Here is a 223,616-nt window from a genome sequence, read left to right on the forward strand (position 1 = left end):
TCGGGCATGGCACAGTCAGTGGGCTACGTGATCGCGGCCATGGGCCCGGTGGTGTTCGGCTGGCTGCACGACGCTACCGGGGCGTGGCTGGCATCCCTCGCTCTGCTGCTGGTGGTGCTGGCGGCGCAGAGCATCACCGGGATCTTCGCCGGACGCGACCGCTACGTCCTCGCCGGCCGGCAGTGACGGCGCCCCGGCCGCCTAAACGGTGACGGGGTCGACGGCGAGACTGCGCAGCAGCGCCGTCAGCCGCTCGCGGTCGTCCGGGGCGAGGGTGCCGAACGTATCGACCTCCGCCGCCTCGACGGCAGCGCGGGCGCGACGGTGCAGTTCCCGGCCCGCCGGCGTTGCCACCACGACGTTCGCCCGCCGGTCGTTCGGGTCGGGCTCGCGGCGTGCGAGCCCACGCGACTCAAGATCGTCCACGAGCGCCACGATCTGGCTCGGATCCAGCCGCAGGAACTCCGACAGCTCGCGCTGGGTCGGCCGCGCATCGTCGGCGACCAGCGAGAGCACCGAGTAGGAGCGCACCTTCAACTCGTACTCGGCCAGCGCGCGATTGGCACTGGCCACGGAACGGGCGTTCGCGCGCGCCAGCAGGAATGCGGTGTCGCCCCCCGCTGCGGTGGCCCACAGTCGCTCTGAGCCGGCGGATGATCGCAGCTCGGACGGCGACGGCGAGGCGGAGGACATGACTGAATGCTAAAGGTCCGAACCTGGATCCCTCAAATTATTGACTTCCTCAACAATGGGAGTTTCGTCGGCCGTGGAGTGGGGGCACTCCTCAGGACAGTCGCTCGAGGACCACGGCCATGCCCTGGCCACCGCCGACGCAGAGCGTTGCCATGCCGAGGGTCTGGTCGCGCGTGCGCAGGCCGTTGAGCAACGTGCCGATCAGCCGGACGCCGGTCGCCCCGAAGGGGTGGCCGATCGCGATCGACCCACCGAAGGGATTCACCTGCTCCTCGAGGTCGAGCCCCAACTCGCGCGCGCTGGCGACGACCTGGACGGCGAACGCCTCATTGATCTCGACGATGTCCATGTCCCCCGTCTGCAGGCCGGCACGGGCGAGCGCGCGGCGCGACGACTCGACCGGACCGAGACCCATGATCTCGGGGCTCAGCCCGGTCACAGCGGTGGAGACGACACGCGCCAGGGGGGTGATCCCCTTCTCCTTCGCGTATCGACCCGACACCACGAGCGCGCCCGAAGCACCGTCGTTGAGCGGGCAGGCGTTGCCCGCGGTGATCGTGCCGGCCGGCGAGAAGATCGGCTCGAGCGCCGCGAGGCCTTCGGCTGTGGTGCCGCGGCGCAGGGAGTCGTCGGCCTCGAAGACCGAGCCGTCCGGACGTACCACCGGCACGATCTCGCGGGCGAAGAAGCCGTCCGCCTGCGACTGTGCCGCCCGCTGCTGCGAGCGCAGCGCGAACGCATCCTGCTCGGTCCGGGTCACGCCCGTCACCCGCGCGACGTACTCGGCGGTATGCCCCATCTGGATGTACGCATCCGGCATCCGGCCGTCCTCCCGAGGATCGTGCCAGCCTGCGTCTGTGAGCATCGCCTGGCGCGTGCGCTCGGCTGCCGCGTCGAATGCGGGGTTGCCGGCGGAAGCCGGAGGCTGAGCGCGAGACGTCGACTCGGTCCCGCCGACGAGGAAGGCGTCGCCCTCACCCGCCTTGATCGCGTGGAAGGCCATCCGCGTGGTCTGGATGGACGAGGCGCAGAAACGGTTGACCGTCGTGCCCGGCAGCGAGTCGCGGCCCAGCAGCGTCGCCACCACGCGCGCCATGTTGAACCCCTGCTCGCCATCGGGGCCGGCGGTGCCGAGCATCAGGTCGTCGATGTCGTCGCCCGCCGCTTCGGGCACTCGGTCGAGGACGGCGCTGAGCACCTGCCGGGCCAGCTCGTCCCCGCGCACGTCGATGAGCCCCCCTCTGCGGGCCCGTCCGATCGGCGTGCGGGCGATGGAGACGATCAGCGCGTCGTCGTCGGCGAAGTTCATGGTCAGCCTTTCTGTAGGGATCCTGAGGCGGACAGCCCGCCGACCAGCGTGAGTGCTTCGTCGAGCGACACGGCCGAGCCGTAGCCGTGGAAGTCCGGGCGGTACACGATCACGGCGCGGTCGATGGCGTCGAACAACGCCCCGTAGCGCCCGGTGACGTCGACACCGGAATGCACGGTGGGCCGCTGCGCATCGACCGGCTCGACCTCGATGATCTTGGCCGGCAGTCCGGCGGGCGTGGCCGATCGGATCGCCGCCGCGTCCTCGGCACTCAGCCGACGGCGGTCGACGAGAATGGTGAACTCGGCGAAGGCCACCTCATCCAGGAGGGCGACGCGGTCGTCGGGTCCGAGGAGCGGATGCTGCTGTCCGCCGCGCGCCGCCACGGGGTCGGCACCGGCCTCGCCACCGGGGAAGAACCCGGGGCCGAGCATCTCCGGAGGCATCGGCGGCAGGGCGTTCCACGGCAGCGGACCGCGGGCAAGGAGGTGCGCGTCGCGCGCCGCGACCTTCTCCGGGTCGGTCTCGCAGATGACCCGGCCGAGCTCTATGGACATGCCCAATGCGTACTGCACGTGAGCGTGCCGCTCGGTGCTGTACGTGTCCAGCAGGTGCTCGTCGGCCAGCCCCCGCATCACGAGGTCGATCTTCCAGGTCAGGTTCATCGCATCACGGGCACCGGAGACCATTCCGCGACCGAAGAACGGGGGCATCCGGTGCGCGGCGTCGCCGGCGATGAACACCCGACCCACGTGCCACGTCGTCGCGCAGTGAGCGTGGAACGTGTACATCGCGAGGCGCTCGAGCTCCGCGTGGGCGGGGTCGACCCCCCAGGGCTCGACGAGGCGCCACGCGTTCTCCTCCGTGCTGAAGGTCGCGGCATCCTCCCCCGGCATGAGCATGAATTCGAAGCGCCGGCGGCCGGGCCCGCCCGACACGGACGACCTCGGACGCTTCGGATCGCAGATCTGCCCGTTCTCCGGGGTCCACACCCGCGGTGGCATCTTCAGGTCCATGACCAGCCAGTCCGAGCTGAAGTCCAGGTCCTGGATCTGGATCCCCACGAGGTCGCGGACCGTCGAGTTCGCGCCGTCGCACCCGATCACATAGGAAGCCCGGACCTCGGCGGTGCCGTCGGGGCCGACCAGCGTGGCCGTCACACGGTCACCGTCCTGCGAGATCGCCGTGAGTGAAGTTCCCCACCGCGTCTCGAGCGTCGGGATTCTCCCCTGCTGCCGGCGCAGGGACGCCTCGAGGTCGGCCTGGGAGAACATCGTCGATTCCGGCCAGCCCTGCTCCCCATCGAGCGGGGCGGGGAAGCTCAGCAGCAGTCGCCCGTCGGCATTCAACCAGTCATAGCTCGCGGCCGGCTCGCTGAAGGTGGCCTGCTCTTCGGCTCCGATGCCGAGTCCCGCGAGCATCCGATTCACGTCGGGGTCGTAGTGGACGGCACGAGGCAGTGCGTAGGGCTGTGCGTGTCGCTCGACCGCCAGCACCCGATGTCCGTGACGCGCCAGCAGCAGGGAGGCGAACTGCCCCACGACCCCCTGCCCGACGACGAGGACGTCGACGTCCGTCATTTCCGATCGACCCCTTCGTCTTCGATGAAGGCGTCGGCCCGGGTGACGAACCAGTCGAGAGCGCCCGGGTCGACCAGGGCGCCGCGGTTGACCGCTCGCTCGGGTGGGTATCCCAGGAAGAGCTTCTTCAGCGGGATCTCGATCCGCTTGCCGGCGTGCGTCATCGGAATCGCGGGTGCCGCCTCGATGATGTCGGGCACATGGCGCGCCGAGGCGCGGGCACGGATGCCGGCACGGATCTGCGCCTCCAGTTCCTCGTCGAGCACCGCGCCGTCGGCGAGCTCCACGAACAGCGGCATCCAGTAGCCTCCAGCAGGCAGCTCCACTCCCAGCACCACCGCTGCGCGCAGCCCCGGGATGGTCTGGAGCGCGGCGTATATGTCGGCCGAGCCCAGCCGCACGCCGTCGCGGTTGAGCGTGGCGTCGCTTCGGCCCTCGACGACGATGCCGCCGTGCGCCGTACGGCGGATCCAGTCGCCTTGTGTCCACACGCTGGGGTCCTGCTCGAAGTAGGCGGCGCGGTAAAGGGCGCCGTCGGGATCGTTCCAGAACGCAACGGGCATCGAGGGAGTGGGCTTGGTGATCGTCATCTCGCCCACCTCGCCGACGCCGGCGGATGTGCCGTCCTCGCGGCGCACATCGATCGCATGGCCGAGCGTCGGCCCCTGGGACTCGCCGACGATGGCCGGCTGCCAAGGGTTTCCGCCGATGAAGCCGCTGCAGATATCCGTACCGCCGGAGTCGCTGTGCAGGTGAACGCCCGGTGCGACCGCGTCGAGCACCCAGCGCCAGGTGGACGGCGCGAGCACCGATCCCGTGGACATGATCTCGGTCAGCGCCGAGAGATCCCAGTCGTCGCCGGGGCGCAGCCCGGACTGCTCGAGCACACCGAGGTAGGCCGCGCCGGTCGACATCATCGTGGCCCTCGACACAGCGACGATCTCGAACTGCCGATCGAGGCGTGGCCACGTCAGGGCGCCGGCATAGGTGACCACGGACGCACCCGTGAGGAGGGTATTGCCCAACGTGTTCCACACCATCCAGGAGGTGTTGGCCGCCGTGAAGTACCGGTGACCCGCGCCCAAGCCGTAGTGCAGCCCGATCCCCTTGTACGCCTCCAGCATCATGCCCCCGTGACCGTGCACGATCCCCTTGGGGGCGCCGGTCGTACCGGAGGAGAACAGCACCCACAGCGGCGCGTCGAAGGGCACGCGATGAAACGTCGGCTCCACCAGGTCGCCGGCGGCGTCATCGACCACGAGGACGGTGGTCCCCGGCAAGGCTTCGCCGATCTCGGCCAGAGCCGCGGAGGTGTCGAACCAGTCACCCTTGAAGGTGTATCCGCGGACCCCGATGAGCACCTTCGGTGTCAACGGTCGCAGCCGGTCCACGGTCGCCGTGACCGCGAGGTCGGGCGAGGAGACCGACCAGATCGCTCCGAGGCCGACGGTCGCGAGCATCGCGACGAGCGTCTCGGGGATGTTCGGGAGCGTCGCGCCGACTCGGTCGCCCGGCTGCACGTCGGCGGCACGCAGCCGCTGCTGGAAGGCGCCGACGCGCCCGGCCAGCTCACGCCACGACCACTCCTGGACGGTCAAGTCCTCCTCGACGTGGACGAGCGCGGTATCGTCGGGGCGCTCCGTCGCGTGCCGCAGGACGTTCTCCGCGTAGTTGACCGCTGCATGCGGATACCACACGGCACCCGGCATCCGCTCCTCCGCAAGGGCGGGGGCTGTCAGCCCGTCTCCGACCATGCCGAAGAACTCGCGCACGGCGTCCCAGAACGTGCCGAGGTCCGTGACCGACCATTCCCAGAGGGCGGGGTACTCACGAAGGGTGAGCCCGTGCCGCTCCCGGAGCCACTCGCTGAACGCCCACAGCCGGCCCGACCCGATGCTCTCGGGGGTCGGCTGCCAGGCGATCTCGGGTGCGGGCGCCGGGACTACCCCGGGAACGGCACGGTCACTCATGACGCGGCGAGGAACTCGTTGGTGAACGAGCCGAAGCCGTCCAGGACAGTCGTCAGCCGGTCGCCGGGGCGCAGCATGAGCCCCCGCGCCTTGCCGACACCGGCCGGGGTGCCGGTGAACAGAATGTCACCCGGCAGAAGGGTGACGATCTGCGAGAGGCGGTGGACCGTCTCCGCGATCGGGAAGAACATCTGCGCCGTGTCACCGGTCTGCAGCGCGATCCTCTCCTGCCCTCGCTGGAGCGAGGCCGAGAAGCTGATGGCGTCACGGTCGAGGAACTCGTCAGGCGTCACGACGTACGGCCCGAAGGGGCCGAAGTTCGGGTACGACTTGCCGAGCGAGAACTGCGGAACGGGAGGACGGAGTTGGACGGCGCGGTCGCTGTAGTCCTGGCCGACGGCGATGCCGGCGACATGGTCCCACGCATCCTGGCGGGGGATGCGGTGTCCTCCGCGTCCGATCACGACGACGATCTCCGTCTCGTAGTCGACGTCGTCGCCGGTCAGCGACACCGTCGCATTGGGGGCCGCCAGGGAGGAGACGAACTTCGTGAACACGATGAGATCGTCGGGGGCGGGGATGCCGGCCTCCTCCGCGTGATCCTTGTAATTCGCACCGATGGCGAGCACCTGCGGCGGCCGGGGCACCGGCACCCCGAGGTCTGACTCGGCCCAGGGAGTCCGGTCGCCGGCGGGCTCTGCGTCCGCCCAGTCGACGAAGGAACTCCAGTTCTCGTAGACGCTCATCGGGTCGGGGCCGAACCGCCCGTCGGAGGCAGTTGCAATGTCCAGGGCGCCCGTGTCTGTGATGAGGGCAGCCCGGCCGCGGAGATTTGCGATCCGCATAGGTCAGGCCCCCGTCGGGAACGGCACGCCGGCGGCGAGCGCCGGGTTGGCCGCAATGCGGTCGGCCCACACCTCGGGGAAGGCGGGGTTGGGCACTTCGACGGCTGGGCGGTACTCGCCGGCGTAGGCGCGGCGGTGGATCTCGTCGTGGTCCAGCCCGGCGGCACGGGCCTCGACCAGTTTGTCCGGGTCGAACTGCGGCCCGAGCTGATCTTCTGAGAATTCGCGTGACGCCCACATCCACTCGGTCGACTTGCCCCAGTCGTGGAAGTTGTCGACCTGGATCTCGATGCCGTTGCCATCGGGGTCGTTGTAGTAGATGGACATGGTCATGCCGTGATCCATGGAGAAGGCCGGGACGATGTTCATGTCGCGCAGTCGCACGTAGTTGTCGAGCCACTGGTCGAAGTCGGGGTACTCGAACGCGGTGTGGTGAAGCCCCGCGGTGTGCGGCTTGTCCACCGGCGCCTTCGTACCGGGAATGCGCAGCAGCGCGATGCGGTGGTTGGCCTCGTCGTTGGTCAGCCAGGCAGCATCCTGCGAGTAGAAGACGGGCTGCAAGCCGCACACCGCCTCGTAGAACCGGACCATGGGGTCGATCTCGAGGGTCATGAACGTGGCGTGGTGCAGTTTGGGCACGCGGATCGGGCGAGGTTTGGGCGACGTGGCGTAGACGGATGTCTCGGTGCTCATGGGTGTCCTCAGTTCAATCGTCAGCGGTGACCGCGGCTATCGCCGGGATCAGGTCGGCAACGTCTTGCCCGAGTCGGACGGTCCGCATGGGTCGTCGTCACACCGGAGCATTTGCCACTCACCGAACGACACCGTACAGTACCGTACGCACCTAGATCCACGATCGGAGATCACTATGCCTGAACTGCTCGTCATCATCGCCAGCACCAGACCAGGGCGCGTCGGGGGCGCCATCGGCGACTGGGCCGCCCAGGGCGCCCGCGAGCACGGCGGCTTCAACGTCACGGTCGCGGACCTGGCGCAACTCGACCTGCCCATGCTGGATGAGCCGAATCATCCGCGCATGGGGCAGTATCTGCGCGATCACACGAAGGAGTGGAGCCGACTCGTGGCCTCCGCCGACGCGTTCCTGTTCGTGACCCCGGAGTACAACTACGGGCCACCGGCGAGCCTGCTCAACGCGATCTCCTATCTTTTCTGGGAGTGGGCGTACAAGCCGGTCGGATTCGTCAGCTACGGCGGGATCGCAGCCGGCCTGCGGGGTGTCCAGGTGCTCAAGCAGATCGTCACGACACTGCGCATGGTGCCCATCGGCGACAACGTCTGCATCCCCTTCGTCGCTCCCCTTGTGAAGGACGGCGTGTTCAACCCGACTCCGATCGTCGCCGACACCCTGCCGTTCCACCTCGACGAGGTGCTGCGCTGGACGGAGGCGCTGCTCCCCCTGCAGGCGCAGGTGCCCGAGCGACGCATGGAGCTGCCGCCCGGCGCTCCGAAGCCGGGTCAGATTCCCGCACCCGTCGGCGTCTGAACGGATCCCACGGGGCCTCGCCTTCGACGCTCAGCGCTCGAAGGCGGGGCCCCGCGGTGCGCGCTCAGGCCGAAATGTGTTCCGCATCTCTCCGATGCCCTCTACCCACGTGGTGAGCACCTCGCCGGGCTGAAGGAACCGCTTGGGCTCGCGCGCGTTGCCGACACCACCGGGCGTGCCGGTGAAGATGATGTCACCCGGGGAGAGCTTCAGGACGCCGGACAAGTGCTCGATGAGCGTCGGGATGGAGAAGATCAGATTCCGGGTGCGCCCGTCCTGCATCACCTCACCGTCGATCGCACACCCGAAGCCGAGGTCATCGGGGTTGTCGAATTCGTCGACGCTGACCAACTCTGGCCCCATCGGGCTGAAGCCGGGGAACGACTTCCCGAGACTGAACTGCGGGGGATGCGCACCGAGTTGCAAGATCCGCTCGGACAGATCCTGTCCGATCGTGAGCCCGGCGACGTACCGCCACGCATCGGCGGCGCTCACGTTGCGGGCCGCTGCGCCGATCACGACGACGACCTCCGCCTCCCAATCGGTGTTGCCGCCGTCTGGCAGCACGACCTCGGCGTAGGGCCCGATGACACTGGACGGGAACTTGGTGAACACCGCCGGCACCGGCGACACGCCCACCGGGCTCTCGTCGACGTGCGACTGATAGTTGAGGCCGATGGCGAAGACCTGCGCCGGCCGAGGTGTCGGCGCGCCCCAGACGGCGTCGGCGGAGACGTCGACAGCATGGCCGGTGGCATCCTCGGTCCAGGCGGTGAACTCCGCCCACCGCTCGTAGAGGGCCTGGATGTCCGCCGGGAAGCGGCCGCCGCTGCTGCGTTCGATGTCGAGCCACCCGTCGTCGGTCTTCAGTACGGCGCGGGAGTCGAGATTGGCGATGCGCATGCGGGTCTTCCTTGTCGGGGGGTGATCAGCGGTCGAACAGCGGGCAGCCGGCGGTGGTCATGCGAACGGGCATGTTGCCGTCCCACTGGTTCAGCCAGTACTGATCCTCCGGGTCCCAGACGATCTCGGGGCGCTCCTTGTCGTAGATACGCTCGAGATCGGTGTAGAGCTCGATGATCGCGCCGTTGGGCTCTTCGTAGTAGGCCGCGATGTTATGGCCGGCGCCGTGGCGCACCGGGCCCCACACGAGGCGGGAGCCCGCACGGGCGAGGCGATCGCCCAGGCGGCCGATGTCGGCGATCGACTGTGTCTCCCAGGCGTGGTGGTGCAGTCCGCTCCAGGTGCTCTCGATGAGAGCGATCCCGTGGTGATCGGGGTTGCAGCGCAGGAAGAACCCCGCAGACACACCGATCCGGTCGGAGACACGGAAGTCGAAGACGTCGACCAGAAACTTCGCGAAGGCGACAGTGTGCTGCGTGCGGACGGTGATATGGCCGAGACGGTCGGGGCCGAACCCGCCGGCGCGGACAGCCCAGCGGGTGGGGCCCAGATGCACGTGGAACGTGAAGCCCTCGGGCCCCACGAACGCGAACCCTGCCTCGATGTAGTCCTCATACGGCTGATCGGCGACGACCCGGTAGCCGGCCCGGTCGACCTTGGCTCGGATGGCGTGGAGCTCGTCGAGGGTGGGTGCGATGAGACCGAAGTGGTCGGCACCATCGATATCGGAGACCGTGTAGACCAGGTCGCGCGTGCCCGTGCCGGAACCGAAGTACGCCTTGGTCCCCGTGATCTCCACGGGAGTGAGGCCGAGGATGTTCTCCGCGTTCTCGATTGAGGCGCGCAAATCGCGCGTCCCCAGCGAGACGTAGCCGATCTCGGAAATCGATCCGATGGTCATGGTGCCGGTCCTCCCGCTGTTGTGAGCCGAAGTCAACGTAGCGAGCGGCGGACGGGAGGGCGATGACGGATTCCGGTATCCGGAATCCGTCATCCGATGTCCTATCCCTCGGCGGCCAGCGCCGCCGTTATGCGGCGAGCCGTGACGAGTACCGAGGGCGCCTGCACGCGGGCGGCCCGGTCGCCGTCGACGGTGAGGACCAGGGCACTGTCGACCTCGCCTCTGGTGCGGATTGCGGCGGCCAGAGTCACACGCCGCCCGTCCAGAGGGTCCGCACGCCGGACCACGCGGCCCGCGCGCGCGTCACGGATCGCGGCGTCGACGTCGGCCGCCTCTTCCGGCCCTGCCGCGCGGCGGAGCTCCGCCACGCTGTGATCGGAGCGCGCGGCGAGGATGGCGACCCCCGCGCTCGTACGGTGCAGGGGCACGCCCTCCGGGAGGCTCCGCCAGTCGGCGCGGGTGTGGGTCAGCCCGCTCAAGCGTTCGACCACGCGCAAGCGCTCGCCATCCAAGAGGACGAGGTCCACCGTCCCTCTGGTGACCTCGTGCAGATCGTGCAGGAACCTCCCCGCGACAAAACGGGTCCGCTCCGTCCGTGCATGCCTGCGACCAAGCACCCACGTGCGCGTACCGATCATCAACCCGCCACCCTCGCCGCGTTCGATGAGCTGTTCCGCCAGAAGCTGGGCGCACAACCGGTGCACTGTGGTCAGCGGCAGCCCGGTGCGGGCACTCAGATCCGTCAGCATCACCGGCGCTCCGGCGGTCGCCAGCTCGTCCATGATCTGAACGCTGCGTTCGATGACCGACATCAGCGCACCCTCGGCACCCTGGCCGCCCTCATGGCCTGTCGTCCGGCCACACGGAGCCGATGACGGCATCCCTCGTGCCGGCCAAGTGCGTGTGGAGTAGATCTCTCGCCTCGTCGCCCCGCCCAGCGACGGCGAGCTCCATCAGACGCCGGTGCTCGCCCGCGACCTCGACGCGACGCTCGGGCGTCGACGCGGAGTCGGACAGCTGACGGTAGATCTCGGCTTCATCCCGCAGGATCGCCGCCAGCGCGGTCAGGCGCGCGTTGTGCGCATCGGCGCAGAGCGCCTCGTGGAAGGCCGTGTGCGCGGCCCGCCAGTCCTCCTGCGTCCCGGGGCGATTCGAGACGCGCTCCACCGCGGCAAGGGCGGAGTAGCTCTCCCGGACCCGCTGCACCCACCCGGAGTCGCCGCGCTCCACCGACAGCCGCACGGCAGCGCCTTCGACGATTTGACGCAACTCGGTGAGTTCGGCGAGCTCTGCGCGGGACGCCTGCGCAACGCGGAACTGGAAGTCGCTGGACTCGATGACGAGGCGCTGATCGGCGAGGCGCGTCAGCGCGTCGCGAGTGGTCGTCATCGCGACATCGAGCTGCTCGGAGAGCTCGGCCAGAGCGATTTCACTACCGGGAGCCAGCCGCCCGCTGACGATCGCTGTGCGGATGACGGCGACGACCTCCGCGACCGCCCCCTCGCCGGTGCCGAGAGACCTCATCGGATCATCCTAGCGAGGGAACCGGGGTGAATTCCGCTATTCGGAAGCGCGTGCGTCTCCCAGCGGCGGTGACCCCCCGCGCCGACGAGGCGGCCGGGAGCCGGCAGCGCGGCCCGCCGTCACTTGCCCGGCGCCTTGTTCTGCAGGCCGGCAGCGAACATGTCGAACGGCGGCTGGCCGAGCAGCTGGCGCCCGGAGATCTCGGCGAGCGACTCGAGGCGCATCGCGCCATGGGACAGGATCACCGCAGCGTCGCGGAGGTAGCGCTGGATCGGGTTGGACAGCGCGTATGCCGAAGATCCGATGATGCGGGCCATGCTCTGAATCGCGTCGTGGCACTGCTGGCCGACGTAGGCGAGTTCCACGCTTGCTTGCGACTCCTCGGGTCCGCTGAAGTCCGTGCCGGCAACCGCGTGCGCATCGATCAGGTCGGCGTATTTCACGAGCATGGTCTCGGCGATCTCGATCGCGGCGCGTGCTTTGGCTGCCGTCACCTGTGATGTCGCCATCTCGGCGACCGACGCGTAGGGCGGGCTGAACGGCTTCTTTCCAGTCTGCTTCACGAAGGCGTCGAAGGATCCTCTGGCCAGGCCGGCCACGATCCCGATCGTGATGATCGAGACCGTGAGCATTGAGGCCCGCATCTTCGCCTGGTAGGCCAGACCCCCGTATCGCTGGTGGGCGGAGTCCATATGCCGGGGAAGGTCGGCCATGTCCACGAATCGGTGGTCGGGCACGAACACCTCATCGACGGCGCGCATGCTGTTGCTGTCGGACGCTGACATGCCCGCGACCGCCCAGTCATCGAGGCGCTCGAGCTGCCCGGGGTCGAACATGACGAGACCGTGTCCCTCCCGCTCACCGTCCACCCAGTGCATGCCGCCGAAGATCCGGGCAGCGCTGTGGTTGCCGCTGACGAAGGTCCATTTGCCCGTGACCATCCAGCCGCCCTCCACCCGCCGCCCCTCACCGGTGACAGCCGCAAACGTGGAGCCGCCTGCTGCGATCGGCCCCTTCCAGGTGTCCACTTCGCGGTACAGGTCGTCGACCAACTCCTCGGGGAAGGTGGAGATCATGCGGGCACCGCCGGAAACCATGAACACCCAACCGGCGGCGGCGTCGGCGCGACCGAGTTCCATCGCGATCTCGGCGACGTCACGGGCGCCGAGGGCGAGCCCGCCGTACTCGATGGGCACCACCGCGCGCGTGAGGCCGGTGTCGGCGAGAGCCTCAATGAGGTCGTCCGGCAGCTTTCTGGCTTGCTCGGCAGCCTGCGCGGCGGCCTGGATCCGCGGACGAAGCTCCGCGACCGCGGCGGCGATGCGCCGGCCTTCGTCGGTGAGGAATCGATCAGTGCCTTGGGCGGGTGGGGTGTGGTCCACGGTGTCGAACACGGGCGACGCTCTCTCTCGTTGCGGGCGACTCGACAGCGCTGTCGCAGCCGGGAAGGCGCGTCGCCGTACTGAACTGTACAGTACCGGTAATGTGACGGCAATCAGTGCCTGCCGACGGCTTCCGATTATCGGAAGTAACCCCTGGTCCCCGTCACCGGCTCGTATTGGATGGGCGAGGGGTCCCGCCGCCGGGACCGCCGAATGAGAAGGAGAACGAGACATGGCATTCATCTGCAGCGCGACGTGGACCGCCAAGGACGGCGAGGCCGAGACCGTGAGCGCGGCCCTGGAACAGCTTGCGCCGGCCAGCCGCACGGAGGCGGGCAATCTCTACTACCAGCCGTACCAGGACCCGGCGGAGCCGAACGTGTTCCGCATCTTCGAGGTCTATACCGACGAGGCGGCCTTCAAGGCGCACGCCGAGTACGACCACTTCAAGACGTGGGCCCTCGGGCAGGCGATCCCCGCCCTGGAGACGCGCCAGCGGGAGTTCTACGAGACCCTGGATTACTGAGCGATGCGCGTTGCCCGGTATCGCGAGGGCGGCGCGATCCGCGTCGCCCTCGTCGAAGCAGACACGCTCCGACCGCTTCCGGTCGGCTCGGACGTGCTCGACATCCTGAATCTTCCCGCCGACGCCCGCGAGGAGCTGTCTGCCCAGGCTGGCGAGGCGGTCCCGCTCGACCGAGCCGCCCTCGTTGCCCCCATCGACCCGCCTGCCATGCGGGACTTCGTCGCTTTCGAGAGGCACGTCGAAGGTGTGAACGCCACGGTCGGCGGCGGTGCGGCGGGAGTGCCGGACGCCTGGTACGAGGCGCCGGTGTTCCTGTTCATGAACCCGCACGCGCTCACCGCGCCGTTCGGCGACATCCCCATGCCGCCATTTACTACGGCCTTGGACTTCGAGCTCGAGGTGGCCGCGATCGTCGGCACCCGCGTGCGCGACGCTGCACTGGACGAGGCGGAATCGCTCATCGTCGGCTACGCCGTTTTCAACGACTGGTCGGCCCGAGACGTCCAGCGCCGCGAGATGCAGGTCGGCCTCGGCCCGAGCAAGGGCAAGGATTTCGCCCACACCCTGGGTCCGTGGATCACGACCCCGGACGAACTGGAGCAATGGCGTACCGCGGATCGCTACGACTTGACCATGCAGGTGAGCGTCAACGGCCAGTTGGTCGGCGGCGACAGCCTCGCCACCCTGGCCTGGAGCTTCCCCGAGCTGCTCGTGCACGCCTCGCGCGACGCCTGGGTGGGTGCCGGTGATGTGCTCGCTACCGGAACGGTCGGAGGCGGCGCCCTCGCCGAGTGGTGGAGTCGGCGAGGCGAGCAGACGCCGCCACCGCTCCAGGTGGGCGACGTCGTGACGATGACCGTTGCGGGTCTCGGCACGATCGAGAACCGGATCGTCACGACGGCCAGTCCGGGCCATCGGGCACCGGCAGCGCGGCGGATGGGTGCCTAGCGCCCCGTCAGCCAGCTGCCTGCGCGCTCACCAGGACGGTGCGCAGCGGGGTCGCCTCGCGGCCGGTCAACCGCGAGACGACTCCACTGACGGTCGCGAAAGCTCCCTCCCGGGTGGCGCCCCCGATGCCCGAGACCATGGCCAGCGCGACCGGGAACGGCGCGCCGCCGGCCGCGGCGAGCTCCCGAGCCAAGGTCTCGTCATCGACATGGCGCACGGGGACCGGCCGGCTGCTGACCTCGGAGAAGAGGCGCGCGCGGTCCTGCGCATCCAGCGCTGCAGGGCCGGTGACGTCATACACCTGACCGGCGTGACCGCTCGTGGTCAGCACCGCCGCTGCCACCGCCGCGCAGTCCGCCCGGGAGACGAACGCCGTGCGCCCGGCCCCCGTGTTCGAGACCAGCTCGCCGCGCGCGACGGCCTCCGCCAACGCGCGCGTCTCGCCTTCGGCATAGGGGAAGTTCCGCAGAATGCACCACTCCAGCGGACCGTCCTTGAGAGATTGTTCCGTGGCCGCGTGATCTGCGGAGATGACGTCTCCGGACCCCAGAACGGGGAAGGAGGTATAGGCGATGAAGGTCGCACCGGCGCGCGTCGCGGCATCGATTGCGGCCTGATGCTGCACCCCGCGGCGACCCAACGCGTCCGTGGAGATCAGGAGGACGCGATCGACACCCAGGAACGCGCCCGGCAGGGTCTCCGGGCGGTCCAGGTCGAGTTCGCGCACCTCGGCACCGCGCGCCATGAAGTCCGTGAGAGCGTCGGGGCTCCGGGTACCCAGGACCACGTCCGCCGGCGCCAGCCGCTCCAGCAGAAGGCCGGCCACCGCGCGCCCCAGGTGTCCGGACGCCCCCGTGATGAGCACCTTCACTCGATCTCCCTCCGTCTGCTGACAACACAAGAACAGTACCGTACAGTACGTTTAGTCCCACATCGGAACGCCGCCAAAGCGACCGACTCGTGCGAGGACGCGCGAATGAGAAGCGAGGAATCATGACGACGATCGGGGCACCACACGGCGTGCGAACGGCGATGGAGGACGTGGTCGGCGAGATCCGTGAGCGGATCGAGGAGATCGAGCGGCTCCGCCGGATTCCGGCCGACTTGCATAAGACGCTCCGTGACGCGGGGATGTACCGGCTGCTGCTGCCGTCCAGCCACGGCGGACTGCAGGCGAGTTCGGATGAGGTGCTCGACGTCATCGAGACCCTGGCCGCGGTCGACGGGTCGGTCGCCTGGGCCACCTCGATCGGCATCCAGAGCCCCGCGGTGCTCTCCTGGCTGCCGCGCGCAACGTTCGAGCGGATCTACGCCGAGGGCTCCGACATCACCGTCGGGGGCGCCTTCGGTCCGCAGGGGCAGGCAGAGGTCGTCGACGGCGGCTACCGCGTCACCGGACGCTGGGGGTTCGCCAGCGGCTGCGACAACTGGGACTTCCTGTTCGCGAACTGCGTGGTCACGCAGGGTGGGCAGCCGCGGCCGGGTGGACCGGACGGTCCGCCCGGCCAGCCGGCGACCCGTGCCATGCTGGTGCCCCGCGCGGACGCCGAGATCATCGACACCTGGCACACGCTGGGCATGCGCGGCACGGGTAGCAACGACTTCACCCTGCAGGATGTGTTCGTGCCGGAGGAGTTCACCTTCGGGCTGGGCGCAGAACCCTGCATCCCCGGCATCACGCGGTACCCGCTCATCGAGTTCGGCTTCGAACTCGCCTCCATCGCCATCGGCGTCGCACAGGGGGCGCTGAACGACGTCGCCGACTCCGCCGCCGGTCGTCAACGCGTGATGGCCCGTACCCGCATCGCGGATGACGCCGTCGCCCAGCACCGCATCGGCCGCGCGCACACCGAACTGCGCGCCGCTCGGGCCTTGATCCGCGCAAGCGCCCTCTCCCTGCGGGAGAACCCGGAGCAGGACTTCATCGGTCTCATGACCGAGGCTTCCGCCGCGAACGCTTCAGTGATCGACACCTGCATCGACGTGGTCGGGATGTGCTTCCGCACCTACGGCGCCCGCGGCATCTACAGCGACTCATCGCTGCAGCGTCGGCTACGCGACATCTATACGATCGCCCAGCACGCGACGCTCAACGACAGCGCGTGGACCCGCCAGGGCGTTGCGCTCTTCGGCGGTCCCGGCGGCCCCTCCTGAGCCGTCGTCTCTGCAGAGTGAGGAGGGCCACCCGGAACGACTCCGGGTGGCCCTCCTCACCGCAGATGAAGCAGCGGGGTCACCCCTGCCAGACGATGAGCGCGCCCGGGCCCTGAGCCCCCGTCAAGAAGTCGGGGTCGGCGTCACTCCCGTCGAGGTTCGCGCGGCCGACGGTGCCGTCGCTGCTGGTCCAGTAGAGGTACGAGTCGGTCACCGCGACGCCCGCGGGCGTGTTCGCGCCGGAGATGATGTCCGGCTCCGGCTCGCTGCCATCCAGGTTCGCCCGGCCGACCGTGCCGTCGCTGCGGCTGGTCCAGTACAGGTGTTCATCCGTCACCGTCAGGCCCGCCGGCGTGACGACACCGGTCATGAAAGCCTGGTCCGGGTCGGAGCCGTCGAGGTTGGATCGGCCGATGGTGTTGTCGCCGTTGTTGGCCCAGTAGACGAAGTCGTCGTCGACGGCGATCGCGTTGGGAAAGTCAGCGCCACTGAGGAAGGCGTCGTTCACATCGGAGCCGTCGAGGCTCGATCGTCCGATCGTGTTGTGGCTGGCGTTGCTCCAGTAGAGGTAGTCACCGTGAATCGCCAGGCCGGCGGGCGAACTCAGCTCGGCGAGGAACTGCTGGTCGACCTCCGAGCCGTCGAGCGTCGCGCGGCCGATCGTGTTCTGATCTCCGTTGCTCCAGTAGAGGTATTCGCCGTCTGTGGCCACGCCGATCGGGAAGCTCGCCCCGGTGATGAACTCGGGGTTCGACTCACTGCCGTCCAGGTTGGCGGCCCCGATGGAGTTGATCCCCTCGTCCCGGTTGGGGACACCGACCTCGGTGCCGCTGTTCGTCCAGAAGATCTGGCCGCCTCCGCCGCCGGCGCTGCACGATGCCAGCACGGCGGCGAGACCGACAGCCAGCCCGGCGGCGACGATGCGCCGCATCCTTCGGTGCTCGTGAAGGGAAAACCCCATGCTCTTGCTCCTTCGTCTCACTTGACCGGACGCCGGCACGCCCTCGTGCGGACAGAACCCGGCGACGCACTCCTTCGTGCTCGCGTGAACTGTACAGTACGGTACTAAAATCTCCAGGAACCTCAATATCGCATTTCTGGGATCTGTACTATACGGTACCGTACAGTGCTCGATTGGCGGGCGAAGGGTCAAGGAGGATCCGAATGACTTCTGGAGAGCGGGCAGACGCTGCGCCGGAGCAGAACGCACAATCGGGTGCAGGCTCCTCCCGCCGCAACTTCCTGAAGGTGCTCGGCGTGACCGGGGCGGGCCTGGTCGCCGGCGGGGCCGGCATCGCCGCCGCCATCTCGGGGCAGGGCGGCGGCACCCCCGTACCGGCGCCGACGCCCTCGCAGACCCTCGCGGCGTCAGCATCGAAGGGGATCCCGCAGAACGCCGGAAAATTCGGCATCATGTTCCCCTCACTGCGCACCGAACCGTTCGCACACCCTGACGACATCGTTCGGCAGGCGCTGATGGAGGTCGGCAAGCGCGGCGGCATCATGGACGCCATGGACGACCTCACCGTCGCCCCCGAGCGCCTGCTCTTCGACCCCGCCGTGAACGGCACTCCCACGGCGACGGACACCTTCGGACGCAACCCTTTCAACCCGACGCAGACGGTCGGGACGACATTCTTCGGCCAGTTCATCACGCACGACATCACGTTCGACGCGACCTCGGTGCTGGGGGCTCCGGCCAACCCGCTGCTCACGCCCAACGAGCGGACACCGTCACTCGACCTCGACGCGGTCTTCGGCGGTGGCCCCGGCACATCCCGCAGGTTGTACGAGTCCGATGGCAAGGTCAAGATCGGCACCGGCGGCGTCTACGAGACAGTGCCTTTCACCTCCAAGTCCGACGGCTCCTACGAGACCCTCGCCCCGGACGGCCGCAACACCCAGACGTTGACGCTCGAGGGCCTCATGGCGGCATACATGATGGCGTACAACCGCGTTCTGGACGACCTGTCGGAGATCGACCTCAAGCCCTACTCCACCGCACGCGACGCAGACCTCACCAACGTGAACGAACGTCACCTGGTGGCCAAGGAGGTCATCCTCTGGCACTACCACTGGCTGATCATCAACGAGTACCTGCCGCAGGTCGTCGGGCAGGCCGTCGTCGACGATGTGCTCGCGAACGGCAACCGCTATTACAAGCCGCCGGCGGGAAACGCCTTCATGCCGATCGAGTTCAACTCGGCCTCGTTCAAGTTCGGTCACAGCCAGGCCGACGCCGCCTACCGAGCCAACTTCTCCAGCGGTACAGGCGCCAGCGCCGACCCGGCGAAGGCCCCCTTCTACGGGCTCGGATTCAATGCAGCCATTCCGACCACGCGCTTCGACAACAACACCTTCGACCGTGACGACATGCTCGGCGGGTATCCGGCACCGCGGCGGTACCTCGGGTGGCAGTCGTTCTTCGACTTCGGCGACGGTCAGGTCGTGCACAACCGGCGCATCACGCCCAAGATCACGAGCGTGCTGTTCACGCTGCCCGGTCCGGCCATCCCCGGAGGGCTGGAGACCGAGTTCAGCATGCTGACGCAGCGTGACCTCCTGCGCGTACTCACGTGGGCCCTGCCTCCCGGGCAGGCCGTCGCGCGCGAGATGGGGGTCGATGCCCTCACCAAGGCCGACCTCGAGGAGATCGGCAGCGTCTACGAGCCCTTCGCGACCAAGACCCCCATGTGGTACTACGAGATGGCCGAGGCCAAGGTGGCCGCCGGCGGTCTGACCCTCGGTCCCGTCGGCGCACGCATCGTGACCGAGACACTCATCGGCATCATGCGCGACGACGGCCGCTGCTACCTCAATCAGCAGCCCGGTTTCACCCCGTTCCTCGGTGCGGACCTGGAGTACGGCCCGAACCGGGTGGCCACCATGGGCGGCAGTCACGAGTACACCCACGCCAACTTCCTCTACTACGCCGGGGTCGTCGAGCCCGGTCTGTACCGCTGACAGGAGAGCATGACGATGAGAATCCACCGCCTGATAGTGCCCGTGCTGCTGGCCTCCGGCCTCGTTCTGGGCACCGCCGCGTGCAGCAGCCCGGCGGCGCCCGAGAACGAGTCCACCGCCCCCGTTGAGACACCGGCGGGGACACCGCCCGAGGGCGTCGAACCCCCCGAGGGCGTCGAACCCCCCGACGGCGCCGACGCCCCGCAGGGCGCCCCGGCGGCGCCGCCGACTGCGCCACCCGCGGACGCCACCGTGTTGCAGACCGCGACGGTCGCGCTCAAGGATGGCAGCGAGGCCGAGGTGCTGGTGGACTTCGAGGGGAATGTCGTATACCTGCTCACGGAGGACAGCACCGAGGATCCCGCGTGCAACGCTCTGGACTGCCTGGGTTTCTGGCCGCCTGTGCTGACCGGCGCGCCCGAGCTCAAGCTCGGGGAGGGCGTCACCGCGACCGTCGGGGTCTGGAATCACGACAACCTCGACCACCTGACCCTCGACGACCGTCCGCTGTACACCTTCGGCGGCGACAACAACCCCGGTATCGCGGGCGGTCATGGTCTGGCCAGCAACTTCGGCGGTGGAGTGTGGGCGGCCATCGGTGCCGACGGGACGCCCCTGTCGACCGAGGGCATCGCTGCGCCGTGACCACCCCGCGCACCCTCACCCGCGCAGCCGCTGTCGGCGCCTCCACCCTGGTCATCCTGCTGCTCACCGCGTGCGGTGCGGCCGCGGGGGGCGGCGCCGACGATGGGCCGACGCACCTGTACTGGGCCAACAACGGGATCCACGAGAATGAGCCCCTGTCGGCGACCGCCCACACGATCGGGGTGGCGGCCATCGACGGCACCGAGACGAACCAGGAGCTGATCAGCGACGTCACGTTCCCGACGGGGGTCGCCGTCCACGGCGACTACGTCTACTGGACCGACATCGAACAGGGCGGCATCGGACGCGCCAAGCTGGACGGCAGCGTGGCCGACCCGGAGTTCATCACCGACGGCGTCCGCCTGCCCAACGGCATCGCCGTGGACGGCGAGCATGTGTACTGGTCGAACAACGGCACGAACTCGATCGGCCGGGCGAACATCGACGGCTCAGAGGTCGACGGCTTCTTCATCAAGGGGATTCAGGTGCCCAACGGCATCGCCGTGGATGGCGACTACATCTACTGGACCAACTGGGTAAACGCGATCGGGCGGGCCAACCTCGATGGCAGCGGAATCGACGAGGAGTTCATCGTGGATGCCCGCACCCAGAGCGAACAGATCCTGTCACCCATCCCCATCGGGCTCGCCGTCGACGGTGAATTCATCTACTGGTCGAATCAGCAGGAGAACACCATCGGTCGGGCGAACATCGACGGAACCGAGCCGGACGTCGCTTTCATCACCGGTGCGACGTTCCCCGCTGGCATCGCCCTCGACGATGAACACATCTACTGGGCCAACAACAACGACACGATCGGCCGGGCGAAGCTCGATGGTTCACAGGCCAACCAGAGCTTCATCGAGGGCGCAGACGCCCCAGCCGGCCTCGCCGTCCGGTGAGGCCGGCGAGCGATGCTGCAGGAGACGGGATGAAGGAGCGTAAATGAGATCTTCCACGGGGACCACCCACCTGGCGAGGCGGCGATCACTCATGATCGGCGCCTCGGCGCTGTTGATCGCGCTCCTCTCGGGATGCGGTGGCGCCGCCGCGGACCCCGGCAGAACCGCTGCGCCGACGGCCACCGACAGCACGCCGACCGCCACGCCCGCCCCCGGCCCCGGCCCCGAAAGCGAGCCGCACGAGCCGACCCACATCTACTGGGCGAACAACGGCATCGCCAAGGGGGACGCGCTGATGGCCACAGCTGAGACCATCGGCTGGGCGAACATCGACGGGAGCGGCGCCGACCAGAGTCTGATCGACGGCATCGACTATCCCAGTGGTATGGCCGCTCAGGGGGAGTACATCTACTGGACCGACATCTTCAGCAACACGATCGGGCGGGCCAAGCTGGACGGCACGGAGGCGAACCACTCCTTCATCGCCGAGGGGGTCTACTTCGCCGTCGGTGTCGCCGTCGACGATGAGTACATCTATTGGGCCAACAACGGCACGCTCTCAGTCGGTCGCGCCAGGTTGGACGGTTCGCGGATCGACGAGGAATTCATGAAGTTCTCGGCCGGCATCCGGATGCCGAATGCGATTGCAGTCGACGACCGTCACATCTACTGGTCGAACGTCGCGAGTCAGATCGGGCGGGCGAACATCGACGGCACCGAGATAGACGAGAACTTCATGATCAACACCGGCAGCCAAAGCGGCGCCGTACTCTCACCCCTACCGGTGGGCCTGACAGTGGACGACAACTACATCTACTGGTCGAACATGCAGCAGAACACCATCAGCCGGGCGAACCTGGACGGCACGGAGGGGGACTACAGCTTCATCACCGGGGCTGACTTCCCGGGCGGCGTCGCCGTCGACGGACGGTACATCTACTGGTCCAACAACAACGGCACCATCGGCCGCGCGCACCTCGACGGCACCGAGGTTAATCAGAGCTTCATCACCGGCGCCGACGGGCCCGGGGGTCTCATCGTCTGGTGACCTGAAGGCCCGGCCCCTCACGCGACGAAGGGGGCGGTGGTCCGGATGACTCCGGACCACCGCCCCCTTCGTTGTCGGCCGGTCAGACCGTCAGCGCGGAGCTCCCGTCCAGCTGGTGCCATGTGCGGTTGTGATAGACCAGCGGCGGCTCATCAGCCGCCTGCCCGACGTGCGTGTCCAGCACGTGCACGACGACGACGGTCGAGCTCCCGGCATCCAAGCGGTCGATGATCCGACCGCGCAGTAGGACTGCGGCATCCAGCAGGTAGGGCTCGCCGCCGGGCAGTCGGCCCCACGTGGAGACGTCGGCGAAGCGGTCGATCCCGCTCGTCGCGAAGCGTTTGGCGGCCATATGCTGCCTTGCCCCCAGAAGATGGACGACGACGGTGTCTGCAGCCACGATGGTGGGCGTACTTGAGGACAGTGTCGACAGGGAGAAGATCAGCAGCGGCGGTTCAGCACTGATCGAGAAGACGCTCGTTGCGGTCAGACCTGCTGGGCCCTGGCCCGCGTCGGCGGTGATCACCGCGACACCGGCGGGGTGATTGCGGAAAGCCAGCTTGAACTCCTCGGGCGACACGCCGCCCGGCAGCGCAACGGTCTCACCGCCAGGGCGAGGGGATCCGCTGACGCTGGCGGCGTGCGCGTTCGCAGTGCTCATATCGATTTCTTGCTCCCTCAGCACGCGCCCGTCAGACATGGCCTCAGCCATGCTCAGGGCGTGCGTGCTTGTCGATACCGCTCCAGTGCTCCGCGAGCTTTCCGTCGCGCACGCGGTAGGCGTCGTACGCGAAGTAGTTCCACGTGCCGCCAGAGCCATCGCGCAGAGGCTGCGGCAGACCGGCCGCGATGACGACCATGTCCCCCTCGGCGTGCAGGACGTCGGGGGCGGGCGCGACCGGCGGCGCCCCGTCCTCGGCGGGGGCGGGCGGGGGCGGAGCCTGAGCTGCCAGGCTCTCGACGAACGCCTCGAGCCCGCGCCGGCCCTGCGGCATGTGCTTCACGTGCTGGAGGTAGTCGTCGGTGACGAAATCCTTCACCGCCTCCGCGTTCAGCGGACCGAAGACCTCCGCGTAGAAGCCCGCGACCAGCGCTTTGTTGGCCTCGAGGTCGGTGCCGCCGACGTGTTCCGGCCCGGTGGCTGGATTGCCGAGTGCCATTTCGGGGAGGAACTGCGGCCGCGCATAGCGGTGCTCGTTCGTCCACCGTTCGGCGATTTTGCCGTCCGTGATCCGGTACGTGTTGAAGCCGTAGTAGTCGTAGGCGGCACCCGCCTCATCCGGTTCGGCCATCGGCATGTAGAACGCGATGGTCACCAGGTCACCCTCGGCGAGCACGAAGGCGGGCGGCAGCATCTTGACGTCGGCGGGGTCCAGCGGCGGATGGCCGGCGAAATCGCGCAACAGGATCTGCTCGAATGCGTCGATTCCCACGAGATCGTCGGCACCGTGCAGCACGAAGTCCCGCGCGATGAAATGTTCGAGCGGGCGTACGTCGAACGCCGCGACGACGTCGCGGAAGTAGTCGAGCACGACCTGCTTGTTGGCCGCGAGCTGGTCCGCACTGTCGGTCATCTTCACCCCTTTGTAAACTGTACGAAAGCGTACGCTATGCTCACGCAATCTCCTAGCAACGGAGTTGCACATAGATACGTGGTAAACCGCGGCCGAATTGACATTGGAAAAGCCTCCCACTGAGGAGAACGATTCGGTACAGTACACTTGCGCTGCCGCCCGAACCAGAGTCGGATCGGGCACCGGCGGCCGCCATGACACCGTTTGGAGCAGACAATGAAGTCACAGCATCGAGCGATCCCGGGCTCACCGCCACGGCGCCGCATCGGTCTCACCGCCCTTGTAGCGGCCGCAGCCCTGGCGCTGGCGGGCTGCGCGGGTTCCGACCCGGCCGACCCGGCGGGCGAGGGTGAGGAAGGCGGGACGCTGACGATCGGCCTGACGCAGGACGTCGGCAAGTTCGACCCCATCTTCTCCAACCTGCCGACCTACAACACGTTCGCGTACGCGACGCCGCTCTTCCAGACCGCGGACGGCGAGTTCGGCGGGTACCTGGCGGAGTCGTGGGAGCTCGCCCCAGACTCGAAGGCACTCTCCTTCACGCTCCGGGACGACGCGAAGTTCAGCGATGGCACCGCCGTCACCGCGGACGCCGCCGTCGCCTCGATGACCCGATTCCTGACCACACCGTCCGCAAAGCTGCCCCAGTACGGCGCCCAGATCGCCGGCGTCTCGGCCACCGATGAATTCACCGTCGAGATCGCCTTCAAGATCGCGGTCCCGCAGTCCTACGCGTTCGCCCTGGTGAACCAGGACAGCGCCTTCGCGATGATCACCTCCGAGGCGGGCGCCGCCGACCCCGACGCTCTCAACACCGAGACGATGGGCGCAGGGCCCTACGTTCTCGATCAGGCGAAGTCGGTGAGCGGCACCGAGTACACGTTCGTTCCGAACGAGCACTACTTCGCCCCCGAGACGAGGACGTACGACGAAATCGTCATCAAGCCGTTCAGCGACCCGTCAGCGCTCGCGAACGCCCTCACGAGCGGCCAGGTCACGTACGCAGTGTCCCTGCTGGCCCCCCTCGCTCAGCAGGCCGAGACCGCCGGGATGCAGCTGTCCACGGGCGCGCTCGGCATCGGAGACTCCGGTACGGCCATGCTCGTCTTCGGCAACCGCACCACCGGGCCACTGGCCGACGTGCGCGTGCGTCAGGCGATCGCCCACGCCATTCCGCGCGATGACCTCAACACCTCGCTCCAGGCTGGGATGGCGACAGCCACCAGCTCCGCGACGCCCGCAGGGGTCGGAGGACACACGGGCGAAGATCCCTTCCCGTATGACGTCGACGCGGCCAAGGCGCTGCTCGCGGATGCCGGCTACCCGGACGGCTTCGAGCTGACGATTACCTCTCCGTCCGCCGCCGACCCGGGCAACCTCATCGGGCTCGCCCTGCAGAGCGCGCTCGGGGAGATCGGCGTCGCCGTGACCCTCGACCGCAACGACGACCCGTTCACCGCCCTGATGGGCAAGATCCTGGGCGGCGGCGGCTTCGAGGCCTACGTCTACACCGAACCCGGCGAGAGCGTCTTCACGCTCGTCACGAGCAGCATGACCGGTGTCGCTCCGCTCAACCCGAACGCGGAGGAGATCCCGGCATCGGTGTCGGACGCCATCGCGGCGGTTGCGGCCGCGCCGGCGGAAGAGCAGGACGAGGCGCTCGCCGACGTCACCCGCGCCGTCGACGAGCTGCAGTGGTCCACCACCCTGCTCTCGATTCCCCGGCTCACGGTCGTCCAGCCCGGCGTCACCGGCGTCCCGGCCAGCTACGTCACCGCAGAGCCGGCCCCGTACTCCCCGAACGAGGGCGAGTCATGGTCCGGGAACTGAACGAGACGGAGGTCGCCGGATCCCCGGCGGCCTCCGCCCCCTACTCCTTCGCCGGTCCGCTGGCGACCATCCACGACGAGGCGTTCTTCCGAACGTGGATCGACGACGAATCGTTCATCGAACGACTCATCGCCGCCGACGACCCCGACGTGCGCGAGGTCAAGCGCCTCGCCGTCGAGTTCCAGCGCCGCATGGCGGGGGTCGTCGCCACCGGAGACATCCCCGGCCACATCGATGCGCTCCTGGAGGAGTTCCTCGACGAGGGGTACAAGCAGCACGATGCGCACCTGACCGACGGCCGTGAGCCCCTGGCCGCCTTCTTCAAGGGTGCGGCTGCGGCGGGGATCGACATGTGGCCGCCGATGCCGGTGGCGGTCGTCGTCGAGGGCGACATCGCCGCCCTCTTGCTGGAAAGGGTCACACCGGACGGCGGACGCAAGAACATCCCCACGATGTTTCGCGTGGGCGGCGGGCGCATGACCGAGCACTGGAGCGCGGCGTCCCCGCCGCCCGGCTCCACCCCCCGCTGACACGGCTCGCGACAGCGATATCACCCCCGATCGAAGGAACATCATCGTGACCGACAACGCCATTGCGACGCCGACGCGCGAAACCTCGGCGCCGGAGTCGACCCTGACCGAAGGCGCGCGCCGCATGCGCGACGAGGTACTCGAGTTCGCCGCGGAGATGCAGCGGCAGGGCCTCGAGGCCGAACAGAGGACCGCACTGACCGACGAGGTCAACGTCCGACTCAAGGCGATCGGTGTGTGGGACCTGGGCACGCCTTTCGAGTACGGCGGCACGGCGTCGGGGGCGCGCGACCTCGCTGAGGTGCTGCAGGCCGTCGGCAAGGGTGACGGCTCGGCCGGCTGGCTCGCTCAGGCAGCCGCGACGAACCACACCCTCGCTCTCGCCTACTCCGACGAGGCCGTCAAAGAGGTGTTCGAGTCCTCTGCCGACGTCCCCGGCCCACGGCTGACCGGCGCATCGGTGTTCGCCCGTAAGGTCGGCTCCGCAGTCGCCGTCCCCGGTGGCTGGAAGGTGAAGGGCACGTGGGGGTTCGGCACGGGGTGCCGCACGGCCACGTGGAACATGGTGGGCGCGGACTTCGAGAAGCCCGACGGCACCCCGGGCCGCGGGCTCGCCCTCATTCCGGCCGCGGCCTGCCGGGTCGTGGAGGACTGGAAGGTGACCGGGATGGCCGCCACCGGCAGCAACACCCTCGTGGCCGACGAGGAAGTGTTCATCCCGGACGGCCGCTTCTTCGACCTTCGGGAGATGCCGGAGCGGATGAATGCGTTGCGGGACCGGTTCACCGGGCCCACGTTCTCCTGGGGCTCCGAAGCGCGCATCGTCGTCATCACCCTGAACCTCGCCAGCGTCGCCGTCGGCATGGCGCAGGGCGCCCTGGAGTCGTTCATCGGCACCGCGCCCAAGCGGACGCCGTTCAATCTGCCCTACGCGACCATCGCGGATGCCCCGGGCACCCAGATCGCGGTCGGGCGGTCGCAGGCGGCGATCGACGTGGCGCGGGCCGCCGTGGAGCGGGTGGCAGACACCGTTGATCGGATGAGCGCCGAGGGCATCGACTTCTCGCCGGTGGACGCGACGCGCACCCACATGGAGCTCGTCTACACGATTCGGCTGTGCCGCGACGCGATCGCCGACATCGAGGAGGCACTCGGATCCTCCGCCGCCATCCTGACGAATCAGATCCAACGCGCGCACCGCGACATCCGTGTCCTCGCTTCGCACGGCGCCATCCGGTTCGATCCCCTCGCCGAACTCACGGGGCGCGACGCCCTCGGGCGTACGAACCACAACACAGCCGGCGGCCTGCCCGGCCTCCCCTGAGCGGGCGCCGAGCACAGAAGACACGGAGAACCGATCGTGACCCACACCACCATGACCGCCGCCGACGGGGCGACCCTGCTCAGCCGCGCGGAAGAGCTCGTGCCGCTGCTGCGCGAGACAGCTGCCGAGGCGGAGACACTGCGGCGCCTGCCTGACCGCGTCATCGACGCCTTTGAAGCGGCGGGGTTCTTCACGGCGATGCGCCCTGTGGACACCGGCGGCTCGGCGATCGACTTCGGCACCTTCATCGACATCGTCCGCACCCTCTCCCGCGGGGACGCGTCGGCGGGGTGGGTGGGCGCGTTCCTGCTTTCGCACAACTGGTTGCTGTCGCGGCTCAACACGCAGGCGCAGGAGGAGATCTTCGGCGCCGGGCCTGGGCTGGCCGCAGCGGTCGCCGCCCCTCCCGGGCAGGCAGTGCCCGTCGAGGGCGGCTACCGCGTGACCGGGAGGTGGCGCTTCGCGTCCGCGATCCTGCACTCGAACTGGGTCGTGGTCGCCGCCGCCGGAGAGCACGGACCGCTCGCGGTGGTCGCGCGCGTCGATGACGGGACGATCATCGACACCTGGCGCGTGCCCGGAATGCGGGCGACCGGGTCGAACGACTTCGAGCTCACCGATGCGTTCGTCCCCACCCATCGGGTCGTCGACTTCATCGCCTACTCATCCCGCGACAACGACGGCGCCGCCCTTCACCCGTCATACGACTTGCTGCAGTATCCGATGTACCGCGTCCTGTCCCTCATCCACAGCGCCGTCGCCGTCGGCACGGCCGAGGCCGCACTGGAACTGTTTCCGCAGGCGATGGGCACGCGCGTGCGCCCGGCGAGCCGCGTGCCGTACCTGCACGAGCCCGAAACTCACGCCGCGTACGGTCAGGCGGCGCAGCAGGCGCTCATCGGCCGACTGCTGCTGGATGACGCCGTCTCCCGCACCGAGCGGCTGTACGCGCCCGGCAGCCCGGAGCCGTCGATGGCGGAGCGTGCGAAGCTCAACCTCGACGTGGCAGCCAGCGGCACGGAGGCGTTCGCCGCCGTCGACACCATCGTTCAGGCTGCGGGCGCCAGCGTCCTGCGCGACGGCACCGACTACGACCGCATAGCCCGCAACACGCTGGTCATGCGCAATCACACCACCCTGGACTGGCGCCACGCACAGCTACTCGCAGGCCGAGTACTGCTCGGACAGAGCCTCGGCGACCACGCCGATGCCCTGTATTGATGACCTGTATTGATGCGCTGTACTGATGCGTTGATTCGCCGCGGAAGAGGACCGAGAGCATGACCGACGAGGATGTCCTGCGACGCCTGGACCGGCTGGAGGCGGCCCAGGCCGTGCAGAACGTGATGGGCACGTACGAGTACCTTCATTCCGCCTACCGCAACGCCGAGATCGTCGACCTCTTCGCCGACGTCGATGACCTGCTCATCGAGATGCCCGCCGGGATCTGGCGGGGGCGGGATGCCGCGTACCGCTGCTTCGGCGTGACATTCGAGCAGGAGCTCACCCGGCCCGACCGCCGCGGCGAGCTCGTCGAGCACACTCTGACGACCCCTGTCATCGAGGTGGCCGCCGACGCGCAGACCGCCAAGGCGGTCTGGAACTCACCCGGCCACGAAGCACATCGCTTCTTCTGGGTCGAGGGAAGCCCGCAGATCGAGTTCTGGTACTGGTGCACCTACTCGGTGGACTTCCTGCGCACGGAATCCGGCTGGAAGATCTGGCACCTGCACGTCTACCAGACGTGGGCCAGCGAGGTCGGAAAGAGCATCCTGGACGCTCCCCCGCCGCCGGAACCGCCCATCCCGAACGGCCCGGGGCGCCCCGATGAGCCCATCTCATTCGAGACGAAGTACAGTCGCAATCGAGCACCGGCGCTCGTTCCGGTCCCACCGAAGCCCTACGACACATTCATCGCGGAGGACTGAGAGATGGTCCTTCCATGACCCGCCTCATTCTGGGACGCCTCGCACTTGCCGTGCCGCTGCTGTTCATCGTCTCCTTCCTCACCTTCCTCCTCATCGCCATCGCGCCGGGGGACCCCGCCGCGACGGTGCTGGGCAACGCCGCCACCCCCGAACGGGTCGCGGAGGTGCGCACTCAGCTGGGCCTCGATCAGCCGCTCCTCCTGCAGTACTGGAACTGGCTGACTGCCGCGCTGCACGGCGACCTCGGAGTGTCTTTGCTGACCGCTCAGCCTGTGCTGGACACGATCGGCCAGCGCATCGGGGTCACCCTCAGCCTCGTCCTCGCCGCGCTCGCCCTGTCCACGATCGGCGGTGTCCTGATCGGCATGCTGGGTGCGCTGCGCGGGGGGTGGCTGAGCCGCGCGCTCGAGTGGGCGGCGGTCGTCGTCTCGGCGATCCCGCCCTTCTGGCTCGGCTTCCTCCTGATCGCCTGGTTCGCCCTTCAGATGCCTCTCCTGCCGGCAACCGGATACGTCCCGCCGACGCAGTCGATCGACGGCTGGATCCGTTCGCTCATCCTCCCGGTGGCGACCTTGGTGGCCGCACCCCTGGTGGGAATCGCGAAGCAGACCAAGGACTCCATGCAGGAGGCCCTCGCCAAGGACTTCGTCGCGGCGCTGCGCGCGGACGGCAGGTCCGAGATGCGCATCATCTGGGCGCATGTGCTCAAGAGCGCAGCGATTCCCATCGTCACCATCGTGGGCGTGTTCTTCATCGCCATGATCGGAGGCACCGTCTTCGCCGAGACGGTCTTCTCCCTCCCGGGTCTGGGCACCCTGGTGGTCGGCGCGGCGCAGACCGGTGACTTCCCCCTCGTGCAGGGGGTCGTCGTCGTACTCTGCCTCGGTGTGGTCATCGTCAACCTCGTCGTAGAGATGCTCTACGGCTGGCTCAACCCGAAGGCGAGAATGTCATGACGATGACCCGCTCCCTCGTCATCCCCCGACGCCGAGCCGTACGAAGCCCGTTCTCCCGACTGATCCGCCGCCCTGCCGCGATCGTCTCCGGGGCGGTGTTGGCCGTCGTCATCATCGCGTGCCTGCTCGCTCCGGTCCTCCCCTTGCCCGACCCCAACCAGGTCGACCTGCTCGCCGCGCTGGCCGCCCCCAGCGCCGAGCACCCGCTCGGCACGGACCAGCTGGGCCGCGACCTCCTCAGCCGCCTGCTGTTCGGCGGCATCCCGTCGCTCGGCTACGCGAGTGTCGTCCTCATCGTCGCCCTGCTCTTGGGCGTCCCGCTGGGGATCCTCGCCGGTTTCCAGGGCGGCTGGTGGGACCGGGTCATCACGACGAGCGCCGATATCGGCCTGGCCATGCCGGTGCTGGTCATGACCATCGTCATCCTGAGCGTGTTCGACGGCGTTTTCCTGGTCGCCATGGTGCTGCTCGGCGTGCTGATGTCCCCACCGGTTGTGCGCAACATCCGGGGCGCCGTGATCGCCGTGCGCCGGGAGAACTTCGTCGACGCGGCTCGAGTGGCGGGCCTCGCGCCCCTGAAGATCATGGCCTCGCACATCCTGCCGCGCATCGTCGGCCCTCTGCTCGTCCAGGCGACGCTGATCGCCGGAGTCGGCGTCGCGTTCACCGTAGGCCTCGCCTTCCTCGGATTCGGCCCGCAGCCTCCGGACGCGACGTGGGGCGGCATGATCCAGGATGCCGTCCTCGCCCTTTCCCGGTCGCAGGGACCCATGATCGTCGCCGGCGCCGCCGTGGCGGTCACCGTGCTGGCACTGAACGTCCTCGGTGACACCCTGCGGGAGGCGAGCGTTGACCCGTGGACGGGCGCGTCCCGCAAGGCCGCGACCGCCACCCGTCCCGCCAAGGTCGAGGCCGGCTCCGCGCTCGTCTCAGTCCGCGACCTCGACGTGCACTACACGGCCGGGTCACGAGACGCCCTCGTGGTCGACGGCATCAGCTTCGACATCGCCCCGGGGGAAGCCGTGGGGCTGGTCGGCGAGTCCGGGTGCGGCAAATCCACAGTGGCGCGGGCGCTCGCGCGCATCCTGCCGGCAGCCGGCCGAACCACCGGCGGCGGGGTTCGCTTCCGCGACCAGGCCGTGCTCGAACTCACCGGCAAAGAACTGCGCACCTACCGCGGAGGTTCCGTCGCCTACGTCTTCCAGGACCCGATGGCGACCCTGGAGCCCACAATCCGGGTCGGCCAGCTGCTCACCCAGGTCCTTCGCCTGCATCACGACATCACCAAACGCGAGGCGCGGACGCGCGCACTCGACCTGCTCCGTCGCGTGCAGATCACCGACGCGGAGACGATCGCCCGACGGTACCCGCACGAGCTTTCCGGAGGCCTCGCGCAGCGCGTCGCGATCGCACGGGCGATCGCGGGCGAGCCTGATCTCCTCATTGCGGATGAGCCGACGACCGCTCTCGACGCCTCCATCCGGCTGGGCGTGCTGGACCTGCTGCGCAGCCTGCAGCAGGAGTCCGGCATGGCGCTCCTGATCGTCAGTCACGACTGGGACGTGATCCGCCACCTCTGCGACCGGGCCATGGTGATGTACTCCGGGCAGATTTCCGAGGAGGGCCGAGTCGACGACCTGCTCGAGCACAGCGCGCACCCCTACACGCGGGCGCTGCTGGCCTGCCGGCCCCGCGCCGACGCCGACCGTTCCCTACCGCTCGTGTCCACGCCCGGGCAGGTCGCCGCCCCGGGATCATGGCCGAGCGGCTGCCGGTTCGCCCCGCGATGCCCGATCGCGCGGGTCGAGTGCCGGAGTGCACCGGTTCCCCTGTTCGACCTCCCGGGCGACCAGGCGAGTCGCTGTCTGTTCGCGCACGAGGTCCGTGCCCAGACCGTGGAGGTCGCCCGATGACTGCTGACTCACTGCTCCGGGTGGAAGATCTCACGGTCGACTACGGCTCTGGCCGACGGCGACATCGGGCCGTCGACAGCGTGAGCTTCGAGATCGCCGAGGGCGAGACGCTGGGTCTGCTCGGCGAATCCGGCTCGGGCAAGTCGACGATCGGGCGGGCCCTTCTGGGACTCGCACCCATCACCTCGGGGAGGATCTTCTTCCGCGGGACAGAACTGTCGGCATTGTCGGCGGCCCGCCGCCGCGCGTTCGGCTCACAGATCCGTGCGGTGTTCCAGGACCCCAACAGCACGCTGAACCCCGTCAAACGCGTCCGGAGCGCATTACTGGAGGGCATCCCTCGCACGGAGCGAGATGCGACGACGCGGATCCAGGACCTCCTCGACCGGATGGGTCTGCCCGCGGGCGCCGCGGACAGCTTCCCCGCCGCATTCTCCGGCGGTCAACGTCAGCGCATCGCCATCGCACGAGCGATGATGAGTCGTCCCGCCCTGGTCGTCTGCGATGAGCCGGTGACGGCGCTGGACGTGTCGGTCCAGGCCCAGGTACTGAACCTGCTGCGCGAGGTGCAGCGCGACACCGGCGTGAGCTTCCTGTTCATCGGCCACGACATCGAGATCGTCCGCTTCATGTCCGAGCGCATCGCCGTCCTGCAGCATGGCCGGATCGTGGAGATCGGCGCCGCGGACGACGTCGTGCGGTCGCCCCAGCACCTGTACACGAAGGAGCTCGTGGCCGCGATGCTCGCCACCGGTGAGCGCCCGGAGCCTCTCGAGCGTGCGGTCGGCGTCACTCAGTGACGGCGCCCCGACGCGGCAGTCAGGAATCCTCGGACGGCTCCCGCGACGCGGTGGCGAGGGGAAGCAGGATATCGTCCAGCAGGTAGTCCAGGAAGGCGTCGTCGATCGGCTCGTTCCAGACCGCGCGGTGGTGCATGATCGGCAATGCGATGTCCGGCACGAGGTCGAGGTTGACCCCGGGGCCGACCTCGCCGCGAGCGATCGCTCGCATGAGAGGTCGTTGGGTTGCCTCCCGCACACTCTCCTGCGTCTCCTGCCGCATGAGACGAAAGACCGTCTCATCGCGCTGCGCCCCGTCCAGCAGGGCGATGATGAGCCGGCGGTTCTCTCGGAGCATCTGCGCTGCCCCATCCAGGATCACGCGAAGTTCCGGCCGCAGGGCACCCAGGTCACCAGGGTCGCTCGGACGCTGACCGCCGAAGGACATTTCGATCGCCTCGCGGATGAGGTCCACCTTGGTGGGCCAGCGCCGGTACAAGGTCGCTTTGGATGCCTTCGCGGCCGCGGCGATCGCGTCGACGGTGACGCCCTCGATGCCACGCGCCGCCACGAGCTCGAGAACGACCCGCTGGATGTCTTCGCGCCGTTCCTCGCCGCGCGACCGTGCGGCGCCCTTCGCCTTCGGCTTCACGTTGCTCATGCTGGTCCCGCCCTTCGCTTCGCTCACCCCCCGAGCGTAGTCTCAAGAACCGTCGCGTACTGCCTCCCGCGCCTCATTAGAGCGGGACCCGCGCGCTTATATACGAAACGGTTTCGTTCTATAGTTGTCGCATGGCCGATGACGTGACCGCTGCTGAACTCTTCTCCCTGCACGGGCAGGTCGCAATCGTGACCGGAGCGACAACCGGACTCGGGCGGGAGACGGCACGCCTTCTCGCTTCCGCAGGAGCCACGACGGTGCTGAGCGGCCTGGCTTCGGAGCATCCCGAGCGCGTCGCCGCGCAATTCGCCGACCGTGGGCTGCCGATCGTGGGGCGCGTCTGCGACGTATCCTCCGCCGAAGAAGTGACCGCGCTCGTCGACGCCACACACGCAGAGTTCGGCCGTATCGACACCGTGTTCGCCAACGCGGGCATCTCACTCGAGGATCGGCCGAGCGACCTGTCATCGGATGAGAAGTTCGACCGGATGTTCGACGTCAATGTCCGCAGCGTCCTGCACCTGGCCGCGTGCGCCCTCCCCCGGATGGCCGCCGGCGGCGGAGGTGCCTTCATCATCATGTCGAGCCTGGCCGGGATCCGTGGCAACACCAAGATTCCCGTCTACGGCCTCACCAAGGCCGCGAACGCCCAGCTCGCCCGGAACCTCGCGGTCGAGTGGGGACCGTCCGGCATTCGAGTGAACTCCATCGCCCCAGGGGTCATCCAGACCGATTTCGCGAAAGTGATAACCGAGGGCCCCCACCGCCAAGCACGGCTTGCGAAGACGCCGATGCGTCGATTCGGCGAGCCCTACCATGTAGCCGGCACGGTGCTGTGGCTCGCTTCCGCGGCGGGATCCTTCACCTCCGGTCAGAACATCGTCGTCGACGGTGGAACGGTCATCGGAGACTGACATGAAGATCTTCCAGTACGCCTACACCAGCCCCGACATCGAGGCGACAGCGCGGGCCTGGACCGAGACGCTGGGCGTCGGCCCGTGGACGGTGCGCGGACCCTTCACTGCCCCGGATGCCACCTACCAGGGCGAGCCGTTCCGGGCGAGCCTCACCGTGGCGCGGACGTTCGACGGCCCCGTCATGATCGAGCTGATCCAGCAGCACGACGACCACCCATCGATCTTCCGCGACGCGGTCCGCTCCCGCGGCCACGGGTTCCATCACGTCGCGATCACGAGTCCGCCCGACCAGTTCGACGAGCGCGCCGCGGGCCTCGTGGCCGTCGGCGGGCCCGCCACCTTCGAGGACGTGCTCCCCAACGGAGCACGCGTCGCCTTCTTCCCCGGCGCGCCGGGGTCTGCCGGGCTGATCGAGCTCGTGGAGCTCACCCCTGCGCAGGCCGCCGCCCTCGAGGATCTGCGTGCCATGTGCGCCGGCTGGGACGGCACCGACCCCTGGCGCACCGCCTGAACCCGAGGAGAACCATGACCATCGCCACCATCGACCCGCGTACGGGTGAACTCGTGGCCGAGTTCGCGCCGCACGATGCCAGCGAGGTCGAACGGCGCATCGCCGCGGCGCAGTCCGCGTTCGAGACGCTACGCGAGACCGCTCTCGACCAACGTGCACAGTGGATGCGGCACTCGGCGGACCTGTTGGAGGCCGATGCAGACGCGGTCGCCGGCCTGCTGACCCTCGAGATGGGCAAGCCCATCTCCCAGGCGCGCGCGGAAGTCGCCAAGTGCGCGAAAGCGATGCGGTTCTACGCGGAGCGCGCGGAGGGCTTCCTTGCGGACGAACCGCTGGCCGATCCCTCCGTCGTCGGAGCCCGCATGGCCACCGTCGTTTACGAGCCGCTCGGGGTCGTGCTTGCCGTCATGCCCTGGAACTATCCGCTGTGGCAGGTGGTCCGCTTCGCCGCGCCGGCACTGATGGCGGGGAACGCGGGTCTGCTCAAGCACGCCTCGAATGTGCCCCAGGCCGCCCTGTATCTCGACACGCTGTTCCACCGAGGCGGCTTCCCGGAGGGGGCCTTCGGTGCTCTGCTCATCGGTTCCGGTGCGGTGGAAGCGGTCATCCGCGACCCGCGGGTGCGCGCCGTGACCATCACCGGATCCGAGCCGGCGGGTCGCTCCGTCGCAGCGACAGCCGGCAGCGAGATCAAGAAGAGCGTGACCGAGCTGGGTGGCTCCGACCCGTTCATCGTGATGCCGTCCGCCGACCTCGAAACCGCCGTCGCCACGGCCGTCACTGCGCGGTTCACCAACAACGGGCAGAGCTGCGTATGCGCGAAGCGGTTCATCGTGCACGCCGACGTGTTCGACGAATTCGTCCGCCGCTTCTCGGAGCGCGTCGCCGCCCTCACGATGGGGGACCCCGCGGACGAGAGCGTGGACGTCGGGCCCCTCGCCACTCGTGCCGGAAGGGACGAACTGGCTGAGCTGGTCGACGACGCGATCGCGAAAGGCGCGCGCGTGCTGGTCGGCGGAGGCGTCCCCGACGAGCGGGGCTGGTTCTACCCGCCCACCGTGCTCACGGACCTGTCCGGCGACATGCGCCTCGTCCTCGAGGAGGCCTTCGGTCCGGTGGCGTCGGTGTATCGCGTCGCGGACCGCGACGAGGCCATCCGCATCGCCAACCAGACACCCTTCGGGCTGAGTTCGTCCGTGTGGACGCGGGACGCGGACGAAGAGGACTTCTTCCTCCTCCGGCTGGACGCGGGCGCGGTGTTCGTCAACGGCATGACCGTGTCGTTTCCGGAACTGCCGTTCGGGGGAAGTAAGAACTCCGGCTACGGACGGGAACTCGCCGCGCAGGGGATGCGAGAGTTCACCAACGTCAAAACCGTGTGGAAGGCCTAGCACTGTGACACGAACGGCAGAAGACGGCGTCGAGCGAACCGAGTGGTGGAAGGCCGTGCTCGGTGAGTACCCGACCGCGGTCTCGCTGATCACCGCGCTCGGACCGACGGGGGAGCCCGTCGGCATGATCGTCGGCAGTTTTGTCGCCGTGAGCCAGGACCCGCCACTGATTGGATTCTTCGGCGACGACTCCTCCGCGAGCTTCGCGAAGGTCGTCGACGCCGACCGCTTCGCCGTGAGCGTGCTGGGCGAACGGCAGGACGATATCCTGCGCTCGTTCATCCGCAAGGAAGCCGAGCGCTTCGAACAGCCGGGACTCATCCGCACCGCACACGGAATCCCGCGCCTGGACGATGCTGTCGCCTGGTTCGAAGCACGTACGGAGAGAGTCGAGCGGTTCGGCGACCACCGATTCGTCGTCGGGCGTGTCGAGAAGTTCGGCGTCGGGACGCGCGATGCCGGCGATCCACTCCTCTACCGCCGTGGCGGCTTCGGCGCCTTCGCGATCCCCGCCGACGCGGTCGATGCCCGGCTCGTCGGCGACCGTCTGGCTGCGGCTCGCGCAGCATCGGACGCTCTCACGTCGGTCGCCGACCGGATCGGGCGGGACATCGCCATCACGACGCTGGTCGGCGAGTCGGTCGTGGTGCTGGCCATCGTTCCGGCTTCGGTGGGCGTCGCCGGCCGCGACGAACTGGAGGCGAAGGAACGACGGGTGCGCTCGATCGGCGTCTCCCTGCCTTTTGCCGCGCCGATCGAACCGGTGTTCGCGGCATGGGCCGCGCAGCGCGATCGTTCGCTGTGGATCGAGCGCGCCCGGCACCTTGTCGGCGCGGTCGATCGGCGCAGCGTGGAAGCCCAGCTGGCGGCGATCCGGGAGCGCGGGTTCGGCATCTCGGTAGACCGGGATCTCACCGATCGCTTCTACAGCATGCTCACCGATCCCGCCGCCGAGCGCGACTCCTACGCGAAAGTGTGGAGCGAATACGCCTCCCGCACCATCGAGAACATCACTCCGGGGCTCGCCGCGGACGACATCGCGGCGGTACAGGTACCCGTCTTCGACGGTGCGGGAGAGGTCGTGCTCGTGCTGACGGTGAGTGACCTCGAACCCGGCAGCGGAGGCCGGAGTCTCGACGACCTCGCGCAGGCTCTCGTGACGGCCGGACGAACCCTCTCGGCGCAGCTCGCCGTCAACGCGCCGGCACCCGATGGAGCACTCCTCGCCGGTGCATGAGCGCGGCTCCGCCCCCGCCCAGATCCAGCGTCCCCGCTCAAATAATTGACATTCTCAACAATCGGGAGTTTCATGTGAGCAACCGAAGGAGCTTGCATGTCACTCGAAGGCAAAGTCGCCATCATCACCGGGTCCGGTCGCGGACTCGGGCTCGCCTACGCGCAGGAACTCGCTCGCCAGGGCGCATCGGTCGTCGTGAACGACGTCGATGAGACGATCGCCGCCGAAGCGGTCGAGTCCATCGTGTCCGCCGGCGGCAAGGCCGTCGCCGTGGTCGCGCCGGTGGGACCCACCGACACGGCGAAGCAATTGGTGCAGACCGCAGTGGACGCGTTCGGAGGCGTGGACATCCTCGTCACCAACGCCGGCGTGCTGCGCGACACCGTGCTGTGGAAGATGAGCGACGACGACTTCGACCTCGTCATCGGCGTGCACCTGCGTGGCACGTTCACGTGCGTGCGGGAAGCGGCCACCTACATGCGTGAGAACGCCGTCGCAGGGCGCATCATCTGCATCGGCTCTCCCACGGGCCAACGAGGCAACTTCGGGCAGACCAACTACGCCGCCGCCAAAGCCGGCATCGCCGGAATGGTGCGCACCTGGGCCCTCGAGCTGAAGAAGGCGGGGATCACCGCCAACACCGTCATCCCCGTCGCCGCCACCGCGATGACCGCCACCGTGCCGTACTTCGCCGCCGCCGTCGCCGCGGATGCCGCGGGTGAGGCGATGCCGGAGTTCTTCCGCCACGACCTCGGCTTCGGCACCGCCGACGACGTCGCCGGGCTCATCGCATATCTGGCATCGGATGCCGCCGCCGGCATCACCGGCCAGGCCATCGGCGTCGGCGGCGACCGCCTGCAGGTGTGGTCGCACCCCGAGCCCATCGTCACGGCGTACCGCGAGGGGGGCTGGACGTTCGACGCCCTCACCGAATCAGGCGAGGCACTGCTGGGCGGCAACCTGCAGAGCGTCGGTGAGAAGTTCCCACCCCTGCCGGAGGAGCTCCAGCAGCCTGCGCCCACCGCCTGATCCGAGCCCTCCGCGGCGGCACGACCCCGCAGCACAGGCACCCCCTGCACCCCCTCGCAATGGAGCGACAGTGACCCGGTACTCTCCCGCAATCGACCTCGACGCGATCACCGCGATCGACGTGCACGTGCACATCGAGATCGACCCGCACGGGCACTCGTCCCTTCCAGACGACCTCGCCGACGCCGCGTCGACCTACTTCAGCGCCGACGGCCCGCGCCCGGACCTCGACGGGATCGCCGCGTACTACCGCGAGCGGCGGATGGCTGCGGTCGTGTTCACGGTCGACTCCGAGACGAACCTCGGCCACGCCCCGATCTCCAGCGCCGGCATCGCCGAAGGCGCAGCGCGTAACAACGACGTGCTCATCCCCTTCGGCTCCGTCGACCCCCGCAAGGGCGACGCGGCGATCACGCAGGCGCGCCGCCTCATCGAGGACAGCGGCGTGCGCGGGTTCAAGTTCCACCCCACCGTGCAGGGGTTCGATCCCTCGGATCCGATCCACTTCCCGCTGTACCGGGTGCTGCAGGATGCCGGCGTCGTCGCACTGTTCCACACCGGCCAGACCGGGATCGGTGCGGGGATGCCGGGTGGGCGCGGGTTCCGGCTGGGCCTGTCCAACCCGATGCTGTTGGACGTCGTGGCCGCCGAGCACCCCGACCTGCAGATCATCATGGCCCACCCGTCGGTGCCGTGGCAGGACGAGGCACTCTCGGTGGCGACCCACAAGCACAACACCTGGATCGACCTGTCCGGCTGGAGCCCCAAGTACTTCCCCGCCGAGCTGGTCCGCTACGCCAACTCGATGCTGAAGAAGCGCGTGCTGTTCGGGTCGGACTTCCCCATGATCACGCCCGACCGGTGGATCCGTGACGCCGAGCACGCCGCCTTCAAGCCGGAAGTGCTCCCCGGGATCATGAAGGACAACGCCGCGCGACTGCTGGGACTCGGGGACACATCGTGAAGACCGCCCCCGGCCCGCTCGGCTTCGACCCCTACGGGTTCGCCGAAACGCACCTGACTCCGGCTGCCCGCGCGGCACTGGTCGAGCTCGCCGACGTGCTGAAACGCGACGTCACACCGCTCATGCGCGACGCGTGGGAGTCGGCGACGATGCCAGATGGCGTGCTCGGGGCGCTCATTCCGCTGCACCTCATGGACCCCACCGGTGTCGAGCACCGGGAGGCGACGTCGTCGGTGTTCTCCGGCTTCCGCACCTTCGTCCTCGCCCGCGCGGACGTGTCGGTCGCGACGATGTACAACGCGCAATCGGGGCTCTTCCGTGCCACGGTCGCGCTGGGCGGTTCACCCGACCAGGCACAGCGCATGGATGCCGACGTGCGCTCGTTCGCTCTGAAGGGGGTATTCGCGCTCACCGAACCCGACCATGGCTCCGATATCGCCGGCGGGCTGGCCACGACCGCGCGCCGAGACGGCGACGGCTGGGTCATCGACGGCGCGAAGCGGTGGATCGGCGGTGCGGCCTCCGCCGACGTGCTGGCGGTGTTCGCCCGCAACGTCGCCGACGGCGAGGTGAAGGCGTTCCTCGTGCCCCGCACCGCCGCCGGCGTCCGCCTCGAGACGATCGAGGGCAAGGTGTCGCTGCGTCCGATGCAGAACGCCGTCATCCACCTCGACGGCGTGCGCATCGGCGAGAGCGACCGACTGCAGGGTGTGAACTCGTGGCGCGACGTCACCGCGATCCTGCGCACGATGCGCTCGGACGCGGCCTGGATCGCCGCCGGGCTGCAATCCGGGGCGCTGGAGGCAGCCGTGCGCTACGTCACCGCACGTGAGCAGTTCGGCCGGCCGGTGGGCGGCTTCCAGCTCGTGCAGGAGAAACTCGCCCGCATGCTCGGCAACACCGTCGCCTCGCTCGGTATGGCGGTGCAGCTGTCCGCGCGGCAGGATGCCGGCATGGTCACCGACGAGAACTCGGCGCTGGCGAAGCTGCAGACCGCACGGCTGGCCCGTGAAACCGTCGCCCTCGGCCGCGAGGCCCTCGGCGGCAACGGCATCCTGCTCAAGCACGACGTCGCCCGCTTCTTCGCCGATGCGGAAGCGGTCTATTCGTACGAGGGCACGCACGAGATCAATGCCCTCATCGTCGGGCGGGGCCTCACCGGCCAGTCCGCATTCGTCTGATCCCGACCCAAGGAGAACCCATGACCACCACCATCGCCTACGCCGACCTGCCCTCGCTCGTCGGGGCCGACCTCGGCTACTCCGACTGGCTCGACATCACGCAGGAACGCGTGAACACGTTCGCCGACGCGACCGATGACCACCAGTGGATCCACACCGACCCCGAGCGCGCGAAGGACGGCCCGTTCGGCGCACCCATCGCCCACGGCTTCCTCACGCTGTCGCTGCTCATTCCGCTGTGGACCGAGCTGCTCGAGGTGGATGGCGCGGGAACCAAGGTCAACTACGGGCTGGACAAGGTCCGCTTCGTCTCCCCCGTCCCGGTGGGCTCCCGCATCCGTCTGACCGGCACGATCGCCGACGTCGCCGAGGTCGCCGGCGGCTACCAGCTCACCGTCGACATCACGATCGAGACGGAGGGCGGCACGAAGCCCGCCGTCGTCGCGCGCAGCCTGCAGCGCCTGTACGCCGCCTGACCACGACACAACCCGACAGCCACACCACAACTCGACAGCCCACACCACAAAACTGAAAATTGCGCTGTACCCGCCGCCTGCGGCGGTTTCTGCACCATCCGTCAGTGACAAGGGAGTTTCTGAGATGCGCAATCTACGAATGACAGCCGTCGCCGCGATGGCGGTGGCGGGGCTGATGCTGACTGCCTGCGCCGGCAGCGGCTCACTCAGCGGCGAGACCGAAGAGCCGGGCGGGGGCGGCGAGGGCACCGAGGAGCTCACGCCGGTGACCGTCGGGCTCATCCCCATCGCGGCATCCGCCGCAGTGCAGATGGGCATCGACGCCGGGGTGTTCGAAGAGCAGGGCCTCGACGTGTCCGTCCAGATCGGCCAGGGGGGCGCCGCGCTGCTGCCGGCCGTCTCGAACGGCGACATCGAGTTCGCAGTCGGCAACCCGCTGTCGGTGCTCGTGGCCGCCAGCCAGGGCCTGGAGATGAGCATCATCGCGGGCTTTTCCAGCGTGGACGTCCCCGCCGACATGCTGCCGACCGGCGTGATCGTCAAGGAGGACTCCGGCATCACGACCTGGAAGGACCTCGAGGGCAAGAAGGTCGCCGTCAACGCCTTCAACACGCAGGGCGACCTCGCCATCATGGAGTCCGTCGCACTTGACGGCGGCGACCCGGCGGCGGTGGAGTTCACCGAGCTCGCCTTCCCTGACCAGCTCCCGCAGCTCGAGCAGGGCAACATCGATGCCGCCTGGATGCCGGATCCGTTCTTCGGCGCCGGTGCGGCCACCGAGGGCATGACCGTGCTCGGCGAACCGATGGGCAACGCGATCCCCGGGCTTGCGTCGATGGTGACATTCACCTCGACGGCGTACGCCGAGGAGAACCCGGAGATCGTCGAGAAATTCCGCGCCGGCATCGCTGAGTCGCTCGAGATGGCGATGGCCGACACCGATGGCTACCGCGAGGTCGTCGTGACCTTCACCGGAATGGATGCCGAGGTCGTCGAGAACATCAACTTCGAGCACCTCTCCGCCGATCTGGACGAGTCGATCATCGAGGACCTCTCCGCCCTCGCCCTGAAGTACGAGTTCCTCGAGCAGGAGCCGGACCTGGAACAGGTCCTGCTCCTGAACTGACCCGGCGGCCCCGTCGCGGCTCCGGCGGCGGCGGGGCGTCACCGATCGATTGACTTCGAAAGAGGCCGTTGTGCACAACCAAGGCATCGGGACCTGGATCTCCCGTCGCAGCGAGCGTTCGCTGGACGACGTCGCGATCTCGTTCCGCGACGAGACGGTCGGCTACTGCACGCTCGCCCACCGCATCCGCCTGCTCGCCGCGGCCCTCGCCGACCGCGGTGTCTCAGCGGGCGACCGGGTCGCCTACCTCGGCAACAACCACCCTTCTTTCCTCGAGTCGCTGTTCGCCACGGCGACCCTCGGTGCGATCTTCGTGCCGCTGAACTCCCGCCTGGCCGCTCCCGAGATCGAGTTCGCCCTCGAGGACTCCGGATCCACGACCCTCATCCTGCACGCCGACCTACGTGACCGCGCTCGCTCCGGCGCCTGGTCCACCGGCGTCACCCGGCGCATCATCGTCGAGGCCGACGCCTACCCCGCGGTCGAGTCGTACGACGACCTCATCGCCTCGGGGACGGACCGCGAGATCGACGTTCCCGTCACTCTCGACGACCCGGCGATCATCCTCTACACCTCCGGCACCACCGGGCACCCGAAGGGAGCCGTCCTCACTCACGGCAACCTCACCTGGAACTGCTTCAACGCCATCGTCGATTACGGCATCCACGCCGCCGAACGCGTGCTGCTGATCTCTCCCCTGTTCCACGTCGCCTCGCTGAGCATGGGGGCCCTGCCCGTACTTCTGCAGGGCGGCCAGGTCATCCTGCACGAGAAGTTCGATCCCGCCGGTGTGCTCCACACGGTAGCCGCGGAGCACGTGACGATGCTCGCGGGGGTGCCGACGACCTTCCAGATGCTGCAGGAGCATCCGGACTGGGACACCACCGACATCAGCAGCCTGCAGCACCTCACATGCGGCGGCTCCACCATGCCGGAACGGATGCTGGAGGCGTACGAGAAGCGGGGCCTGTCCTTCTCCTGCGGCTACGGCATGACCGAGACCTCCCCCGGCGCAACGGCCATGCCGCCGCGGATGTCGAAGGTGAAGATGGGGTCGTCGGGGATCAAGCACTTCTTCACCGATGTGAAGGTCGTGGACGAACAGGGCGGCACGGTGCCCGCCGGAACGGTCGGGGAGATCCTGGTGAGCGGACCCAACGTGATCAAGGAGTACTGGCGCCGCCCGGAAGCCACCGCGGCCGCGTTCGTGGACGGCTGGTTCCGCTCCGGCGACCTCGGTTCGATGGACGAGGAGGGGTACCTTCGCGTCTCGGATCGCCTGAAGGACATGATCATCTCGGGCGGGGAGAACATCTACTCGGCGGAGGTCGAGGGAGTCATCATGGAGATCCCCGAGATCTCGTCGGTCGCCCTCATCGGTGTCGCGGACGACAAGTGGGGCGAGGTGCCGCTGGCCGTGGTGAGCCTGAAAGAAGGGGCTCACCTGCCCGCCGAGGCGATCGCCCGGCACCTGGACGGCCGACTGGCCAAGTACAAGATCCCCACCCGGGTGGTCTTCACCGAAGAACTGCCGAGAACGGCCAGCGGAAAAGTGCGCAAGGCCGATCTGCGTGCGCGCTACGGCTCCGGGACGCCCTGAGCTGAGTCCACTGCCCACCAAGGAGGTCGACGATGACCATCGCACCACCCGGCGACAACACGGTGACTCGCACCGTCGCCATCGCGAAGGCGCGCGCTCGACGGCGGTTCTCCCCACGCAAGGCCCTGCTCGGCATCGCGGGCATCGTGCTGTTCCTCGCGATCTGGGAGATGGCGTCACGGACGGGCCTGGTGGACCCTCGCTATCTGCCGCCACCCACCGAGGTGATCCCCCACCTGTTCCAGATCGCCACGTTCCCCGACTTCTGGGTGGCGATCGGCGACACCCTCCTGGCGTGGGGCACGGGCCTGCTCATCGCGTTCGTGCTGGCGACGACCGCCGGTGTCGTGATCGGGCTGTCGCCGTTCCTGCGCCGTGCGACGAACTCGACGGTGGAGTTCCTCCGTCCGATCCCGTCCGTCGCGCTCATCCCCCTCGCGGTGCTGCTGTTCGGCATCCGGTTCGAGGCGACCCTGCTGCTGGTGGTGTACGCGGCGTTCTGGCAGATCTTCATCCAGGTGCTGTACGGCGTCGCCGACGTCGATCAGGTCGCCATGAGCACGGGGCGCAGTTACGGCTTCTCCCGCTGGCAGCTCATCAGGGACATCGTGTTCCCGACGGCGTTGCCGTTCCTCATGACGGGCGTGCGACTCGCCTCGGCGATCGCCCTGATCCTGGCGATCACCGCGCAGCTGATCATCGGCACGCCGGGCTTGGGCTATCAGATCACGCTCGCCCAGAACGCGGGCAACTACGACACGATGTACGCGCTCATGATCGCGACGGGGCTCCTGGGGGTGCTGATCAACGTCGGCGCCCGCGCGGCGGAGCGCCGGCTGCTGTCGTGGCACACGTCGGTGCGGGGGGAGGTGCCGGCATGAGAAAAACCCTCGTCGCCATCACCTTCACCCTCGGGTTGCCCGTGATCCTCGTCACGCTCTGGTGGATCAACACGATCCTGTCGCCGAACTTCTTCATCCCGGAACCCCCCGAGCTGATCGCCGAGTTCTTCGGGCTCTGGTTCGGCCCTCGCCTGTGGGCGGACGTGCTGCCGAGCCTTGCTCGGTTCGGCATGGGCGTGGCCCTGGCCATCGTCGTGGGGGTGCTCCTGGGCATCGTCATCGGCCTGAACCGCACCCTGCGGGCGATGACCGAGCCGCTGTTCGAGTTCTTCCGCGCCCTGCCCGCACCGGTTCTGGTGCCGCCGCTGCTGCTGATCATCGGTCCGAACGACGCGATGAAGGTGGTCGTGATCGCCATCGGCGCGGTCTGGCCGGTGCTGCTGAACACGGTCGAGGGGGTGCGGGCGACCGACCCGGTGCAGAACGACACGAGCCGCTCGTACGGCATCTCCGGATTCAACCGGGTGCGCTACCAGGTGCTCCCCTCCGCCGCGCCGCAGGTGCTGGCAGGGGTGCGACAGTGCCTGCCGATCGGGCTGATCCTCATGGTGATCTCCGAGATGTTCGCCCCCACCGGGGGGCTGGGCGCTGCCATCATCCGCTTCCAGCGCACCTACGCCATCCCCGAGATGTGGTCGGGGATCCTGCTCCTGGGCATCGTCGGCTTCCTCGTCGCCATGCTGTTCCGCGTCGTCGAACGACGCATCCTCCGCTGGTACTACGGACTGAAGGATCTCGAGAATGCTGTCTGACTCTTCTGCACCACTGCAGACCGTCTCGTACGGTCGCACCCTGCCCGCTGCGGACACCCTGTTGTCGGTACGGAACCTGAAGAAGGTCTACACCACCGACGGCGGTGACATCGAGGCCGTCCGCGACCTCACCTTCGACCTCGGCAAGAACGAGCTCACGTGCCTGGTGGGCCCCTCGGGTTCGGGAAAGACGACGCTTCTCAAATGCATCGCGGGCCTACTTACGCCGACATCGGGTGAGGTCGTGCTCGACGGCAAGAAGGTGACCGCGCCGCCGAAGAAGATGGCGGTCGTCTTCCAGGAGTACGGCCGCTCCCTGTTCCCCTGGTTGCGGGTCTTCGAGAACGTCGAGCTGCCGCTGAAGAACTCCGGCATGGGCAAGGACCAGCGCCGGGCTCTCGTCGAGGAGGCGCTGGCCAACGTGGGCCTCGATCACGTACCGCGGTCGTATCCGTGGCAGCTCTCCGGCGGAATGCAGCAGCGCGTGGCCATCGCCCGAGCCATCGCCTACCAACCGGAGGTGCTGCTCATGGACGAACCGTTCGCCGCTGTGGACGCCCAGACCCGCGCCGACCTCGAGGACCTCGTGCGAGGGGTGCGCAAAACGCTGGGGCTGTCGGTGCTCTTCGTCACACACGACATCGACGAGTCGGTCTATCTCGGGGAGCGGGTGATCATGCTCTCGAGCTCGCCGACCATCGTGCAGGAGGACCTCCTCGTCGACCTCCCCGAGGAGCGCGACCAGCTGGAGACGCGGTCGATGCCGCGCTTCACCGAGCTGCGTCGCCATGTGTACGAGCAGATCCAGCTGGCGAAGAAGGGGTTCCGTCCGGACGTGGCGACCCGCGCATGAGCCCACCGCGCCCCGTGCCGCGCACCCCGGGACGCATCGATCCCGGACTCATGCTCGCCCTGGGGTTCGTCGCGATGGCGGGGTCGCTCTCGACCGACGTGTATCTGCCGGCATTCCCGCAGATCGCGGCGGCGTTCCAGGTCGAAGCATCCGCCGTGCAGCTGACCATGACGGCCTTCCTCATCGGTTCGGCGGCGGGACAGCTGGTCATCGGCGCATTCTCGGACGCCCTCGGCCGGCGGCGCACGCTGCTGGCCGCCTTGGCGGTGTTCACCGCCTGCGCCTACCTTGCCGCAGTCAGTCCCTCAGTCGGCGTACTCATCGCCATCCGCGCGGTGCAGGGGTTCGCGGGTTCCGCGGGGGCGGTGCTGGCACGCGCGATCGTGGCAGATCTGGCCGACCGGCAGCAGGCGGTGCGCGCGTTCAGCCTGCTCTGGGCCATGATCGCCCTCGGCCCCGCCATCGCGGTTCCCTTGGGTGGCTGGCTCGCCCAGACGGGGGGCTGGCGCGTGACGCTTCTCGGGGTGGCGGTGCTGGCCACGGCGATGCTGCTGGTCGCATCTTTCGTCATCCCCGAGAGCCTGCCGCCGGACCGCCGGCATCCGTTCACCTTCGCCGCGATCGGCGGCAACATCGGTCGCCTGCTGCGCGACAGCGCGTTCGTCGGCTACGCCGTCGCCTTCGGCCTCGGCTACGGCACGCTCATCGTGTACATCAGCTCGTCGTCGTTCATCGTGCAGAACATCTTCGGGACGACTCCGCTGGGCTACTCGCTGACCTTCTCGTTCACGGGCCTGTGCATCATGTCGGGCGCGTGGCTCAGCGGCCGCGTCGCCCAGCGCGTCGGCACCGGCCGCACCCTGCTGGTAGCCCAGCTGCTGCAGCTGACCGCGGCGGGGATCTCCGGTGTGCTCGCGGTGTCCGGAGCCTTCACCCTGGCCTGGTACCTGCCGCTGATGGGCGGGTTCGCCGTGGGATGCGGGGCGGTCATGTCGACGGCATCCGCCATCGCCGTCGGCCGCGCCGCCCGGACGGCGGGGGCGGGTTCCGCATTGATCGGCTTCAGTCAGTTCGCTTTCGGCGCCGCGGCCTCGCCGCTGGGCGGGCTGCTCGGCACCGGCACCGCGGTGCCCGCACTGTTCTTCATGACCCTGCTTCCCCTGCTGGCTGTCGGGGCAGCCGGTGCCGGGCGCATGCTGGAGCGTCGGAACCCTGCGTGAGAGTGCCGGCCGCGGTTGATCCGGGGACGGTCAGGCCGCAGAATCAAACGAATCCATCGACGCCGGCGCGATCTGCGCCGAACACAGAGAGGTGCATGCCGAGATGACTGCAGACGCCATCACCACCGGGGCGCGAACGGGGCTCTACATCGGAGGCCAGGAACGCTTCACCGACGAGACCCTGTCGATCCCAGACCCGGCCAGACCTGGCTTGATCGTCGGGGAGGCCGCCGCGGCCTCCGCCGACGACGTGAGCGATGCCGTGGCCGCGGCCAAGGCCGCTCACCCCGCGTGGGAGGCGATGGGCGCGAAGGAGCGCGCGCGACTCATGGCCGACGCCATCGCCGGTATCGGCGACGACCGCGATGAGGATGCCGCCATCCTGTCGCAGGAGAACGGCAAGGTGCGCTTCGAAGCGTGGGTGGATGCCCTCGTGTTCGAACTGCGCTGGAACCTCGCGCTCATGCTCGCCGACGAGGTCGACGTGCCGCGGACCCTGCCCGTCGTACCAGGCGCCATCCCGGTGTCCACCGAGGTGTCCTACCAGGCGCTCGGCGTGGTCACCGTGATCGTGCCGTTCAACTGGCCGATCGCGATCCTCGGCGCCTCCCTGCCGCACGTGCTGCTGGCCGGGAACACCGCGATCGTGAAGCCCCCGCCGTCGGCGCCGCTGGCCACGACCCGGGTGGTCCAGCGCCTCGCCGAGAAGCTCCCCGCCGGCGTGCTGAACGTCGTGACCGGCCGTGACGAGAACATGACCGGCCTCATCCAGAACACCGACATCGCCAAGGTGTCCTTCACCGGCTCGGTCAACGGCGGCAAGCGGATCATGGAGATGGCGTCCAAGACCCTCACCCGGGTCATGCTGGAACTCGGCGGCAACGACGCCGCGATCTTCCTGGAGGACGCCGTCATCGACGATGTGCACCTCGACCGGCTCTACGCCGCGGTGTACGACACCACGGGGCAGATCTGCATGAACGCCAAGCGCGTCTACGTGCACCGTTCGCGGCTGGACGAGCTCGTCGCCGGGCTCACGGCGCGGCTCGAGAACGTCGTCATCGGCTACGGCCTCGACGAGGGCACCACGATGGGGCCGCTCCACCAGCCGGCGCAGAAGGCGTTCGTCGAGGAGATCATCGCCGAGGCGAAGGATGCCGGTGCCGACGTCCGCGAATTCGGCGAGCTGCCCGGCGGCGACCTCGCGGGCGGCAACTTCCTGCGGCCCGCGATCGTCGTGGACCCCCCGCTGGGGCTGCGCGTGGTGACCCAGGAGCAGTTCGGTCCTGTCATCCCGGTGATCCCGTTCGACACCGAGGAGCAGGCCGTACGTCTCGCCAACGACACGTGGGCCGGGTTGTGCGGGTCGGTGTGGACCGGCAGCCCCACCGCCGCCCACCGCGTCGGCAGCCAGTTGCGCTGCGGATATGTCTGGGTCAACGACCACGGCGCCACTCGCCTTGACCTGCGTGCACCCTTCGGCGGCATGAAGCAGTCGGGGATGGGACGCGAGCAGGGCATCGACGGAATCCGTTCCTTCCAGGACACCCGCTCGATCGCCACGATCGACCCCGAGGCCCTGGCCGGCATGGCGCACTGACCGACAGGCGCGCATGACGGGGTCCGGCCGAAGCGGCGGACCCCGTCACGGTGCCTCACGGGTTCGCGCAGTACCTCTTGCCATTACCTATCACCATAGGTAATCTGCATCTCGGAGGTGCAATGATGCCCTCTCCCTGAGAGGAAAGGACCTCGATCAGTGGCCCAGACTTCACCGGCGGCACGCAGCGCCGCCCTCCGCCTCCTCGACGGCTTCTCGCTGGAGATGACCGGGAAGGACGTGCCGGGCCTCGAAGAGGCACGGGACACGATCCCCGCCGGCACGAAGATCAACGTGACATTCCTCGGCAACGAGGATCTTCAGATGCGGGTCGCCGCCGCCAAGGCCGTCGTCGACCTCGGTTTCGTGCCGGTCCCGCACATCTCGGCCCGGCGGCTGTCGTCGCAGGGGCAGCTGGAGGAGTTCCTCGGCCGACTGCAGGATGTCGGTGCCACCGACCATGTCTTCGCCGTGGGCGGCGACCCGGCCGAACCAGAGGGTCCGTATCCTGATTCGCTCTCGGTGATCCGATCCGGCATCCTGCAGCGATACGGCGTCAAGGAGGTGTCGATCGCGGGCTACCCGGAAGGTCACCCCGACATTCCCGACGACGTGCTCTGGCGTCATCTGGACGACAAGTCGGCCGCGCTGCGGGAGCAGGGCTTGGGAGCGGTGATCCTCACCCAGTTCGCCTTCGACACCGACCCGGTGACCGTGTGGATCCAGCAGGTGCGCGACCGCGGCATCCAGACCGAGATCCGCATCGGCACGCCCGGCCCTGCCGGCATCAAACGGCTGATCGGCTTCGCGCGGCGCTTCGGCGTCGGCGCGAACGCGATGATCGTGAAGAAGTACGGCTTCTCGCTGACCAACCTCATGGGAACCGCCGGTCCCGACCGGTTCGTGACGGATCTGGCCGCCCAGCTCGCACAGTCCCCCGCCGCGGGAACGGTCAAGCTGCACTTCTACACGTTCGGCGGCCTGCAGGCGACGGCGCAGTGGGCGCAGGACTACCGCAACGGCCAGTCCTGAGGATGCCCGTGTCTCTGCAACCGAACTCGCTGAGCGATCATGCCTGCCTCATCACCCACGGCCCCGACCAGCCGGGGCTGGTCGCGGCGATCACGGCACTGGTGGCCCGCAACAACGGGAACATCGTGACCCTGGACCAGTACTCCGACAATCCGGAGGGTGGCGCGTTCTTCCAGCGGCTGGTGTTTCACCGCCCCGACCTCGCGGCCGCGATGCCCGAGATCCAAGGCGACCTCGAGAACACGCTCACCCCCTACGGCATGACCTGGCAGCTCACCGATCAGTCGGTACCCAAGCGCATGGCGATCCTCGCCTCGACGAGCGACCACTGCCTGCTGGAACTGCTTTGGCGCCACCGCCGCGGCGAACTGAACGTCACGATCCCGATGGTGATCTCCAACCACACCAACAGCGCCGAGTCGGTGCGCTCCTTCGGTATCCCGTTCTTCCACGTGCCCTCGCCCGGACCGGACAAAGCCGCCGCCGAGGCGGAGATCATGAAGCTCCTCGTCGGCAACGTCGACGTGGTCGTGCTCGCGCGCTACATGCAGATCCTCTCCGACGGCTTCCTCACCCAGGTCGGCGTGCCCATCATCAACATCCACCACTCGTTCCTGCCTGCGTTCATCGGTGCCGGCCCCTACAAGAAGGCCAAGGAACGCGGCGTCAAACTCATCGGCGCGACGTCGCACTACGTCACCGGCGACCTCGACGAGGGACCGATCATCGAACAGGACGTCGCCCGCGTCACCCACGCGATGAGCGCGACCGACCTGCAGGCACGGGGCGCCTACGTCGAACGCGCCGTACTGTCCCGTGCCGTCCAGTGGCACGCCGAGGACCGGGTGATCCGGCACGGCAATCAGACCATCGTCTTCGCCTGACACGGATGCCTCGCCCGAGGCGTCCACCCACAGAACAGAGGAGTTCATCCGTGGCAAACAACCTGCAGGAGCTGATCGACCAGACCAACCCGGTCGACATGCTGCGCAACTCGCAGATCGGCTCGTACATCTACCCCGTCGTGCCCGCCGATTTCCAGAACTGGATCAAGGAGCAGCAGGCGTGGCGGGAGACCGCCGTGCTGTACGACCAGTCGCACCATATGGACAACGTGTTCCTGAGCGGATCCGACGCGATCAAGCTGATCAGCGACACCGCCATCAACTCGGTCGCGAACTTCGCCGTGAACAAGGCCAAGCAATACGTGCCGACCACCTCATCGGGCCATGTGATCGGCGATGGCATCCTCTTCCGCCAAGGCGAAGACGAGTATGTCTACGTGGGCCGCGCCCCCGCCTCGAACTGGCTGCTGTTCCACGGCGAGACCGGCGGCTACCGCAATCTCGATGTCACGGTCGACCGCCGGTCACCTTCCCGCCCCTACGGGCACCCGGTGACCCGGGAGTACTACCGTTTCCAGATCCAGGGCCCGAATGCCTGGGCCGTGATCGAGAAGCTCAACGGCGGCGAACTCGAAAAGCTCGGGTTCTTCAACATGTCGACGATGCGCATCGCCGGCAAAGAGGTGCGCACCCTCCGCCACGGGATGGCCGGCGCACCCGGCCTCGAGGTGTGGGGGCCGTACGCCGACCACGACCAGGTCCGCGACGCCATCGTCGAGGCGGGCGCCGAATTCGGGCTCGTGCCGGTCGGGTCCCGCGCCTACCCCTCGAACACGCTGGAGTCGGGCTGGATCCCCTCGCCCCTGCCGGCGATCTACACCGGCGAACCCGAGCGCGCCTACCGCGAATGGCTCGGCGTGGACAGCTACGAGGCCACCGGCACGCTGGCAGGCTCCTACGTCTCGGAGAACATCGAGGACTACTACCTGACCCCGTGGGAGCTCGGCTACGGCTCCTTCGTCAAGTTCGACCACGACTTCATCGGTCGCGATGCCCTCGAGAAGATCGACAAGGAGACCCAGCGTCGCAAGGTGACGCTGGCCTGGAACGCCGAGGATCTCACCCGGGTGTGGGGGTCTCTGCTGAACGTGGACGGGCCGCAGTACAAGTTCTTCGACCTGCCGCTGGCCAACTACGGCTCGGCCAACTACGACTCGATCGTGGATGCCGACGGCACCACGGTCGGGTTCTCGATGTTCACCGGGTACAGCGCCAACGAGCGGCGCGGCCTGTCGCTGGGCGTTGTCGACCCCAACGTGCCGGAGGGCACGGAGCTGAAGGTGATCTGGGGGGAGCCGGACGGCGGCACGGCCAAAGCCTCCGTCGAGCGGCACGAGCAGACCGAGGTGCGTGTGGTGGTCAGCCCGGTGCCGTATTCGACGGTCGTCCGCCAGTCCTACCACGGCGGCTGGCGCACCGGCTATCAGAGCTGAATCGTCGCCACCGGCATCCACCGGTAATCTCGGCAGACGGTCGGCGGCGAGCACGCGACGCCGCCGAAGGAGGGAATCCGATGAGTCTGCGCTACGCCCTGCTCGCACTGGTGCGGGTGGGCCCGCAGTCCGGCTACGACCTGCAGAAGCAGTTCTCGGTGTCAGTCGGTCACCTCTGGCATGCTCCGGACTCGCAGATCTATCCGGAGCTTCGGAAGATGGAGGGCGAAGGGCTCATCCTCGGTGAGGAGCAGGCACGCGGGGAGCGTGGCATGCGGCGGATGTACCACGTCACCCCCGCCGGCGACCAGGCGTTCCTGGACTGGATGGCATCGCCGCCGGAGTATCAGCGGGTGCGCGATCCTGCTCACCTTCGCGCCGCGTATCTGGAGTCGGCGACACCCGACCAGGCCCGCGCCTTCCTACGCGCGCACATCGCGCAGTGGGAGGGCGAGCTGGAGCAGTGGGAGGGTGAGATCCGCCGCATCGACGCCGTCGACAATCCCATGCTGCGGCGCCGACTTGCCGTCACGGCCGAAGCCGATCGGGAACGCACGATCGCGTACAAGCGGTTCGCCTATGAGGGTCTCGTCGAGCGTGCGCTCGGCGAGATCCAGTGGGCACGACATGGGCTCGACCTCGTCGAGCACCTCGAACCCCCGGAGGGCTCCCGCAGACGATGACATCTTCCGCAGTTCAGACCTCCCGTGATCGCGCGGTTGCCGCCGTGCGCGAACTCCTGCTCGCGGTGGGCGAGGACGCCGATCGCTTGGGCTTGCTGCGCACACCCGAACGCGTCGCCGACCTCGTGCTCGACCTGTTCTCGGGGCTCGGCGTCGACCCCGCATCCGCACTCGGTGTTCCTGTCGCGCTCACCGAGAACGAGCACCCCGGCGAACTGGTGGGCGTGACCGGCATCCCGTTCCGCTCGATCTGCGAGCATCACCTGCTGCCGTTCGACGGGACGGCGGACGTGTACTACGCGCCGAGCCGTCACATCGCCGGACTCAGCCGCGTCGCCGCCCTCGTCGAGGTCGCCGCCAAGCGCCCCCAGCTGCAGGAGCGACTCGGGCAGCAGATCGCGGACGCCCTGATGACGGTGCTGCAGCCGCACGGTGTCGCCGTCCGCATCGAGGCGACCCATGGCTGTGTCGCACACCTGCAGCCCAACGCCGCGGCATCCAGGGCGGTCACGGTCGCGACCGTCGGTGTGATCCCCGACGCAACCTGGCGGCTGGCGCGCCGCGAGACTCCTTTGTCCTGAACTCCCCCGCGGTGGGGGCGGTGGCGGATTGGCGCGAAAATCGGCGACAATAGTGCCGACGATCCCCCAGCTCCGCCGGGGTCGAGAGAGTTGGCGCCCATGACACTCCCGCCCGCCGCCCGAGCCATCGACCCCAGCGCGCGAACCGACATCGCACAGCAGATCCGGGACGCCATCCTCGGCGGCGAGTTCGCGCCGCACCAGCGGCTGATCGAGGCGGATCTGAGTGAACGATTCCACGCAACCCGGGCAGCGGTCCGCACGGCGCTGCTGACTCTCGAGAACGAGGGGCTGGTCGAGCGCCTGCCCAACCGCGGCGCCCGCGTGCGGGCCATCAGCATCGAGGAGGCCGTCGAGATCGTCGAGGTGCGCGCGGGGCTGGAGTCGCTGTGCGCCCGCCGTGCCGCGGAGAGCATCGACGACGACGGCATCGCAGTGCTTCGCGACCTGCGCGCCAGGATCGAGCAGGCGGTCGCGTCGGGAGATCTGGTGGAGTACTCGCGCCTGAACCAGGAGATGGACCGGCAGCTGCGGGCACTCAGCGGTCACGCCACCGCCGCGCAGCTGCTCGAGCGCCTGCGGGCGCAGTCGGCCCGGCATCAGTTCCGCCTCGCGTTCGCCCCCGGCAGGGCGGCCCAGTCGCTGCCGGAGCACATCGCGATCATCGACGCCGTGATCGCGCGGGATCCGGATGCCGCCGAGGCGGCGACCCGCGCGCATCTCGCGGGGATCGTGGCGTTCTTGCGCAGCCTGGCGTGACCTGAGGCCGACATGCGAACGGCGGCCCGACTGTGGGTCAGGCCGCCGCCGCGGATCGACGCGAGGTCAGCCGAAGGCCTCGACCGTGTCGTAACCCTTGCCGTTGTACTTCTGGACGACCACGCTCGACACGGCAGGCTGACCGTCCACCGTGGTGTCCACCGCGGTGCCCTCGAGCATGAGCGGCGCCTGGAAGTCGGTGATGGAGCGCAGCGCCGTCATGAAGTTCTCGCGCGTCGGCTCGGTCATCTCCATGAACGCCTGCTCGAGCGTCGCTCCGACCATGTAGCTCCACATGCAGTGCGGGAACGCGGGCATGTCCTGGTAGTCCGCGTACTCCTTGAGGCTCGCGAGGAACGTCTGCACGTCCTCGTCCTCGGCGAATGCCGGGCTGGCGGGCGCCTTGGAGAACGACACCGAGTACACCCCGGGGAACGCCTCCGCCCCACCCGGCTGCAGGATCGCGACCGGGCTGGAGGTGTTCGACGGCAGGAACCAGCTCGGTGTCCAGTTCAGCTGCTGCGCCTTCTGCAGCGACGAGATCACCAGCGGCGTGATCGACATGGCGTTGAAGAACACGTCAGCGCCGGATGCCGCGAGCTCGGTCAGCTGGCCGTCCACCGCCGTGTCGGTCGCCTCGTATGTGAGCTCCTCGACGATCTCGATGTTGTCCGCTCCCTCGACGGCCTCCTTGAAGCCCTCGACGTACCCCGCGCCGAAATCGTCGTTCTGCGAGAGGATCGCCACCTTGTGATCTTCGCCGGATGCCGCCAGCAGCTCACCGAACGCCAGCCCTTCGTTCTGGTAGATCGGCACAAAACCGAGCTGCCACGGGCTTTCCTCGGTGTTGCTGAAGATCGGGTCGCCCGTCATGACGAGCACCTGCGGCACCTCGTCGGCGATTGCCGCCTCCAGATAGGCGCGGTTGGTCGGGGTTCCCAGCCCCGAGGTCATCGCGAAGACGCTGTCCTTGAGCTGGTCGTAGTTGGCCTTGGCCTTCTGCGGGTCATACGCGTCGTCGAGCGCCTCGATCTCGACGGTGCGGGTGGTGCCGTCGCCGAACTCGATGCCGCCGGCGGCGTTGCGCTCGCCGAAGTAGGCGGTGATTCCGGCGACGGTGCAGGTGCCGGGTCCGGCGGTGGCACCGCTGAGCGGGGTGGTGATGCCGAGCGAGATCGAGCTGTCCGTGATGCCGGGGCTCGCCTCCCCGCCGCCGTCGGTGGCATCCGTTCCCCCGCCGTCGCCGCCGCGGGCGCAGCCGGCGAGCGTCAACGCGAGCGCGGAGCCGAGGGCGACGATGCCCACGATGTTCCGGTGTCTCTTGCTCATGTTCATGACTGATCGTGCCTCTCTGTTTGGGTTCCCTTCGGCGCGACGGGCGTCGGGACGTCCGCACTCGAAGTGGCTGATGCGCGCCCTCGATGCTCGCCGCCGCCGCGCCGGCGGCGCAGGCGACGCAGGCGCGCGGGGAGGGAGGCGAGCCCACCGGGGAGCAGGAAGAGCACGAGCAGGAGCAGTGCGCCCTGCAGCACGGCGGTGAGGTTCGGGTCCACGGTGTTCGTCAGCTGCGGTGCCAGCACGTAGTAGGCCCCGCCGAGGAGCGATCCGACGATGCTGCCCGCCCCGCCGATGACCATCGCGGCCAGCAGTTGGATGGAGTGACCGAAGCTCATGGTCTCCGGCGAGGTGTACTGCACGACGACCATGTAGAGGAATCCGCTCACGCCGCCGATGAGTGAGGCGATCGTGAAGGCGAGCACTTTGAATCGGTAGGGAGAGATGCCCATCGACGAGGCGACCGCCTCGTTCTCCTTGACGATCGCGAACGCTCGGCCGTACTTGCCGCTTACGAGGTTGCGGGTGAGCAGGAACACGATCCCGCCGATCAGGATGACGATGTACAGCTGCCACTGGTCGTCGTACAGTCCGGTCCACTCCGGCGCGTCGGAGAAGCGAGCGGAGGTGCCCTGCGACCCGCCGGTGAATTCCGCCAGACGCTTCGCCAGCGGCACCCCCACGATCGGCAGGGCGATCGTGACCATCGCGATCGCCAGGCCCCCGAGGCGAGCCGCCGCCAGCGCGATCAGCAGACCCACGACGGCGGGCACGAGCACACTCGCGAGGAACACGACGATGATGTTCCAGTCGTTGTTCACGCCGTAGGCGGTGATGTAGGCGCCGAGCCCGACGAAGAAGATCTGACCGAGGGACACCTGGCCGGTGTAGCCCATCACGACGTTCAGCCCCAGCACGGCCACGGCGAAGACGCCGATGCGGGCGAGGGTCTGGTTGGCGAACTCGGGAAGGGCCAGCGGCAGCACCAGCACGACGGCGACCACGACGAGAGCGATGAGCACCCGCACCCATCGCCGGGAGAGGAAATCAGACGAGGCAGACATCAGACGCGCACCACCGATTTCCGGCCGAACAAGCCCTGCGGCCTCACGATCAGCACGATGAAGATGAGGATGAACGGCACCGCGACCTTCAGGTCGTAGCCGATGAAGGGGATGTACACCGCGGCGAGGTTCTCCAGGACGCCGATGAGCCACGCGGCGATCACGACGCCGATGGGGCTCGACATGCCACCCAGGATGACGGCGGCCAGTGCGTAGACCAGCGCAGTGTCCATCATCCCCGGGGTCAGCGTCAGCTGCGGGGCGATGAGGGCCCCCGCCACCGCGCCCAGACATGCGGCAAGACCCCAGCCGACCATCAGCAGGCGGCCCACGGGCAGTCCCGAGAGTGCGGCGGACTGTGGGTTGATCGCGACGGCGCGCAGGGCCAGCCCCAGCTTCGTGCCGAGGAACAGCCCCTGCAGCAGGATCATGATCGCGATGATCACGAGCGTGGTGCCGATGGAGCGGATGCTGACCGAGGCGCCGAGCACCGAGATGGTGTCCAGGGAAAACAGCGACGGGAACTGCTGGTTGTTGTACGTGAACAGCCACCCGCAGATGCCGGTGATCAAGGTGAGCAGTCCGATCGTGACCACGACCGCGGTGTCGGGGTCGCCGCGTTCGAAGCGTCGCATGAGGTACCGCTCGATGAGCGCCCCCAACGCGAACGACAGGGCGATCGAGATCAGGATCGCGAGGATCAACGGCACACCGAGCCCGGTGAACCACCACGCGATGTACGCGGAGAGCACTGCCATACCGCCCTGCGCGAAGTTGATCAGCCCGGTGGCCTGGTTCACGAGCACGATGGCCAGGGCGAGCGCGGCATACACCGAGCCGAGCGAGAGTCCGTCGACCACGAGTTGGATGAAGGTCCCCATCGTCAGCCCCCCAGGTAGGCGCGTCGGATCTCGTCCATGCCTTTGAGCTCGGCCGAGGTGCCGGTGAGGGCGTTGTGCCCGGTCTCGAGCACCGTCGCGGTGTCGACCAGACGGAAGGCGAGGTTGGCGTTCTGCTCGACCACGAGCATCGCGATCCCCGACTCCTGCCGGAGGCGCGCGATCGCGTCGTAGACGTTCTTCGCGGTGGACGGGGCCAACCCCAGCGACGCCTCGTCGAGCAGCATGAGTCGGGGCTTTGCCATCACCCCGCGCGCGACGGCGAGCATCTGCTGCTCACCGCCGGACAACGCGGAGGCATGCGAACGGATGCGCTCCCGCAGGTTCGGGAACAGGTCCAGGCAGTACTCGACGTCGGCCTCGATGCCTTTGCGGTCCTTGCGCTGGTAGGCGCCCACGCGCAGGTTCTCCCGCACCGTGAGGCCGCCGAGCGTCCCCCGCCCCTCCGGGACATGCGCGATCCCGTAGGACGCCACCCGGTCCGGACGTCGCCCGCGGATCTCCTTGCCGTCGAAGCGGATGCTGCCGCCCGCGCGCACGGTGCCGCTGATGGCACGGAGGGTCGTGGTCTTCCCGGCGCCGTTGGCTCCGAGAATGCCGACCGCGCCGCCCTCGGGCACCGTCAGCGACACTCCGTCGAGCACCTGCACCGGCCCGTAGAACGCCGTGACGTTCTCGAGTTCAAGCAACGTCATCGACGGCATCCTTCCCGATGTAGGCCTCGATGACCCGCGGATCCGACTGTGCCTGGGCGGCCGTGCCCTCCATGAGCTTGCTGCCGTGATCGAGCACCACCACCCGGTCGGTCAGCGCGGCGATGAGGCCCATGTGGTGCTCGACGATCACGACGGTGATGTCGTCGTCGCGGATCGCGCGGACGGACGCGATGAGCTGTTCGACCTCGGTGTGCGGCAGCCCCGCCGCCGGCTCGTCCAGCAGCAGCAGGCTGGGGCGCGACAGCAGTGCACGGCACAGTTCGATGCCCTTGTGCAGGCCGTGCGACAGCTCATCGGCGGGCAGATCCGTCGCCCACCCGAGGCCGTGGCGCTCGAGCAGTTCCAGCGCCTCGCTCCGGCGCTGCCGTTCGGACCGCACCGTCGCCGGCATCCGGACGGACCAGCTCAGGGGCCCGCCCGGCAGCCGGGTGTGGGCGCCGAGCAGGACGTTCTCGAGCACGCTGGAGTGCAGCTGCAGGGCCGGATGCTGGAACGTGCGGGCCAGGCCCCGCCGCGCGAGGTTCGCGGGCGTGGCACCCAGCATCTCCTCGCCGTCGATGGTGATCGAACCGGACCCCGGCCGGTAGTGACCGCTGATGCAGTTGAACAGGGAGGTCTTGCCTGCTCCGTTGGGACCCACCAGCCCGAAGATCTCCCCCGGCTCGACCGTGAACCCCACATCGCGCAGAACCGAGATGCCGCCGAAGCGGAGGTTGACGTCTCGCAGAGTCAGCCGAGCTGCCATGCTCACCTTTCGCCGTCGTTGCTGCGTTGCACGCGACGCGAGGCGAATCCGCCCCGCTTTTGGGACGGTACGGATTCACGTTGAAATTGTCAACGATTTTGGTGCGCAATCGCGGGGGTCGTTGCCAAACCGTGCTCGGCGCCGCTTCAGTTCCCATCAATGGAAATCGGCGAGCGCTCTGCGGCCCCGCGGCGCAGCATCGAAGAAACGACGGAAAGGTCGATGATGACATCCGAATCCCTCGCCGCGGCGATCGCCAGGACCGGCAGCCCGATCGAACTGCTGCGCAACCAGAATTGGCCCGCGTTCACGTTCCCCGTCGCGCCGGAGTTCACGAACTGGCGCGACGAGCAGCGCTCCTGGAACACCACGGTCGCCCTGATGGACCAGTCGCACCACATGACCCAGCTCTTCCTCAGCGGCTCGGACGTCATCGCACTGCTGCAGACCATCTCGCCGAACACGTTCGCCACGTTCCGCCCGGGCGTGGCCAAGCAGCTCATCTCGGTCAACGCCGAGGGATATCTCATCGGCGACGGCATCCTGTTCTACAACTCCACGGGCCATGAGGGGCTCGTGCTCATCGGGCATCATCTGCTGATCGACTGGGTGCGCTTCAACGTCGAGAAGGCGCAGCGCACCGGGGCGGACGTCCACGAGCGATTGGAGCCGAACTCACACATGCGGCAGGGCCCGCCGACGTTTTACCGGTACGAACTGCAGGGCCCGTTCGCGAACGAGGTCATGGCGAAGCTGTTCGGCGGGCCCGTCCCCGAGGTGAAGTTCTTCCACATCGGCGACTTCACGATCGCCGGCCGAGCAGTGAAGGGGCTGCGCCACGGGATGGCGGGGCAGCCGGGGTTCGAGTTCTTCGGGCCGTGGGCAGACAACGAGGTGGTTCTCGAAGCGATCCTCGCCGGCGGTGCCGAGTTCGGCATCCGTCGCGTCGGCGCGAAGGCCTACTCCGCGACGCCGCTCGAGTCCGGCTGGGTGCCCACGCCCTTCCCCGCCGTGTTCGGCGACGACATGGCCGACTATCGCGAGTGGCTGCCGGCCGCCCGCATCGGCTCGGTGGCCGGCTCGCTGTCGTCCGCGGACGTCCACGACTTCTACATGACGCCGTACGACCTCGGGCTCGGCCGGTCGGTGCGGTTCGACCACGACTTCCACGGGCGCGCTGCCCTCGAACAGCACTCCGCGGCACCCCGGCGGCGCAAGGTCACGCTGCTGTGGAACCCCGACGACGTCGCGGAGGTGGTGCGTTCGCAGGTCGAACCCGGCATCCCCGCGAAGTTCCTCGACTTCCCCAAGGCCCGGTACGGCCTGTTCCAGATGGACGAGGTGCTGCAGGGCGACCAGCGCGTGGGCATCTCGACGGATGCCGGGTACGTCGCGTACGAGCAGCTGTACATGTCGCTGGCGACCCTCGACACCGGGATCGACGACGGTGCCGAGGTCGAGATCGTGTGGGGTGAGCACCCCGTGTCGAAGAAGGACTCGGTGGATCAGAACCACCGCCAGGTCCGCATCCGCGCCACGGTCGCTCCCGCGCCCTACCAGGAGTGGGCCCGGACGGTCTATCGCGCCTGACCGCCCACCCCGCCGGGGCGACTCGGCACCGGCGGGTGTGTAGGGTCCTGGTGAGGAGGACGCGATGGCGCGGGGATCTGCAGGCGAGTCCGCCCTGCACCGGCATCTGCGGGTGCTGGACGCGTTCGACGCCCTCCGCCCGTTCCTCACCCTCGGCCAGATCGCGGCGACGGCCGACATGCCGATGTCCACCGCGCACCGGATCGTGGGCGAGCTCACCGCCGAGGGGCTGCTGGAACGGATGCCGGACCGCACCTACCGGTTGGGCATGCGGCTGTGGGAGTACGCGTCGCGCACCCCCGGCGCCCTGGGCCTGCGCGAAGTCGCCCGCCCCTGGCTCGAGGCGGCGCACGCCCGCATCCGGCAGCACGTGCAACTCGGCGTGCGCGCGGGCAGCGACGTGCTCTTCCTCGAGCGGATGTCGGCCCCGCAGGCGGTGCTCAACGCCACGGTGATCGGCGGCCGCATCCCGCTGCATGCTTCGTCCCTCGGTCTCGTTCTCCTCGCCCACGCGCCCGATGAGGTCGTCGACGAGGCGATCGCAGCGGGGTTGCGGGCGTACACGGCATCCACGATCACCACCTCGAGCGTGCTGCGAACGGTGCTGCGCCGCGTCCGGGCCGACGGTTTCGCCGTGGCGGCCGGGCACATCCACGAGGAGTCGCGCGGGGTCGCGGTGCCGGTGCGAGGCCCCGATGGCACCGTTTACGCCGCGATGGGCGCGGTCATCGCGAACGACGGCAGCGCCGAGGCCGCGGTCGTCGAGACGCTCCGGGTCGCCGCCGCTGGTGTCACCCGCGCCCTGCGCGCGGCCTACGCGTCCGGAGTCGATGACGACGGCCACGGGCCGCGACCGGATGCCGGCATTTCCGCGCGTTCCTGGGAGTACATCGCCGCCCTCGCGGCGCACCACGCGTGACGGCGCCCTACCGACCCCACCGCCGACGCTCGTCTGTCGGTCAGCGCCGGATGCGCATCGTGCCGGTGGGCGCGTCCGACCCGACCAGCGGCGCCAGCTCCGCCTGAAGCCGGGGCAGATCCACCTTGCCGTGCGGGCTGCGCTCGAGGGAATCCCGGACGAACAGGTGCCGGGGCTTCTTGTATCCGGCCAGGCGGGCGTCCAGGTGCGCCCGCAGCGCCTCGGCATCGAGCTCGGCGTCGGGCCCTGCCACGATCACGGCCGTCACCAGCTCGCCGTAACGCAGGTCCGGCACCCCGAACACGACCGCGTCCACGATGCCGGGGAAGGCGACGAGGGCATCCTCCACTTCGGCCGGGTAGACCTTCTCCCCACCGGTGTTGACCACGGCGCTGCCCCGGCCGAGCAGTTCCACCGTGCCGTCGCCGCGGGCCACCGCCCAGTCCCCCGGCATCACGTGGCGCACCCCGTCGATCACCGGGAACGTCGCCCGGGTCTTCTCCTCGTCGCCGAAATATCCCTTCGGCAGCGTGCCGCGGAAAGCGAGGACGCCGCGCCCGCCCGCGATGTGCTGCACGTCGCGCAACTCGTCGTCCAGCACGACGGTTCCCGGCAGCAGCCGCAGCTCGCCCGGCAGGTCGGCGACCGAAGTGGTCTCGTTCACGGCATACGGTCCCCCCTCGGTCGAGGCGAGCAGATCGGTGATCGTGATCGCAGCGTGCGCATGCCACCGGCGCTTCACCGCGGGACTGAACCGCATCCCCGAGCTGATCATCGAGTTCACGCGCCCGAACCCGTCGAGTCCGGCTCGCTCCACCGCCTCCACCAGCGGCAACGCCACGGCGTCACCCGCCACGATGAGGCGCGTGGCGCCCGCGTCCACGGCGAACCGCGCGGCGGCATCCGGGTCGAAGCGGGGCGACGCGATGACGAGCACCGTGCCACCCAGGACGAGCGTGTTCATCGACGTGAACAGCGCCGTGCCGTGCATGAACGGCGACAGCGGCAGGGTGACCACCCGCGGTATCGCGGGGTCGCTCGCCACCGCGATGGCCTCCGCCATCGACTCCGGCACGGGAAGACCGGCTGTCGTATAGATCGAGTAGCTCTGCACGGCGAGGATGTCCTCCGCGCCCCACACGACCGCCTTCGGCCGGCCGGTCGTGCCGCCGGTGTACAGCCGCAACTCCCCTCCCGGTGGCGGCGTGGCCGGCAGCTCGCCGCCGCCAGCGACGACGTCCGCCCACGCCGAGTGAGTATTCGCGCTGCCGAGTGAGTATTCGCCGTCCCGAGTGAGTATTCGCGTTGCCGTGTGGGCGGCATCCGCAGCCGCGACCTCCCCCGCGGGCCCGTCATCGATCACCACGAACATCGGCGCGTCCGGCCAGTGCGCAACGGCATCACGAACCACGTCCGAAAGCGACGTCGGGTACACCAGCACCCGAGCCCGCGAATCCTCCAGCAGCGCACGCACCTCCGGTGCCCGGTACCGGTAGTTCATCGGCACCGGAGCGATCCCGGTCGCCAGACACGCGAACAGCCCTACGACGTATTCGGGTCGGTTGTACAGGAGCATCGCGACGGCCTCGCCCGGTTGCACGCCCCGCTCACGCAGGTAGCGCGCGAACGCCCCCGCCTCGGCGAGCAACCGTCCATACGTCATCGTCTCGGCCGGCGTCACGACCGCGGGGCGCTGCGGGACTGCGCGCGCGACGGCCTGCCAGACGTCGCTGTAGTGCCCCTTCATCCGAACCCCTTCGTTCGATGCCGGTCCTGCGACTACAGCGTGCCGGTGGTCCGCCAGCCGCCGTGGTACTCCTGACGAGCGGTCTGCGCGTACGGCACCGGGCTGACCACGGCACGCACCGCGATCTGCTCGTGCGGTTCCACGGTGGCCTTTCGCGAGCCGCCGTTCGGCTCGCCCCACACCACGCGCACCTCGGCGCCGATCGGGACATCGCGGTCGACAGTGGCCAGCGACAGCCCGCGCTTCTCATTCGCCGTCACCCCGGTGAACAGCGACAGCCCCACGGTGTTGCCGTCGGCGTCGATCACCGCGTCGTAGTTGGATGAGCCGTAGTTCGCGTTGGGCAGGTCGAAGAACTGGTACCCCACTCCTTCACGGTCGATGACGCTCGTCAGGATCTTCGCGAGGTCCTCGTCATTCCAGGCCAGCGTCACTTTTTTGCGCTGGACCCCGGGGTCGACCTTTTCGAGGGCATCCCGTCCGATGAAGTCGTGGTCGAACTTCACGAACGAGCCATAGCCGAGCTCCCACGGGGTGAGGTAGTAGTCCTCGATGTCGTCCGAGACGAAGGAGCCCGCCAGCGCGTTGATGGCCTCATAGCTGTTCGCCGGAAGCCATTCGCGATAGGCGCGCTCGGCGTCGCTGGAGTAGATCGCCGGCAGCGGCGACGGCACCCAGCCCGACTCGAGCGTGTTCGACGAATAAGCCCGCGACCCGCAGGGTTCGATCCCGAATTCGCGGCCGGCTTCGAGCACGGCATCGCGGATCCGCTCGTTCTGCTCGTACGGCCCCCAGATCTCGAGCCCCGGCGCTCCCGCCATGCCGTGGCGCAGCGTCCGCACCCGCTCGCCGGCGATGGACATCTCGCCCATGTGGAAGAACTTCACCTTCTCCAGCGCGCCGCCGTTGAGCCGCTCGATGATGTCCCAGGCGTTGGGCCCCTGGATCTGGTACCGGTAGTAGTCGCGGTGCACCGCCGCGCCGTACGGCCGCGACGGCGACCGGTCGTCGTAACGGAACTGCACGTCGTATCCGCCGGTCTCGGCATGGAACTGCAGCCAGTTCGCCACTGGAGCGCGACCGACGTACACGTACTCGTCTTGCGCTTCGTGGAACAGGATGCCGTCGCCGATGACGCCGCCGTTGGATGCCGTCGGCACGAACTGCTTGGCGGTGCCTACCGGGAAGTTCGCGAACGAATTGATGCCGGTGTCGCTGAGCAGTTGCAGCGCGCCCGGACCGGAGAGGAAGAAGTTGACCATGTGGTGCGTCTGGTCGTAGAGCACCGCGGTCTCCCGCCACGCCTTCTGCTCCCGCCGCCAGTTCGAGAACTCCGCCGGGACGACGGGGTAGATGTAGGTGCCGAGCTGGGAGTCGCGGAGCATCTGGACGACGTTCCCCTTCTCGTCCAGCAGCTCCTGCAGGTTGCGTGCCATTGGGTGTCCCTCTCGACTTCGTTGTCTGATTGGCCTAGCCGCGATCGTACGGAGGCAATTTACCTCTGTCCATAGTGGTTTTCGTCGCCATGATTGTAAACAAAATCTTGACCAGTCCGCCAGGGTTGTGATTCGCTGGGCCCGACCGATGGTGGACAGGAGTGGATATGCCGCACAGCACCCCGTCGATGCTCGTCGTCAGCGCCCATGCCGGCGATTTCGTCTGGCGGGCCGGCGGCGCGATCGCGGCAGCGACGGCACGCGGCGAGCGGGCGAGCGTCGTGTGCCTCAGCTACGGCGAACGGGGCGAATCGGCGAGCCAGTGGCTGCAGGGCAAGTCGCTGGATGAGATCAAGGACATCCGCAGGGCGGAGGCCCAGGCGGCCGCCGCGGCGCTGGGCGCCGAGATCGAGTTCCTGGATCTCGGTGACTACCCGCTGCTCGAGTCCCCCGAGGCAGTCGCCTCGCTGGTGGACGTGTATCGGCGCGTGCAGCCGACGGTGGTGCTCACCCACACCCTGGCCGATCCGTACAACGGCGACCACCCCGCCGCGGCGCGCATGGCGCTGCAGGCGCGCGTCCTCGCGCAGGCGATCGGCGTCGCGGGCTCCGACGGCACGTTCCCCTCGAAAGACGACGTCATCGGCGCCCCGCCGGTGTTCTTCTTCGAGCCGCATCAGCCCGAACAGTGCGGCTTCACGCCCGACGTGCTGCTGGACATCACCGAGGCGTTCGCTGCCAAGCGCGCCGCGATGGAGAGCCTGCCTGCGCAACAGCACATGTGGTCGTACTACACCGACCTCGCCGTGCGCCGCGGCGTGCAGCTCAAGCGCAACGCCGGGCCGAACCTCGGGCTGGCCCACGACACGATGGGCGAGGCTTACATGCGCTACTTTCCGCAGGTCACCGGGGTGCTGGAATGACGCACGTCGTCGTGACGGACATCGCACGGGCGGATGCCGCGACCGCCGCTGCCCTCGCCGAGTTCGGCTCCGCGACCGTGCATGAGGCGCTGGGCCGGCTCGGTTACGCGGGGTCCCGCATCCGGCCGATCCAGCAGGGCACATCGATCTCCGGCACCGCGATCACGGTGCGCGTCGCCGCCGGCGACAACCTGATGGTGCACGCCGCGATCGAGCAGGCCCGCGAGGGAGATGTCATCGTCGTCGTCCCGGTCACCGACTCGGCATACGGGTTCATCGGGGAGCTGATGGCCACGCAGATGCAGACCCGCGGCGTTCGGGCGTACATCACCTCTGGGGGCGTCCGCGACACGCAGGAACTGCGGCGCATGGGCTTTCCGGTGTGGACGGCGCACATCAGTTCGGAGGGCACCGTCAAGGACACCGCCGGCTCGGTCAACGTGCCGGTGTTCCTCGGATCCGCCGAGGTGCGCCCCGGCGACGTCGTGGTCGCCGACGACGACGGCGTGACGATCGTGCCGCGGGAACGCGCGGATGCCACGCTCACGGCGGCCCGCGCCCGCGCCCAGAGCGAGGCGGCGAAGCGCGCACGCTACCGGGCCGGTGAGATCTCCATGGACATCAATCGGCTGCGCCCCGTGCTGGCCGACCTCGGTGTGCAGTTCGTGACGCAGGCGGAGTATGACCGTGGCGGCCGCTGAACCCGCGCGCGACGGCATCCGCTGCATGCTGATGCGCGGCGGAACGTCCAAGGGCGCGTTCTTCGTGGCTTCCGATCTGCCCGCCGATCCCGGCGACCGCGATGACCTGCTGCTGCGCATCATGGGCAGCCCCGACCCGACCCAGATCGACGGGCTGGGCGGGGCGCACCCGCTGACGTCGAAGGTCGCCGTCGTTTCGGCGTCCCCGCATCCGGACGTCGACGTCGACTACCTGTTCCTGCAGGTCGCGGTGGCCGAACCCGTCGTCGCAGACGCCCAGACCTGCGGCAACCTGCTCGCCGGTGTCGGACCGTTCGCCCTCGAGCGGGGGCTGATCACCGCCACCGACGCCGAGACGACCGTGCGCATCCGCCTGCTGAACACCGGCGACATCGCCACGGCGACCTTCCCGACACCGCACGGGGTCCCTGATTACGACGGTGACACCGCGATCGACGGCGTCCCGGGCACGGCGGGGCGAATCGCGATCGACCTCACCGGCGGCGACAAGCCGCTGCTGCCGACCGGACAGGTGGCAGAGGAGATCGACGGTCATCGGGTCACGCTCATCGACAACGGGATGCCGGTCGTGCTGCTCCGCGCCGACGAGTTCGCCGTGACCGGCGAGGAGTCCCCTGCCGACCTCGAAGCCCGCACCGACCTGCACGCTGCGCTCGAGCGCATCCGCCTCGAGGCGGGATCCCGCATGGGCCTCGGGGATGTCGCCGCGCAGACGGTGCCGAAGCTGATCCTGCTCTCGCCCCCTCGCCGCGGCGGGGCGATCGCGACGCGGGCGTTCATCCCGACCCGTGTGCACACCTCGATCGGCGTGCTGATGGCGGCATCGGTCGCCGCCGGCATCCGCCTCCCCGGCGCCGTCGGTGCAGACATCGCCCGGCTCGATTCGGATGCCACCGACATCGAGCACCCCACCGGCACGTTTCCCGCCGCGGTCACCGTGACGGAGGATGCCGACGGTCGCTGGCAGGCGTCATCGATGTCGGTGCGCACCGCCCGCAAGATCTTCGACGGCGCGGTCTTCCCGCGTCCCCGTCGCTAGCACTGTCAGAGAGGACAGGCCATGGCCACCAGCGAGAATTACGACATCGCCCATCTGGGCGGGATCGAGCTGTTCACCCCGAAATTCGAGGAGAGCCTGCACTTCTTCCGCGACCTGCTGGCGATGCGGGAGATCGCCCGGATCGGCGACTCGGCGTATCTGCGCTGCTGGGACGAGTACCAGCTCTACACGCTCAAGCTCACGGCATCCGACACGAACGGGGTGGGGCGCACGCTGTACCGCGCGTCCGGCCCCGAGGCCCTCGAGCGCCGGGTCGCGGCGATCGAACGCAGCGGTCTCGGGCACGGCTGGCGCGAACCCGAAGTAGGAGTCGGGCGGTCGTACGAGTTCGAGGACCCGGACGGGCACCTCATGGGCATCCACTACGACACCGAGCTGTACGTCCCGGACGATGAGGACCGCCCGGCGCTGAAGAACCAGGCATCCGCCTTCCCCGGTCGCGGCGTGAACGTGCGGCGGATGGATCACATCAACTACCTCGCCGCCGATGTCGATGCGGCAGGCGACTTCTGGAGCGAGGTCATGTGCGCCCGGGAGTCGGAGCGGGTGCGCCTGGACTCCGGCCGGTTCGGCGCGCGGTGGTTCCGGTTCAACCAGAAGTCGTACGACGTGGTCTACTCCGACGACTGGACCCGCCAGCGCGGCCGCTTCCACCACTTCGCACTCGCGCCCGACACCCGCGAGGACATCCTCAAGGCCGCCGACATCTTCCTGGAGAACGGCGTGCACATCGAGTACGGACCCTACAAGCACGCCATCAACCAGACGTTCTTCCTGTACGTCTGGGAACCGGGCGGCAACCGCATCGAACTGGCGAACGCCGGTGCGCGCCTGCTGCTGGACCCGGATTGGCCGACCGTCGAATGGACGCAGGCCGAACGCGCCAAGGGCCAGGCGTGGGGCATGAAGACCATCCCGACCTTCCACACCCACGGCACGCCGTACGTGGAGGGACAGGAAGAGCTCGACCGCAAGGCTCTCGCCGGCGAACTCTGACCCGGATCCGGCGCGGGCTCAGCCCCAGACGCTGCCGGCGATGTCGACGACCGACCGCACCTTCGCCCACTGCTGGTCCTCGGTGAGCGTGTTGCCCTCCTCGGTGGAGGCGAATCCGCACTGCGGGCTCAGCGCCAGTTGCGCCAACGGAGCGTGATGGGATGCCTCGTCGATGCGGCGGCGCACCTCGTCGGCATCCTCGAGTTCACCGGTCTTGGTCGTGATGAGCCCCAGCACGACGGTCTTGTCACCCTCGGGCAGGAACCGCAGGGGCTCGAAGCCGCCGGCACGCTCACTGTCGTACTCGAGGAAGTAGCCGTCGTACCCGGTGTTGCCGAGCAGCTGCTCGGCAACCGGCTCGTAGCCGCCGGAGGAGATCCAGGTGGAGCGGAAGTTGCCGCGACACACGTGCGTCGTCACCGTCAGGTCGTCGGGCTTGCCGTCGAGGATGCGGTTGAGCAGCCGCGCATAGCGCTCGGCGATGCCGTCGGTGTCGATGCCGCGCTCGCGCGCCTTCTGCAGCTCGACGTCCGAACACAGGTAGGCCCACGCGGTGTCGTCGAACTGCAGGTAGCGCGCCCCGGCGTCGTAGAACGCAGCCAGGGCGTCGCGGTACGTCTGCACCAGGTCGTCGGTGATCGCGGCGTGGCCGTCGTACACCGCGGGATCGATGTGCCCGGGCTCCACCCGGAAGTCCAGGACGGTCGGCGACGGGATGGTGAACTTCGGCGTCGCACCGGTCGCCGCCACGTCGTTCTGCAGCGCGCGGAAATGCGCGAGGAACGGGTGGTCGGCGGGGAAGCCGATGGGCCCGGAGATCTCGATGCCGCGGGGCTTGGTCTGCACCCCCTGGAACTGGATGCCGTGGTCGAGTTCGACGATGTCGACACCGTCGAGCAGACCGAAGAAGTCGAAATGCCACCACGAGCGGCGGAACTCCCCGTCGGTCGCGACCTGCAGTCCGTTGTCGGCCTGCTGCCGCACGAGGGTCGCGATGGCCTCGTCCTCCACGGCGCGCAGCTCGGCGTCGCCGAGCGTGCCTTCGTTGTGTCGGCGGCGCGCGTCGGCGACCGCCGCGGGACGAAGGAAGCTGCCGACGATGTCGGCTCGGAACGGCGGGCGGCTGGTCATGCTGCGATGCTACGCCGCGGCATCCGGTCACCTCGGGCCCGATGACGCGAACGGTAATGTATGCGGCCCGCACGTCGTGTGACGGTGCGCTGCGGCGACGCCGCCGTCAGGCGCCGAAAACGGGATGGGCCGCATCGAACTGCGCGCGGAGGTACTTCGGCGCCTGCACGCGCCAGGCCTCGGTCACCAATTCCACGAGGTGGTCGGCGTCGATTGCGGCCATGCGGAACGCGACCTTCGGTTCGCTCCACCGCGTCGTCGTTCGCAGGAACACATCGGGCGCCATCTCCACGAGTGCCAGCGCGTCGGCACGGTCGGCGACCTTCACCCCGACCACGGGCTCGGCGGCGATGATCGCGCGCATGTCCTCGGGAATGCTCGGCCAGGGGTGGCACTCCCACGCGTAGAGCTTGTTGCGCACGAACCAGGCCGCACCGCCGGTCATGCCCCGCTCCTGGCTGCCGGGCAGCCCGCGGGCGATGCGACGCACGTCATCCAGGCTGGCCATGACGCGAACGTACTCGTCACCCCCGACACGGCGGTTGAGGCGAGTCGCAGCCGACTCAGGCCGCCGGCGTCACATGACTGTGCACGCAGTGCCACGCGTCGCCGGAGCGGACGAAGACATCCGTGGTCCACTCGTCCGCCTCGTAGGTCCGGCCGTCGAGGTGCGCGGTGTTGACCACCCGCGCCAGCACGATTCCGACCGGCCCGTACCGCCGCACGTCGACGTCACCGACGGCGTGCATACGGGAATGCGTGAGCCGGCCGGAGCGGACCACGTCGAGGAACTGTTCTCTTGTCGTCACCCCGTCGGCATCCACTAATCGCCACTCGGGGCCGATGAACGACGCGATCCGGTCCGCGTCGTTCGATACGATCGCCGCCGCGAACTCCGCCGCGAGCGCGCGCAGGTCGCCGGCCGGTTCTTCGGACGTCATCGCCACGACGCCCGCCCTCCCCCGGATGCGTCCCACTCCGTGACCAGGCGCGCCGGAGCGGTCACCCGAAACGACGCGTCGATCAGCTCGGCGATCTCGTCCCAGCCGGCATCGGCGAGGTCGATGCCGAGCCAGCCCGACGCTCCGAGAGACCCGGGAACGAAAAAGCGGTCGTCCGCGCGCAGCGCCGGTTCGTCATCGGGATCGGGCCGTACCAGGATCGCGTGATCATGGCTGAGCCAATCGCCCTTGCCGCGCCGCTGGCCCCCGCCGAAGTAGCAGAACGTGCGAACGGTGAAGAAGTTCGGCCGGCCGTGACTGATCCGCTCCTGCGCGCCGGGGTATGCCATGCACACGACCCGCACCCGCTCCAGCAGCGGATCGTCCGGATCGAACATCAGCGGATGCTCCATGCCGACATCCTGTCGCGCTCACGGCGGCCGGACCACCCCGAGCGCCACACGAGAAACCACTTCTCGGATGAGAAATCACGCATCGCGTGGTTTCTCATCCAGAATGTGGTTTCTCGACGGCGGCGGCGAGCGCCACGGCTCAGTAGACGTACTCCATGAGCTCGACGCCGAGGGTGCGGAAGGCGTCGTGGGCGCGCAACCGGTGCGCGATCGACAGATCGTCGAACGCCACCAGCAGGGCATAGGCCACGCCGGCGCGGGGACCGGCGAGCACGCCGGCCTCGGAGCGGATGCCGTCACCTCGCCCGGTCTTGTTGACGAACAGCAGCCCGTGGGCGTCGTCCTCGTGCGCGAACGGGTCAAGACCGGTAGCGGATGCCACCAGGGTGAGATCCACGTTGAGGCTCAGCCACTCCGACACCTGCGCGCTGACCCCGGGCGAGACGGTCTGCGTGTTGACGAGGGAGGCGAACAGCGACGCGAACTCCCGCGCGGTGCCGACGGCCACGTGCGGGGCGTCGTCGGGCCCGCGCTCGTTGCGGAATCCATCGAGCAGCGCCGTCTGGTCCAGCCCCAGCTCCTCGAGGCGGGCGCGCACCGCGTCCAGTCCGACCCGGCCGAGCAGCGCGTTGGCAGCCAGCGCGTCGCCGGTGGCCGAGGCGAGCACGGCGAGGTCGGCCAACGGCAGTGCCGGCGCCAGCAGGTGCTGCCACACTCCCGCCACCGCCACCCGCGGCAACCGTTCCCGGTCGATGATCTCGAGCCGGTCCAGCCGGCCCTCCTCGAACGCCGCCGCCGTCTCGATGAGCAGCGGCACGATTCCAAGCCCTGCCACCGGCAGGGTCTCGTGGTCGTCCCCCGCGAGCAGGGTCGCCCCGCTGTCCAGGTCATCCACCCGCACCGACACGCGCGCGCCGGAGGCGGCGAGGTCGTCCAGGGCCTTCCAGGTCGCCGTGAACGAGCGGCGTGTGGCAGCCGCGCGACGCGGCCGGCGGTGGCCGCCGCGACGCGATTGCTGCGTCTCGCTGCTGCGTTGCGGGTCGGGGATGCCCACGCGTGCGTCCTTCCACTGACGAGGCGATGCGCTCACATCGATCGTACGTCTGGGTGAAGCGGCGAGGGTTACCAGATGGTTACGCGTTCCTCCGGGGGCAGCCAGAGCGCGTCGCCTTCGGTGACGTCGAAGGCGTCGTAGTACGCGTCGATGTTGCGCACGATCTGGTTGCAGCGGAACTCGTTGGGCGCGTGCGGGTCGATCGTCAGCAGCCGGATCGTCTCGGCATCCCGTCCCTTCTGCTGCCAGATCTGCGCCCAGCTCAGCAGCAGACGCTGGATGCCGGTGTACCCGTCGATCACGGGCGCGTCGACCGGGTCGCCGTCGATGCCCGCACCGCGCGACAACGCGTATGCCTTGAGCGCGATGCCCAGGCCCCCCAGGTCGCCGATGTTCTCGCCGATCGTGAGGGCGCCGTTGACGTGATGGTCGGGTGTGAGCCCTTCGGGCACGAGCTTGTCGAACTGGGCGATGAGGGTGGCGGTGCGCTCCTCGAAGGCGGCACGGTCGGCATCCGTCCACCAGTCGCGCAGCGACCCGTCGCCGTCGAAACGGCTGCCCTGGTCATCGAAGCCGTGACCGATCTCGTGACCGATCACCGCGCCGATGCCGCCGTAGTTTGCCGCCGCGTCGCGGTCGGCGTCGAAGAACGGGTACTGCAGGATCGCGGCGGGGAACACGATCTCGTTCATGAGCGGGTTGTAGTAGGCGTTCACCGTCTGCGGCGTCATGAACCATTCGTCGCGGTCGACGCTCTGGCCCACCCGCGCCACCTGGCGGTCGTGCTCCCAGACATGCGCGCGCCGCACGTTGCCGAGGAGGTCGCCGGCGTCGATGTCGAGGGTCGCGTAGTCCTTCCACTTGACCGGGAAGCCGATCTTGGGGGTGAAGGCGTCGAGCTTGGCCAGGGCGCGCTCCCGGGTCTCGGGGCTCATCCACTCCAGGCCCCGGATCGACTGCCGGTAGGCCTCGACGAGGTTGGCGACCAGTTCGTCCATCGCCATCTTCGCGGCGGGCGGGAAGTGACGCTCGACGTACACCTTGCCGACGGCCTCACCCAGCGCCGCCTCGACGAGACCGACGCCACGCTTCCACCGGTCACGGTTGACCGGAACGCCGGTCAGCTGCGTGCCGTAGAAGGAGAAGTTCTCCTCGACGAACTCGTCGGACAGGAACGCCGCCGAGCCGTGGACGATGTGCAGCCGCAGCCACGCCTTCCAGTCCTCGAGCCGCTCGGGCACGAGCAGAGTACCGAGCCCCTCGAGGTAGGACGGCTGGTTGACGTTGACCTCAGCGAACGCCTCGCGGCGCCCCGGCGCGAGGGCGTCGAGCCAGGGGTCGAGGTCGACCGCTACCAGCGAGCGGATGTCGTCCCAGGTCTTGAGGTTGTAGGTGGCCACGGCGTCGCGGCTGCGCACCTTGTCCCAGTGGTGGGCGGCCAGCTCGGTCTCCAGCGCCACGACCCGGTCGGCCTGCGCGGCGGCATCGGCCACCCCCGCCAGCTCCAGGATGCGCTGCACGTGCGCGCGGTGCGCGGTGCGGGTCTCGGCGAAGGACTCCAGCCGGTAGTAGCTCTCGTCCGGGAGGGACAGCCCGCTCTGCAACGCGAAGGGGACGTAGCGCTGCGGGTTGCCGGGGTCGGGCTCGATGTACAGGCCGATGAAACCGCCCACGCCATCGCGTTCGAGCCCGCCGACGGTGGCCAGCAGCTCCGGGATCGACGAGATCGCGTCCACGCCGTCCAGGTGCGGCCGCAGCGGCTCGGCGCCGAGTTCGGCGATGCGCTCGGTGTCCATGAAGCTCGTGTACAGGTCGCCGATCTTGCGCGACTCGGTGCCCGGCTGCGCATCCTGCGCCTCTTCGATGATCGCGCGGACGTCCTTCTCGGCCTGCTCGGCGATGAGGTGGAACGATCCCCAACGCGCCTTGTCGTCGGGGATCTCGGTGCGAGCCAGCCACGCGCCGTTGACGTGGCGGAACAGGTCGTCCTGGGGGCGGATCTCGGGGCTCAGATCGTCGAGCGCGAGGCCGGAGGGGAGGGCGTCGGTCATGCGTCCAGGATAGGGGGCACGCGGATGCCGGCCGGTCGCGACCGGTTCAGCGGACGATGCGCATGCGCAGCACGTCGGTGTGCTGCACCGTGACGCCGTGGGCGAGACAGGTGTCGTCATCGGACAGGGTGAACTGCTCGGTGCGCAGCACCGGCGCGCCCACCGCGATGCGCAGGTCGGCCGCCTCGAGTTCACGCGCGGCGACCGCCTCCACCTCGGTGGAGGTGTGCGTCACGATGCCGGGGATGTGCGCGTCGAGCATGTCGAACAGGCCCGACTCCAGACTCGTCATCGCGCTCGGGTCGATCGTGACGCCGCCGATCGTCGTGGGAATGTGCTCGATCATGAGCGCCGAGGGCACGCCGTCCACGGCGAACAGCCGCTCCACGCGCCAGACCTGCTCGTCCGGCCCGGTGCGCAGGGCCCGCGCTGCCGTCGGCTCCGGGGTCGCCAGTTCGTAGTGCGCGCGCAGCAGTGCCACCTCGTGCCCGGCTGCCCGCACCCGCTCGCGATACGACTCGATCGCCGCCATGCTCAGCGACGACGTGGACCGCGGCACGCTGACGAACGTGCCTACCCCCCACGTGCGGGTGACCGCCCCCTCGGCCGCGAGCGTGCCGAGGGCCTCGCGCACCGAACCACGACTGACGTCGAGGCCCTCGGCGAGCTGCTTCTCGTTCGGCAGTCGATCGCCGATCTGATATTGCGTGGCGATGAGCTGTCGCAACTGTGCGACCGTGCTGTCCACAACGCTGTCACGCTTGGCCATCGGATCCCATCACTGAAGGTCGCTGAACACCGCCCTGCTCCGGTTCTACCAGACCTCGTCCAGCACGCGCAGGGCATTTCCGCCGAGGACCTTGACGATGTCCTCGTCGCTGTACCCGTTGGCGACCAGCCAAGAGGTGATGTTCCAGAAGTTCTCCCCCGGGTTCTCCAGTCCCTCGACGTATTCGACGCGGGGGTGCGCGATGCCGTCGGGGGACTTCTGCGCGTAGTTTCCGGCGTACGCACGGTGCACGGCGACGTGGTCGCCGAACATCGTGTCAGGGCCGAACGACACGTGGTCGATGCCCACGAGATCGACGCAGTAGCGGAAGTGGTCCATGACCGAGTCGATCGAGTGGGTGGGGTGCGCGTCGGAGAGCGTGGTGTGCGGCGCCGCCTCCAGTCCGATCAGCCCGCCGCGCTCGGCGCACGCGATGATCGTCTCGTCGGACTTCATCCGGTCGATCGGCCACACCGAACGGGCACCGGCGTGGGTGATCATCACCGGCACGGCAGAGTGCTCGATGGTCTCCAGGCACGTGCGGTCACCGGAGTGGGAGATGTCGATGAGCATGCCGAGCTTGTTCATGCGCTCCACGGCACGTCGGCCGAAGTTCGTCAGACCAGCGTCGTCGCGCTCACTGAGCCCCGAGCCGAGCATGTTGGACTGCGAGTAGGCGATGCCCAGCTGTCGCACCCCGAACCCGTAGAGCATGTCGATGCGGTCCAGCTCGTTCTCGATCATGGTGGAGCACTCGAAGCCGGCGATCAGCGCCACCGTGCCGTCGCGCTTGGCGTCGCGGATGTCCTGCGTGGACGTGGCCAGGCGCACGTAGTCCTGCTTGGCGAGGTCGGCCAGGCGGAAGCCGAGCGCGTAGATCATGTCGTCCCACTTCCAGCCGTGCTGGCTGGTGACGCACGAGGCGCCGGCCATGAAGTTGTCGATCACGGCGGTGAGCCCGGAGTGGGCGAGCCCGCGATACCCCGTGCGCTGACGGCCGGTGCGGTTGTAGCGACGGATCTGGTCGCCGTCCTCCGGCAGCACGATCGCGTGCTCGTGCAGCGACAGCACGATGTTGTCGGCCATCAGGCGTGCCGCGCGCGCGGCATCCGCCTCAGACAGATCGATCCGATACGCGGGCACGCGGCCCACCTCTTCGGCCAGCTCGAAGTGCTGGTAATCGGCGCCGGGGGCAAGGTAGCCGTACGCCGTGTAGCCGTCGTAGGCGGCGGCGGGGGTGGTGGGCTGGACGGGGGTGGAGGCCATGGGTGTTCCTAGCGTGCGGTGGTGTTCGTGATGAGCGGGAAGTGGCAGGCGACCTCATCGGTCGTGCCGTGGCGTGGCCGGAGGACCGGCTCCTCGGTGGCGCAGCGGTCCTGGGCCTTCCAGCAGCGGGTGCGGAACCGACAGCCGCTGGGCGGATCGACCGGGCTGGGCGGGTCTCCCGCCAACAGCACGCGGGTCGTGCCCCGCAGGGCCGGGTCGGGAATGGGAACCGCCGACAGCAGTGCGGAGGTGTAGGGGTGGGACGGGGTGTCGTACACGGCGGCGTGATCGCCGATCTCGGCGACCCGGCCGAGGTACATCACGCCGATGCGGTCGGAGATGTGACGGACCACCGACAGGTCGTGCGCGATGAAGACGTAGGCCAGCCCGAGTTCGCGCTGCAGGCTCTGGAAGAGGTTGACCACCTGCGCCTGCACCGACACGTCCAGTGCCGAGACGGGCTCATCGCAGACGATGACCTCCGGCTCCAGCGTGAGGGCGCGCGCGATGCCGATGCGCTGCCGCTGACCGCCGGAGAACTGGAACGGGTACCGGTCGAGGTGATCGGGGTTGAGCCCGACAAGTTCCACCAGCTCCCGGATGCGCGCTTCACGGCGGGCGCGAGGCACCTGCTCGGGGTGGATGTGGAACGGCTGCAGCAGCGTCTCGCGCACCGTGCGGCGCGGGTTCAGCGACGAATACGGGTCCTGCAGCACGATCTGCACGCGGCGGCGCATGTCGTCGCGTGCCTTTCCGCGCAGCCGGTGCAGGTCGGCGCCGCGGAAGCGGACGCTGCCGGAGGTCGGCGTCTCCAGCCCCACGATGGTGCGCGCCAGGGTCGACTTGCCGCACCCCGACTCGCCCACGATGCCGAGCGTCTCGCCCTTGCGCAGGTCGAAGCTCACCCCGTCGAGGGCACGGACGACCTTGCCGCGCCCGCCGAAGCGGGCACCGCCCATCCCGAAGTGCTTCGTCAGCGCATCCACGCTCAGCACCACTTCACGCTCGTCCAACGAGCACCTCCTCCCGGCGGTGGCATGCGGATACCCGCGCCCCCGCCTCCCCCGGCGACACCAGCGCCGGGCGCTCGGTCGCGCAGATCGCGATGGCCGACTCGCACCGCGGGCGGAAGGAGCACCCCGGCCCGAGGTCGAGCAGGTTGGGCGGTGCGCCCGGAATGGCCCACAGGCTGTCGTCGTCGCGGTCGGGGCGCGGCATCGAGCGCAGCAGACCGCGGGTGTACGGGTGCGCGGGACGCTCGAACAGCTCGAAGATCGTGCCCCGCTCGACCAGCCGGCCGGCGTACATGACGGCCACCTGGTCGGCGACTTCGGCCACGACACCCAGGTCGTGGGTGATCAGCACCAGGCCCATTCCGGTTTCGGCCTGCAGCTGCACCAGCAGCTCCATGATCTGCGCCTGCACCGTCACATCCAGCGCGGTGGTCGGCTCGTCGGCGATCAGCACCTGCGGGTCCAGCGCGATCGCCATCGCGATCATGATGCGCTGGCGCATGCCGCCGGAGAACTGGTGCGGGTAGTCCTTCGCCCGCTGAGCGGCGGCGGGGATGCGCACCCGGTTCATCAGCTCGACGGCGCGATCCCACGCCTCCCGGCGCTTCATGCCGCGGCGCACGCGCAGCAGCTCCGCGATCTGGCCGCCGACGGTGTAGACCGGGTTCAGCGCCGACAGGGCGTCCTGGAACACCATCGCGATGCCCTCGGCGCTCACGGCCCGGCGGCTGGCGGCATCCATCGTCAGCAGGTCGCGACCGTCGAGGATGATCTCACCACCGGTCACCCGCCCTGGTGGGGTGTCCAGCAGTCCCATGATGGTCTGCGCCGTGACGGACTTGCCCGATCCTGATTCGCCGAGGATGGCGAGCGTACTGCCGGCAGGCAGATCGAAGCTGACGTCCTGCACGGCCTTGACGACGCCGTCGCGGGTGCGGAACTCGACCGACAGATCGCGGACGCTGAGGATGGGTTCGGTCACCGGCGCACCCCCGCGCGGTCGAGGAAGTCGCGCACGACCGCCTGGAACTTCTCCGGCTCCTCCAGTTGCGGCGAGTGCCCTGACTGCTCGAACACGACCAGCTCCGCCGCCGGGATGCCATCGGCGATCGCGGCGGATGCCTGCACCGGCGTACGCCAGTCGTGGCGCCCGACGACGACGAGGGTGGGGCACTGGATCTCGCCGAGCCGGCCGGTGAGGTCGTAGGCGGGCATGTTCACCCCGAACGCGGCGTTGTGCGTCGCGTAGTGGTAGCTCGTGGCCTGCGCCTTGCGCTCGGTGGCGGCCGGGTCGTAGGAGTGGTCGTACAGCGGCAGGATGCCACGCCAGTAGCGCTCGAACTCGGTGTTGTCGGCGAAGTGGCCGGTGCCGATCCGCGAGATCGTCCACTCGTCGATCGTGACCCGGTCGGTGGCACGCGCCCGCTCGACGGCGAGGTGGTCGTAGTCGGTGTTCGCCGCGGTGTCACGGAGGATGAGCGCCTGCACCCGCTCCGGGTGGGCGAGGGTGTACTCCATCGCGAGGAACCCGCCGTAGGAGCCGCCCGCCATCACGATCGTGTCCAGGCCCAGGTGCTCCCGGATGGCGTCGATGTCGGCGACCCACTGCGCGTGCGTGTACGGCGGGAGGTCCTCGGACTCCCCGGAGCCGCGGGCGTCGAACGTGACGATGCGGTACGCGTCGGCGAAGGGACCGAAGGAGCGCACCGGCTCGGAGCGGGAGCCGAGCCCCGGCGCGCCGTGGTGCACGATGATGGCCGGGGCGTCGTCGGGCCCGGAGACCTGCAGCTTCAGCCGTGCACCGTTGATGGTGTGGAAGTACTCGCTCACGTGATCACGTTCTCCTCGAGTTGGCGCGGATAGCGGGTGAGGCGTTCAGGGCCGACGGCGGTGACCAGCACCGAGTCGGAGATGCGGTAGCCGGCGTGCCCGGGCACGTAGATCCCCGGTTCGCTGGAGAGGATCATCCCCGGCACCAGCACGGTCGGGTCACCGTCCTCGACCCACGGCGGCTCGTGCTGGGCGATCCCGATGCCGTGGCCCAGGCGGTGGCGGATGTACTCGCCCATCCCGGCGTCGCGGATGACGTCGAGGGCCTCGGCGTTGACGTCCGCGCAGGTGCGACCGACGACCATCGCCTGCGTGCCGACCTCCTGCGCGCGCTGCGCGACGGCGTAGAACTCCCGCTGCTGGCGGCTGGGGGGACCGATGATGAAGGTGCGCTCGCTCTCGACGAAGCGGCTGGCCACCGCAGCGCCGAGGGACAGGATGAGGGTGTCGCCCACCTCGAGGCGTCGCCGGGACGGCAGGCCGTGGGGGCGAGCCGCGTTGGGGCCGGCGTACACCAGACCGCCGGCGAGCTTGGTGGTGTAGATGACGTGCGAGTACTGCGCGTACATGCGGTCGGTGCCGTACGCGATCACATGGCGGGCCAGGTCGCTCTCGGTGGGAAGCGGTGTGCCGCCGGCCAGCGCCTCTTCGATCAGCCGCCGCCCGGCATCCAGCATGTCGTCGCAGATCTCGGCCGCCTGCCGGTGCAGCGTGATCTCCTCGGGCTCCTTCACGACGCGCAGTTCCGACACGACCGCGGTGCGGGTGAAGGTGGTGCCAGGCAGCGCGTCGCCGAGCGCGTCACGGGCGCCGACGCTGAGCGAGGCGGTGACGCCGACGCGCTCACTGCGCACGCCGAGGTCGCGCAGCGCGGCGGCGAGGTGCGCCTCGGGGCGGGTGGTCCCGGGGTACTCGAAGTAGGTGCGTATCTCGGCCTGGATGTTCTGGGCCAGCGCGTAGTCGGCATCCAGCTCCGGCATGAGCACGAAGCGCGACCCGTCGGCGCCGAACCACAGGTACACGGGCCGCTCGGTCACGGCGTAGAAGAAGCCGATCAGGTAGGCCACGTCCGCCGGCGCGGTGACGATGATGCCGTCGAGGCCCCGTTCGGCCAGGCGCCGCCGCACGCGGTTCTGCACACGCTCGTAGAACTCATCGGGAAGTCTCATCTCATGCCTCCCGCAGTCGCGGGTCGCGCGAGTCGTTGTAGCGGATGCCGGCGACGGTGGCTGCCAGCACGAGCACGAGGATCGCCAGCGACGGGAACAGCGTCTGCCACCAGGCGGTCGCGATGACGCCGGAGCGCTGCGCGTTGAGCAGGATGCGACCCCACGACCAGGTGTTGGGATCCCCCATCCCCAGGAAGCTGAGGCCGGCCTCGGAGATCACCGCGCGCGCCGCCTGCAGCAGCACGCTCACGATCACCAGCGGCATGACCGCCGGCAGCAGTTCGGTGCCGAGGATCCGCAGCGGCTTGGCGCCGAGCACGCGGGCGCCGTCGATATAGGGCATGGACGACACCACGAGCGCGTTCGAGCGGATGAGGCGCGCCACCTCCGCCCACGACAGCACCCCGATGACGACGGTGAGTGTCAATACGCTCGGCCCCGCCAGCGCGGTGACGAGGATCATCAGGGGCAGCATGGGCAGCGACAGCATGACGTCGGTCAGGGTCGTCACGATCGGGTCGAGCCGGCGGACGTATGCGCCCAGCAGGCCCAGCCCGGTGCCGATGACGATGGCGATGAGGGATGCCGCGCCGCCGACGAGCAGGCTCACGCGCGTGCCCCACACGACCTGGGCGAACACGTCCTGGCCGAGGTCGTCGGTGCCGAACCAGTGCGAGAACGAGGGCGGCTGGAGGATGTCGGTGCCCAGCCCCGCGGGACGCTCGATGATCATCGGCCCGAAGACGGCGGTCAGCACGAACACCACCAGCACGCCGATGGAGATCCAGCCCGACGGGGCGGAGAAGAACCCTCCGCCGCGCCGTCGGCGCCGCGTGGTCAATGCGCCGAGCGTGGTCGGGGCAGGTGCGCTTGTGCTCATGTGCGGATCCTGGGGTTGAGGAACATGGCGATGAGATCGGTGATCAGGTTGGCGACGACCACCGTGACGGCCAGCAGCACGAACGCGCCCTGGAGCATCGGGTAATCCAGCTGCTGGACGGATTCGTAGATGAGCCGGCCGATGCCCGGATAGGCGAAGATCGTCTCGGTCAGCACCGCGCCGCCGACGAGGCTGCCCAGCTGCAGACCCATCAGGGTCAGAGCGGGGATGAAGGCGTTGCGCAGCCCGTGGTGCCACACCGTGCGGCGTTCGCTGAACCCGCGTGACCTGGCGCTTTTGATGTAGTCCTCACCGAGCACCTCGAGCATGTTGGTGCGCAGGGTCAGGGCATAAGGCCCCACCTGCACCACGACGAGGGACAGCAGGGGCAGCGCGAGATGCTGCAGCAGACTTCCGTATGCCGCCAGCCCCCGGGTATCCGGGTCGATCGCGCCGCCGATCGGGAACCATTGCAGGTTCGCGGCGAACACCACCAGCAGCAGGATCGCAACGCTCGGGACGAACAGGGCGTTGCTGGTGATGCCGAGGAACTGCACGAGCTTGTCGACGAGCTTGCCGCGTCCCACCGCCGCGTACACGCCCAGCGGGATGCCGATGAGGATGGTCAGCGCGAACGCGGAGCCTGCCAGCAGCAGCGTCCACGGCAGCCGCTCCAGCAGGATGTCCAGCACCGGGGTCAGCTGGCGGAACGACACCCCGAGGTTGCCGGTGAGCAGCTGCCCGAGGTACAGGACGTACTGCACGAGCAGCGGCTCATCCAGTCCGTACCGCTCGCGCAGCGCCGCCTGCATCTCGGGCGTCATGTCGCCCTCCACGACGAGGAGGGTGGGGTCTGCCGGCAGCAGCCGCAGCAGGAAGAACGTGATGGTGACGGCGATCCAGATCGTCAGCACCGCCCGTAGGAACTTCTTCGATGCGTAGCGCAGCATGGTTTGCCCTCCCTCCTCGTCGTGTCGTGGTCGTTCTTTTACAGCGCGCGGACCTGGGCGAGCGAGTAGCCCGTCACCATGCCCAGCAGGTCGCTGGGCGAGGGGTCGAAGCCCTCGAACCGGTCGCCGCGGTAGGCGAAGCGGAACGTCTCGACGTACAGGGGCGTCAGCAGCGCCTGGTCGTGGACGTACTCGTCGATCGCCTGGATCTTCTCCGCGAACTCGTCCTGGTCGATCGTCACGGCCGCGTCGTTGATGAGCGCGTCCAGCTCGGCATCCTGCACCAGGTTGTAGTTGATGCCGCCCGGGTTGGACGACAGGTAGGTGCTGCGCAGCTGGTCCATGGGGTTGTCGAAGACGCCCCACTGCGACAGGTCGATGTCGTACTCGCCGTTCTTGGTGCGCGAGAGGAACGTGTTGCGCTCGATGCACGCGAGCGACAGGTTGATGCCTGCCGCAGCGGCATCCTCCCGCACGACCTCCGCCACCCGGGAGAGGTTGGCGTTGGACTGGTCGCAGAGGATCTCGAACGACAGCTCGTCGAACATGCCGTCACCGTCGGCGTCGGCGTAGCCGGCCTCCTCGAGCAGTTCGCGCGCGGCATCCGGGTCGAACGCGTACGGCTCCACGTCGGGGTTGTCGAAGCCGGGGAAGATCGGGCCGATGGGTCCGGCCATCTGCTCGCCGTCGCCCTGCAGGATCGTGGCGATGATCGATTCGGTGTCGACCACCATCGACAGCGCCTGCCGCACCGGCTGCTCCGCGAGCACCGGGTGCTGCATGTTGTAGGTCAGGTGCGCGAAGCCGAGCGCGCCGACCTCGGCCATCTCGATGTTGGGGTCGGACTCCAGCGAGGCCACCGCCGAGGCGGGGACGGAGTTGCCCATCAGGTCGATGTCACCGTTGCGCAGCGCGAGGAGCATCGTGTTGACGTCGGGGTACACGACGTATTCGACGGTCTCCACCTGCGCGCCGCCCTCGGGGGCGTAGGGGTAGTTCTCATTGGCCTTCATCGTGTACCGCTGGCCGCGGGTCATGGAGTCCAGCACGTACGCGCCGGCACCGACCCAGTTGGAGTCGTTCGCGAAGCCGGCGAGGTCGTCGACCTCACCGAACAGGTGCGCCGGGACGACCCGCATCCAAAAGCCCACGCCTTCCGCGAACGGCGCGTAGGGCTCGGTGAGCCGGAAGATCACGGTGTGGTCGTCGGGCGTCTCGATGGACTGCACCCAGGTGAGCTTGGCTGCGACGTTTCCGAGCTGGTTGTCGATGATCGCCTGCGCGGTGAAGCGCACGTCCTCGGAGGTGACCGGCTCGCCGTCGGTCCACTCGTAGTCGTCGCGCAGCGTGAAGATCACCGTGGCGCCGTCGTCCTCGAGCTCGTAGCCCTCGGCGAGTTCGGGCACCTTCTGGCCGCTCGAGTCGATGCGCATCAGCTGCGGGTACATCGCGTTGAGGATCCAGCTGTCGGTCTTGGACAGCGACCCCAGCGGGTTGAAGTTGGCGACGTCGGTGGTGGTGCCGATGCGCAGCGTCGCTCCGCCTTCGGCTCCGGCCGGTTCCGGCTCGTCGGCGTTCAGGGCGCAGCCGCTGAATATCAGGGCGGCTGCGGCGATCGCCGCGACCGCGGCGAATCCTCTTCTTGTCTTCATTTGTTACCAGACCTCTCTCAACACACGAAGAACGTTGGTTCCGATGACTTTGCGGATGTCCTCGTCGCTGTACCCGTTCTTGACGAGCCAGCCGACGATGTTGGTGAAGTTCTCCGCGGGGTTCTCCATGCCGGCCACGTAGGGCACCCGGGGGTGCTCGACGTGCCCGTGCGCCTGCTGGATCGTCAGATGGCCGGAGAAGGAATCGTGGAGACCGACGTGGTCTCCGAAGTTGGTGTCAGGCCCGAATGCGACGTGGTCGATGCCGACCAGGTCGACGCAGTACCGGAAGTGGTCCATGACGGATTCGAGCGAGTGCTCGGGGTGTTCCGCCGACAGCGTGGTGTGGGGAGCGGCTTCGATGCCGATCACGCCGCCGCGTTCGGCGCAGGCGACGATGACGTCGTCGGGCTTCATGCGGTTGGTGGGCCACACGGCGCGGGCTCCGGCGTGGGTGATGAAGATCGGCACCGACGATGCTTCGACGACTTCCCGGCTGGTGCGGTCCGAGGAGTGCGAGATGTCGATGGCCAGGCCCAGCTTGTTCATGCGCTCGACCGCGCGGCGACCGAAGTTGGTCAGCCCGCCGTCGGTGGGCTCGGCAAGACCCGACCCCAGCTGGTTCGCCATGGAGTACGCGATGCCGATCTGGCGGATCCCGAGACCGTAGAGGATGTCGAGGCGGTCGAGTTCGTTCTCGATGGCCGTCGCCGCCTCGAGTCCGGCCACGAGGGCGATGCGGCCGGTGGCCTTGGCCTTCTCGAGGTCGGCGACCGTGCGGGCCAGCACGACGTGGTCCTGCTGGGCGACGTCGGCGAAGCGCAGTCCGATGTCGAAGATGACGTCGTTCCACTTCCAGCCGCTCTCGCTGGTGACGCAGTTGGTGCCGTTCATGAAGTTGTCGAAGTATGCCGACATCCCCGACCGTGCGAGCCCGGCGAACCCCATGGCGTTGCGACCGGTGTGGTTGTACTCGCGCAACTCGTACGGATCAGCCGTCAGGATCTTCGGGTGCTCGTGCAGCGAGATCGCGTGCTCGTCGTGGAGGATCCGGGTCACGCGCACGGTCTGCTCTTCGTCGAGACCGAGGTCGTACGAGGGCACCCGGTCGAACTCGGTCGCCAGTGCGAAGACGCGGTAGTCGGCGTGCGGCTCCAGGTAGTCGAACGACGTGTAGCCGGTGTAGCGCGGGCTGGGCTCTTGCATGTCACTCCAGTGGTAGGACCTCTAACCTCTCCGACTATAGGGGTGGCGGTTCGGGTACATCAGCCACCGGCGCGATCTGTAACACGGAATTAACGCCAATAGGCTCGACGGGTGACCACGCGAGACACTCTCAACCGCGACATCCTGCGGCTGGCGGTGCCTGCGCTGGGCGCGCTGGTGGCCGAGCCGATGTTCCTCATCGTGGATGCCGCCCTCGTCGGGCATCTCGGGATCGTGACGCTGGCGGGCCTGGGCATCGCCAGTGCGGTGCTGCAGACGATCGTCGGGCTCATGGTGTTCCTCGCGTATGCCACCACCCCGGCCGTGGCCCGCCGGTTCGGCGCAGGGCAGTTCGCCTCGGCGGTGCGGGCCGGCGTCGATGGCCTGTGGCTGGCTCTGGGGCTGGGCGCGGCACTGGCGGTGGCCGGATCGCTGGCGACACCGGGCATCGTCGCCCTGTTCGGCGCATCGGCGGAGGTGGCCGAGCAGGCCCAGATCTACCTCGGCATCTCGATGTGGGGCCTGCCTGCGATGCTCATCGTCTTCGCCGCGACCGGGCTGCTGCGCGGCATGCAGGACACCGTCACGCCGCTGTGGATCGCCGGTCTCGGCTTCGGTGCAAACGCCCTGCTGAACTGGCTGTTCATCTACGGGTTCGGCTGGGGGATCGCCGGCTCCGCCTTCGGCACCGTGATGGCGCAGTGGGGGATGGTCGCGGCGTACGCCGTGGTGGTCAGGCGCTTGGCCCGGCGCCACGCGGCATCCGTCCTCCCCCAGCGCGACGGGATGCGCGGCTCGGCCCGCTCCGGCGGGTGGCTGTTCCTTCGTACCGTGTCGCTGCGGGCGGCACTGCTGGCCACCGTCGCGGTGGCGACGGGGCTCGGCACCGACGAACTGGCCGGCTGGCAGATCGCGTTCACGATCTTCTCCACCGCCGCGTTCGCGCTGGACGCCCTCGCGATCGCCGCGCAGGCGCTGATCGGCAAGGGACTGGGCGCCGGGGACGAGCGGGGCGTGCGGCGAGTGCTGGGGCGCACCGTCGCGTGGGGCGTCTGGTTCGGTGTGATCGTGGGCGCGGTGGTCGCCGCGGCATCCCCGGTCTTGGGTCTGGTCTTCACCGGCGACCCCGCGGTGGCCGCCCTCGTCCAGCCCGCGCTGCTCGTGCTCGCCGTGGCGCAGCCGATCTGCGGGGTGGTCTTCGTGCTCGACGGGGTGCTGATGGGAGCGGGCGACGCGCGCTATCTCGCGATCGCCGGCGGACTCAACCTGGTGCCCTTCGTGCCGGCGCTGCTCATCGTGGCGGCGCTGCAACCGCCGGGTGCGGCCGGGCTGGCGTGGCTGGCGGCGACGTTCTTCGGCGTCTACATGCTGGCGCGCCTGGCGACCCTCGGCTGGCGGGTGCGGCGGCCGGAGTGGATCACCGCGGGCGGCTGATCACGCCCAGCGGCGGCACCACTCGTACATCACGACGGCGGCCGCGGCGCTGGCGTTGATCGAGCGGGTCGAGCCGTACTGGGCGATCTCGACCGCGCTGTCGGCTGCGGCCAGCGCCTCGGGCGACAGGCCGGGGCCCTCCTGGCCGAACAGCAGGACGCAGCGTTCGGGGAGCTCGGCCCGGTCGACCGGGATCGACCCCGGGACGTTGTCGACCGCGACGATCGGCAGGCCCGCCTCGGCGGCCCACGCCGCGAAGGCGGCCACATCCTCGTGGTGGCGCACGTGCTGGTAGCGGTCGGTGACCATCGCGCCGCGACGGTTCCAGCGGCGCTTGCCGATGATGTGCACTTCGGCGGCGCCGAACGCGTTGGCGCTGCGCACGATGGAGCCGATGTTCATGTCGTGCTGCCAGTTCTCGATCGCGACGTGGAACGGATGCCGCTTGGCGTCGAGATCGGCCACGATCGCCGCCATCGTCCAGTAGCGGTAGGCGTCGATCACGTTGCGGCGGTCGCCGTGCGCGAGCAACTCCGGGTCGTAACGGGGATCGTCGGGCCAGGCATCCGGGCCACCCGGCCACGGCCCGACGCCGTGCGGCAGGGTCGGCTCGGCGGAATCGGCCGCGTCGGCCTCGGGGGCGGGTGCGGCGGAGTCGGTCACCGAACCAGGCTAACGAGCGAAACCGCGTCGGAATTCAGTCTGTGGAGCTGTGGCACCCTGGATATCGGCCCCTCGCGGCCCCACAGCCTGAATTCCGACGCCCCACCCCGCATTTCGGCTGGCCGAAGTATCTGCTAACTTTTCGGCATGCCGAAAACTGCGTCGCTGGAGCGCCCCGACCCTCCGACGCGGCGTGCGCTGGGTTCCTCAAAGCTCGCGTGGCTGCTGGGACCGGCGATCGTGGCCGGGGTGGCGTACCTGGACCCGGGCAACGTCGCCAGCAACATGACCGCCGGCGCCCGCTACGGCTACCTGCTGGTGTGGGTCGTCGTCATCGGCAACGTCATGGCGTGGCTCATCCAGTACCTCTCCGCCAAGCTCGGCATCGTCACCGGACAGAGCCTGCCCGAAGTTCTCGGCGACCGGCTCCGCAACCCGTGGGGGCGCCGCGCCTACTGGCTGCAGGCGGAGCTGGTCGCCATGGCCACCGACATCGCCGAGGTCATCGGCGGCGCGGTCGCGCTCAACCTGCTGTTCGGCGTCCCGCTGCTGTGGGGCGGCGTCATCACCGGCGTCGTGTCGATCGGGCTGCTGCTGCTGCAGTCACGGCGCGGTCCGCGCGCGTTCGAGTTCGTCATCGCGGGGCTCGTCCTCATCATCGCGATCGGGTTCGTCTTCGGCGTCTTCGTCGCACCTCCCGACCCCGCCGGGATCGTCGGCGGCCTGGTCCCCCGCTTCGAAGGTGCCGACTCGGTGCTGCTGGCCGCCTCCATCCTCGGCGCGACGATCATGCCCCATGCGATCTACGCTCACTCCGCGCTGACCCGCGACCGGTTCGCGCCGGCCATCGGGATGGATGCCGGCACCCTCGATGTGCGCCGCGGCATCACCTCCGCCCGACTGCTGCGGGCCACAAAGTGGGACGTCACGATCGCGATGGCCGTCGCCGGCACGGTGAACCTGTGCATCCTGCTGCTGGCCGCCGCGGCGCTGTCCGGAGTGCCCGGCACCGACAGCCTCGAGGGCGCCCATGCGGCGCTGCACGACGGCATCGGCCCGGTCGTGGCGACGCTGTTCGCCGTCGGCCTGCTCGCCAGTGGCCTGGCCAGCACCGCCGTCGGCGCGTATGCCGGCGCGGAGATCATGCACGGGCTGCTGCGCGTGCGCGTGCCGCTGATCCTGCGCCGCCTGGTGACGCTGATCCCGGCGCTGGTGATCCTGGCGATCGGGTTCGACCCCACCGTCGCGCTGATCCTCAGCCAGGTCGTGCTGTCGTTCGGCATCCCCTTCGCCCTCGTGCCACTGGTCGCTCTCACCGCCCGGCACGATGTGCTGGGCGATCACCGCAACCGGGTGTGGACGACGATCGCGGGAGTCGCGGCATCCGTATTCCTGATCGCCCTCAACGCGCTGCTGCTGTGGCTGGTACTCACCGGCGCGTGACCACCCGCGAGTAGCCTGGATCGGTGCCCGCCTCGCCCACCGCCGTCGACGACTATCTGAAGACGATCTACCACCACACCGAGTGGCAGACCGATCCGATGAGCCCGTCGCGCCTGGCGGCGGAACTGCGACTGGCGCCGTCGAGCGTCACCGAGATGGTGCAGAAGCTCGCGGCGCAGGGCCTGGTGGCACACCGGCCGTATGGGCCGATCACGCTCACCGCAGCCGGCGAGCGCCGCGCGGCGGAGGTGATCCGGCGGCACCGGCTGGTGGAGACGTGGCTCGTGCGCGAGTTCGGCTACGCATGGGACGAGGTGCATGACGAGGCCGAGGTGCTCGAGCACACCATCAGCGACCGGCTGCTGGCGGGCATCGACGCCCGGCTGGGACACCCGCGTTTCGACCCGCACGGCGACGCGATCCCGGATGCCGACGGCATCGTGCACCGGGAACCCTTCGTGCTGCTGGCGCGTGCGGCGGCCGGCCACAGCGGGCGGGTGCTGCGGGTGAGCGACCGCGAAGCCGCACTGCTGCGGGCGTGTGAGGATGCCGGGATCGACGTGGGACACACCCTCACCGTCACCGGCGAGGGCCTCGTCTCCATCGACGGCGCACCGGCCGTGGCGCTGCCCGACGGCGCCGCCGAGGCGATCTGGATCACAGCCTGACGGGTGCCGCTCGGGTGCGCGGGCGGGTCAGCCGCGGATGCGGCGGCGGGTGCGCGCCGCCGTCTCGAACGGCCACGACACGCGCGTCGCCGTCTCGCAGAACTCCCACAGGCGCGCCGCGCGGTCGGAATCCGTCGTGATCTTCGACGGCGTCGCCTGGCGCGGGACGCCGCGGGAGAGCTGACCCGGGCCCCAGAACGAGCCGCTCTCGGCATCCGGATCCACCATCGCGCGCACCAGCGGCCAGGCGCCGTGCTCCTTGGACTGCGCGAACGCGGCCTGCAGGTTGTCGGCGAAGCGGGTGCCGCGGCTGGGTTCGTTGACCCCCAGGATGCCGCGGGTACGACCACTGGTGGAGTAACCGGGGTGGGCGACGAGGCTCCCCACCGGCACGCCCGCCTCCCGCAGCCGCCGGTCGGCTTCGTAGCCGATCGCCGCGGTCATGACCTTCGACTGCACGTAGGCGCGCCACGCCGAGTAGCCGGTCTTCAGCTCCGGGTCCTCCGGGTCGTACTGCCACATCGAGGTGGCCATGCTCCCCACCCACACCATGCGTCCGCCGGCGGCGGCGAGCGAGGGCAGCAGCTCGCCGGCGAGGACGAAGTGCCCGAGCACGTTGCTGGCCAGCACCATCTCGTGCCGGTCGGCGGTGAGCTCGCGTGCCTTGGGGGGGTGCACGATGCCCGCGTTCAGCAGCAGGCCGTCCAGGCCCCGGCGGCCGCGGGCGGTGGCCGCGGCGGCGCGCACCGAGCCGAGGTTGCTGGTGTCCAGCAGCAGCGTCTCCACGGTGCCGGGCGCGGCATCCGGCAGCTGTCGCGTCAGCGCGGCGCGCGCGGCGGCGAGTCGGTTGGGGTTGCGGCCGGTCATCACCACGTGCGCGCCGGCGAGGGTCAGCTGCAGTGCGGAGAAGAACCCCAGGCCCTTGTTGGAGCCGGTGATCAGGTAGCGACGTCCGCCGAGGTCGGGTAGGCACTCAGGGTCCCAGTCGTCTCCGCGTCTCGCCACCCCTCCGACATTAGGGGCACGCGGCGCCGATAGGCTGGCCACATGCGGACCCGCGCCGACATCGAATGCTGGCTGACCGATATGGACGGCGTGCTCGTCCACGAGAACCGCCCGGTCCCGGGCGCGGCCGAACTGCTCGCGCAGTGGCGCGACAGCGGCACGCCGTTCCTCGTGCTGACGAACAATCCGATCTTCACGCCCCGCGACCTGAGCGCCCGGCTGCGCGCGTCGGGGCTGGACGTGCCGGAGGAGCGCATCTGGACCTCGGCGCTGGCGACGGCGGAGTTCCTGCGCTCGCAGCTGCCCGGCGGCACCGCGTACGTCATCGGCGAAGCGGGGCTGACGACCGCACTGCACGAGGCGGGCTACATCATTACCGAGACTCAGCCGGACTACGTCGTGGTCGGCGAGACCAGGCAGTACTCGTTCGAGGCGATCACGAAGGCCATCCGCTTCATCAACAACGGGGCGCGGTTCATCGTCACCAACCCCGATGCCACCGGTCCCACCCCCTACGGCGTCGTGCCGGCGACCGGCGCATTCGCGGCACTGATCACCAAGGCCACCGGCAAGGAGCCGTACGTCGTCGGCAAGCCCAACCCGATGATGTTCCGCTCAGCCCTGAACCGCATCGGCGCGCACTCCGAGGAAACCGGCATGATCGGCGACCGCATGGACACCGACGTCGTCGCGGCGATCGAGGCGGGCCTGCACTCGGTGCTCGTCCTCACCGGCATCAGCGACCGCACCGAGATCGAGCGCTACCCGTTCCGCCCCGACGAGATCCTCAATTCCGTCGCCGATCTGCTGAACCCCGAGCCTGCCGAGACCGAGCTGCCCGAGGTGCTGTGATGGGCGTGCTCGACGAGGCGGAGGCGCTGCGGGCGACGGATGCCGCGGCCTGGCGCGCCTGGCTCGAGGAGCACCATGCCACCTCGACCGGCGTGTGGCTGCTGCGCCCGCGCGCCGGAGTGGCCGCGGAACTGGTCGGCTACGACGCCGCGGTGCGCCAGGCGCTGTGCTTCGGCTGGGTGGACGGCACGGTGCGTCCGTACGACGCCGAGATGCTCGGCCAGTGGTACGCGCCCCGCCGGCCGGGCAGCGGCTGGGCGGCGACCAACAAGGCGCGGGTGATCGAGCTGGAGGCATCCGGTGAGATGACCGACGCAGGCAGGCGCGCGATCGAGGCCGCGAAGGCATCCGGCGCCTGGGAGCTGCTGGACGGCCCCGAGGCCGGCATCGAGCCGGCCGAGCTGACGGCGGCACTGGACGCCGTGCCGGCGGCGCGGGCGAACTGGGACGCATTCCCCCGCTCGGCCCGCAAGATGGGCCTCACCCAGATCGCGATGGCCAAGCGGCCGGAGACCAAGTCGGCACGCATCGCGAAACTGGTCGCGGATGCCGTGGAAGGAAAACGCCCGTGAACGAATTCGAACAGACCCTGCTGCTGGTGTCGGTGGCGCTGATGACGGCGACGACGCTGGTGATCGTGGTGGTGCAGTACATCCGCGGGCGCGGCCAGGACCACTGACATGGCGATCCTGCTGGGAGTGTCGGGGCTCGCGGTCCTGCTGGTGGCACTGGTCCTGTTCGTGCGGACGTCGCGACAGGCATCCGAATCAGGGGCGACCACCAACCGCAGGGCGGTGCTCGTGCTGACCCTGCTGGGCCTGGTGCTGGCGCTCGCGTCGCAGCTCCCGATCTTCCAGGCGTAGCCCGGGCGAACGCGGCCGCTACTGCGGCTGCAGACCCAGGTCGTCGAGGTCGATCGCGGCGAGCCACTGCAGGCCAGCGGCCTCCACGGCATCCTGAGCCCCGGTCTTGCGGTCGACGATCACGGCGACGGCAACGGGCTCGGCGCCCTCGCGGCGCAGCGCTTCGACGGCCTTGAGCGCGGACTGCCCGGTGGTGGAGGTGTCCTCCACCACGACGACCCGCTTGCCGACGACGTCGGCGCCCTCGACCTGCCGGCCGCGGCCGTGGTCCTTCGGCTCCTTGCGCACGACGAACGCATCCAGCGGCGTGCCGGCGTGCACCGACTCGTGCATGATCGCGTTGGCGATCGGGTCGGCACCGAGAGTGAGGCCGCCGACGGCGACGACACCGTCGACGTCGCGCACGAGATCCAGCATGATGCGCCCGATCGCGGGCGCGGCGCGGTGGTCGAGCGTGAGCTTGCGCATGTCGACGTAGTAGGTCGCCTTGGCGCCGCTGGACAGAGTGAAGTCGCCGTGGAACACCGCCTCGTCCCTGATCAGCGCGATGAGGTGCTGGCGGTCGGCTTCGAGAGCGGGCGTGGAGGCGACGGTCATGACCCGAGTCTACGGATGCCGCGTGGCCCTGCCGGGGCGCAAGAACGGCGGATCTTTCTCACGCCACACCCTCGGAGGGGCCGCGTTCACCGCGCCCTATAGTCAAGATCGACAGTACGAACTCGGCGGTGCGCCCGAACGCACGTCGTCCGCCACGAGCACAGGAGTCCGCATGACGACCATGGGGATCGTTGCGGAGCGTGCGGGGGAAACCCGCGTCGCTGCCACGCCCGCCACCATCGCGAAGCTGATCGCGCTCGGCTACGAGCTGATCGTGGAGGCGGGCGCCGGCGCGGCGTCGTCGTATCCGGATGCCGCGTATCGCGACGCCGGTGCGCGCACCGTCACGCGGGCCGAAGCGTGGGCCGCTGACGTCGTGCTGAAGGTGAACCCGCCGACGCCCGACGAGATCGCGTTGCTGGCAGACGGGGCGACGATCATCGCGCTGCTGTCGCCGGCGCTGCGGCCCGACGTACGGGAGTCGCTGCAGACACGCGGCATCACCGCGCTCGCCCTCGACGCCGTGCCGCGCATCTCGCGTGCCCAGTCGATGGATGTGCTCAGTTCGATGGCCAACATCTCCGGCTACCGTGCCGTCATCGAGGCCGCGCACGAGTTCGGCCGGTTCTTCACCGGCCAGGTGACCGCCGCGGGCAAGGTCCCACCCGCCACCGTGCTGGTCGCGGGGGCCGGCGTCGCCGGGCTCGCCGCCATCGGCGCGGCATCCTCGCTCGGCGCGATCGTCCGAGCCACCGACCCACGCCCCGAGGTCGCCGACCAGGTGCGCTCCATCGGCGGCGAGTACCTGCCGGTGGTGGTCGACGAGGTCATGGAATCCAGCGACGGCTACGCGAAGGCCACGAGCGAGGCGTATGACCGCGCCGCCGCCGCGCTGTACTCGGCGCAGGCCCGCGAGGTCGACGTCGTCATCACGACCGCCCTGATCCCCGGGCGCCCCGCACCACGACTGCTCACTGCGGCTGACGTCGCGAGCATGAAGCCGGGCAGCGTCATCGTCGACATGGCCGCCGCCCACGGCGGCAACGTCGAGGGTTCGATCGACGGGCAGCGCGTCGTCACCGACAACGGCGTGACCATCCTGGGCTACTCCGACCTCGCATCGCGCCTGCCGGCGCAGGCATCACAGCTGTACGGCACGAACCTGGTGAACCTGGTGAAGCTGCTCACGCCCGGCAAGGACGGCCGGCTCGTCATCGACTTCGACGACATCGTGCAGCGTTCCATCACGGTGGTCCAGGGCGGCCGGTCGACGTGGCCACCACCGCCGGTACAGGTGTCCGCGGCGCCGGTCGCGGCATCCACCCCTTCCGCCGCGTCCGCCCCGGTCAAGCCGAAGCGCACGCTGTCGCCCGCCGGCCGCACCGGCCTGATCGCGCTGGGAATCGCCGCACTGTTCGCGGTGTCGGCGGTCGCCCCGGCCCCGCTGCCGCAGCACCTCACCGTGCTGGTGCTGTCGGTGATCGTCGGCTTCTACGTGATCGGCAAGGTGCACCACGCTCTGCACACGCCGCTGATGAGCGTCACCAACGCGATCTCGGGGATCATCGTCGTCGGCGCCATGCTGCAGGTGACGATCCCCGACCCGCCGGTGCAGATCCTCGCCGCGATCGCGGTGCTGCTGGCATCCATCAACATCTTCGGCGGGTTCGCCGTCACGCGGCGCATGCTCGCCATGTTCTCGAAGGGTGACCGATGACCGCCGCCTCCGTGGCCACCGCCGCCTACATCGTCGCGGCGCTGCTGTTCGTGCTGAGCCTGCGCGGGCTCAGCAGCCACGAAAGCGCGCGCGCCGGTGTCGGCTACGGCATCGCCGGCATGACCATCGCACTCGGCGCGACCGCGTGGGTGTCGGTGCAGAACGCGTGGGGCGACCCGCAGGCCACCTTCGGGCTGGTGCTGCTGGGCATCGCGGTGCTCCTCGGCGCGGCGGTGGGACTGTGGCGGGCACGGGCGGTGGAGATGACCGGGATGCCCGAGCTCATCGCGCTGCTGCACTCGTTCGTGGGTCTGGCTGCCGTGCTCGTGGGCTGGAACGGCGCCCTGCACGACCCCGGGCTGTCGGGGGCGCTGCGCGACATCCACCACGCCGAGGTGTTCATCGGCGTCTTCATCGGTGGCGTGACGTTCACCGGATCGATCGTGGCGTACCTGAAGCTGTCGGCGCGCATGTCGTCCAGGCCGCTCATGCTGCCGGGGAAGAACATCCTCAACGTGGGGGCGCTCGTCGCCTTCCTGGCGCTGACCGTCTGGTACGTCATCACGCCGTCGATCTGGCTGCTCGTGGCCGTCACGGTGCTGGCGCTGGCGCTGGGATGGCACCTGGTGGCATCCATCGGCGGCGGTGACATGCCCGTGGTCGTCTCGATGCTCAACAGCTACTCCGGCTGGGCGGCGGCGGCGGCAGGTTTCCTGCTGAACAACGACCTGCTGATCGTCACCGGTGCGCTGGTGGGGTCGTCGGGTGCGTACCTGTCGTTCATCATGTGCAAGGCGATGAACCGGTCGTTCCTGTCGGTGATCGCCGGCGGCTTCGGGATCGCGGCGCCGGCGGCTGGCGACGTGGACCACGGCGAGCACCGCGAGGTGGATGCCGAGACGGTCGCGGACCTGCTGCGTGACGCGTCGTCGGTGGTGATCACGCCCGGGTACGGCATGGCCGTCGCGCAGGCCCAGTACCCGGTGGCCGAGCTCGCCCACCGGCTGCGGGAGCGGGGAGTGGACGTGCGGTTCGGCATCCATCCCGTTGCCGGGCGGCTGCCCGGGCACATGAACGTGCTGCTGGCCGAGGCGAAGGTGCCGTACGACATCGTGCTGGAGATGGACGAGGTGAACGACGACTTCGCGGCCACGTCGGTGGTGCTGGTGATCGGCGCGAACGACACCGTCAATCCCGCCGCCGCGGAGGATCCGACGTCGCCGATCGCGGGGATGCCGGTGCTGCGGGTGTGGGAGGCGGAGAACGTCGTGGTGTTCAAGCGGTCGATGGCCGCCGGCTATGCCGGGGTGCAGAACCCGCTGTTCTATCGCGACAACACGCAGATGCTGTTCGGCGACGCGAAGGAGCGGGTCGAGGACATCCTCCGTTCCCTGTAGCCGCCGGCTTGCTGCCGAGTGAGTATTCGTCGCGTCGAGTGAGTATTCGCGTTGCCGAGTGAGTATTCGCGCTCGCGAGTGAGTATTCGTCGCGTCGAGCGAGTACTCGCGCCCGTTACGACCCGTCGCGCCAGGAGTGCTGCGGCTCGAAGCCGAGCAACCGGCGGGCCTTGTCGATCGAGAACAGGGTCGCGTGCGGGGCCAGCTCGCCGCGCACGGGCACGCCCGGGAACACTTCCGCCACCAGCTCGGCCGCCGGGCGGGACATGACGGTGTCGGCCGCCGCGATGAGGAAGTGGTCGAAGCCGGCCGGTGCGACCTCGAGTGCGCGCAGGATCGCCTGCGCTCCATCCCGCGCGTCGATATAGGACCACAGGTTCCACTTGCGCCGGGTGGCATCCGCGTCGAAATCAGGGAACGCCGCGTAATCCTCCGGATCCATCACGTTGGAAAAGCGCAACGCGGTGATCGACAGCGACGGATGCCAGCGCACCAGCTCGATCGCCATCTGCTCTTCCAGGTGCTTCACGAGCGAGTAGACCGACTCCGGACGCGCCGGATAGCCCTCGTCGACGGGGATGTACGGCGGCGGCACATCGAACGGCAGCCCCTGCACGGTCTCACTGGAGGCGTAGACGATGCGCTCGACACCGAGTCGCACGGCTGCCCAGAACACGTTGAACGTGGCGGCCATGTTGTTGTGGAACGTGGCGACATCGCTGCGGATGCCGGGGGCCGGAATGGCCGCGAGGTGCACCAGCGCATCGATGCCGTCGTGCTGATCGTTCACGCCGGCGATCGCGTCGATCACCTGGCCGAAGTCGGTGAGGTCGACCTGCACGAATCCAGGACCCCGCGTCCCGACGACGTCGAGACCGATGACGGTGTGGCCGGCATCCCGCAGAACGCGGACGACGGTGCGGCCGAGCTTTCCAGAGGATCCAGTGACGGCGATGCGCATCTCCCCAGAATGCCACGGCGAATACTCACTCGGCAGCACGAATACTCACCCGGCAGCACGAATACTCACTCGGCAGCACGGGGCGGGCACGTCGGGGGTCGACCGTAGGCTGGGGGGTATGCGGCTTGCCACCTGGAACGTGAACTCCATCCGCGCGCGCGTCGTGCGCACCGTCGACTTCGCCGTGCGCGAGGGCATCGACGTGCTGGCGATACAGGAGATCAAGTGCAAGCCGGAGCAATTCCCCTATGAGGCCTTCGAGGATGCCGGCTATCACGTCGTCGCCCACGGCCTCAACCAGTGGAACGGCGTCGCCATCGCCAGCCGCGAGCCGATCGAAGACGTCGAGACGTCCTTCCCCGGCATGCCCGGCTTCGCCAAGGGCCACGAGGGACCCGACGCCCCGCTCGAGGCGCGCGCCATCGGCGCGACGATCGGCGGCGTGCGTGTGTGGAGCCTCTACGTCCCCAACGGCCGCTCCCTCGACGACCCGCACTACCTCTACAAGCTCGACTGGCTCGGCGCCCTCGCCCAACACGCCCGCGACTCGCTGACGACCAACCCGGATCTTGCGCTGACCTTCGTCGGCGACTTCAACATCGCCCCGACGGATGCCGACAACGGCGACCCCGCCGTCGTGGAGGGCGTCTCGACGCACGTCTCACCGCCCGAGCGCGAGGCGTTCCGCGCGATCGAGGAGGCCGGCATGATCGATGTCGTCCGCCCCCTCGTCCCCACCGGGTTCACCTACTGGGATTACAAGCAGCTGCGCTTCCCCCGCAACCAGGGCATGCGCATCGACTTCATCCTCGGCTCGCACGCGTTCGCCGATCGCGTCACCGGCGCTGCCATCCACCGCGACGAGCGCAAGGGCGACATCCCCAGCGACCACGTCCCGGTGGTGGTCGACCTCGACGTCACCTCCCCCGAGGACGATGACGACCGCCCGATGATCTTCGGCTGACCGACCCGAAGAAGCCCGAAGAACCCCCGACCCTGCCTCACCCCATCGCGACGCCGGTGACGGGCACCCCGTCCGGCGCGTACCGCAGCAGCAGGGCGCCGGTGCCGCCCACCACGGGCGGTGCCACCAGCCGCAACCGGGCGGGCGGCCTGCCGTTGGCGAACACGCGCTTGCCCACGCCGAGCACGATCGGGTAGACCCACAGCACGAGCTCGTCGTATGCCTCGGCCGCCAGCAGCGTCTGCACGAAGTCGAGGCTGCCGATGACGTGGACATCCTCATGCTTCTCGCGCAGCGCGGCGACCTCCGCCGCGGCATCCGCACCCAACTGCGTCGCGCCCTGCCATTCCAGAGTCGGCCTGCCGCGGGACGCGACGTACTTCGGGATCTCGGCGAACCTGCGCCCACGCCGCCTGCGGCGGCTGCTCAACCTTGATCCGCGCCAGCCTCAACGCCGCTGCGCGGCATCGATCCTGGCGGTATCGAGAATGTCGCGGCGAACCGCTCCAGCAGTGCCGGGTCGCCGCGGCGCACCTCGACGACGCCGGCATCCTGCGCCTGCTGCGGCCCGAGCTCACCGGAGATCAGCCGGCGGATGCCGAACCCCGCGGACAGCACGACATCGGCCTCTCCCGCGGGGGCCCATCCCCCCGCGGCGAGTGGCGCGACCCGCAGGCCCTCCGCGGACACTCCGGCGCGCACCCCCACCTCCCCCAGATGAACGTCGTACGTGGTCGGTGGCAGCGCCGCTGCGGCATCCGCCACGAATGCCGACCGCAGTGCGATCGTGAACGAATCCGCCGTGACGACGTCGCCGTCGGCGGGCTCGCCCATCGCTTGGAATCCCCACCGCCCGAGCGCGAGCACGATGGGCTCGAGTTCGCGGCCGTACGCGGTCACCTCGTACACCAGCCCGCGGTGGGCCAGCGGCACGCGGCGGATCACGCCGGCATCCTGCAGTTCCTTCAGACGGGTGGAGAGGATGTTGGTCGGGATGCGTGGCAGCCCCTGTTTGAGATCGGTGTACCGACGCGGGCCCACCAGCAGGTCCCGGATGATCAGCAGCGCCCACCGCTCCCCGATCAGCTCGACGGCGGTGGTGAGACCGCAGTATTGGCCGTAACTGCGCGCCGCCACCTACGCCTGGCTCTGCTCGGCGTAGGCCGCCGGGCCCGACTGCACAGCCGCCGGGTCCATGTAGAAGAACTCCAGCACGTTGCCGTCGGGGTCCTCCAGGTCGCGGGTGTACATGAAGCCCAGGTCCTTCGGAGCCGCCGGCTCCACTCCCCCGTTGGCGATCCCGACCGCCAGGGTGGCGTCGACGTCGTCGCGCGAGGGCCGCGTGAGGGCCACGAGAACCTGGGCGGTGGTGGCGGGGTCTGCCACCTGCTTCTCGGTGAAGGTCGCGAAGTACTCGCGGGTCAGCATCATGAAATAGACGTTCTCGTCCCAGACGATGCACGCCGCGTTCTCATCGGAGAACAGCGGATTCACCCTGGCGCCGAGGGCGGTGTAGAACGCAGTGCTGCGCTGCAGGTCTGCCGTGGGCAGATTGACGAAGATCTCGGTCACGACGTGCTCCTTTGCAATGCCGCCGCCTCGGGCGGATGGCTCATGCTTGCAAAAAACAAGTAGCCGGTCAAGAGGTGCCGCGACCCACTCCGTCTCGCGGGGGATGCCACCGTCGACGCTCCCCCCTACGTTGGAGTGATGAGCACGATCCCGCTCCCCTTCACCGCGCCGCGCCGCCGCCCGCCGACGCCCGGCGACCAGCGCACCGACCTCTGGCTCAGCGGCGGTCTGTTCGTCGCCGCCGTGGTGAGCTCCTGGCTCGGCCAGATCGCCGGATACTTCGGCGAGGACACCCCGGGACTGGGCTGGGCGCTGGCGTATGCCGCCGCCGTGACCGTGCCGCTCGCGCTGCGCCGCCGCTACCCCGCCACCGTGCTGGTGATCGTCGCCATCGCCTACTTCGCCGGCGTGACCTTCCACATCACCGACATGTACATCGGCCAGGTGGCACTGTTCATCGCGCTGTACACGGTCGGCGCCTGGCTGGACGACCGCCGCCGCGCGACGATCGTCCGCGTGCTCGTGGTCATCGCGATGTTCGTGTGGCTGCTGGTGACCACCTTCCAGGCCGCCGTCGACCCGTCGGATGAGGGACTGTCCCGCGCCGGTGCGTTCTCGCCGTTCGCGGCGTTCATGGTCATCCAGTTCATGGTCAACATCGCGTACTTCGGCGGCGCCTACTATCTCGGCGACCACGCCCACGCGGCGGCGCTCGCGCGCACCGCGCTGGAGGAGCGCACCGCCGAACTCGAACGGGAACGTGAGCTCACCACCGCACAGGCGGTGGCACTTGACCGGGTGCGCATCGCCCGCGAACTCCACGACGTCGTGGCCCATCACGTCTCGGCGATGGGCGTGCAGGCCGGCGCCGCACGGACGGTGCTGGAGCGAAATCCGGATGCCGCGCGCGCCGCGCTGACGGGAGTGGAGGCATCCGCCCGCTACGCCCTCGACGAGATGCGTCACCTGCTGGAGACTCTGCGCACGCCGGATGCCGACGCACCAGGGTCCTCGACGCTGCACCTGTCCGCGCTGCCGGAGCTCATCGCGCACGCCAACGCCAACGGGCTGCCCACGACGTACACCGTGGTCGGGGAACCGTTCGAACCGACCGAGTTCGTGCAGGTGAACCTCTACCGCATCGCGCAGGAATCCCTCACGAACGCCCGCCGCCACGGTGGACCGGGCGCGACCGCCGACGTGCGGCTGCGGTACGACCACGACGCGATCGAGCTCGAGGTCGCCAACACCGGCCGCGTCCGCCTGCAGCACCCGGCGGGGCTGGGGCTGGTGGGCATGCGCGAGCGCGCCTCCGCCTCGGGCGGCACCCTGCACGTCGGGCCCCGGCCGCGCGGCGGCTTTCTGGTGCGGGTGCGCATCCCCGTGGCCGTGCCGGTGCCCGCATGAGCGCGCCGACACGCGTTTTGCTGGTCGATGACCACGCCGTCATGCGCGCCGGGTTCCGGATGATCCTGGATGCCGCCGACGACATCCTGGTCGTCGGCGAGGCCGCCACCGGCGTGGAGGCGCTGGCCGCGGCATCCGCGTTGCAGCCGGATGTCGTCTGCATGGACGTGCAGATGCCCGATATGGACGGGCTGGAGGCGACGCGGCGCATCGTCGCCGACCCCCACATCACGGCGGCGGTGGTGATCGTGACGACCTTCGACCGGGACGACTACCTGTTCCAGGCGCTGTCGGCGGGGGCGAGCGGATTCCTGCTGAAGAACGCCGGACCGGAGGATCTGACCTCGGCGGTGCGGGTCGCCGCCGCCGGCGACGCACTGCTGGCCCCGGAGGTCACCCGCCGCGTGATCGAGCGGTTCACGTCCGCGGCATCCGCCCCCGCCGGCGCCCCCGGTGCCGCTGCCGGAGCCGGCGCCGGAGCCGCTCCGGTGTCGCTAGCGCACAGTCCCGGCGCCACGAACCATGCGCGAGTGACACTCGAGCAGCCCATCGACCTCACCGAGCGGGAGGCGGAGGTGCTGCAGCTGCTCGCGCGGGCGCGCAGCAACGCCGAGATCGCGCGGGAGCTGTTCATCGGCGAAGCCACCGTCAAGACGCACGTGTCCAACGTGCTGCAGAAGCTCGGCGCCCGCGACCGGGTCGCGGCGGTCGTCTACGCCCATACCCACGGACTCGTCTGACCCGGGTTCCGGGTCGCGGGTCGGGACGGGGTTCGGGTTCGGGTTCCGGGGTCGGGGTCGGGGTCGGGACGGGGTTCGGGGACCGATACGCGCCCCAAACCCCCGCAAACCCGGGTTCGGGAACCGATACGCGCCCCAAGCCCGGGTGAAACGGGGTTCGGGCACCGATACGGGCCCCACCTGCACCGAAACCGGGTTCGGGGGCGAGGTTCCGGGTGGGGGTCGGAACGGCGTTCGGGAACCGATACGCGCCCCAAACCCCCGCAAACCCGGGGTCGGGAACCGATACGCGCCCCAAAGCCCCGCAAACCCGGGTTCGGGAACCGATACGCACCCCAAACGCGGGGTGGATGCGCGAAACCCCGGCGCCGCGGTGCGGGCCGGGGCTTCGAGGCGGCGGGTCAGGCCGCGGCGGAAACGGCGGAAGCGGCAGAGTCGGCCGGTGCGTACCGCTGGATGAGCGCGACGAACGCACTCAGGTACGCGACGAGGAACGTGGCCGTCTCGTCGTTGGTGACCTCGCCGTTGTCGGTGAACAGACCCGGCAGCGACTGCACGTAGCCCTCAGGCTGGCCGAGCGTGGGCGCGTTGAAGTGGCTGAGGATGGCCTTGAGGTGCTGCTGCGCCGCAGCGGTGGCGATGCCGCCGCCCGAGGTGCCGATGACGGCGGTCGGCTTGCCGTTGAACGACGCCTGAGCGTAGGGACGCGACGACCAGTCCAGCGCGTTCTTCAGCACGCCGGGGATGGAGCGGCTGTACTCCGGCGTGACGATGATGACGCCGTCGACGCGGTCGATCGCGTCCTTGAAGTCGCGCGCGGCCTGCGGGAACTCCGCCTCGAGGTCGACCGAGTAGAACGGCAGATCGGCGATCGGGATCTCCACGAGCGTGACGCCCTCGGGGGCCAGTCGCTCCAGCGCCTTTGCGAGGCGGCGGTTGATCGAGGTCGACGAGAGGCTGCCGACGATGTAGCCGATGGTCAGTTCGGTCATGTGTGTTTCTCCAAGGGGGTCGGGTAGTCGCGGGGGCGCGATACCTACGGCGTCAACGTCCGCCCGCGGCATATATTCCAGCGCATGCAGTTAGGCGGTCCCTGAGAGCTCTCCCCCACAGGGGGGAGGTCGACAAACCCCTCCCACGGGGGAGGTTGCCCGGTCGCGACTTCCGTAGCGTTGAAGCATCGACCGAGGAGGAGCTTCATGCTCGAACTGACCGGAATCACCAAGAGCTACGGCACGCGCCGTGTGCTCGACGACGTCGGGTTCACCGTCGCCCCCGGGCGGCTGACCGGCTTCGTCGGCGGCAACGGCGCGGGCAAGACCACGACGATGCGCATCATCCTGGGCGTGCTCGCCAAGGATGCCGGCACGGTCACCCTCGACGGCGTATCCGTCACGGCGGCCGACCGCCGCCGCTTCGGGTACATGCCCGAAGAGCGCGGTCTGTACCCGAAGATGAAGGTGCTGGAGCACATCGTCTACCTCGCCCGGTTGCACGGGTTCTCGAAAGCGGATGCCACCACCCGCGGCACCGCCCTGCTCGAGGAACTCGGGCTCGGGGAGCGCCTGGGCGACAACGTCGAGACGCTGTCGCTGGGCAACCAGCAGCGTGCGCAGATCGCCGCCGCCCTCGTGCACGACCCGCAGGTGCTGATCCTCGACGAGCCGTTCTCGGGCCTGGATCCCCTCGCCGTCGACGTCGTCGCCGGCGTGCTGCAGACGCGAGCCGCCCAGGGCGCAGCCGTGCTGTTCTCCTCGCACCAGCTCGATGTCGTCGAGCGGTTGTGCGATGACCTCGTGATCATCGCCGGCGGCACCATCCGCGCCGCCGGGTCCCGCGACGGCCTCCGCGCCGCGCACTCCACCCGCCGGTTCGAGCTCGTCTCCGCCGGCGACGCCGGGTGGCTGCGCGACGAGCCCGGCATCACGGTGCTGGAATTCGACGGCGGCTACGCCCTGTTCGACGCCGACTCCGACGACACCGTACAAACGGTCCTGCGCCGCGCGGTCGCCGCCGGCGACGTGGCCAGCTTCGCCCCGCGGCATCCATCCCTCGCCCAGATCTTCAAGGAGGTCATCCAGTGAACACCGCACCCTCCTTCGCCCAGAGCACCTGGCTCGTCGCTGAGCGTGAGATCGGCTCGAAGCTGCGCAGCAAGGCGTTCCTCATCTCCACCGCCATCCTGTTCGTCATCGCCCTCGCCGGCGTGCTGTGGGGCGGGTTCACCGCTCAGCAGGACAGCCGCACTCCCGTGGCCGTGACCGGCGAGACCGCGCAGATCGTCGCGCCCATGGACAGCATGCTCGACATCACCGAGGTAGGTTCGGCCGAAGAGGCCCGCGAGCTCGTCCGCGACGGCGAGGTCGATGCGGCCCTCATCCCGGGCGGCGAAGGCGGATTCGACTTCACGGTCGTCGGCGACGACGCCGTGCCGTCCACGCTGATGTCGGCCCTGAGCGTGTCGCCGTCGGTGGAACTGCTGCAGACGGAGCCCGCCGACGACGACGGCCTGATGCGCTACATCATCTCGCTCCTGTTCGGAGTGGTGTTCCTCATGGCCGCGACCACTTTCGGCTCGACCATCTCGCAGAGTGTGGTGGAGGAGAAGGCGACACGCGTCGTGGAGCTGCTGATCTCGGCCGTCCCCACCCGGGCGCTGCTGGCGGGCAAGGTGATCGGCAACACGGTGCTCGCGATGGGGCAGATCATCGGTCTGGCTGCCGTCGCCGTGATCGGACTCACGGTCACGGGACAGGGCGAGCTGCTGTCTGGCCTGGGCGCACCGCTGGTGTGGTTCGCGGTGTTCTTCCTCTTCGGCTTCGTGCTGCTGGCGTCACTGTTCGCCGCGGCTGCAGCGATGGTCTCCCGCCAGGAGGACATCGGCTCGACCACCACGCCGCTGACCCTGCTCGTCATGGTGCCGTACTTCGTGGCGGTCTTCTTCAACGACAACCCCACCGTCATGACGATCATGTCGTACGTGCCGTTCTCGGCCCCGGTCGGGATGCCGGTGCGCATCTTCTTCGGCGACGCGCAGTGGTGGGAGCCCCTCGTGTCACTGGTGATTCTGCTCGTCACGTGCGTCGGCGCGATCTGGGTGGGCGCGAAGATCTACGAGAACTCGATCCTGCGGATGGGCGCCCGCGTGCACCTCAAGGAGGCACTGAAGGGCTGACGCCCTCGGTCCTCCCGCTCCTTGATCGAGTGGATGCCGCGATCTCGGCCGACCGGCCGGGTCGCGGCATCCGTCGTTCCGGAGTCGCACTCTCAGGCGGGCTCGGGGTCTTCGAGCACGGACAGCACGTTGCCGGCAGGGTCGCGGAACCAGGCGATGGCCGGTCCGCCGTTGCCACGCGCGATGCCCCGCTCATCGGTGCCGTAGTGCGGGTTGGTGTAGATCTTGGTCTCCACGCCGCGGCTCTGCAGGTCATCGACCGCGGCATCCACGTCGTCGACGACGAAGTTCAGGATCGTGAACGTCGCCGGCTCGTGGTCCTTCTTGGGGTACGCGATCGCCCGCGCGCCGCCGGCCAGGCGCAACTGGATGATCCCCATGTCGCCGAGCGATGCGTCAAGGCCCAGGGTGTCGCGGTAGAACGTCAGCGCGGCGTCGATGTCATCGACCGAGAAGCCGCTGAAGGTGGGGGCGTCGGCGAGCAAGGGGTCCTCCCGTCATCGGATGCCGCCAGCATGCCGCTGCGGCATCCGGATGTCGAGGGGTCTCGCGGCTCAGCGCTCGACGAGCACGCCGTCGGCGTCGGCCCAGACGTGCTTGCCGGTGGCGAAGACGATGCCGGCGATCGTGACGTGCACGTCGATCTCGCCGACGCCCGTCTTCGCGCTCGTGCGGGGGTTGCTGCCGAGGGCCTTGATGCCGATCGGCAGGGCGGCGAGCGCTTCACGGTCGCGGATCGCGCCGTGCACGATGATGCCGGCCCAGCCGTTGTCGACGGCGGATGCCGCGATGCGGTCGCCCACGAGCGCCGACTCGAGCGACCCGGCGCCGTCGATGACGAGCACCGCGCCCTCGCCCGGAGTGGCGAGGGTCTGCTTCACCAGCGCGTTGTCGCGATGGCAGCGGATCGTGCGCACCGGGCCGTCGAAGGCGGTGTGCCCGCCGAAGTCATGGAACTGGAGGGCGACCGAGTCGAGCTCGTCGCCGCGCTGGTCGTACAGGTCCGCTGTCGCGATCGTCATGTCGCCACGCTAGCGCCCGCCGCGTCGCTGCCGAGTGAGTATTCGTGCCGTCGAGTGAGTATTCGCGCCGTCGAGTGAGTATTCGCGGGCGCGAGTGAGTATTCGCGGGCCCCGGCGCCGTGGCATCCGTCGGGTCCATCGTTGCAAACGTCCGTGAACGGGCCAGCCGTACGGCGATTCGGGCCGACCGATGGATGCCACGGACAGCGGGCCCGACACCGGCGCGGGTCGGGCCATCCGCGACGACAGAGGGGATGGCTCCGCGGTGGCTGCTCGCGGCAACGCCTGCTTCCCGCTGCCGCTCCTGCTGCTGCTGCTGCTGCGAGCGTAGGAGATGTGCCGCAGGTAGGCGATTCCCCGTGGCATCCGTCCTACGTTGGCCACATCTCCTACGCTCAATGCGGCCGGCGGATGCCACGAATACTCACTCGGCACCTCGAGTACTCACTCGGCAACGCGAATACTCACTCGAGGGCACGAATACTCACTCGTGAGCGCGCCGGAACGCGCGGGTCGCACACTGTAGACGGCGGGCCGGGGGCGCACCAGGTGCGGGACGACGGCGGCACCTCCCGGTTATCGTGAACCATGGTCACCAGCGTCCTGTCGATCGGCACTGCGGTCCCGCCGACGCGGCTGGCGCAGCAGCACGTACGAGACCTGTTCATCGCGCAACCCGGCATCGACCGCCGCGCGCAGCGGCTCATCGGCGCCGCGTTCGACGCCTCGGCCATCGATTACCGGCACACCGTGCTGGCAGAATTCTCCGGCGAGGTCCCCGACGACCCGTCCCAGATGGCGGTGATCGACACGGACGGACGCATCCTGTCCCCGAGCACCGGCGCCCGCAACGCCGAGTACATCCGGAGGGCACCACCGCTGTTCGCGGCGGCAGCGGATGCCGCGATCCGCGGCGCCGACATCACACCGGACCAGGTGACCCACGTCGTGACGGTCTCCTGCACCGGACTGTTCGCCCCCGGCCCCGACTACCGGCTGGTGCGGGACCTCGGCTTGCCCTCGACCGTCGAGCGCTACCACTTGGGGTTCGTCGGGTGTGCTGCGGCGCTGCCCGGGCTGCGTACGGCGGCCCGCATCTGCGCGGGAGACTCCGCCGCGGTCGTGCTGGTCGTGTGCGCGGAGCTGTGCACGCTGCACTTCCGCTCGTCCAGCGATCCGCAGCAGATCGTGTCGTCGTCGGTGTTCGCCGACGGCGCCGCGGCGGCGATCGTCACCGCCGACCCGGCCCTGCGCGGCGACCGGTGGCTCGACCTGGAGCGATTCGGCACGGCGCTGACCGACGAAGGCGAACAGGACATGGTCTGGACCATCGGCGACGAGGGATTCGACATGGTCCTCTCCGCCGAAGTCCCCCGCATCATCGGCCGCGAGATCCGCGGCGCCGTCGACCGCTTCCTCGGCGACGACGAACCGGATGCCTGGGCGGTCCACCCCGGCGGACGCAGCGTGCTGGACCGCGTCGAGACCGGGCTGGAGCTGCCGGCATCCGCGCTCGAGGCATCGCGGAGCGTGCTGCGCGACTACGGCAACATGTCCAGCGCAACGATCCTGTTCATCCTGCGCACCTTCCTCGACGGCACGACCGACGGCACGACCGGCACGACCGGCACCACCGGCACCACCAACGGCACCGCAACCAACCGAAGCGGCCAGCGCATCGCCGCGCTCGCGTTCGGGCCGGGACTGACGGTGGAGTCCGCCCTTCTCACCCGACGCACCGCGGAGCGCGCGTGAGCCTCGCCGCCCGCGACACGGCGCTGCGCGAACTCATGGACGACCCTCTCTGCGATCCCGAGCGGTTGGATGCCACGTTGCGCCGGTTCGGCGCCGTCAACCGTGTCGTCTCGGGCTGGGGGCAGGTCTACCGTCGCCGCCTGCGGCCTCACCTGATCTCGCTCGGCCGGCCCGCCCGGGTGCTGGATCTGGGCTCCGGTGGCGGCGACGTCGTCGCGCGCCTCGCGCGCCTGGCCCACCAGGACGGACTGACCGTGGACTGGCTCGGCGTCGACCCCGACGCCCGCGCCCTGGCGGCGGCGCAGCGACGCGCAACGCCGAACGTGCGTTTCCGCTGCGCGGATTCCGCGACGCTGCTCGCCGAGGGAGCGCGGTTCGACGCGGTCGTGTCCAACCATGTGCTGCATCACCTGACCGTGGACGAACTGCACCGCTTCACCGCTGAGTCGCTCGCCCTGTCGACCGGCCCGGTGCTGCACGGCGACATCGCCCGCAACCGGGCGGCGTTCGGGCTGTATGCCATCGGCATCACGCCGCTGGCACCGGGGACGTTCCTGCGCACCGACGGGCTGCGGTCGATCCGCCGCAGCTATCGCGCCAACGAACTCGAGCACACCCTCGGCGGCAACGGCTGGCGCGTCGAGAGCCATCCCCCGTTCCGCCTCCTCGCCCACGCCACCGGCCATGCCTGAGGTCATGATCGTCGGCGCGGGCCCGGTCGGCACGTTCCTGGCCGCCGAACTCGCCCGCCGCGGCGTGGAGGTCGCACTGTGGGACCGCCGTACCACCGTCGGCGACGGCACCCGCGCGATCGGCCTGCACGCACCGACCCTCACCGCACTCGAGCCCGGCGGGGCGACCGAGCGCATCCTGCAGCGCGCGGTGCGAGTGCGCCGCGGGGAAGCGCGCAGCGACGGTCGGTTGCTGGGCGTCGTGCGTTTCGACCGGCTGCACACGCGGCATCCATTCGTCGCCACGCTCCCGCAGGCCCAGACCGAGGCGGCGCTGGCCGTCGGCGCGCCTACCCCGGTGCGCGGCGCGACCGTCACCGGGATCGTCCGCGATGGCGCCGAGATGCGAGTGCGCGCCGAGACCGCGTCCGGACCGCGGGAGGCGACCGCGCCGCTGGTCGTCGTCGCCGGCGGTGCGGGCGCGCGGGGGCTCGTCTTCCGCCCCGGGATGCCACGGGGCGCCGAATATCCCGACCGCTACCTGATGGCGGATGCCGCGGTGCCGCGGCGCGACGATGCCGCCGTCGCCGTCGTGCACCTCGGCGGTGACGGCGTGCTGGAGTCGTTCCCGCTCCCGGGCGGCCGCCGGTTCGTCGCATGGGACGACGGTGGCGCCCCGGACGACGCCGCCCGCCTCACGCGACTGCGGACCGCGCTGGTCGCACGCGGGGAAACCGAGGGCGCGGCGGCGATCACGCAGGCGACGGCCTTCCGCGTGCGCCGCGTCGTCGCCCCGCGTCTGCGCCGCGATCGCCTCTTCGTCATCGGCGACACCGCGCACGAAGTCAGCCCGATCGGCGGGCAGGGCATGAACCTCGGGCTGCTGGATGCCGCAGGGCTGGCGCCGCTGCTCGCGCAATGGGTGCGCGATGGCACGGCGCCCGAGCCGCAGCTGGCGGCCTGGGAGCGCGACCGGGTGCGGTCCGCGCGGCGGGCGGCGCGCCTGGCGACCATGAACACGACGCTCGGCCGGCCGGCCGGCCCCACCGTGGCCGCCGCGCGTGCCGCGGCGATGCGCGCCGCCCTGGCCGCGGGCGGGCCGCTGTTCGCCCGCGCGTACGCGATGGGGTTCGACACCGCCGGCTGACGCGACGAATACTCACTCGAGGCGACGAATACTCACTCGGCAACGCAAATACTCACTCGGCAACGCGAATACCCACTCGGCGGCGATCAGCCCGCCAGGGAGCCGGGGGACGCGACCAGCTGCACCGCGAGCAGCAGTGCGGCGGCCATCACGAGGCGGAACACCACGCGATCGGGCGGGCGCACCAGCACGCGCACCACCGTCGCCACGGCCAAGACCGCAACTCCCGCGAACAGCACCCACGCCAGGATGCCGGGGGCACCGGCATCCGCTGCCCCCCACAGCACCGCGCAGGCACCGGCGAGCACCGCGATCCCGGCCAGAGCCGCCGCCGGCCGCGCCCCAATACGGTGGGCAAGGCCCCGCACGCCGGTGCGGCGGTCGTCCTCGAGGTCGGGCAGCACGTTGGTCAGGTGCACCGCGGCCCCGAGCGCCCCGCCGGCCACCCACGCCCACCACGCCGCGATCACCGGCGGCTGCGCCGACAGAGTCGCCAGCGACGGGAAGATGCCGAAGCTCACGGCGAAGGGCAGGATCGACAGCGGCGTTGATTTGAGTCCGGCGTTGTACGCCCACGCCGAGGCGAGGGCGACGGCGTGGGCGACCAGCATGCCGAGCCCGAGGAACGCCGACAGTACGAGCGCCACCGCGAGGGCTGCGACCGCGGCGATCCAGGCGGTGCGCGCGGTCACCTCGCCTCGTACGAGCGGTTTGTCGGTGCGGCCGACCGCGGTGTCGCGCCCGCTGTCGATCGCATCGTTGGAGATGCCGACCGACAACTGGCCGCACAGCACGGCGGCGCCCAGCAGCGCGATGCGCCCCGGGTCCAGGCCCGCCGCGATGCCCAACGCCAGCGCCAGCACCGTGACCACGACCGACGGGCCGGGGTGCGATGCGCCCCACAGCGCCCGAAGCGTGCTCACGCCACGATGCTCTCACGTGCGTGAGCACGAGCACGGTCTGGCGCGGAGCCGGGCGCGGGTTCAGTCGTCGAGCAGCTCCGCCTCGATCACGTCGTCGTCCACGACCGTCTCGGCAGGGCCGTCACTGGTGAGCACGAGCGCCGAACCGTCTGCCGCGACATCCACCCGCACCAGGTCGCCGTCGTGCACCCCGCCGCCGAGGATCGCCATCGCGAGGCGGTCCTGGATCTCGGATTGGATGAGCCGGCGCAGCGGGCGCGCCCCGAAGAGCGGGTCGTAGCCGCGTTCGGCCAGCCACGCCCTGGCATCCGGGGTGACCGCCAGCGTGAGCCGGCGGTCCTTCAGCCGGCGCTGCAGCGCATCGACGGACAGCTCCACGATCTGGGCCAGATCGTCCTGGGTCAGCGCCTGGAACACCACGACGTCGTCGAGCCGGTTGACGAACTCGGGGCGGAACGCCTGACGCACCAGCGTCAGCACCTGCTCCCGCTTCTCCGGGAACGACAGGGTCGGGTCGATCAGGATCGGCGAACCCAGGTTCGACGTGAGGATCAGGATCACGTTCTTGAAGTCGACCGTGCGGCCCTGACCGTCGGTTAGCCGCCCGTCGTCCATCACCTGCAGCAGCACATCGAAGACCTCGGGATGCGCCTTCTCCACCTCGTCCAGCAGCACCACCGAGTATGGCCGACGACGCACCGCCTCGGTCAGCTGCCCGCCCTGCTCGTAGCCGATGTACCCGGGAGGGGCACCGACCAGCCGGGACACCGAGTGCTTCTCGCCATACTCCGACATGTCGATGCGCACCATGGCGTGCTCGTCGTCGAAGAGAAACTCCGCCAGCGCCTTGGCAAGCTCCGTCTTTCCGACTCCGGTGGGGCCGAGGAACAGGAACGACCCGGTCGGCCGGTTGGGGTCGCTGATGCCGGCGCGCGAGCGGCGCACGGCGTCGGACACGGCCTTGACGGCCTCCCGCTGCCCGATGATGCGCTTGCCGAGCTCGCCCTCCAGATGCAGCAGCTTCTCGGTCTCGCCCTGCAACAGGCGTCCCAGGGGGATGCCGGTCCACGCGGCGATGACGGCGGCGATGTCCTCGTCGGTCACCTGGTCGCCCACCATGCGCTCGCCCTCGGCACCTTCGGCGCGCTCGGCTTCCATCAGCTGGCGCTCCAGCGCCGGGATCTCGGCGTACAGCAGCCGCGAGGCACGCTCGAGGTTGCCCTCGCGCTGCGCCCGCTCGGCGTCGACGCGGGCGGCGTCGAGCTTGGTCTTCAGGTCGCCGACGCGGTTCAGCGACGCACGCTCGCGCTCCCAGCGCGCCTGCAGTTCGCCCAGCTTCTCGCGCTCGGCGGCGAGGGTCTCGCGCAGCGCGGCGAGCCGCTCCTTCGACGCGGCATCCTTCTCCTTCTTCAGCGCCAGCTCTTCCAGTCCCAGCCGGTCGACGTGGCGGCGCAGCTCGTCGATCTCCAGGGGCGCGGAGTCGATCTCCATGCGCAGCCGTGACGCCGCCTCGTCGATCAGGTCGATGGCCTTGTCCGGCAGCTGCCGGGCGGCGATGTACCGGTTGGACAGGGATGCCGCAGCCACCAGCGCCGCGTCGGCGATGGCGACCTTGTGGTGCGCCTCGTACCGCTCCTTCAACCCGCGCAGGATCGCGATCGTGTCCTCGACGCTCGGCTCCCCCACGTACACCTGCTGGAAGCGACGCTCCAGCGCGGCATCCTTCTCGATGAACTGGCGGTATTCGTCCAGCGTCGTGGCGCCGATCAGGCGCAGCTCACCGCGGGCGAGCATGGGCTTGAGCATGTTGGATGCCGCGACCGAGCCTTCGCCGCCGCCGGCTCCCATGAGCACATGCAGCTCGTCGATGAAGGTGATGATCTGCCCGTCGGACTCGGTGATCTCCTTGAGCACGCTCTTGAGGCGCTCTTCGAACTGGCCGCGGTACATCGCCCCGGCCACCAGCGCGGAGATGTCGAGGGCGACGAGTTCCTTGCCCTTGAGCGAGTCGGCGACGTCGCCGGCGACGATGCGCTGGGCGAGGCCCTCGACGACGGCGGTCTTGCCGACGCCTGGCTCGCCGATGAGCACGGGGTTGTTCTTGGTGCGGCGCGTGAGCACCTGGCTGATCCGACGGATCTCGCTGTCGCGACCGATCACGGGATCGAGCTTGCCGTGGCGGGCGCGGTCGGTGAGGTTGATCCCGAACTGCTCGAGGGCGCTCTTGGACTCCTCCTGCCCTGGTTGCTGCGTAGCGTTCATTCGTTCTCCTGAAATCTACGGGGCCCAAACTTGAGCCTTTGTGACTCAAGTTTATCATCGGGCCACCCGTGCGGCAATGCGGGTGCTCGCGCGCTGCAACCCTGCCTGCCCGCCAAGCGCGACCCCGACCCCGACAACCGAGGGCTCAGGCGGCGGGCTCGGCCTCCGCCTGAGTGCAGCAGAACCGCGCGCGGTACGCGGTGGGGGTGAGCCCCAGAGTGCGGGCGAAGTTCTGGCGCAGCACCGCGGCCGACCCGAAGCCCGACTCGTCGGCGATGCGGTCCAGCCCGAAATCGGTCTTCTCCAGCAGCCGCTGCGCGTGGATCAGCCGCTGCCGCGACAGCCATGCGGCCGGGGTCGCGCCATGGTCGGCCTTGAACCGACGCGCGAACGTACGAGGTGACATGTGCGCGCGTGCCGCGAGCTGCTCGACGGACAGATCCTCGCGCAGGTTCGCGATCATCCAGTCGGTCACCGGCGCGAGGGACTGGTTCGCGGCCAGGGGCAGTGGCTTGGCGATGAACTGCGCCTGGCCACCGTCGCGCTGCGGGGCGATCACCATACGTCGCGCGATGGTGTTGGTCATCTCGGCACCGAGCTCCTGGCGCAGCAGATGCAGGCAGGCATCCAACCCCGCCGCCGTCCCGGCGCTCGTGATGATCCGGCCGTCCTGCACGTACAGCACGTCGGGGTCGACGTCGATGTTCGGGTACATCCGCGCCATCTGATCGGCGTACATCCAGTGCGTCGTCGCGCGACGACCGTCCAGTACCCCGGCCGCGGCCAGCACGAACGATCCGCTGCAGACGCTGAGCACCCACGCGCCGCGGGCAACCGCCCGCCGCACGACGTCGAGCACGCGCGGGTCATTGTCGTGCCACCGCTCGTACGGCACCGGGGAGATCACCAGGAGGTCGGCTTCGTCGGCGAACGCCAGGTCCTCGTCGATGTTGATCGAGAAGCCGATCTTCGAGGGGACCGCGCCCGGATCGGGAGTCACGATGCGGAAGTCGAAGTTCGGAATGCCGTCGTCGGTGCGGTCCAGCCCGAACGCCTCGCAGGCCACGCCGAACTCGAACGGGGCGAACCCGGGCTGCACGACGCAGGCAACTGTTCTCATGGCAGTAATCCTACGTGGGATGGCTGCACTGCCACTAGTGGCAGTTTGCGCCTTTCCGTAGTGTTTCTGCCATGATCGCCATCCTGGTTTTCACCGCCCTCGGGGCCGTCGCGCTGGCCGCCTCGGTCGTCGAGCTTCGTCGCGACGGCTACCGCCGCGTGCCGACCGACCCCACCCGCCGCTGATCGACGCGATGCCCGCTGCCCGCGACCGGCGCGTCAGCGGGCGGTGAGCGACGCCACGGCATCCAGCAGGATGCCGGCAGAGCGCTGCCAGGTGAACTGCGCGATGTGGGCGGTGCCGTCCGCGATGACGCGGGCACGCACCCCCTCGTCATCGAGCGTCGACACGGCCGCGGCGACGGCCGCGGGATCCCGTGGGTCGACATAGAGCGCGCCGGAACCGGCGACCTCGTGGAAGATCTCCATGTCGCTGACCACGGCGGGCACCCCGAGCGCGAGGGCCTCGGCCAGCGGCAGGCCATACCCCTCGTCGAGACTCGTCGAGGCCAACACGGCGTGGTCGGCGAGGGCAGCGGCGTACTCGGCATCCGTCACGCCGTCGTGGAAGACCACCGCGCCGCCGGGCGCGAGCGCCTGCAGTTCGGCACGACGGGCGGGGGTGATGCGCGACAGCAGGTGCAGCGTGCGTCCCGGCAGCAGGCGCATCGCCCGCACCAGGGTGTCGACGTTCTTGTAGGGCATGAACGAGCCCATGTAGACGATGTTGCGGACCGGCCCGTCGGTGCGCACGGCATCGGCACCGCCCGGCAGCAGGTCGGCCAGGCGCTGTGGCGCGTTGGGGATCACCACGACGCGGCGCTTGGTCAGCCGTGCGGCGGCGAACTGCCGGCGACTGGTCTCACTGACGGTGGCGACCAGATCCGCCGCGTTGAGGGTGACCCGCTGCGGCAGATAGCTCAGGTGGAACAGCCGCCAGCCCACTCGCACGAGCGCGGGCAGATCGCGCGGAGGGGTGCGGTGGCGGTAGTAGATGGTGTCGTGCAGCGTCAGGATCAGCTTGAACCGACGCCCCAGCGACCCGATCGTCTGCATGGGAGAAAAGACGACATCGGGCTCGAAGCGGTTCAGCAGCCGGGCGGTGAAAGGCTCCCACCACGACGTGGGTGCATGCAGCGCCAGCGTCTGCGCGCCGTCTGGCAGCAGCGGCAGCTGCGCCTCGTCGTGCACCAGGTAGGTCACCTCCACGCCGCGGTCGGCGGCCATCGCATGCACAGCGGCGGCGAGCTCGGCGGAGTAACGGCTGATGCCGTCGTGGAAATCGGTGCGGATGTAGCGGGCGTCGAAGAAAAGGCGGATGCCGCCGCTCTCGGCTGCCCCCGCGCTCACGGCTTGACCGGCTCGCCCCGATACAGCGCCTCGAACGTGTCGAGGGTGCGGGCGATGTCGTGGATCTCGACACCCTTGAGCGAGGCCTGCTGCATCGCCAGGAACTGCTCGGGCGACAAGGTCAGCACGCGGGTGAGCTTGAGGGCCAGGTCATCGGCATCCCGCGGGCGGAACAGCCAGCCGTTCACGCCGTCCTGCACGAGGTGCGGCAGGGCGAGCGCATCGGCGGCGACGACGGGCAGGCCCGAGGCCATGGCCTCCATCGTCGCGATCGACTGCAGCTCGGCGATCGACGGCATCGCGAACACGCTCGCACGCGAATAGAGCGAACGCAGTTCGTCCTCGTCCACACGACCGTGGAACCGCACCTGCTCACTCAGACCCAGCTGTGCCGCGAGGGTGTCCAGCGACTTGCGCTGGTCGCCGCCGCCGACGATGTCGACGGTCACGTCGAGGGCGGGGTCGAGCTTGGCCACCGCGTGCAGCAGCGTGTCGATGTGCTTCTCGGTGGTCAGACGCCCGACGAACAGGATGCGGTTGACCTCACGCGGAGCCAGATGAGGCGTGTAGTTGGCCGCGTCGATGCCGCAGCTGATCGGAATCACGCCGGAGATGTCGATGGTCGACTCGAGGAAGTCCGCGGCGCGCCGGGTGGGAGTGGTGACGGCCCGCGCGATGGTGAACGTCCGCTCGGCGTCGTCCCACGCTGCTTTGAGGAACACCTTGTCCAGCAGGGGCGGCAGCGTCGTGTAGTCGAGGATGTTCTCGGCCATGATGTGGTTGGTGGCGACCACCGGGATGCCGCGCTGCTTGGCGATGCGGGACATGCCTCGCCCGATGATGATGTGCGACTGGATGTGCACCACGTCGGGGCGCACAGCGCTGAGGATGCGGCGCGAGTAGTACTTGGCGCGCCACGGCCAGACGAAGCGCAACCAGTCGTGCGGGGGCCAGCGCACGGAAGGCAGGCGGTGCACGGTGAGGGGGACGCCCTCGATCACTTCGGTGGCCGGCGGCGTCCGCCGGTACTGCCGGGCGGGGGCGACGACATGCACTTCGTGGCCACGGGTCGCCAAACCTGCCGCGAGGCGTTCGGCGAAGCGTGCCGCACCGTTGACGTCGGGGGCGAACGTGTCGCAAGCCATGACGATCTTCAGGGGGCGGCGAGGACCAGCGGGGTGCGCGGGTTCGGGTGTCGCGGGGGAAGTCACGGAGGGTGGCTGCCTATCTCTGCGTCGCGCCGCGGGGTATGACGACGCGGCCCCACTCTACCGGAGCACCACCGGCAACCTGCGAAGGCGCCACTCGGGGCCGACGCATAGCCGCGCACCGCGGCATCCCCCTACCCTGGATCCATGTCCCGACTGCAGGCCGACGCCGATCCCGCCCGATGGGTGCCGGTCACCGGCTCACTCGGATTCAAGGGCCGCCGCCACCGCAAGGCGGCGATCCGGATGCTGATGGAGCAGGCGAACACCGCGCTGCGCTCGCAGCCCCGACCGGGCAGCGGCTTCGCGGCGTGGGCGGTGAGCCAGGCGGCACCGCTGCTCATGCGCAAGGCGGATGGCCGCGTGCTGGTGTGGGTGTGGAAGGACGACCCGGAGCTGCTCGTGGCGATGGCACAGATCCAGCAGGCCACCCCCCAGCTGCGCGCATCGCGCGCGATGATGCCGATGGAGTACGACGACACCGAGTCGTTCCGCAATCCCTACCTCGGCGTGGGCGAAAAGCTGGCGATGACGCTGCCCAGCGATGCCAAGACGCCCCCGTTCGTCACCTACACATGGGATACCGGCACGCAGTTCGTGACGCTGACCGCGGTGTGCAGCGATCGGGAGCGGGTGGGCACCGTGGTCGCCGCCATCGACGACGTCGCCCGCACGCTGCGCATCGTCGACGACCTGCCGGTGGGCTCCTCCCCCGACGTGCTGCGCATCGAGCCCCGCTGAGGGCACGCCGCGGCGGACGGGTGATCAGTCGGCGGTCGGCCGCACCGACTCCCCCGACAACCACCGCACCCACCACGTGTGCGGGTCGCCGTCCAGCAGCAGGGCCCGCACCATCAACGTCAGCGGGATCGACAGGATCGCACCCAACGGCCCGATCACGAAGGTCCAGAACACGACGGAGAAGAAGCTCAGGGTCAGGCTCAGGTCCACCGCGTCACTGACGAACTTCGGCTGAATCATCACCTGCAGGGTGACGTTGACGACGCAGTAGATCGCGATCACCACGAGCATCAGCGGCCAGCCGCCCACCACCAGCGCCAGCAACGCGGGCGGCACCAGCCCGATGATGAACCCGACGTTGGGGATGAAGTTGGTCACGAACGCGAGAATCGCCCAGACGAGGGGTGCCGGCACTCCCAGCGCCCACAGCGCGAGCCCGTCGATGACCGCCACGATCAGGCCGAAGCTGGCATTGACGACGTAGTACCGCCGCACCCCGGAGTTGAACTGCTGGAACCGGCGCACCGTGGGGGCGATCCGCTCCCCGAGCTCCCGCTGCGCGTGGGCGTATCGCCCTGCGTCGGCGGCCATGAAGACCACGTAGGCGAAGACGAAGAACAAGGCGGTGAGGATGCTGAGGGTGGTGCCCCCGAGGGAGGCCGCCCAGTCGGTCAGGTTCGTGGGATCCAGGACCGACGCCGCGGCATCCGACGCCTCCTGCTGCACCCCGAGCCCGGCGAGCCACTGCGTGACGCTCTCGGCGGTGCTCACCAGCTGGTCTTGGGAATCGCGGACGAGCCCGACGAATTGCGCCCCGGCGATGTAGAGCAGCAGCGCCATGAGCGAGAGCACCGCGTACGCGACGAAGATCACCGCCGTGGTCGCCGCCCATCGCGGCCAGCCGCGGCGTTCGAGGGGACCACGCGCGGGATGGCAGATGATGACGATGACGGCGGCAAGCGCGAGGGGTCCGACGATCTCCCGGGCCGCGTGGGCGCCCGCGAGGACGACCACCCCTGCCGCCAGCCCCAGTAGCATCCGCAATGACGGCGGAAGTGCGGCGGACGGGAGGGTCGGCGGCGGGCTTTTCACGGGTTCCAGGCTACCCGCGCAGGTTGGCGGGGTCCCAGGTGCCGGGTGCGGGGCGGTGCGCGGGGACGGGGGACGCGGGGCTCGGCCGTCGCTATCGTGGCGGCATGACGAAGTCGTCATCCGCGATCTCGCGGCGCACGCTGGTGTGGGAGGACCGCACGGCGTGGCCGATGTTCCTGCTGTCGATCGTCTTCTTCGCCTCCTGGGTGTGGCTTCTGGCGGACCCCTCGCTGTCGGCCGGCTGGACTGCGCTACTCACGGCCACCGTCATCGTGACCTGGGGCGCTTTCATCGCCGATTTCGTGGTGCGCCTGTCCCTCGCCGGCCATCGGCGGCAGTTCCTTCGCGAGCGCTGGTTCGAGGTGGCATCCCTCGTGGTGCCGTATCTGCGCCCGTTCGTGATCCTCGCGTACATCTGGCGGGTGCCCTGGTTCCGGGTGAGCCCGCAGCGGCGGCGCGCGCAGTACATCGTGATGGTGTCGATCTTCACCTTTCTGTTCGTGTTCACCGCCTCCGCGCTGGTCTGGCTCGTCGAGCGCGATGCGCCGGGCGCCAACATCGTGGACCTCGGGGATGCCATCTGGTGGGGTTTCGCAACGATCGCGACCGTCGGTTACGGCGACTTCGTGCCGGTGACCGTACTCGGCCGCGTCCTCGCCGTCGGCCTCATGATGGGCGGCCTGGTCGTGCTGGGCGTGACCAGCGGCACGATCATCTCTGCCCTGACAGACCGGATCCACCGTGCCGGGGAGCGTCTCGCGCACGAGCACGAGGTGTCTGCGCCCGTGCCCGAGCAGCGGCGGGCCAAACCGTGACAGCCGACAGGGTGCGCATCCCCGGCAGCACGTTCCGCTCGGCGCGACGAATACTCACTCGGCGGCACGAATACTCACTCGACAGCTGCGTGCTAGGGTCATACCGACCGGGCGGTATGGGTTCGGTGGGTATCGCGCGAGGAGGCGCTGTGCAGAGGTTCGCGGGCACCGTCACGCTCATCACCGGCGCAAGCCGCGGCATCGGGTTCGCCATCGCCCAGCGCCTGGTCGCCGAGGGCGGCTCGGTCGTCATCACCGGCCGCCACCGGGACGCGCTCGACGACGCGGTCGCCACTCTCGGGGATACCGCGACCGCCGTCGCCGGCCACGCCGACGATCCCCCCCACCGCGCCGCCGTCTTCGCGCACATCGCAGCGACACACGGCCGGCTCGACCACCTCGTCAACAACGCCGGCATCAACCCCGCCTACGGGCCGGTGCTCGACATCGACGCCGACGCCGCGCGCAAGATCCTCGAAGTCAACGTGATCGGCGCGCTGGAGTGGACCCGCGCCGCGGTGGCATCCGGTCTATCGACCTCCGTCGTCAACATCGCCTCCATCGCGGGAGTGGCCGCCAGCCCGGGCATCGCGTTCTACGGCATCTCCAAGGCGGCGCTGATCAACCTCACGATGCAGCTGGCCGACGAACTGGCTCCCGCCCTGCGGATCAACGCCGTCGCCCCCGCCGTGGTGAAGACCCGGTTCGCCCGCGCGCTGTACGAGGGTCGCGAGGATGCCGCATCCGCCGCCTATCCGCTGCGCCGACTGGGAGAACCCGACGACATCGCCGGGCCGGTGGCGTTCCTGCTCTCCCATGACGCCGCCTGGATCACCGGCCAGACCCTGCTGATCGACGGCGGCGCGTCGGCGCGGCCGATCGGTTGAGAGAAGATGAACGCATGAAGACCACCAGCGTCTCCGACGCCGTCACCCGCGCCGCCGTCGAGCTGTTCGCCGAGCAGGGCTACGCCAACACCAGCGTGCAGCAGATCGTCGAATCCGCCGGGGTCACCAAGGGTGCGATGTACCACTACTTCGAATCCAAGGACGATCTGCTGTTCGGCATCTACGACCGGCTGCTGACACTGCAGAAGGCCCACCTCGACGAGATCGTCGCCCGCGGCGGCGCGGTCGACGACGTCCTGCGCGCCGTCGGCATCGACGTGATCGAGACATCGATCCAATTCCTCCCCGAGGGCACCGTCTTCTTCCGCAGCATGCACATGCTCACCGCTCCGCGCCAGCAGGAGGTCACACGTCGGCGCCGCGCGTACCACGACGAGGTCGCGAAGCTCATCGAGCGCGGCCGCGCCGAGGGGCTGTTCCGCACCGACATCCCGGTGCCGGTGCTGATCGCGCACTTCTTCAGCGACGTGCACTACCTCTCCCACTGGTACTCCCCCGGCGGCCCGGAGTCGGCCACGCAGGTCGCCGAGCAGCTGACCGATCTCTTCCTCACGAGCATCAGGACCCCGAAGGAGTAGCCCATGCGCGCTTGGCACGTCACCGGTCACGGCGAACCCGCAGACGTCCTCGAGCAGGTGGAGGTCGCCGATCCGATTCCGGATGCCGGTGAGGTGCTGGTGCGCATCGCCGCGGTCGCGGCCAACTTCCCCGACGTGCTGCTCGCCCGCGGCCAGTACCAGGTCAAGCCCGATCTCCCCTTCATCCCTGGAGTCGAATTCGCCGGCCGGGTCGCGGCGCTCGGGCCCGGCGTCGAGGGCTTCTCGGTGGGCCAGCGCGTCGTCGGCAGCAAGATCGGGGTGCTCAGCGACCTGGCCGCCGTGCCCGCCCGCGACCTGCAACCCACCCCCGACGCCCTCGACGACGTCGCCGCGTCGGGCCTGATGATCGCCTACCAGACCGCATGGTTCGCGCTGCACCGGCGGGCCGGGTTGCAGGCGGGGGAATGGCTGCTCGTGCACGCCGCCGCCGGCGGCGTGGGAGCTGCCACGGTGCAGCTGGGGGTCGCGGCGGGTGCCCGCATCATCGCGGTCGTAGGCAGCGAGGCCAAGGCGGCGGTCGCTCGTGAGCTCGGCGCCGAAGCGGTGCTCGTGCGCGACGTCGACGACATCCCGGCACGGGTGAAGGAGATCACCGGCGGCCACGGTGCCGATGTGGTGTTCGACCCGGTGGGCGGGTCGGCGTTCGACGCCTCGACCCGCTGCGTCGCGTTCGAGGGCCGCATCGTCGTGATCGGCTTCGCGAGCGGCGAGATCCCCACCCTCCGCACCAACGTGGCGCTGGTGAAGAACTTCGCGGTGCTGGGGCTGTACTGGGCGCTGTACTCGCAGCGCCGACCCGACCTCGTCGCCGAGGCGCACGCCGCGCTGACCCGGCTGGCCGCAGAGGGCGCGATCCGGCCCGTCGTGGACGAGGTGGTCCCGTTCGAGCGGGCGCCGGAGGCGATCCAGAAGCTCGCGGGCGGCCAGACCACCGGGCGGGTCGTGATCGAGGTCGCTCCGTGACCTCGGCGTTCGACCTGACCGGACGCACGGCGTTGGTCACCGGTGGCTCCCGGGGCCTGGGGGCGGCCTACGTGCGGGCGCTGCATGCCGCCGGGGCCACGGTCGTCGTGGCGGACCTGCGCGACGAGGAGGGCAGCGCCCTGGCCGACGAGCTCGGTCCCCGCGCGCACTTCGTGCACCTGGACGTCACCGACGAGCAGGGGTGGGATGCCGCCGTCACGGCCACCCTCGAGCGTTTCGGCGCCCTCGACGTGCTGGTCAACAACGCCGGCATCGCCAATTCCGCCCCCATCGAGCACTACTCGACCGCGAAATGGCACGCCGTGATCGCGGTGAACCTCACCGGCACCTTCCTCGGCTGCCGCGCCGTCGTGCCGGCGATGACCGCCGGCGGGGGCGGTTCCATCATCAACATCTCGTCGGTCGAGGGGCTGCGCGGCAGCCCGGGCCTGCACGGGTACACCGCGGCGAAATTCGGGGTCCGCGGCCTGACGAAGTCGCTCGCGGTCGAACTCGGTCCCCGCGGCATCCGCGTCAACTCGGTGCACCCCGGCCTCATCCTCACCGACATGACGACCCGCGTCGACCCGGCGCGCATCGACATCCCGCTGGGCCGGCCCGGCACCCCCGACGACGTCACCGGGACGATCGTGTTCCTCGCCTCCGACGCTTCCCGGTTCACCAGCGGGGCGGAATTCGTCGTCGACGGCGGCATGATCACCGGCATCCCGCACAAGTAACGCGGCGGGCCTCGGCGGCGATTTCGTCGCTGCGAACTTTACATACCGGCTGGTCGGTTTATGAGGTACAGTGGCGGCACCCGACACGAAGAGGTGCCGATGTCTTCCGCTGCTGCCCCCGTTGCCCGGCTCACCGTGGCCGGTCTCACCGTGACCTTCGGTGGCCTCACCGCCCTGCAGGACGTGGCGTTCGACGTGCAGCCGGGGCAGGTCGTGGCCCTCATCGGACCCAACGGCGCGGGCAAGACCACGGTGTTCAACGCGGTGTGCGCCCTGGTGCGCAGCCGCGGCACCATCGTCCTGGACGGTCACCGGATCCCCACCCGCACCTCGGCGCTGACGGGCCTCGGCGTCGCCCGCACGCTGCAGGGGCTCGGCCTGTTCGACAGCGCCACCGTGCGCGAGAACGTGACGGTGCCGCTGACCGGCACGGTGAAGGCGAAGGATGCCGCCGCCCGCGTCGCCGCCGAGCTCGCCGCCCATGACCTGGTCGCCGTCGCCGACCGTCCCGTCGCCGCGCTGCCCTACCCGGTGCGCAAGCGCGTCGCCCTCGCCCGCGCCCTCGTCACCGACCCGCGGCTGCTGCTGCTGGACGAACCGGCCGGCGGGCTCGGTCACGACGACATCGCCGCGCTGGCCGGCACGGTGCGCGCCACCGCCGACGCCGGGTGCGCCGTGCTGCTCGTGGAGCACCACGTCGACTTCGTCATGTCGGTGGCCGACCACATCGTCGTGCTGGACTTCGGCCGCGTGATCGCCCGCGGCACCCCCGACCAGGTGCGCACCGACCCGGCGGTCGAAGAGGCCTACCTCGGAATGCAGGCCACGGCATGAGCGGGGCGCTGTCGTTCCACGACCTCACCGTCGGCTACGGCGGGGAACCCGTGCTGCACGGGGTGACCTTCGCACTGGAGCCGGGGGAGATCGTCGCTCTCCTCGGCGCCAACGGAGCAGGCAAGACCACACTGCTGCGGGCCCTCGCCGGATTCGTGCGGCCGGTCGGGGGCAGCATCCGGCTCGACGGCGTGGACCTGGGCCACCTCCGCCCCGAGGACCGCGCCCGTCGCGGCATCGCGCAGGTGCCCGAGGGGCGCAGCATCGTGGCCGAGCTCACCGTCGACGAGAACCTGCGCCTGGGCGCCCTGTGGCGCCACCGCGGCCGCGCCCGCGAGACGGCGATCGCCGAGGTGTACGACCTGTTCGAGCCGCTCGCCCGCCGCCGCGGCGCTGACGGGCACCAGCTCTCCGGCGGCGAGCGGCAGATGCTCGCCCTCGGGCGGGCGCTGGTGTCCCGCCCGCAGGTACTCACCCTCGACGAGCCGTCGCTGGGGCTCGCGCCCCTCGTGGTCGCGCAGCTGATGGCGACCCTCCGCGACGCCGCCGCCCGCGACGGCATGACCGTGCTGCTTGCCGAACAGAACATCACCAGCGCCCTGTCGATCGCACACCGCGGCGTGGTGCTGGACCTCGGACATGTCGTGGCGGATGCCGCGGCATCCGCCCTCGCAGACGACACCGCCCTGCGCCACGCCTACCTGGGATTCTGATGGACCGACTCGCCTTCCTCCTCGCCACCGGACTTGCCCGGGGCGCGATCTTCGCCCTGTTCGCCCTGTCGCTCGTCCTGATCTGGCGCGCCGCCCGCATCATCAACTTCGCGCAGGGTGCGATGGCGCTGGTGGCGACCTACCTCGCGTTCGCGGTCACCGGGCTGACCGGCTCGTACGCGGCGGGCCTGGCCGCCGGGATCCTCGGCGGCGCGGCGGTCGGCTTCGTCGTCGAACGCGGCCTCATGCGCCACGCCCCGCACAGCTCGCCGCTGTCGGGCATCATCGTGGCGATCGGGCTGGTGATGGTGTTGCAGTCACTGCTGGGCATCTTCTTCGGTCCGCAATACCGGCCGATGACCGCGCCGTTCGACGAGACGCCGATCTTCGTCGGCGACGTGCCGCTGCTGTCCCCCTACGACCTGTTCGTGCTGGTCGCGGCGCTGGCCGTCATGGGCGGGTTGGCGCTGCTGTTCACGCGGACGTCCCTGGGGCTGCAACTGCGGGCATCGGCGTTCGCGCCCGAGGTGTCGCGCCTGCTGGGCGTGCGGGTGGACCGCATGGTGACGATCGGCTGGATGCTCTCCGCCGCCGTCGCAGCCCTCGCGGCGATGCTGCTGATCCCCACCGAACTGGGGCTCAACCCCCACTCCACCGACATCCTGTTCGTCTACGCATTCACCGTCGCCGTCGTCGGCGGGCTCGACTCGCCCGTCGGCGCACTGCTGGGGGGCCTCGTGGTGGGGGTCGTGATGAGCCTCGTCACCGGATACCTGGGTTCGACCGTCGCCCCGATCGGGGTGCTGGTGCTGCTGGTGGCGGTGCTGCTGGTCAAACCCGGCGGCATCTTCTCGATGCGACAGGCGCGCACCGCATGACCGGCCGCCGGGTTCCTCGTCTCCTTCCCGGGCTCACCGGCACGCGTCGCGTGCTGGTGACAGCCGTCGTTCTCACCGTGCTCGCGCTCGGCGGCACCTTCCTGCTCGATCCGTTCCGCAACTTCCAGCTCGCCACGGCCGCCGCGTACCTCTGCGCCGTGGCCGGACTCACCCTGCTGATCGGGCTGAGCGGGCAGCTCTCCCTCGGGCACGCCGCGCTCATGGCGGCCGGCGGATACGGCTACGCGCTCACCTCGAACGCGTTGACGGATGCCGGCCTCGACGGGCTCCCGCGGTTCCTGGCGTCCCTCGTGGCCGCCGTCGTGATCGCGTGTCTGCTCGGGCTGCTGCTGGGACTTGCCGCCGCCCGGCTGCGCGGCCCGTATCTGGCCGGCCTGACCCTGGCCCTGGTCATCGCGCTCCCCGCGATCACGAGCGTGTGGTCGCCGGTGTTCCGCGGTGACCAGGGACTGCAGACGGCGTACAACCCGGTGCCGACGGCACTGGAGCGACTGATCGCCGTGGAGCAGTGGCAGGCGTGGGTGGCGATCCTGGTGGCATCCGTCGTCGTCACCGCCCTCACGATCGTGCGCCGCGGCACGCTCGGGCTGCGGATGCGGGCGGTGCGCGACGACGAGACCGCGGCGCGGCTGAACGGCGTGCCCGCCCGCAGCGTCAAGGTGGCCGCGTTCACCGTGAGCGCTGCCGCCGCCGGCGCCGGCGGCGCGGTGCTGTGCTTCATCACCCAGTCGGTGAGCCCGGGCGGATACACGCTCGCGTTCTCGCTGCTGCTGGTGGTGGCCGCAATCGTCGGCGGGCTCGGCAGCATCGGCGGGGCCGTCATCGGCTCGATGGTCATCGTCGTGCTGCCCTGGCTGCTGGGTGCCGGCACCGCGGCACTGGACCTGCCCGCCGAGCTGGAGCAGCGACTGTCGGGCAACCTCGCCGTGCTGGTGTTCGGCGCACTGCTGATCGCCGTGATGCTGCTGCGCCCCGACGGCCTGGCCGGGCTCGCCGGCGCATGGCGACGGCGGCGAGCGCGGCGGGGCGGCTCGGCACTTCCCCGTGCGGCGACGACTCCGCCCGCTGCCGCTGATTCTCTCGACCCCGCCGGCGTCGCCGACACTTCCGGCCATTCCCGCACCATCCCGATCGAAAGGTGATCCCATGTCCCACCAGAGCCCAGCGCCGCGCTCTGCCGTCCGTCGAACGGGCGGGCTGATCGCGGCATCCGCCCTCATCGTCGGCCTCGCCGCGTGCAGCACGCCGACGGCCCCGTCCGACGACCCCGCCGCCGCCGAAGGCGACAGCACCGGCGTCACCGACACCACGGTGACCATCGGCACGCACACGCCGCTGACCGGACCCGCCGCGGCGGGGTACTCCTCGATCTCGGCGGCGGCGAGCGCCTACTTCGACTACCTGAACGACCAGGGCGGTGTGAACGGGCGCACGATCGAGTTCATCGTCAAGGACGACGGGTACAACCCGGCCAACACGCAGACGGCCGTGCGCGAACTCGTGCAGCAGGACGAGGTGTTCGCGATCCTCAACGGCCTGGGAACCGCCACGCACCAGTCGGTGCTGGAGTTCCTCGACCAGAACTCGGTGCCCGACCTGTTCGTCGCGTCGGGGTCGACGTCGTGGAACCAGCCTGACACGTACCCGAACACGTTCGGCTTCAACGCCGACTACGTCGTGGAGGGTGCCGCACTCGGGCAGTACGCCGCCGACGAGTTCCCCGACAAGAGCGTGTGCGTGCTCGGGCAGGACGACGATTTCGGTGACGAGTTCATCGAAGGCGTCGAGCTGGCTGTCGGGGCGGACGGCATCACCGAGACGCAGCGGTACTCGGTGTCGAACCAGGACGTCACCGCCCAGATCGGCGCGTTGCAGGCCGCGGGCTGCGAGATCGTCGCGCTGGCGACGATCAACGGCTTCACCGCCCTCGCGGTGGGGACGGCCGCCCAGCTGGGCTGGTTCCCGCAGTGGTTCTCCTCGTCGTCGGGCGCCGACTACCCGACGCTGGTCGGCTACCTCGGCGAGGACGTCGCTCCGAAGGTGCTGCAGGGCTTCACCGGCACGAACTACCTGCCGATGGCCGACGACGAGTGGGTCACGCTGTTCCGCGAGATCAACGACGAGTTCAACGACGCCGCTCCCTTCGACGGCAACACGATCTACGGCATGAGCGTGGCGTACCTGTTCGCCGAGGCCCTCGCGGCCGCCGGTGAGGACCCGACGCGCGAGGCCCTGGTCGAGGCGGTCTCCTCCGGTGACCTGGTCGGCAACGGCATCCTGCCGCTCGCGTTCGGCCCGGACAGCCACGCCGCCTACCTCGGGGTCGGGATCACCACGGTCGACCAGGGCGTGCAGGACTACCTCGACGCGACGTACGAAGTGCGCGACGGCGCCGTGTCCGCGGTGGAGCCGTCCCCCGTGCCGCTGTCGAACGCCGCCGTCCCCGGCGAGTGAGTATTTGCGCTGTCGAGTGAGTATTCGCGGTCGCGAGTGAGTATTCGCGGTCGCGAGTGAGTATTGCGGGGAGGTCGTACGCGGCCTCCCCGCAGTGCTGAGTGAGTATCCGCGCTGCCGAGTGAGTATTCGTCGCGTCGAGTGAGTATTCGCGGCTCAGAGCGGCAGGACGTGCGCTCGCGGCAGCGGCACCCCATCCGCCTTGAGCTTCGCGGCGAACGCGGTGAGCGAGTCGAGGTGCTCCCACCCGCAGCGGGTGAACGGCCAGCCCGTCGTGGCCGTGATCCAGTCCTGCCGCCACTGCTGCCGCTTGAGCACCTCAGCCGGCGTCCGCCCACCGGTCATCGCCGGGTCGGTGTACTTCACCAGACCGTCGAACTCCCACCAGTAGGCGACGTCCTCCAGTCCGGCATCCAATCGAAAACTGCCCCGGCTCGGGCCCGGCACCGACACCTGCAGGCGCGGTTGCGCGAACCCCAGCATGAGCAGATACAGCCGTCCGACCGTTTCGCCGGGACTCTCCGCGCGCCCGTCGGCGAGTTCGAGCACCCATCGCGCCTGGCGGATGCCGCGTGCGCCCGGCATCCGGAATACGCGCTGCCACAGCCGAGCGCGGAAGCGCTCCGCGGCATCCTCGTCGTACGTCTGCGTCTCCTCATTCCAGGCCACCCGACGCAGGCCGGCATCCGCGACGACGAGCGCCGCTTCCAGCCGCAGCGAGCGGATGGCGTCGATGATGGTGCGCTCGAGCGAGGTGACCAGCAGGCCGTCCACGAGCACGATGTCCTCCTCGGCCAGCGAGTCGCGATGGCGGAACACCAACGGATGCGACCGCGTCGCCGCCCCGGCGCGCATCGTGACGTGCACGCGCCGGGGCCGCGTGCGGAACAGCGGGAGGCCGTGGACCACGACGGCGCTGGCATGGGAGAAGACGGCGCCGTCGGTGCGCATCGCACGCGCAGTGGTCGCGACGGCGATGCGGTGCTGCTCCTCGGCGTAGAGGGAGGCGTACTCCTCGGCGGTCAGTTCCCACTCGCCGTGGAGGCGGGCGAGCGTCCCGCGCGCGAGGCGTTGGCGCACCTCGTGCCGCGTCTGCTCGCGCAGGAGAAGTTCGGACGAAATCGGGCTGGTGGCGATGGTGTCGAGTGTCATGCGCCGATCATGACCGGATGCCGGTCGTCACCGGGCGCGCTCAAGCCCGTTCCGTGGACGGTGGCGCCGGATCGGTTGCTGGGGAGGAATACTCGCTCGGCGACGCGAATACTCACTCGGCGGCCGCCGCGGGGGCGGGCGTGAACTGGGCGACGAGCTCGCGCTTGAGCACCTTGCCACTCCCGCCGAGCGGGAGCGCGGCGACCACATGCACCACCCGCGGATACTTGTACGCCGCGATCCGGTCGCGCGTGAACGCGATCAGCTCGGCCGCATCGATGCTCTGCCCGTCGTGCGGCACCACCGCCACGTGCACTTCCTGCCCGCGCAACTCGTCGTGCACGCCGAACACGGCGGCGACGGCGACACCCGGATGCCGCGCGATCACCGCCTCGACCTCGGTCGGGTACACGTTGTAGCCGCTCCGCACGATCATGTCCTTCTTGCGGTCCACGATCGTGAGCACGCCCTCGGCGTACTTCCCCAGATCGCCCGTGCGGAACCAGCCGTCGACGACGGTCGCCGCCGTGGCATCCGGTCGACCGAGATACCCCTTGAACAGGTTGTGCCCGCGCACGACGACCTCCCCGAGCGCGTCGGGATCGTCGAGCAGCAGCACCGCTTCTTCGTGTTCCGGATCGGCGATGGCGATGTCGACCCCCCACAGTGCGCGCCCCACAGTGCCAGGACGGATCGGCTCGGCGAGCGTGTTCGACGACACGATCGGCGCGGTCTCGGTCAGCCCGTACCCCTCGTGCACATCCGCGCCGTACGCGTCGCGGAACGCCTCCAGCACCGCGACCGGCAGGGCCGCACCCCCCGAGACGGCGTAGCGCAGCGGCGGTCTGGCATCCACTCGCCTGGCCGCCTCGAGCATGCCGACATACATCGTCGGCACGGCGGTGAACACCGTCGCCCCGTGCGCCATCATCAGCTGCAGCGCGTCGTCGGCGTCGAACCGCGGCAGCAGGATGATCGATGCCCCTGCGCGGAACGCCACGTTCATCACGGCCGTCTGCCCGAAGGTATGAAATAGCGGCAGCCCGCCGAACACGACGTCCGCGGCGCGCACATCGAAGGAGTCGATGAGGGTGCAGTGCACCTGTTCGACGAGGGCGAGATGCGAGCCGACGGCCCCCTTCGGGGTGCCGGTGGTGCCGCTGGTGTACAGGATCGTCGCCGGGTCGGTCGGACGCGTCGGGGTCAGCCGGGCGATCGGCTCGGCGACGGCCGCCTCGGCCTCCAGGCGCGGCAGATCACCGGCCGGCGGCGGAGTGTCCGGCGGCAGCAGTACCGTCACCACGGGGGTGCCGGTGGCCATCGCGGCGGGGAGCGCCTCGCCGAGCAGCGGTGCGGCGACGACGAACAGGTCGGCTTCGGCATCCCGCAGCACGTATGCGATCTCGTCCGCCTTGAACAGCAGATGCACCGGCACGACGACCGCGCCCAGCGCGAGCGCGGCGTAATACACGCGGGCGAAGTCGGGCACGTTCGGCACGATCATCGCGACGCGGCTCCCGGGGCGGATGCCGCGATCGCGCAGGGCACCGGCATAGGCACGGGCCTGGTCCCAGAGGTCGGCGTACGTCGTGGTGGTCCCGGCGAAATGCAGGGCGGGGCGGTCGGCGTGGCGCCAGGCGGATTCGGCGAGGATGCTGGCGACCGAGAGGGTCGCAAAGCCGGGATCGTCGATCGCGGGGTCGGGTCGGTGAGTCACGGTGGTCCTTTCATCGTTGAACGGAACAGCTGTACGGAACGGGCTCGAGTACTCACTCGCGACCGCGAATACTCACTCGGCGGTGCGAATACTCACTCGAGAGCGCGAATACTCACTCGCGGGCAGGAATACTCACTCGGGAGCGGAGCTGGGCGCGGCCCAGGCTATTGAGGTGTACTTCGTCGGGGCCGTCGGCGATCCGAAGGGTCCGGATGCCGGCGAACAGTTCGGCCAGCGGGGTGTCCTGGGACACGCCCGCGCCGCCGAACACCTGGATCGCCCGGTCGAGGATCCGCTGCACCGCGCGCGGCACCGCGATCTTGATCGCCTGGATCTCGGTCATCGCGTTGCGGTTGCCGACGGTGTCCATGAGCCACGCGGTCTTCAGCACCAGCAGCCGCAGCGCCTCCAGTTCGATGCGCGCCTCGGCGATCCACTCGCGGATCACCCCCTGCTCCCCCAGGGTGCGCCCGAACGCGACCCGCTCGTTCGCGCGTGCGGTCATCAGCGCCAGGGCCCGCTCGCCGGTGCCCAGTGCCCGCATGCAGTGGTGGATGCGCCCCGGCCCCAGCCGCGCCTGCGCGATCGCGAAACCGTCCCCTTCCCCGGCAAGCAGATTCGACGCCGGCACGCGCACATCGCCGAACACCACCTCGGCGTGCCCGCCGTGGTCGCGATCCTCGTAGCCGAACACCGTCAGCGCTCGCACGACCTGCACGCCCACCGCGTCCCGCGGGACCAGGATCATCGACTGCTGCCGGTGGCGCTCGGCATCCGGATCGGTCTTGCCCATGACGATGAAGATCGCCGCATCCGGATTCATCGCCCCCGTCGACCACCACTTGCGCCCCGTCACGACGTACTCGTCACCGTCCCGCCGGATGCGCGTTTCGATGTTGGTGGCGTCGCTGGAGGCCACATCGGGCTCGGTCATGCAGAACGCCGAGCGAATGCGCGCGTCCAGCAGCGGCTGCAGCCACCGCTCCTGCTGCGCGGGCGTGCCGAAATCGTGCAGCACCTCCATGTTGCCGGTGTCGGGAGCTGCGCAGTTGAACGCCACCGGCGCCAGCCGCGGGCTCCACCCGGTGATCTCGGCGAGCGGGGCGTACTGCAGGTTCGTCAGCCCCGCCCCGTGCTTTCCCGGCAGGAACAGGTTCCACAGCCCCGCCTCCCGGGCACGCGCCTGCAGCTCCGCCACAATCGGGCGGAACCCCCACTGGTCGGGCGTGGCAGCCAGCTGCGCCTGCAGCACCGCCTCCGCCGGCAGCACGTGTTCATCGACGAATGCGCGCGCCCGTGCAGCGAGGTCGCGAGTGGTCTCATCGAGCGCGAAATCCATCAGAGTGCCTCCAGTCCTTGCCGGGCGAGTGGTTCCACCAGCGCGCCCATGGCGTCGAAGCCGTCACCGACGGTGTCGCCGGAGCGGAACCGGTAGTGGATGCCTTCGAGGATCACCGCGAGCTTGTACGCCGCGAACGCGCGGTACCAGCCAAGGGCGGGCAGGTCCACGCCGGCCCGGCGGGCGTACTCCTCGGCGAGCTCGTCGAATCCCGGGTAGCCCGCCGCCGGGTCGACGGCGCTGGGGATCGCGCCGCCGAACGCGTCCGGGAACGTCGCGATGTCCCAGTACAGCGCGAAGATCCCGAGGTCCACGAGCGGATCCCCGAGCGTGGCCATCTCCCAGTCCAGGATCGCTGACAGCCGCGGCGCCGGCCCGTCGACGAGGGCGTTGTCGAGTCGGTAATCGCCGTGCACGATCCCGGAGCGGCGAGTCTGCGGCATCCCCTCCCCCAGTCGTTCCTGCAATTCGTCGAGCGCGGGCGTCGGGCGCGACCGGGACGCGTCCAGCTGCCGTCGCCACGTGGCCAGTTGCCGGCTCAGGTAGCCGTCTGCCCGGCCGAAGTCGGGCAGACCCACGGATGCCGCATCCACGGCGTGCAGATCGGCGAGCGTCCGCACGAGGTCGACGCTCAGCTCCCGCAGTCCCGCCGGCGAATACGGCGCGTTGTGCGCGGGAGTCGACAGCACCCGCCCGGGGGCGCGCTCCATCAGGAAGAAGGTGGTGCCGGTGATGTCCCCGCCGGTGTCGTCGACGATGTCGATGGCGACCGGGACGGGCACGGGCGTGTCGGCGAGCGCCGAGATCACGCGGTGCTCGCGGCGCATGTCGTGCGCGCTGGCCAGCACGTGCCCGAGCGGCGGGCGGCGCAGCACCAGGGGGTGTCGGGCGCCCTCGATCGCGTAGGTGAGGTTGCTGCGGCCGCCCGCGATCACGGTTGCGGTGAGGTCGCTGTCGGGGTCCGCGAGATCCGGGTGCGCGGCGGCGAGCCACGCCGTCAGGGCCTGCGCGTCGAGCCCCGGCACGTCGGTCATCGTCGACCCCTTCCCCGCGCCGCACCGCGACGCCCCCCGAGCATACCGCCTGGTCGGTTTGCGTCCAACCCTCGCCTGTTCGGGGCGCGTATCGGGCACTGAACCCCCGAATCCCCCGGTTCGGGGCGCGTATCCGGCACCGAACCCCCGAACCCCCCGGTTCGGGGCGCGTATCCGGCACCGAACCCCACGGAACCCGGCTCGACCCCCGCGGGGCTCAGCCGAGCAGGTGCGCCTGTACCGCGTCGCGCACGTCGGTCGGAACGGGTACGGGCCGGCGAGTCGCGGCATCCACGAACACGTGCACGAACCGCCCGACGGCGATGGGGTCGTCCTCGCCGGGGCGGAGGATCCCCAGCGCCCACGTGATGCTGGTGGCGCCGAGCCGCTCCACCGCGATGCCGACCTCCAGAGGCTCGGGGAACGATGCCGGCGCGCGGTAGTCGCACGACGAGGCGACCACGAGCGCGATGGCGGGCGACGACGCCGGGTCGAGGCCGCCCTCGGCGATCATCCAGGCGTTGACCGCGGTGTCCATCGCCTCGTAGTAGACGACGTTGTTGAGGTGCCCGTACTGGTCGTTGTCGCGCCAGCGGGTGGCGAACGGGCGGCGCACGCCGTAGTGCGTCATGGGTCCTCCTGGGTGTCAGTCCGCGCGCAGCAACAAGCGGAACGCGGCACGCGCGCGGTCGGCGCTGGGCCGGTCGCCGGCGATGAGGTCGGCGTACGTGAACGACTCCGACACTCGCACGAGCAGATATGCGAGGCTGTGCACGTCGATCGCGCCGCCCAGCGGCTGGTCGCCGAGCTCGGCACGCACGAGCCACTCCGCCGTCGCGACGTAGCGCCGCTGGATCTCGCTCTCCGTGGTGGTGAGCAGCCGCAGCGCACGAGCGGGCTCGCGGCGCAGGAACTCCCGGAAGTACGGCGCCTGGTTCAGATCGGCGACGAAGTGGGTGAGCAGTTCCGCCAGCCGGTCAGCACCGGTGCGCCCGAGTGTGGCCCGGTCGGCCTGCACGAGCGTCGGCATCGCGAGGGACCACAGCACCTCGCTCAGCAGCGCGTCGCGGTTGCCGACCCAGCGGAACAGCGACGTGCGGTCCACGCCGAGCGCGGCGGCCAGGCCACCCATGTCGATGCGGTTCCCGGCGATGAACTGCTGCCGCGCGAGGTAGAACGCGCGGCGAGAGTCGGCGTGGGATGCCATCCGCTCCGAGAGCCAGGAGGGGGCGGCATCCACCCCCACCGTCGCGATGGTGACGACGGCCTCGGGCGCGGGCAGGGACATGCCGGAACTCTATCGTCGACGGCGATGGATGCAACATTCACAGAAATGTTGCATGATGGGCGGCACACCGGATCACCGACGATCGGAGACGCGATGGCGCTCACCCTGTCAGGCCCCACCGAGCGCGCCGATGCGCCGCCCGCGACGCGCCTCGACGCCGACTTCTACGACCTGCAGTCCGCGCTGACGGACGCCGAGCGGGCGCAGCTGGGCCGCATCCGTGCCTTTCTCGGGAACGAGGTGGCCCCACGCGCCGATGAGTTCTGGGAACGCGCGGAGAGCCCGCGGCATCTGTTCCCGCGGTTTGCCGAGCTGGGCATGCTCGGTGCCGGCATCCCCGAGGTCGCGCAGTACGACAACAGTGCGCTGTATCGCGGCTGGGTCGCGCTGGAGATCTCGCGCGTGGATGCCTCGACGGCGACGTTCATGGGAGTGCACAGCGGCCTGGCGATGAACGCGATCTGGGTCGGCGGCTCCGACGAACAGCGGGCACAGTGGCTGCCGCCGATGGCGCGCGGCGAGCTCGTCGGCGCGTTCGCGCTGACCGAACCGCTGTCGGGGTCGGACACCGCGCGGGGACTGCAGACCACGGCGACGCGCCGGGCCGGGGCTGACGGCACGGACGAGTGGGTGATCGACGGCGCGAAGCGGTGGATCGGCAGCGCGGCGTTCTCCGACATCACCGTGGTGTGGGCGCGCGACACCGCCGACGATGAGATGAAGGGATTCATCGTCCCGACATCCACCCCGGGCTACACGGCGACCAAGATCGAGCGCAAGCAGTCCCTGCGGGCCGTCGAGAACGCCGACATCACCCTGTCGGGCGTGGTCGTGCCGGACTCGCTGCGGCTGCAGCGGATCGCATCGTTCACCGAGGTCGCCGTCGTGCTGCGGCTCACCCGCGCCGAGGTCGCCTGGCAGGCGCTCGGCAACGGCATCGGAGCCTACGAGGCGGCGGTGCGGTACGCCGGCTCCCGGGAGCAGTTCGGCAAGCCGATCGCGTCGTTCCAGCTCGTGCAGCACAAGCTCGCCACCGCGCTGTCGAACATCACCGCGTGTCTGGCGCTGTGCACGCGGGTGTCGCAGCTGCAGGACGAGGGCGCGCAGACCGACGCACAGTCGGCGATGGCGAAGGCGTTCGTCTCGTCGCGGATGCGGGAGACCGTCGCGCTGTGCCGCGAGGTGATGGGCGGCAACGGCATCACGCTGGACTACGGCGCCGCGCGGGCGTTCTGCGATGCGGAGGCGATCTACACGTTCGAGGGGACCCACGACATGAACACCCTGATCGTGGGGCGCGAGATCACCGGCATCCAGGCGTTCACCTCATGAGCGAGGCATACATCGTCGCCACGGCCCGCTCGCCCATCGGACGCGCGCGCAAGGGGTCGCTCGCGGACGTGCGCCCCGACGACCTCGCGGCGCAGATGGTGCGAGCCGCGCTCGCGCAGGTGCCTTCCCTTGACCCCGCGCGCATCGACGACCTGATGCTCGGGACCGGGCAGCCCGCAGGCCGGCAGGGCATGAACCTGGCGCGAATCGTCGCCGTGCTGCTGGGGTGGGATGCCGTGCCGGGCACGACCGTGAACCGGTACTGCTCGTCGTCGCTGCAAACGACACGGATGGCGTTCCATGCGATCAAGGCGGGCGAGGGTGACGTGTTCGTCTCGGCCGGGGTGGAGTCGGTGTCGCAGTACGCGTACGGGTTCGCCGACCTGCCGGATGCGGTGAATCCGGTGTTCGCGGATGCCGCGGCGCGGACGGCCGCGCGTAGTGCGGCGGGGGCGCCGGTGTGGGCCGACCCGCTTTCGTTTGGGGACTTACCCGACCCGTACATCGCGATGGGGCAGACCGCCGAGAACGTGGCCCAGGTGCACGGGGTCACGCGCGAGGAGCAGGATGCCTTCGCGGCGCGGTCGCAGCAGCGGGCGGAGACGGCGATCGCGTCCGGGTTCTGGGCGCGCGACATCACGCCCGTGACGCTCGCCGACGGGCGGGTCGTGAGCGCGGATGACGGCCCGCGGGCGGGCGTGACGGTCGAGGCGCTCGCGGGGCTCGACCCGGTGTTCCGCCCCGACGGCACGGTGACGGCGGGCAACTGCTGTCCGCTCAACGACGGGGCCGCGGCGGTGGTGATCGTCTCGGAGCGGGTGGTGAACGAGCTCGGGCTGCAGCCGCTGGCGCGGATCGTGTCGACGGGAGTGAGCGGACTGTCGCCGGAGATCATGGGGCTCGGGCCGGTGGAGGCGTCGCGGCAGGCGCTGGCGCGGGCTGGACTCGGAATCGACGACATGGATCTGGTCGAGATCAACGAGGCGTTCGCGGCGCAGGTGATCCCGTCGGCGCGGGAGCTGGGCATCGACGATTCGCGGCTGAACGTGCACGGCGGCGCGATCGCGGTGGGGCATCCGTTCGGGATGACGGGCGCACGGATCACGTCGACGCTGATCAACGGGCTCGCCTCGACGGGTGGTCGCTACGGCCTCGAGACGATGTGCGTCGGCGGGGGCCAGGGCATGTCGCTGATCCTCGCCCGCGAGTGAGCTGCCGAGTGAGTATTGCTGCTGCCGAGTGAGTACTCGTCGCGTCGAGTGAGTATTGCTGCTGCCGAGTGAGTACTCGTCGGCATCCGCTCTGAGGGCGGACGAATACTCACTCGGCAGTATGAATACTCACTCGAGGGCGCGAATACTCACTCGGCAGCGACGAGGAGCGCCAGCGTCTCGGCGATCAGCGCGGGCTTGCGAGCCCCCTCGATTTCGACGGTCGTGCGCATCCCCACCCGCACCCCCTGGGCAGTCTCGTCCGCAGAGGTGAGCTCCGTCACCGCCCGCACGCGCGCCCCCGCGCGCACCGGCTGCAGGAACCGCACCCTGTCGAGGCCGTAATTCACCGCCATCGCGACCCCGCCCACCTGCAGCAACCCGTCGGTCAGCCGCGGCAGCAGCGACAGCGTCAGGTATCCGTGCGCGATCGTCCCCCCGAAGGGACCGGATGCCGCCCGCTCGACATCCAGGTGGATCCACTGCCGATCCTCGGTCGCGTCGGCGAACGCCGCGATCCGCTCCTGCGTGATCTCGAACCACTCCCCCGTCGCCACGGCCCCCACGACCGCGGCAAGCGACCCCGGCGACGACACCTGAACGCTCATGCCCGCGGCCCACCCGCGACGTACAGCACCTGACCCGAGATGAACCCGGCATCCTCGGCCGTGAAGAACGCCACGGCCGCGGCCACGTCGTCGGGCGTGCCGCCGCGCCCGACCGGGATCTCCGCCGCCATCGCGGTAACGAAATCCTCGAACGGCACCCCCATCCGCTCAGCGGTCGCCCGGGTCATGTCGGTCTGGATGAACCCAGGCGCCACGGCATTCGCCGTCACGCCGTACCGCCCCAGCTCGATCGCGAGGGTCTTGGTGAACCCCTGCATCCCCGCCTTCGCCGCCGCGTAATTCGCCTGCCCGCGGTTGCCCAGCGCCGAGGTCGACGACAGGTTGACGATGCGCCCCCAGCCGGCCTCGACCATGTGCGCCTGCACGGCCTTGGTCATGAGGAACGCCCCGCGCAGGTGCACCGTCAGCACGGCATCCCAGTCATCCTCACTCATCTTGAACAGCAGATTGTCGCGGATGATCCCCGCGTTGTTCACGAGGATCGTCGGTGCACCGAGCTGCGCCGCAATGCGATCGACGGCGGATGCCGCGGCGCTCGCATCCGCGACGTTCGCACCGACGGCGAGCGCACGGCCGCCCTCGGCTTCGATCGCGGCGACGGTGTCCGCGCACGCGGCGACGTCGAGGTCGAGCACCGCGACGGCGTGACCGGCCGCGGCGAGACGTCGGGCGGTCGCGGCTCCGATGCCGCGCGCGGCTCCGGTGACGATGGCGGTACGGGCGATACGAGTCATGCGGGGGTCCTTTCGTCGGGCATGGCAGGGTCAGAAGACGATGAGTTGCCGCAGCTCGCCGCCGGCGGCGAGGCGGTCCATCGCGGCGTCGATGTCGTCGAGCCGGATGCGGGAGGTCACCAGCCGCTCCAGCGGTAGCCGGCCCGCGCGCCACAGCTCGATAAACCGCGGGATGTCGCGGGCCGGGACCGCCGAACCCAGGTAGCTGCCGATGACCGTGCGCGCCTCGGCGGTCAGCTGCAGCGGCGACACCGTGGCCCGCGCGTCCGGCGCCGGGAGCCCCACGGTCACCGTCGTCCCGCCGGGTGCGGTCAGCGCCACCGCGGTCTCGAACGCGCGCGCGGATCCGGCAGCCTCGATGACGGCCGGCATGCGGATGCCGCGCGCCACGGCATCCGCCGGCGAAAGCGCAGCGACGGCACCCAGTTCCCGCGCGAGGTCGAGTTTGCCCGGCACCGCGTCGACCCCGGTGACGTCGAGGCCGAGCGCGACCGCGACCAGCAGCGCCGCCATCCCCACCCCGCCGAGTCCGACGATCGCGATCGACGATCCGGATGCCGGGCGGGCGGCATTGAGCACCGCACCGCCGCCGGTGAGCACGGCGCAGCCCAGCAGCGCCGCGATCTCCCCCGGCACGTCCGGCGGGACCGGCACCACCGAGGTGCGACTGACCACGGCATGCGTGGCGAAACCGCTCACTCCGAGGTGGTGGAACACCGGCTCCGTGGCATCCGCCCCCCGCCGCAACCGGATGCCGCCCCCGACGAGGGTGCCTGCGTTGTTGGCCGCGGAACCCACCTCGCACGGCAGGCGGCCGTCGGTCGCGCAGCCGGCGCACGCCCCGCAGCGCGGCAGGAAGGTCATGACAACGCGCACGCCCGGCCGCAGGTCTTCGACGCCCGCGCCGACCGCTTCGACGATGCCGGCGGCCTCGTGTCCGAGCAGCATCGGGGTGGGGCGGCGGCGGTTGCCGTCGACGACGCTCAGGTCCGAGTGGCAGACGCCGGCAGCCTCGATGCGCACGAGCAGTTCGCCCGGGCCGGGGTCGGCGAGTTCCAATAGCCCGACAGTGAAGGGCCGGGATGCCGCGAATGGCGCTGCGGCACCAGACACCTCCAGCACGGCTCCCGTGATCTGCATCCGAACCTCCTCGTTCGCCTGCGGCCGCCCCATCGGGCGATGCCAGCATACCGACTGCGCGGTATGTCGCCGGCACGAATACTCACTCGGCAGCACGAATACTCACTCGGCAGCGCGAATACTCACTCGGCAGCACCAATACTCACTCGGCAGCTACGCACGCAGACGGCCCCCCGCACACGCGAGGGGCCGTCGTACCGGGTGAGTCGGCTCAGTCGTGCTGGTCGTCGTCCGGATGCCGCGGGCGCCACAGCACGATGTCGGTGGCGCGGCGCACCCGCTTGCCGTGGCGCAGCGTGACCACCCCGCCGCTGGGGCCGGCGGCGAACACGCGGGCGCCGGGGCGGTTCTCGATCTCCGCGCGCACGCGGTGCTCGAGGTCGCGCACCTGGCGGCGTAGATCCCGCACCTGGTTCTCCAGCTCGATGATGCGCGAGATGGCCGGCAGGCTCATGCCCTCCGCAGACAGGCGTGCCACTTCGCGCAACTGTGCCACGTGGCGCGTGGAATACCGGCGTGACCCGCCCCGCGTGCGATCGGGCACCACGAGGCCGATGCGGTCGTACTGGCGGAGGGTCTGCGGATGCATGCCCGCCAGTTCCGCGGCGACCGCGATCGCGAAGATCGGGCTGTCCTCGTCGACCTGGTCGTTCACGCGCTCACCTCCCCCGCCGAGCACCTATCCGCGCGCCTTCTGCATGAGATCCGCGCGCGGGTTCTCCTTGGGCTCGAGTTCGTGGAAGCGTTCGAGGGCTTCCCTCGCCTCGCCCTCCAGGTGCGCCGGCACTGCGATCTGCACCTCGGCGAGCAGGTCACCGGTGCCTTTCGCGGTGGCAACGCCCCGCCCCTTGACGCGCAGCACGCGCCCGGAGGGCGTGCCGGGTGCGACGCGCAACTTCACGGGGTCGCCCCCGAGCGTCGGCACCTCGATGGTCGCCCCGAGCACGGCTTCGGTGAAGGTCACCGGCACGGTGACGCGCAGGTTCAGACCCTCCCGGGTGAACACCGGGTGCGGACGCACCGCAACGGTCACCACGATGTCGCCGTTCTCACCGCCGTCGAGCGACGGGCGCCCCCGACCGCGCAGCCGGATCTTCTGCCCGTCCTTCACGCCCGCGGGGATCTTGACCTTGAACGGCTTGCCGTCCTCCCCTGCCAGGGTGATCGTCTCGCCCTTGGTCGCGGTGACGAAGTCGATCGTCGTGCGTGCCGTGACGTCGCTGCCCTTGGTGGGACCGCCGAATCCACGGAACCCGCCGGAGGTCTGGCCGAACCGGCCGGAGCCGAACCTGCCGCCCTGCTGCTGGTTGAACATCGAGAAGATGTCGTCGAAGTCCTCGGTGGACTGGGTGCGCGGACCGCCCCGGCCCTGACCGAACATGCTGAAGACGTCTTCGAAGCCGCCGGCGCCCTGCCCGCTCGCCGTGAAGCGAGCACCAGACCCCATCGCGCGGATCTGGTCGTACTCGGCACGCTGCTCGGCGTCGCTCAGCACGGCATACGCCTCACTGACCTCTTTGAACTTCGCCTCCGCCGCAGCATCACCCTGATTGGAATCAGGGTGATACTTGCGTGCCAGCTTGCGGTACGTCTTCTTCAGATCGGCATCGCTGACGTCCTTGCTCACGCCGAGGACGGAGTAGAAGTCCTTATCGAACCAGTCTTGACTCGCCATCGATGCCCCCGTCCTACTCGGCCGGAACCGCGACGACGACCTTCGCCGGACGCAGCTCGGTCGTGCCCAGCCGGTAGCCGATCTCGACGACCTCGAGGATCGTCGGATCGGTCGTGCCGGGGGTCGGCGCCTGGAAGATCGCCTCGTGCTGCTGCGGGTCGAACACGTCGCCCGCCTCGCCGTAGCGTTCCACGCCCAGCTTGCTCACGATCCCGCGCAGCTTGTCGGCGACCGCCGACAGCACACTGCCCTCGGTGAGGTCGCCGTGCTTCTCGGCGCGGTCGAGATCGTCGAGCACCGGCAGCAGGCTCCGGGCCACGGAACCGCGTGCCCGCTCCAATTCGACCTCGCGCTGCTCCTCGGTACGACGCCGGTAGTTGGCGTACTCGGCCTGCACCCGCTTGAGATCCACCAGCAGGTCGGGCTCGGCACCCGACTGCGCCGGTGCATCGGCAGCGGCGGCATCCGCGGACTGCGCCGCGGCCAGGATGTCTTCGATGGTCAGTTCGGGTTCGCCGTCGCCGTCCGCAGCGGATGCCGCGGGCTCAGCCCCCTGCGACTCGGGGTCGGAGGCCTGAGCCTCCGACCCCTTGTCACCGGGGACCTCGTCGATCGGTTCTTCGAAGTCCTTGTCGGTCATGTCTGAGATCTCTACTTCTTCTCGTCCTCGTCGTCGACAACCTCGGCGTCGATGACGTCCTCCTCGGGGTTCGGCACTTCGCCGTTGCCCGGGTCGGTCGCCGCCGGGTCAGGGTTCTGGCCCTGAGCCTGGCCCGAGGCGTAGATCGCCTCGCCCAGCTTGCCCTGCGACTGGCTGAGCTTGTCGAACGCGGTCTTCACGGCGTCGTCGTCATCGCCGGCCAGAGCCGTCTTCAGAGCGTCGACGTCACCCTGCACATCCGACTTGACGTCGGCGGGCAGCTTGTCGTCGTTGTCCTTGATGAGCTTCTCGATGGAGTAGGCCAGCGTCTCGGCCTGGTTGCGGGTCTCGGCGGACTCGCGGCGCTTCTTGTCCTCGGCCGCGTGCTCCTCGGCCTCGCGCACCATGCGGTCGATGTCTTCCTTCGGCAGCGACGAGCCGCCGGTGATCGTCATCGACTGCTCCTTGCCGGTGCCCTTGTCCTTGGCGGACACGTGCACGATGCCGTTCGCGTCGATGTCGAAGGTGACCTCGACCTGCGGGATGCCACGGGGAGCCGGCGCGATGCCGGTGAGCTCGAAGGTGCCCAGCGGCTTGTTGTCGCGGGTGAACTCGCGCTCGCCCTGGAAGACCTGGATCGCCACGGACGGCTGGTTGTCGTCTGCCGTGGTGAAGGTCTCGCTGCGCTTGGTCGGGATCGCGGTGTTGCGCTCGATGAGCTTGGTCATGATGCCGCCCTTGGTCTCGATGCCGAGGCTCAGGGGGGTGACATCGATCAGCAGCACATCCTTGCGCTCGCCCTTGAGGACGCCGGCCTGCAGGGCGGCGCCCACGGCGACGACCTCGTCAGGGTTGACGCCCTTGTTGGGCTCCTTGCCGGTCTCCTGCTTCACCAGCTCCGAAACGGCGGGCATGCGGGTGGAGCCACCCACGAGCACGACGTGGTCGATGTCGCCCACCTTGATGCCGGCTTCGCGGATGACGTCCTCGAAGGGCTTCTTGGTGCGGTCGAGCAGGTCCTTGGTGAGGTCCTCGAACTTGGCGCGCGTGATCGTCTCCGACAGCGAGACGGGGCCCGAGTCGGTCAGCGACAGGTAGGGCAGGTTGATGCTGGTCGAGGTGGAGCTGGAGAGTTCCTTCTTGGCCTGCTCTGCGGCTTCCTTCAGACGCTGCAGCGCGATCTTGTCGCCCGAGACGTCGACACCGGTGGTGTCCTTGAACTGCTTGATGAGGAAGTCGACCAGACGCTGGTCCCAGTCGTCGCCACCGAGGCGGTTGTCACCGGCGGTGGAGCGCACCTGGATGGTGGAGAAGTCGTCGTCCTTGCCCACCTCGAGCAGGGACACGTCGAACGTGCCGCCACCGAGGTCGAACACGAGGATGAGCTCGTCTTCCTTGCCGCGGTCCAGGCCATAGGCCAGGGCGGCAGCGGTGGGCTCGTTGATGATGCGCAGCACGTTCAGGCCCGCGATCTCACCGGCCTCCTTCGTGGCCTGACGCTCGGCGTCGTTGAAGTACGCGGGAACGGTGACCACGGCATCCGTGACGGTGTCACCCAGGTACTGCTCGGCGTCCCGCTTGAGCTTCTGCAGGATGCGGGCCGAGATCTCCTGCGGCGTGTACGCCTTGCCGTCGATCGACTGCGTCTTCCAGTCGGTGCCCATGTGGCGCTTGACGGAGGTGATGGTGCGGTCCACGTTCGTGACGGCCTGGCGCTTGGCCGTTTCACCGACGAGCACCTCACCGTCCTTGGTGAATGCGACGACCGACGGGGTCGTGCGGAAGCCCTCGGCGTTTGCGATGACCTTCGGTTCGCCGCCCTCAAGGACGCTGACGACCGAGTTGGTCGTTCCGAGGTCGATTCCCACTGCACGTGCCATGTGTGTTTCTCCTTCGTGTGGATCTGAAAATCTCGGGGCGACGTCAACCTGAGTCGCGATGGCTCAAGGATACGCGACAGGGTTTCCGATGTCAATCGAACTTGAGTCGTGAGGTGTCAAGTTTGGCGGGCGGATGCCGATGATGAGCAGCCGTAGAGAGGGGTCACGGCGGCCGGTTGGCCCAGACTCGACCTTTTCTTGGGGGTTCCTTGAGGTTCGCGGGTCGTGGCTTCTCAGCTCAGCCGACGTTGCCCCGATCTTGCGGGTTGCTCGCACAGAAGCGGCACGGGTCTTGCGGTCAGCGGCGAAAACTAGGCAATGCCCAAGCCGACAGGTTCACGTCGGCGTGCCGGGCCCACAAACCCCTCATCCCGAAAACTGCGGCACCGAGCCGCTACGAAGGAAGACATCATGAACAAGACCACCAAGGCCTCCATCGCCACCGCGGCCGGCGTCCTCCTGCTGCTCGGCGGCGGCGGCACCTTCGCCACGTGGAACGGCTCCACCCAAGCCGGCGCCGACGCCACCATCTCGGCCGGCAACCTCGAGGTCCTCCCTGGCGAGGAGGGGGGCACGTGGAGCTTCAACGGCACCGACCTCCTGGACGAGGAGAACATCGCCGATTATCTCGTCTCCCCGGGTGACGTGCTCACCTACACCACGACGATGACGGTCATCGCCAAGGGTGACAGCTTGCGCGGCCAGATCGGGCTGACCAATGCGTCGATCGCTCCGGCCGTCGAGGATGACGACGAGGATGAGGCGCTTGCCGAGTACCTCAAGGCCACGACGCAGCTCTCGGCTGAAGGGATCGGCGAGCTCGAGCACGACCAGACCTTCACGGGAGTTGCCGGTCCCGACGGCATCGAGCAGGTCATCAAGGTGACCGCCACGATCACCTTCCCGTTCGATGACACCGACACCGACCTCGACAACGGCGACCACAACGCCGCTAAGAACGGTTCCGTCGACCTCAGCGACTTCGCCGTCACCCTCACGCAGCTGCCCGCAGAAGCAGAGTGACCCACGAGGTCCGCCTCCACAGTGAGGCGGACCTCGTTTCCGCGTCGCCCACAATCCACTGGAGCAGTCGAGATGACCCGCCGTTCACGCCGCCTCGCGCGCCGACGCCGCACCTCGGCGCCGGTGAAGATGCTGCTGGCGACACTCGGTACCACCGGGGCGATCGTGTGCGGCGTGCTGGCCGGCGGTGGCACGTACGCCGCCTGGTCGGTCTCGGCCCCGGCGGCCGCCGCCGCCACCCTGCAGGCCGGTTCCGCCGAGCTGTCCACTGATGGCGTGCAGCTGTCGGCCACGGGGTTGTACCCCGGCCGCACCGTCTACGGCTCGAGCGCCGTGCGCAACACCGGCACCACCCCCCTCGCCTTGAGCCTCGACAGCGTGTCGAGCGCCACGACCAACGCCTTCACTGGGGCGCTGGTCGTCACGGTCGGGGTCGCCGCATCGACGGCGGACTGCGCGGCCGGTCGTGTCGCCCCGACGGTGACCACCCGCGTCGCCCCCGACATCGCCGGTGACCTGCGCGTCACCCTGGCCCCCGCAGCGACTACCGTAATGTGCGTGGGACTGGGCCTGCCACAGAATGCACCGGCCGCAGCAGCAGGAGCCGCGGCATCCGCCCTCACCCTCACGATCACGGGAATACAGGTTCGTCCATGACCCGCAGCCACCTCTCCGGGCCCGCCGCCGCGGCCGGGGCCGCGGCGTCCCCCCTCACGCTCACGATCTCCGGGACGCAGGAGCTCCGATGAACCGCCGCCACCTCGGCCCCATCGTCGCGCTGGTCACCTTCGCAGTGCTCGGCGGCTCGGGCGTCGCCGTCGCGGTGTGGACCGCATCGGCCTCAGTCTCGGCTACGGCATCCTCGGCGTCACCCGCGACGACCGCGAGCCTGAGCGGCGGCCTCAACACCACCTACAGCTTCAACGGCCCTAAGTCCGGCGTCGCGGTGCGGGGCGCACTCGTCATCGCCAACACCGGCGGGACGCCGCTGGCGTACGGCCTCACGAACGCGCTCGCCGCCGGGAGCTCGGCCGCCCTCGCGGCGGCGACGAAGCTGACGATGTGGGTCGGGACCGCCACCGGTGCCGACCCGTGCAATCAGCCGATCCCGCCCACCGGCAAGGTCGAGACGACCCTCGCCGACGTTGCCCCCAAACTCCCCGCCGGTGCTCAGACGCTTGCCGCAGGCGCCAAGGCCACCGTCTGCGTCGCGACGAACGTCACGTCGAACACCGACGCGACGTTGCCGGGGCAGACGGTCACGGCGACCTTCGCGGTGGCCGGTGCGGTGGCGGGCAGCAGCTGGACAACCTCCGCGACCGCCACCTCCGTGACCCAGACCGTCTACCGGCTCGGACCGGTCCAGGCGCTCGCCTGCAATGACAACGCCGCCTTGAACCTCACCATTTCCTGGACAGCTCCAGCCAGCAAGCCCACAGGGGCACAGGTGACGTACCGTGTCTATGATGTCGCGAACCCGGGCGTGACACTTGGGCCGCAGACGACCACCGCGACGTCGCTGCAGCTCAGCCCCGACGCGTGGAGTCGTAACGGCACCTACCGGCTCGCCGTCGAGGCGACAGAATCGCTCCATGGCACGACCTCGAAGGTTGCGGAGACCTCCATCACCCGTGGCTGGGCGTGGGGCTTCATCCTTATCCCCGCGCTCAGCTGCGTCTCATGACCACCATGGCCGCGCCCACCAAACAGACCACCGCCCGTGCCGCCCTCGGCTCGCGCCGGTCGTTCCGCGCCTCGCGGGAAGGCAGCCTGTGGTACTACCTCAAGGTCTCCCTCAGCGCGGCGCTGCTCACCCTCACCGCCGCCGTCGCGATCGCGGTGATCGTGCTGCCGGCGGTCGTCGGCGGGAGCGCCATGACGGTGCTGACGCAGTCGATGGAGCCGGGCCTTCCCCCCGGCACCCTCATCGTCACCAAGCCCACCCCGGTCGAGGACATCGCGGTCGGGGATGTCATCACCTACCAGATCCGCTCCGGCGAGTCGGCAGTGGTCACCCACCGGGTGATCTCCAAGACCTTCGCCGGCGACGAGGTGACCTTCATCGCGCAGGGCGACAACAACGACGTGCCCGACCCCGAGCCGGTGCGGGAGGTGCAGGTGCGCGGCACGCTCTGGTACAGCCTGCCGCTGCTGGGCTGGGTCAACAACTTCCTCACGGGCAGCACCCGCGACGTCGTCGTGGCGCTGGGAGCGGGCGGACTGTTCCTCTACGCGGCGGGAAACGGAGTCGTCGCGGTGCGCGACAAGCGCCGCAAACGCGCCGCCGCGGCATCCGATCAGTGACCGCTGCAGCCGCCGCCGCGCGCCACGCCGCGCCCTGCGCGCGCAATCACGATAATGTGCGCGGATGAGCACCACGCCCGGCGCGACTCCACACGTGCCCGTCACCGCCGACACCGACGCCTTGCCGCAGGTCATGGGCTTGCAATTGCGTGCCGGGCGCCCCGCACCGCCGCGCACCGTGCTGTCGTGGGCGCTGTGGGACTGGGCGGCGCAGCCGTTCAACACCGTGATCCTCACCTTCATCTTCACGGCGCTGTACCTCACGACGGATTCGTTCCTCCCCGCTGACATCGCCGCCCTTCCGGACGGCGACTCGGTGAAGGAGACCGCGGAGGCGGGGCTGGCGGCCGGTCTCGGCTGGGGGACGACCATCGCGGGACTGCTCATCCTGGCGATCGCGCCGGTGCTAGGCCAGCAGGCCGACGCGGCCGGGCGCCAGAAGCTGTGGCTCGGTATCGGCACCGGTGGGCTGGTCGTCAGCATGGCGCTGCTGTGGTTCGTGGAGCCCGCGCCGGCGCTGTTCTGGCTGGGTGTGGCCCTCATCTCGGCGGGCACGGTGTTCAGCGAGATCGCCGGAGTGAACTACAACGCGATGCTCATCGGCATCGCCACTCCCCGGACGATCGGACGCGTCTCGGCCCTCGGGTGGGGCTTCGGCTATCTCGGCGGCATCGTCGCGCTGATCCTCGTGGTCGTCTTCTACATGTCGGACTGGTTCGGCCTGAGCGCTGACGGCGGACTGCCGTTCCGCATCATCGCCATCGGGTGCGCGCTGTGGACGGTGGCGTTCGCCATCCCGATCTTCCTGTGGGTCCCAGAGCCCTCGGCCGGCCGCCCGGAGCGTCGCGTCGGACTGCTGCGCGGATACAAGCTGCTCGTGCGCGACGTCACGGCGCTGTACCGCTCACCCGTTTCGCGGCCGACCTTCTGGTTCCTGCTGTCCAGCGCCGTCTTCCGTGATGGCCTCGGCGGCGTGTTCACCTTCGGCGCCATCATCGCCGGCCAGGTGTACGGGTTCGAGTTCATCGAGCTGGTGATCTTCGGCATCGCCGCGAACCTCATCGCCGGGTTGTCCACCCTGATCGTCGGGCGCTGGGACGACCGGCTCGGCCCGAAGGTGATCATCCTGTTCTCGCTGGCGGCCATGGTGGTCGCCGCCTCCGCCGTCTTCCTCCTGGTGGATGCCGGCACGGTGGTGTTCTGGATCGGCGGGCTGGTCCTCTGCGCGTTCGTCGGGCCGGCGCAGTCGGCGTCGCGGTCGTTCCTGGCGCGGCTGACGCCGGCGGGACGCGAGGGCGAGATCTTCGGGCTCTACGCCACGACCGGCCGCGCGGCGAGCTGGATGACCTCGCTGCTGTGGGCGCTGCTCATCAGCCTCGGTGGGGCGACGTCGTTCGGCATCCTGGGCATCGTCGTGGTGCTGGCGCTCGGCTTCCTGCTGCTGCTGCCGGTGAAGGCTCCGCCCCGGGCCGCCTGACCGCCGGGTCGGTCCGGGATCAGCGCTGCGGCCAGGCCTGCGCGAACCGGCTCAAAAGGCGGGCAAGCTCCGCCGCATCGGCATCCGAGAAGTCGGCGAGCGCGGTACGCACCGCCTCGATCCGCTCGCCGCGGAACCCGCGCGCAGCCGTGCGACCCTCGTCGGTCAACACGATGCGCGTGCGTCGGGCATCGGCGGGGTCGGCCTCCCGGCGCACCAGCCCGAGCTCGACGCCCTGCTGGACCAGCCGCGATGCCCGGGGCTGATCCACCCCGATCCGCTCGGCCAGTTCGCTGACGCTGAGTGGTTCGGATGCCTGTGCGAGCGCTTCGATCAGCCGCAGGCGTGCAGGGCCGCCGAAGCGCGGTCCACCCCCGTGCGCCCACGGACCATGCGGTCCGTGCAGGCCCCCGTGCCCTCCGTGCATCCCACCGTGTTCGCCATGCGGCCCGCCCCGTTCGCTCGGGTCACCCCACGGACCGCGCGGACCGCGGCGCCCTCGAAGTCGGGTGAGGGCCGTGGCGATGGCTTCGGCGGGATTGGTGGCATCCGATGTGGACATGCCTCGAATTTACATGCTTCTTGACATACTTCCCATTTGCATGTCACACTGCATATACATGTCATTAAACATACATCGTGGCCGTTTGGATGCCGCGTGAAGAGAGGACCTCCCCATGGAGACCACAGAGAACACAGAGAACACAGAGAACACGTCCCCTGCAGACCGCCCGCTGGGCTACTGGCTGCGGGGCGTCGACCGCCTGATCACCCGCGAGATCAACACCGCCCTGGAGGCGGACGGAATCACCCGCCGGGAATGGATGGTGCTGGGCGCGCTCGCGGGCACCGTCGACCTTCCGCCGCAGGTGCGTGAGCGGATCGCCCGGGGCGGCAAACGCGTACGCGTGCTGGCCGACCTCGGCTGGGTCGCCGAAGCCGAGGGCGAATGGTCGCTCACCGATGAGGGCCGCGAGGCGGCCGCGCGGATCGAGCAGAAAGTCCAAGCCGTGCGCGCCCGCGTGGCCGGCGCCGTCACCCCAGAGCAGTACGCCGTCACGATGGACGCGCTCGAGGCGATCGCCCGCGAGTTCGGCGGCATCGAGAGCCTTCCAGCGCCCGGTCGCTTCGGCCGGGGACGGCGCGGCCGCGGGTTCGGATTCGGTCCCGGATTCGGTCGCGGCTTCGGATTCGGCCCCGGATTCGGCCCCCGTTTCGGCGGCGAGGACGAGCACGGCGACCACCACCACGGCTTCGGCAGCGCCCATGGTCACGGACACGGACACGGGCACGGGCACGGGCAGCATGCCGGCGAGCACACGCACCGGCACGAATACGGTCACGACGGCCCCCACGGCCACGGCCACGGGCCTTGCGGCCACGGGCCTTGCGGCCACGGCGACCTCTCCCCCGCGGAGCGCGGCTACGAGCGGGGCTTCGAGGCCGGGTTCGCCGCCGCCCAGCGCGGCAGCGCGCCCGAGGCATCCGACGCCGCCTGAACCGACCACCCACCCGCTCGCGTGGTTTGGGCGCGACCGCGGGCGCCGCCCTGAGTCAGGCGCCGCGGGAGCCCAGGTCGGTCGTGCCGACGTCGGTGCGGTGGAAGTTCTGGGCCGAGCGTGATGCCGTCGGTCCGCGCTGGCCCTGGTACCGGTTGCCGTACGGGCCGGAGCCATAGGGACTCTCCGCCGGCGACGACAGCCGGAAGAAGCAGAGCTGTCCGATCTTCATGCCCGGCCACAGCTTGATCGGCAGCGTCGCGACGTTGGACAGCTCCAGGGTGACGTGCCCGGTGAAGCCGGGGTCGATGAACCCGGCCGTCGAGTGCGTGAGCAGGCCAAGGCGTCCGAGCGACGACTTGCCCTCCAGGCGAGCGGCGACGTCGTCGGGCAGGCTCACCTGCTCGAAGGTCGCACCGAGCGCGAACTCGCCGGGGTGCAGGATGAACGGCTCGGCGGCATCGACCTCGATCAGGCGCGTGAGGTCGGGCTGATCCTCGGCCGGGTCGATGAACGGATACTTGTGGTTGTCGAACAGCCGGAAGTAGCGATCCAGCCGCACGTCGACGCTCGATGGTTGCACCATCTCGGGCTGCCACGGGTCGAGGCCGATGCGGCCTCCGTCGATCTCGAGTCGGATGTCGCGGTCGCTGAGCAGCACGCGCCCAGCCTAGCGGCGCGGCCACCCGGATCGCTTTGCTAAGCTGGGGCCCGCGTCGCCTCGGTGACGCATGGGGCTGTAGTTCAATGGCAGAACTTCTGCTTCCCAAGCAGATAGCGCGGGTTCGATTCCCGTCAGCCCCTCCACAGCCCTCACGTGCGACCAAAGGTCGTGCGGGAGGGCTTTCGTGCGGGTGCCGTAGAAAGCGGCACGCCCCCGGAGGTCCCGCTGCGCTGGAAGCGCCGCACCACCATCTCGGAGTACTGCAGTTCTTCGGAGCGAAACCGCCCGTAGCATCCGAAGTTGCGTAGATCTCCGAAGAACCGGCGCCGGAGGCAGCCCGGTGCCGTCGGGGTTCGGGATCGCGGCAAGAAGATCGCGGGTGTACGGATGCAGCGGGTTCGCCCGCACCAGCTGTCAAACCGGCCGGGCGGATGCCGCGCCGTCGCGGGCCATCAGGCAAGCACGGTGAGACCGCGCGGACGGCGGTTGAGCGCGTCGGCCCCGTCGCCGGTCACCACGACGATGTCCTCGATGCGCGCACCCCACCGGCCGGGGAAGTACACCCCCGGTTCGATGCTGAACGCCATGCCGGGGGCGAGCGGGGTGTCGTTCCCGGCGACGATGTACGGCTCCTCGTGCACCGACAGCCCGATGCCGTGGCCGGTGCGGTGCACGAACGCCTCGCCGAGTCCCGCGGCGACGAGCACCTCGCGCGCGGCGGCGTCGACGGCGGCGGCGGTGACACCGGGGCGCACCGCGTCGCGCGCGGCCCGCTGGGCGCGCTCGAGCACAGCAATCGTGTCGGCGATGTCGGGGGCGGGCTGGCCCATCGCGTAGGTCCGCGTGGAGTCGGAGTAGTAGCCGGGAGTCACCGCGCCGCCGATGTCGATCACCACGATGTCTCCCGCAACGACGACCCTGTCGGACACCTCATGGTGGGGGTCGGCGCCGTTCGGCCCGGAGCCGACGATGACGAAGTCGGCCGCCTCGTGACCCTCCGCGACGATGGCCGCAGCAATGAGGTCGGCGATCTCCCGCTCCGTGCGGCCGACCTGCAGGAACTCCGCCATGCGTGCATGCACCCGGTCGATGGCGTCCCCCGCCCGGCGCAGTGCCTCGATCTCGGCGGGGTCCTTGAGCATGCGGAGCTCCCGCAGCACGGCGGTGGCGAGGATCGGCATCCGCCCGAGGGTGTCGGCGAGCGGGAGCACGTGCAGCGCGGGCATGGCGTCGGCCACGGCGATGCTGCCGGAGCCGCCCCCGACCGCCGCGACGAGGCGATACGGGTCGTCGCCATCGGTCCAGTCGCGCACGGGCAGCCCCAGCTCGGCGACCGCGGACGGGCCGAGGGAGGCGAGCTCGAGCCGTGGCACCACGACGACCGGGCCGGTGCCGTCGGCGGGCACCACGAGCGCGGTCAGCCGCTCGTGCGACGAGGCCGTCGCCCCCACGAGGTACTGCAGATCGGCGCCCGGAGTGATCACGAGGGCGTCCAGTCCGGCGGCCCGGGCGGCGCAGGCGGCGCGCCCGAGGCGGTCGGCGTAGACGTCGGAGGAGAACCGCGAGGGCGTCGTGGTGGTCACGACGACACCCTACGACCGTGGCGCGCCGGGCGGCACGCTCTGCGGCACCGCTACCGTGGGGAGCATCATGCCGAGCTCCCCCACTGTCCTCGTCCTCAGCGGCTCCGGCCGCTACGCCGACCCATGGCATCCGTTCCCCCGAACGACCCCGCTGCTGGCGGCGGCGCTGGCGGATGCCGGGTTCGACACTGTGATCAACGACGATGTCGACGGCGGGATGGCGCGACTCGATGGCGTCGATCTGCTCGTCGTCAACGCCGGCGACCCCTGGAGCGACGACGAGCGCACCACGACGGCACCGGAGGCATCCGTCCTGGGGCTCAGCCGCGCCCTCGACCGGGGCATGGGTGTACTCGCGATGCACTGCGCCGTGGCATCGCTACGGGATTACCCGGCGTGGGCGCCCGCGATCGGCGGAATGTGGGTGCCGAACGCATCGTGGCATCCGGAGATCGGCGACATCGACATCGCGGCCGGCGAGCTGCCCGACGGCACGGCTCTCACCGACTTCACCGTGTTCGACGAGCGGTACTGCCGGCTGCAGCAGTTCGGCGACCGCACGGTCGTGGCGACGCACGAGACGGACGGCGAGCGGATGCCGGCAGCGTGGGTGCGGACCTACGGCCCTGCCCGCGTGGCCGTGGACACGCTCGGGCACGACGAGCGGTCCTACGACTCGGCGGGCCACCGGCGGCTCATCGGGATGCTCGCCCGATGGGCCGCCGGCACCGCCTGACTGTTACAGGTGCTTGCCGCCGGTGACCGGCAGCACAGCGCCCGACGTGTACGACCCGGCCTCGGAGGCGAGGTACACGTACGCACCGGCGAGCTCGGCCGGCTGGCCGGGACGTCCGAGTGGGACATCCTGACCGAACTCCGCGGTCTTCTCCGGGTCCCAGCCGGTCGCCGGGATGAGGGGCGTCCAGATCGGGCCGGGGGCGACGGCGTTGACGCGTATGCCACGGGGGCCGAGGTCCTCGGCGAGCGCCTCCACGAACGCCACCTGCGCGGCCTTGGTCATCGCGTAGTCGATGAGTCCGGGCGACGGGTTGAACGCCTGCACCGAAGCCGTGACGATGATCGACGCGCCGGGCTCCAGGTGCGGCACGGCGGTGCGAGCGGTCCAGATCATCGAATACAGGTTCGTGCGGAAGACGCGGTCGAACTCTTCGGTGGCCAGGTTGTCGACGCCGCTGCGATCCTTCTGGTAGGCGGCGTTGAGCACGAGGATGTCGAGGCCACCCAGCTGCGAGATGGTGTCGTCGACGATGCTCGTCGCAAAGGCCTCGTCGCGGAGGTCTCCGGGGAGAGCGACGGCGCGGCGTCCGGCTTCCTCGATGAGCGCGACGGTGGCATCGGCGTCTTCCTGCTCTTCGGGCAGGTACACGATGGCGACGTCGGCACCCTCACGCGCGTAGGCGATTGCGACGGCGCGGCCGATGCCGGAGTCGCCGCCGGTGATGAGCGCACGGCGGCCTTCGAGCCGACCGCTGCCGCGGTAGGTCTTCTCGCCGTGATCGGGCTGAGAGAGCGTCTCGCTGGTCAGACCGGGCTGCGTCTCCTGCACCTGCTCCGGGAGCTTCTCGTCCCGGTGCTTGTCGCGGGGATCCTGCATGGTCATGGGTCTCCTTTCGTGGCGTCCTTCGAGCCTGCGACAGGACACGGATACCAAAAAGGGTCTTGACATCCCGCCCCCTACGCCCGACAGCGCCGCCGAGTGAGTATTCGTGCTGGCGAGTGAGTATTGGTGGCGTCGAGTGAGTATTCGTGCTGGCGAGTGAGTATTCGTTGCGTACCGCGCCGTGGCATCCGTCGATTCAGTCGTCGCGATCGACTGCATTCGGACGATCCCGGGGCCGTCTGCGACGACCGAGCGCCGCGCGGTACGTTGGCCGGCGCGACGAGTACTCACTCACCGCGACGAATACTCACTAGGCGACGCGAATACTCACTCGGCGACGCGAATACTCACTCGGCGACGCGAATACTCACTCGGCAGGCGCGCAGACGGCGGCGGCGGCGATGGTCTCCGCGTACTGCTCGGCCGTCCACGGCAGGCCCGCGGGCGGCGCGGTCTGTCCCGACGCGGCGGGCGCCTTCGAGGCGATCGCGGCGAGCTCCCACGCCAGGTAGGCGCCGATGTTCGCGTTCGCGGTGGAGTTGTTGAGCACCACGGCAACCGTCATCCCGGTGTCCGCATCGGCGAATCCGCCGGTGATGTAACCGGGCACTGCTCCGAACTGGCCGACGAGCGACCCTGCCTGGTAGGCGCCGCCGTCGGCGGTGAACCAGGCGGGGGCATCCGCGGCGGCGGGCAACGGCGCCGCGAAGCGATCCTCAGCGCCCGGCAGCGCGCCGGTCGCGAGGGCCTGCAGGTACACACCCAGGTCGTCGATGTCGGAGATGACACCGGATGCCGTGTACCCGGCGCTCGAGGACAGTGAGGTGTAATCCGCAGGTTCGGCGCAGTTGACAGCGCCTTCAGGGGTGTTGTGCGAGAACAGGCCGTGCAGCATCGGCGTCTTCGCCTCGGCGAGGTCGGACGTCCCGGCGGGAAGCACGGTGTCTTCCAGTCCGAGCGGGTCGGTGACGTACTTCTCGTACATCTCCGCCGCGCTCATGCTCGTCGCCCGCTCCAGAGCGAGACCCAGCAGCACGTAGCCGGTGTCGGAGTCGGCGAAGGCCGCCCCCGGCGCTCCGGTGCGGGCGGCGCCCATGCCGTACGAGGCGAGTTCCTTCGGGCTCCACGTGCGCTCCGGCGTGGCCATCAGCCGCGGAGTGATGGTGCCAGTGAACGGCGCCACCCCGCTCGTGGAGTCGCACAGCTGCTCGAGGGTGACGTCCTCGTAGCCGGTCATGCCGGTGATCCACTCGGTCACCGAGTCATCGCGCGAGACGGTGCCGGCCGCCGCGACGGCATCGAGCACATCGCACGTCATCGCACGCGTCACATTGCCCACCCGGAAGCGCATGTCGGTGGTGACTTCCTCGCCGCCGGGGGTACTGGAACCCAGCCCCGCCACCCAGCTGCCGCTCCACGGCGCCCAGACACCGACGATGGCACCAGTCGACCCTGTCGCGACCATGGCCTGCTCGACGGCACCCTGCAGCTGCTGCTGGGTCTCGGCGGGCAGCACCGCATCCACCTGCTCGGGAACCTCGGGCACGACTGAGGCGCCGTCGCCGGAACAGGCGACGAGCACGAGCGCGACCGCGACCGCACCGGCGATCGCGGTCGCAGCGCGTCGTGCGCGGCTGTTGTGCGGCATCTCCACCCCCGAAAACATCCTCTTTGAATTCAAACACACGGCGAGGGGCCGTCCCGCACGCCTCACCTAACCTGGGTGGATGCCGCACACCTTCGACGACGCCGCTCTCGCCGGCGTGCTGGGTCACATGAACGACGACCACGCCGCCGACAACGTGCTGATCGCGCGCGCTTTCGGCCCGGCCGACACGACGGATGCCACGATGACCGGGTTCGACGGCGACGGCGGTGACTGGATCGCGGTGCGCGCAGACGGATCGAGCGCGCCGGTGCGGGTCGGCTGGCCCGGTGGCCCGATCACCGAACGACGCGACGTGCGCCGGGAGATCGTGGCCCTGTACGACGCTGCGTGCGCGGAGCTGGGGATCGAGCCGCGCCCTCACGACTGAGGTGCGGCCGCCGGCATCCGGCCATTGAAAAGCTTCAGGTAAGCTGAGCCTCATTGCGCTAGCATGACGCCATGGCCGAGCCGATCCAGTTCTCCACCGCGCTGCGCGAGCGTTCCACGGGCGCCCACTCCGGCAGCGAGAGCGCCGGCTTCATGGCCGACCTCATCAAAGGCGACGGCACCCGCGATGACTACATCGCCCTCGTGGTGCAGCACTGGTTCATCTACGAGGCGCTGGAGCGGGCCGCCGACCGCATGAAGGCCGACCCGGTGGCATCGGTGTTCATCACCGACCGACTCACCCGCCTGCCCGCGCTCGAGGCCGACCTGGAGTTCCTCATCGGCCCCCACTGGCGCGAGACGGTCACGCCGCTTCCCACGACGCGGCGCTACGTCGACCGCATCAACGCCGTCGGTGCGACGTGGGCCGGCGGGTTCGTCGCCCACCACTACACGCGGTACCTCGGCGATCTGTCGGGCGGGCTGTTCATCGGCAGGCTGATGGCCCGCCGCTTCGGGTTCGACACGAACGGCATCGGGTTCTACCTGTTCGGCGACATCGCCGACCCGAAGGGGTTCAAAGACGTCTACCGCGCGCAGCTGGACGACGCGCCGTGGGATGACGCCGAGAAGGAACGGGTCATCGACGAGGTGCTGCTGGCGTACCGGTTCAACACCGAACTGTTCGAGGACCTGGGCCGCGCCAAGTCCGGCATCCTCGTCGCCTGATCCGCCCGCCCCCTCGCTGAAACGACAGCTGGTCGCCGAGACAGTGGGAAACGACCACCGTCTCGTCCACCAGTAGTGGTTTCACGGTCTGGGGTGGGGCTCAGGCCCCGGGGCGCATGAACCGGCGCACGTCGGGGTCGACCCGGATGTCGCTGGGACGCAGCGGCCGCGTCAGGTACAGCCCCTCCAGGCTCGTCAGCCGTGAGAGCGCGACGTAGGTCTGCCCCGGCGCGAACGCGCCCGACCCGAGGTCGACGATCGCCCGCTCGTAGGTCTTGCCCTGCGACTTGTGGATCGTCACGGCCCACGCCAGCCGCAGCGGGAACTGCGTGAACTCCGCGACGATGTCGCGGGAGAGGGACTTGGATGCCGAGTCGTAGGCATACCGGAACCTCTCCCACACGGTGGGTTCGACGTCGTGCTCCTCACCGTCGACCTCGACGCGCACGGTCGCCCCGGCGATGCGTGTGACGGTGCCGATCGTGCCGTTGACCCAGCGGGGCGGCTCGCCGAACCCGCCGACGTCGTTGCGCAGGAACATCACCTGCGCGCCGACCTTGAGCTGCAGTTCCATCTCGGCCGGGTACGCCGCGTCGCCGCGGCCGAAGTCGCCGCTCACGTCGGCGCGGGCGGTCTGCACAGTGCCGGGGAGCGCATCGAGGTGGCGCTGGTTGATGCGGTTGACGATGTCGTTGCGGGTCGCCAGCGTGATGATCGGCGGCTCATCCGGTCCCGGCTGCGGCGGCCGCCGCGCTCCCGCGGTGTTGAGGACCTCTGCCATGTCGGCGGTGACCACGCCGTGGCGCACCGCGTTGAGCAGGATCTTGAACGTCGGGTCGGACTGCCGGTGGATGTCGCGCAGCTCGCGGATGTTGAGCTTCGCGCCGTGGCGCCCCAGGTCGATCAGACCGCTGTCGGCATCCGATTCCCCTGCCCACACGTGTGCGTCGAAGAACCAGAACGACCGGTAATGGTCGCGGACGTAGCGCATCTCGTCGCCGCGGGGCGGCACCGGCGCCAGCTGGTACGGGTCGCCGAACATGACCACCTGCGCGCCGCCGAAGGGTTCGCTGCGCCGGCCGCGCGCCTGACGCAGCGACCGGTCGATGGCATCCATCAGGTCGGCGTTGACCATCGACACCTCGTCGATGACGAGCGTGTCGAGGGCGTTGAGGATGCGCCGCGTCTGGTCGGGCTGGTCGAGGTCGCCGCCGGCGATCAGGCCGATGGGGAGGCGGAACAGCGAGTGGATCGTCTGACCCTCGACGTTGAGCGCGGCGACGCCGGTGGGGGCGCACACGGCGATCTGCTTGTCGGTGTGCCAGGCCAGGTGACGCAGCAGGGTGGACTTGCCGGTTCCGGCCCGCCCGGTGACGAACACGTGCTCGCTCGTGTCCTCGATCAGCCGGAACACCGCTTCCTGTTCGTCGGAAAGGGGCGGCGTACTCACCGATTCATGCTCGCACACCCCCGGGGCCTTCAGATCCGCTGTCAGCGATGTGCCGCGCCACCTGGGAAGATGCCCACACCGAATCGTGGGGGAGTTCCTAGACTGAAGGCATGGATCAGGGGGTGGCCGTACCGGCCCGCGCACGCGCGCGCGACACCGCGCCCCCTTCCCCCGACACGGACGCCGCGACCGGATCGGCCCGCTCGCGCCGCAGTCGCTCCCGCTTGGCGCTGGACCTCGCGCTCCTCGCCGTCGTCGGCCTGCTGCTGCTGGGCGCGATCGGCGCGACCGCAGGCGCCCTGTACACGCAGTTCTACAGTCCGACGGCGTTCGTCAGCCGTTACCTCTCGATGCTCAGCGAGGGTCGTGCCGCCGACGCGCTCGAGGTGCCGGGTGTGGGGGTGGATGCCGCCGAGCTCGAAGCGGCGGGCCTGCCGCCGACGGCATCCGATGCGCTGCTGCGCCAGTCGGCCCTGGCCGAACTGAGCGATATCCGCGTCGTCTCCGAGGAGACCGACGATGGCGTGGCCAAGGTCACCGTCGCGTACGACGCCGGCCCCTATCCCGGCACGACGACCTTCCGGGTGGAGCGCGACGGCTGGATCGGCGTCGCGCCGGCCTGGCGGTTCGCGCAGTCCCCGCTCGCAGTGATCGACGTCACCGTCCACGGGGCCATGCAGTTCACCGTCAACGGGTTCGAGCTGGACAAGCGGCAGGTCTCCCCCGACGGCGCCGAGGCCGACCCGGCCGCTGCGGTGCCGCTGCTGGTGTTCTCGCCCGGCGTCTACTCGGTGTCCGTCGACACCGCCATGGCGACCACCCCGGGTGTCGCGGTGCTGTCGGACACGCCCGAAGCCGGCATCCCGATCCAGCTGCAGGCGCAGCCCACCGAAGAGTTCATCCGGGTCGTGCAGGAGAGCGTCGACGAGTTCCTCGCTGACTGCGCGACGCAGCAGGTGCTGCAGCCGGCCGGCTGCCCGTTCGGGTTCACGGTGCGCAACCGCATCGACGAACTGCCGCAGTGGTCGATCCCGCATACCCCCGTCGTCGCGATCGAGCCCGACGGCGCCGGGTGGAAGATCCCGGTGACCGATGCCGTCGCCCACATCGAGGTCGACATCCGGTCGCTGTTCGACGGCAGCGTGCGCACCGTCAGCGAGGACGTGCCGTTCCAGCTGACCGGCACGATCACGGTGCTGCCCGACGGCACCGCATCGATCGCCGTCTCCGCCGTCGAGTGAGTATTCACGCTCCCGAGTGAGTATTCACGCTCCCGAGTGAGTATTCGCTCCGTCGAGTGAGTATTCGTCGCGCCGACACCGCCAGCGGATGCCGCTGTGTCAGCGCCCTGCCCGCTCGCGGCGCGCGTCGCGCTCGGCCAACTGCGCGAGCCGCTCGTTGTACTCGTTCAACTCGGCCTCGCCGGTGCGGTCGGCCTGGCGGTCGCGGCGCTTCTGCATCCGCTCGTCGCTGCGGCTCCACTGGATCGCCACGACCAGCGCGAGGATGAGGGTCGGGATCTCCCCCACCGACCACGCGACGCCGCCGCCGGCATACTGATCCTCCAGCGGCGTCTGACCCCAGGTGCGACCCATCGCTCCGAACCACTCGGCCACCATGAGCCCGGATTGCATCATGATCGCGATGCCGAAGAACGCGTGCATCGCCATGACCGCGATCAGGGTGACCAGGCGGAACGGATACGGGTAGCGGTAGGGCACCGGGTCGGCGCCGACGAGCGACAGCGTGAACAGGTACCCGGCGATGAGGAAGTGCGCCACCATCCACTCGTGGCCGATGTGGTCGTACAGAGACCACCGGAACAGGTCGGTGTAATAGAACACCCACAGCGACCCGATGAACATGGCCGCGGCGAACAGCGGATGGGTCACCACGCGCGAGAACGGGCTGTGCACGGCCCACAGGATCCACTCCCGTCCGCCCCGCGTGCCGTCGTCGCGCTTGCGGATCGCGCGCGCGGCGAGCGTCACCGGAGCCCCCGACACCAGACACAGCGGGATGGCCATCGACAGCAGCATGTGCCCGACCATGTGCACGCTGAACAGGTAGTCCTGGTAGACGTTGATCGGCCCGCCGGTGACCCACAGCAGCAGCGCGAGCCCGGTCAGCCACAGCACGGTGCGGTAGATGGGCCACGTGTCGCCGCGCCGGTGCAGGCGGATGACGCCGGCGACGTAGAAGAACGCCCCGAACGCCACGGCGAACGCCCACAGCAGGTCGATGTCCCACGCGGTGAACCACCGCTCGATGGTGAACTCCGGCGGCAGCGGCGCCCCGGTGAGGATCTGCGCCGGGGTCAACGCCGACGGCAGCGATGTGTCCACCGGCGGGGGCGTGCGAGCGAGCGCCGCGGCTGCGCCGCTGGCGATCCCCATGAAGGCGAGCTCCAGACCGATGAGGCTCCAGAAGCGGCGCGACGCGGCATCCTCGCCGCTGCCGCCCATACGGCCGATGAGCCGGGTGCGGTACCAGGCGCCGAGCACGCCGAGTGCCACGAGTGCCACGATCTTCACCACCAGCACGATGCCGTACGGCGAGGTGAGCAGCTCGAGCGTGATGCCGCCGGCCACCGCCCGCGCCGTGCCGGAGACGGCCACCACCACGAACGCCACGAGCGCGAGCGATGAGTACCGGCGCAGCACGTCGGTCATCTCGCCGCGGGTGAGCACGGGCCGCACGATCACCATCAGCACGAGCCCGCCCAGCCACACCGCGGCAGCGATGATGTGCAACGCCAGGGCCATGACGGCGGCGCTGTGGTTGGCGTCGTCGCCGGAGTGGCCCTGCGTGGCCATCGGCACGAGCGAGGCGATCGCGAGGATCGCCACCAGCAGCGTCGGCGTCCAGGTGCGCACCGCGAAGGTCAGCACGGTCAGCACGGCGCCGGCGACGGTGGTCAGCAGCCAGGCGCGGCCGAGGTCCTGCTCGATCAGGAAGCGGCCCAGCTGCTGACCGAACTGCGCATCGGCGCTGGGGGTGGATCCGAGGGCGTTGAGCACGGTGAAGAAGCCCGTGACGCCCGCCGAGACGGTGAAGACGGCTGCGCCGATGGATGCCGCATCCAGCGCGGCGTCGAACGCGCGGGTGCCCGCCCGCAGGGCGTAGAGGGCCACGACGAGCGAGCCGACCATGATCGCGGCGGACAGGTTCACGGTGAGCTTGGCCACCGGCAGCCCCCACCGCACCACCGGGCCGGGATCCCCAAGTCGCAGCGGCTCCGCGCCGCCCGCGAACGCCAGGCCCCACAACAGCACCGCGACGGCCGCGACCACGAGGATCGCCGGACCGGCGAAACGCAGGGCTCGGGAGTTCACCATCCAAGCCTACGGCGGCATACCGAAGGGGGATGCCGCGCGCCAGGCATGCAGAAGGGGGATGCCAACAGCGGCATCCCCCTTCGTAGCGCTGTCGTTACTTGACGGCTGCCTTCAGCTTGGAACCAGCGGTCACCTTGACGCGCTTGCCGGCGGCGATCTTGATCTCTTCACCGGTCTGGGGGTTGCGGCCCGTGCGAGCCGACGTGGCGACCTGCTCGAAAGCGATCCAGCCGGGGATCGAGACCTTGCTGCCCTTGGCCACGGCCTCGGCGACGGTCGAGAAGAGCGCGTCGAGCACGCCGGAGACGGCGGCCTGGCTCTGACCGGTGGCGCTGGCGATGCTCGCGACGAGCTCGGTCTTGGTGATGGACTTGTCAGCCATTGGGGTGTCCTCCAAGGCGGCGACAGCCGCCTTCTTGTCCTTCGGACCGGAGGCATCTGCCCCCGGGCTGGTCAGTTCGACCGAGCCCGAATATACCTACGATCCGCGGAATTACGCGGATTTACGGCCATCCGCGGTCACATTCACCGGCGTGTCGCAGGGGAATGGTGACGGATGTGGCTGTTGTGGCCCCTGCCGACACCGAAAACGGGCGCATTCCGGTGCCCATCGGGCATGCGAACGGCCCGGAACTCCGAGGAGCTCCGGGCCTTCGATGCAGTCAGCGACCGAGTGTCACCAGGACGACTTGGTCACACCGGGCAGCTCGCCACGGTGAGCCATGTCGCGGAAGCGCACACGGGAGATGCCGAACTTTGTGAGGTTTCCGCGGGGGCGACCGTCGATGACGTCGCGGCTGCGCACGCGCACCGGCGACGCGTTGCGCGGCAGCTTCTGCAGGCCGACGCGAGCGGCTTCGCGCTGCTCGTCGGTGGACTCCGGCGACACGAGCGCCTTCTTCAGCTCGGCGCGCTTGGCCGCGTAGCGGTTCACGACCACCTTGCGCTGCTCGTTGCGCGCGATCTTGCTCTTCTTAGCCATGGATCAACGCTCCTCTCGGAATTCGACGTGCTTGCGGATCACCGGGTCGTACTTCTTCAGCACGATGCGGTCGGGGTTGTTGCGGCGGTTCTTGCGCGTGACGTAGGTGTAACCCGTGCCAGCAGTCGAACGCAGCTTGATGATCGGACGGACGTCCTGAGCCTTCTTGGCCATCAGAGCTTCACACCCTTCGCGATCATGTCTTTCACTACCGACTCGATACCCCGGACATCAATCACCTTCATGCCCTTGGCGGACACGTTGATGGTGATCTTGCGGCCGAGCGAGGGCACGAAGTAGGTCTTCTTCTGCACGTTCGGGTCGAAGCGGCGCTTCGTCCGGCGGTGCGAGTGCGAGATGTTGTGACCGAAGCCGGGAACAGCTCCAGTCACCTGGCACACTGCTGCCATGTGATTTCTCCTTATACCGTGGCACCGGACGGTGCCACCCAAGATCCCTTGTCTGCACCCCGCGCTCGACCCGGCCGATGAAGGCCGGCGATCGAAAGTGGGGCGCGAACTGCGTGCTGGAGTGCGCGCAGACGAAGAGTCAGTCTAGCACGGGCGGGCGTGTCGCCTTGACTTGCGGCATCCACCGGCAGTCACCGTCGCGAGCGTAGGAGATGGGGCGAGCGTAGGACGGATGCCGCGGCAGATCTCCTCCCTCCGCCACATCTCCTACGCTCAGCGCGCGGGTCCCGCGCCCCGGCCCCACCGGAACGCCGACACCGTCGGGTCGCCGGCGATCCAGAACCGCCACGGGTACGCCGCGGTCCCCGCATCCCCGGCCACCCCCACGCGGGGCCCGGTCGCCGCATCTGCCAGCGGCTCGACGGGAAGCAGCAGCCGCGCGACCGCGCCGTGATGCGGGGCACCGGTGACCGCGTCGATCCCGTCGTGCAGCGGGTGGCGCAGCCCCACGGCGTCGCCGAGGCGCCCGGGCCCTCGTGCGAGGTCGCGGTCCACGCGTGCGGCGGGACGGCGGCGCCTCGCGGCATCCACCCCCTCCACCACCTCGCCGCCGCGCAGCAGCACACCGCCGGCCACCCCGTCGGGAGCGCAGACGACGTTGACACACGAGTGGATGCCGTGACTCAAGTACACGTACAGGTGCCCAGGCGCCCCCCACATCGTCGCGTTGCGGGGCGTCGGCCCCATGCGCGCGTGTGATCCGGGGTCGGGCACCTCACCGGTGCCGCGGCCGTGGTACGCCTCGACCTCGGTCAGCCGCACCGCGACCGTCTCGCCCGCCGCCGTCACCTGCAGCACCCCGCCCAGCAGCCGCGGCGCCACCTCGAGCGGCAGGCCGGCGAAGTCCTCGCGGGTGGCGGGGCGCAGGCGCGTCATTGCGGCGGCACCTGGCACCACGACACGTCGAAGCCGGTGAGGGCGACCACCGGCTCGCCGTCGTCGAGGCTGACGATGTGGGTCTCGAGGGCCTCCGGCAGCGGCACGTCGTACATGTCGTACGGATTGGACACGACATCAGGCGCCACGAGCACGGCCGCGTAGCGGCCGCTGGGCGACACACAGGTCTGCAGCACCGCATCGTCCCCATCGACGTCGAACACCGGCCGCGCCGCCCCGACGGTGTCGACGACCTCGACGCTGCTGGCGACGGGGGTGAGCCCGTCGAAATGGGTGACCGTCTGCAGCGTGCCGACACCGCCGGGAAGCGGCAGCACCAGGCTCGGGCGGGTGTCGGATGCCGCCAGCGGCAGCGGCGCCTCGACACCGTCGGCGAGATTGAGCAGCACCATGCCGTCGGGGCGCTCGATCGCCGCCAGCGGCGTCCCCCGCGCGATGCCGTCGATCGCCAGCGCGGAACCCAGTTCGACAGCGTCGGCGCCGGAGGAGGCCGACAGCAGCAGCCGGCTGTCGAAGGTCAGCACGAGCAGCGCGTCGGTGTCGGGCACGAAACGCCAGTCGGCGACCCGCTGCTCGTCGCCGGCGATCGTGACCGCGACCGGATCGGCATCCGGATCCTGCAGCGACGCGGTGTACAGCACGCTTTCGGCACCCCCGCCGGCGCCGACATCGGCGGCGGTGTAGAGGTAGCCGACGAGCTCGCCCCGATCGGCGCTCTGCAGGTTCGTCACCCGGCCGTCGCCGGGGAGCGTGAGCTCGGCGGCGTTGCCGCCGTCGAGGTCGGTCACGATGAGGGCGGTCTCGTCGTCCTCGAGCACCGACACGACGAGGTGGCTCGCGGTGGCGCGGAAGTCCTCGATGTGCGGGTGCTCGAACACCGGCACCGCCTGCTCGCCGGTGAGGTCGGTGCGAAAGACGGTGTCGCCGTCGTCGGAGCGGCGCAGCAGGAACAGCTCCAGCGGCGGGGTGCGGATCGTCTCGACGACGTCGGAGCTGGGTCCCCCGCCGACCGACTGCAACCCGTCGATGCGCACGGTGTACTCGGTGTCGTCGTGCAGCGGCAGACTGAACCGCACCCCGACGCTGCGTCCCGAGGTGTCGACGGTGAAGGGCGTGGCAGGAGTGACGGTGACCTGGTCGGGGTCGACCTCCTCCAGGGACCGGGTCGTGGTGATGATCACCCGCGATCCGGATGCCGCGACCGCAGCTTCGGGGTCGGACTGCACGTCGGTGACCCGCGGCCCCTGCAGACCCGCGATCGCGGCGCCGCCGAGTCCGGCGACCAGCAGGATGCCGGCGACGATCGCGAACGCCGTTGTGAAGGCACGCCGGCGCCGGGCGCTGCTGCGCGCGTCGCGGCCGCCCCTGCGCCTCGCGGCGTCAGTACTCATAGGGGTCCGCCGGCTCGTCGATGGGGGTCACCTCGGATGCCGCGATCGCCAGCGTGCCGTCGTCGGCGGCGCTGACCGTGCCGCTGACGGTGACCCACTGGCCGGTCTGCGGAGCATCGCCCACGCGCACCGGCACGCTCGCCGATTGCGCGTCGATGACGCAGTGCGTGATGACGAGCCGGGTGAGGCTGAATCCGCCGTCGCCGCCGGGGGTGACGAAGCCGGTGAGGGTGACCGCGTCGCCCTCGAACGCGTCGGGGTTGGTGGCCGAGGCGAACACCGCCGCCCACTCCCCCACCCCGAACGTGCCGGTGTCCCCGGTGGTGGCAAGGGCGAGGGCGTCGGCGCCCTGGAACAGCGGAGCCGTGCCACTGTCCCGCGACATGGCCAGTTCCGCCGACAGCGACGCGGGGGGCAGCACCAGCATCGCGCCGACGACGCCGGTGGCCAGCACGCCGCCCACGATCGTCGCGGCCGTCGCCGCCGACCGGCCGAACCCGGCCGCCACGACCGCGTCGTGATCGACGGTGGCGTCGTGGTCGGGGTCTGCGCGGCCGTGATCATCGGCATCCACTGCGTCAGGACGCCGCACTGCGTGACCGTGCCCGTGATCGTGCCCGTGATCGGCTTCGGCGCCGAGCGGCAGCGCGCAGCTCGCGATCGCGCCGACGAGCGCGAGCACGGCGAAGGAGACGGCGAACCAGGCGGTGTCGGGGTTGATGTACAGCCCGATGCGTCCGGTGACCGCCAGCACCACGGTCACCGCCGCCACCCCGGCGGCCAGCCCCACGCCGAGCCAGCGCGTGGCGAGGGCCTGTCCGCGGGTCAGGTGGTCGGGGTGCAGGTCGCGCCGCAAAGAGCGGTCGCGGGTGAGCGTGGCGCTAGACAAAGAGGTTCACCGCCGTTCCGAGGGCGAAGGCGAACAGCACCACCACGACCGTCATCCCCACGAGCACCGGGGTGCGGAAGGTGGTGCGCAGCAGCGCGAGCATCTTCACGTCGACGATGGGGCCGACGATGAGGAATGCCACGATCGCGCCGGGGGTGAACGTCGACGCGAACGACAGCGCGAAGAACGCGTCGACGTTGGAGCAGATCGACACGATCATCGCCAGCGCAATCATCGCGGCGATCGACAGCGCCGGGTTCGAGCCGATCGCCACCAGTGCCTCGCGCGGGACGAGCACGTGCACCGCGCCGGCCAGCGCCGACCCGAGCACGAGAGCGGGCATGACCGCGCGCAGCTCGACGACGAACTGCGCGAGGCTCCGCCGGCCGCGGCCGCTGTGGTCGAGCGTGACGAGTTCGCAGGTGTCGCGGAAGCGCGCGGTGACCAGGCCGTCCGGGTCGGGGTGCAGGCTGTACAGCCAGCCGATCAGGTTGGCCACGAGGTACCCGCCGACGAGGCGGGCGATCAGGATGCCGTCGTCGAAACCGAACGCCTGGTGGGTCGTGATGATCACGATCGGGTTCACGATGGGAGCCGCGATCAGGAACGTCAGGGTCTCCGGCACGCTGAACCCGCGCATCATCAACCCGCGCGCGAAGGGCACATTCCCGCATTCGCATACGGGGACGAGCATGCCGAGCAGGGACAGTACGGCCCGTCGCGCCCACGCGCGTCGCGGCATCCATCTCTCGATCAGACCGGGCGGCAGCCACACCTGAATCACGATGGACAGCACCACACCCAGCACGACGAACGGCAGCGACTCGATCAGCACGCTGATCGCGAGCGTCAGGCCGTCCTGCGCGCGGGTGGGAAGCGGGGTGGCGGCCGGGGCGAGCGCGGCGATCGCGAGCAGCACCGCGATGGCGGCGGTGCCCAGCCCCAGCGACACGAGCAATCGTGTGCTGCGGGCCGGCTCCGGGCGAGCGGTGCGGGCGGTGCGCGGCTGGCGCGTGCGGGCGGTGCGCGGCTGGCGCATGCGGGGGCTCGTCACGCGAGCGGTTCCTTCGCGACGGCATCCGTCGTCTCGGCCTGCGCGGCGGTGCACTGCGCGCACACACCGAAGATGTCCACGATGTGCTCGGCCTGCGTGAAGCCGTGCTGCGCCGCCGTACGGCGCGCCCACTGCTCGACGTCGGTCGCGGCGATCTCCACCGTGCGGCCGCAGCGACGGCAGATGAGGTGATGGTGGTGCCCGCTGGAGGTGCAGGCGCGGTACAGCGCCTCCCCCTCGGGGCTCTGCAGCTGGTCGGCGTCGCCGGTGGCGGCGAGCCCGGCCAAGGCCCGGTAGACCGTCGCCAGTCCGATGCCGGTGTTCTCGTCCCGCAGCGTCGCGTGCAGGGTCTGCGCGCTCACGAAGCCGAGAGCGTCGGTGAGCGCTTCGCGCACCCGCTCCCGTTGCCACGTATTGCGCTGAGCCATGCGTCCGATTCTAGGTGGGCTGTGCGCAGAGGCGCCTGAGAGTGCGGATTGCGCCTCTCACCGGGCCGTCGCCGCGCGCACGACGCGACCGCGGCGGCTGCCGACGATGCGGCAGCCGATATAGATGAGGAACGAGATCGTGGTGATGTAGGGGCTCACCGGGAGGGTCCCCATGACGGCGAGCAGGATGCCGCCGACGGCGGAGGTCACCCCGAACACCGCCGCCAGCAGCGGCACCGACACCGGTCCGGCGGCCACCCGCATCGCGGCGGCAGCGGGAGTTACCAGCAGCGCCATCACCAGCAGCGCGCCGATGATGTGCACGGCGACGGCGACGACCAAGCCCAGCAGCAGCATGAAGACGAGGGAGACGGCCGTGGTCGGCACCCCGCGCGCCGCGGCTGACTGCGGGTCGAGCGAGTCGAAGCGCAGCGGCCGCCAGATCACCAGCAGGCCGATCAGCACGAGCGCGCCGATGCCGATCAGCCAGCCCAGCTGCGCCGATTGCACCGAGACGATCTGCCCCGTGAGCAGGCTGAACCGGTTGGCGCTGCGGCCGTCGTACAGCGACAGGAACAGGATGCCGAGCCCGAGCCCGAACGGCATGAGCACGCCGATGATCGAGTTGCGGTCCCGTGCCCGGGCGCCGAGCCCGCCGATGATCGCGGCGGCAGCCAGCGACCCGACGATCGACCCGGTGACGACGTCGACGCCGATGAGCAGGGCCGCCGCGGCGCCGGCGAAAGACAGCTCGCTGATGCCGTGCACGGCGAAGGCCATGTCGCGCTGCATCACGAAAACGCCGATGAGCCCGCCGACGAGGCCGAGCACGGCACCGGCCCACACCGAGTTCTGCACGAGGGCGAGGATCGCCGCATAGTCGGCGACGCCGCCGAAGAGGGCATCCCCGATGTCGGACCAGTTCATGCGGATGCCTCGTCGTGGTGGTGATGGTGGGAGACGTCGGCGTCGGGGGCGCCGACGACGACCAGCCGGCCACCTGCCCGCAGCACCGAGATGGGAGCGCCGTACAGGTTGCTGAGCACCTCCGAGGTGAGCACCTCGTCAGGGGTGCCGAGCGTGAAGCGGCCGCCGGCGATGTAGAGGATGCGGTCGACCGAGCCCAGCACCGGGTTGATGTCGTGGGTCACCAGCAGCACCGCGGCATCCGTCCGTCGCCGGTACCCGTCGATGAGGCCGACCACGCCCTGCTGGTTGGCAAGGTCCAGGCTCGTCAGCGGTTCGTCGCACAGCAGCAGGAGCGGTTCGTCGGCGAGGGCCTGCCCGATGCGCAGGCGCTGCTGCTCGCCGCCGGAGAGCAACCCCACCGGGCGGTCGGCGAAGTCGCGTGCGTCGACCGCGTCGACGAGCGCCTCGACGCGCGCGCGGTCGCCGCGGCGGGGAAAGGGGAACCCGAAGCGGTGGCCGTCGATGCCGAGAGCGACCAGGTCCCGACCGCGCAGCGCGGTCTCCGGTGGCAGCGGCCGCTGCTGCGGGATGTAGCCGATGGCGCGGTTGCCGCGGCCGCGCACCGGACGCCCGAGCGCTTCGATGCTGCCCGCGCTGAGCGACTCGAGCCCGAGGATCGCCCGCAGGAGCGTGGTCTTGCCGGATCCAGACGGGCCGAGGACGGCCAGCAGTTCGCCCGGCTGCACCTCGAGGTCAAGGCCCGCCCACAGCTCCCGGTCGTCGCGGCGCAGGGCTGCCCCGGTGATGCGCAGCGGCGCGGTGCCGGCGGGCGGGGTGCTCACGAGTCCAGCGCCGTGGCGAGGGCTCGGATGTTGTCCTGCATCCACTCAATGTACGTCGTGCCGTCGGGGAGCGTCTCGGTGAACTCCACCACCTCGATGCCGGCGGTCTCGGCCGCATCGATCGTCTGGGTCGTCTCTGCGCCGCCGGTCTGCGCGTTGGCGATCACCACGCGCGCGTCGCCGGACGCGATGACATCCAGCGCCTGCAGCAGGGTGGCGGGAGGCACGTCCTGGCCCTCTTCGACGGCCTGACTGAACGCGGCGGGGGTCAGGTCGGTCAGTCCCGCGGCAGTGATGAGGGAGACCGGGGCGGGCTCGGTCACGAAGACGCCGTCCCCGCCGTGGGCCGTGGCGACCTCGGCGAGTTCTGCTTCGAGCTGCTCGATCTGCGCGGTGAAGTCCGCCAGGTTCGCCTCGAACACGGCGCCGTCATCGGGGCTGAGTTCGGTCAGCTCGGCCGCGATCGCCTCGGCGACATGGACGACCGTGCGCGGGTCGTACCAGACGTGCTCATTGAAGCCCTCGACATGCTCGTGGTCGTGGTCGTCGTGCTCACCGCTGTCATCGTGGGCGGCGTCGCCGCTCCACTCCTGCGAGAACTCGACGGCGGTGAGCACCGGCGCCTCGGAGCCGGTCGCCTCGATGAGCCCGTCGATGAACGCGTCGTACCCGCCGCCGTTCTCGAGGATGAGGTCCGCACGCTGGATCGTCAGCTGATCGCGGGCGCTGGCCTCATAGGAGTGCGGGTCCTGCGACAGCGACGAGACGATGGAGGTGACTTCCACGGCATCCCCGCCGATCTCCTCCGCGATCTGCCCGTACACGCTCGTCGAGGCGACGACCTGCAGCGTGCCGTCGTCGGTCGCGGTGGCGTCGCCGGCACATCCCGAGAGCGCGAGGACGGATGCCGCGCCGATCGCGACGGCGGTGAGGGTCTTGCGGGCCATGCATCCAGTGTACCCGCTATTGATAATCGTTCTCACGCCGGGCCGGCTCGTGTCATGAGCGTAGGAGATGGGCCGAGCGTAGGACTGATCCCGTGGGAAATCTCCTACCCCGGCCACATCTCCTACCCTCGTGACAGGGCGGGGGCGACGGGCGACGGATGCCGCGGCGGCGGTCAGTCCAGCAGCAGCGCGGGCTCTTCGAGGACGGATGCCACATCGGCGACGAACCGGCTCATGCCGTCGCCGTCGATCACGCGGTGATCGAACGAACCCGACACCGTCGTGACGAAGCGGGGCCGCACCTCGCCGTCGACGACCCACGGCTTCTGGCGGATCGTGCCCATCGCGATGATCCCGGATTCGCCCGGGTTGATGATGGGGGTGCCGGCATCCATCCCGAACACGCCGATGTTGGTGATCGTGATCGTGCCGCCCTGCTGGTCGGCCGGCGACGTCTTGCCCTCGCGGGCGGTGACGGTCAGCCGCTCCAGCGCGCGGGCGAGGTCGCGCATGCTGAGGTCCTGCGCGTCCTTGATGTTCGGCACCAGCAGGCCGCGAGGCGTGGCCGCGGCGATGCCGAGGTTCACGTAGTTGCGCACCCGGATCTCGGCGCCGTTGTCGGTGTCGACCCACGCGGCATTGACCATGGGCGTGCGGCGCACCGCCCAGATGACGGCGCGGGCGACGATCAGCAGCGGGGACACCTTGATGTCGGCGAAGTCCGGCGAGGCCTTCAGGCGCTTGACCAGCTCCATCGTGCGGGTCGCGTCTACGTCGGTCCACACCGACACGTGCGGCGCGGTGTACGCCGAGCGCACCATGCCGCTCGCGGTGGCCTTGCGCACGCCCTTGACCGGGATGGTCTCCTCGCGGTCACCGGCAGGAGGCACCGCCACCGGGATGGTCTGCTCGCGCACCTCGGGCAGCTCCGGCGTCTGCAGGTTGCGGAACACGCTCGCCTGCGACGCCTGGGCGAGCACGTCGTCACGGGTGACCTCGCCTGAGGGACCGGTGGGGGTGACGGCGGACAGATCCACGCCGAGGTCCCGGGCGAGCTTGCGGATCGGGGGCTTGGCGACGACGCCGACCGAGGCGCGCACCTGCTGCTGCGAGGCCTCCGGCGTCCGCGGACGCCGGCGCGACGCGACCGCGCCGCCCGTGCCGTAGCCGACCAGCACCGCGCCGCCGCCTTCATCGGATGCCGCCGGCTCGCCGTGCTCGGAGTGTCCGACGACGGCGGGGGGCGCGTCGGCCGCACCGACCGGGTCGATCGTGATGATGGGCGCACCGACGGCGACGGTGGTGCCCTCGGGCACCAGCAACTCGCCCACGGTGCCCGCGAACGGGGACGGCAGCTCGACCAGCGACTTGGCGGTCTCGATCTCGACGATCACGTCGTTGACGGCGACGGTCTCCCCCGCCGCGACGCGCCACTGCACGATCTCGGCCTCGGTGAGTCCTTCACCGACGTCGGGGAGGACGAAGGTCTGCGTGCTCATGCGGTTCCTTTCGCAGCGGCCCGATCGGTCTCAATGAGAGAGAACGCGATCGACGGCCTCGAGGATGCGGTCGGCATCGGGGAGATAGACGCCCTCGAGCTTGGCGGGCGGGAACGGCACATCGAACCCCGATACCCGCAGCACCGGTGCCTCCAGGGCGTAGAACGCCCGCTCCATGACGGTCGCGGCCACTTCCGACCCCACCGAGGTGAAGCCGGGGGCTTCCTGCGCGTAGACCATGCGGCCGGTACGGCGCACCGAGTCGAGGATGGGTCCGTAGTCGATGGGTGACAACGAGCGAAGGTCGATCACTTCGCAGGACGTCCCCTCACCTTCGGCGAGCGCGGCGGCCTGCAGCAGTGTCGTGACCATGGCTCCGTGGCCGACCAGGGTGACGTCGGTGCCACGGCGGACGACCCGTGAGGCGTGCAGCGGCACGGCGCGGGCCGAGGTGTCGACCTCGCCCTTGGCCCAGTACTTGGCCTTCGGCTCCAGGAAGATCACCGGGTCCGGCGAGGCGATGGCATCCTGGATCATCCAGTACGCGTCGTTCGCGGTGGAGGGCGACACGACCCGCAGGCCGGGCGTGTGCGCGAAGTAGGCCTCGGGGCTCTCCTGGTGGTGCTCGACCGCGCCGATGTGCCCGCCGTAGGGGATGCGGATGACGACGGGCATCTGCAGGGCGCCTTCGAACCGGTTGGTGAGCTTGGCCAGCTGCGTGGTGATCTGGTCGAACGCGGGGAAGACGAACCCGTCGAACTGGATCTCGATGACGGGACGGAACCCGGCCATCGCCAGCCCGATCGCGGTGCCGATGATGCCCGACTCCGCCAGCGGGGTGTCGAGCACCCGGCGGTCGCCGAACTCGGCCTGCAGTCCTTCGGTGACGCGGAACACCCCACCCAGGCGCCCGATGTCCTCGCCCATGAGCAGCACGTGGTCGTCGGCGGCGAGCGCGGCGCGCATCCCGGCGTTGAGGGCGCGGCCCAGCGGCATGACGGCGGTGTCGGTCATGACGGGTCCTCCTGGAAGGATGCCTCGTAGTCGGCGAGCCAGCGGCGCTGCTCGTCGACGAGGGGGTGCGGCTCGCTGTAGACGTGCGCGAACATCGATTCCGCCGGGATGGTGCCCAGCGCATTCGTGCGGGTGCGCACGTCGTCGGCCATCGCCTGGGCTTCGGCATCCACGTCGTCGAACAGCGCATCGCCGGCGCCCCGCGCCTGCAGGAACGCCCGCATGCGCACGATCGGGTCGCGCTGGGTCCACGCCGCTTCCTCGTCGGAGGTGCGGTACTTGGTGGGGTCGTCGCTGGTGGTGTGCGCGCCCATGCGGTAGGTCATCGCCTCGATGGCGCGGGGGCCGGCACCGGCACGCGCCTGGTCGAGCGCGAGCTTGGTGACGGCGTAGCTGGCGAGCACATCGTTGCCGTCCACGACGATCGAGGGCATGTAGCCGGCGGCACGCAGGTGCAGCGGCGTGCGGGACTGGGTGGCCACGGGCACCGAAATGGCCCACTGGTTGTTCTGGAGGAAGAACACCTGCGGGCTCTGGTAGCTCGCCGCGAACACCATCGCCTCGTGCACATCGCCCTGGCTGGACGCGCCGTCGCCGTAGTAGACGATGACCGCTTCGTCGCGGTCGGGGTCGCCGGTGGCAGTGCGTCCGTCGAACACGAGACCCATGCCGTAGCCGGTCGCGTGCAGCGTGTGGGCGCCGAGGACGAGCGTGTAGGGCCGGGCGTTGCCGTTCTTCGGGTCGGCCGGATCCCACCCGCCGTGCGTCAACCCGCGCATCATGCGGATGATGTCGACCGGATCCACGCCGCGGATCGTGCACACGACGTGCTCGCGGTACGACGGGAAGATGTGGTCCTGCGCCCGCGCGGCCCGCGCGGAGCCCACCTGGGCCGCTTCCTGCCCGAACGAGGGCGGCCACAGGGCGAGCTGCCCCTGCCGCTGCAGGTTGGTCGCCTGCCGGTCGAACGCCCGGCTGATCGCCATGTCACGATAGAACCGCTCGAGATCGGCATCGTCGAGCGCGTCGACGATCTCGAGGTAGGGCTCCGCGGCCGGTGTCGGCACGAACGACCCGTCGGCCGCAAGGACGCGCACGAGGCCGGGATCGTCGGGCGGGGTCATGCTCCTACGCTAACGTGCCCCGTCTCGGGCCTTCCGCACGGGATCCCACAACGGATCCCGTGTTTCGCGGTGCTTCGCCCACAGCCGCGGGATCAGCGCGTACGCGCCGGATGCCCCTCCGGCAGCAGTGAGATGGCGGATGCCGCGACCTCCAGGACCGTCGGGATGCTCTCTTCCTCACCGACCGAGATGCGCACCCCGTCGCCGGCGAACGGCCGCACGATGAGGCCAGCTTCCTCGAACCGCGGCGCCACGTCGAGGGTGTGCTCCCCGGTCGGCAGCCACACGAAGTTGCCCTGGGCGTCGGGGATGTTCCACCCCGCCGCGCGCAGGCCGGCCGCGAGCCGATCACGGCGGTCGGTGAGCACCGCCACCCGGGCGATCAGTTCGTCCTCGGCGTCGAGGCTGGCAAGGGCCGCCCGCTCCGCCTGGGCGGTGACCGACAGGGGGATGCCGGTGGTGCGCGCGGCATCCAGGATGCGCGGGTGGCCCACCCCGTAGCCGATGCGCAGCCCCGCGAGCCCGTACGCCTTCGAGAACGTGCGCAGCACGACGACGTTCTGGTGGCCGGCGGCGAGCACGCGGGCACCGTCGACGGCGCTGGGGTCGGTGACGAATTCGGCATACGCCTCGTCGAGCACGACCAGCACATCACCGGGCACTCTCGCCAGGAAGGCGTCGAACGCGGCCTGCGTGACGATCGGGCCGGTGGGGTTGTTGGGGCTGCACACCAGGATCAGCCGGGTGCGGTCGGTGACCGCCGCAGCCATCGCGTCGAGGTCGTGGGTACCGTCGGCGGCCAGCGGCACCGCCAGCGCCGTTGCCCCGGCCACCGCGGCCAGACCCGGGTAGGCCTCGAACGAGCGCCACGCGTACATCAGCTCGTCGCCCGGTCCCGCCGTCGCCAGGGCCAGCTGCTGCAGGATCGACACGCTGCCGGCGGCCACATGCACGCCGTCGACGCTCACCCCGAAGCGCGCTGCGAGCCGGGCGCGCAGGCGCACCGCGGATGCGTCGGGGTAGCGGTTGACGTCCGTCGAGGAGCGCAGCGCCTCGATCACGCTGGGCAGCGGCTCGAACGGGTTTTCGTTGCTGGAGAGCTTGAAAGCGTCGGCACCGGCCTGCTTGCCCTGCCGGTACGGCGGGAGTGCAGCGATCTCGGGGCGGATGCGAACGGGCGCGGGCGAGGGGGCCTCTGTCACGAGAGGAGCCTACAAGCGCCGACCGCCGGACCTGTCATCCGCGATTTCCTGGGCGGCAGGCCACGGCGCATGGCACACTGCAAGGCATGCGTTTCATCATCCGCGTAGCCGTCAACGCCTTCGCGATCTGGATCGTGACCCTGCTGCCCGCCCTGCAGGTCTTCGTCATCCCGTTCCCCCCGGGCGAGACACTGCAGCTCGTGCTCACCCTGCTCGCCGTCGCGGCGATCTTCGCACTGGTGAACACGATCATCGGCACGGTGCTGAAGCTGCTGGCCCTGCCGCTGTACATCCTCACCCTCGGGCTGATCTCGTTCATCATCAACGGGTTCCTGTTGTGGCTGACGGCGTGGATCACCTCCTTCTGGCAGTGGGGTCTGCGGGTCGAGGATTTCTGGTGGGGAGTGCTGGCGGCCGTGGTGATCTCGATCATCAACTGGATCTTCGGCATCATCCTGCGCCCGCAGCGCCGCGACTGACCCGTTCGTCGCGGCGGGCCGCCCCCCACAGGGTGGTGTCGACGGATGCCGCGGTCGAGAGGTCTGCGAACACGTCGTGCACCGCGTCCATCCGGGGATCGGTCGTGCGGTCGAGCATCCCCGCCGTCTGGGTGTACGCCGTCATCTGATGACTCGGCGCCAGCAGGTCGCCGAGGTCGGCCCGCGGGTCGGCGACCCGCTCGGCGACGAAGCTGCCCGCAGCCCCGGTAGGGGCCGCCAGTCCACCGCCGCTGAGCGCGACGACGGGATCGTCGGCGTGCCGCACCGCAACGCTCAGCGTCCCCGCGCCGACATCGGCGGCGACCGGTGAGCCGAAGGTGACCACGGTGCGGGTGTCGAACCCGCCCTCGGTCGCCAGGCGTGACGCGATCATGCCGCCCTGCGAGTGCCCGAACGCGTGCACCGCGTCGCCCTCGCCGGCCCCCGCCGCCCGCAGCGCCTCGACGACCGACGCGAACGAGGCGGACGTCTCCCCGCCGTACAGCTCGAGGTTCGACCGCATGTCGAAGGGGTCCTCGCCTCCCGCGGTCGCGCTCTGCGTTCCGGCGATGTACACCGCGAATTGGCGCGTGCCGTCGGGCATCGTGTACTTCTCCACCCGCACCCGAGCCTCGCCCGCGCCGGGCATCCGCGCCGCCGCCTCGGCCAGCGACGCCGGTGCCGTCCCGCGGCCGTACTGCCGCAGCGGCACCGCGGTCACCGGTGGAGACGACCCGCGCAGCCGCTCCCCCGCATCGATCGTGCCGCCGCCGTGCGCAGCGACGGCCTGCCCGAGCACCGGCAGCCCGACGGCGAGGGCACCCAGTGCCAGCGGGCCCGCCTGCATGCCCAGGGCCAGCACCTGACCACCGAAGGCGGCACCGGCATCGGCCCGCCACTGCGTCAGCGCGACCTCGGCGGCCCGCGCGGCGTCGGGGTCGGCGGTGCGGGCCAGCAGCAGCGCGACCCGCGCCCGCATGATCTCGGTGCTGTCACCCCCGGCCTCGGCCGCCGCCAGCTGCGCACGCAGCTCAACGATCTCGTACACCGCGGATGCCTCGCGCAGCCGGCCGGCGAGCTCGCGTGCGCGCTGCGCGAACGCCGCCACATCGGCCTCGATCGCGCGGGCCACGTCGTCGTCGGCGAACATCACCCCCGCCAGCTCCGCCGCCACCCCGGCGAACACCGCGGCCGCATCGTCGAGCTCGGCGGCGACGAGGGTGAAGCCGGCCGCGGCGGCATCCAGCGATGCGGTGTCGACGGTGACCGGACCGCCGCTGCGGATCTCCAGGTCGCTCACGGGTCGCCGCCGGAGAGCGAGTCGAGCATCCCGCGGGTGCGCAGCAGCCCGGCGCGCAGGCGCTCGATCGGCCAGTCCAGCAGCGCGATGCCCTGCTGCCACGTGGCCACGGCGTCGCGGAAGGCCTGCGCCCCGGTCGACTGCCAGTCGGTGTCGTGGGCGAGCGCCGCCGCCCGCATCCGGATGCGCGCGAGGTCGTCCTGCAGCACGCTCAGGCGCTCCCGCGCGGCCTCGACCTGCGCGATCTCATCGTGGAAATACTCGGTCACCTTCTGACTCTGCCCACCCCACGGGGACCGGTGACGAGCGGCATCCGCCGATCCGGGAGGATCCGCCGGAAATCCGGCCTGTGCAGGGAACGACGATTTCGACATGATGGGGGGATGACCGTCGCCGTGGACCCGTTCCGCGTCGTCTTCGTCTGCACCGGCAATATCTGCCGCTCGCCTATGGCGGACATCGTGTTCCGCTCGTTCGCGCGACAGGCAGGACTCGAACACCGCGTCTCGTCGTGGAGCGCAGGTACCGGTGACTGGCACGTGGGCGAACGCGCGGATTCGCGCACCCTCGGCACCCTGGCCCGTCGCGGCTACGACGGCGAACGGCATCGGGCGCGGCAGTTCACCCAGCACGACTTCCACGAGGCCGACCTGGTCGTCGCGCTGGACCGCAGTCACGAGCGCATCCTGCTGGAGTGGGCGCTCACCCCCGACGACGCCGACAAGATCGCGCTGCTGCGAAGTTTCGACGCCACCGCGGGCGATCAGCTGGACGTGCCCGACCCCTACTACGCCGGGCCCGAGATGTTCGATGAGGTGCTCGGTATGATCGAGAGCGCGTGCCGGGCCCTCTTCCGGCAGCTCGAACCCGCGGTCCGTCAGCCCCGCTGAGCGATCTGTTCACCGCGCCAGCGATCGGAGTCTTCGTGTCCACGCCCCTCCCCCCTCAGCCGCTCAGCCCGCTGGACGGGCGGTATCGCACCGCCGTCGCCGGCCTGTCCGACTACCTCTCCGAGGCGGGACTCAACCGTGCGCGCGTCGAGGTCGAGGTCGAGTGGATCCTGGCGCTGACCGATCGGTCGCTGTTCGGCACCTCTCCGGTGTCGGAGGCCGACAAGGAGTCGCTGCGGGCCCTGTATCGCGACTTCGGCCAGGCCGAGATCGACTGGCTGGCCGAGAAAGAGGCCGTCACCCGGCACGACGTGAAGGCGGTCGAGTACCTGGTTCGCAACCGGCTGTCCACGCTGGGCCTGGACGGCATCGCGGAGCTGGCGCACTTCGCCTGCACGAGCGAAGACATCAACTCCGCCTCGTACGCGCTGACGGTGCGCCGCGCCGTGGAGCGGGTGTGGCTGCCGAAGCTGCAGGCCGTCATCGCGAAGCTGCGCGAGCTGGCGGTGGCGCACAAGGATGCCGCGATGCTCTCCCGCACCCACGGGCAGCCGGCGACCCCGTCGACGATGGGCAAGGAGATCGCCGTCTTCGCCTGGCGGCTGGAGCGGGTCGCGGCGCAGATCGCCGGCGGCGACTACCTCGCGAAGTTCTCCGGCGCCACCGGCACCTGGTCGGCGCACGTCGTCGCCGAGCCCGACGTTGACTGGCCTGAACTGTCCCGCACGTTCATCGAGGGCCTCGGGATCGGGTTCAACCCGATGACCACTCAGATCGAATCGCACGACTGGCAGGTGGAGCTGTACGACCGGGCACGGCACGTCGGCGGCATCCTGCACAACCTCGCCACCGACGTGTGGACCTACATCGCGATGGGGTACTTCGCGCAGATCCCGGTGGCGGGGGCGACGGGCTCGTCGACCATGCCGCACAAGATCAACCCGATCCGGTTCGAAAACGCCGAGGCCAACCTGGAGATCGCGGGCGGCCTGTTCCAGACCCTCGCGCAGACGCTCGTGACGTCGCGGATGCAACGCGACCTCACCGACTCCACGACGCAGCGCAACATCGGCGTCGCCTTCGGGCACTCGCTGCTGGCGCTGGACAACCTGCAGCGCGGGCTCGGCGAGATCTCGCTGGCCGAAGACGTGCTGCTGGCCGACCTCGACGTCAACTGGGAGGTGCTCGCGGAGGCCATCCAGACCGTCGTGCGCGCCGAGATCTCCGCGGGTCGTTCGCAGATCACCGACCCGTACGCCCTGCTGAAGGACCTCACCCGCGGGCGCCGGGTGGGAGCTGTCGAGCTGGCCGAGTTCATCAGTGGCCTCGACATCGGCGACGCCGCGAAGGTGCGCCTGCTGGCGCTGACGCCCGCCGGCTACACCGGTCTCGCGTCCCGCCTGGTCGACGACCTCGGCTGAGCCGGGCGGGCGCGCGGCTGCCCGTTCCCCGTGACTTGGGTCGTCACGAACGTCCCCAACGCGCGCCGGACGGGGCCCCTTGCGACGACCGAACCCACGGGCACCACTCTGGGTCGTCATGAACGTCCCCAACACGGGCCGGACGGGGCCCTTTGCGACGACCGAACGCGTCGGCAGCCGGGCCGATTGGCTAGCGGCGGTCGGCGCCGGGGGCCTGATCGTCCCGGTCGCCCCGATCGGAGCGGTCGGTGCGCATCACCGGACGGTCGACCGGCTGGGAGACCTGGGCGGGGTCCACGACGAGGATCAGCAGCGCCAGCCCGACGAGCGTGACGATGAACGAGATGCCGGCGACGATCAGCGCGACCACGATCGCGCGCTCCACCTGCTCGGCCGGCCCTTCCTGCAGGGCCCCCATCGATACGAGGGTCACGAGGCCCCCGAACGCTGCAGCAGCGAAGGCGAGGCCCAGCAGCTGCACGGGCTTGAGCAGCTCGCGGCGGGTGGGGCGGGTGGGGTCGGTCACGACAGGCCTCCGGTTTCGGTGACGACCGGGGAAGCGGTGTCGGTTTCTGCACGCCGCGGTGAGAACCCGGCGATGCCGAGGTACACGCCGACGATCGCGGCGTAAGCGCCGAAGATGCCGACACCGATGGTCGTGCCGGTGAGGGTGAACCACTGGCCGGCGTCGTCGACGAAGTAGTCCAGCTGGTAGCCGGCCGGCACCGCGAGCAGTGCCAGGCCGAGCAGGATGGTGACCGCACCGACGACGATGGCATCGCGCGCATCGGTGACGGAAGCGCCCAACGCGCGGGCGCGGCGACGAGCGACGATGCCCGAAGCGAGTTCGGCGGCGCCGGTGGCCAGTGCCCACACGATGACGAGCGCGAAGAACATGGTCGACGTGCGCAGCCCCGCCACCCCGCCGAGCATGCCGGCGAGCATGGTCAGGATGCCGATGAGCACCGAGGTCCAGCGGCTCCCGGCCGGGAAGACCAGCCATGCCGACAGCAGCTGCACGAGCGCGGTCGCAACGGCGAAGCCGCTGAAGACGGCGAGCCCGACGGCGGCGGAGTGGTCGCCGGAGAAGGTGATCATGATTCCCGCGGTCAGCGCGAACAGCGCGCGCGCCAATTGCAGATGGCGCACGTCGAACGTGCGGGCGGGGGTGTCAGACACGGCGGAACTCGTAGGCTCGAGGAAACGGGACCCTCCCAGTGTAGGTCGTCCCCGCCGGGGAGACGGGCTGTCGTGGGGCGCCCGCGCTCCAGTAGCCTGGCGTTCCCGTCCCCCGGGAGTCCCCGTGATCCGCACCCGTCGCTCGTGCTTCGCCGTGGTCCTCGCCGCGGCGGTCGTCCTCACGGCCGGGTGCACCGGCGCCCCCGACGCCACCCCGAGTGCCGTGCCCCCGTCACCGCCGGCATCATCGGCATCCGACGCTCCGCCTGCGCCGCCACACGACGTTGTGACCGGCCTCACCACGCCGTGGTCGCTGGCGCCGGTGGGCGACTCGGTGCTGATCAGCGAACGCGACACCGCGCGCATCTTCGAATTCACCGCCGCTGGCGAGCTGCGCGAACTCGCCGTGGTCGCCGATGTCGCCCACGGCGGCGAGGGCGGGCTGCTGGGGCTCGCCGCCACCGACGACGCGCTGTACGTGTACGCCACCACCGCGACGGGCAACCGCGTCGCGGTCTATCCGCTGGCCGGTTCCCCCGGGGCGCTGAGCCTGGGCACGCCGCGCACCGTGATCGACGGCCTCCCCGCCGCCGGCAACCACAACGCCGGGCGCATCGCCATCGGCCCCGACGGAATGCTATACGTGCCGGTGGGTGACGCCGGCGACCCGCAGTCGGCGCAGGACCTGGCGGCGCTGGGCGGCAAGATCCTGCGCCTCACCCCCGACGGCGAGGTGCCGCCGGACAACCCGATCGCCGGTTCCCCGGTGTACAGCCTCGGCCACCGCAACGTGCAGGGCCTGGCCTGGGCCGCCGACGGGCGGCTGTTCGCCAGCGAGTTCGGGCAGAACACCTGGGACGAGCTGAACGTCATCGAACCGGGCGGGAACTACGGCTGGCCCGTCGTTGAGGGCACCGCCGGCGAACCCGGCTACATCGACCCGGTCGCGCAGTGGCCCACCGCCGCGGCCAGCCCCAGCGGCATCGCGATCGTGGCGGACACCGTGATCATCGCCAACCTGCGCGGCGAAGTGCTGCGCGCCGTTGCGGTCGAGGACCCCGCGGCATCGGTCGACCTGTTCGCCGGTCAGTACGGCCGGCTGCGCGACGTGCTGCTCGCCCCCGACGGCCGGGTGTGGCTGCTCACCAACAACACCGACGGGCGGGGCGACCCCCGGCCCGGTGACGACCGCATCGTGTCGGTGGACGTGGGCGAGGTGATCCCATGACGGCTCAGAGTTCGGCAATGACGATCTTGTGCATCTCCATCATGCGGGCGTAGGCGCCGGGGTGGTTCATCAACTGCCCCATGTTCTCCGGCACGATCTGCCAGCTCAGTCCGAACCGGTCGGCCAGCCAGCCGCACTGCTCCGCCTCCGGTATCGCCGACAGCGCCTCCCAGAGCCGGTCGATCTCGGCCTGGTCTCGACAGAGCACTTCGAGGGAGACCCCGCACGTGAACGATTCGTCCTGGGGCACGGCGGAGTCCATGGCGGTGAACCACTGGCCCTCCAGCTGGAAGTCGCTGAACATGACCGCGCCGACGGCGGCCGGCCCCGTCTGCTGGGGGTACTCCACGATCGTGCCGACGCGGGACCGGTCGAACAGCGCCGTGTACAGCTCGATCGCTTCCCGTGCCTGGTTCTGCGCGGCGCCGCCGAACAGCAGGCTGGGCATGAGGAACGGCCGCGGGTCGCCCTCGGGGTCGGTCAGCGAGAGCTGCCAGCTCACCCCGTAGCGGTCCTGCACCCAGCCGTAGCGCGGGCTGTAGGGGTACTCGCCGAGCTCCATCAGCACGCTGCCGCCATCTGCCAGGCTCGCCCACAGAGCGTCGAGCCGCTCACGGGCGGCACCCGCGTCGCCGTGGAACAGCAGCGGGTCGAAGTTGAGGGTGAACGACACCGACGGGTTCGGGTGGAACTCCGGGCCGGCGTTGATCAGGCTCAATCTGTAGCCGTCGATCACCACCTCGACCGTCAGTTCGGCGCCGGCGAAGTCGCTCTGAAACCCGGGCAGACCCTCGTTCGGGTAGCGGGCCGTGACCGCCGAGGTCGAGCCGGGAAACGCCGTGGTGTAGAACTGGGCCGCCTCGGCCGCATTGCGATCGAACCAGATGTTGGGAACGATTTTCTGCACGGAAGACCTCCTTGTCGATGCCGTCACCGCCCAGCATCCGCCCGCCTCCCGGCACGCGCAAGGGCCCGGCGGCGCGCGCCGGGCCCGTCGCGTCGGGTCAGCCGACGGCCTTTTTGACGAGCTTCCGCACCGTCTCGTCGACGGCGTCGGTGTACTCGAGGACGGCGAACGCGGTCGGCCAGAACTCGCCGTCGTCCAGCGCCGCGACCTCGTTGAAGCCGATGTTGGCGTACCGGGTGTCGAACTTCGACGCCGGCTGGAAGAAGGTCAGCACCTTGCCATCCTTGGCATACGACGGAAAGCCGTACCAGGTCTTCGGATCCAAGCCGGGTGCCGTCTCGGTGACGGCGGCGTGGAAGCGTTCCGCGATCGTCTTGTCGGGTTCGGGGAGCGCCGCGATCGCGTCGAGGCAGGCCTGCGCCTCCTTCTGCTTCTTCGCGGCGCCCTTGCCGTTGCCCGCCTGCGCCTTCAGCTCCTCGGCGCGCTGCTTCATCGCTGCGCGCTCGTCGGCGCTGAAGGTGCTGTCGGTGCTCGTGCGGGTGTCGGCCATGTCAGTCCTTCCTGTTCTGCTGGATGCGCACCAGGTTGCCGGCCGGGTCGCGGAACGCGGCGTCGCGCACCCCGTAGTCCTGGTCGATGGGCTCCTGTACGACGTCGGCGCCGGCGGCCGCGATCGCCGCGAACGTGGCATCCAGGTCGTCGGTGGCGAGGTTCACGCCGAAGTAGCTGCCCTTGGTGATGATCTCAAGCAGCACCTCGCGCTCTTCGTCGGAAAGCTCTCCCCCGACTCCGGGTGGGTGCAGCACGATCGCGGTGTCCGGCTGGCCCGGAGGGCCCACCGTGATCCAGCGCATGTTCTCGTATCCGACATCCAGCCTCACTTCGAACCCGAGGACGTCGCGGTAGAAGGCGACGGATGCCTCGGGGTCGGTGTGCGGCAGGAAGCTCGATTGAATCGTGATGTCCATGACCGTCACGCTACGAGCGCGGGTGCGTCCTGCGCTTCTCGATTCCTGACCGGTTTGGTGATCTGTTTCGCGATACAAGGCAGCATGCCCGGTCGAAACGGCGCGCCCCGCTCGCGGTAGACGCTCGGGGGTACGCCGACCAGTTCGGTGAACCGGGTGCTGAACGTTCCCAGCGACGAGGAGCCGACTGCGAAGCAGACGTCGGTGACGGTCAGGTCCCCGCGGCGCAGCAGCGTCATCGCCCGCTCGATGCGGCGCGTCATGAGGTAGGAGTAGGGCGATTCGCCGTAGGCGAGCTTGAACTGACGGCTCAGGTGACCGGCCGAGAGATGCACGTCGCGCGCGAGCGACTGCACGTCCAGCGGTTTGGCGTACTCGCGATCCATGCGGTCGCGCACGCGCCGGAGGAGGACGAGCGTCTGCAGATCCTGCCGCGTCCGGGAGGTCACGTCCCGATGATGGCACGCAGGATCGCGCATCGCCACGCCCCGCGTGGGACCTCAGCGGCCGGAACGATCCCGCTGCCGACGCAGCTCGCGGCGGCGCTGCATCCGCTGCCGCAGCCGCCGGTCGCTCGCGGCGACAGCGACCACCGGCACCGGTTGGGTGACGAGCGCGTCGACCACCATCGAGCCGTCGACGGGCCCGACGACGGGGATCGGGACGGTGGGGGTCGGCATCTCGGGGTCGACAGGCAGGGTGGCCAGGCGCCGGTGCTCGCGGATGTACGAGGGGATGAGCAGCAGCACCGCGCCGAGCCACGCCAGCGGATTGCTCCAGGCGACACCGGCGAAGCCGAGGAGACCGCCGAGGATCACCGCGGCACCCACGCGCATGACCAGTTCGACCGCTCCGGTCACGGTGGGGATGAGCGTATGTCCGAGCCCTTGCAGCGCGCCGCGGACCACGAACAGCACGCCCAGCAGGCTGTAGCTGACGCCGTTGATCACGAGCATGAGTGCGGCGAGGTCGACCACCTGGTCCGAACCGTCGCCGACGAACAGGCGCACCATGCCGCTGCCGAACAGCACCAGCAGCGCGCCGAGCACGACGGAGGCGGCGATCGTCATCCACGTCGCCTGCACGACGCCGCGACGGATGCGGTCTGGGCGGCGCCCGCCGAGGTTCTGCGCCACGTACATCGACACCGCAAGACCCAGCGACTGCAGCATCGCCACGGCGAGACCGTCGACGCGGGATGCCGTCGTGTACGCGGCGACCGCGTCGGCACCGAGCTCGTTCAGGCGCACCTGAACGGCGAGGGCGCCGATGGCGATGATGGATGCCTGGAAGCCCATCGGCAGGCCCAGCCGCAGGTGCTCGACGACATCGGCGCGCACGATGCGCCAGTCCGACCGGCGCATGTGCAGCGCCGGAACGCGGCGGTGCACGAAGTTCAGGCACAGCACGACCGAGACGCCCTGGGCGATGACCGTCGCCAGAGCCGCACCGCCGACGCCCCACGCGAGCGGGCCGACCATCAGGACGACCAGACCCACGTTGAGCAGGCACGACACGGTGAGGAAGATCAGCGGCGTGCGGGAGTCGCCGATGGCGCGGATGATCGCGGCGAGGTAGTTGAAGAACAGCATCGCGCCGGAGCCGAGGAACGTGACCTGCGCGAAGATCGTCGCCTCGGCCATCAGCTCGGGCGGTGTCTGCAGCAGCGCGAGCATCGGCTCGGAGAGCAGGGGCCCGGCGATGGTGAGGATCACCGAAGCGATGCCGGTGAGCAGCGTCCCGGCCGCGACCGACCGGCGCACGCCCTGGTGGTCGCGCGCGCCGAACGCCTGGGCGGTGGGGATCGCGAACCCGCTGGTGAGACCCCACACGAAACCGAGGAGGAAGAACGTGATGCTTCCGGTCGCCCCCACGGCGGCGAGCGCCTGCACGCCGAGCTGCCGGCCCACGACCAGGGCGTCGGCGAACTGGTAGAGCTGCTGCACCGCGTTTCCCAGCAGCAACGGCACGGAGAACAGGAGGATGACGCGCCAGGGGGTGCCAGTGGTCAGGGACGTGGACATGCAGGGCTTTCGACGGGAGCAGACGGGGAGCGGGCGCACTCGCGCGCCGACGGATCATCCTATCGATTTCGATCGAATCGATTCGAATCGACGCACCCGTGCCGGCCAGCCCCTCGACTAGCACTGCCGCGGGGCACCGGCAACCCCTGCGCCGGCGTGGACGCGCGGCGAAGACTGGAAGAGCGCAGCCGCGTGTGACGACGGGAGCCACCATGACCGAGATCATCCAGCACGAGCCGCCGTACACCGTCGGCTACTTCGTCGGCAGCCTGGCGAAGGCATCCATCAATCGCACGCTGTCCAAGGCCCTCATCGCCGTCGCGCCGGACGAGCTGCAGTTCCGGGAGATCCCGATCGGCGACCTGGCGCTGTACAGCTACGACTACGACGCGGACTATCCGCCCGAGGGTCGTGCGCTCAAGCAGGCCATCGCCGACGTGGATGCCGTGCTGTTCATCACCCCGGAGTACAACCGCTCCGTCCCCGGCGCGCTGAAGAACGCGATCGACTGGGCCAGTCGCCCCTGGGGCACCAACTCGTTCGCCGGCAAGCCATCGGGGGTGATCGGCGGCTCGATCGGAGCGATCGGTACGGCCGTGGCGCAGCAGAGTCTCAAGGGGATGATGGCCTTCTGCAATTCGCCGATGTTCAACTCGGTCGAGGCATACATCCACATGCGCGAAGGCCTGTTCACCCCCGACGGCGAGGTGACCGACGAGGGCACCCGCGAGTTCCTCCGCACCTACATGGAGCAGTACTCGCTGTTCGTACGGCGCGTACTCACCGTCGTCCCGCAACGCTGACGAAAGGACAGAGCATGCGCGCAGTGATCATGCACGGAGCCCGGGATGTCCGGGTCGAAGACCGCGAGAACCCGACGATCGTCGAACCGACCGACGCGATCATCCGTGTGACGGCGAGCTGCATCTGCGGATCGGATCTGTGGCCGTACCGCGGCGCCGATCGCATCTCGCACCCCAGGCGCATGGGCCACGAGTACGTCGGCGTGGTCACTGAGATCGGAGACGCTGTGCGCACCGTGAAGGTCGGCGACTTCGTCGTCGGCTCGTTCTTCGCCTCCGACGACACCTGCGAGATCTGCCGGGCGGGGTACCAGTCCCGCTGCGTGCATGCCGTGTCGATGGGCTCCATCGGCACCCAGGCGGAATTCGCCCGCATCCCCCTGGCCGACGGCACCCTCGTCGCGACCCCGGGTCACCCCGATGCCGATCTGATCCCGTCCCTGCTCGCGGCATCCGACGTGCTGGGAACCGGATGGTTCGCCGCCGTCGCAGCCCAGGCCGGCCCCGGCAAGACCGTCGTCGTGGTGGGCGATGGTGCCGTCGGGCTCATGGGCATCCTCGCGGCACGAGAGCTGGGCGCCGAGCGCATCATCGCGATGAGCCGGCACGCCGACCGGCAGGCGCTGGCACGCGAGTATGGCGCCACCGACGTCGTCGAGGAGCGCGGCGACGAAGGCGTGGCCCGCATCAAGCGGCTCACCAGCGGCCTCGGCGCACATTCGGTGATCGAAGCGGTCGGCACGCAGGAGTCGATGATGCAGGCGATCCGCGCCACCCGGCCCGGCGGACACATCGGCTACGTCGGCGTCTCCCACGATGTCGCACTGCCCGGAAACGAGGTGTTCTTCGCGCTCGTGCATCTGCAGGGAGGGCCGGCACCGGTACGCCGGTTCCTGCCCGAACTGATCCAGATGATCTGGGACCGCAAGATCGACCCGGGCAAGGTGTTCGACCTCACCCTCCCCCTCGAGGATGCCGCCGAGGGCTACCGCGCGATGGATGAGCGCCGGGCGACGAAAGTCCTGCTCAGCGTGTGATCTGAGAGCCGTGCGCACTGCCCCTTCCGCGTGGTCAGACCACGTGGGAGGATGTGCTCGAGGAGCCCCTCCGCCGGAGGAGAACTCGGAGCGAAAGGCAGAAGATCATGGCCCGCACGGCCGTCATCACCGGTTCAGCCAGCGGAATCGGCAAGGCAACATCGCAGCTGTTCGTCGAGCGCGGGTACCGCGTGATCGGCGTCGACATCGCAGGGGCCGACGTCAATGTCGACCTCACCACGGCGGCGGGGCGTGAGGCGCTGGTCGCGGAGGTGACCAGGCTTTCCGGCGGCACTGTCGATGTCGTCGTCGCCAACGCCGGGCTCTCCTCCCCGACGGCGGCCACGGCCGCCGTCAACTACTTCGGCGCCGTCGCCACGCTCGAGGGCCTGCGACCCCTCATGGCCGCCGCCGAGGCACCACGCGCCGTCGCGACCGCCTCGATGGCCTCGCTGTTCCCGGTCGATGACACGCTGCTGGCCGCCTTCCTCGCCGGGGACGAACCGGCTGCTCTCGCCCGCGCCGCCGAATTGGCCGCCGGCGCGCCTGAGACAGCCAACATGATCTACTCCACCTCGAAGCGTGCGCTCGCACTGTGGATGCGCCGCAACGCCCCCACCCCCGCGTGGGCGGGCACGGGGATCGCGCTGAACGGAGTGGCACCCGGCGTCGTGGCGACCCCGATGACGGCCGACCTCACCGCGACGGAAGAAGCCAAGGCATCCCTGCTCCAAATGGTGCCGATGCCACTGAACGGCATCTTCGGCCCCCTCCAGGTCGCCTATCTCATCGCCTGGCTCGTCAGCGTGGAGAACGCCCACCTGTGCGGTCAGATGATCTTCATCGACGGCGGGTCGGATGCCGTCATCCGCGGGGATTCCACCTGGTGACCGTCAGCGCGGCATGACCCGAAGCGTGGTCTCGAGCACGTCGGCGCCAGTGATGGCGCCGACGGGCCCGGGACCGTAACGGTCGTACTTCGCGTGCAGCACCGCGTCGAGCGCTTCTCGCACCTCGGGGTCGGCCCGCTCGAAGGTGACATCCTTCTCCACGCCGCCGGCACTGATCCGGCCTCGTCCGGACCGCACCGCCCGCCGGAACCAGCCATTGTTCGGCCCGGCTGCGGAGCGGATGTACACCGCGTCACCGACCACGCCGTTCCAGATGGTCACATAGGGGCGCAGGGTTCCGTCCTCGCGCTCGAACGTCACCCGCAGTTCGGTGGCTTCGCCGACCTTACGCAGTTCGTCGGGGTCCCATGCAGTCATCGCTGTGTCCTCACGCTTCCGGAATGTCGCGCCCGAAGGTCTCGAGCGTGATGTCGGCCGGATCGGGTCCGCGGCGCACCCCGGTGTCCAGCCCATCGATGGCGGCGAGGTCTTCGGCGCCCAGTTCGAAGTCGAACACATCGAAGTTCTCCCGGATGCGCTCGGGGCGTACCGACTTGGGAATCGCCGAACGCCCCTCCTGCACGTGCCAGCGCAGCATCACCTGGGCGGGCGTCTTGCCGTGCGCGGCGGCGATGTCGGCGATCGTGGGGTCGTCGAAGACGCTCGGCCCGCTCTGCCGGTACGCCGTGATGCCGCCGATGGGCGACCAGGCCTGCGTGAGGATGGCGGCCTCGGCATCCGCCTCCTGCACGGCGCGCTGCTGGAAGTACGGATGGACCTCGATCTGGTTGACCGCCGGCACCACCGAAGTCTCGGTCGCCAGGCGGGCGAGGTGGTCGAGCATGAAGTTGCTCACGCCGATGGCCCGCACCCGACCATCGGACAGCAGCTGCTCGAGCGCCCGATACGCACCGACGGTCAGGTCGAAGCGTGAGGGCAGGGCCTGATGCAGGATGAACAGGTCGATCGTGTCGACGCCGAGCTTTCCCACGCTCTTGTCGAACGCGTGCAGGGTCTGGTCGTAGCCGTAGTCGCTGATCCACACCTTGGTCTCGATGAAGACGTCGTCGCGTTTCAGCCCCGAACGACGGATGCCTTCCCCCACCTCCCGCTCGTTGCCGTAGGCGGCCGCGGTGTCGATGTGGCGGTAACCGGTCTCCAGTGCCGTGGTCACCGCGTCGACCGTCTCCTCCGGCGGGGTTTGGAAGACGCCGAACCCGAGGGAGGGCATGGCGATGCCGTTGTTCAGAGTGAGGTGTGTCGTCATCCCTCGATGCAAACACCGTGCCGGGAGACAGGCCAGGGGTTGCGCTCGCCGCGATTACTGTGGCGGGAGGCGTGAGGAGAACCGAACCATGGGTACGAAGCTGAGTGGAATGAACCCGGTCGCAGGCGCGACGGTGCTGATCACCGGGGGCGCCCGAGGGATGGGTGAGCTGTTCGCACGCCGCGCGATCGCCGGCGGCGCCCGCGCGATCGCGCTGTGGGATGTCGACGAGGATGCGGCGAGCGCGCTGGCGTCCGACCTCCGCGGCTCCGGAGTGGATGTGCGGGCGTACCGGGTGGATATCTCCCGGCAGGAGGAGATCGTCGAGGCCTTGGCACGGATGCGGGATGAGATCGGCGTCCCGGACATCCTGGTGAACAATGCCGGCATCGTGCGTGCCGGGGTGTTCTGGGAGAACGATCCGCAGCGCGACATCGAGGCGACGATGCGCGTGAACACCCTCGCCGCGATGTGGCTGACGCGCGAGGTGCTGCCGGCGATGATCGCCGACACGAGCAGGCCCAAGCGCATCCTCAACGTCGCGTCGGCGGCCGGGACGCTGGCCAATCCGAACATGAGCGTCTACGCGGCATCCAAGTGGGCGATGATCGGCTGGAGCGAGTCGGTGCGGCTCGAGCTCGTCAAGAGCGGGCACGGCCATGTCGCGATCACGACGTTCTGCCCCAGCTACGTCTCAACCGGCATGTTCGCGGGCGCCCGCGGCCCGCTGCTGACGCCGATCATGACTCCCCGTCAGGCGACCCACGCGGCGTGGCAGGGCATGGTGCGGGGCACGCCGATGGTGCTGCGCCCGTGGACGGTGAAGCTCGCGATGGCGGCGCGCGGGGTTCTGCCCACCCGGGTGTGGGATGTGCTGGCGGCGCGGGTGTTCCAGGTGTACTCGTCGATGGACCACTTCACCGGGCGGTCGTAGCGGCCGCGGCGAGGAGAATGATCTCCATGCCCCAGGCCGTCACCCTCATCCGCTCCAGCTCGCTCGCGCAGGCCGAGTACGCGTACGCGGCGACCGCTCCCGCCGATGCCCGGCTCATCTTCCTCGCCGGCTCCTGCCCGCTCGACGCGGAAGGGGCGACGATCGGCATCGGCGACTACGCCGCGCAGGCCGCGCAGTGCATCGTGAACCTGCGTACCGCGCTGGCCGACGCCGGCGCGAGCATCTCGGACGTCATCAGCACCCGCGTGCTCGTCGCGTCGACCGTGCAGGCCGACCTCGTGACCGCGTGGTCCGTCGTGCGCGATGCGTTCGGCGACCACGACGTACCCAGCACGCTGATGGGAGTCACGGTTCTCGGCTACGACGATCAGCTCGTCGAGATCGAGGCGATCGCCGCGGTGCGCGACTGAGCGGCTGGCTCATGCCGTCAGCGGCTGAGCGTGTTGGTGAACGCGTAGTGCCACTCTTCAGCGGCCGCGCCTCTCCGCCACGGTCAGGTTACTGAAGCGGCGGCTCCGGGAGCAGGGAAATTTCGCGTGAGGCTGCAGCACGCAGGTGCTCCAACTCCACCAGCAGCTCCCGCCCCTGCGGCCAGTCCCCCAACCGGCTGGCGCTGTTGAGGTGTCCGCACGCGCCGACCTCGCGCAGCGACGCGTGCCATGCGGAGGCGAACTGGGCGACGGCGTCCAGCGAACCGTACGGGTCGTTCGAGCTCGCCACGACGATCACGGGTCCGCCGAGCGGCTTCGGCTGCACCCCGCTGAACGACGGTGCGGCCTCGCGCGGGAAGCGTGAGGCGCTGGGATCGGGGGGTGCCACGAGCAGCATCGCCGCCGCCGCACCCGGCTGCGTCGCGGCCCACGCTGCCGCCGCCCAGCACCCGAGACTGTGCGCCACGATCACGACCCGCGGATCGCGGGCGGATGCCTCGCGATGTGCCGCGTTCAGCGCGGCGAGCCAGTCGGCGAGGTCGGGAAGGTCCCACGACGACGGCCGGATCCGCACCCCATGACCCGCCCACTGCGCTTCCCATCGACTCTGCCAGTGCTCGGCGTCGGACCCGCCGATCCCCGGGACGATCACGTACGACGTCATGGAATGCTCCTTCCGGCAGGTCCGCTCGGGTCATCGCGTGACGACATCGTGCACCAGCGCCCGGGCCGAGCACCAGCGCCGAGTCGGCGACGCCGGGTTGCGGCAGGGGCGGGCGGCGCTAGAACGGTGCCGGTTCGGCAGCCGCGGCGGCGGCGAGCGCGGTGAATTCCAGGACCCGGCGGGGAATGTCAGGGAACACCCGGCCGGTGGGGCTGGTCCACTCCAGAATGCCGTGCGCCTTCTGGACGACCGTCCACGCGGTGGCGTGCTTCATCGAATGATGCCTCGTGCACAGGTTCGCCAGGTTGCACAGCGCGGTCGGCCCGCCGCGGGCGGCGTCGATCGTGTGGTCGTGGTCGCAGCGGCGTGCGGGTCGGCGGCACCCCGGGAACCGGCAGTGCTCATCCCTCGCATCCAGGTGTCTTCGCTGCGCCCGCGAGGGTCGATACGTGTCGACCTCTTCCACCGCCCCGGTGACCGGGCAGGTGAACACCCGCTCCCACACCTCCGCCGTCGCCGCGAGGCGTCGGGCGGTCTCCGGATCGATCGGCCCGTACCCGACCAGCTCCGCCGGGTCGGTGCCTCGGCCGGTGAGCGTGTCGGCGGGGACGATGATCTGCACCTGCGCGACGATCGCCGCCGTCTCCGGGATGCTCCCGTTCGAGATCGGCGCCGTCGCGTGTCCGGTCAGCAGCAGATCGGCGAACACGTCCGCCCGGATCTGATCCATCGTGCGGGTGTCGGTCGCCACGATCTCCGCGGCGGTATTGATCTCGGTGCCGTCGGCGGCCTCAGCGGTCTTGGCGGCTTCGCGGTGGGCGGCGGTGATCTCGCAGGCGTACTGCGACAGCCGGTCCTGGATTGCGTAGACCAGCGGTGCCGGCAGCGCGGCGGTGATCTCCGCCATCCCGTCATCCAGGTCGCGCACCCACACCCGCCGTCCCGCGGCGGCCTCCGCGTGCCGCTCGTCCAGCGGGATGGGGTGCAGCTTCTGCGCGATCACCTCGATGCTCGGCTTGGCCCGCCCCGGCGTCTCGATCTCACACACCGCCAGCGCGGCCTGTTCGAACCGGGCCCGCACCTCCAGGTCCGTGATCCGCACCCCAGCCTCCAAGATCAGCCGCACATGCCCCCGACCGACCCGCCCCGCCCGCAGGGCCGCCACCGTCGACGGGAACTGCTCCACCAGCACCCAGGCATCATGCATCCGGTCGACCATGCCCCGCTCCGACACGTGTAGCGTCGCCGCGAGCTCCGTCGCGATCTCCCGCCGCGGCATCTCCCGCTCCCGGCCGGCACTGGACGGGATCCGGGCGGTCTGCTCCGCCGCGATCACCTCCGCCCGCGCCATCAACTGCAGCTCATCAGCGGCAGCCGCACCCGCCTTCCGGCGGGCCTTCTCCGCATCGGCCATCACCGAACTCCGGGATCGGGTATCGATCCGGGTGAAGGCCGGGGAGGTGGTCATGTCGTCAATTCTGCCGACCCCCTCCGACCTCGGCGGGCCGCGAAACAACCTCTGACCAGGGGTTGTGGACAACTCGCCGAGATCCCGACTGGGGAGGAAGGACGGCGGCGGCATCCACCCACCCGACCCCGCGCACCCGACCCGCTACAGCGAGTGCGTCTGCAGCAGGTGAGTGAGCACTGACCCCTCCGGCACGCTTGCCGGGTCGTACTTGTAGCTGAGCTTCTGCACGATCGACAGCCCGTCGATCAGGTCGCCCAGCGCGGGGAACCACGGCTGCATCATGCTCAACTGCAGCAGATGGCTCGCCGCACTGGAGAGGAACGACGCCTCCGACCACTCCCCGCGGAACTCCGGGACCAGCGAGTGCAGGGCCTCGAAGATGCGGTGATAGAGGAAGTAGTCCGGGAGGTCGGATCGCTCGGTCCACCACATCTCCAGCGCGATGCGCTGCAACGTGATGACGAGCGATCCGGGAACGGCGGCGATGAACCAGTTGCCGATCTGCCCTGTCGTCCAGCGCGGGTAGACGACGCCGGCATCCAAAAACGGGAGGATGACGCGCTCCAGCCGGTGCGGCACCCAGCACGTGGCATCCACCCAGATCCCGCCGTACCGCTCCAGCAGAGCAACCCGCACGAAGTCGGCGAAGTGTGCGGGGCGATCCGTCTCGAGGACCGCCGCGATCCGGTCGGGGATGTCGATGAGATCGCGCACGGATGCCGCATCGAGGAACTGCGCTGCGGGGTGATGCTCGCGCAGCTGGAGCATGCAGGCGCGCACGAGCTCGGGGGCGGCAGCCATCCCGGAGTTCCAATAGCAATAGACCGGCAGGTCGACGTCGGCGGCAAGCGCGTGGTCGGCGGCGGCGAGACCCCTCCCCCGAGCCGCGGTTCCCCGACCGGCGGGCAGGCCGGCTTGCTCCCGCAACTGCGGGACGCGCGGGCGCAGGAATTCCGTGACGATGCGGGCGCCGCGCCGCGCGGCGGCAGGGTCGGCAGTGTCCATGAACTGATCCACCCGCGAGAACTGCGCGTCCAGGCCGGCGGTGAACGCGGACAAGCCGCCCGCGCGATCGGCGCGCGGGTGCGTCACGCCGCCGCGGTCGTGTGCTGCAACCATGCCTGCGCTCTCTCGATGAGGCGTTTCGCGGGTTCGGTGTTCTTGCCCCAGTTCTCCAAGCCGTGCGGGGCGCCCGCGACGACATCGGTGGTCACCGGCACCCCGGCCGCTTCCAGCGCCTCGGCGTAGGCGCGGTCCTCGGCGGCGAACAGCTCGATGTCGCCCCAGGCGATGTAGGCCGGCGGCAGCCCGGTGAAGTCCACTCGGCGGGCGGGAGCCGCGTACGACGAGACGCCGGCGCCGCCGGGAGGCGCACCGAGGTAAGCCGTCCACGCCTCCCTGTTCTGCCTGTTGTTCCAGACGAAGTGGTTCGCGGCATCCAGATCGTGCCGCGCCGCCGGTCGATCGTCGAGCATGGGGGCGAACAGCCATTGCCCGCAGGGCTGGGTGCCGCCGTCGTCGTGAAGGCGCTGCACCAGACCGGCAGCGAGCCCTCCCCCGGCGCTCTCGCCACCGATGACGATCCGGTCGGGGTCGACGCCGAGCTGCGCGGTGTGATCCAGCAGCCACAGCCACCCGGTGCGCACGTCGTCATGTGCTGCGGGGAATGGGTGTTCGGGGGCGAAGCGGTAGTTCGCCGAGACGATGACCACTCCCAGCCGTGACGCGGTCGACAAGCACAGCGACTCGTCCTGTCTCGCGTCGCCGAACTGCATCCCGCCGCCGTGCATCCACAGCAGGGCCGCCCCGCTGCGGCCCGCCGCCGGCGCATACACCCGGAGTCGCACGGACCCCGCCCGCACCGATCGGACCCGCACCGCCGGCGACCGCGGCACCGGCATCATCCTCGTGGTGGTGCGGGTGAGCCAACGTGGCGCGGACAGCTGCGCCAGCTTCATGGGCCTGCGCAGTTCCGGCAACACCCGCTCAAGATCCACGGCGTCGTCCTCTCGCGTCGTCGCACGGCAAGCCCGTCGCGTCTGCGACCATCCAACCCTGATTCGGCTGCGTTCGGGGGTGGTCGGCGACAGACCGACCACCGCGCGTGCAGCGCCGTACTCTGGACAGGTGCTGATGAACGACTCTCGGGCCTGGAACCGCTTCTATGCCGAGGGGACTCCCGTCGACATCGAGCCGCCGGCGGGCTCCCTCGTCGACCTGCTGGACGAACGGGCCGCCCAGTACGCCGACCGCCCCGCGGTCACCTTCTTCGGCGCCTCGCTGACGTACCGCGAACTCGCCGACCGGGTCTCCCGTGTGGCCAACGGCTTGGCCGAACTGGGCGTGGGCGCCGGCGACCGTGTCGCCCTGGTGCTGCCCAACGCCCCCCAGCATCTTGAGGCGTTCTACGCCGTGCTGCGGCTCGGGGCGATCGTGGTGGAGCACAACCCGCTCTACACCCGGGATGAGCTGGAGGTGCAGTTCCGCGACCACGGCGCCACGCATGTGATCACGTGGGACAAGATGGCACCGGTCATCCAGTCCCTGCCGGCCGATCTCGGCATCCGCACCATCATCTCGGTCGACATCACCCGCGCGATGCCGTGGAAGACGCGCCTGGCGCTGCGTCTGCCGATCGAGAAAGCTCGGACCTCGCGCGCGAAGCTCACCGCACCCGCCCCCGGGACCATTCCCTTCACTCGGCTGGAGGGCTCCGCGCCGCTGCCGGCATCCGTTCCCCGTCCGTCGGTCACCGACATCGCGTGCCTGCAGTACACCTCCGGCACCACCGGCACCCCCAAGGGCGCCATCATCAGCCACGGCAATCTGTGGGCCAACGCGCGTCAGGGCGCGGCGTGGATGCCACTCTTCAGCCACGGTGACGGCCGCATCTACGGGCTGCTGCCGATGTTCCACTCGTTCGGGGTACTGCTCTCGGTGATCTACGCCGTGGAGACCGGGTCCAACGCGGTGCTGTTCCCGACGTTCGACCCCGAACTGGTCGCCACAGCCGCCGAGAAGTTCCCGCCGACGTTCATTCCGGCGGTGCCGCCCATGTTCGACCGGCTCACGCGGGTCGCCCGCGATGGAAAGCTCGACCTGTCGGGCGTCGTGTACGCGATCTCCGGCGCCATGACGCTGACGCCTGCCATCGTCAGTCGGTGGGAGGAGCTTGCCGGCAGCATGCTCAACGAGGGCTACGGCCTCACCGAGACCAGCCCCGTCGCGCTTGCGAACCCGTTCACCGAGTCGCGCAAGATCGGCACGATCGGCATCCCCTTCCCGTCGACGGACATCCGCGTGGTCGATCAGAACGAGCCGACGCGCGAGGTGGCGCAGGGTGAGACCGGCGAACTGCTGATCAAGGGACCGCAGGTGTTCCAGGGCTACTGGAACCGTCCCGAGGACACCGCGCAGGCGCTGCTCGAGGGCGGGTGGCTGCGCACCGGGGACCTCGTCACTCAGGACGAGGACGGCTTCGTCACGGTGGTCGACCGCAAGAAGGAGATCATCATCACCGGCGGCTTCAACGTCTCGCCGAGCGAGGTGGAGAAGGTCGTCAACAGCGTGCCGGGCGTCGCCGCGTCGGCCGTCGTGGGCATCCCGCGCGGCGGCGGCGCTGAAGTGGTGACTGCGGTCGTCGTGCTCGAACCGGGCGCGACGTTCGACGAGGATGCCGCACGCGCCACCGTCCGCGACCATCTCGCCGAATTCAAGCGACCCAGCGCCTACCGGGTGTGGGAAGAGCTGCCGACCTCACTCATCGGCAAGGTGCTGCGCCGCCGGGTACGCGACACGCTCATCGCCGACCGTCACGCCGTGCGCGCGATCGACGAGGACTGACGGACTCCCGCGGCGTCGCGGCATCCACCGCCCGAGATCTCCGGCCCCCGAGCCCGCGCGGCACCCGCCGCCCGAATGCGGAGATCTGCCGGAATGCGGATGCGTGGGCGCGAACCGTCCGCACGTCGGCAGATCCCCGCAGCTCGGCAACCGCCGGTGCCGGCATTCGACCACAGAACCCCTATCCACGCTTAACCTTTTGGTTTAATCTCGCCGCTATGGCGGTCGACGAACTCAGTAGGACCTTCTCGGCACTGGCCGATCCGACCAGGCGCGCGATCCTCGCGAAGCTCTCACGTGGCGAAGCGACGGTCAACGACATTGCGGCACCGTTCGCAATGAGCCTGCCGGCCGTCTCAAAGCACCTTCAGGTGCTCGAAAAAGCCGGATTGATCTCTCGCGGACGCGAGGCTCGGTGGCGCCCGGCGCGATTGAACGCCGCCACCCTCGCCCCCGCCGCCGAGTGGATCGACGGCTACCGCCGGTTCTGGGATCGCAGTTTCGATGCTCTGGATCAGCACCTCACACAGGAACAGGAACAACAGAAGGGCACGACCGATGACTGACCCAACCGGCTCCACAGTCACGCGTACGTTCGCAGCACCACCCGAGGCCGTCTTCGATGCGTGGGTGACCCCGGCATCGTTCGTCGTCTGGTGGGGCGGCAGTGACATCGAAGTCCCCCTCGACTCCGTGTCGCTGGATGTGCGTCCGGGCGGTACCTGGAAGGCCACCATGATCCTCGGCCACGGCATGCCCGACTTCCACTGGCGTGGCGAGTACCTCGAGGTCGACCGACCGAACAAGCTCGTGATGACCATGACCGACGAACCTGGCGATGCGCGGGAGCTTCTCACCGTGACCCTCACCGCCGTCGACGGCGGCACCGAGATGACGTTCAGCCAGACCGGCGGTCACCTCTCGCCCGAGCAATACGAGGGCACGACGGTCGGCTGGCAGCGCGCCTTCGACTCGCTGGATACGGTTCTCTCGGCCCGGCGGTCGACGGTCGGCTGAACCAAGACGGGGCCGCGGGGAGAGGACTCCTCGCGGCCCCGCCGAATCAACGGCTGGTTACTTCATCTCACCGAACGTGCGATCGATGTCCTTCATCTCCATCGCGGCGGTCGCCTCGATGAGCTCCCGCAGGTCGGCGTCGGCGCCAGGCGAGAATTCTTCGGGGCGTTCGGGGGCGATCGTCATCGGCACGCCGGCCGGCGCCTGCTCGCTGGCATCGAGCTGGGTGCCGTCCTTGGAGGGCGACAGCCCCTGGAAGATCTTCCCCGCCTCGGACAGGTTGGTGAGGTCGAAGGAGTACTGCTTGCTCTGCAGGCCCATGTCGAGCAGCCGCGCGACCTCGGGGAACTTCTCCGCGTTGGTCTTGGGGATGGGCAAGGCGGTGCGCCAGTTGACGCCGAGGGTCTCCAACGCCCGGGCGAACGCGTTCTCGTGCGCCTGGTCGCGGACGATCAGGTAGGAGATCGTGCTGCGGGCCGTCTTGTTGGAGGTCATCTCGTACAGGCGGCACTTCTGCAGGCGACCGGTCGACTCGAGCATGAGGTTGTAGAGCAGGTCGAGCACGAGGTTGCCCGAGTTGTAGACGTAACTGCCCAGCCACGGGTTGCCTGCGGCATCCACCGGCTGCGCGCCCTGCGCGCCGACGAGGTAGTGGTGGATGTTGCTCTCGTGCGTGGCGATCTGCAGAGGCGTCGCTCCGCCCGCACCGGGTGCGTCGACGGGATCGGTGGGCTTGCCCTTGTAGCGCGGCGAGCCATCCAGCAGACGGGAGATGGTCGTGCCGATCAGCTCGACGTGGCTGATCTCCTCGGTGCCGATGCCCTGGATGAGGTCCTTGTACGGCTTCGCCGACGGGCCGCGGAAGTTGATGCTCTGGAAGAGGTACTGCATCATCGTGCGCATCTCGCCGAACTGCCCACCCAGGCCCTCCTGCAGAGCGTTCGCGGCGGCGGGATCCGGCTCGTCCTGCTCGATCTCGTTGATCAATTGCTGAACGTGAAAGTACATAGTGCCTCCAAAGTGGATTCGTACCTTCAGCCTGCGCTTCTGGGCCTCCGGGCGGATCCCTCTCGCGCTCCGGCGGCAGGTCTAGTATCCTGCTGCCCCCCACCGACCGGGGCTTTCTCAGCCGCCGGGGAGCCGCCAGAACGGCCCGGTCAGTCCCACACTGTCGAGCAACTACTGATTCTGGTCGCGGTGTGTGGCCGTGAACGGGTGCGCCATGCGGATGCTGTCGCCGTCGGCACCCAGGACGAGTGCGTGCGCGTCGGCGAGCGCACGTGCCGGGCCCGTCGGGTCGGCCGTCGCGTCCCGGCTCGCCGAGACCGGGCACCGGGTTCGCGTCCCATCGATCAGAAGACGGCCGGCGCCCCCGTCACCGCAGACGCCCGGGCCGGGCGATCACCGGTCGACCTCGTCGATCCAATCGACGGTTTCGAACCTCTGCACCGCGTACGGCCACTGCTGGAGTGCTTTCATGATCGGAGTGGACTGCACCGCGTGCTCGGCCCGCTGATGCGCCTCGATCGCCGCCTCATCCTGAAACACCGCGAACTCGTAGACCTTGTCGGGGTTCTTCGGGTCCCGGAGCACCAGAGCCAGGAGGTTACCGGGCTCCTTCCGGACCTCGTTCAGCACCTCCCCGAGCTTCGCTTCGAGTTCAGCGCGGCGTCCGGGCTGAGGTGTCATCGTGACAAGTGCGGCCAGAGCCATGGCGTCTCCATTCATTTCGGGCGCGAGTCACGCGCCGTCCTCCATCACGGGCTGGCCACCCAAGTAGGCCGCCTTCACCCGTTCGTCGTTCTCAATCTCCTGCCCCGTGCCCGTCACCAGCGTGCGCCCGAGCACCATCACCTGCACCCGATCGCAGGCGGCCACGACCATGTCGATGTGATGCTCCACGAGGATGATGGCCATGCCCCACTGTTCGGCGAGCAGCCGCAGCAGGCTCGTGAGTTCGCTCACCTCATTGGCATCCAAGCCGGCAGCCGGCTCGTCCAGCAGTACCACCGACGGTGAGCTTGCCACCGCTCGAGCGATTCCGGCCAGACGGCGGATGCTGAACGGCACTTCGCTGGGCTTGTCGTCCAGGTAGGGCTCGAGTTTGAACAGCTCGATCGCTGCCCGCGCGGACGGAGACATCCGACTGTGCGCGGGAGTGACCAGATCGCGCAGGTGGGCACCGATCCCGCCGCTCTCGTTCCCAACGATGACGTTCTCGCCAATCGTGAGGTCGTCGAACAGTTCGATCCCCTGGAAGGACCGCCCCACGCCCGCGATCGCGCGTCGGTGCGGAGGCTGTTTCGACAGGTCCACACCCCCGAGGGACACCGTTCCCCTGCTGGGGATGAAACCGGTCACGGCGTCCAGTGCGGCGGTCTTCCCGGCGCCGTTGGGGCCGATGAGACCGAGGATCTCACCGGGCTCGACGGTCAGGGAGAGCTCGTTGACTGCTTTGACCGTCCCGAACTCGACGCAGAGCCCCTCGACGCGAAGGGTCCGAGGGCTGACGCGCACCGGCGCCGTCGTGTCCGCGGGCGGCAGGGCCGCCGGTTGACGCTGTCGGGGGCGCAGCCGGCGCCCGAGTGCACCCACCGATTCGGTGATGCTCGGAATGATGCCGCTGGGCTGCAGCACGAGCGTCAGAGTCAGCATCAGTCCGCTGATCAGGGGAAGGACCTCGTCGATGCCGAGGAACCCGGCCCACGTGTAGATGATGCCGCCACTGGCGATGATGCCCGCCATCGCGGCGCCGCCGATCGAGCCGACGCCGGCGAGGATTACCGTTCCGACCAGCACCAACGACCCGAAGGCGCTGAACTCACCGAAAGTGGCGATTCCCGTGCGTTGCGTCGCAAGCACCCCGTAGAGGCCAGCGATGAATGCCGCCAGCGAGAAGGCGAAGATCTTCGTCGCCGAGACGCCGATGCCGACGGAAGCCGCGGCGCGTTCATTGTCGCGCACGGCGAGAAGACGCCTCCCCGACGGTCCGCGCCGGATGTGCACCAACAGGAACCCGACGAGCACGACGACTACCAGCACCACGGTTGCGTAGCGCGTGGGATCGATGACGGTGGAGATAGGCCAACCGAAGATGGACGGTTCGCCCGTGGAGATGCCGGCGATGCCCCCGTTGAGGTTGTTGTTGTTGAAGATCAGAGACTCGGCGACGGCCCCCAATGCCAGGGTGATGACAGCGAGATTTGCCCCGCGCGCACGGATCGCCGGAATGGCGACGAGGAGACCGACCGGCACCGCCAGTGCAGCCCCCGCGAGCATCGAGGGGATCAGCGACCAACCCCACGAGTTGGCGATGTACGCGCCCAGAAGGGCCGATACGCCTGCGAACGCGTACGGCGCGAGGTTGAACTGACCGGTGTACCCCGTGATGACGATGATCGACATCGCGATCAGGATCACGAGAGACGTCGTGGTGATCGGTCCCACCCACGCCGTCGGTCCCAGCATTGCTGCACCCAGGAGGACAACGGCGACCATGGTGATGCCGGTGCGTCCGAACCGGGCGTTCCCTACCGACGGCAGCCGTTCGTTCAGATCACCCCGGACCGGGAGGCTCCTGCCCCGCACGACCAGAAGCACGATGATCGCGACGAACGGAACCGCGTTGGCGAGTCCGGGGATGGACGTGTAACTGCTGACGACGGAGGACAGCGATCCGAGGATCAACCCGGCGATGAATGCGCTCGGAAAGGAGGAGAACCGTCCGGCAATCGAGGCTGCCAGCGCGGGAACGATCAGCATCGAGAGGTTGCCGATCTGGAGTCCGGAGATCGGGACGATGAGGCAGCCGCACAGGCCCGCGAGCCCGGCACCCAGTGCCCAGTTGCCGGTGGCGACGAGACGCGGCGAACCGCCCAGGGCCGCCACGGCGTCGGCGTTCTGCCAGACCCCGGTGGTCAGCCGACCGAACTGGGTGAACTTGTAGACGCACCACAGCGACACCGTGACCACCACGCCGATGCCCAGCACGATCAGGCGGTCGGCACCGATTGCCGCCCCGTCCCACAGCTGAATCGAATCAGCCGGGAGATAGCTCGAGACCAGACGGTCGTCCGACCCGTAGACCAGGGAGACTGCGGCCTGCAGGGTGATGAGGAGGCCGAGCGTCGCGCAGACGCGCGTCATGGTCGACCCGGTCCGCATCGGACTCATGACCGCACCTTGCACGAGCACCCCGAAGAGCGCCGCCACCACCACCACGATGGTGATCGCCAGCGGTGCGGGGATCCCGCGGTCCACATGCAGGTCGACGAAGAGGTACGCGCTGGCCATTGCGATGGCGCCGTGGGCCAGGTTCAGCACGCCGGAGCTTCGATAGATGGCGACGATGCCCTGGGCCAGAAGGCCGTAGATCGCCCCACTCCCCAGCCCGAGGACGGCGTAGATCAAGAAGTCCATGGGTTACCTTCCGCTCGCCGCGACGACGTGCAGACGTTCGATCTCGGCGAGCTTGTCTCGGTAGTCGAGGGAGTCGCCTTCCAGGGCGAGCGTCCCCTGACGGAGTACGACGAATCTGTGAGACAGGTCGAGGGCGCGCCCGATGACTTGTTCGACGGCCAAGACGGCCGTACCCCGCATCGCCGTGGTGCGCAGAAGCGCCCAGACCTCCTCGACCGCAAGCGGTGACAGTCCTTGCGAGAGCTCGTCCACCAGCAGGATCTTGGGCTTGCGACTGAGCGCTCGGACGACGCTGAGCAACTGCTGCTCGCCGCCTGAGAGAAGCCCGGCACGCCGATTGATGAGGCGGCCGAGGACCGGCGCCTCACCAATAACCTCATTCACGTCGACCTTCGCGAGGCGGAGATTGTCCCGGACGGTGAGATCCGGGATCAGCGACCGATCGTCGGCGATGTAGGCGAGGCCCGCCCGTGCCCGTCGATGCAGCGGACCCTTGGCCACTTGACCGTCGAACCACACCTCGCCGGACAACGGCTTGAGCAGTCCGGCCAGTGTGCGCAACAGAGTGCTTTTCCCTGCCCCGTTGGGTCCGAGCAGGGCGACGATCTGCCCCGGAGCGATCGTCAGGTTCAGATCCCGCATCACGGCCAGATCGCCGTAGCCGGCTGAGAGGCTCTTCGCCTCCAGAACCGCCGCCCGGAGGGGCTCCCGCGCGGGGAGCCCCTCCGGCAGCACGTTGTTGTCTGCGGTCGTCATCTTCGAGTCACTTTGTCGCGTCGACGAATCCGTCAGAGAATTCCTCGCGAACGCCGTCCTTCGTCACGAAGGTCATGACACCCATTCCGGTGAGTCGTTCTGCACCCTCCAGCGGCCCCGGCTTCGTGAACGTCAGGACGGTGTCACCCGTGAGCCCTCGCGTGTCGAGGGACTCCGCGGAGTCCAGCGCCTCGATGAGCTTGGCCCCGGTCGGGGAATCCATTCCCGTGACCAGGTCCGCGATGATGTGCACGGCAAGCCACGTCGCCGCCGAGACCGAATCCTGCTTGGCCTCAGGGTCGTGCTCAGTCAGCGCCGAGACCCACTCCCCAGCCTCGGGATCGCTCGGCGGCCGGATGTTGGCGACGGTGTACAGGTTGTCCGCGAGGGGACCGAGCTCCTCGATGTCCGCCGGGTAGAAGTTGCTGTTGGACGTCGCGAACACGCCCTCATATCCCTGCTGGCGCAGGCTCTTGAGGATTCGCGGTGCGTCTCCCGGGTTGCATGCACACACGGCGCCATCGGCTCCGAGCGCGACGACCTGGGCCGCTGCTGCGGACATGTCAGGGGCGCCCAGATCGATCCGGACCGTACCGGCGACCTCGCCGCCTGCGGCTTCGACCCCCCGTTCGGCGAAGTCGCCGACGTAATCGGCTTGGGCGTTGTCCGGCTTGATGATCGCGACCCTCTCGCCGCCCTCTTCCACGGCGATGCGGCCCGCGGCGAGATGGAGTCCGGCAAGACCCGAGGTGAGCGGGTAGGACAGGGGGTTCTGCGTCTGATCGGGCGAGTTGCCCGACAGCGCGAGGAATGGAATCCCCGCGCCCTCGATGGCGGGCCACAGCTGCGGCGTGAACATGTTCAGGGCTCCGACGAAGGCCACGACGCCCTCGTCCGCTCCTGCCTGCACACATGCCGCGGCCTTGTTCGGGTTGAACTCGTCGTTGCATTCGATGATCTCGATCTCGCGACCGTCGACACCGCCCGCGGCGTTGATCTCCGCGGCGGCCGCCTGCGCACCGGCCGCCGACTGCGCGAAGGACATCGTCGGGCTCGACAGCGTCTCGGTCACCATGATCTTGATCGGCTCATCGGAGACCGCCGAATCCGCCGGTTCCCCGGCCGCATCCCCGCCGCCGCACGCCGTCAAAGCGAGCGTCGCCGCCAGCGCCGACCCCACGACGAGATTCCGTGCTCTTTTCCCCATCACACTCTCCTGACTGTTTGATTCCCGCCCTGCGGGCGGTGGTTTCTCATGGACCGGTAATTCGCTGTGACGGTGCACCCGTCGTGGTCCACCACGACGTGGAGCACGGTGGTCCCGCCTCGTCGGTAGGCCGCCTCGATCGCGGCCACAACGCAGACGAGGGGAGTCGGGCGGCGTGGATCGGGCTGCGCCCGGACGGGGCACTCGCCGCGGCCTCGACGACCTGCGCGGCGTCCTGATCCATCCATCGCTGCAGCTGCGGGGCCGAAGTCCGGGGTTTCGCTGCGATAGCGTCCACGAGCTGGGGAACGATCGCCCGAAGGCCGTTCGCGCAACGTCGGCGATTGCCGATCACGTTTCCTCCTTTGGAAAGCCAGCGCTCGTTAACTTATATAACCGTCCTAATGAATACAAGGATTAAGTACAAACTATTCTTCCGTTGGTCTGGAAGGTCGTCGAACGAGCGCGGCGAGCGCAAGGTCCCTCCGATCGCCCAGAGCCTCAACGACGGCGCGGCGGACGGCGCACCGCGCTCGACGAGCTGAATGAGAACCCGGCAGGAATACGCTCCCCATGACGATCACGCGGTCCACGGCGACATCCTGGAAATGTCCCGCAGAATGTCCAGTTCGCCCTACGCGCGCGGCCGCGCCTGGCAGTCTTGAAGGACGCGACGAGGAGAAGCAATGAAGCAGCGCACTCTGGCAGGACGACAGGTTTCGGCGATCGGCCTGGGCGCCATGCCGCTGTCGATGAACAACGACAAGCAGTACCCGTCGTTCGAGGATGCCGTGGCAACCGTGCACGCCGCCCTCGACGCGGGCGTGACGCTCATCGACACGGCCGACATCTACGCCCCCGATGGCGAAGAGATGGGGCACAACGAGCGCATCGTCGCCGAGGCGCTGCGGACATGGGACGGGGATTCTTCGAACATCTTCGTCGCGACCAAGGGTGGCATCACGCTCGGGGAAGGGGGAGCCAAGGGACGCGACGGGTCGGAGGCCTACCTGCGCTCGGCCGTGGAGAAGTCACTTGAGATCCTCGGCGTCGACCAGATCGACCTGTACCAGTACCACCGTCCCGACCGCACCCGTGTGTACGCCGACATCATGACGGGACTGAAGTCGTTGCACGACGACGGCCTCGTCCGCGCGATCGGCATCTCGAACGCGAGTGTCGAAGAGATCCAGATCGCTCTCGACGTGCTCGGCGAAGGCAACCTCGCCAGCGTCCAGAACGAGTTCTCGCCGAAGCATCCGGGAAGCATCGACGAATTGCGCTTCTGCGCCGCTCACGACATCACCTTCCTGCCGTGGAGTCCTCTCGGCGGTACCGGCGGCGGCGCCAGCAGCGTAGGCGACCGGTTCTCGGCCTTCCGCGAAGTCGGCGATGCGCACGGGGTCAGCCCACAGCAGGCCGTGCTGGCGTGGGAGCTCGCCCTCGACCCGCACGTCATCCCGATCCCCGGTGCGCGGCGTGCGGCATCCATCACGGACTCCGCGAAAGCCGCCGACCTGGAACTCACCTCTGAGGAAGTGACTCGGCTGTCGGAATCAGTGGCGATTTTCGACTGACGCAACGGTGTGCTGCGACCGGCACCTGATCCACGCTGACTCCCACATCGCCGGCAGGGCTTGCTCGTTATTGGGTCAGCTCGCGATTCAACCGGTCCAGCAGTGCCTCGAGTGAGACTTCGAATTCCTCGTCGGTGCGGTCTTCACTGAGGAGGGTTCGGAGGCGTTTCACTTCGGGTGCGGCCTCCAGACTGACCTGCCCGTCGCCTTCGGGGATGGTGGCGTCGCCTTCGTCGAGAGGTTCTTCGACCGGGCCGGTTTCCGCGCCGCGCACGGCTGATTCCAGGAGCAGTTGGCCGAGCAGGAAGCTACTGAAGGACCGGTAGGCATCCACGGCCTGCTGGTCGGTGAACCCGTGCCCGATGAGGGTGCCGAGGAACGTGTCGACCACTTCGACGCTGCGAAGCGGGGGGCGCAGCCAGGGGGCAGCCGGGTGCCGGGTGGCGACCAGCGGAAACGCGAGCGGATGATCAATCGCGATCTGGCGGACGTGGTGGGCGACGGTTTGTAGGAACCCCTGCCAGTGTTCGGCGAGCTCATCGTCAAGATCGGAGGTCAGGTTCTCCATCAGCAGCGCCACCACCCCCTCCAGCAGATCCTCTCGCCCGTGTACGTGCCGGTACAGCGACATCGCCTCAACACCGAGCTCCTGCGCCAAGGAGCGCATCGACAGCCCCTGCGCACCACGCCGGTCGATCTGGGCAAGCGCGGTCTCGATGATCAGGGCCCGGCTCAGGCGACGGGACTGCGTACCCGTCGGCTTCTTCGTCACCCGGACGCTCATGGCACCTTCCCTCCCACCGCACGCAACCCCCCTCGCCAAGTCAGTCCCGGGGCTGTACTGTCACGCTAGCTTGCTTACGGTGTAAGCGGGCAGGTGGCCGGACCGCACGTTTCGACACGTGCGGCTCCGACGCCCCGACCCAAGGGATCGACACAATGGCAAACAATCGCACTCACAACCCCGACAGCGCCGCCGCGCGCCCGATCATCACGGACCACAATGACGACGCCGCGAAGGAGTCGCTGATCGGCACCGAACGGGGCGGCCGCACGGCGAACGTGTCGTGGGGGTCCATCATCGCCGGGGTGGTGACCTTTCTGGCCGTCACCATCCTGCTCTCGCTCGTCACCGCCGGCATCGGCCTGGGCGGCTCGGGCATCGGGGCGACCATCTGGAGCGTCATCGCCCTGGTGATCGCCCTTGCCGCGGCAGGTTTCGTCGCCGGCGCACTGGCCGTGCGCAGCGGGCTGCTGCACGGATTCTTGACCTGGGCGACGTCCCTGGTGGTCGCTCTCGCCCTGACTGTGTGGCTCAGCGCCAGCCTGCTCGGCGGCGTCGTCAGCTCCGCCACCCAGGCACTATCAGGGACCGACGTCACCCAGGTCGTCGAGGACGTGCAGAGCAACGTCGACGAAGAAGAAGCGCAGGAGCAGACCGATGAGGCGCTGCAGGACGCGCAGCAGACGGCGGAGGATGCCGCTGCGACTGCTCAAGCCGCCTCGTGGTGGGGCTTCGCCGGCCTGCTGCTCGGTGCGGTGATCGCGGCCCTCGGCGGGATGCTCGGCGTGCGGAGCGTCGTCAAGCGTGACCCCGACACGACTACCGTGCCGGTCACCACAACCCGGTGACACGACCCGGTCGCGGGCCCCGCGCCGGTCTCAACACGTACGAACAAACGAACGATAGGAAGCAGTCATGATCAGCACAGAAAACATCGGCGGTCTCATGGGAGCAGCGGTGATCGACTCCGACGGGGAGAAGATCGGCACGCTCGAGCAGATCTACCTCGACACCGATACCGGGGCGCCCACCTGGGCGGCGGTGCGCACCGGTTTCTTCGGCACCTCGGGGTCCTTCGTGCCCCTCGACGACGCCAACCAGGAGGGCGAGAACCTCCGGGTGAGCTACGCGAAAGAGTTCGTCAAGAACGCACCGCGCATCGACGCGGACGGGGCACTGGAGCACGCGCAGGAAGACGAGCTGTACGTCTACTACGGCAACGGTTCCCGCAACACCGGCGCCGCTGAAGGCACCGGTACCGTCCGTGACGCCAGTGACGAGGCGGTGAACACGAGCACCGGGTATGACACGTCCGGTCCGACCACCGACGATGCGATGACCCGGTCCGAGGAGCGCCTCCGCGTGGGCACCGAGAAGGTTCAGACCGGTCGCGCACGGCTGCGGAAGTACGTCGTCACCGAGGAGAAGACCGTCACTGTCCCCGTGAGCCATGAGGAAGTACGGCTGGAACGCGAACCCATCACCGACGCCAACGTCGCGGATGCCATGGACGGGCCAGCCATCAGCGAGGAAGAGCACGAGGTCGTCCTCACTGAGGAGCGGCCCGTCATCGCCAAGGAGACCGTTCCGGTCGAGCGTGTCCGCCTGGGAACGGAAACCGTGACCGAGGAGGAGACGGTCACCGAGCAGGTTCGCAAGGAACAGATCGACTACGACGACGGCACGAACCGCGCCGACCGCGCCTGACCACTCAGTCAGCCCGAGCAACCACGAAAGCCCGCGGATTCCGCGGGCTTTCGTGGTTATGCGCTAGTCCTAGACCGGCGCCATGTCGGTGAAGCGCGAGAAGTGACCCTGGAACGCCAGCTCAATGGTCGCGGTGGGACCGTTACGGTGCTTTGCGACGATCAGGTCCGCCTCGCCGGGTCGGGTGTCCTTGTCGTAGACCGAGTCGCGGTGCAGCAGCATGACCATGTCGGCATCCTGCTCGATCGAGCCGGACTCACGAAGGTCACTCACCTGCGGCCGCTTGTCGGTGCGCTGCTCGGATCCACGGTTCAACTGTGACAGCGCGATCACGGGTACCTGCAGTTCCTTCGCGAGCAGCTTGAGGGCACGCGAGAACTCGCTGACCTCCTGCTGGCGGGATTCGACCTTCTTGCCGCTGGTCATCAGCTGCAGGTAGTCGATGATGACCATCTTCAGGCCCACACGCTGCTTGAGCCGCCGGCACTTCGCGCGGATCTCGACCAGCGTCATGTTGGGGCTGTCGTCGATGTACAACGGGGCGTCGTTGATGCGGCCGCGGGTCGCGGCGATCGTGGTCCAGTCGCGGGAGTCCAGCGTGCCCTTGCGCATGTTCTGCAGCGGCACGGCGCCCTCGGCGCTCATCAGGCGCATCGCGATCTCGCTGCGCCCCATCTCGAGGGAGAAGACGATGGTCGGCATGTTGTTCTTGATCGCCGCCGCCCGGGCGAAGTCCAGCGCGAGCGTGGACTTACCCATGGCGGGGCGGGCGGCCACCACGATCATCTGGCCGCCGTGCAGCCCGTTGGTCAGCTCGTCCAGCTGCGCGAACCCCGTGGGGATGCCGGTCATCGAGCCGTCGCGCCCTCGCGCGGCCTCGATCTCGTCGATCGCCGAGGTGACGGCGATCTCGAGTGGCACGTAGTCCTCGCCGGTCTCGGCGCCGGTCACGGCGTAGATCTCGGCCTGCGCGTTGTTGACCAGCTCGACAGCCTCGCCCTGACCGGAGTAGCCCATCTGCACGATGCGGGTGCCGGCTTCGACCAGGCGGCGCAGCAGTGCCCGCTCGGAGACGATGGATGCGTAGTAGCCGGCGTTGGCCGCCGTCGGCACGATCGAGGTGAGCGAGTGCAGGTAGTCGGCGCCGCCGGCGCGCTGCAGCTCACCGGTCTTGATCAGCTCATCGGTGACCGCCACGACGTCGGTGGGCTCGCCGTGCGAGTAGAGGCTGAGGATGGCCTCGAAGATCAGTTCGTGCTTGGGGACGTAGAAGTCGGCACCGCGCAGTGTCTCGATGACGTCGGCGACGGCATCCTTGGACAGCAGCATTCCACCCAGCGCACTCTGCTCCGCGAGGGTGTCGTGCGGTGGGGTGCGCTCGTGTTCACGGCGTCCGCCGAGACGTTCGTCGGAGATATCAGCGATCGACACGCGCGCGTACCTCCGTCGGGTTTGGGGGGAATGTCGGGGTGGGACGAACTCACGCTATGCATGGCCACCGACACACGCAACTGAGCCTGTGGATAACTCTGTGGAAAGCCTGCGCGAAACGCCGCCTAGCCTGTGTACAACACCTGTGGAAAACGCCCGGGATGACGTGGAGGGTGAACACTGATCCTCCGTTTGACCTGGCCTTTTTCTTCCCACAGCCTGTGGATGAGTTTGTGGTTGAAGTGCATGTTGAAGGTTGGGGACGGTTGCGGGGTTATACACAGCCTCGGTGTGGAATCAGCGACGCAAAAACCCCGCCAGGGGCGCAAAAAACGGATGCCGTGAACCCGAAGGTCCACGGCATCCGTCTGTTGCTACCGCTTACTTGGCGGCAACCACCTGCAGCGTGATCACGGCGGTGAGGTCGTCACGGAGGCGGATCGTCGCCTCGTGCTCGCCCACGGCCTTGATCGGGGAGGTGATGTGGATCTTGCGCTTGTCCAGCTCGCCGAGCCCGGCGGCCTTGACCGCGTCAGCGACGTCACCGGTCTTGACCGAACCGAACAGGCGACCCTCGGCGCCGGCCTTGACGGCCAGACGCACCTTGGTCGACTCCAGCGAGTTCTTCAGGGTCACGGCCTCTTCGTGGTCGTGGATCGCGCGCGACTCGCGAGCGGCGCGGATGGACGCCACCTGCTTCTCGCCACCGCGGCTCCATGCCACTGCGAAGCCCTGGGGGATGAGGTAGTTGCGGGCGTACCCGTTCTTGACCTCGATCACGTCACCGGCGCTACCGAGCCCGGCGACCTCATTCGTGAGAATCAGCTTTGCCATATCGGGACCCCTTACCGGCCAGCGCCGGCGTAGGGCAGGAGCGCCATCTCGCGTGCGTTCTTGATCGCCTTGGCGATCAGACGCTGCTCCTGCACCGAAACCCCGGTGATACGACGGGCGCGGATCTTCCCACGCTCCGAGATGAACTTGCGAAGAGTGGCGACGTCCTTGTAGTCAATGACGCCGACACGGATCGCCTTCGCGGGGGCCGCGTTCTTCGCGCCCTTCCGCGGCTTGCGGCGGTCGCCGCTCGACTTTCCAGCCATGGTGTTTCCTTACGAGAGTTGGTGATCCGAGGATCAGAAGGGTGTGTCGTCGCCGTAAGCGCCGGGAGCGCTCCACGCGTCGGGAGTTGCCGAACCGGGCGTTGCCCAAGGCTCGTCGGCGACCTGCTGCTGCGGGCGGGACTGCTGTCCGCCCCCGCCGCCGCCGGATGCGCCGCCGCCTCCGCTGTTGCTGCTGGTACGCGTGACCTGAGCGGTCGCGTAACGCAGCGACGGGCCGATTTCATCGACCTCGAGTTCGATCGAGACGCGGTTCTGCCCCTCGCGGTCCTGGTAGGAACGCTGCTTGAGGCGACCACTGGCGATGACCCGCATGCCCTTGGTGAGCGAACCGGCCACGTGCTCGGCAAAGTCGCGCCAGACGCTCGCGCGGAGGAACAGCGCTTCGCCGTCCTTCCACTCGTTCGCCTGACGATCGAAGGTGCGCGGCGTCGACGCGATCGTGAAGTTCGCGACGGGCAGTCCGCCCTGCGTGTAACGCAGTTCGGGGTCTGCCGTGAGGTTTCCCACAACGGTGATGAGAGTCTCGCCAGCCATGGTGATTACGCCTTCGGGGCCTTCGCGGGCGCGGCAGCCTTGCGGGCGGCCTTCGCGTCGGAACGCTCCTTCTCGGCAGCGACCAGAGCCATGCCTTCTTCGGCGCGCAGAACCTTGGTACGCATGATCTGCTCGCTCAGCTTCAGCTGGCGGTCAAGCTCCTGCGTGGCCTCGCTCGTGGCCGTGAAGTTGACGACGGCGTAGACGCCCTCGGTCTTCTTCTCGATCTCGTATGCGAGACGACGGCGACCCCAAATGTCGACGTTGTCGATCGTGCCCCCATCATTGGTGATGACCTTGAGGAACTTCTCAAGGTTAGGGGCGACGAGACGCTCGTCGATTTCTGGGGTGAGGATCACCATGAGTTCGTACTGGTGTGTGTGCGTCACTGACCCACCTCCTTCGGACTAGAACGGCTTCCGAGCATTTCTCGAAAGCAGGAGGGTATGTGCACGTGTCCGGCCGTACGCGCGCAGGGGCGCTGGACAGACAACCTGGACAGTCTAGCGGATGCCGCTGAGCGACGGCACCGCAGGATTCCGGGCCGGCGGCGCGCGGCATCCTGTCCCGTCCTGCGCCGCAACTTCGGAGAACGACAGTACGTCGGATGCCATCACGCGCAGGGGTCCGAAGAACTGCAGATCCCCGACGAACTGGCGGGTGGATGCCGGGACGCTCGGGAGCACGAATACTCACTCGGCAGCGTGAATACTCACTCGGCGGCGTGAATACTCACTCGGCAGCGGCGGCGGGGACGGGACGGGGCGGGGCGGCGGATAGCGTGGTCGCGAACAGGGAGACCCGATGACACCGCCCGCGACATCCGTGCCGCTCGACGTCCGACCGCTCACCGAGCGGGTCGACCCCGGGGTCGCCCGTGCCCGCGCGCGGCAACTTATCAGCGAGGGACGCGCCCCCGAGATCGCCGTCGGCCGCGGGGTGCAGGCGTTCCTGATGATCATGGGCTTCGTGCTCTTCTGTACCGGGCTGTACGTAGCCTCATCCTTCGTCGCGGTGCTCGGCGTGCTTTGGATGGTCGGCGTCTCGCTCACCACTGCGCTCGTTTCGATGCAGGCGGTGAACTACTACCGGTTCGAGCGCTTCGCCGCGGCCAACGGCATGGTCTGGGACGCCGCCGTGCACGACCCGAGGATGCCGGGCATGATCTTCGCCGCCGGCAGCGTTGGCGTGTCCCACAACGTCATGCGGATCGAGCACCCGCGGCGAATCGAAGTCGCCAGTTATCGGCGCCTCACCAACACCGCGGGCCTGCGGGACGTGAAGGCCTGGGGGTATGTCGCGGTGAAGCTGGGCTCGCCGCTGCCGCACATCGTGCTGGATGCCGTCGGCAACGAGAGCCTGATGAGCTCGAGCCTCCCCGCCACCTTCGACGCGCAGCAGCGCGTGAGTCTCGAGGGCGACTTCGACCGCTACTTCACGCTGTATTGCCCCACCGGCTACGCGCAGGACGCCCTGTACCTGTTCCCGCCCGACATCATGGCCCGGTTCATCGACAACGCCGCGGCCCTGGACGTCGAGATCATCGACGACTGGCTGTTCCTCTACTCAAGGCGGGAACTCTCCACCCTCGACCCTGCGACCTGGCAGTGGTTGTTCTCTGTCATCGACGCGCTGCTGGGCAAGCTCGCGCAGTGGGAGCGCTGGCGAGACGACCGCCTGGGCGTGCCGGCTGCCAGAACGCCGCGAGCGATCGACGCCCGCGAGGCGCCCCGGGTCATCCCCGTCCTCGCGCCGCCGCCACTCGGCGTCGCCGCGACGGGACGACGGCTGCGGCGACACGTGCCCTGGACTGCGATCTGCGCGATGGCCACCGTCGGCGCGATCGGTATTGTGTGGCAGACCGGCCTTTTCGACAACCTCGGGGAGCTCTTCCGATGACCACGCCTGCGGCATCCGTGCAATTCGATCCGCGCGCGCTCAGCGAGCCGGTCGACCGGGCGACCATCATCGCCCACAAGAAGCACCTCATCGCCGCGGGCCGCGCGCCGCGCGCTGGCGAGATATCGGTGGCGACGGTGGTGACCATCGTCGTCGTGCTGTTGATCGCCGGCAGCTTCGCCTCCATGGGCGGGATCTTCTTCAGCTTCATCGCGGCCGGCGGTGGGCTCTTCGGCCTGTTCTCGCTCGTGCCGATTCTCATCCTGGGCGGGGTGATCGCCATCGTCGTGGTGATCGCCGTGCGGTCGTCGCACACCGCCGCCGAGCGCTGGTACCGCCTCGACCGGTTCGCGGCGGCCAACGGCCTCACCTGGTACCCCGAAGTGAAGGCGCCCGGGTTGCCGGGCATGATCTTCGGGCAGGGGGACGGGCGGACCGCAACCGACATCCTCCGTGGCGAGCAGCCGCGGTTCGTGGAGTTCGCAAACTACCGGTACACGACAAGCTCGGGCAAGAACACGCAGACCCACCGGTGGGGCTACATCGCGATCAAGCTGAACGCCCCACTGCCGCACATCGTGCTGGATGCCGTCGGTAACAACGGCATGCTGGGATCGAACCTCCCGACGTCGTTCGACAAGGGACAGCGGCTCAGCCTGGAGGGCGACTTCGACCGCTACTTCACGCTGTACTGCCCCGCGGGATACGAGCGCGACGCGCTGTACCTGTTCACCCCCGACATCATGACCCGCTTCATCGACAACGCCGCGGCGCTGGATGTGGAGATCGTGGACGACTGGCTCTTCCTCTACGCCAGGCGCGACTTCTCGACCTTCGACCCCCGGATGTGGGCGTGGCTGTTCTCCGTCGTGGCGACCCTGCTCGACAAGCTCGAGCAGTGGGAGCGGTGGCGCGACGAGCGGCTCGTGGCACCGATGCCCGCACCCGCACTCGATCACGGGCACGCCCAAGCCCAAGGGCACGCCCAGTACGCGCAGGCGCATGCGGCGGCCGGTGGCGCTCAGGCGCTGCCGTTCACCGCGCCGCCCGGCGTGCTGCAGCCGCCGCCCGGCGTCTCCCCGACCGGACGACGCTTGCAGCGCCGCGTGCCGTGGGCGACGATCATCATCCTCTCGGTGATCGGCGTCGTCTGGCTCGGCCTGCAGATCGCCATGTCCGGCATCTTCGGCGTCTTCGGATGACGGGTCCGGCTGTGGCACCCGTGCCGTTCGATGCCCGACCGCTCACCGAACGCGTGGACCGCGCGGCTGTCCGCGCGTTCGCCAAAGAGCTGCACAAGTCGGGGCGCGCCCGCAACGGGGAGGGGGCCAGCCTGATCCTCCTCGCGGTAGCCGTCGCGTTCTTCGCCGGCATGCTGCTCCTCGACGTGACGACAGGGTTACCCCTCAACGCCGGCCTCTTCTTCCTGTGGTTGCTGACGATCGCCCTCGGCATCGCCGCGGTCGGGATGTTCATCTTCGAGCGACGCGCGGCGGCGCGGCGCTACCGCCTGGACCGCTTCGCGCGGGCGAACGGGATGAGTTACGTGCCGGAGGCGGCGAACACGCGGTTGCCGGGGATGATCTTCGGCATCGGATCCAACCGCCGCGGCCTTGACGTGGTGCGCAGTGAGGAGCCTCGGGCGGTCGAGTTCGGGAACTACGTGTACACCACGGGCGGCGGCAAGAGTCGCAAGAGCTACCGGTGGGGCTACGTTGCCGTCAAGCTCGATGTGCCGCTGCCGCACATCGTGCTGGATGCCACCGGAAACAACGGCCTGTTCGGATCCAACCTGCCCACGACCTTCCAGAAGGATCAGCGCCTCAGCCTGGAGGGCGACTTCGACCGGTTCTTCTCGCTGTACTGCCCGGCCGGATACGAGCAGGACGCCCTGTACTTGTTCACCCCCGACGTCATGGCGCGCTTCATCGACAACGCGGCCGAACTCGATGTCGAGATCGTCGACGATTGGCTCTTCTTCTTCACCAAGCGGGACGCGTCCTCCACCGACCCGGCGACCTGGGCGTGGCTGTTCGGCGCAGTCGGGGCGGTGCTGGACAAGCTCGCGCAGTGGGAGCGGTGGCGCGACGACCGGCTGAGCACTACGGCTACCGGGCACGCCGCGGCGGGCAGCATGGCCGCGACCTGGCTGCCGTTCGCCGCTCCGGCGGAGCTGCTGCGGCCGCCGCCCGGAGTCGCCGCACCGGGTCGGCGCCTGGCGACGAGCTTCCCGTGGCTGGCGACCATCGGCTGCGTCGCGCTCGCCCTGGTGTGGCTTGCCCAGCTGTGGCTCGACTGACGCCGTCGTCGTCGCGCTTCGCTAACCTGGGCACCATGCTGGAATCCGCTCGATGAGCACCCCCGTGGCGCCCGTGCCGTTCGATGCCCGACCGCTCACTGAACGCGTGGACCGCGCGGCCGTCCGCGCGTTCGCCACACAGCTGCACAAGTCGGGGCGCGCCACCAACGGGCTGGCATCCAGCCTCATCGCCCTCGCGATACTCGTCGCGCTCTTCGTCGGCATGATGGTCCTCGAAGCCGTGACGACAGGGGCATCCTTCAACACGGGCTTTTTCCAGGTGCTGACAGCCTGCGTCGGCATCGCCGTGCTCGGCATGTTCATCTCGGAGCGACGCGCGGCGGCGCGCCGCTACCGCCTGGACCGCTTCGCGCGGGCGAACGGCATGAGCTACGTGCCGGAGGTGGCGGGCAAACGATTGCCGGGGATGATCTTCGACATCGGCTCGAGCCGCCAAAGCCACGACGTCGTGCGCGGTCAGGAGCCCCGGTTCGTCGAGTTCGCGAACTATGTGTATACGACCGGTTCCGGCAAGCATCGCAGAACCCACCGCTGGGGATACGTCGCCGTCAAGCTCGATGTGCCGCTGCCGCACATCGTGCTGGATGCCACCGGGAACAACAGCCTGCTCGGCTCCAACCTGCCGACGACGTACCGCAAGGATCAGCGACTGAGTCTCGAAGGCGACTTCGACCGCCACTTCGCGCTGTACTGCCCCGAAGGGTACGAGCCGGACGCGCTGTATCTGTTCACCCCCGACGTCATGGCACGGTTCATCGACAACGCGGCCGCACTGGACGTGGAGATCGTGGACGATTGGCTCTTCCTCTATACCAAGCGGCCCGTCTCCTCGACCGACCCGGAGACCTGGGCGTGGCTGTTCGGCGCCGTGGGGGCCGTGCTCGACAAACTCGACCAGTGGGAGCGCTGGCGCGACGACCGGCTGCAGACCGCGGCCACCGGCAACCACGCCGCCCTGGCGGGCACGCCCATTGCGGCGGGCGGCACGACCGCGGCATCCCTCCCCTTCGTCCCTCCCGCAGGGCTCCTGCGCCCGCCTCCGGGTGTCGCGCCCCAGGGACGCCGTCTGGCCCGAGGGTTCCCGTGGCTCGCGGTCGTCATCACGGCCGTGATCGCGGGGGTGTGGCTCGTGGACGTGTTGGGATTCGGCGGATGGTAAAGGTGTCCCACCGGGAGTCCGTTATCGAGCGGCTGATCCCGCCGGGAGATCAGCAGACGAAATGAAGTCGGCTCATGCCAAGACGCCCGTAACGTTCCCCCTGAGCCGGTATTGCCGGACCCTCGGGCTGGCCCAGGCGGCGTTCGGCGGTGCCGCCCTGGTCGTCGCGTTCGCCCTGGTCGCCTGGTTCGTGCTGCTCCTCCTGGACGAGAACAGCATCATCGCGATTCCCAGCACGTTGCAGGAAAAGCTGGTCCCCGTCGGCTTGGCAGCCCTCGCCGCCTTGGCAGCGTGCTCCCTTCCTCTGGCCGTGCTGTACTCGGCGTGGACAGCAGCCGGCCGCCGGGATCTGCTCCGCGCGGCCAGCACCGGGTTGCACAGCAACAGGCCGAGCGACCGGCAGATGCGGTGGTTCCTCAAGGACACCCACCCCTGGGAGACCGCGGTCAGGTGCCTGCAGGTGTGGGCGATCCTGGGCACCTTGGCGGGTGGCGTCGCCGCCGCCACGATCTACGTCGGGAGTCGCCCTGAAGAACAACCGCTGGGACACGCGATGCTCGCGCTGGCGGTGGTGTCCGCGGTGATCACGGCCACGTGCGTCCCCGTCATACGCAGGCTGATGGTTCTGGGCGCGCAGTATCAGAAGAGACGTGAACAGCGCTGGCCGCTACCGGAGCGCTCGACTCTCAGACAGGCGCTCAGCAGGGACACCACTGGAAACGGCGACATCGGCGTGGTGCAGTAGCCCGACTGTTCGTGGGTGGCCGCAGGTCACCGTGCCGGCCCGAGCCCAAGCCCGAAGTACGAGAAGCCGGCGCCGCGCCCAGGTACGACGTCGATCGTGATGCGCCCCCGCGCCCGCACCGCATCCACCCCCTCCCGGCATCCGCCCCTGACCCCACCCCACCACCCGCTGAAACGACAGCTGGTCGCCGAGACCCTGGGAAGTTCCCATCGTCTCGGCGACCAGCTGTGGTCTCACGGTCTGGGTGGTGGGTCAGGGGCGGGCGGCCCACCACTCGCGCAGGCGGCGCTCGGCCTCGGCCTCGTCCACCAGACCCTCGTCCAGGCGCACGTCCAGCAGGAACCGGTACGCCTCGCCGACGGCGGGTCCGGGGCGGATGCCGAGGATCTCCTGGATCCGGTTGCCGTCCAGTGCCGGGCGCATCGCTCCCAGCTGCTCCTGCTCGGCGAGCTCGTCGATGCGCCGCTCGATGTCGTCGTACGCCGAACGCAGCCGCGCGGCCTTGCGCTTGTTGCGGGTGGTCACGTCGGCGCGGGTGAGGATGTGCAGGCGATCCAGTTCGTCGCCGGAATCGCGCACGTACCGCCGCACGGCGGAGTCGCTCCACGCCCCCTCGGCGTAGCCGAAGAAGCGCAGGTGCAGCTCGATGAGCTTGGTGACCGAGCCGATCGTGTCGGAGTCGAACCGCAGCGCCTGCAGGCGCTTGCGGGCCAGGCGCGCACCCTTGATGTCGTGGTGGTGGAAGGTGACCCCGCCGCCGTCCTCGAGCCGCCGGGTGGCCGGCTTTCCGATGTCGTGCAGCAGTGCGGCCAGGCGCAGCGGCACGTCGGGCGTGGCATCCGGGTGCCGTTCCCGCTCCAGCTCGATCGCCTGGCGCAGCACGGTGAGCGAATGCTCGTAGACGTCCTTGTGGTGGTGGTGCTCGTCGACCTCGAGGCGCAGTGCCGGCACTTCGGGCAGGAACAGCGCCATCAGGCCGGTGTCGACCAGCAGCCGGATGCCGCGCGTCGGGTCATCGGCCTGCAGCAGCTTGACCAGCTCGCCCTGAATGCGCTCCGGGCTCACGATCGACAGCGTCGGGGCCTGGGCCGTCATCGCCGCCACCGTCGCCTGATCGACGTCGAAACCCAGCTGCGCGCTGAAGCGAGCGGCTCGCAGCATGCGCAGCGGGTCGTCCCCGAAGCTGATGGCGGGGTCGATGGGCGTGCGCAGCACGCCGGTGATGAGGTCTTCGACGCCGCCGGTGGGGTCGACCAGCGCGGGCCCCGGCAGCCGCAGCGCCATGGCGTTGACGGTGAAGTCGCGTCGGGCGAGGTCGCCCTCGAGGTCGTCACCGAATGCGACGACGGGCTTGCGGGTGGTGCCGTCGTATTCGTCGGCGCGGTAGGTGGTGATCTCCACCTGCTCGCCGCGCACCCGCGCGCCGATCGTGCCGAATTCGCGGCCGATGTCCCAGTGGGCGCTGGAGATCGGCTTGACGATCCGCAGGATGTCGTCGGGGCGCGCGTTCGTGGTGAAGTCGAGGTCGTTCGTGATGCGGCCCAGCAGGGCATCGCGGACCGGTCCGCCCACCAGAGCCAGCTCGAATCCGGCATCCGCGAACGCCGTCGCCAGGGTGTCGACCACCGGCGACGCGGCGAGCTCGCCGATGCGGACGAGGCCCTCGGCCATATTGAGCATGCGGTCGAGCCTACCTAGCGCCACCGGGGCGCCGTGCTCACGCGAACGTCAGGAACCCGGTGAACAGCAACTCCCGCACCCGCGGGAGCAGGTCGGCGCGCAACGCCGCGGCATCCACCTCGAGCAGCTGCGCGATCGCGCCCATGAGCACGCCGACGCTCAGGTCGCCGTCGCACGCGCCGACCAGTCCAGCCAGCGCCGGGTCGACCTCGAGCGTGCGCCCGAACCCGCCGCCCTGGCGCAGTTCGATCACGCTGGGCGCCTCCGCCCCCGGAAGGTGATGGCGCGCCTCGGTCACGTCTGGCGCGACCTGCAGCACCGAGGCCGCCAGCTGATCGTCGTCCAGCCGGCTGAGCCGGTCATGCGCGTCGAGGGCCGCCTGCAGATGCGGGCCGAGCGGCCCCGGCACCGCCTGCGTCACCCGCTCGTACCGTGCGAGAGTCGGCACGGCGGGTGCCGGTCGGTGCAGCAGCACGTATCCGAACCCGACCGCCGTCACCCCGCGCGCCGCGAAGTCGTCGAGCCACGCATCGACCAGGCGCGTGAACGCCGGTCCCGGTGTAGTGCCGCCGTCGCGGATCCACAGCTCGGCATAGGCCAGCGGGTCGAGCACCTCGCGCTCGACGACCCATGCGTCCAACGGAATATCGGATGCCGCGACCCACTGCCGCACGCGATCGAGCCCATCGACGCCATCGCGGTACTCCCAGTTGCCGAGCAACTGCGCCACCCCACCGGGAGCCAGGAGCGGCCCCACGCCCGAGACGAAACCGGCGACGAGCGCATCGCCGACGAGCCCGCCGTCGCGGTACTCGTAGGCCGGAACACCCTCGGCGCGGGGCGTGATCACGAAGGGCGGGTTGGACACGATCCGTTCGAACTGCTCGCCCGTGACCGGTTCGAACAGGCTCCCCAGCCGCACCTCGATGCCGTCGACGCCGTTGAGCTGCGCGTTCAGCTGCGTGAAGTGCAGCGCCCGCTCCGACACATCGGTCGCGACGATGCGGTCGGCATCGCGGCGGGCGCGCAGGGCCTGGATGCCGCACCCGGTGCCGACGTCCAGCACCCGGCCGACACGCCCGGGCAGCTGCAGACCCGCCAGCGTCAGGGACGCGCCGCCCACACCGAGAACATGCCCCTCCGGGAGGGGTCCGCCCAGCGCCGCCTCGTCGAGGTCGCTGGCGATCCACCACTGCACCTCGCCGGCGGCATCGGAGAATTCCTGCGGCCGGATGAGCGCGCGCGGGGCGATCAGTCCGTCTGCCGCGGCAGCTGCCAGGTCCAGTGCGGCGAGCCCCGCCGCCGTCGTGCGGGGCAGGGCCGCCTCGACCGCCGCTGCCTGCTGCGGCCGGCCGAGCACGAACAACCGGGCCAGCACCGCGAGGGCGTCGTCCCGGCCGGCGAGCGCCCGTTCGGCGGGGCCGCGCAGACCGCGCGCGATCGCGGCATCCGCCGCTTCGCCCCACGCCTCGCGCAGGGCGTCGGCGGTGAAACCCGCACCCCGCAGGTCGGCTGCCAGGGCGCGGCACACAGCGGGATCGGGAGGAGTCGGCATGCTCCCATTCAACCGTCATCGGGCGGATCGCCCGGACGTTCGGGATCCTCGGAGGGCGCTCGGCCTAGAATCGGGCTGATCGTGCGGTCATGAATCGCACCCGAGCCGAAGCCCACCATGACCGACATCCCCGCCGCCCCACGCCGTCCGTGGCTGGTCGCGCTGCTGACCGCACTGCTGGTGCTGCTCACGGTGGCGCCCGGCCTGACCGCCGCTGCCGTCCCGACAGCCCCTGCGGCCACGTCGGCCGCAGGCAGCCCCGACCCCGACCCGAGCGGGACGCCCGAACCGGCTCCGGGCGTGGTCGAGCTCATCCTGTCTCCGATCGGCGACGGTGCCCTGCCCGCCGGGTCGGCGCTGACAGTGTCGGCGACGGTGACGAACGGGACCCTGATGGACATTCCTGCCGCCGAGATCGTTCTCGAAATGGGGACGACAGCCCTCCCCGATCGCGCAGCCCTGTCGGACTGGGTCGCCGGCGATGGCCGCGGCCGCGACCTGGAACCGGCCGGCACCACCCTCGTCGAAGCCGTGGCGGCCGGTGACCGGGACACTGTCGGCATCACCGTCGCCGCCGACAGCCCGCTCCTGGCCGGTCGCGCCCCCGGCGTCTACCCCCTGCGCGCGACCGCCACCAACGCCTCAGGGACCCTGGTCACCACAAGCGTGGTGGTGATCGCCGACGACGCCGTGGCGGAGGTCGGAGTGGGCGTTGCCGTCCCCATCACCGCGCCGGCGCTCGAGGAAGGGCTGCTCTCCGCCGAAGAGCTCGTCGCGCTGACCGCCCCGGAGGGCGGACTGACCGCGCAGCTGGAGTCAGTGGCGGGTACCAGCGCGATCCTTGCCATCGACCCCGCTATCCCCGCCGCCATCCGTGCCCTCGGCACGGCGGCACCGGAGGCCGTCACCGCGTGGCTGCAACGACTGGAGCAGCTCCCCAATGAGCGGTTCGCGCTGCAGTTCGGCGACGCCGACGTGGCCGCGCAGCTGAACTCGGGTCTGCCGCAGCCGCTTGCTCCCACGAGCCTGCAGCCCTACTTGGAGGCGGACGACTTCGTTCCGGATGCCGACGCCACCCCGACCCCGACCCCGACGCTCGACCCGCTGACACCCTCCGAGCCCAGCCCGACCCCGACGCCGACGCCGACGCCGGGCGCCCCGGAGTACCCGACTCTGGAAGAGCTGCTGTCCGTCGGCGGGAGTCGCCAAGGCGTGTACTGGCCGTTCACCGGCACCGCCAACGCCCCCGTCGTCGCAACGCTGGGCGGCCTCACCACCGACGACCAGGCCTCGCTCACGCTCATCCCCTCGGCCACCACGACCCAGGGGGCAAACGACGCGACCCTGGCTGCGCACGCCCGCGCCGATGCGGCATCCGTACTGGTGTACGACTCGGCGATCTCAGACGCACTGCGCCGGGCGTCGCAGCTGGAGGAGAGGGCACTGCGCGCGGCGACCCTCACCGAGGCCACCGCGCACCTCGCGTTCGCGGTGCAGGAAAGCGGCGGCCGGCCGCTGCTGGTGACGCTGGACCGTGCCGACGGTCGTTCCCGCCTCGCGATGTCGATGGCACTGTCGACCGTGGATGCCGCGCCCGGCGTCGTCCCCGCGACCCTGCAGAGCCTCGTCTCGGGCGAGCCTGCCGCGGTTTCCATCGCCGATGTGGCCTCCGATGAGGCCCGCACCACCGCCGTCACCGACCTCCTCGCGGATGAGGCGGCGCTCACCGACTTCGCCACGATCCTCGACGACCCGACCGTGCTGACCGCGCCGGAGCGCGCGGGGATGCTGCAGATCCTCGGGAGTGCCTGGATTGCGGATGCCGAGGCGTGGCAGGCCGCCCTCGCCCGGCACCGAGAAGCGACAGTGCAAACGCTGGGTTCGGTGAGCATCCCGCAATTGACCGACATCACGCTCGTGGGTCAGAACGTGCCGCTGCGCATCTGGGTGCGCAACAGCCTGGAGTGGCCGGTCAACGTCGTCCTCATCGCCCAGCCCTCGGCGCCGCGTCTGCTCGTGCAACGGGCCTCGCCCGTGCGAGCGGAGCCCGAAGCCAACACGCGCATCGAGATCCCCGTCGAAGCGCGTGTCGGCAACGGCGAGGTCGATCTTCGCCTCGAACTGCTCTCGCCGAGCTACATCCCGATCGGCACCGCCCAGACCGCGACGGTGCTGGTGCGCGCCGACTGGGAGGTGATCGGCGTCGCCGCCCTCGCGGTGGTCGTCGGGGGTCTGCTCGTGATCGGCTTGTGGCGCACGGTACGCCGGCGCCGCCGCGCCAGGGCGGACCACGCCGCAACACCACAGATAGACCAGGCTGACCGGCCCGGCGAGGACGGACAACGATGAGCATCGGCCGGGCAAGCGTCATGATCGGCGCCGGAACGCTGGTCTCCCGCGTCACCGGCCTGCTGCGCTCCGTCGTGCTGGTGACGGCCGTCGGGACCGCGATGGCCGGCGACGCGTTCGTCGTGGCGAACCAGCTCCCCAATGCGATCTTCCTCATCGTGTCGATGGGCATCCTCACCGGGGTGATCGTGCCGCAGATCGTCGCGGCCGGCCGCAGCGAAGACGGCGGTGAGGCGTTCATCTCCAAGCTCATCACCCTGGGTTCGGTGGTGCTGCTGGGCATCACGGTGATCGCCGTCGCGTGCGCGCCGCTGCTGGTGTCGCTATACGGCGGCGGATTCTCCCCGCAGCAGCACGCTCTCGCGACGGTGTTCGCCTACTGGTGCCTGCCGCAGATCTTCTTCTACGGCCTCTACGCCCTGCTGGGTGAGACGCTCAACGCCCGCCGCGTTTTCGGGCCGTACACCTGGACGCCGGTCATCAACAACGTCGTGTCGATCATCGGCTTCGGCACCTTCATCCTCATCTACGGGACCTACGCCGGCGTCGAGGGGTGGGATGCCGCGATGATCGCACTGATCGCCGGCACCGCAACGCTGGGCATCGTGGTGCAGGCCATCCTGCTGCTGTTCTTCTGGCGCCGCACCGGCCTGCATCTGCGCCCGGACTTCCGCTGGCGAGGTATGGGCCTGGGCGTCATCGGGCGCCTGGCGAGCTGGACGTTCCTCATGGTTCTCGTCGGCCAGCTGAGCGCGATCGTGCAGTCGAACGTGCTGTCGGATGCCTCGGACGCCGGGGCGGCAGCGAACATGGTCACCGGCAACGCAAACCTCATCTTCATGCTGCCGTATTCGATCATCGTGCTGTCCATCGGCATCCCCTACTTCACCCAGATCAGCGAGCATGCCGCTGACGGCCGTATCGACGACATGCGACGCGACATCGACACCAGCATCCGCTCCATCGGAGTGCTGATCGTGGGCGCCACCGCAGCGCTGGCCGCCGCAGCGGTGCCCGTCTCGCGCATCTTCACGAACGACGCGGCCACCGCCGTCGAAGGCGCACTCGTGCTGGGCGGCTATCTCGTCGGCCTTATCCCGATCGCGGTGCTGTTCACGATTCAGCGTTCGTTCTACGCACTCGGCGATACCCGCACGCCGTTCCTGTTCTCGCTCGCGCAGGCAATCATCGTGGCGGTCACCGCCGTGCTGGCCGCCACCCTGCCGGTCGGTCTGACAGCCGCCGGCGTAGCCCTCGGGCAGTCTGTGGCGCTGACGGTGGCGTTGGTGATCGCGGCGGTGCTGCTGCGCCGTCGGCTGGGGCGCATCGGGGCGGGCCACTGGCTGCCGGCGCTGGGACGCTTCATCCTCGCCGCGCTGCCCGCCGGTGGGGCCGGCTGGGCGCTGTTCATGATGTTCGGCGCGCAGGACAGCTGGATGGTGGCGGACAAGCTGCAGGGTGCCCTCGGGACCATGCTCATCGGTGCCGTCGTCGCCGCGGTCTATGTCGGGATCCTCGCGCTGCTCCGCGCCCCCGAACTGCAGGTGGCGCTGGGCCTGGTGCGCCGCGTGCTTCCCGGCAAACGCTGAGCCCGACCTGAGCGGATCCGGTGCGCCCGGGGGCACCCGGAATGCACCGCGGCTAGCATGTGTTGAGGCATGAGCGGGTAATCCTCACCCGCCGTCGAAGGAGCAGCACACGTGCGTCAGGTCATCATCATCGGGTCGGGTCCCGCCGGCTACACCGCCGCCATCTACGCGGCGCGGGCCAACCTCGAACCCCTCGTCGTCGCCAGTTCCGTCGAAGCCGGCGGAGAGTTGATGAACACCACCGATGTGGAGAACTTCCCCGGATTCCCCGAG

227 protein-coding genes and 1 tRNA gene (2 of these 228 running past the window's edge) are annotated in these 223,616 nt (G+C 69.5%); 108 read left to right on the plus strand and 120 right to left on the minus strand.

The window, feature by feature from the left end:
* Positions 1-186, plus strand: the 3' portion of a protein-coding gene (locus QNO11_RS15060; protein WP_257507457.1) for an MFS transporter. The gene continues 1,056 nt to the left of window position 1, outside the view; 186 of the gene's 1,242 nt are visible here — the last part of the coding sequence; the start codon falls outside the window, past its left edge; it ends in the stop codon at positions 184-186.
* A gap of 15 nt (positions 187-201) precedes the next feature.
* Here the strand turns inward: QNO11_RS15060 and QNO11_RS15065 are convergent, their stop codons facing one another.
* The 6 genes from QNO11_RS15065 to QNO11_RS15090 form a co-directional block, all read right to left on the minus strand.
* Positions 202-693 (minus strand): MarR family winged helix-turn-helix transcriptional regulator, encoded by a 492-nt coding sequence (locus QNO11_RS15065; protein ID WP_257507456.1) that lies wholly within the window; start codon positions 691-693, stop codon positions 202-204.
* 91 nt (positions 694-784) lie between these two features.
* Entirely contained in the window at positions 785-2,002 is a 1,218-nt protein-coding gene (locus QNO11_RS15070; RefSeq protein WP_257507455.1) for an acetyl-CoA C-acetyltransferase, read from the minus strand.
* A gap of 2 nt (positions 2,003-2,004) precedes the next feature.
* Positions 2,005-3,582, minus strand: a complete 1,578-nt coding sequence (locus QNO11_RS15075) for a bifunctional 3-(3-hydroxy-phenyl)propionate/3-hydroxycinnamic acid hydroxylase (protein WP_257507454.1) — start codon at positions 3,580-3,582, stop codon at positions 2,005-2,007.
* Positions 3,579-5,552 (minus strand): acetoacetate--CoA ligase, encoded by a 1,974-nt coding sequence (locus QNO11_RS15080; protein ID WP_257507453.1) that lies wholly within the window; start codon positions 5,550-5,552, stop codon positions 3,579-3,581. Before QNO11_RS15080 ends, QNO11_RS15075 begins: the two co-directional genes overlap by 4 nt.
* Positions 5,549-6,298 (minus strand): fumarylacetoacetate hydrolase family protein, encoded by a 750-nt coding sequence (locus QNO11_RS15085; protein ID WP_257507452.1) that lies wholly within the window; start codon positions 6,296-6,298, stop codon positions 5,549-5,551. Before QNO11_RS15085 ends, QNO11_RS15080 begins: the two co-directional genes overlap by 4 nt.
* Before the next feature lie 102 nt (positions 6,299-6,400).
* Positions 6,401-7,090: a VOC family protein gene (locus tag QNO11_RS15090; protein ID WP_257507451.1), complete on the minus strand. Its 690-nt coding sequence runs from the start codon at positions 7,088-7,090 to the stop codon at positions 6,401-6,403.
* A 175-nt stretch (positions 7,091-7,265) separates the two neighbouring features.
* Here QNO11_RS15090 and QNO11_RS15095 point away from each other — a divergent pair, with 175 nt between their 5' ends.
* On the plus strand, positions 7,266-7,901 hold the full coding sequence (locus QNO11_RS15095; protein WP_257507450.1) for an NADPH-dependent FMN reductase: 636 nt from the start codon (positions 7,266-7,268) through the stop codon (positions 7,899-7,901).
* A 30-nt stretch (positions 7,902-7,931) separates the two neighbouring features.
* On the opposite strand, the gene QNO11_RS15100 is transcribed toward QNO11_RS15095, so the two are convergent.
* From QNO11_RS15100 to QNO11_RS15120, 5 genes are all read right to left on the minus strand, one after another.
* Entirely contained in the window at positions 7,932-8,804 is an 873-nt protein-coding gene (locus tag QNO11_RS15100) for a fumarylacetoacetate hydrolase family protein (RefSeq protein WP_257507449.1), read from the minus strand.
* 25 nt (positions 8,805-8,829) lie between these two features.
* Complete coding sequence (locus tag QNO11_RS15105) at positions 8,830-9,705, minus strand: VOC family protein (protein WP_257507448.1); 876 nt, start codon at positions 9,703-9,705, stop codon at positions 8,830-8,832.
* Positions 9,706-9,806: 101 nt separating this feature from the next.
* Positions 9,807-10,517 (minus strand): helix-turn-helix domain-containing protein, encoded by a 711-nt coding sequence (locus QNO11_RS15110; RefSeq protein WP_257507447.1) that lies wholly within the window; start codon positions 10,515-10,517, stop codon positions 9,807-9,809.
* 28 nt (positions 10,518-10,545) lie between these two features.
* Positions 10,546-11,229 (minus strand): GntR family transcriptional regulator, encoded by a 684-nt coding sequence (locus tag QNO11_RS15115; RefSeq protein WP_257507446.1) that lies wholly within the window; start codon positions 11,227-11,229, stop codon positions 10,546-10,548.
* A 119-nt stretch (positions 11,230-11,348) separates the two neighbouring features.
* Positions 11,349-12,623, minus strand: coding sequence for an acyl-CoA dehydrogenase family protein (locus QNO11_RS15120; protein ID WP_257507445.1), 1,275 nt, complete (start codon positions 12,621-12,623; stop codon positions 11,349-11,351).
* A gap of 220 nt (positions 12,624-12,843) precedes the next feature.
* On the opposite strand from QNO11_RS15120, the gene QNO11_RS15125 reads away from it, so the two are divergent.
* Both QNO11_RS15125 and QNO11_RS15130 read left to right on the plus strand, forming a co-directional pair.
* Positions 12,844-13,137 (plus strand): putative quinol monooxygenase, encoded by a 294-nt coding sequence (locus QNO11_RS15125; RefSeq protein ID WP_257507444.1) that lies wholly within the window; start codon positions 12,844-12,846, stop codon positions 13,135-13,137.
* Between the two features lie 3 nt (positions 13,138-13,140).
* A complete protein-coding gene (locus QNO11_RS15130) occupies positions 13,141-14,085 on the plus strand; it encodes a fumarylacetoacetate hydrolase family protein (protein ID WP_257507443.1) in 945 nt (314 codons plus the stop codon).
* 7 nt (positions 14,086-14,092) lie between these two features.
* On the opposite strand, the gene QNO11_RS15135 is transcribed toward QNO11_RS15130, so the two are convergent.
* Positions 14,093-14,956 (minus strand): NAD(P)H-binding protein, encoded by an 864-nt coding sequence (locus QNO11_RS15135; RefSeq protein WP_257507442.1) that lies wholly within the window; start codon positions 14,954-14,956, stop codon positions 14,093-14,095.
* Positions 14,957-15,078: 122 nt separating this feature from the next.
* Between QNO11_RS15135 and QNO11_RS15140 the strand changes: the two genes are divergently transcribed.
* Positions 15,079-16,239 carry an acyl-CoA dehydrogenase family protein gene (locus QNO11_RS15140; RefSeq protein WP_257507441.1) on the plus strand — a complete coding sequence of 387 codons (1,161 nt, stop codon included), beginning with the start codon at positions 15,079-15,081 and terminating at the stop codon, positions 16,237-16,239.
* Positions 16,240-16,318: 79 nt separating this feature from the next.
* On the opposite strand, the gene QNO11_RS15145 is transcribed toward QNO11_RS15140, so the two are convergent.
* Entirely contained in the window at positions 16,319-17,200 is an 882-nt protein-coding gene (locus QNO11_RS15145) for a virginiamycin B lyase family protein (protein ID WP_257507440.1), read from the minus strand.
* 203 nt (positions 17,201-17,403) lie between these two features.
* On the opposite strand from QNO11_RS15145, the gene QNO11_RS15150 reads away from it, so the two are divergent.
* From QNO11_RS15150 to QNO11_RS15165, 4 genes are read left to right on the plus strand one after another with little or no spacing between them, the layout of a single operon-like run.
* The gene (locus QNO11_RS15150) at positions 17,404-19,203 is read left to right on the plus strand and encodes a peroxidase family protein (RefSeq protein ID WP_257507439.1); all 1,800 of its coding nucleotides are present in this window, start codon (positions 17,404-17,406) and stop codon (positions 19,201-19,203) included.
* Between the two features lie 15 nt (positions 19,204-19,218).
* Positions 19,219-19,848, plus strand: a complete 630-nt coding sequence (locus QNO11_RS15155) for a COG4315 family predicted lipoprotein (RefSeq protein ID WP_285169461.1) — start codon at positions 19,219-19,221, stop codon at positions 19,846-19,848.
* On the plus strand, positions 19,845-20,750 hold the full coding sequence (locus QNO11_RS15160; RefSeq protein WP_257507437.1) for an NHL repeat-containing protein: 906 nt from the start codon (positions 19,845-19,847) through the stop codon (positions 20,748-20,750). Before QNO11_RS15155 ends, QNO11_RS15160 begins: the two co-directional genes overlap by 4 nt.
* Before the next feature lie 43 nt (positions 20,751-20,793).
* Positions 20,794-21,798, plus strand: coding sequence for a hypothetical protein (locus QNO11_RS15165; RefSeq protein ID WP_285169464.1), 1,005 nt, complete (start codon positions 20,794-20,796; stop codon positions 21,796-21,798).
* 82 nt (positions 21,799-21,880) lie between these two features.
* On the opposite strand, the gene QNO11_RS15170 is transcribed toward QNO11_RS15165, so the two are convergent.
* Together QNO11_RS15170 and QNO11_RS15175 are read right to left on the minus strand one after the other, a co-directional pair.
* Entirely contained in the window at positions 21,881-22,459 is a 579-nt protein-coding gene (locus tag QNO11_RS15170; RefSeq protein ID WP_257507435.1) for a flavin reductase family protein, read from the minus strand.
* 43 nt (positions 22,460-22,502) lie between these two features.
* The gene (locus tag QNO11_RS15175) at positions 22,503-23,372 is read right to left on the minus strand and encodes a nuclear transport factor 2 family protein (RefSeq protein ID WP_257507434.1); all 870 of its coding nucleotides are present in this window, start codon (positions 23,370-23,372) and stop codon (positions 22,503-22,505) included.
* A 216-nt stretch (positions 23,373-23,588) separates the two neighbouring features.
* Here QNO11_RS15175 and QNO11_RS15180 point away from each other — a divergent pair, with 216 nt between their 5' ends.
* From QNO11_RS15180 to QNO11_RS15215, 8 genes are read left to right on the plus strand one after another with little or no spacing between them, the layout of a single operon-like run.
* Entirely contained in the window at positions 23,589-25,202 is a 1,614-nt protein-coding gene (locus tag QNO11_RS15180; RefSeq protein ID WP_257507433.1) for an ABC transporter substrate-binding protein, read from the plus strand.
* The gene (locus QNO11_RS15185; protein ID WP_257507432.1) at positions 25,187-25,732 is read left to right on the plus strand and encodes a hypothetical protein; all 546 of its coding nucleotides are present in this window, start codon (positions 25,187-25,189) and stop codon (positions 25,730-25,732) included. The genes QNO11_RS15180 and QNO11_RS15185 overlap by 16 nt, the downstream gene beginning before the upstream one ends.
* 46 nt (positions 25,733-25,778) lie before the next feature.
* A complete protein-coding gene (locus QNO11_RS15190; RefSeq protein WP_257507431.1) occupies positions 25,779-27,056 on the plus strand; it encodes an acyl-CoA dehydrogenase family protein in 1,278 nt (425 codons plus the stop codon).
* A gap of 36 nt (positions 27,057-27,092) precedes the next feature.
* A complete protein-coding gene (locus QNO11_RS15195) occupies positions 27,093-28,277 on the plus strand; it encodes an acyl-CoA dehydrogenase family protein (protein WP_257507430.1) in 1,185 nt (394 codons plus the stop codon).
* Between the two features lie 59 nt (positions 28,278-28,336).
* Positions 28,337-28,984 (plus strand): nuclear transport factor 2 family protein, encoded by a 648-nt coding sequence (locus QNO11_RS15200; RefSeq protein ID WP_257507429.1) that lies wholly within the window; start codon positions 28,337-28,339, stop codon positions 28,982-28,984.
* Between the two features lie 14 nt (positions 28,985-28,998).
* Complete coding sequence (locus QNO11_RS15205; protein WP_257507428.1) at positions 28,999-29,940, plus strand: ABC transporter permease; 942 nt, start codon at positions 28,999-29,001, stop codon at positions 29,938-29,940.
* Entirely contained in the window at positions 29,937-31,853 is a 1,917-nt protein-coding gene (locus QNO11_RS15210) for a dipeptide/oligopeptide/nickel ABC transporter permease/ATP-binding protein (RefSeq protein ID WP_257507427.1), read from the plus strand. Before QNO11_RS15205 ends, QNO11_RS15210 begins: the two co-directional genes overlap by 4 nt.
* Positions 31,850-32,653, plus strand: a complete 804-nt coding sequence (locus QNO11_RS15215) for an ABC transporter ATP-binding protein (RefSeq protein ID WP_257507426.1) — start codon at positions 31,850-31,852, stop codon at positions 32,651-32,653. Before QNO11_RS15210 ends, QNO11_RS15215 begins: the two co-directional genes overlap by 4 nt.
* Positions 32,654-32,672: 19 nt before the next feature.
* Here QNO11_RS15215 and QNO11_RS15220 read toward each other — a convergent pair whose 3' ends face one another.
* Positions 32,673-33,320 carry a TetR-like C-terminal domain-containing protein gene (locus tag QNO11_RS15220; protein WP_257507425.1) on the minus strand — a complete coding sequence of 216 codons (648 nt, stop codon included), beginning with the start codon at positions 33,318-33,320 and terminating at the stop codon, positions 32,673-32,675.
* A 104-nt stretch (positions 33,321-33,424) separates the two neighbouring features.
* Here QNO11_RS15220 and QNO11_RS15225 point away from each other — a divergent pair, with 104 nt between their 5' ends.
* The 21 genes from QNO11_RS15225 to QNO11_RS15325 all read left to right on the plus strand — a co-directional run bounded on the left by QNO11_RS15225 (position 33,425) and on the right by QNO11_RS15325 (position 54,445).
* Positions 33,425-34,207, plus strand: coding sequence for an SDR family NAD(P)-dependent oxidoreductase (locus QNO11_RS15225; RefSeq protein WP_257507424.1), 783 nt, complete (start codon positions 33,425-33,427; stop codon positions 34,205-34,207).
* A 1-nt stretch (position 34,208) separates the two neighbouring features.
* Positions 34,209-34,721: a VOC family protein gene (locus QNO11_RS15230; RefSeq protein ID WP_257507423.1), complete on the plus strand. Its 513-nt coding sequence runs from the start codon at positions 34,209-34,211 to the stop codon at positions 34,719-34,721.
* Positions 34,722-34,735: 14 nt separating this feature from the next.
* Positions 34,736-36,112 carry an NADP-dependent succinic semialdehyde dehydrogenase gene (locus tag QNO11_RS15235; RefSeq protein WP_257507422.1) on the plus strand — a complete coding sequence of 459 codons (1,377 nt, stop codon included), beginning with the start codon at positions 34,736-34,738 and terminating at the stop codon, positions 36,110-36,112.
* A 4-nt stretch (positions 36,113-36,116) separates the two neighbouring features.
* Positions 36,117-37,349 carry a flavin reductase family protein gene (locus tag QNO11_RS15240; protein WP_257507421.1) on the plus strand — a complete coding sequence of 411 codons (1,233 nt, stop codon included), beginning with the start codon at positions 36,117-36,119 and terminating at the stop codon, positions 37,347-37,349.
* A 96-nt stretch (positions 37,350-37,445) separates the two neighbouring features.
* Positions 37,446-38,378: an SDR family NAD(P)-dependent oxidoreductase gene (locus QNO11_RS15245; RefSeq protein ID WP_257507420.1), complete on the plus strand. Its 933-nt coding sequence runs from the start codon at positions 37,446-37,448 to the stop codon at positions 38,376-38,378.
* Between the two features lie 70 nt (positions 38,379-38,448).
* Entirely contained in the window at positions 38,449-39,342 is an 894-nt protein-coding gene (locus tag QNO11_RS15250; protein ID WP_257507419.1) for an amidohydrolase family protein, read from the plus strand.
* Positions 39,339-40,523 (plus strand): acyl-CoA dehydrogenase family protein, encoded by a 1,185-nt coding sequence (locus tag QNO11_RS15255; RefSeq protein WP_257507418.1) that lies wholly within the window; start codon positions 39,339-39,341, stop codon positions 40,521-40,523. Before QNO11_RS15250 ends, QNO11_RS15255 begins: the two co-directional genes overlap by 4 nt.
* Before the next feature lie 20 nt (positions 40,524-40,543).
* Positions 40,544-40,999, plus strand: a complete 456-nt coding sequence (locus tag QNO11_RS15260) for a MaoC family dehydratase (protein ID WP_257507417.1) — start codon at positions 40,544-40,546, stop codon at positions 40,997-40,999.
* A gap of 139 nt (positions 41,000-41,138) precedes the next feature.
* A complete protein-coding gene (locus QNO11_RS15265; protein ID WP_257507416.1) occupies positions 41,139-42,125 on the plus strand; it encodes an ABC transporter substrate-binding protein in 987 nt (328 codons plus the stop codon).
* Positions 42,126-42,195: 70 nt separating this feature from the next.
* A complete protein-coding gene (locus QNO11_RS15270) occupies positions 42,196-43,725 on the plus strand; it encodes an acyl-CoA synthetase (protein ID WP_257507415.1) in 1,530 nt (509 codons plus the stop codon).
* 32 nt (positions 43,726-43,757) lie between these two features.
* Entirely contained in the window at positions 43,758-44,606 is an 849-nt protein-coding gene (locus QNO11_RS15275) for an ABC transporter permease (protein ID WP_257507414.1), read from the plus strand.
* A complete protein-coding gene (locus tag QNO11_RS15280) occupies positions 44,603-45,379 on the plus strand; it encodes an ABC transporter permease (protein ID WP_257507413.1) in 777 nt (258 codons plus the stop codon). Before QNO11_RS15275 ends, QNO11_RS15280 begins: the two co-directional genes overlap by 4 nt.
* Complete coding sequence (locus tag QNO11_RS15285; RefSeq protein ID WP_257507412.1) at positions 45,369-46,232, plus strand: ABC transporter ATP-binding protein; 864 nt, start codon at positions 45,369-45,371, stop codon at positions 46,230-46,232. Before QNO11_RS15280 ends, QNO11_RS15285 begins: the two co-directional genes overlap by 11 nt.
* The gene (locus QNO11_RS15290) at positions 46,229-47,452 is read left to right on the plus strand and encodes a multidrug effflux MFS transporter (protein WP_257507411.1); all 1,224 of its coding nucleotides are present in this window, start codon (positions 46,229-46,231) and stop codon (positions 47,450-47,452) included. Before QNO11_RS15285 ends, QNO11_RS15290 begins: the two co-directional genes overlap by 4 nt.
* 103 nt (positions 47,453-47,555) lie before the next feature.
* A complete protein-coding gene (locus QNO11_RS15295) occupies positions 47,556-49,052 on the plus strand; it encodes an aldehyde dehydrogenase family protein (RefSeq protein WP_257507410.1) in 1,497 nt (498 codons plus the stop codon).
* A gap of 225 nt (positions 49,053-49,277) precedes the next feature.
* Positions 49,278-50,084: a methylenetetrahydrofolate reductase gene (locus tag QNO11_RS15300; RefSeq protein ID WP_257507725.1), complete on the plus strand. Its 807-nt coding sequence runs from the start codon at positions 49,278-49,280 to the stop codon at positions 50,082-50,084.
* Positions 50,085-50,086: 2 nt separating this feature from the next.
* Positions 50,087-50,968, plus strand: a complete 882-nt coding sequence (gene purU / locus QNO11_RS15305) for a formyltetrahydrofolate deformylase (RefSeq protein ID WP_257507409.1) — start codon at positions 50,087-50,089, stop codon at positions 50,966-50,968.
* Between the two features lie 50 nt (positions 50,969-51,018).
* Positions 51,019-52,422, plus strand: coding sequence for a vanillate/3-O-methylgallate O-demethylase (gene ligM / locus QNO11_RS15310; RefSeq protein ID WP_257507408.1), 1,404 nt, complete (start codon positions 51,019-51,021; stop codon positions 52,420-52,422).
* Between the two features lie 80 nt (positions 52,423-52,502).
* Positions 52,503-53,105: a PadR family transcriptional regulator gene (locus tag QNO11_RS15315; RefSeq protein ID WP_257507407.1), complete on the plus strand. Its 603-nt coding sequence runs from the start codon at positions 52,503-52,505 to the stop codon at positions 53,103-53,105.
* A complete protein-coding gene (folE, locus tag QNO11_RS15320; RefSeq protein ID WP_257507406.1) occupies positions 53,102-53,686 on the plus strand; it encodes a GTP cyclohydrolase I in 585 nt (194 codons plus the stop codon). Before QNO11_RS15315 ends, folE begins: the two co-directional genes overlap by 4 nt.
* A 99-nt stretch (positions 53,687-53,785) precedes the next feature.
* Complete coding sequence (locus QNO11_RS15325) at positions 53,786-54,445, plus strand: GntR family transcriptional regulator (protein ID WP_257507405.1); 660 nt, start codon at positions 53,786-53,788, stop codon at positions 54,443-54,445.
* A gap of 66 nt (positions 54,446-54,511) precedes the next feature.
* On the opposite strand, the gene QNO11_RS15330 is transcribed toward QNO11_RS15325, so the two are convergent.
* From QNO11_RS15330 to QNO11_RS15350, 5 genes are read right to left on the minus strand one after another with little or no spacing between them, the layout of a single operon-like run.
* Positions 54,512-55,774 (minus strand): ABC transporter substrate-binding protein, encoded by a 1,263-nt coding sequence (locus tag QNO11_RS15330; RefSeq protein ID WP_257507404.1) that lies wholly within the window; start codon positions 55,772-55,774, stop codon positions 54,512-54,514.
* Positions 55,775-55,776: 2 nt separating this feature from the next.
* A complete protein-coding gene (locus QNO11_RS15335) occupies positions 55,777-56,844 on the minus strand; it encodes a branched-chain amino acid ABC transporter permease (RefSeq protein WP_257507403.1) in 1,068 nt (355 codons plus the stop codon).
* A complete protein-coding gene (locus QNO11_RS15340; protein ID WP_257507402.1) occupies positions 56,844-57,725 on the minus strand; it encodes a branched-chain amino acid ABC transporter permease in 882 nt (293 codons plus the stop codon). Before QNO11_RS15340 ends, QNO11_RS15335 begins: the two co-directional genes overlap by 1 nt.
* A gap of 2 nt (positions 57,726-57,727) precedes the next feature.
* Entirely contained in the window at positions 57,728-58,438 is a 711-nt protein-coding gene (locus QNO11_RS15345) for an ABC transporter ATP-binding protein (protein ID WP_257507401.1), read from the minus strand.
* Positions 58,425-59,204, minus strand: a complete 780-nt coding sequence (locus QNO11_RS15350; RefSeq protein ID WP_257507400.1) for an ABC transporter ATP-binding protein — start codon at positions 59,202-59,204, stop codon at positions 58,425-58,427. Before QNO11_RS15350 ends, QNO11_RS15345 begins: the two co-directional genes overlap by 14 nt.
* Before the next feature lie 225 nt (positions 59,205-59,429).
* Between QNO11_RS15350 and QNO11_RS15355 the strand changes: the two genes are divergently transcribed.
* Positions 59,430-60,794: an aminomethyl transferase family protein gene (locus QNO11_RS15355; RefSeq protein ID WP_257507399.1), complete on the plus strand. Its 1,365-nt coding sequence runs from the start codon at positions 59,430-59,432 to the stop codon at positions 60,792-60,794.
* 64 nt (positions 60,795-60,858) lie between these two features.
* The gene (locus QNO11_RS15360) at positions 60,859-61,713 is read left to right on the plus strand and encodes an IclR family transcriptional regulator (RefSeq protein ID WP_257507398.1); all 855 of its coding nucleotides are present in this window, start codon (positions 60,859-60,861) and stop codon (positions 61,711-61,713) included.
* A gap of 40 nt (positions 61,714-61,753) precedes the next feature.
* Here QNO11_RS15360 and QNO11_RS15365 read toward each other — a convergent pair whose 3' ends face one another.
* The gene (locus tag QNO11_RS15365; RefSeq protein ID WP_257507397.1) at positions 61,754-63,460 is read right to left on the minus strand and encodes an AMP-binding protein; all 1,707 of its coding nucleotides are present in this window, start codon (positions 63,458-63,460) and stop codon (positions 61,754-61,756) included.
* Between the two features lie 32 nt (positions 63,461-63,492).
* Entirely contained in the window at positions 63,493-64,896 is a 1,404-nt protein-coding gene (gene ligM / locus QNO11_RS15370) for a vanillate/3-O-methylgallate O-demethylase (RefSeq protein WP_257507396.1), read from the minus strand.
* A 167-nt stretch (positions 64,897-65,063) separates the two neighbouring features.
* Here ligM (QNO11_RS15370) and QNO11_RS15375 point away from each other — a divergent pair, with 167 nt between their 5' ends.
* Genes QNO11_RS15375 through QNO11_RS15390 form a run of 4 tightly spaced genes read left to right on the plus strand, consistent with a single transcriptional unit; the run spans position 65,064 to position 68,597 of the window.
* The gene (locus QNO11_RS15375) at positions 65,064-65,819 is read left to right on the plus strand and encodes a PIG-L deacetylase family protein (protein ID WP_257507395.1); all 756 of its coding nucleotides are present in this window, start codon (positions 65,064-65,066) and stop codon (positions 65,817-65,819) included.
* A complete protein-coding gene (locus QNO11_RS15380) occupies positions 65,816-66,520 on the plus strand; it encodes a 4-carboxy-4-hydroxy-2-oxoadipate aldolase/oxaloacetate decarboxylase (RefSeq protein WP_257507394.1) in 705 nt (234 codons plus the stop codon). The genes QNO11_RS15375 and QNO11_RS15380 overlap by 4 nt, the downstream gene beginning before the upstream one ends.
* Positions 66,507-67,580 carry a 4-oxalomesaconate tautomerase gene (locus tag QNO11_RS15385; protein ID WP_257507393.1) on the plus strand — a complete coding sequence of 358 codons (1,074 nt, stop codon included), beginning with the start codon at positions 66,507-66,509 and terminating at the stop codon, positions 67,578-67,580. Before QNO11_RS15380 ends, QNO11_RS15385 begins: the two co-directional genes overlap by 14 nt.
* A gap of 21 nt (positions 67,581-67,601) precedes the next feature.
* Positions 67,602-68,597, plus strand: coding sequence for a VOC family protein (locus QNO11_RS15390; RefSeq protein ID WP_257507392.1), 996 nt, complete (start codon positions 67,602-67,604; stop codon positions 68,595-68,597).
* A gap of 18 nt (positions 68,598-68,615) precedes the next feature.
* Here the strand turns inward: QNO11_RS15390 and QNO11_RS15395 are convergent, their stop codons facing one another.
* From QNO11_RS15395 to QNO11_RS15470, 16 genes are all read right to left on the minus strand, one after another.
* Positions 68,616-69,728: a 5-methyltetrahydropteroyltriglutamate--homocysteine S-methyltransferase gene (locus QNO11_RS15395; protein ID WP_257507391.1), complete on the minus strand. Its 1,113-nt coding sequence runs from the start codon at positions 69,726-69,728 to the stop codon at positions 68,616-68,618.
* 106 nt (positions 69,729-69,834) lie between these two features.
* Positions 69,835-70,236, minus strand: a complete 402-nt coding sequence (locus QNO11_RS15400) for an MmcQ/YjbR family DNA-binding protein (RefSeq protein WP_257507390.1) — start codon at positions 70,234-70,236, stop codon at positions 69,835-69,837.
* A 55-nt stretch (positions 70,237-70,291) separates the two neighbouring features.
* Positions 70,292-70,669: a nuclear transport factor 2 family protein gene (locus QNO11_RS15405; protein WP_257507724.1), complete on the minus strand. Its 378-nt coding sequence runs from the start codon at positions 70,667-70,669 to the stop codon at positions 70,292-70,294.
* Positions 70,666-71,082, minus strand: coding sequence for an MmcQ/YjbR family DNA-binding protein (locus QNO11_RS15410; RefSeq protein WP_257507389.1), 417 nt, complete (start codon positions 71,080-71,082; stop codon positions 70,666-70,668). Before QNO11_RS15410 ends, QNO11_RS15405 begins: the two co-directional genes overlap by 4 nt.
* A gap of 139 nt (positions 71,083-71,221) precedes the next feature.
* Complete coding sequence (locus tag QNO11_RS15415; protein WP_374113782.1) at positions 71,222-72,130, minus strand: serine hydrolase; 909 nt, start codon at positions 72,128-72,130, stop codon at positions 71,222-71,224.
* A 74-nt stretch (positions 72,131-72,204) separates the two neighbouring features.
* Positions 72,205-74,187, minus strand: a complete 1,983-nt coding sequence (locus QNO11_RS15420; protein ID WP_257507388.1) for a M13 family metallopeptidase — start codon at positions 74,185-74,187, stop codon at positions 72,205-72,207.
* Positions 74,188-74,233: 46 nt separating this feature from the next.
* Positions 74,234-74,956 carry a GntR family transcriptional regulator gene (locus QNO11_RS15425; protein ID WP_257507387.1) on the minus strand — a complete coding sequence of 241 codons (723 nt, stop codon included), beginning with the start codon at positions 74,954-74,956 and terminating at the stop codon, positions 74,234-74,236.
* 45 nt (positions 74,957-75,001) lie between these two features.
* A complete protein-coding gene (locus QNO11_RS15430) occupies positions 75,002-76,222 on the minus strand; it encodes a dipeptidase (RefSeq protein ID WP_257507386.1) in 1,221 nt (406 codons plus the stop codon).
* An 8-nt stretch (positions 76,223-76,230) separates the two neighbouring features.
* The gene (locus QNO11_RS15435; RefSeq protein ID WP_374113774.1) at positions 76,231-77,235 is read right to left on the minus strand and encodes an ABC transporter ATP-binding protein; all 1,005 of its coding nucleotides are present in this window, start codon (positions 77,233-77,235) and stop codon (positions 76,231-76,233) included.
* Positions 77,222-78,217 (minus strand): ABC transporter ATP-binding protein, encoded by a 996-nt coding sequence (locus QNO11_RS15440; RefSeq protein WP_257507385.1) that lies wholly within the window; start codon positions 78,215-78,217, stop codon positions 77,222-77,224. The genes QNO11_RS15435 and QNO11_RS15440 overlap by 14 nt, the downstream gene beginning before the upstream one ends.
* Positions 78,214-79,065, minus strand: coding sequence for an alpha/beta fold hydrolase (locus tag QNO11_RS15445; RefSeq protein WP_257507384.1), 852 nt, complete (start codon positions 79,063-79,065; stop codon positions 78,214-78,216). Before QNO11_RS15445 ends, QNO11_RS15440 begins: the two co-directional genes overlap by 4 nt.
* Entirely contained in the window at positions 79,062-80,234 is a 1,173-nt protein-coding gene (locus QNO11_RS15450) for a M24 family metallopeptidase (protein WP_257507383.1), read from the minus strand. The genes QNO11_RS15445 and QNO11_RS15450 overlap by 4 nt, the downstream gene beginning before the upstream one ends.
* A 1-nt stretch (position 80,235) precedes the next feature.
* On the minus strand, positions 80,236-81,114 hold the full coding sequence (locus tag QNO11_RS15455; protein ID WP_257507382.1) for an ABC transporter permease: 879 nt from the start codon (positions 81,112-81,114) through the stop codon (positions 80,236-80,238).
* Positions 81,111-82,064 carry an ABC transporter permease gene (locus QNO11_RS15460; RefSeq protein WP_257507381.1) on the minus strand — a complete coding sequence of 318 codons (954 nt, stop codon included), beginning with the start codon at positions 82,062-82,064 and terminating at the stop codon, positions 81,111-81,113. The genes QNO11_RS15455 and QNO11_RS15460 overlap by 4 nt, the downstream gene beginning before the upstream one ends.
* A 38-nt stretch (positions 82,065-82,102) precedes the next feature.
* Positions 82,103-83,716: an ABC transporter substrate-binding protein gene (locus tag QNO11_RS15465; RefSeq protein ID WP_257507380.1), complete on the minus strand. Its 1,614-nt coding sequence runs from the start codon at positions 83,714-83,716 to the stop codon at positions 82,103-82,105.
* A gap of 3 nt (positions 83,717-83,719) precedes the next feature.
* Entirely contained in the window at positions 83,720-84,922 is a 1,203-nt protein-coding gene (locus QNO11_RS15470; RefSeq protein ID WP_257507379.1) for a dipeptidase, read from the minus strand.
* Positions 84,923-85,033: 111 nt separating this feature from the next.
* Here QNO11_RS15470 and QNO11_RS15475 point away from each other — a divergent pair, with 111 nt between their 5' ends.
* The gene (locus tag QNO11_RS15475) at positions 85,034-86,356 is read left to right on the plus strand and encodes an MATE family efflux transporter (protein ID WP_257507378.1); all 1,323 of its coding nucleotides are present in this window, start codon (positions 85,034-85,036) and stop codon (positions 86,354-86,356) included.
* Here the strand turns inward: QNO11_RS15475 and QNO11_RS15480 are convergent, their stop codons facing one another.
* Entirely contained in the window at positions 86,357-87,019 is a 663-nt protein-coding gene (locus tag QNO11_RS15480) for a TrmH family RNA methyltransferase (protein WP_257507377.1), read from the minus strand.
* A gap of 147 nt (positions 87,020-87,166) precedes the next feature.
* Here QNO11_RS15480 and QNO11_RS15485 point away from each other — a divergent pair, with 147 nt between their 5' ends.
* Positions 87,167-88,462, plus strand: a complete 1,296-nt coding sequence (locus tag QNO11_RS15485; RefSeq protein ID WP_257507376.1) for an Nramp family divalent metal transporter — start codon at positions 87,167-87,169, stop codon at positions 88,460-88,462.
* A 23-nt stretch (positions 88,463-88,485) separates the two neighbouring features.
* On the plus strand, positions 88,486-89,130 hold the full coding sequence (locus tag QNO11_RS15490) for a metal-dependent transcriptional regulator (protein WP_257507375.1): 645 nt from the start codon (positions 88,486-88,488) through the stop codon (positions 89,128-89,130).
* 27 nt (positions 89,131-89,157) lie between these two features.
* Here QNO11_RS15490 and QNO11_RS15495 read toward each other — a convergent pair whose 3' ends face one another.
* A complete protein-coding gene (locus tag QNO11_RS15495) occupies positions 89,158-90,135 on the minus strand; it encodes an SDR family NAD(P)-dependent oxidoreductase (RefSeq protein ID WP_257507374.1) in 978 nt (325 codons plus the stop codon).
* Between the two features lie 42 nt (positions 90,136-90,177).
* On the opposite strand from QNO11_RS15495, the gene QNO11_RS15500 reads away from it, so the two are divergent.
* The 3 genes from QNO11_RS15500 to QNO11_RS15510 all read left to right on the plus strand — a co-directional run bounded on the left by QNO11_RS15500 (position 90,178) and on the right by QNO11_RS15510 (position 91,850).
* Positions 90,178-90,987 carry an HAD-IIA family hydrolase gene (locus QNO11_RS15500; protein WP_257507373.1) on the plus strand — a complete coding sequence of 270 codons (810 nt, stop codon included), beginning with the start codon at positions 90,178-90,180 and terminating at the stop codon, positions 90,985-90,987.
* A complete protein-coding gene (locus QNO11_RS15505) occupies positions 90,987-91,559 on the plus strand; it encodes a YdeI/OmpD-associated family protein (RefSeq protein WP_257507372.1) in 573 nt (190 codons plus the stop codon). The genes QNO11_RS15500 and QNO11_RS15505 overlap by 1 nt, the downstream gene beginning before the upstream one ends.
* Positions 91,560-91,667: 108 nt before the next feature.
* Positions 91,668-91,850 (plus strand): hypothetical protein, encoded by a 183-nt coding sequence (locus tag QNO11_RS15510; RefSeq protein WP_257507371.1) that lies wholly within the window; start codon positions 91,668-91,670, stop codon positions 91,848-91,850.
* 18 nt (positions 91,851-91,868) lie between these two features.
* On the opposite strand, the gene pyrE is transcribed toward QNO11_RS15510, so the two are convergent.
* Complete coding sequence (gene pyrE, locus QNO11_RS15515; RefSeq protein WP_257507370.1) at positions 91,869-92,447, minus strand: orotate phosphoribosyltransferase; 579 nt, start codon at positions 92,445-92,447, stop codon at positions 91,869-91,871.
* Between the two features lie 172 nt (positions 92,448-92,619).
* On the opposite strand from pyrE, the gene QNO11_RS15520 reads away from it, so the two are divergent.
* The gene (locus QNO11_RS15520; RefSeq protein ID WP_257507369.1) at positions 92,620-94,164 is read left to right on the plus strand and encodes a Re/Si-specific NAD(P)(+) transhydrogenase subunit alpha; all 1,545 of its coding nucleotides are present in this window, start codon (positions 92,620-92,622) and stop codon (positions 94,162-94,164) included.
* On the plus strand, positions 94,161-95,561 hold the full coding sequence (gene pntB / locus QNO11_RS15525) for a Re/Si-specific NAD(P)(+) transhydrogenase subunit beta (RefSeq protein ID WP_257507368.1): 1,401 nt from the start codon (positions 94,161-94,163) through the stop codon (positions 95,559-95,561). Before QNO11_RS15520 ends, pntB begins: the two co-directional genes overlap by 4 nt.
* A gap of 115 nt (positions 95,562-95,676) precedes the next feature.
* On the opposite strand, the gene QNO11_RS15530 is transcribed toward pntB, so the two are convergent.
* The gene (locus QNO11_RS15530) at positions 95,677-96,522 is read right to left on the minus strand and encodes an NAD-dependent epimerase/dehydratase family protein (RefSeq protein WP_257507367.1); all 846 of its coding nucleotides are present in this window, start codon (positions 96,520-96,522) and stop codon (positions 95,677-95,679) included.
* 118 nt (positions 96,523-96,640) lie between these two features.
* Here QNO11_RS15530 and QNO11_RS15535 point away from each other — a divergent pair, with 118 nt between their 5' ends.
* Entirely contained in the window at positions 96,641-97,486 is an 846-nt protein-coding gene (locus QNO11_RS15535; RefSeq protein ID WP_257507366.1) for an exodeoxyribonuclease III, read from the plus strand.
* Positions 97,487-97,523: 37 nt separating this feature from the next.
* On the opposite strand, the gene QNO11_RS15540 is transcribed toward QNO11_RS15535, so the two are convergent.
* Genes QNO11_RS15540 through QNO11_RS15550 form a run of 3 tightly spaced genes read right to left on the minus strand, consistent with a single transcriptional unit; the run spans position 97,524 to position 99,058 of the window.
* The gene (locus QNO11_RS15540; RefSeq protein ID WP_257507365.1) at positions 97,524-97,916 is read right to left on the minus strand and encodes a dihydrofolate reductase family protein; all 393 of its coding nucleotides are present in this window, start codon (positions 97,914-97,916) and stop codon (positions 97,524-97,526) included.
* Positions 97,913-98,623, minus strand: a complete 711-nt coding sequence (locus QNO11_RS15545; RefSeq protein WP_257507364.1) for a winged helix-turn-helix transcriptional regulator — start codon at positions 98,621-98,623, stop codon at positions 97,913-97,915. Before QNO11_RS15545 ends, QNO11_RS15540 begins: the two co-directional genes overlap by 4 nt.
* On the minus strand, positions 98,624-99,058 hold the full coding sequence (locus tag QNO11_RS15550; protein ID WP_257507363.1) for a VOC family protein: 435 nt from the start codon (positions 99,056-99,058) through the stop codon (positions 98,624-98,626).
* Positions 99,059-99,196: 138 nt separating this feature from the next.
* Between QNO11_RS15550 and QNO11_RS15555 the strand changes: the two genes are divergently transcribed.
* Both QNO11_RS15555 and QNO11_RS15560 read left to right on the plus strand, forming a co-directional pair.
* Entirely contained in the window at positions 99,197-100,465 is a 1,269-nt protein-coding gene (locus QNO11_RS15555) for a sensor histidine kinase (protein ID WP_257507362.1), read from the plus strand.
* Positions 100,462-101,205, plus strand: a complete 744-nt coding sequence (locus QNO11_RS15560) for a response regulator (protein WP_257507361.1) — start codon at positions 100,462-100,464, stop codon at positions 101,203-101,205. The genes QNO11_RS15555 and QNO11_RS15560 overlap by 4 nt, the downstream gene beginning before the upstream one ends.
* A gap of 401 nt (positions 101,206-101,606) precedes the next feature.
* On the opposite strand, the gene QNO11_RS15565 is transcribed toward QNO11_RS15560, so the two are convergent.
* Positions 101,607-102,197 carry an NADPH-dependent FMN reductase gene (locus QNO11_RS15565; RefSeq protein ID WP_257507360.1) on the minus strand — a complete coding sequence of 197 codons (591 nt, stop codon included), beginning with the start codon at positions 102,195-102,197 and terminating at the stop codon, positions 101,607-101,609.
* 207 nt (positions 102,198-102,404) lie between these two features.
* Between QNO11_RS15565 and QNO11_RS15570 the strand changes: the two genes are divergently transcribed.
* Positions 102,405-103,289: an ABC transporter ATP-binding protein gene (locus QNO11_RS15570; RefSeq protein WP_257507359.1), complete on the plus strand. Its 885-nt coding sequence runs from the start codon at positions 102,405-102,407 to the stop codon at positions 103,287-103,289.
* Complete coding sequence (locus QNO11_RS15575; RefSeq protein ID WP_257507358.1) at positions 103,286-104,380, plus strand: ABC transporter permease; 1,095 nt, start codon at positions 103,286-103,288, stop codon at positions 104,378-104,380. Before QNO11_RS15570 ends, QNO11_RS15575 begins: the two co-directional genes overlap by 4 nt.
* 92 nt (positions 104,381-104,472) lie before the next feature.
* Here the strand turns inward: QNO11_RS15575 and QNO11_RS15580 are convergent, their stop codons facing one another.
* Positions 104,473-104,865: a VOC family protein gene (locus tag QNO11_RS15580; RefSeq protein WP_257507357.1), complete on the minus strand. Its 393-nt coding sequence runs from the start codon at positions 104,863-104,865 to the stop codon at positions 104,473-104,475.
* Positions 104,866-104,934: 69 nt separating this feature from the next.
* A complete protein-coding gene (gene rraA, locus QNO11_RS15585) occupies positions 104,935-105,402 on the minus strand; it encodes a ribonuclease E activity regulator RraA (RefSeq protein WP_257507356.1) in 468 nt (155 codons plus the stop codon).
* Positions 105,403-105,592: 190 nt separating this feature from the next.
* On the opposite strand from rraA, the gene QNO11_RS15590 reads away from it, so the two are divergent.
* From QNO11_RS15590 to QNO11_RS15605, 4 genes are all read left to right on the plus strand, one after another.
* Entirely contained in the window at positions 105,593-105,733 is a 141-nt protein-coding gene (locus tag QNO11_RS15590; protein ID WP_257507355.1) for a hypothetical protein, read from the plus strand.
* A 257-nt stretch (positions 105,734-105,990) separates the two neighbouring features.
* Positions 105,991-107,157, plus strand: coding sequence for a type III polyketide synthase (locus tag QNO11_RS15595; RefSeq protein WP_257507354.1), 1,167 nt, complete (start codon positions 105,991-105,993; stop codon positions 107,155-107,157).
* Positions 107,154-107,849: a methyltransferase domain-containing protein gene (locus QNO11_RS15600; protein WP_257507353.1), complete on the plus strand. Its 696-nt coding sequence runs from the start codon at positions 107,154-107,156 to the stop codon at positions 107,847-107,849. Before QNO11_RS15595 ends, QNO11_RS15600 begins: the two co-directional genes overlap by 4 nt.
* On the plus strand, positions 107,842-108,975 hold the full coding sequence (locus QNO11_RS15605) for an FAD-dependent oxidoreductase (RefSeq protein WP_257507352.1): 1,134 nt from the start codon (positions 107,842-107,844) through the stop codon (positions 108,973-108,975). The genes QNO11_RS15600 and QNO11_RS15605 overlap by 8 nt, the downstream gene beginning before the upstream one ends.
* Before the next feature lie 86 nt (positions 108,976-109,061).
* On the opposite strand, the gene QNO11_RS15610 is transcribed toward QNO11_RS15605, so the two are convergent.
* The 5 genes from QNO11_RS15610 to QNO11_RS15630 all read right to left on the minus strand — a co-directional run bounded on the left by QNO11_RS15610 (position 109,062) and on the right by QNO11_RS15630 (position 115,840).
* Complete coding sequence (locus QNO11_RS15610) at positions 109,062-109,898, minus strand: UbiA family prenyltransferase (RefSeq protein ID WP_257507351.1); 837 nt, start codon at positions 109,896-109,898, stop codon at positions 109,062-109,064.
* Positions 109,899-109,958: 60 nt separating this feature from the next.
* Positions 109,959-112,160, minus strand: a complete 2,202-nt coding sequence (locus QNO11_RS15615) for an ATP-dependent Clp protease ATP-binding subunit (RefSeq protein WP_257507350.1) — start codon at positions 112,158-112,160, stop codon at positions 109,959-109,961.
* Positions 112,161-112,305: 145 nt separating this feature from the next.
* A complete protein-coding gene (locus tag QNO11_RS15620) occupies positions 112,306-113,280 on the minus strand; it encodes a GlxA family transcriptional regulator (protein WP_257507349.1) in 975 nt (324 codons plus the stop codon).
* 218 nt (positions 113,281-113,498) lie between these two features.
* A complete protein-coding gene (locus QNO11_RS15625; RefSeq protein ID WP_257507721.1) occupies positions 113,499-114,599 on the minus strand; it encodes a glycosyltransferase family 4 protein in 1,101 nt (366 codons plus the stop codon).
* Between the two features lie 26 nt (positions 114,600-114,625).
* Entirely contained in the window at positions 114,626-115,840 is a 1,215-nt protein-coding gene (locus QNO11_RS15630) for a glycosyltransferase (protein WP_257507348.1), read from the minus strand.
* Between the two features lie 144 nt (positions 115,841-115,984).
* Here QNO11_RS15630 and QNO11_RS15635 point away from each other — a divergent pair, with 144 nt between their 5' ends.
* Entirely contained in the window at positions 115,985-116,578 is a 594-nt protein-coding gene (locus QNO11_RS15635; RefSeq protein WP_257507347.1) for a hypothetical protein, read from the plus strand.
* Positions 116,579-116,602: 24 nt separating this feature from the next.
* Here QNO11_RS15635 and QNO11_RS15640 read toward each other — a convergent pair whose 3' ends face one another.
* Positions 116,603-117,670, minus strand: a complete 1,068-nt coding sequence (locus QNO11_RS15640) for an AI-2E family transporter (RefSeq protein ID WP_257507346.1) — start codon at positions 117,668-117,670, stop codon at positions 116,603-116,605.
* 104 nt (positions 117,671-117,774) lie between these two features.
* Here QNO11_RS15640 and QNO11_RS15645 point away from each other — a divergent pair, with 104 nt between their 5' ends.
* From QNO11_RS15645 to QNO11_RS15690, 10 genes are all read left to right on the plus strand, one after another.
* Positions 117,775-118,485 (plus strand): potassium channel family protein, encoded by a 711-nt coding sequence (locus tag QNO11_RS15645; protein ID WP_257507345.1) that lies wholly within the window; start codon positions 117,775-117,777, stop codon positions 118,483-118,485.
* A gap of 149 nt (positions 118,486-118,634) precedes the next feature.
* Positions 118,635-119,372, plus strand: coding sequence for an SDR family oxidoreductase (locus QNO11_RS15650; RefSeq protein ID WP_285169495.1), 738 nt, complete (start codon positions 118,635-118,637; stop codon positions 119,370-119,372).
* Positions 119,373-119,386: 14 nt separating this feature from the next.
* Positions 119,387-119,971: a TetR/AcrR family transcriptional regulator gene (locus QNO11_RS15655; RefSeq protein ID WP_257507343.1), complete on the plus strand. Its 585-nt coding sequence runs from the start codon at positions 119,387-119,389 to the stop codon at positions 119,969-119,971.
* 3 nt (positions 119,972-119,974) lie between these two features.
* Positions 119,975-120,955, plus strand: coding sequence for an NADPH:quinone oxidoreductase family protein (locus tag QNO11_RS15660; protein ID WP_257507342.1), 981 nt, complete (start codon positions 119,975-119,977; stop codon positions 120,953-120,955).
* The gene (locus QNO11_RS15665; RefSeq protein ID WP_257507341.1) at positions 120,952-121,695 is read left to right on the plus strand and encodes an SDR family NAD(P)-dependent oxidoreductase; all 744 of its coding nucleotides are present in this window, start codon (positions 120,952-120,954) and stop codon (positions 121,693-121,695) included. Before QNO11_RS15660 ends, QNO11_RS15665 begins: the two co-directional genes overlap by 4 nt.
* 99 nt (positions 121,696-121,794) lie before the next feature.
* Positions 121,795-122,529 (plus strand): ABC transporter ATP-binding protein, encoded by a 735-nt coding sequence (locus QNO11_RS15670; RefSeq protein WP_257507340.1) that lies wholly within the window; start codon positions 121,795-121,797, stop codon positions 122,527-122,529.
* Positions 122,526-123,242: an ABC transporter ATP-binding protein gene (locus QNO11_RS15675; RefSeq protein WP_257507339.1), complete on the plus strand. Its 717-nt coding sequence runs from the start codon at positions 122,526-122,528 to the stop codon at positions 123,240-123,242. Before QNO11_RS15670 ends, QNO11_RS15675 begins: the two co-directional genes overlap by 4 nt.
* Complete coding sequence (locus QNO11_RS15680; RefSeq protein ID WP_257507338.1) at positions 123,242-124,120, plus strand: branched-chain amino acid ABC transporter permease; 879 nt, start codon at positions 123,242-123,244, stop codon at positions 124,118-124,120. Before QNO11_RS15675 ends, QNO11_RS15680 begins: the two co-directional genes overlap by 1 nt.
* On the plus strand, positions 124,117-125,283 hold the full coding sequence (locus QNO11_RS15685) for a branched-chain amino acid ABC transporter permease (RefSeq protein WP_257507337.1): 1,167 nt from the start codon (positions 124,117-124,119) through the stop codon (positions 125,281-125,283). The genes QNO11_RS15680 and QNO11_RS15685 overlap by 4 nt, the downstream gene beginning before the upstream one ends.
* Before the next feature lie 4 nt (positions 125,284-125,287).
* Positions 125,288-126,595, plus strand: a complete 1,308-nt coding sequence (locus tag QNO11_RS15690) for an ABC transporter substrate-binding protein (RefSeq protein WP_257507336.1) — start codon at positions 125,288-125,290, stop codon at positions 126,593-126,595.
* 156 nt (positions 126,596-126,751) lie between these two features.
* On the opposite strand, the gene QNO11_RS15695 is transcribed toward QNO11_RS15690, so the two are convergent.
* From QNO11_RS15695 to QNO11_RS15720, 6 genes are all read right to left on the minus strand, one after another.
* Positions 126,752-127,747 carry a hypothetical protein gene (locus QNO11_RS15695; RefSeq protein ID WP_257507335.1) on the minus strand — a complete coding sequence of 332 codons (996 nt, stop codon included), beginning with the start codon at positions 127,745-127,747 and terminating at the stop codon, positions 126,752-126,754.
* A 112-nt stretch (positions 127,748-127,859) separates the two neighbouring features.
* A complete protein-coding gene (locus tag QNO11_RS15700; RefSeq protein WP_257507334.1) occupies positions 127,860-129,464 on the minus strand; it encodes an AMP-binding protein in 1,605 nt (534 codons plus the stop codon).
* 112 nt (positions 129,465-129,576) lie between these two features.
* Positions 129,577-130,803 carry an acyl-CoA dehydrogenase family protein gene (locus QNO11_RS15705; protein WP_257507333.1) on the minus strand — a complete coding sequence of 409 codons (1,227 nt, stop codon included), beginning with the start codon at positions 130,801-130,803 and terminating at the stop codon, positions 129,577-129,579.
* Positions 130,803-131,837: a phosphotransferase family protein gene (locus tag QNO11_RS15710; RefSeq protein ID WP_257507332.1), complete on the minus strand. Its 1,035-nt coding sequence runs from the start codon at positions 131,835-131,837 to the stop codon at positions 130,803-130,805. Before QNO11_RS15710 ends, QNO11_RS15705 begins: the two co-directional genes overlap by 1 nt.
* A gap of 217 nt (positions 131,838-132,054) precedes the next feature.
* Positions 132,055-132,468 (minus strand): acyl-CoA thioesterase, encoded by a 414-nt coding sequence (locus tag QNO11_RS15715; RefSeq protein ID WP_257507331.1) that lies wholly within the window; start codon positions 132,466-132,468, stop codon positions 132,055-132,057.
* Between the two features lie 15 nt (positions 132,469-132,483).
* Positions 132,484-133,125, minus strand: a complete 642-nt coding sequence (locus QNO11_RS15720; RefSeq protein ID WP_257507330.1) for a QsdR family transcriptional regulator — start codon at positions 133,123-133,125, stop codon at positions 132,484-132,486.
* A 93-nt stretch (positions 133,126-133,218) separates the two neighbouring features.
* Here QNO11_RS15720 and QNO11_RS15725 point away from each other — a divergent pair, with 93 nt between their 5' ends.
* Entirely contained in the window at positions 133,219-134,457 is a 1,239-nt protein-coding gene (locus tag QNO11_RS15725) for an acyl-CoA dehydrogenase family protein (protein WP_257507329.1), read from the plus strand.
* Entirely contained in the window at positions 134,454-135,668 is a 1,215-nt protein-coding gene (locus QNO11_RS15730) for an acetyl-CoA C-acetyltransferase (protein WP_257507328.1), read from the plus strand. Before QNO11_RS15725 ends, QNO11_RS15730 begins: the two co-directional genes overlap by 4 nt.
* A gap of 149 nt (positions 135,669-135,817) precedes the next feature.
* On the opposite strand, the gene QNO11_RS15735 is transcribed toward QNO11_RS15730, so the two are convergent.
* The 7 genes from QNO11_RS15735 to dnaK all read right to left on the minus strand — a co-directional run bounded on the left by QNO11_RS15735 (position 135,818) and on the right by dnaK (position 142,366).
* Positions 135,818-136,276, minus strand: a complete 459-nt coding sequence (locus QNO11_RS15735; RefSeq protein WP_257507327.1) for a MaoC family dehydratase — start codon at positions 136,274-136,276, stop codon at positions 135,818-135,820.
* Positions 136,273-137,031: an SDR family oxidoreductase gene (locus tag QNO11_RS15740; RefSeq protein WP_257507326.1), complete on the minus strand. Its 759-nt coding sequence runs from the start codon at positions 137,029-137,031 to the stop codon at positions 136,273-136,275. Before QNO11_RS15740 ends, QNO11_RS15735 begins: the two co-directional genes overlap by 4 nt.
* 30 nt (positions 137,032-137,061) lie before the next feature.
* Complete coding sequence (locus tag QNO11_RS15745; RefSeq protein WP_257507325.1) at positions 137,062-138,171, minus strand: alcohol dehydrogenase catalytic domain-containing protein; 1,110 nt, start codon at positions 138,169-138,171, stop codon at positions 137,062-137,064.
* Positions 138,172-138,382: 211 nt separating this feature from the next.
* Complete coding sequence (locus tag QNO11_RS15750; RefSeq protein ID WP_257507324.1) at positions 138,383-138,826, minus strand: heat shock protein transcriptional repressor HspR; 444 nt, start codon at positions 138,824-138,826, stop codon at positions 138,383-138,385.
* 24 nt (positions 138,827-138,850) lie between these two features.
* The gene (locus tag QNO11_RS15755; protein WP_257507323.1) at positions 138,851-139,846 is read right to left on the minus strand and encodes a DnaJ C-terminal domain-containing protein; all 996 of its coding nucleotides are present in this window, start codon (positions 139,844-139,846) and stop codon (positions 138,851-138,853) included.
* Positions 139,847-139,859: 13 nt separating this feature from the next.
* A complete protein-coding gene (locus QNO11_RS15760) occupies positions 139,860-140,486 on the minus strand; it encodes a nucleotide exchange factor GrpE (RefSeq protein ID WP_257507322.1) in 627 nt (208 codons plus the stop codon).
* A gap of 11 nt (positions 140,487-140,497) precedes the next feature.
* Positions 140,498-142,366, minus strand: coding sequence for a molecular chaperone DnaK (gene dnaK / locus QNO11_RS15765; protein WP_257507321.1), 1,869 nt, complete (start codon positions 142,364-142,366; stop codon positions 140,498-140,500).
* Positions 142,367-142,777: 411 nt separating this feature from the next.
* Between dnaK and QNO11_RS15770 the strand changes: the two genes are divergently transcribed.
* The 5 genes from QNO11_RS15770 to QNO11_RS15790 all read left to right on the plus strand — a co-directional run bounded on the left by QNO11_RS15770 (position 142,778) and on the right by QNO11_RS15790 (position 147,170).
* Positions 142,778-143,389 carry an alternate-type signal peptide domain-containing protein gene (locus QNO11_RS15770; protein WP_257507320.1) on the plus strand — a complete coding sequence of 204 codons (612 nt, stop codon included), beginning with the start codon at positions 142,778-142,780 and terminating at the stop codon, positions 143,387-143,389.
* Between the two features lie 72 nt (positions 143,390-143,461).
* On the plus strand, positions 143,462-144,046 hold the full coding sequence (locus QNO11_RS15775) for a hypothetical protein (protein WP_257507319.1): 585 nt from the start codon (positions 143,462-143,464) through the stop codon (positions 144,044-144,046).
* Between the two features lie 88 nt (positions 144,047-144,134).
* A complete protein-coding gene (locus QNO11_RS15780; RefSeq protein ID WP_257507318.1) occupies positions 144,135-145,073 on the plus strand; it encodes a hypothetical protein in 939 nt (312 codons plus the stop codon).
* Positions 145,070-145,693: a signal peptidase I gene (locus tag QNO11_RS15785; RefSeq protein WP_257507317.1), complete on the plus strand. Its 624-nt coding sequence runs from the start codon at positions 145,070-145,072 to the stop codon at positions 145,691-145,693. Before QNO11_RS15780 ends, QNO11_RS15785 begins: the two co-directional genes overlap by 4 nt.
* 64 nt (positions 145,694-145,757) lie before the next feature.
* Positions 145,758-147,170 (plus strand): MFS transporter, encoded by a 1,413-nt coding sequence (locus QNO11_RS15790; RefSeq protein ID WP_257507316.1) that lies wholly within the window; start codon positions 145,758-145,760, stop codon positions 147,168-147,170.
* 19 nt (positions 147,171-147,189) lie between these two features.
* Here QNO11_RS15790 and QNO11_RS15795 read toward each other — a convergent pair whose 3' ends face one another.
* On the minus strand, positions 147,190-147,732 hold the full coding sequence (locus QNO11_RS15795) for a MarR family winged helix-turn-helix transcriptional regulator (RefSeq protein WP_257507315.1): 543 nt from the start codon (positions 147,730-147,732) through the stop codon (positions 147,190-147,192).
* A 115-nt stretch (positions 147,733-147,847) separates the two neighbouring features.
* Between QNO11_RS15795 and QNO11_RS15800 the strand changes: the two genes are divergently transcribed.
* Entirely contained in the window at positions 147,848-148,669 is an 822-nt protein-coding gene (locus QNO11_RS15800) for a MarR family winged helix-turn-helix transcriptional regulator (RefSeq protein WP_257507314.1), read from the plus strand.
* A gap of 55 nt (positions 148,670-148,724) precedes the next feature.
* Here the strand turns inward: QNO11_RS15800 and dcd are convergent, their stop codons facing one another.
* Complete coding sequence (dcd, locus tag QNO11_RS15805) at positions 148,725-149,330, minus strand: dCTP deaminase (protein ID WP_257507313.1); 606 nt, start codon at positions 149,328-149,330, stop codon at positions 148,725-148,727.
* A 72-nt stretch (positions 149,331-149,402) separates the two neighbouring features.
* On the opposite strand from dcd, the gene QNO11_RS15810 reads away from it, so the two are divergent.
* Positions 149,403-149,476, plus strand: a tRNA-Gly gene (locus QNO11_RS15810).
* 309 nt (positions 149,477-149,785) lie between these two features.
* Here the strand turns inward: QNO11_RS15810 and QNO11_RS15815 are convergent.
* Complete coding sequence (locus QNO11_RS15815) at positions 149,786-150,916, minus strand: M24 family metallopeptidase (protein WP_257507312.1); 1,131 nt, start codon at positions 150,914-150,916, stop codon at positions 149,786-149,788.
* Here QNO11_RS15815 and QNO11_RS15820 point away from each other — a divergent pair.
* The gene (locus QNO11_RS15820) at positions 150,909-151,652 is read left to right on the plus strand and encodes a ThuA domain-containing protein (RefSeq protein WP_257507311.1); all 744 of its coding nucleotides are present in this window, start codon (positions 150,909-150,911) and stop codon (positions 151,650-151,652) included. The two genes, QNO11_RS15815 and QNO11_RS15820, sit on opposite strands and share 8 nt — an antisense overlap.
* Before the next feature lie 3 nt (positions 151,653-151,655).
* Here QNO11_RS15820 and QNO11_RS15825 read toward each other — a convergent pair whose 3' ends face one another.
* Positions 151,656-152,537, minus strand: a complete 882-nt coding sequence (locus QNO11_RS15825) for an SDR family oxidoreductase (protein ID WP_257507310.1) — start codon at positions 152,535-152,537, stop codon at positions 151,656-151,658.
* Between the two features lie 367 nt (positions 152,538-152,904).
* Complete coding sequence (locus QNO11_RS15830; RefSeq protein WP_257507720.1) at positions 152,905-154,185, minus strand: serine hydrolase domain-containing protein; 1,281 nt, start codon at positions 154,183-154,185, stop codon at positions 152,905-152,907.
* A gap of 79 nt (positions 154,186-154,264) precedes the next feature.
* On the opposite strand from QNO11_RS15830, the gene QNO11_RS15835 reads away from it, so the two are divergent.
* Complete coding sequence (locus QNO11_RS15835; protein WP_257507309.1) at positions 154,265-154,573, plus strand: DUF2470 domain-containing protein; 309 nt, start codon at positions 154,265-154,267, stop codon at positions 154,571-154,573.
* 71 nt (positions 154,574-154,644) lie between these two features.
* Positions 154,645-155,301 carry a biliverdin-producing heme oxygenase gene (locus tag QNO11_RS15840; RefSeq protein ID WP_257507308.1) on the plus strand — a complete coding sequence of 219 codons (657 nt, stop codon included), beginning with the start codon at positions 154,645-154,647 and terminating at the stop codon, positions 155,299-155,301.
* Positions 155,302-155,401: 100 nt separating this feature from the next.
* Here the strand turns inward: QNO11_RS15840 and QNO11_RS15845 are convergent, their stop codons facing one another.
* Entirely contained in the window at positions 155,402-156,751 is a 1,350-nt protein-coding gene (locus tag QNO11_RS15845; RefSeq protein ID WP_257507307.1) for an ATP-dependent DNA helicase, read from the minus strand.
* Between the two features lie 110 nt (positions 156,752-156,861).
* Between QNO11_RS15845 and QNO11_RS15850 the strand changes: the two genes are divergently transcribed.
* Positions 156,862-157,992, plus strand: coding sequence for a hypothetical protein (locus QNO11_RS15850; RefSeq protein WP_257507306.1), 1,131 nt, complete (start codon positions 156,862-156,864; stop codon positions 157,990-157,992).
* A 99-nt stretch (positions 157,993-158,091) separates the two neighbouring features.
* On the opposite strand, the gene QNO11_RS15855 is transcribed toward QNO11_RS15850, so the two are convergent.
* The 17 genes from QNO11_RS15855 to QNO11_RS15935 form a co-directional block, all read right to left on the minus strand.
* Positions 158,092-160,086, minus strand: coding sequence for a bifunctional copper resistance protein CopD/cytochrome c oxidase assembly protein (locus QNO11_RS15855; protein ID WP_374113772.1), 1,995 nt, complete (start codon positions 160,084-160,086; stop codon positions 158,092-158,094).
* A gap of 97 nt (positions 160,087-160,183) precedes the next feature.
* Positions 160,184-160,471, minus strand: a complete 288-nt coding sequence (locus tag QNO11_RS15860) for an HU family DNA-binding protein (protein ID WP_257507304.1) — start codon at positions 160,469-160,471, stop codon at positions 160,184-160,186.
* A 294-nt stretch (positions 160,472-160,765) separates the two neighbouring features.
* A complete protein-coding gene (gene rpsN, locus QNO11_RS15865; protein ID WP_257507303.1) occupies positions 160,766-161,071 on the minus strand; it encodes a 30S ribosomal protein S14 in 306 nt (101 codons plus the stop codon).
* A gap of 3 nt (positions 161,072-161,074) precedes the next feature.
* The gene (gene rpmG, locus QNO11_RS15870) at positions 161,075-161,245 is read right to left on the minus strand and encodes a 50S ribosomal protein L33 (RefSeq protein WP_005051772.1); all 171 of its coding nucleotides are present in this window, start codon (positions 161,243-161,245) and stop codon (positions 161,075-161,077) included.
* The gene (gene rpmB / locus QNO11_RS15875; RefSeq protein WP_257494552.1) at positions 161,245-161,481 is read right to left on the minus strand and encodes a 50S ribosomal protein L28; all 237 of its coding nucleotides are present in this window, start codon (positions 161,479-161,481) and stop codon (positions 161,245-161,247) included. The genes rpmG and rpmB overlap by 1 nt, the downstream gene beginning before the upstream one ends.
* A gap of 273 nt (positions 161,482-161,754) precedes the next feature.
* Positions 161,755-162,417, minus strand: coding sequence for a DNA-3-methyladenine glycosylase (locus tag QNO11_RS15880; RefSeq protein ID WP_257507302.1), 663 nt, complete (start codon positions 162,415-162,417; stop codon positions 161,755-161,757).
* Complete coding sequence (locus QNO11_RS15885) at positions 162,414-163,829, minus strand: hypothetical protein (RefSeq protein WP_257507301.1); 1,416 nt, start codon at positions 163,827-163,829, stop codon at positions 162,414-162,416. The genes QNO11_RS15880 and QNO11_RS15885 overlap by 4 nt, the downstream gene beginning before the upstream one ends.
* Entirely contained in the window at positions 163,819-164,658 is an 840-nt protein-coding gene (locus QNO11_RS15890) for a TIGR03943 family putative permease subunit (protein WP_257507719.1), read from the minus strand. Before QNO11_RS15890 ends, QNO11_RS15885 begins: the two co-directional genes overlap by 11 nt.
* Positions 164,659-164,710: 52 nt before the next feature.
* A complete protein-coding gene (locus QNO11_RS15895; RefSeq protein WP_257507718.1) occupies positions 164,711-165,757 on the minus strand; it encodes a permease in 1,047 nt (348 codons plus the stop codon).
* Between the two features lie 11 nt (positions 165,758-165,768).
* Positions 165,769-166,200 (minus strand): Fur family transcriptional regulator, encoded by a 432-nt coding sequence (locus QNO11_RS15900; RefSeq protein WP_257507300.1) that lies wholly within the window; start codon positions 166,198-166,200, stop codon positions 165,769-165,771.
* A 57-nt stretch (positions 166,201-166,257) separates the two neighbouring features.
* Positions 166,258-167,127: a metal ABC transporter permease gene (locus tag QNO11_RS15905; protein ID WP_257507299.1), complete on the minus strand. Its 870-nt coding sequence runs from the start codon at positions 167,125-167,127 to the stop codon at positions 166,258-166,260.
* The gene (locus QNO11_RS15910; protein ID WP_257507298.1) at positions 167,124-167,951 is read right to left on the minus strand and encodes a metal ABC transporter ATP-binding protein; all 828 of its coding nucleotides are present in this window, start codon (positions 167,949-167,951) and stop codon (positions 167,124-167,126) included. Before QNO11_RS15910 ends, QNO11_RS15905 begins: the two co-directional genes overlap by 4 nt.
* Positions 167,948-168,898: a metal ABC transporter solute-binding protein, Zn/Mn family gene (locus QNO11_RS15915; RefSeq protein ID WP_257507297.1), complete on the minus strand. Its 951-nt coding sequence runs from the start codon at positions 168,896-168,898 to the stop codon at positions 167,948-167,950. Before QNO11_RS15915 ends, QNO11_RS15910 begins: the two co-directional genes overlap by 4 nt.
* A 173-nt stretch (positions 168,899-169,071) precedes the next feature.
* Positions 169,072-170,397, minus strand: coding sequence for a dihydrolipoamide acetyltransferase family protein (locus tag QNO11_RS15920; RefSeq protein ID WP_257507296.1), 1,326 nt, complete (start codon positions 170,395-170,397; stop codon positions 169,072-169,074).
* 30 nt (positions 170,398-170,427) lie between these two features.
* Complete coding sequence (locus QNO11_RS15925) at positions 170,428-171,411, minus strand: alpha-ketoacid dehydrogenase subunit beta (protein ID WP_257507295.1); 984 nt, start codon at positions 171,409-171,411, stop codon at positions 170,428-170,430.
* A complete protein-coding gene (locus QNO11_RS15930; RefSeq protein WP_257507294.1) occupies positions 171,408-172,535 on the minus strand; it encodes a thiamine pyrophosphate-dependent dehydrogenase E1 component subunit alpha in 1,128 nt (375 codons plus the stop codon). The genes QNO11_RS15925 and QNO11_RS15930 overlap by 4 nt, the downstream gene beginning before the upstream one ends.
* Before the next feature lie 92 nt (positions 172,536-172,627).
* On the minus strand, positions 172,628-173,737 hold the full coding sequence (locus tag QNO11_RS15935; protein ID WP_257507293.1) for a histidinol-phosphate transaminase: 1,110 nt from the start codon (positions 173,735-173,737) through the stop codon (positions 172,628-172,630).
* Between the two features lie 86 nt (positions 173,738-173,823).
* Between QNO11_RS15935 and QNO11_RS15940 the strand changes: the two genes are divergently transcribed.
* Positions 173,824-174,216 carry a phage holin family protein gene (locus QNO11_RS15940; RefSeq protein WP_257507292.1) on the plus strand — a complete coding sequence of 131 codons (393 nt, stop codon included), beginning with the start codon at positions 173,824-173,826 and terminating at the stop codon, positions 174,214-174,216.
* Here the strand turns inward: QNO11_RS15940 and QNO11_RS15945 are convergent.
* Complete coding sequence (locus QNO11_RS15945) at positions 174,188-175,516, minus strand: alpha/beta hydrolase family protein (RefSeq protein ID WP_257507291.1); 1,329 nt, start codon at positions 175,514-175,516, stop codon at positions 174,188-174,190. The two genes, QNO11_RS15940 and QNO11_RS15945, sit on opposite strands and share 29 nt — an antisense overlap.
* Complete coding sequence (locus QNO11_RS15950) at positions 175,513-175,785, minus strand: hypothetical protein (protein WP_257507290.1); 273 nt, start codon at positions 175,783-175,785, stop codon at positions 175,513-175,515. Before QNO11_RS15950 ends, QNO11_RS15945 begins: the two co-directional genes overlap by 4 nt.
* A gap of 114 nt (positions 175,786-175,899) precedes the next feature.
* On the opposite strand from QNO11_RS15950, the gene QNO11_RS15955 reads away from it, so the two are divergent.
* Complete coding sequence (locus QNO11_RS15955) at positions 175,900-176,406, plus strand: low molecular weight protein-tyrosine-phosphatase (protein WP_257507289.1); 507 nt, start codon at positions 175,900-175,902, stop codon at positions 176,404-176,406.
* A gap of 35 nt (positions 176,407-176,441) precedes the next feature.
* Entirely contained in the window at positions 176,442-177,827 is a 1,386-nt protein-coding gene (gene purB / locus QNO11_RS15960; protein WP_257507288.1) for an adenylosuccinate lyase, read from the plus strand.
* A gap of 190 nt (positions 177,828-178,017) precedes the next feature.
* Here the strand turns inward: purB and QNO11_RS15965 are convergent, their stop codons facing one another.
* Positions 178,018-178,353, minus strand: coding sequence for an amino acid transporter (locus QNO11_RS15965; RefSeq protein ID WP_257507287.1), 336 nt, complete (start codon positions 178,351-178,353; stop codon positions 178,018-178,020).
* Complete coding sequence (locus QNO11_RS15970; protein ID WP_257507286.1) at positions 178,350-179,006, minus strand: acyl-CoA synthetase; 657 nt, start codon at positions 179,004-179,006, stop codon at positions 178,350-178,352. Before QNO11_RS15970 ends, QNO11_RS15965 begins: the two co-directional genes overlap by 4 nt.
* A gap of 124 nt (positions 179,007-179,130) precedes the next feature.
* On the opposite strand from QNO11_RS15970, the gene QNO11_RS15975 reads away from it, so the two are divergent.
* Entirely contained in the window at positions 179,131-180,234 is a 1,104-nt protein-coding gene (locus tag QNO11_RS15975; RefSeq protein ID WP_257507285.1) for a PQQ-dependent sugar dehydrogenase, read from the plus strand.
* Positions 180,235-180,238: 4 nt separating this feature from the next.
* Here QNO11_RS15975 and QNO11_RS15980 read toward each other — a convergent pair whose 3' ends face one another.
* The 5 genes from QNO11_RS15980 to QNO11_RS16000 form a co-directional block, all read right to left on the minus strand.
* Positions 180,239-181,141: a VOC family protein gene (locus QNO11_RS15980; protein WP_257507284.1), complete on the minus strand. Its 903-nt coding sequence runs from the start codon at positions 181,139-181,141 to the stop codon at positions 180,239-180,241.
* A 97-nt stretch (positions 181,142-181,238) separates the two neighbouring features.
* Positions 181,239-181,691, minus strand: a complete 453-nt coding sequence (locus QNO11_RS15985) for an iron chaperone (protein WP_257507283.1) — start codon at positions 181,689-181,691, stop codon at positions 181,239-181,241.
* Position 181,692: 1 nt separating this feature from the next.
* Positions 181,693-182,109: a VOC family protein gene (locus QNO11_RS15990; RefSeq protein WP_257507282.1), complete on the minus strand. Its 417-nt coding sequence runs from the start codon at positions 182,107-182,109 to the stop codon at positions 181,693-181,695.
* Between the two features lie 5 nt (positions 182,110-182,114).
* The gene (locus tag QNO11_RS15995) at positions 182,115-182,558 is read right to left on the minus strand and encodes a helix-turn-helix transcriptional regulator (protein WP_502883193.1); all 444 of its coding nucleotides are present in this window, start codon (positions 182,556-182,558) and stop codon (positions 182,115-182,117) included.
* Positions 182,559-182,609: 51 nt separating this feature from the next.
* A complete protein-coding gene (locus tag QNO11_RS16000; protein WP_257507281.1) occupies positions 182,610-184,133 on the minus strand; it encodes an MATE family efflux transporter in 1,524 nt (507 codons plus the stop codon).
* Positions 184,134-184,345: 212 nt separating this feature from the next.
* On the opposite strand from QNO11_RS16000, the gene QNO11_RS16005 reads away from it, so the two are divergent.
* The 3 genes from QNO11_RS16005 (at position 184,346) to QNO11_RS16015 (ending at position 186,863) form a co-directional block, all read left to right on the plus strand.
* Complete coding sequence (locus QNO11_RS16005) at positions 184,346-184,936, plus strand: NADPH-dependent FMN reductase (RefSeq protein WP_257507280.1); 591 nt, start codon at positions 184,346-184,348, stop codon at positions 184,934-184,936.
* 14 nt (positions 184,937-184,950) lie between these two features.
* The gene (locus QNO11_RS16010) at positions 184,951-185,973 is read left to right on the plus strand and encodes a zinc-dependent alcohol dehydrogenase family protein (protein ID WP_257507279.1); all 1,023 of its coding nucleotides are present in this window, start codon (positions 184,951-184,953) and stop codon (positions 185,971-185,973) included.
* Positions 185,974-186,080: 107 nt separating this feature from the next.
* The gene (locus QNO11_RS16015; protein ID WP_257507278.1) at positions 186,081-186,863 is read left to right on the plus strand and encodes an SDR family NAD(P)-dependent oxidoreductase; all 783 of its coding nucleotides are present in this window, start codon (positions 186,081-186,083) and stop codon (positions 186,861-186,863) included.
* A gap of 3 nt (positions 186,864-186,866) precedes the next feature.
* Here the strand turns inward: QNO11_RS16015 and QNO11_RS16020 are convergent, their stop codons facing one another.
* Positions 186,867-187,241, minus strand: coding sequence for a DUF2255 family protein (locus QNO11_RS16020; RefSeq protein ID WP_257507277.1), 375 nt, complete (start codon positions 187,239-187,241; stop codon positions 186,867-186,869).
* Positions 187,242-187,251: 10 nt separating this feature from the next.
* Complete coding sequence (locus tag QNO11_RS16025; protein ID WP_257507276.1) at positions 187,252-188,130, minus strand: aldo/keto reductase; 879 nt, start codon at positions 188,128-188,130, stop codon at positions 187,252-187,254.
* An 88-nt stretch (positions 188,131-188,218) separates the two neighbouring features.
* Between QNO11_RS16025 and QNO11_RS16030 the strand changes: the two genes are divergently transcribed.
* Both QNO11_RS16030 and QNO11_RS16035 read left to right on the plus strand, forming a co-directional pair.
* Positions 188,219-189,064, plus strand: coding sequence for an SDR family NAD(P)-dependent oxidoreductase (locus QNO11_RS16030; protein ID WP_257507275.1), 846 nt, complete (start codon positions 188,219-188,221; stop codon positions 189,062-189,064).
* A gap of 26 nt (positions 189,065-189,090) precedes the next feature.
* Positions 189,091-189,495 carry a RidA family protein gene (locus QNO11_RS16035; protein WP_257507274.1) on the plus strand — a complete coding sequence of 135 codons (405 nt, stop codon included), beginning with the start codon at positions 189,091-189,093 and terminating at the stop codon, positions 189,493-189,495.
* 88 nt (positions 189,496-189,583) lie between these two features.
* On the opposite strand, the gene QNO11_RS16040 is transcribed toward QNO11_RS16035, so the two are convergent.
* From QNO11_RS16040 to QNO11_RS16055, 4 genes are all read right to left on the minus strand, one after another.
* Entirely contained in the window at positions 189,584-190,180 is a 597-nt protein-coding gene (locus QNO11_RS16040; RefSeq protein WP_257507273.1) for an RBBP9/YdeN family alpha/beta hydrolase, read from the minus strand.
* Positions 190,181-190,298: 118 nt separating this feature from the next.
* Positions 190,299-191,648 (minus strand): HNH endonuclease signature motif containing protein, encoded by a 1,350-nt coding sequence (locus tag QNO11_RS16045; RefSeq protein WP_257507272.1) that lies wholly within the window; start codon positions 191,646-191,648, stop codon positions 190,299-190,301.
* Between the two features lie 144 nt (positions 191,649-191,792).
* On the minus strand, positions 191,793-192,770 hold the full coding sequence (locus QNO11_RS16050; protein WP_257507271.1) for a capsular polysaccharide synthesis protein: 978 nt from the start codon (positions 192,768-192,770) through the stop codon (positions 191,793-191,795).
* Complete coding sequence (locus QNO11_RS16055; RefSeq protein WP_257507270.1) at positions 192,740-193,648, minus strand: alpha/beta hydrolase; 909 nt, start codon at positions 193,646-193,648, stop codon at positions 192,740-192,742. The genes QNO11_RS16050 and QNO11_RS16055 overlap by 31 nt, the downstream gene beginning before the upstream one ends.
* 136 nt (positions 193,649-193,784) lie before the next feature.
* On the opposite strand from QNO11_RS16055, the gene QNO11_RS16060 reads away from it, so the two are divergent.
* The 3 genes from QNO11_RS16060 (at position 193,785) to QNO11_RS16070 (ending at position 196,511) form a co-directional block, all read left to right on the plus strand.
* Positions 193,785-195,494 carry an AMP-binding protein gene (locus QNO11_RS16060; RefSeq protein WP_257507269.1) on the plus strand — a complete coding sequence of 570 codons (1,710 nt, stop codon included), beginning with the start codon at positions 193,785-193,787 and terminating at the stop codon, positions 195,492-195,494.
* 218 nt (positions 195,495-195,712) lie between these two features.
* Positions 195,713-196,060, plus strand: a complete 348-nt coding sequence (locus tag QNO11_RS16065; protein ID WP_257507268.1) for an ArsR/SmtB family transcription factor — start codon at positions 195,713-195,715, stop codon at positions 196,058-196,060.
* Positions 196,053-196,511 (plus strand): SRPBCC family protein, encoded by a 459-nt coding sequence (locus QNO11_RS16070; protein ID WP_257507267.1) that lies wholly within the window; start codon positions 196,053-196,055, stop codon positions 196,509-196,511. The genes QNO11_RS16065 and QNO11_RS16070 overlap by 8 nt, the downstream gene beginning before the upstream one ends.
* A 57-nt stretch (positions 196,512-196,568) precedes the next feature.
* Here QNO11_RS16070 and QNO11_RS16075 read toward each other — a convergent pair whose 3' ends face one another.
* The 5 genes from QNO11_RS16075 to QNO11_RS16095 all read right to left on the minus strand — a co-directional run bounded on the left by QNO11_RS16075 (position 196,569) and on the right by QNO11_RS16095 (position 202,893).
* Entirely contained in the window at positions 196,569-197,519 is a 951-nt protein-coding gene (locus QNO11_RS16075; protein WP_257507266.1) for a manganese catalase family protein, read from the minus strand.
* A gap of 393 nt (positions 197,520-197,912) precedes the next feature.
* Positions 197,913-198,224, minus strand: a complete 312-nt coding sequence (locus QNO11_RS16080; protein WP_257507265.1) for an antibiotic biosynthesis monooxygenase family protein — start codon at positions 198,222-198,224, stop codon at positions 197,913-197,915.
* A 27-nt stretch (positions 198,225-198,251) separates the two neighbouring features.
* Positions 198,252-200,930, minus strand: a complete 2,679-nt coding sequence (locus QNO11_RS16085; protein ID WP_257507264.1) for an ABC transporter permease subunit — start codon at positions 200,928-200,930, stop codon at positions 198,252-198,254.
* 3 nt (positions 200,931-200,933) lie between these two features.
* Positions 200,934-201,686, minus strand: coding sequence for an ABC transporter ATP-binding protein (locus QNO11_RS16090; protein WP_257507263.1), 753 nt, complete (start codon positions 201,684-201,686; stop codon positions 200,934-200,936).
* A gap of 7 nt (positions 201,687-201,693) precedes the next feature.
* The gene (locus QNO11_RS16095) at positions 201,694-202,893 is read right to left on the minus strand and encodes an ABC transporter substrate-binding protein (protein WP_257507262.1); all 1,200 of its coding nucleotides are present in this window, start codon (positions 202,891-202,893) and stop codon (positions 201,694-201,696) included.
* A 686-nt stretch (positions 202,894-203,579) separates the two neighbouring features.
* On the opposite strand from QNO11_RS16095, the gene QNO11_RS16100 reads away from it, so the two are divergent.
* On the plus strand, positions 203,580-204,470 hold the full coding sequence (locus QNO11_RS16100; RefSeq protein WP_257507261.1) for an aldo/keto reductase: 891 nt from the start codon (positions 203,580-203,582) through the stop codon (positions 204,468-204,470).
* A 67-nt stretch (positions 204,471-204,537) separates the two neighbouring features.
* On the opposite strand, the gene QNO11_RS16105 is transcribed toward QNO11_RS16100, so the two are convergent.
* The gene (locus QNO11_RS16105) at positions 204,538-205,254 is read right to left on the minus strand and encodes a TetR/AcrR family transcriptional regulator (RefSeq protein ID WP_285169546.1); all 717 of its coding nucleotides are present in this window, start codon (positions 205,252-205,254) and stop codon (positions 204,538-204,540) included.
* Between the two features lie 155 nt (positions 205,255-205,409).
* On the opposite strand from QNO11_RS16105, the gene QNO11_RS16110 reads away from it, so the two are divergent.
* Both QNO11_RS16110 and QNO11_RS16115 read left to right on the plus strand, forming a co-directional pair.
* Positions 205,410-206,102 carry a hypothetical protein gene (locus QNO11_RS16110; protein ID WP_257507259.1) on the plus strand — a complete coding sequence of 231 codons (693 nt, stop codon included), beginning with the start codon at positions 205,410-205,412 and terminating at the stop codon, positions 206,100-206,102.
* Between the two features lie 67 nt (positions 206,103-206,169).
* On the plus strand, positions 206,170-206,961 hold the full coding sequence (locus QNO11_RS16115; protein ID WP_257507258.1) for a DUF2382 domain-containing protein: 792 nt from the start codon (positions 206,170-206,172) through the stop codon (positions 206,959-206,961).
* A 69-nt stretch (positions 206,962-207,030) separates the two neighbouring features.
* Here the strand turns inward: QNO11_RS16115 and dnaB are convergent, their stop codons facing one another.
* From dnaB to QNO11_RS16145, 6 genes are all read right to left on the minus strand, one after another.
* Complete coding sequence (gene dnaB, locus QNO11_RS16120; RefSeq protein WP_257507257.1) at positions 207,031-208,392, minus strand: replicative DNA helicase; 1,362 nt, start codon at positions 208,390-208,392, stop codon at positions 207,031-207,033.
* A gap of 381 nt (positions 208,393-208,773) precedes the next feature.
* The gene (gene rplI, locus QNO11_RS16125) at positions 208,774-209,226 is read right to left on the minus strand and encodes a 50S ribosomal protein L9 (RefSeq protein ID WP_257507256.1); all 453 of its coding nucleotides are present in this window, start codon (positions 209,224-209,226) and stop codon (positions 208,774-208,776) included.
* An 11-nt stretch (positions 209,227-209,237) separates the two neighbouring features.
* Positions 209,238-209,492 (minus strand): 30S ribosomal protein S18, encoded by a 255-nt coding sequence (rpsR, locus tag QNO11_RS16130; protein WP_133541417.1) that lies wholly within the window; start codon positions 209,490-209,492, stop codon positions 209,238-209,240.
* 33 nt (positions 209,493-209,525) lie between these two features.
* Positions 209,526-210,047 carry a single-stranded DNA-binding protein gene (locus QNO11_RS16135; protein ID WP_257507255.1) on the minus strand — a complete coding sequence of 174 codons (522 nt, stop codon included), beginning with the start codon at positions 210,045-210,047 and terminating at the stop codon, positions 209,526-209,528.
* Positions 210,048-210,052: 5 nt separating this feature from the next.
* The gene (gene rpsF / locus QNO11_RS16140) at positions 210,053-210,409 is read right to left on the minus strand and encodes a 30S ribosomal protein S6 (RefSeq protein ID WP_257507716.1); all 357 of its coding nucleotides are present in this window, start codon (positions 210,407-210,409) and stop codon (positions 210,053-210,055) included.
* A 141-nt stretch (positions 210,410-210,550) separates the two neighbouring features.
* On the minus strand, positions 210,551-210,733 hold the full coding sequence (locus QNO11_RS16145) for a hypothetical protein (RefSeq protein ID WP_257507254.1): 183 nt from the start codon (positions 210,731-210,733) through the stop codon (positions 210,551-210,553).
* A gap of 118 nt (positions 210,734-210,851) precedes the next feature.
* On the opposite strand from QNO11_RS16145, the gene QNO11_RS16150 reads away from it, so the two are divergent.
* The 5 genes from QNO11_RS16150 to QNO11_RS16170 all read left to right on the plus strand — a co-directional run bounded on the left by QNO11_RS16150 (position 210,852) and on the right by QNO11_RS16170 (position 216,170).
* Positions 210,852-211,946, plus strand: a complete 1,095-nt coding sequence (locus tag QNO11_RS16150) for a hypothetical protein (RefSeq protein ID WP_257507253.1) — start codon at positions 210,852-210,854, stop codon at positions 211,944-211,946.
* Entirely contained in the window at positions 211,943-213,148 is a 1,206-nt protein-coding gene (locus QNO11_RS16155; RefSeq protein ID WP_257507252.1) for a DUF3137 domain-containing protein, read from the plus strand. The genes QNO11_RS16150 and QNO11_RS16155 overlap by 4 nt, the downstream gene beginning before the upstream one ends.
* Before the next feature lie 11 nt (positions 213,149-213,159).
* Positions 213,160-214,245: a hypothetical protein gene (locus tag QNO11_RS16160; RefSeq protein ID WP_308211101.1), complete on the plus strand. Its 1,086-nt coding sequence runs from the start codon at positions 213,160-213,162 to the stop codon at positions 214,243-214,245.
* A gap of 52 nt (positions 214,246-214,297) precedes the next feature.
* Positions 214,298-215,425 (plus strand): hypothetical protein, encoded by a 1,128-nt coding sequence (locus tag QNO11_RS16165; protein WP_257507250.1) that lies wholly within the window; start codon positions 214,298-214,300, stop codon positions 215,423-215,425.
* A 61-nt stretch (positions 215,426-215,486) separates the two neighbouring features.
* Positions 215,487-216,170 carry a hypothetical protein gene (locus QNO11_RS16170; RefSeq protein ID WP_257507249.1) on the plus strand — a complete coding sequence of 228 codons (684 nt, stop codon included), beginning with the start codon at positions 215,487-215,489 and terminating at the stop codon, positions 216,168-216,170.
* Between the two features lie 252 nt (positions 216,171-216,422).
* On the opposite strand, the gene QNO11_RS16175 is transcribed toward QNO11_RS16170, so the two are convergent.
* On the minus strand, positions 216,423-217,850 hold the full coding sequence (locus tag QNO11_RS16175) for a CCA tRNA nucleotidyltransferase (protein ID WP_257507248.1): 1,428 nt from the start codon (positions 217,848-217,850) through the stop codon (positions 216,423-216,425).
* Between the two features lie 37 nt (positions 217,851-217,887).
* A complete protein-coding gene (locus QNO11_RS16180) occupies positions 217,888-219,405 on the minus strand; it encodes a DUF7059 domain-containing protein (protein WP_257507247.1) in 1,518 nt (505 codons plus the stop codon).
* Positions 219,406-219,522: 117 nt separating this feature from the next.
* Here QNO11_RS16180 and QNO11_RS16185 point away from each other — a divergent pair, with 117 nt between their 5' ends.
* The 3 genes from QNO11_RS16185 to trxB form a co-directional block, all read left to right on the plus strand.
* A complete protein-coding gene (locus tag QNO11_RS16185) occupies positions 219,523-221,754 on the plus strand; it encodes a DUF6049 family protein (RefSeq protein WP_257507246.1) in 2,232 nt (743 codons plus the stop codon).
* Positions 221,755-221,774: 20 nt separating this feature from the next.
* A complete protein-coding gene (gene murJ / locus QNO11_RS16190) occupies positions 221,775-223,343 on the plus strand; it encodes a murein biosynthesis integral membrane protein MurJ (RefSeq protein WP_502883241.1) in 1,569 nt (522 codons plus the stop codon).
* Positions 223,344-223,454: 111 nt separating this feature from the next.
* On the plus strand, positions 223,455-223,616 hold the start of the coding sequence (gene trxB, locus QNO11_RS16195) for a thioredoxin-disulfide reductase (protein WP_257507244.1). 831 nt of this gene lie beyond the right edge of the window; 162 of the gene's 993 nt are visible here — the first part of the coding sequence; the start codon lies at positions 223,455-223,457; its stop codon lies off the right edge, out of view.

The organism is Microbacterium sp. zg-B96 (assembly GCF_030246865.1).
GTDB lineage: Bacteria > Actinomycetota > Actinomycetes > Actinomycetales > Microbacteriaceae > Microbacterium.

Bases quoted from the DNA above. Each gene is read 5' to 3' on its own strand.
- QNO11_RS15065 (WP_257507456.1), bottom strand. From the start codon at position 693: ATGTCCTCCGCCTCGCCGTCGCCGTCCGAGCTGCGATCATCCGCCGGC.
- QNO11_RS15070 (WP_257507455.1), bottom strand. From the start codon at position 2,002: ATGAACTTCGCCGACGACGACGCGCTGATCGTCTCCATCGCCCGCACG.
- QNO11_RS15075 (WP_257507454.1), bottom strand. From the start codon at position 3,582: ATGACGGACGTCGACGTCCTCGTCGTCGGGCAGGGGGTCGTGGGGCAG.
- QNO11_RS15080 (WP_257507453.1), bottom strand. From the start codon at position 5,552: ATGAGTGACCGTGCCGTTCCCGGGGTAGTCCCGGCGCCCGCACCCGAG.
- QNO11_RS15085 (WP_257507452.1), bottom strand. From the start codon at position 6,298: ATGAGCGTCTACGAGAACTGGAGTTCCTTCGTCGACTGGGCGGACGCA.
- QNO11_RS15090 (WP_257507451.1), bottom strand. From the start codon at position 7,090: ATGAGCACCGAGACATCCGTCTACGCCACGTCGCCCAAACCTCGCCCG.
- QNO11_RS15095 (WP_257507450.1), top strand. From the start codon at position 7,266: ATGCCTGAACTGCTCGTCATCATCGCCAGCACCAGACCAGGGCGCGTC.
- QNO11_RS15100 (WP_257507449.1), bottom strand. From the start codon at position 8,804: ATGCGCATCGCCAATCTCGACTCCCGCGCCGTACTGAAGACCGACGAC.
- QNO11_RS15105 (WP_257507448.1), bottom strand. From the start codon at position 9,705: ATGACCATCGGATCGATTTCCGAGATCGGCTACGTCTCGCTGGGGACG.
- QNO11_RS15110 (WP_257507447.1), bottom strand. From the start codon at position 10,517: ATGTCGGTCATCGAACGCAGCGTTCAGATCATGGACGAGCTGGCGACC.
- QNO11_RS15115 (WP_257507446.1), bottom strand. From the start codon at position 11,229: ATGAGGTCTCTCGGCACCGGCGAGGGGGCGGTCGCGGAGGTCGTCGCC.
- QNO11_RS15125 (WP_257507444.1), top strand. From the start codon at position 12,844: ATGGCATTCATCTGCAGCGCGACGTGGACCGCCAAGGACGGCGAGGCC.
- QNO11_RS15130 (WP_257507443.1), top strand. From the start codon at position 13,141: ATGCGCGTTGCCCGGTATCGCGAGGGCGGCGCGATCCGCGTCGCCCTC.
- QNO11_RS15140 (WP_257507441.1), top strand. From the start codon at position 15,079: ATGACGACGATCGGGGCACCACACGGCGTGCGAACGGCGATGGAGGAC.
- QNO11_RS15145 (WP_257507440.1), bottom strand. From the start codon at position 17,200: ATGGGGTTTTCCCTTCACGAGCACCGAAGGATGCGGCGCATCGTCGCC.
- QNO11_RS15150 (WP_257507439.1), top strand. From the start codon at position 17,404: ATGACTTCTGGAGAGCGGGCAGACGCTGCGCCGGAGCAGAACGCACAA.
- QNO11_RS15155 (WP_285169461.1), top strand. From the start codon at position 19,219: ATGAGAATCCACCGCCTGATAGTGCCCGTGCTGCTGGCCTCCGGCCTC.
- QNO11_RS15165 (WP_285169464.1), top strand. From the start codon at position 20,794: ATGAGATCTTCCACGGGGACCACCCACCTGGCGAGGCGGCGATCACTC.
- QNO11_RS15170 (WP_257507435.1), bottom strand. From the start codon at position 22,459: ATGAGCACTGCGAACGCGCACGCCGCCAGCGTCAGCGGATCCCCTCGC.
- QNO11_RS15175 (WP_257507434.1), bottom strand. From the start codon at position 23,372: ATGACCGACAGTGCGGACCAGCTCGCGGCCAACAAGCAGGTCGTGCTC.
- QNO11_RS15180 (WP_257507433.1), top strand. From the start codon at position 23,589: ATGAAGTCACAGCATCGAGCGATCCCGGGCTCACCGCCACGGCGCCGC.
- QNO11_RS15185 (WP_257507432.1), top strand. From the start codon at position 25,187: ATGGTCCGGGAACTGAACGAGACGGAGGTCGCCGGATCCCCGGCGGCC.
- QNO11_RS15200 (WP_257507429.1), top strand. From the start codon at position 28,337: ATGACCGACGAGGATGTCCTGCGACGCCTGGACCGGCTGGAGGCGGCC.
- QNO11_RS15205 (WP_257507428.1), top strand. From the start codon at position 28,999: ATGACCCGCCTCATTCTGGGACGCCTCGCACTTGCCGTGCCGCTGCTG.
- QNO11_RS15210 (WP_257507427.1), top strand. From the start codon at position 29,937: ATGACGATGACCCGCTCCCTCGTCATCCCCCGACGCCGAGCCGTACGA.
- QNO11_RS15215 (WP_257507426.1), top strand. From the start codon at position 31,850: ATGACTGCTGACTCACTGCTCCGGGTGGAAGATCTCACGGTCGACTAC.
- QNO11_RS15225 (WP_257507424.1), top strand. From the start codon at position 33,425: ATGGCCGATGACGTGACCGCTGCTGAACTCTTCTCCCTGCACGGGCAG.
- QNO11_RS15230 (WP_257507423.1), top strand. From the start codon at position 34,209: ATGAAGATCTTCCAGTACGCCTACACCAGCCCCGACATCGAGGCGACA.
- QNO11_RS15235 (WP_257507422.1), top strand. From the start codon at position 34,736: ATGACCATCGCCACCATCGACCCGCGTACGGGTGAACTCGTGGCCGAG.
- QNO11_RS15245 (WP_257507420.1), top strand. From the start codon at position 37,446: ATGTCACTCGAAGGCAAAGTCGCCATCATCACCGGGTCCGGTCGCGGA.
- QNO11_RS15260 (WP_257507417.1), top strand. From the start codon at position 40,544: ATGACCACCACCATCGCCTACGCCGACCTGCCCTCGCTCGTCGGGGCC.
- QNO11_RS15265 (WP_257507416.1), top strand. From the start codon at position 41,139: ATGACAGCCGTCGCCGCGATGGCGGTGGCGGGGCTGATGCTGACTGCC.
- QNO11_RS15275 (WP_257507414.1), top strand. From the start codon at position 43,758: ATGACCATCGCACCACCCGGCGACAACACGGTGACTCGCACCGTCGCC.
- QNO11_RS15280 (WP_257507413.1), top strand. From the start codon at position 44,603: ATGAGAAAAACCCTCGTCGCCATCACCTTCACCCTCGGGTTGCCCGTG.
- QNO11_RS15285 (WP_257507412.1), top strand. From the start codon at position 45,369: ATGCTGTCTGACTCTTCTGCACCACTGCAGACCGTCTCGTACGGTCGC.
- QNO11_RS15290 (WP_257507411.1), top strand. From the start codon at position 46,229: ATGAGCCCACCGCGCCCCGTGCCGCGCACCCCGGGACGCATCGATCCC.
- QNO11_RS15295 (WP_257507410.1), top strand. From the start codon at position 47,556: ATGACTGCAGACGCCATCACCACCGGGGCGCGAACGGGGCTCTACATC.
- QNO11_RS15300 (WP_257507725.1), top strand. From the start codon at position 49,278: ATGACCGGGAAGGACGTGCCGGGCCTCGAAGAGGCACGGGACACGATC.
- purU (WP_257507409.1), top strand. From the start codon at position 50,087: ATGCCCGTGTCTCTGCAACCGAACTCGCTGAGCGATCATGCCTGCCTC.
- QNO11_RS15315 (WP_257507407.1), top strand. From the start codon at position 52,503: ATGAGTCTGCGCTACGCCCTGCTCGCACTGGTGCGGGTGGGCCCGCAG.
- folE (WP_257507406.1), top strand. From the start codon at position 53,102: ATGACATCTTCCGCAGTTCAGACCTCCCGTGATCGCGCGGTTGCCGCC.
- QNO11_RS15325 (WP_257507405.1), top strand. From the start codon at position 53,786: ATGACACTCCCGCCCGCCGCCCGAGCCATCGACCCCAGCGCGCGAACC.
- QNO11_RS15330 (WP_257507404.1), bottom strand. From the start codon at position 55,774: ATGAGCAAGAGACACCGGAACATCGTGGGCATCGTCGCCCTCGGCTCC.
- QNO11_RS15335 (WP_257507403.1), bottom strand. From the start codon at position 56,844: ATGTCTGCCTCGTCTGATTTCCTCTCCCGGCGATGGGTGCGGGTGCTC.
- QNO11_RS15340 (WP_257507402.1), bottom strand. From the start codon at position 57,725: ATGGGGACCTTCATCCAACTCGTGGTCGACGGACTCTCGCTCGGCTCG.
- QNO11_RS15345 (WP_257507401.1), bottom strand. From the start codon at position 58,438: ATGACGTTGCTTGAACTCGAGAACGTCACGGCGTTCTACGGGCCGGTG.
- QNO11_RS15350 (WP_257507400.1), bottom strand. From the start codon at position 59,204: ATGGCAGCTCGGCTGACTCTGCGAGACGTCAACCTCCGCTTCGGCGGC.
- QNO11_RS15355 (WP_257507399.1), top strand. From the start codon at position 59,430: ATGACATCCGAATCCCTCGCCGCGGCGATCGCCAGGACCGGCAGCCCG.
- QNO11_RS15360 (WP_257507398.1), top strand. From the start codon at position 60,859: ATGGCGCGGGGATCTGCAGGCGAGTCCGCCCTGCACCGGCATCTGCGG.
- QNO11_RS15365 (WP_257507397.1), bottom strand. From the start codon at position 63,460: ATGAAGGGGCACTACAGCGACGTCTGGCAGGCCGTCGCGCGCGCAGTC.
- ligM (WP_257507396.1), bottom strand. From the start codon at position 64,896: ATGGCACGCAACCTGCAGGAGCTGCTGGACGAGAAGGGGAACGTCGTC.
- QNO11_RS15375 (WP_257507395.1), top strand. From the start codon at position 65,064: ATGCCGCACAGCACCCCGTCGATGCTCGTCGTCAGCGCCCATGCCGGC.
- QNO11_RS15380 (WP_257507394.1), top strand. From the start codon at position 65,816: ATGACGCACGTCGTCGTGACGGACATCGCACGGGCGGATGCCGCGACC.
- QNO11_RS15390 (WP_257507392.1), top strand. From the start codon at position 67,602: ATGGCCACCAGCGAGAATTACGACATCGCCCATCTGGGCGGGATCGAG.
- QNO11_RS15395 (WP_257507391.1), bottom strand. From the start codon at position 69,728: ATGACCAGCCGCCCGCCGTTCCGAGCCGACATCGTCGGCAGCTTCCTT.
- QNO11_RS15400 (WP_257507390.1), bottom strand. From the start codon at position 70,236: ATGGCCAGCCTGGATGACGTGCGTCGCATCGCCCGCGGGCTGCCCGGC.
- QNO11_RS15405 (WP_257507724.1), bottom strand. From the start codon at position 70,669: ATGACGTCCGAAGAACCGGCCGGCGACCTGCGCGCGCTCGCGGCGGAG.
- QNO11_RS15410 (WP_257507389.1), bottom strand. From the start codon at position 71,082: ATGGAGCATCCGCTGATGTTCGATCCGGACGATCCGCTGCTGGAGCGG.
- QNO11_RS15420 (WP_257507388.1), bottom strand. From the start codon at position 74,187: ATGACCGACGCCCTCCCCTCCGGCCTCGCGCTCGACGATCTGAGCCCC.
- QNO11_RS15425 (WP_257507387.1), bottom strand. From the start codon at position 74,956: ATGGCCAAGCGTGACAGCGTTGTGGACAGCACGGTCGCACAGTTGCGA.
- QNO11_RS15430 (WP_257507386.1), bottom strand. From the start codon at position 76,222: ATGGCCTCCACCCCCGTCCAGCCCACCACCCCCGCCGCCGCCTACGAC.
- QNO11_RS15450 (WP_257507383.1), bottom strand. From the start codon at position 80,234: ATGAGACTTCCCGATGAGTTCTACGAGCGTGTGCAGAACCGCGTGCGG.
- QNO11_RS15455 (WP_257507382.1), bottom strand. From the start codon at position 81,114: ATGAGCACAAGCGCACCTGCCCCGACCACGCTCGGCGCATTGACCACG.
- QNO11_RS15460 (WP_257507381.1), bottom strand. From the start codon at position 82,064: ATGCTGCGCTACGCATCGAAGAAGTTCCTACGGGCGGTGCTGACGATC.
- QNO11_RS15465 (WP_257507380.1), bottom strand. From the start codon at position 83,716: ATGAAGACAAGAAGAGGATTCGCCGCGGTCGCGGCGATCGCCGCAGCC.
- QNO11_RS15470 (WP_257507379.1), bottom strand. From the start codon at position 84,922: ATGCAAGAGCCCAGCCCGCGCTACACCGGCTACACGTCGTTCGACTAC.
- QNO11_RS15485 (WP_257507376.1), top strand. From the start codon at position 87,167: ATGCCGAAAACTGCGTCGCTGGAGCGCCCCGACCCTCCGACGCGGCGT.
- QNO11_RS15500 (WP_257507373.1), top strand. From the start codon at position 90,178: ATGCGGACCCGCGCCGACATCGAATGCTGGCTGACCGATATGGACGGC.
- QNO11_RS15505 (WP_257507372.1), top strand. From the start codon at position 90,987: ATGGGCGTGCTCGACGAGGCGGAGGCGCTGCGGGCGACGGATGCCGCG.
- QNO11_RS15510 (WP_257507371.1), top strand. From the start codon at position 91,668: ATGGCGATCCTGCTGGGAGTGTCGGGGCTCGCGGTCCTGCTGGTGGCA.
- pyrE (WP_257507370.1), bottom strand. From the start codon at position 92,447: ATGACCGTCGCCTCCACGCCCGCTCTCGAAGCCGACCGCCAGCACCTC.
- QNO11_RS15520 (WP_257507369.1), top strand. From the start codon at position 92,620: ATGACGACCATGGGGATCGTTGCGGAGCGTGCGGGGGAAACCCGCGTC.
- pntB (WP_257507368.1), top strand. From the start codon at position 94,161: ATGACCGCCGCCTCCGTGGCCACCGCCGCCTACATCGTCGCGGCGCTG.
- QNO11_RS15530 (WP_257507367.1), bottom strand. From the start codon at position 96,522: ATGCGCATCGCCGTCACTGGATCCTCTGGAAAGCTCGGCCGCACCGTC.
- QNO11_RS15535 (WP_257507366.1), top strand. From the start codon at position 96,641: ATGCGGCTTGCCACCTGGAACGTGAACTCCATCCGCGCGCGCGTCGTG.
- QNO11_RS15555 (WP_257507362.1), top strand. From the start codon at position 99,197: ATGAGCACGATCCCGCTCCCCTTCACCGCGCCGCGCCGCCGCCCGCCG.
- QNO11_RS15560 (WP_257507361.1), top strand. From the start codon at position 100,462: ATGAGCGCGCCGACACGCGTTTTGCTGGTCGATGACCACGCCGTCATG.
- QNO11_RS15565 (WP_257507360.1), bottom strand. From the start codon at position 102,197: ATGACCGAACTGACCATCGGCTACATCGTCGGCAGCCTCTCGTCGACC.
- QNO11_RS15570 (WP_257507359.1), top strand. From the start codon at position 102,405: ATGCTCGAACTGACCGGAATCACCAAGAGCTACGGCACGCGCCGTGTG.
- rraA (WP_257507356.1), bottom strand. From the start codon at position 105,402: ATGACGATCGCGACAGCGGACCTGTACGACCAGCGCGGCGACGAGCTC.
- QNO11_RS15590 (WP_257507355.1), top strand. From the start codon at position 105,593: ATGGATGCCACGGACAGCGGGCCCGACACCGGCGCGGGTCGGGCCATC.
- QNO11_RS15595 (WP_257507354.1), top strand. From the start codon at position 105,991: ATGGTCACCAGCGTCCTGTCGATCGGCACTGCGGTCCCGCCGACGCGG.
- QNO11_RS15605 (WP_257507352.1), top strand. From the start codon at position 107,842: ATGCCTGAGGTCATGATCGTCGGCGCGGGCCCGGTCGGCACGTTCCTG.
- QNO11_RS15615 (WP_257507350.1), bottom strand. From the start codon at position 112,160: ATGAACGCTACGCAGCAACCAGGGCAGGAGGAGTCCAAGAGCGCCCTC.
- QNO11_RS15620 (WP_257507349.1), bottom strand. From the start codon at position 113,280: ATGAGAACAGTTGCCTGCGTCGTGCAGCCCGGGTTCGCCCCGTTCGAG.
- QNO11_RS15635 (WP_257507347.1), top strand. From the start codon at position 115,985: ATGTCCCGACTGCAGGCCGACGCCGATCCCGCCCGATGGGTGCCGGTC.
- QNO11_RS15645 (WP_257507345.1), top strand. From the start codon at position 117,775: ATGACGAAGTCGTCATCCGCGATCTCGCGGCGCACGCTGGTGTGGGAG.
- QNO11_RS15655 (WP_257507343.1), top strand. From the start codon at position 119,387: ATGAAGACCACCAGCGTCTCCGACGCCGTCACCCGCGCCGCCGTCGAG.
- QNO11_RS15660 (WP_257507342.1), top strand. From the start codon at position 119,975: ATGCGCGCTTGGCACGTCACCGGTCACGGCGAACCCGCAGACGTCCTC.
- QNO11_RS15670 (WP_257507340.1), top strand. From the start codon at position 121,795: ATGTCTTCCGCTGCTGCCCCCGTTGCCCGGCTCACCGTGGCCGGTCTC.
- QNO11_RS15675 (WP_257507339.1), top strand. From the start codon at position 122,526: ATGAGCGGGGCGCTGTCGTTCCACGACCTCACCGTCGGCTACGGCGGG.
- QNO11_RS15680 (WP_257507338.1), top strand. From the start codon at position 123,242: ATGGACCGACTCGCCTTCCTCCTCGCCACCGGACTTGCCCGGGGCGCG.
- QNO11_RS15685 (WP_257507337.1), top strand. From the start codon at position 124,117: ATGACCGGCCGCCGGGTTCCTCGTCTCCTTCCCGGGCTCACCGGCACG.
- QNO11_RS15690 (WP_257507336.1), top strand. From the start codon at position 125,288: ATGTCCCACCAGAGCCCAGCGCCGCGCTCTGCCGTCCGTCGAACGGGC.
- QNO11_RS15695 (WP_257507335.1), bottom strand. From the start codon at position 127,747: ATGACACTCGACACCATCGCCACCAGCCCGATTTCGTCCGAACTTCTC.
- QNO11_RS15705 (WP_257507333.1), bottom strand. From the start codon at position 130,803: ATGGATTTCGCGCTCGATGAGACCACTCGCGACCTCGCTGCACGGGCG.
- QNO11_RS15710 (WP_257507332.1), bottom strand. From the start codon at position 131,837: ATGACCGACGTGCCGGGGCTCGACGCGCAGGCCCTGACGGCGTGGCTC.
- QNO11_RS15715 (WP_257507331.1), bottom strand. From the start codon at position 132,468: ATGACGCACTACGGCGTGCGCCGCCCGTTCGCCACCCGCTGGCGCGAC.
- QNO11_RS15720 (WP_257507330.1), bottom strand. From the start codon at position 133,125: ATGTCCCTGCCCGCGCCCGAGGCCGTCGTCACCATCGCGACGGTGGGG.
- QNO11_RS15725 (WP_257507329.1), top strand. From the start codon at position 133,219: ATGGCGCTCACCCTGTCAGGCCCCACCGAGCGCGCCGATGCGCCGCCC.
- QNO11_RS15730 (WP_257507328.1), top strand. From the start codon at position 134,454: ATGAGCGAGGCATACATCGTCGCCACGGCCCGCTCGCCCATCGGACGC.
- QNO11_RS15735 (WP_257507327.1), bottom strand. From the start codon at position 136,276: ATGAGCGTTCAGGTGTCGTCGCCGGGGTCGCTTGCCGCGGTCGTGGGG.
- QNO11_RS15740 (WP_257507326.1), bottom strand. From the start codon at position 137,031: ATGACTCGTATCGCCCGTACCGCCATCGTCACCGGAGCCGCGCGCGGC.
- QNO11_RS15745 (WP_257507325.1), bottom strand. From the start codon at position 138,171: ATGCAGATCACGGGAGCCGTGCTGGAGGTGTCTGGTGCCGCAGCGCCA.
- QNO11_RS15755 (WP_257507323.1), bottom strand. From the start codon at position 139,846: ATGGCGAGTCAAGACTGGTTCGATAAGGACTTCTACTCCGTCCTCGGC.
- QNO11_RS15760 (WP_257507322.1), bottom strand. From the start codon at position 140,486: ATGACCGACAAGGACTTCGAAGAACCGATCGACGAGGTCCCCGGTGAC.
- dnaK (WP_257507321.1), bottom strand. From the start codon at position 142,366: ATGGCACGTGCAGTGGGAATCGACCTCGGAACGACCAACTCGGTCGTC.
- QNO11_RS15770 (WP_257507320.1), top strand. From the start codon at position 142,778: ATGAACAAGACCACCAAGGCCTCCATCGCCACCGCGGCCGGCGTCCTC.
- QNO11_RS15775 (WP_257507319.1), top strand. From the start codon at position 143,462: ATGACCCGCCGTTCACGCCGCCTCGCGCGCCGACGCCGCACCTCGGCG.
- QNO11_RS15780 (WP_257507318.1), top strand. From the start codon at position 144,135: ATGAACCGCCGCCACCTCGGCCCCATCGTCGCGCTGGTCACCTTCGCA.
- QNO11_RS15785 (WP_257507317.1), top strand. From the start codon at position 145,070: ATGACCACCATGGCCGCGCCCACCAAACAGACCACCGCCCGTGCCGCC.
- QNO11_RS15790 (WP_257507316.1), top strand. From the start codon at position 145,758: ATGAGCACCACGCCCGGCGCGACTCCACACGTGCCCGTCACCGCCGAC.
- QNO11_RS15795 (WP_257507315.1), bottom strand. From the start codon at position 147,732: ATGTCCACATCGGATGCCACCAATCCCGCCGAAGCCATCGCCACGGCC.
- QNO11_RS15800 (WP_257507314.1), top strand. From the start codon at position 147,848: ATGGAGACCACAGAGAACACAGAGAACACAGAGAACACGTCCCCTGCA.
- QNO11_RS15825 (WP_257507310.1), bottom strand. From the start codon at position 152,537: ATGACCATGCAGGATCCCCGCGACAAGCACCGGGACGAGAAGCTCCCG.
- QNO11_RS15830 (WP_257507720.1), bottom strand. From the start codon at position 154,185: ATGCCGCACAACAGCCGCGCACGACGCGCTGCGACCGCGATCGCCGGT.
- QNO11_RS15835 (WP_257507309.1), top strand. From the start codon at position 154,265: ATGCCGCACACCTTCGACGACGCCGCTCTCGCCGGCGTGCTGGGTCAC.
- QNO11_RS15840 (WP_257507308.1), top strand. From the start codon at position 154,645: ATGGCCGAGCCGATCCAGTTCTCCACCGCGCTGCGCGAGCGTTCCACG.
- QNO11_RS15850 (WP_257507306.1), top strand. From the start codon at position 156,862: ATGGATCAGGGGGTGGCCGTACCGGCCCGCGCACGCGCGCGCGACACC.
- QNO11_RS15860 (WP_257507304.1), bottom strand. From the start codon at position 160,471: ATGGCTGACAAGTCCATCACCAAGACCGAGCTCGTCGCGAGCATCGCC.
- rpsN (WP_257507303.1), bottom strand. From the start codon at position 161,071: ATGGCTAAGAAGAGCAAGATCGCGCGCAACGAGCAGCGCAAGGTGGTC.
- rpmG (WP_005051772.1), bottom strand. From the start codon at position 161,245: ATGGCCAAGAAGGCTCAGGACGTCCGTCCGATCATCAAGCTGCGTTCG.
- rpmB (WP_257494552.1), bottom strand. From the start codon at position 161,481: ATGGCAGCAGTGTGCCAGGTGACTGGAGCTGTTCCCGGCTTCGGTCAC.
- QNO11_RS15880 (WP_257507302.1), bottom strand. From the start codon at position 162,417: ATGACGCGCCTGCGCCCCGCCACCCGCGAGGACTTCGCCGGCCTGCCG.
- QNO11_RS15885 (WP_257507301.1), bottom strand. From the start codon at position 163,829: ATGAGTACTGACGCCGCGAGGCGCAGGGGCGGCCGCGACGCGCGCAGC.
- QNO11_RS15895 (WP_257507718.1), bottom strand. From the start codon at position 165,757: ATGCGCCAGCCGCGCACCGCCCGCACGCGCCAGCCGCGCACCGCCCGC.
- QNO11_RS15900 (WP_257507300.1), bottom strand. From the start codon at position 166,200: ATGGCTCAGCGCAATACGTGGCAACGGGAGCGGGTGCGCGAAGCGCTC.
- QNO11_RS15905 (WP_257507299.1), bottom strand. From the start codon at position 167,127: ATGAACTGGTCCGACATCGGGGATGCCCTCTTCGGCGGCGTCGCCGAC.
- QNO11_RS15915 (WP_257507297.1), bottom strand. From the start codon at position 168,898: ATGGCCCGCAAGACCCTCACCGCCGTCGCGATCGGCGCGGCATCCGTC.
- QNO11_RS15920 (WP_257507296.1), bottom strand. From the start codon at position 170,397: ATGAGCACGCAGACCTTCGTCCTCCCCGACGTCGGTGAAGGACTCACC.
- QNO11_RS15925 (WP_257507295.1), bottom strand. From the start codon at position 171,411: ATGACCGACACCGCCGTCATGCCGCTGGGCCGCGCCCTCAACGCCGGG.
- QNO11_RS15930 (WP_257507294.1), bottom strand. From the start codon at position 172,535: ATGACCCCGCCCGACGATCCCGGCCTCGTGCGCGTCCTTGCGGCCGAC.
- QNO11_RS15940 (WP_257507292.1), top strand. From the start codon at position 173,824: ATGCGTTTCATCATCCGCGTAGCCGTCAACGCCTTCGCGATCTGGATC.
- QNO11_RS15955 (WP_257507289.1), top strand. From the start codon at position 175,900: ATGACCGTCGCCGTGGACCCGTTCCGCGTCGTCTTCGTCTGCACCGGC.
- QNO11_RS15985 (WP_257507283.1), bottom strand. From the start codon at position 181,691: ATGGCCGACACCCGCACGAGCACCGACAGCACCTTCAGCGCCGACGAG.
- QNO11_RS15990 (WP_257507282.1), bottom strand. From the start codon at position 182,109: ATGGACATCACGATTCAATCGAGCTTCCTGCCGCACACCGACCCCGAG.
- QNO11_RS16000 (WP_257507281.1), bottom strand. From the start codon at position 184,133: ATGTCCACGTCCCTGACCACTGGCACCCCCTGGCGCGTCATCCTCCTG.
- QNO11_RS16005 (WP_257507280.1), top strand. From the start codon at position 184,346: ATGACCGAGATCATCCAGCACGAGCCGCCGTACACCGTCGGCTACTTC.
- QNO11_RS16010 (WP_257507279.1), top strand. From the start codon at position 184,951: ATGCGCGCAGTGATCATGCACGGAGCCCGGGATGTCCGGGTCGAAGAC.
- QNO11_RS16015 (WP_257507278.1), top strand. From the start codon at position 186,081: ATGGCCCGCACGGCCGTCATCACCGGTTCAGCCAGCGGAATCGGCAAG.
- QNO11_RS16020 (WP_257507277.1), bottom strand. From the start codon at position 187,241: ATGACTGCATGGGACCCCGACGAACTGCGTAAGGTCGGCGAAGCCACC.
- QNO11_RS16025 (WP_257507276.1), bottom strand. From the start codon at position 188,130: ATGACGACACACCTCACTCTGAACAACGGCATCGCCATGCCCTCCCTC.
- QNO11_RS16030 (WP_257507275.1), top strand. From the start codon at position 188,219: ATGGGTACGAAGCTGAGTGGAATGAACCCGGTCGCAGGCGCGACGGTG.
- QNO11_RS16035 (WP_257507274.1), top strand. From the start codon at position 189,091: ATGCCCCAGGCCGTCACCCTCATCCGCTCCAGCTCGCTCGCGCAGGCC.
- QNO11_RS16040 (WP_257507273.1), bottom strand. From the start codon at position 190,180: ATGACGTCGTACGTGATCGTCCCGGGGATCGGCGGGTCCGACGCCGAG.
- QNO11_RS16045 (WP_257507272.1), bottom strand. From the start codon at position 191,648: ATGACCACCTCCCCGGCCTTCACCCGGATCGATACCCGATCCCGGAGT.
- QNO11_RS16050 (WP_257507271.1), bottom strand. From the start codon at position 192,770: ATGGTTGCAGCACACGACCGCGGCGGCGTGACGCACCCGCGCGCCGAT.
- QNO11_RS16060 (WP_257507269.1), top strand. From the start codon at position 193,785: ATGAACGACTCTCGGGCCTGGAACCGCTTCTATGCCGAGGGGACTCCC.
- QNO11_RS16065 (WP_257507268.1), top strand. From the start codon at position 195,713: ATGGCGGTCGACGAACTCAGTAGGACCTTCTCGGCACTGGCCGATCCG.
- QNO11_RS16070 (WP_257507267.1), top strand. From the start codon at position 196,053: ATGACTGACCCAACCGGCTCCACAGTCACGCGTACGTTCGCAGCACCA.
- QNO11_RS16075 (WP_257507266.1), bottom strand. From the start codon at position 197,519: ATGTACTTTCACGTTCAGCAATTGATCAACGAGATCGAGCAGGACGAG.
- QNO11_RS16080 (WP_257507265.1), bottom strand. From the start codon at position 198,224: ATGGCTCTGGCCGCACTTGTCACGATGACACCTCAGCCCGGACGCCGC.
- QNO11_RS16085 (WP_257507264.1), bottom strand. From the start codon at position 200,930: ATGGACTTCTTGATCTACGCCGTCCTCGGGCTGGGGAGTGGGGCGATC.
- QNO11_RS16090 (WP_257507263.1), bottom strand. From the start codon at position 201,686: ATGACGACCGCAGACAACAACGTGCTGCCGGAGGGGCTCCCCGCGCGG.
- QNO11_RS16095 (WP_257507262.1), bottom strand. From the start codon at position 202,893: ATGGGGAAAAGAGCACGGAATCTCGTCGTGGGGTCGGCGCTGGCGGCG.
- QNO11_RS16100 (WP_257507261.1), top strand. From the start codon at position 203,580: ATGAAGCAGCGCACTCTGGCAGGACGACAGGTTTCGGCGATCGGCCTG.
- QNO11_RS16105 (WP_285169546.1), bottom strand. From the start codon at position 205,254: ATGAGCGTCCGGGTGACGAAGAAGCCGACGGGTACGCAGTCCCGTCGC.
- QNO11_RS16110 (WP_257507259.1), top strand. From the start codon at position 205,410: ATGGCAAACAATCGCACTCACAACCCCGACAGCGCCGCCGCGCGCCCG.
- QNO11_RS16115 (WP_257507258.1), top strand. From the start codon at position 206,170: ATGATCAGCACAGAAAACATCGGCGGTCTCATGGGAGCAGCGGTGATC.
- rplI (WP_257507256.1), bottom strand. From the start codon at position 209,226: ATGGCAAAGCTGATTCTCACGAATGAGGTCGCCGGGCTCGGTAGCGCC.
- rpsR (WP_133541417.1), bottom strand. From the start codon at position 209,492: ATGGCTGGAAAGTCGAGCGGCGACCGCCGCAAGCCGCGGAAGGGCGCG.
- QNO11_RS16135 (WP_257507255.1), bottom strand. From the start codon at position 210,047: ATGGCTGGCGAGACTCTCATCACCGTTGTGGGAAACCTCACGGCAGAC.
- rpsF (WP_257507716.1), bottom strand. From the start codon at position 210,409: ATGGTGATCCTCACCCCAGAAATCGACGAGCGTCTCGTCGCCCCTAAC.
- QNO11_RS16150 (WP_257507253.1), top strand. From the start codon at position 210,852: ATGACACCGCCCGCGACATCCGTGCCGCTCGACGTCCGACCGCTCACC.
- QNO11_RS16155 (WP_257507252.1), top strand. From the start codon at position 211,943: ATGACCACGCCTGCGGCATCCGTGCAATTCGATCCGCGCGCGCTCAGC.
- QNO11_RS16165 (WP_257507250.1), top strand. From the start codon at position 214,298: ATGAGCACCCCCGTGGCGCCCGTGCCGTTCGATGCCCGACCGCTCACT.
- QNO11_RS16170 (WP_257507249.1), top strand. From the start codon at position 215,487: ATGAAGTCGGCTCATGCCAAGACGCCCGTAACGTTCCCCCTGAGCCGG.
- QNO11_RS16175 (WP_257507248.1), bottom strand. From the start codon at position 217,850: ATGCTCAATATGGCCGAGGGCCTCGTCCGCATCGGCGAGCTCGCCGCG.
- QNO11_RS16180 (WP_257507247.1), bottom strand. From the start codon at position 219,405: ATGCCGACTCCTCCCGATCCCGCTGTGTGCCGCGCCCTGGCAGCCGAC.
- QNO11_RS16185 (WP_257507246.1), top strand. From the start codon at position 219,523: ATGACCGACATCCCCGCCGCCCCACGCCGTCCGTGGCTGGTCGCGCTG.
- murJ (WP_502883241.1), top strand. From the start codon at position 221,775: ATGATCGGCGCCGGAACGCTGGTCTCCCGCGTCACCGGCCTGCTGCGC.